A 226466-nucleotide genomic window follows, 5' to 3' on the forward strand; every position below is an offset into this window, starting at 1 on the left:
GGCGCCATGGTGATGTTCTCCAGCACCGTCATGTGGCTCCACAGGTTGAAATGCTGGAACACCATGGCCAGGCGGGTGCGGATCCGCTGCAGTTCATCGGCATCGGCGACATGGATGCCGTGGCGGTCCTTGATCATGCGGATATTCTGGCCATCGAGGCTCATGGTGCCGTCGTTGGGTTGTTCGAGAAAGTTGATGCAGCGCAGGAAGGTGCTTTTGCCCGAGCCACTGGCGCCGATCAGGCTGATGACGTCACCGGTATTGGCCTTGAGCGAAACGCCTTTGAGGACTTCATGATCGCCGTAGCTTTTATGCAGGCCTTCGATGGTCAGTTTGTACATGGGGCATGCATCCTCAAGGCGAAAGTAGGTAGCCGCTGCGGTAGGCTTCGATGCCCGCGACATGCGCGATCACCATCCCGGCAGTGGCCATGCGTCGCAGCGAGCGGGCGTACATCAGCCCGGCGGCGGTGCAATGAACGGGGGTGACGCGATCATTGATCGGGTCGATGATTTCGGCGATCAGTTGCCCGGCTTCCAGGTATTGCCCCGGCAACGCCAGGAATACCAGCAATCCGCCGACGGCGGTTGCCACCGGTTCCACACCCGCCAGGGGCGTGGCCGGGTAGGGCAGCGCGGGCAGCGGCGCCGGTTCGCCGATGATGGCGCCGTAGTGCGTCAGGTAGTCGATCAGTGCCTGGCAGTCGAGGCTGGCCAGCGGGTGATTGACGTCGCCCTGGCCGCGCAGTTCGACGGTGACCGAAAAGCTTCCCGGCGGTATGTCGAAGTGTTCGCCGAAGCGTTCCTGGAGCTGCCACCAGAGCAGGGTGAAGCACTCATCGAACGACTGGCCGCCGGAATCGGTGGCCAGCAGGCTGGCTTCGGCACCGATGTAACGGGCCAGCGGCTCGACCTGCGGCCAGGCTTCAGGCGTGGTGTAGAGATGGGCGACCGCTTCGAAATCGCAATGCAGGTCCAGCACCATGTCGGCATCGCAGGCCAGCCGTTGCAGGACCAGGCGCTGGGATTGCAGTTGGGTGGCAGCGCTCTGACGGCCCAGCGCGTCACGCAGGCTGGCGCGGATCAGGTCGAGGTTGCGCTGCGGATCGTCGCCGAGTTGGCCTTCGATTGCATTGCCGACCTCCTCGCTCAAATCGACGAACCAGCGGTTGAAGTTCTGCCCGCTCTCCAGTTCGTAGCGGCCCAAGGGTACATCCATCAGGACCTGTTCCAGGCCGACCGGATTGGCCACCGGCACCAGCACGATTTCGCTGCGCAGGCGGCCGTCGGCCTCGAGTTCTGCCAGGCGCTGCTTGAGGTGCCAGGCCACCAGCATGCCGGGCATTTCGTCGGCGTGCAGGGATGACTGGATGTAGATCTTGCCCTTGGCCGACGGCGGGCCGAAGTGGAAGCTGTGAATCTGTCGTGCGGTCCCCGGCAGCGGGGCCAGCAGGTCATGAATCTGGTGGCGCATTCTGTGTTTCCTGAAGCAGAAAAGTCCTAGTGGGATGGCCCGAGGAAGGCCAGCCATCGGCGTTCGGCGAGGCGGAACAGGCCGACCAGCGCAAAGGTGACGGTCAGGTAGATCAGCGCGGCGATGCCGAACGACTGGAAGGTCAGGAAGGTCGCCGAGTTGGCGTCCCGCGCGACTTTCAGGATATCCGGGATGGTTGCGGTGAACGCCACGGTGGTCGAGTGCAGCATCAGAATCACTTCGTTGCTGTAATAAGGCAACGAGCGACGCAGGGCCGACGGCATGATCACGTAGGCATACAGCTTCCAGCCTGTCAGCCCGTAGGCCTTGGCCGCTTCGACCTCGCCATGGGCCATGCTGCGGATCGCCCCGGCAAAAATCTCCGTGGTGTAGGCGCAGGTGTTCAGGGCGAACGCCAGGATCGTGCAGTTCATGGCATCGCGAAAGAACGCATCGAGTACGGGCTGGGCACGCACGGCGGCCAGGCTGTAGATACCGGTGTAGCAGATCAGCAGCTGGATATACAGCGGCGTACCGCGGAACAGGTAGGTGTAGAACTGCACCGGCCAGCGAATGTAGGCGTGGGGTGAAACCCGGGCGATGGACAGCGGGATCGACACCAGGAAACCGATGAAGATCGAGGCGCTGAGCAGCCACATGGTCATGGCCAGGCCGGTGATGTTGTAGCCGTCGGTATAAAGAAAGGGTCTCCAGTATTCCTGCAAGAGTTCGATCATCGCACCGCCTCCCGGGTACCGACGGCGTAACGGCGTTCGAGCCAGCGCAGGACGAAATTGGAGGCGCTGGTGATCAGCAGGTAAATCAGCGCGGCAAGCACCAGGAAATAAAACAGTTGGTAAGTGCTTTTGCCGGCGTCCTGGGCCGCCTTGACCAGATCGGCCAGGCCGATGATCGAGACCAGTGCGGTGGCCTTGAGCATCACCATCCAGTTGTTACCGATACCGGGCAGGGCGAAGCGCATCATTTGCGGGAACACCACGATTCGAAAACACTGGCCGCGTTTGAGGCCATAGGCGGTGGCGGCTTCGACCTGGCCTCGCGGGACCGCGAGAATCGCGCCACGGAAGGTTTCGGTGAAATACGCACCATAAATGAAGCCCAGGGTGATGACCCCGGCGCTGAACGGGTTGATCTCGATGTATTCCCATTCCATGAAGTCGGTAAAGGTCGTCAACCAGGTTTGCAGGCTGTAGAAGATCAACAGCATCAGCACCAGGTCCGGTACGCCGCGGATCAGTGTGGTGTAGAGCTGGGCCGGGATCCGCACCAGTTTGACTTTTGACAGCTTGGCACTGGCCCCGAGCAAGCCGAGCAACACGGCCACCAACAGCGACAACACCGATAACTTGATGGTCATCCAGGTGCCTTCCATCAGCAACGGACCGAAGCCCTTGAGGCTGAAGGCTGAGAGCCCCAGGTTTTGTAATAGGTTTTCGAACATAAATCAGCAACCTGATCGGATGAAAAAAGCGCCCATCGCGAAATGGGCGCCGGGCATTATTTGCCGCTGTACAGATTCAGATCGCCAAAGTGTTTCTTCTGAATGGTGGCATAGGTGCCATCGTCGTGTAACGCTTTGATACCTTTATCCAAAAGTGCCTTCAGGTCTTTGTTACCTTTAGAGATACCGATCGCTGTTTTGGCGGGCAGCAATTCGCTGTCGACCGGTTTGCTGACTTCGTAATCGACGCCTTTTGGCGACTTAAGAAAGCCCAGTTCGGCTTGCAGCATGTCCTGGATCGCCCCGTCGAGGCGGCCGGACATCAGGTCGGAATAGACCTGGTCCTGGTTCTGATAGGCCTGAGTTTTGACCCCGGCCTTGTCCAGCACCGCCTTGGCATAGGCTTCCTGGATAGTGCCTTGCTCATAGCCGATGGTCTTGCCCTTCAGCGACGCGACATCCTCGCTCAGGCCGGAACCTTTCTTGAACACATAAGCGGTTGGGCCGGAGAACAGCTCCTCGGAGAAGTCGATGACTTTTTCGCGAGCCGGGGTGACGGTCATCGACGAGATCACACCGTCGAACTTATTGGCCTTCAGGCCCGGAATCATGCCGTCGAAATCGCTTTCGACCCATTTGCACTTGACCTTCAACTCGGCGCAGATCGCGTTCCCCAGATCAATGTCGAAGCCCACCAGGTTGCCGTCGGCCGCTTTCGATTCAAACGGCGCATAAGACGGGTCAACGCCAAAACGCAATTCCTTGTATTCCTTGGCCAGCGTGGAGCCAGCTGCCATGCACAACGCCAGTGCAGAAAGGGTCAGCAATGCTTTTTTCATTCTTCAATCCCTAAAAACCAATATGAGCGCTTGTGGCGCAGAATTATTGTTACTGGACAGCGTAGGACCCTATGAAAGTAGCAATTTCCGAACCAGAGTCCCGAACAAGCGTTTAAAAGGTAGTTCAAGAAATGTCGCGGAGGGATTTATGCACGAAAACGGGCGTGGGGAAAAGGCTGCACCAACAGTGGTCATGGCCGCTGCTTTTCGTAGGAGCTGGCTTGCCAGCGAAGATCGTTGACGATGACAGGTTCTTGCTGGATTAACGCGGTGTTTTCAAATGCTTCGCTGGCAAGCCAGCTCCTACAGGGGGACGGGTCAGCTGAGTAGATCCTGCAGGGTGCCGAGGTTGTCCGCTTCTTCGACGGTTTTGTCCCGCCGCCACCGCAACATCCGCGGAAACCGCACCGCAATGCCACTTTTATGACGCTTGGACAAGGCGATCCCTTCGAACCCCAGCTCAAACACCAGGCTTGGCTTCACACTGCTCACCGGCCCGAACTTCTCCACCGTGGTCTTGCGCACGATGCTGTCGACTTGGCGCATTTCTTCATCCGTCAGCCCCGAATACGCCTTGGCGAACGGCACCAGCGTGCGCTCGCTGGCATCGGCCGGGCCATCCCAGACGGCGAAGGTGTAATCGCTGTAGAGACTGGCCCGGCGCCCATGGCCGCGCTGGGCATAGATCAGTACGGCATCGACGCTGAACGGGTCGACTTTCCATTTCCACCAGACGCCCATGTCCTTGGTCCGACCGACGCCATACAGCGCATCCCGGGCCTTGAGCATCATGCCCTCGACCCCCAGGCTGCGGGAGGCTTCCCGTTGCCGGGCGAGGTCGAACCAGTCTTCGCCGGTGAGCACGGGGGACGGCAGCAGGACGGGGTTGGCGCAGGCGCCGATCACCTGTTCCAGCTGAGTACGGCGTTTGACCTGAGGCTGATTGCGCCAATCTTCGCCGCGCCATTCCAGCAAATCGTAGGCAAGAACGACCACCGGCACCTCGTCGAGGATTTTCTTGCCCAGGGTCTTACGACCGATCCGCTGTTGCAGCAGGGCGAAAGGTTGCACCGCGGGTGCGGCTGGTGTTGGCGGATCGAAGGCATCCTCGGTGTCCGGTCGAGCGGTTTTCCAGGCAACGATTTCACCGTCGATCACGGTGCCGTCGGGCAGGCAATGCACCAGGCTATCGAGTTCGGGAAAGCGCTCCGTGACCAGTTCTTCACCGCGCGACCAGATCCATAGTCGGCCGTCGCGCTTGACCACCTGGGCGCGGATGCCATCCCATTTCCATTCCACTTGCCAGTGGCTGGCAGGGCCGAGCAGGGCTTCGAACTGTTCGACCGGCTGTGACAGCGCATGGGCCAGGAAAAACGGATAGGGCTGGCCGCCCCGTTGGGCATGCTCGTCGGATGATTCGGCGGCGATCAGCTTTAAATAGCTGGCCGCGCTCGGACGGTGGGACAGGTCGGTATACCCCACCAGCCGCTGCGCCACGCGTTTGCTGTCCAGATGCGCCATGGATGCCAGGGCGCGGGTCACCAGCAATTTGGAGACGCCGACCCGGAAACTGCCGGTGATCAATTTGATGCAGAGCATCAGGCTGGGACGGTCCAGTTGCGACCAAAGCGCGGGAAGCTGTTCGGCGAGAACGTCCGGGGGCGCGCCACGCAGTGGCAGCAGCTTGTCTTCGATCCACACCGCCAAGCCGTCGATGGAGCTGTGGGGCGCTTCGGGCAGCACCAGCGAGATGGTTTCCGCCAGGTCGCCGACGGCCTGGTAACTCTCCTCGAACAGCCACGGCGCCAGGCCGGAATATGCCACCGCCAGTTCGCGCAGGATGCGCACCGGCACCAATTGCCTGGGGCGCCCACCGGACAAAAAGTAAACCGCCCAGGCGGCATCTTCCGCAGCCGCCTCAGCGAAGTAATGTTGCATCGCCGCCAGTTTGGCATTGCTCGATGTCGTGGCGTCGAGCTCGGCGTACAACCGGGCGAAGGCCTTCATGTCGGCACCTCGGCGATTTGCGGCTCGATGCTCGCGCGCTCTTCCTCGTCATCGCCGTACTCGGTGTTGAAGCTCTGCGCATCGAGCCCTTGCTCGCGCAGGTGGCGCACCAATACCCCGACCGAGCCGTGGGTGACCATGACCCGTTCGGCACCGGTTTGCTCGATGGCCCACAGCAGACCCGGCCAGTCGGCGTGGTCGGACAACACGAAGCCTCGGTCTACGCCGCGCCGCCGACGTGTGCCGCGCAAGCGCATCCAGCCGCTGGCAAAGCCGTCACTGTAGTCCCCGAAGCGGCGCATCCAGGTGCTGCCGCCCGCCGAAGGCGGGGCCAGCACCAACGCCTTGCGTATCATGGGGTCGCTCTTTTTCAACTCGCCGGCGTAGATCGTTGGCGGTAGATAAACACCGCTCTCGCGATACACCCGGTTCAAAGGTTCCACCGCACCATGCACCAGGATGGGGCCGAGGCTGGCGTCGATGCCGTGGAGAATGCGCTGGGCCTTGCCGAAGGCGTAGCAGAACAGCACGCTGGCCTTGTCGGCGGCGGCGTTGGCTTGCCACCACTGATTGATCTCGGCAAACACCTGCGCCTGGGGCTGCCAGCGATAGATCGGCAGGCCAAAGGTCGATTCGGTGATGAAGGTGTCGCAGCGCACGGGTTCGAACGGTGCGCAGGTGCCGTCGGGTTCAATCTTGTAATCCCCCGAAGCGACCCAGACTTCGCCCCCGTACTCCAGGCGTACCTGGGCCGAACCGAGCACATGGCCGGCGGGGTGAAAGCTCAGAGTCACGCCATGGTGAGTCTGGGGTAGGCCGTAAGGCAGGGTTTGCAGGTTGATATCCGTCCCCAGGCGTGCGCGCAGGATGCCTTCGCCGGGAGCCGCCGCCAGATAGTGTTGGTTGCCGCCTTTGGCATGGTCGCCGTGGGCGTGCGTGATGACCGCCCGTTCGACCGGGCGCCAGGGGTCGATGTAGAAATCCCCGGCGGGGCAGTACAAACCTTCTGGGCGGGCGATAACAAGGTCCATGTTTGTTACCAAATATGGAGGGATTTGTTAGCTATGAGGATGGCGCGAGGCGAGAAGTTCTATCGGTTTTTCAAAGCACGAATGACATTCAGCTGTGGGAGCGAGCCTGCTCGCGAAAGCGGTGTATCAGTCGACATCATTGGTGAATATCGGACCGAATTCGCGAGCAGGCTCGCTCCCACATTGGAAGGGGGTTATTTGCCTGGTGTCAGGGTCAACCGCTTGCTCCCATACACCTTGTCAAAGTTCTGCGGCTGCATCGGCAGGCTCATGTACTGGCCCTTGAGCCACGGATCGATGCTGTCCAGGTAATTGGCACTCGCCGGGTTGCCGGACTGGCCTGTGCTGTTCTGCCCCATCAACGGTTCAGCCAGGCCGAAGTCGACAATCAAGCGCATGGTCGGTGCCAGGGTGGTGTTGAAATCCTGGCCCCAGGCGAATGCCGCCGTGTTGAGGGTGGTGTGATCGCCACCCGCCGGCAGCGGACCGCGCACGGTCTGGCCGCTGGCATTCTTCCATTCGTAGCGATGCAATTTGCCCCACTGCCAGGCGGTGTGATTGCCACCCAACTGACTGTCGCCTGCGCTGATGGCTGCCGCTAGGCTGCGAGCGAGCATTGCCGGTTTGTCTTCTTTCTGCGGCGTGCGAACGTCATCCCAGAACGGGCTATCCTCGCGCCCCAGCAGGTGATCGGCCTGGGCGGCATAGGACAACTTGCCGTTGGCGATAAAGGCTTTCCACGCCGGGCCGGTTTCCGGGCCCAGTTCGTCGAGGAAGATCTGCCGGGTGCTTTCCTGGAGGAACAGTTCGTAGATCGCTGCGTCGGCGGAGGTCGGGCTGAGTTTGCCGTCGAACGCCATCAAGCGGGTGTACGCCTCGCGCGCCTTGCCGCGATCGGCGTCCGGCAGCGCTTCAATGGCTTGCTTGAGCGGTTGGGCCATGCCGGGTGCCTGGAAGGTTTTTTTCAGCTTGGCGGCGAAAGTCGTCGTCTGATCGTATTGCATGGCGATCACGCTGCGGGTGTCGTGTTTGCCCGCGCCGGCCAGTTCGGCCATGCGTTCGCCACGTTCCGGTGCCGACCAGGAATTGGACAGTTGCATGCCATAGCCATGGGGAATGACCCGCTGGTTGGCGGTGCCGAGCCAGCCTTGGGCCGGGTCCTGGTCATAAGGATGCAGCATCGGATCGGCGTAACCGTCCCAATCGTAGCGGCCTTCCCAGCCCGGGGATGGCAGCAGGCCTTCGCCTTCGCGACGGTTCGGGTAGCGGCCGGTGACTTGCCAGCCGATGTTGCGGGCGTCGGCGAAGACCAGGTTCAGAGTAATGGCGCGGATTTCGCGGCTGGCATCCGAGGCTTTTTCGACATTCTGCGCCCGGGACAAGTCGAAAAACGCATCCAGGGTCTTGTCGTCGGTGAAATTCGGCGTCTGCAAGGCCAGGCCAAGGCCGTTGGCCAGCGCGGTGCCTTGGGCACTGTTGAGCAGCGGGCCATGGCGGGTCTCATACACCGCTTCGCGAATTGGCCGCTGGCCTTTGACGAAATAGCTTTCGTTACGCACGATCACCGGCTGCCATTTGCCGCCGACTTCGTAGGAAAGACCGTTGCCCTGGCGTTTGATCTTTTCCAGGAACAGGTCCTGGTTATCGCCCATGACCGAGGTCATGCTCCAGGCCACCTTGCCGTTGTAACCGCTCAGCACCATCGGCAAACCGGCGATGGTGACGCCGGACGCCTGGTACTTCGGCGCGCGAATCTGCACGTAACTGAACAAGGACGGCACGCCCGGCGATCCATGGCTGTCGCTGGCCAGCAGGCTCTTACCGCTGCGGCTGCGTTGCGGGGCGATCGCCCAATTGTTCGATGAAGTGGCCCCCAGCAGGTTCAGATCGGACAGTTGGGCGGTGGCTTTGCTGATTTCCGCCAGGCCCGGAACCTGCCCGTTGAGCTTGATGCCCTGAAGTTTTTCGGCTTCGGCCACCGGCAGTTTTTCATCGGGGGCGGAGGGTGTCAGCCACGGCAGTTTGTCGGTGGTGACGGTTTGCGCCAGCATCAGCGAGGCAATTTCTTCCGGCAGGTTGGCCGATTGGCTGAAATTCAACAGGCAGAAAATCAGCGCCGAGTCTTCCGGTTTCCAGTATTCAGGTTTGTAGCCGGTAGCGGCGAGGTCCGCCGGCAGCTTGTCGCGGTAGCGGAACAGGTAGGCGTTGACGCCACGCGCGTAGACTTCGAAAAAGCGCTTGAGGCGCGGCGAAGATGCTTTGTACAGCTCGTCGGCGCTTTTCTTCAGATTGACCGCGCGCATGTAGCGGTCGGCGTCCAGCAGGTCCGGACCGGACATCTCCGACAGACGGCCCTGGGCCAGCAGGCGCAGGGTCACCATTTGGGTGACGCGGTCTGTGGCGTGCACATAGCCAAGGGAAAACAGCGCGTCATGGAAACTGTTGCTTTCGATCAACGGCACGCCCATGGCATTGCGTCGTACCGAAACGTTCTGCGCCAGTCCTTTGAGCGGTTGCACTCCGGCGGTCGGCGGGAGGGTGTCCTGGGTGTTCCTGGTCTGACAACCGGTCAGGCTCAAGACACCGGCCACTGCTGCGGCAACGCCGAACCGGGGAAGAAAATGTATGAGGGCTGGCGAGGCCATGGCAAAGCTCCTGCGGGGGGTAGCGTCATTAAAGGCGCTACGTTAGTGAGCAGGAGGTGGCCGCGCAAGCAGCTTATTTCAGGATTTGTCTGCCAAGCCCAAAGTTCGCAGCCCGCGGGATGTTTGGGTTCAATGAAGATCCCCCTGCAGGCGCTGGCTTGCCAGCGAAAGCGGTCTATCAGCCAACACCTCTACTGAATGTGCCGCCGTCTTCGCCAGCAAGCCGGCTCCTACACGGGATTGGTGGCGTTCACCGATCCGTTGTTCTCAAGCCCCGTGGCATTTCTTGAATTTCTTGCCGTTGCCGCACGGGCAAGGGTCGTTGCGGCCGACGTCTTTCAGGGCGTTGCGCACCGGTTCCTGCTGGGCGTGGCCGCAGTTCGGGCCGTGGACATGGCCATGGTCGTGATCATGGTGCTCATGATGCTCGTGATGGTCATGATCGTGGTTGCAGTCAGGGCCATGGACATGGGGTTGCTGGGTCATCGAAGTTGCTCCGGAATTAAATCGGCGGGGATTATCACGCCATTGCGCGCCAGGTGCACGTAGTGCGCGATGAATAAACCGGTTTCCATTTCACCCTCCAGTCGATAGGGGATGGGCTGATCGGGTTTCTTCAGCAGTTTCACCACGTCCCGGACCTTGGGCCACAGGTTGGTGCGGATCGGCACCTTGAAGTACGCGCTGCGCTTGGGACCGACCGTAAACCAGTGTTCGTGCTCGCCTTCGGTCAGCAGCAGGTCGCCCAGGTGAATCCGGTATTCGAGGCCGCGCACCGTCAGGTCACTGTCATTGGGGTTGTCGACGCGAAAGTACAGGAGGAATCGTTGCTGCATCAGTTTGGCCTGGACGACTTCGACCTTGACCAGGTGCACCTGTGGCTCCGGCCCGTCGTCGCTGAACCATGACGCACAGCCGCCGAGCCCCGCAAACAGGAGCAGCGTAAAGAGATGAAGTACGAGTCGTCGGGTGACCATGGTCGTGTTCTCCCTTGAACTCCAGTCTAGCCCCAAAAGATCGCAGCCTGCGGCAGCTCCTGCATTGGATTGGCGTAAACCCGTAGGGGCTGCGGAAGGCTCGGGCCGCGTTCCGACGATCTTTTGGCGTTACCTCAAGTGGCGAAATACCCCGCGCAACACTTCTTGAACTTCTGCCCGCTGGCGCACGGGCAGGCATCGTTGCGCCCGGCCTTCAGTTGCACGGTGGGATCGATGAAGTACCAGTGGCCGGCGTTCTGCACGAACGAGGAGCGTTCGCGGTGGCTGTGTTCGCCGCCGCCGTCGTGCCAGCGCGCGGTGAAGGTGACGAACGCGTGTTCCGGCTGGCCGCCGAGCACCTCGGCGCTTTCCACATCCAGGCCCAGCCAGGTGCTTTGGGCGCTCCAGTCGCTGATGGACTGCCGGTCCAGGCCCGCTTGTTGCGCGGGCAGGGTGGTCGCCACCAGGTAATCGATCAGGCCCAGCACATAGGCGCTGTAGCGCGAACGCATCAAGGCTTCGGCACAAGGCGCCGGATGCCCTGCATGGTAATGACCGCAGCAGGCGTCAAGCAGGGTGCCGCTGCCGCAAGGACAAATAGAAGTGCTCATTGCGTTACCACCAATATTTCCCGAAATTTTCCGGATTGGCCCAGAACCGCGAATTGAGCCAGTCGGGTACTTGTTTGTAGTCAAGCAGATCATAGGTAAACAGGGTCAGCACCTGTTCGTCGCGCTGGAAGCGTTCGCTGGCTTGCAGGGCCAGGGAGAAGAAGTCGGTCTCTTGCCAGCCACTGGCCGGCAAGTCCGCCAGCACCGCGATGCGGCTGGCATTGAGGTTGCGTATCCCGCCCAACAGGTTCAGGCCATCGCGCTTGGGCAAATGTTCCAGGCAATCGACCACCAGCGCCAGGTCAAACCGGCGTGCCGCCAGGTCGTCCGGCAACGGTCCAGGTGCCGCATGGGCCACGCAGGTGTCCGGATGGGCGAGCTTGAACGCTTCAAGCGCGGGGAATTCGCTGGCGCCAATCAGCAACAAACGCGCCGGGGCGTAACGATCAAGCAATGCGGCCAGCGCCTGCTGGGGCGTGCGCGGAGAAATACCTGCAATCATCGAATATCCTCAATCAGAGTGCCAAGACTAGCCTGCCCACAGGTCCAGATACAGAGCTGGGTACAGTCAAAAGTGTCGATCAGCCGCGAATACGGGACTAAACAGCACTGGCCTATTGCTGGCGGAGATTAATGCTGGGGTCTTTACTCCCTAGAATCGGTCTTCAAGCCGATCCCCTCAGGAGAAAACTAGATGAGCATAGTTCGGACAGCATTACCCTTGGTTCTGCTAACCAGTGTGTTGACTGGTTGCGCAGGTTTGCAGAAGACCGACTGGCCGACCTGTGCGGCGGTCGGTGGTGTCGTTGGTGCGGGTCTTGGCGCGACCGAGAGTTCGGCATGGGCAGGGTATGGCGCGCTGCTGATCGGCGGCACGGCTGCGGCCTATTGCTGGGTTCACGGTGATGGCGACGAAGACGGCGACGGTGTGCCGGACAGCCGCGACAAGTGCCCGGGCACGCCTCGAGGCGTACGGGTCGACGCCGACGGTTGCCCTCCACCGGTGCCGGCGCCAGTGGTCGAAGAGGTCGTTGTGGTCAAGGAAGAAGTCATCGTCATTCGCGACGTTCATTTCCAGTTCGACAAAGCCACGCTGACGCCTTCCGATAAAGAAGTACTCAACACAATCGCCACTCGCCTGAAACAGGAGTCCAGCACTGCCCAGTTGACCGTCACCGGTCACACCGACAGTGTAGGCAGTGATGCCTATAACCAGAAACTGTCGGATCGTCGGGCGCACTCGGTGGTTGAGTACCTGATCTCCCAAGGCGTACCCCGCAGCGAGTTCGTATCTGTTGCCGGTGCCGGTGAAAGCCAGCCGGTGGCCGATAACAAAACCGCTGACGGCCGTGCGCTGAACCGTCGCACCGAGATCAAAATCAACCGCTAGGCCCCTCGCATTCCGCGGCTTGTGCAGTCGCGGATGCGGTCCTTTACTCCTGTGTAACCGGCATCGGCCGGTCACACAGGAGCTTTCACCATAAGTGTTCTTACACGTCCAGCCTGACCCCTTCCGCGCAAAGCAAGCGGGATGCGCTGATGAGCAAACTGCAAAACGCCGGTGTGGTGGGCATCAAGGCGATCGGTCATGCCGACGGCACATCAATCGCTCAAGCCCGTAATAGAGCCGTCGGACAGCCATGGTGGTCGATCTGGCGGCCATTCGGCACCTTCATGAAGAATTTGCCATTGCCCTCTGGCTTATCCCGTGTGGAAGCCGTTACTGTGCGTGCAAAGAATAATTCTCAACGGGTGAGCGTATGAAGGTGTTCTGGTGGCTGGGGAAGCTGTTGACCCTGCTGTTCTGGCTGGTAGTGCTGGTCAACCTGCTCGTGCCGTTTGTCTATCCGCTGCACGTGTTGGTCAATATGGCCGGCAGCCTGCTGGCAGGCCTTCATCTGCTGGAGGCGGTGTTCTGCTTTCGCAGCCTCAGAGGCCGCGCCCACCCTTGGCTTGATCGCCTGAAGGTGCTCTTTTTCGGTGTTTACCACCTGCAAACCATCCCGGCTCCTACCGTATCGAAGGCTTCCCATGCGTAAACTCTGTCTGCTCGCCGCACTCGTCAGCCCATTGGCCTGCGCTCAGGTGGTAAGCGTCGAAACCAATTCGCTGATGCGCTTGCCCAACACCGCCAGCACCTTGCGCCTGGAACGCCTGGAAGTGGCCGATTATGGCACTTTGCTAATCCCGTCGAACGTGACCGAAGTGAGCGTCGACCAACTGCACCTGGGGCGCGAAGCGCGGATCGCGATCGTGCCCAGCGAACAGGCACTGGCGCTGAAAGTCAGTCGTGCCCAATTGGCCGAAGGCAGCCAGATCACCGCGCGCGGTGCGCCGGGCACCTTCCTCAAGGCTGCCCGTGCCGGGCGCAACCTGACGTTGCAGATCAAGACGCTGGATGCGCCGCAATTGTCGGTAGACGCTCGCGGTGGCGCCGGCGCACCGGGGTTTGTCGGTCTGGATGGGGCCAACGGGCAGGCACCGGGTTGCACCTGGGGCCAGGCCGGTCGCGGAGCCGATGGCACCAATGGCAGCGACGGCCAGCCGGGGGCCGCGGGTGCGCTGGTCCGGCTGGAAGTGCCGCGCGATTACCCGGCGGAACGGATCAAGGTCCAGGTCGCGGGCGGTGCCGGTGGCATGGCCGGACCCGGCGGCAAGCCGGGGGCGGGTGGCAAGGCCAAGGGCTGCCTGGTGTACAAGGCCGATGGCGGCAAGAACGGGCGCCCAGGGGCTGATGGCCAGCCAGGGCCTGCGGGTGCGGAAGGTTCGGTGACTGTCCAGCGGTTGTAATCCATTTCCTGAGATGTGTGTCGTCTGATCGATTGTCTTCGTGCGCAAGCCACGCTCCCACAGGTTCTGAGTCGTTCAACACATTTGTGAACAACTCAGAACCTGTGGCAGCGTGGCTTGCCCGCGATGACGTCATCCCGGCCGCCTCAAAACATCGGACGCGCCGCAGCAATTGCCACCAGCACCAGCCCGACCACCAGATTGATCCCCACCAACCGGCGAATCCTCCCCAGCACCGCCGCCCCCGTCGGCCAATCCTGCGCCGTTACCGCAACACGCAACTCAGGCAACATCAATGCCTGGATCCGGATAAACAGCGCAGTCATCACCACATACAAGCCCATCATCACCTGCACATAACGTGGCGCGGCCTCAAACCCGGCGTACTGCAGATGAATCATGCCCACGCCGCTGATCGGCAAAAGCACCACCGCCACCCAGACCCAGCGGAAAAATCCTTGAAACACTTCGACCCACAGTTTCAACCGGGCAGGCCCCTCCAGCGCCTTCATCGCGGCAGGCCGCAAGACCATCCAGGCGAAAAACATGCCGCCGACCCAGACCAGGGCGGACAGGACATGCAGGGTATAAACGATGCCAAAAGGTGTCATTGAGGTACTCCGTTCTGCGCGGGATTAATTAGCGGGGTATGATAGCGACCGAACCGAACCACTGAAAATTTATCCAGCGTTTTTTGCGCCCGACAATCCATGATCAGCACCGAACTCAAAACCACGATCCAGGGCGCCTACTCGCGTTTTCTCGAAGCCAAGAGCCTCAAGCCACGCTACGGACAACGCCTGATGATCGCCGAAATTGCCAAGGTCCTCGGTGCCATCGACACCGACGACGAAGGCCGGCGCAGTGGCGACCCCGCGATTGTCGCGGTGGAAGCCGGCACCGGTACCGGTAAAACCGTGGCCTACAGCCTCGCGGCCATCCCCACGGCCAAGGCTGCCGGCAAACGCCTGGTGATCGCCACGGCCACCGTGGCCCTGCAAGAGCAGATCGTCTACAAGGACCTGCCCGACCTGATGCGCAACAGCGGGCTGAACTTCAGCTTTGCCCTGGCAAAGGGGCGCGGGCGCTATATGTGCCTGTCCAAACTCGACATGTTGCTCCAGGAAGGCCATGCGCAAACGGCCACGGCGCAATTGTTCGAAGAAGAAGGCTTCAAGATCGAGGTCGACGAGGCCAGCCAGAAGCTGTTCACCAGCATGATCGAGAAGCTTGCCGGCAATAAGTGGGACGGCGACCGCGACAGTTGGTCCACCGCGCTGGAAGACGCCGACTGGGCGCGCCTGACCACCGATCACAGCCAGTGCACCAACCGCCATTGCCCCAATTTCGGCCAATGCGCCTTCTACAAGGCCCGCGAAGGCATGGGCAAGGTCGACGTCATCGTCACCAACCACGACATGGTCCTGGCTGACCTGGCCCTGGGCGGCGGCGCGGTATTGCCCGATCCGCGCGACACCATCTACGTTTTCGACGAAGGCCATCACCTGCCGGACAAGGCCATCGGCCACTTCGCCCACTACACACGCCTGCGTTCCACCGCCGACTGGCTCGAAGCCACCGCCAAGAACCTGACCAAACTCCTGGCCCAGCACCCGCTGCCCGGGGATCTGGGCAAGTTGCTCGAGCAGGTGCCGGAGCTGGCGCGAGAGATCAAGACCCAGCAGCAGTTCATGTTCACCGCCTGCGAGCAGGTCGCCGATTTCAAGCCCGGTGAAGACGTCGAAGGCCGCGAGCGCCCGCGCCATCGTTTCGTCGGCGGGGTCATTCCCGAGCACATGCGCGAAATGGGCATCGAGCTGAAGAAGGCTTTTGCCCGTCTGACCGACCTGTTCACCCGGCTGACCGAACTGCTCAAGGAAGGCATGGACGGCGAGGTCAACATCGGCATCGCGAGCAACCAGGCGGAAGAGTGGTATCCGCTGTTTGGCAGCCTGTTGTCCCGTTCTTCGGGCAATTGGGAGCTGTGGACCGCCTTCACCGCCGAGGACCCGGAAGACAACCCGCCCATGGCCCGTTGGCTGACCCTGGCTGAAAGCGGTTCGCTGTTCGACATCGAGGTCAACGCCAGCCCGATCCTCGCGGCGGAAATGCTCCGCCGCAATCTGTGGAACGTGGCTTACGGCGCGCTGGTGACCTCGGCGACCCTGACCGCGCTCGGTACATTCGACCGTTTTCGCATGCGCGCCGGCCTGCCGAAAAAAGCCGTGACCGCGGTGGTGCCGAGCCCGTTCCATCACGCCGACGCTGGCGTGCTGCGGGTGCCGGACCTGAAAGCCGACCCGCGTGATGCGCCGGCCCACACCGCGGCTATCATCCGTGACTTGCCGGCGCTGGTGGAAGGCTCGCGCGGCACCCTGGTGCTGTTCTCCTCGCGCAAACAGATGCAGGACGTGTTCGACGGCCTGGATCGCGACTGGCGCAAACAGGTGTTCATTCAAGGCAACCTGTCGAAACAGGAAACCCTGAACAAGCACAAGGCGCGGGTCGACGGCGGCGACTCCAGCGTGCTGTTCGGCCTGGCGAGTTTCGCCGAAGGGGTCGACTTGCCCGGTGCGTATTGCGAGCACGTGGTGATCGCGAAGATTCCGTTCTCGGTGCCCGATGACCCGGTCGAAGCGGCCCTGGCCGAATGGATCGAGGCCCGGGGCGGCAATCCGTTCATGGAAATCTCGGTGCCGGATGCCTCGTTGAAGCTGGTCCAGGCTTGCGGGCGCTTGCTGCGCACCGAGGAAGACCGCGGCACCATCACCTTGCTCGATCGGCGCCTGGTGACCCAGCGCTACGGCAAGGCGATCCTCAATGCGTTGCCGCCATTCCGTCGTGAAATTTCCTGAAACACCGGTGGGCAATTTTGCCCGCCGCGTTGTCTATCTCTCTACCATCGCTTTTCCACTGGCCCATTGAAGGTCGTTAGGGAGAATTTCGTTCTCATGATTCGCCGTTCGCTGCGCCGTTCGTTACCTTCCGTGTTTGCCCTGATGTTTGCAGCCCCTGTGTTGGCGGCGCCTGCCGGCCAGCAGACGCTGTTCAACTTTGTGCGCCCCGCCGACGTGGTCCAAGTGGCGACTCAGGACGCCAGCCTGCCGCAATCCAACGCCGAACAAACGGCCGAAGGCGAAGTGTTGCGGCGGGTGACGTTCAACCCGGTGGCGCAGCCCACCTTGCGCCTGAGCCCGCAAACCGGTGCCTGGGACTGGTCGCAGTCGGGTTTCATGAGCCTGCGGATTCAAAGCGCGATGAATTGGGCCGTGACCCTGTACGTCAAGATCCAGAGCAATGACGGCAAGATCCTGGTCAGTCGAGTCGATCTGCCGGCCGGCCCTGCGCAAACCTTGCTCGTGCCGCTGCAGCCGTTTACGCCCTTGAGCCTGGGCATGAAAGCCGGGCCGCCGATGCCGATGACCTTTGACGGTCAGCGCGTATTGCTGGCCAGCAGCGCGGGCGAGCTGGAGCGCAGCCAGGTGGTGTCGGTGACCTTGTCGATGGATCAGCCGAAAGTCGCCCAGAGCATCCTGCTCGAGCGCTTCGGCGTGCAGGAAGGCGACGCGGTGACCAAAGCGGCCTATGGCGGTCTGGTGGACGCTTACGGGCAGTCCACTCGCGCCAAATGGCCAGAGAAGATCGGCAACGACGAACAACTCAAAAGCGCTGCGGCCAAAGAACAGCAACAGCTGAAAACCTGGCTGGCCGAGCTTCGGAAATCGTCGTTGGACACCTTCGGAGGCTGGGACAAAGGCCCGGCCTTCAAGGCCAGTGGCTTTTTCCGCACTGAGAAACGTGACGGTCGCTGGTACCTGGTGACGCCCGAAGGGCATCCGTTCTACTCGCTAGGGGTCAACACCATGACCCCGGACGTCAATCGGACCTACATCGCCGGACGCGAGTGGATGTTCGAATCCCTGCCCAAGCCCGACGAACTGCTGGCCAGTCACTATGGTGAAGGCGATAACCGCGGCGGCAATGGTGCCGATCAAGGCCGTGGCTATAACGCCGGTCGCTGGTACGACTTCTATGGGGCCAACCTGCAGCGCCTGTATGGCGAACCGTGTGCCCTGGGCAGCGACACCAAGGCCGGGGTTGCCGAAGCGGCCAAGGCCGACGCCGTCGAGGCGACGGTCGAGAAGGGCGCCGGGCAACTTGCCGCACCCGTGGCTACCGAGTCCAAGGCCGGAGTTGCCGAAGCGGCCAAGGCCGACGCCGTCGAAGCCACTATTGAAAAAGCAGCCGTCGCCCAACCCTGCAAAGCGCTGGTCGATGAAAAGCAATGGGCCAGCCATGCGCTTGATCGTCTGCAAGCCTGGGGTTTCAACACCGTCGGTAACTGGAGCGCTCCGGTACTGGCCAACGCTGACCGCATGCCATACACCTTGCCGCTGTCGATCGTCGGCGATTACGCCAGTATCAGCACCGGTAACGACTGGTGGGGCGGCATGCCCGACCCGTTCGACCCGCGATTCGCCATGGCCACCGAACGTGCCGTGGCCATCGCTGCCCGCGACCATCGGGACGATCCGTGGCTGATCGGCTACTTCGCCGATAACGAACTGGCCTGGGCCGGTCCCGGCGACGACCCGAAAGCCCGTTACGCACTGGCCTACGGCACCTTGAAAATGACCACCGACGTGCCGGCCAAACGCGCGTTCCTCAAGCAACTGCGGGACAAATACCGCAACCAGGCTGGCCTGTCCAAAGCCTGGGGCATCGACCTGCCCGCCTGGGAATTGATGGAAGACCCGGGCTTCGTGCCGCCACTGCCGAGCGCTGAATACCCGGAAATCGAAGCCGACTTCAAATACTTCCAGAAGGTCTTCGCCGACACCTACTTCAAGACCATCTCCGACTCGCTGAAGTGGCATGCGCCGAATCAGCTGTTGCTGGGCGGCCGCTTCGCCATCAGCACGCCGGAAGCCGTGGCGTCCTGCGCCCAGTATTGCGACGTGTTGAGTTTCAACATGTACACCCTGCAACCGCAGGACGGCTATGACTTCGCCGCGCTGCGCAGCCTGGACAAACCGGTGCTGATCACCGAGTTCAACTTCGGCTCCGCGGATCGGGGCCCGTTCTGGGGGGGCGTGACGCAATTGGCCAAAGAAGAGGACCGTGGGCCGGCCTACGCGAACTTCCTCAAACAGGCGATGAACGAACCGTCGATTGTCGGGGTGCATTGGTTCCAGTACCTCGATCAACCGGTGACCGGGCGTCTGCAGGATGGTGAGAACGGGCACTTTGGCCTGGTGGGTATCACCGACCTGCCGTTCCAGGGGTTCGTCGACAGTGTGCGCAAGAGCAATCTGGCGATGGTCGATCAATGGAGTAAAGAGGCCGGGAAGGGCAAAGCCAAAGCGGAGAAAGCCAGCCATGATGCCGCGGGCGGCAGGCAAGGCGACGCCGGCAAGGGTCCGGGGCAGGGCGCTGGCCAGGCGGGTGGGCATTCGGCTGATGGCCACTAGGGGCTGAGACCGCGTTATCGTTCTTCGCTGGCAAGCCAGCTCCTACAGGGGGATCTTTGGTGTGACGCAGATCCAATGTAGGAGCGAGCTTGCTCGCGAAGGCGTCCGAGAGGACGCCATGAATGTCCGATCCATTCCACGGGCGTCCGACCGCCCGGCCCGCCCCTGTTCCCAAAAGCCTCAATGGCTGGAACAATGCGGGCCACGTTGTAGTGCGTTTATCCAGGGGAGTTGCGGGTGCTGATTCAGGGTTATTACGATCTAAAGTTCGAAGCGGTGCGTGAAGCATTCGCGGCGTTGTTCGACGATCCCCAGGAACGTGGCGGCGCGCTGTGCATCCAGGTCGGCGGTGAAACCGTGGTCGATCTTTGGGCGGGCAGCGCCGACAAGGATGGCTGCGAAGCCTGGCACAGCGACACCCTCGCCAACCTGTTCTCCTGCACCAAGACCTTCACCGCCGTGACCGCCCTGCAACTGGTGGCCGAAGGCAAGCTGCAACTGGATGTTCCGGTTGCCCGCTACTGGCCCGAGTTCGCCGCCGCCGGCAAAGGGTCCGTGACCCTGCGCCAGTTGCTCTGCCACCAGGCCGGCCTGCCGGCGCTGCGCGAACCCTTGGCGCCCGAAGCGCTGTACGACTGGCACACCATGGTCGATGCCCTGGCCGCCGAAACGCCCTGGTGGACGCCAGGGGAAGGTCACGGTTACGCCGCGATCACCTATGGCTGGCTGGTCGGCGAGCTGCTGCGGCGTGCCGACGGTCGAGGACCGGGCGAGTCCATTGTGGCCCGCGTTGCCAAGCCGCTGGGGCTGGATTTCCATGTCGGCCTGGCGGACGAAGAATTCCACCGCGTGGCGCACATCGCCCGTGGCAAGGGCAACGTCGGCGATGCGGCGGCCCAGCGTCTGCTACAAGTGACGATGCGCGAACCGACGGCCATGAGCACGCGGGCGTTCACCAACCCGCCGTCGATCATGACCAGCACCAACAAGCCGGAATGGCGCCGGATGCAGCAGCCGGCCGCCAATGGCCACGGCAATGCCCGCAGCCTGGCCGGGTTCTACGCCGGCCTGCTGGATGGCAGCCTGCTGGAAAGCGACATGCTCGACGAGCTGACCCGCGAACACAGCCTCGGCGAAGACAAGACTTTACTGACCCGGACCCGTTTCGGCCTGGGTTGCATGCTTGATCAACCGGACGTCGCCAACGCGACCTACGGCCTTGGCCCTCGCGCCTTCGGCCATCCGGGTGCGGGCGGTTCCATCGGTTTTGCCGATCCGGAATACGACGTGGCCTTCGGTTTTGTGACAAACACCCTGGGGCCGTACGTCTTGATGGATCCCAGGGCGCAAAAGCTGGTGCGGGTACTGGCCACTTGTCTGTAAAACCTGCCCAAAGGTTCCAGGGCCGGAACCCAAAGGCCTTTATGTTTTCAAAGCGTCTGTTTGTCCGGGTTGATCCGGCCTGATTTTATCATTACTTCATTTTGTGGAAATCCAATGTCATCCAATAAAACCTTCGCCTTGGCCCTGTGCTTCGCCATCACCGGTTGCGCACAAACCCCACAAAATGACTCGGATGGCAGCAGCTGGTGGCCGTTCGGCTCATCCGACAAAGTCGCCGCCAAAGATTCAGCCCCGGCACCGCTGAAACCTGCCGCAACCGCGCCGGTGGCCAAGGCTGAAAGCGCCAGCCCGTGGTACTGGCCGTTCGGCGCCGAAGAGGTGCAGGACAAAAAACCGCAAGCCAAACCTGTCGAAGTGGCCAAGGCGCAAGCCGATGCAGGGGGCAAGTGGTGGTGGCCGTTCGGTGGCAAGGACCAAAGCACCGCCAAAGTCGTGCCGATGCCTGACCCGAAAGTCACCCAGGCCTGGCTCGACGACTACGAACCACGCCTGCGCACGGCGATCAAGGACAGCAACCTGCAACTCGAGCGTCGTGAAAACGTGCTGGTGGTCATCGCGCCGGTAGAAGGTTCGTTCAACCCTGACCGTCCGGCCATGCTGCTGCCTGTGACCCTCGGTCCCTTCACTCGCGTTGCAAAAATCCTCGAAGTCGATCCGAAGACTGCCGTGCTGGTACTCGGTCACAGCGATACGTCGGGCGCGGCACCGGCCAACGTGAAACTGAGCCAGGAGCGTGCCCAATCCGTGGCCGCGATTTTCCGTCTCAGCGGCTTGCAGCGTGATCGCCTGATGCTGCGCGGCATGGGCGGCGAAGCCCCGCGTGCTGCCAACGACAGCAATGAAGGCCGTGCCTTGAACCGTCGCGTGGAACTGCTGGTGACCCCGCAGAACACCATGGTGGCGCTGTTGAGCAAGTACAACATGCCAGCGCCGGCGCCAATGCGCCTGGTTGCAGCCCAGGACGTCAAGCCAGTAGCCGCGCCGGTCACGCCTGCGCCAGCCGCGAAGAAAGCCGATGTCCCGGCAGCGAAAAAGGCACCTGCCAAGAAAGCTGCCAAGGCGCCAGCCAAGAAAGCACCGGCCAAGACTCCGGCGAAAAAGACCACGCCGGCCAAAGCCGCAGCCACCGACAAAAAAGTCGCCGCTGCCGATGCTGCAAAAAAGTGATTCGTTAACCAAAAGGAATGCGCCATGACCCAGGGCCTGGCTGATATGCGTCGCGACTATACCCGGGACGGCCTGACCGAGGCGCAAGCCCCGGCCGAGCCGTTCGCGCTGTTCCATCAGTGGTTCGCCGACGCGGTGAAAACCGAACAGGCGCCGGTGGAAGCCAACGCCATGACTCTGGCCACCGTCGATCAGGACGGTCGACCGCATTGCCGCATTTTGCTGCTCAAGGGGCTGGACGAGCAGGGCTTCACTTTCTTCACCAACTACGACAGTGCCAAGGGTCAGCACCTGGCGGCGAATCCGTTCGCCGCCATGACCTTTTTCTGGCCGGCCCTGGAGCGCCAGGTGCGCATCGAAGGGCGGGTGGTGAAGGTCACGCCCGAGGAATCCGATGCCTACTATCAAGTCCGGCCGCTGGGCAGCCGACTCGGTGCCTGGGCTTCACCGCAAAGTCGGGTGATTGCCGGGCGTGACGAGCTGCAAGCGTTGCTCAAGAATACCGAGCAACGCTTCAGCGACACTCAGCCGCACTGCCCCGAGCATTGGGGCGGTTATCGTCTGCTGCCTGAGCGCATCGAATTCTGGCAGGGCCGTCCGAGCCGCCTGCACGATCGCCTCAACTACCGTGTACAGGGCGCCGACTGGATTCTTGAACGTCTGGCACCCTGAGCAGTCTACCGACCGGGATAGTCTGCCGCAGCGGCTTCCAGCCACTGGGGCAGGTCCCGACGCTTGATCTTCTGCGCCTGAGCATTGGCCAATTGCTGCAGCATGAAGGCTTTCTTGTGCTCATCGCTACCCGCCAGGGCCAACGCCAGGTCGCGGTCCATCCAGCGCTTGATCCGCACGTACAGCCACCCGTGGAAGTACAGGCCGGCGACAGTGGTGACGACAATGATGAAATAATCCATGACAATCCTTGAGTCAGCGGGGCAATTCCCGGAATTTGCCGCTACTGTGTGGTGAGTTCGCGAGGGGCGTCTGTACCGGAACTGAATGAAACCAATTTTATCCAGGCGATGCCGTGACAGGCGTCAAGCTGCGGAGTTTAATGAATACCTGTCTTTTTGGAGTTGATGCTATGCGTAAGTCTGTTCTGTTGGTTGCTTCATTTTCCACCATGGCGATGTTGCTCACTGGCTGCCAATCGAACCTGACCGGTGACTCCTACTCCCGTGACGAAGCGCGTCGTGTACAGACGATTCGGATGGGCACCATTGAAGCATTGCGTCCGGTAAAAATCGAAGGTACCAAGACCCCGATCGGCGGTGCCGCGGGCGCAGTCGTGGGCGGTGTCGGCGGTAGCGCCATCGGCGGCGGTCGCGGCAGCATCGTCGCAGCCGTCATCGGTGCCGTTGCTGGCGGTCTGCTCGGTTCCGCTACCGAAGAAGGCCTGACCCGCACCCAGGGCGTGGAAATCACCGTCCGTGAAGACGACGGCAGCATGCGTGCCTACGTGCAACAGGTTCAGGAAAACGAAGTGTTCCGTGTCGGCGAACGTGTGCGGATTGCCACGGTGGATGGCACGAGCCGCGTTTCGCACTAAGCGGAATAACGCAAAAGAAAACCCCGATCAGGTGAACTGGTCGGGGTTTTTTTTCGATGCCACCTGTAGGAGCTGGCTTGCCAGCGAAGGCGTTTTCATAGGCGATGCAAGACTTAAGGCCGCCTTCGCTGGCAAGCCAGCTCCTACAGTGGATCTTTGTTGGACTTAGGATTCGTGTACGCCCGGATCAGCTTCTCTTGCGACTCGCCAGCGCCGTCACCGCGTACCCGATCACCGCCGCCAGTATCGAGCCGGTCAAAATCCCCATTCGATCCATCCCGGCGTATTCGCTGGCGCCTGGCACAAACGCCAGGGAGCCGACAAACAAGCTCATGGTGAACCCGATGCCGCAGAGGATCGCCACGCCCAGTACTTGACCCCAGTTGGCGCCTTGGGGCAGGGCGGCGATGCCGATTTTCACCGCCAGCCAGGTCAGGCCGAACACACCGAGCATCTTGCCCAGCAACAGGCCAACCGCAATGCCCATCGGTACATCGTGGGTGAAGCTTTCGACGGTAACCCCGCTGAGGGACAGGCCGGCGTTGGCGAAGGCGAACAGCGGCAGGATGCCGTAGGCCACCCAGGGATGCAGGGCATGTTCCAGGGTCAGCAGCGGCGAAGGCTCGGCATTCCTGGTGCGAAGCGGAATGCAGAAGGCCAGAGTCACGCCGGCCAGGGTGGCGTGCACACCACTCTTGAGGACGCAGACCCACAGGATCAGACCGATGATCATGTACGGCCCGAGCTTGACCACGCCGAGCCGGTTCATCGCGATCAGCGCCACGATGCAGGCGGCCGCCAGCGCCAGCGACAGCGTCGACAGCGCACCCGAATAGAAGATCGCGATGACGATGATGGCGCCAAGGTCGTCGATGATCGCCAGGGTCATCAGGAACAGTTTCAGCGACACCGGCACCCGCTTGCCCAGCAGGGCGAGCACGCCGAGGGCGAAGGCGATGTCGGTGGCCATCGGAATGGCCCAGCCGCTGAGGGCTGGCGGGTTATCCCGGTTGAGAAACCAGTAGATCAGCGCCGGCACCACCATGCCGCCAATGGCGGCCGCGCCGGGCAGGACGATCTGCGAAGGTTTCGACAACTGGCCGTCGAGCACTTCACGCTTCACTTCCAGGCCGATCAGCAGAAAGAACAAGGCCATCAGACCGTCGTTGATCCATAGCAGCAAGGGCTTGGCGATTTTCAGCGCGCCGATCTGGGCGACCACGGGGGTGTCCAGCAGGCCGTTGTAGAGCCACGACAGCGGGGAGTTGTTGATGATCAGAGCCAGGGCTGCAGCGGCGATCAATAACAGACCGCTGGCAGCTTCCAATTGAAAGAAACGCGTGAAAGTGCTACGCAGAGGCAAGGTCACTCTCCATTGATGAGGTCAAAAGGTGGCACACCCTAACCCGTACCGTTAGTTGTTAAAACAAAAGTTATATTCTTTTTTGTTATATAGCGTTACAAGGCTGCTAGTCGACACGGAGCTGAGCCTAGCAGTTACCGGGCGTATTGAACCTCAGCTGTATCTGTGCGTGATGTAGGATTCTTCCTAAGCTTGTCAGCTGAGCCTTGAAAAAGGCCGACTCACCGAGAAAACCACCATGAGCGACAACCGACAGTGGGCCCGCGAAGCCATCCGGATTATCGAAGCCGATTTCCAGCGCAGTGCCGACACCCACCTGATCCCCTTGCCGCTGCCGGGTTTTGCGGGCATCGAGTTGTATTTCAAGGACGAGTCCAGCCATCCTACCGGTAGCCTGAAACACCGCTTGGCGCGCTCGTTGTTCCTCTATGCGCTGTGTAATGGCTGGCTCAAGCCCGGTGCACCGGTGATCGAGGCATCCAGCGGTTCGACGGCGATTTCCGAAGCGTATTTCGCCCGTTTGCTGGGATTGCCGTTCATCGCAGTGATGCCCGCGACCACCTCCAGGGAAAAGATCGAGCAGATCGGGTTCTACGGCGGCAAGAGTCATCTGGTCGATGATCCGACGCAGATCTATGCCGAATCCGAACGTCTGGCACGTGAGCACGACGGGCATTTCATCGATCAGTTCACCTACGCCGAGCGCGCCACTGACTGGCGGGCAAACAACAACATCGCCGAATCGATCTTCCAGCAGATGCGTTTCGAACAGCACCCCGAACCGAGCTGGCTGATTTCCAGCCCCGGTACGGGCGGCACCACGGCGACCCTCGGCCGTTACGTACGTTACCGGCAGCATTGCACCCGCGTGCTCTGCGCCGATGCCGAGCGTTCGGTGTTTTTCGATTACTACCTGACGGGCGATGCCAGCCTGCGCCTGGATCATGGTTCGCGAATCGAGGGCATTGGTCGGCCCCGGGTGGAAGCGTCGTTTCTGCCCAAGGTGATCGATGCAATGGTCAAAGTGCCGGACGCCCTGTCACTGGCGGCCATGCATTACCTGGCGCAGCATTTGGGACGGCGAGTGGGCGGGTCCAGCGGGACCAATCTGATCGGCGCCTTGATGGCGGCCCGGCAGATGGCAGAGGCGGGGGAGTCGGGGTCGATCGTGGCGATTCTGTGTGATGGCGGCGAGCGTTATGCGACCACCTATTACGATCAGGATTGGCTCAAGGCCCAGGGGTATGAGCTGAGTGGTTTAATGGCCGCGGTGGCGGCGAGTGTCGAGCGCGGGGAGCCGCTGCCGGCGACGGTGTTGCGCGCCAATATCTGAGTTCCTGCAAACACTGATGAACCCCTGTAGGAGCGAGCTTGCTCGCGATGGACGTTAACGATAACGCGTTTTTTCTGAATGAACGCGTTGCCCTTGAGACCATCGCGAGCAAGCTCGCTCCTACAGGGGGGCCGGGGTTAGTCCTCGAGGCCGAGGATATCCCGCGCTACCGCTTCCGCAATCCGAATCCCATCGACACCCGCCGACAAAATCCCGCCCGCATAACCCGCGCCTTCACCCGCCGGAAACAGGCCTTTCACGTTCAGGCTCTGCATCGACTCGTTCCGGGTAATCCGCAGCGGCGACGAGGTGCGCGTTTCGATCCCGGTCAACACCGCGTCGTGCAGCGAGTAACCACGGATCTGCTTCTCGAACGCCGGCAAGGCTTCGCGGATGGCTTCGATGGCAAACGCCGGCAACGCCAGCGCCAGGTCACCCAAGGCAACCCCCGGCTTGTAGGACGGTTCGACACTGCCCAACTCGGTGGACGGCTTGCCGGCAATGAAGTCGCCGACCAGTTGCGCCGGCGCTTCGTAGTTGCTGCCGCCCAGCACAAAGGCATGGGATTCCAGACGCTCCTGCAGCTCGATCCCGGCCAGCGGGCCACCCGGATAATCGACTTCCGGGGTGATGCCGACAACGATCCCGGAGTTGGCGTTGCGCTCGTTGCGCGAGTACTGGCTCATGCCGTTGGTGACCACGCGCCCCGGCTCGGAGGTCGCCGCCACCACGGTGCCGCCCGGGCACATGCAGAAGCTGTAGACCGAACGTCCATTGCTGGCGTGGTGCACCAGTTTGTAGTCGGCGGCCCCGAGTTTCGGGTGGCCGGCGTACTTGCCCAGGCGCGCGCGGTCGATCAGCGACTGTGGGTGTTCGATGCGGAAACCCACCGAGAACGGCTTGGCTTCCATGAACACACCACGGGCGTGAAGCATGCGGAAAGTGTCCCGGGCGCTGTGGCCGAGCGCCAGAATCACATGTTTCGAATGGATCTGCTCGCCGCCGTTGAGTTCGACGCCGACCAGTTGGCCATCCTCGATCAAGACGTCAGTCACTCGCTGCTGGAAGCGCACTTCGCCGCCGAGGGCGCGAATTTGCTCACGCATGTTTTCCACTACACCGGTCAGACGGAACGTACCGATATGCGGTTTGCTGACGTAGAGGATTTCGTCCGGCGCACCGGCCTTGACGAACTCGTGCAGGACTTTGCGCCCGATGAACTTCGGATCCTTGATCTGGCTGTAGAGCTTGCCATCGGAGAACGTCCCCGCGCCGCCCTCGCCGAACTGCACGTTGGACTCGGGGTTGAGCACGCTCTTGCGCCACAGGCCCCAGGTATCCTTGGTGCGCTGGCGCACTTCGGTGCCGCGCTCGAGGATAATCGGCTTGAAGCCCATTTGGGCGAGCAACAGCCCGGCAAAAATCCCGCACGGACCGAAGCCTACGACAATCGGGCGCTGCTGCAGATCAGCCGGCGCCTGGCCCACCGGTTTGTAGCTGACATCCGGCGCCACGTTGACGTTACGGTCATCGGCGAACGTGTGCAGCACCGCCGCCTCATCGCGAACGTTGAGGTCGATGGTGTAGATGAAGCACAGTTCGGAGGACTTTTTGCGCGCATCGTAGCTGCGCTTGAACAAGGTGTAATCGAGCAGGTCATCACTGGCGATCCCCAGGCGCTGCACGATGGCAGGGCGCAGGTCTTCATCGGGATGGTCGATCGGCAGCTTGAGTTCGGTGATTCGTAACATGACGGGATCCGGTTCGCGGGGCGCACAACTGCGCCAAGGCGTATGAAACCGGTGATTATAAGCCCCAAAGGCGCATTCCAGTGAGGCTTAAACGATCAGTCGTCCCGGGATCCGCCGAAATACCCGCAGCCGCGCTGAACCTGGCCATTGATGCGCAGCTCCGCGCTCATGTGCTGGACGCTGCCGGTCTTGCTGTCGACGCAACGTTGCGGCGCGACCCACAGCTCGATGTGCTGCTTATTGGCTTCGGTGCTGAGGTTGAAGCGGCCATCGCCCAGTTGCTCTTCAACGTACGGCACCGCCAATGGCGGCTGACCGGCGCGGTCGATGATCATGCCTTTGGCGCTGACTTTAACGTTCCATTCGGGACCGTGGCCGGCAGCACGCAGGATCAACTTTTTGAAGTCGGGATCGTCACAGGCGGTGCCCGAACGCTCGACGCGGTACAGCTGCTGCAGATCGAGTCGGTTATTGGCGCCATCGGCAACGATCCGGCCACGCACGTCGGCGAACAACTTGCCCCGGGCATCGGCCAGCGTGGCGGCCTCTTGCAGGACGCTGGTGCCGCCGGTGTCGTTGACCACGTAACTGCGCTGCTCATTGCACGGCTGGAACAACAGCTTGCCGTCGGCCGCCGTCAACTGGCCCTGCATGCGGGTTTGTCCCGCGGAGGAGGTGCTTTCACGCGATCCATCGAGCAACTGGCACGCGGCGAACAGAGGAAGCAGGGCAACAAGGACTAAGGAACGGGCGACACGCATCTTTGGTTCTCCAGACAAGTGCCGCCACGTTACTCAGCCTGACCGTTCATCACAACCCCGCCGGCTTTTGATTTGGGTGCGCCGATCATTCTGTAGGAGCCGGCTTGCTGGCGATGGCGATCCTGAGGGCGCCATCGCGGCCAAGCCGGCTCCTACAGATTGTGCTGGTCTAGCCGACGTGAAAGGTCTGACCGGTTTGCAGGCCTTCTACGCTTTTGGCGTAGGCCAGTGCCACCTCTGCCGCCGGAACCGGCTTGTAACCGCGGAAGTACGGCGCGTACTTGTCCATGGCTTCGAGCAATACGTTGGGGCTCACCGAGTTGACGCGCAGTCCGCGGGGCAACTCGATCGCGGCGGCACGGACGAAGCTGTCGATAGCGCCATTGACCAGGGCTGCCGAGGTGCCGCTGCGAATCGGATCATGGCTGAGCACGCCGGTGGTGAACGTGAACGACGCGCCATCGTTGGCGAATTCGCGGCCGATCAGCAGCAGGTTGACCTGCCCCATCAATTTATCCTTCAGGCCCAGGGCAAAGCTGTCTTCGCTCATTTCGCTCAAGGGGGCGAAGGTCACGTTTCCGGCGGCGCACACCAGTGCATCGAACTTGCCGGTTTGCTCGAACAGTTGGCGAATCGAGGCGCTGTCGCTGATATCGACCTGTAGATCGCCGCTATTACGGCCGATGCGGATGATCTCGTGACGCTCGGACAGTTCTTTGTCGACGGCTGAACCGATAGTGCCGCCGGCGCCGATCAAAAGAATTTTCATGGTGCTGGTCCCCGAATGAGTTGAACGAGACCACAGTCTAGAGTGGTTTTTTCCATTGATAAGCGCGCTAATAGGCAACCTTTGGTTTTTAATTGGAAACAATCCATGAGCGAAATGGATGATCTGGCGGCGTTCGCGGTTTTGATCGAAGCGGGGAGTTTCACCCAGGCGGCGCAGCAACTGGGTTGCAGCAAGGGGCAGTTGTCCAAGCGCATCAGCCTGTTGGAATCGCGGTTTGGCGTGGTGCTGCTGCAACGGACGACGCGCCGCCTCAGTCTGACCGCGGCGGGCGCGGCATTGCTGCCACAAGCCCAGGCGCTCGTCGTCCAAGTGGAGCGGGCGCGTCAGGCGTTGGCGCGATTGAAGGACGATATGGCCGGCCCGGTACGTATGACGGTTCCGGTATCGCTGGGGGAAACCTTCTTCGACGGCTTGTTGCTGGAATTTTCTCACACCTATCCCGAAGTGCAGATCGAGCTCGACCTGAGCAATGACTATCGTGATCTGTCCCGCGACGGTTTCGATCTTGCGGTTCGCTCCGAGGTGGGCAATGACGAACGTCTGGTCGCCCGACCCCTGCTGGCCTGGCACGAGATGACCTGCGCGAGCCCGGGCTATCTCGAACAGTACGGCGAACCGTTGACGCCGCAAGCGCTCGCTGAACACCGCTGCCTGCTCAACAGTCATTACAGCGGCCGCGAAGAGTGGCTTTATCATCAGCAACATGAGTTATTGCGGGTTCGCGTGTCCGGCCCCTTCGCCAGCAACCATTACAGCCTGCTGAAGAAAGCGGCACTGGCCGGTGCCGGCATTGCGCGTTTGCCTTCCTATTTGCTGCAAACGGAATTGGCTGATGGCCGATTGCGCTGGCTCCTGCGCGATTATCAAACCCGCAGAATGCCGATGTATCTGGTGCATCCCTATCAGGGCGGGTTGCCCAAACGCACCCAGGTGCTGGCGGATTACTTGATCGACGGGTTCAAGCGCAGTGGCGAAGCGTTGGACCGGCTCTAACAACCCCCTGTAGGAGCCGGCTTGCCAGCGAACAGAGGTGGATCAGTCGACATCATCATTGGATGTGACGCCGCCTTCGCTGGAAAGCCAGCTCCTACAGGGGGTTCGCGGTGTTGTCGGAATAGGGGCGGGCATAAAAAAAACGGCCCGAAGGCCGTTTTTTTGGTTACCGCAAAGGCTCAACCACCCAGGTACGCTTCGCGCACTTTAGGATCGGTCAGCAACGCCTCACCCGTGCCTTGCATCACCACCCGACCGTTTTCCAGAACGTACGCGCGATCGGCGATTTTCAACGCCTGGTTGGCGTTCTGCTCCACCAGGAACACCGTCACGCCATCCTTGCGCAACTGTTCGATGATGTCGAAGATCTGCTGGATGATGATCGGCGCCAGACCCAGCGAAGGCTCGTCGAGCAGCAGCAGCTTGGGCTTGCTCATCAGCGCCCGGCCGATGGCGAGCATTTGCTGTTCGCCGCCGGACATGGTGCCGCCGCGCTGGGCAAAGCGTTCTTTCAGGCGTGGGAAAAGTCCGAGAACCTTGTCCATCTGTTCCTGATAGTCACTCTTGTTGGTGAAGAAACCGCCCATGGCGAGGTTTTCTTCCACGGTCAGGCGGGCAAAAACCCGACGACCTTCCGGCACGACAGCGATGCTCTTGCGCATGATCTGCGCCGAGGTCTGCCCCACGAGCTCTTCGCCCATGTAGCGGATGCTGCCGCTGTGGGCCTGTGGCGAACCGCAGAGCGTCATCAGCAGGGTCGACTTGCCGGCACCGTTGGCACCGATCAGCGTCACGATTTCGCCCTGACGGATTTCCACGTTGACGCTGTGCAAGGCCTGGATCTTGCCGTAGAAGGTGGAAACGTTTTCGAATTGCAGCATTTACGCTTCCCCCAGGTAGGCTTTGATCACTTCAGGATTGTCGCGGATCTGTTCCGGCGTGCCGTCGGCCAGGGGAGTGCCCTGGTTGATCACGACGATGTGGTCGGAAATGCTCATGACCAGTTTCATGTCGTGTTCGATCAGCAGCACGGTGACGTTGTGCTCTTCACGCAGCATGCCGATCAGCGCTTTCAGGTCCTCGGTTTCCTTCGGGTTCAGGCCGGCGGCCGGTTCGTCGAGCATGAGGATCCGCGGGCGGGTCATCATGCAGCGAGCGATTTCCAGGCGACGTTGCTGACCGTAGGCCAGGGTGCCGGCCGGACGGTTGGCAAACGCCGTGAGGTTGACCTTGTCCAGCCAGTACTCGGCAAATTCCATGGCCTCGCGCTCGCTCTTGCGGAACCCCGGGGTTTTGAACAGGCCGGCCAGGAAGTTGGTGTTCAGGTGACGGTGCTGGGCGATCAACAGGTTCTCGACCGCCGTCATGTCCTTGAACAGCCGCACGTTCTGGAAGGTGCGCACCACGCCTTTGAGGGCGATCTTGTGGCCGGGCAAGCCTTCGATCGCCTGGCCGTCCAGCAGGATGCTGCCGCCGCTCGGTTTGTAGAAACCGGTCAGGCAGTTGAAGACGGTGGTCTTGCCGGCGCCGTTAGGGCCGATCAGCGCCACCACCTGTTTTTCCTTCACGGTCAGGGCCACGCCATTGACCGCCAGCAAGCCGCCGAAGCGCATGCTCAGATTTTCGACTTTCAGGATCTCGCGGCTCATTTGCGCAGCTCCATGTGGGGACGTTGCATGGGCAGCAGGCCTTGAGGGCGCCAGATCATCATCAGCACCATCAAGGCGCCGAACATCAACATGCGGTACTCACTGAACTCACGCATCATTTCAGGCAACAGGATCATCACCACGGCGGCCAGGATCACGCCCAGCTGCGAGCCCATGCCACCCAATACCACGATGGCGAGAATGATCGCCGACTCGATGAAGGTGAAGGACTCCGGCGTTACCAGGCCCTGGCGCGCAGCGAAGAAGCTGCCGGCGAAACCGGCGAAGCTGGCGCCCAGGGTGAAGGCCGACAACTTGATGACCGTAGGATTGAGACCCAGCGCACGGCAGGCGATTTCATCTTCACGCAACGCTTCCCAGGCGCGACCCAGCGGCATGCGCAGCAGGCGGTTGATGACGAACAGCGCGGCCAGCGCGAGGAACAACGCAACCAGGTACAGGAAAATCACCTTGTTGATCGAGTTGTAGGCCAGGCCGAAGTACTCGTGGAAGGTCTGCATCCCTTCTGCCGCTTTACGCTCGAAGGTCAGGCCGAAGAACGTTGGCTTCTCGATGTTGCTGATGCCGTTCGGCCCCCCGGTGAGACCGGTCAGGTTACGCAGGAACAGACGGATGATTTCACCGAAGCCCAGGGTCACGATCGCCAGGTAGTCACCGCGCAGGCGCAATACCGGGAAACCGAGCAGGAAGCCGAAGGTGGCCGCCATCAGGCCGGCGATCGGCAGGCAGATCCAGAAGCTCAGGCCGTAGTAGTGCGACAGCAACGCATAGCTGTAGGCGCCGACAGCGTAGAAGCCCACGTAACCCAGGTCGAGCAGGCCGGCCAGGCCGACCACGATGTTCAGGCCGAGGCCGAGCATCACGTAGATCAGCACCAGGGTGGCGATATCCACCGCCCCGCGAGAGCCGAAGAACGGCCAGACCAGGGCGCCGGCGATCAACGCGATGATGAACCAGCGCTGGGTGGTCGGCAGGGTCAGGAAGTGACTGGCCTTGGCCGGAATCAGCGGCATGCTTGGCGAGGAGCGCCAGGCCGAGCTGATCTGCTGGTCGAACAGCACCCGCAGGAACATCAATACCGAGCACACGGCGATGGTGATCAGCGTGGCGTCACTGGTGCCATGGACTTCGAGGTTGATGCCGACGATAGTCAGTTTCAGCCCCAGTACCGGATACGCCACAGCCCACACCAGCAAGGCGCTGAACAACGCCTGTTTAAGATTCCTAGTCATACTTTCTCAACCTCCGGACGGCCCAGCAGGCCGGTTGGCCGGAACAACAACACCAGAACCAGCAGGCCGAACGCCACGACGTCCTTGTACTGGTCGCCGAAGATATCGGCACCGAAAGCTTCCGCCACCCCCAGCACGATCCCGCCGAGCATCGCGCCGGGAATGCTGCCGATACCGCCCAGTACCGCGGCGGTGAAGGCCTTGAGGCCGACGAGGAAACCGGCGTTGGGGTTGATCACGCCGTATTGCATGCTCAACAGCACGGCCGCGATGGCCGCCAGTGCGGCACCGATGACGAAGGTCAGGGCGATGATGTTGTTGGTGTTGATGCCCAGGAGGTTGGCCATCTTGATGTCTTCGGCACAGGCGCGGCAGGCGCGACCCAGGCGAGAGCGGGAGATGAACAGCGTCAGGCCGAGCATGGCGACGAAAGTCACCACGAACACCACGATTTGCATGTAGGAAATCAGCACTTCTTGTGCGCCACCTGGCCCGAAAGAAAAGTTGCCGGGGATCAGGTTGGGGATGGATTTGTCCTTGGAGTCTTGCGCCAGCAGAACCGTGTTCTGCAGGAAGATCGACATGCCGATGGCGGAAATCAGCGGGATCAGACGGTTGCTGCCGCGCAGGGGGCGGTAGGCGATCCGTTCGATGCTGTAGCCGTAGGCACTGGTGACGACGATGGTTGCGATGAAAGCGGCGGTCATCAACAGCGGAACACTGTCGAGTCCCATCATGGTCAGCCCGGCGATGGCGATGAACGCCACGTACGAACCGATCATGTACACCTCGCCGTGGGCGAAGTTGATCATTCCAATGATGCCGTAAACCATCGTATAGCCGATGGCGATCAGGGCATACGTGCTGCCAATGGTCAGACCATTAACCAGCTGTTGGAAAAAGTGATAGATGTCAGGCATTACAGCGCTCCTAAAAACCTGATACGCATTTCACTGGTGGAGTCATTTTCCCGCTCGAGCCCCATGGATCTGCACCCACTTCGAATTCGAGCTTGGCCAGCGAACCGCTGATGACGGTTTTGAGATTTTCAGGTGGGGAGACTGGCGGATCACGCCAGCGCGGCCCAATACGTTCGTAAAACAAAGCCCACGGCACGCCGTGGGCTTTGTTGGCAGTCAGTCAGGCAACGCCTTACTGAGGCTTGGCTTCAGTTTTTGGTTTGCCGAAGTGCCACTCGTAAACCACGAATTTGAAGTCTTTCAGGTCGCCCTTGTCATCGAAGCTCAGGTCGCCGGTCGGCGTCTTGAAGGTGCCTTTGTGGATGGCTTCAGCCACTTTGGCCGTGTCTTCGGACTTGGCAGCCTTGATGGCGTCAGCGATGACGGTCACAGCGGAGTAGGACGGGAACACGAACGGACCGCTCGGGTCTTCCTTCTTGGCTTTGAACGCGTCAGCCAGGGCGATGTTGGCCGGATCCTGGTCGAAGGATTTCGGCAAGGTCACCAGCAGGCCTTCGGAAGCGTCCTTGGCGATCTGCGAAATCGAGTCGTTACCCACGCCTTCCGGACCCATGAACTTGGCTTTCAGGCCTTTTTCACTGGCTTGACGCAGGATCAGGCCCAGCTCCGGGTGGTAGCCGCCGTAGTAGACGAAGTCGACGTTGGCTTGCTTGAGCTTGGAGATCATCGACGAGAAGTCCTTGTCGCCGGCGTTGATGCCTTCGAACACGGCAACCTTGGTGCCTTTTTTCTCGAGGGTTTGTTTAACGGCGGTGGCGATGCCTTCACCGTATTGCTGTTTGTCGTGCAGAACAGCAACGATCTTCGGTTTTACGAAGTCGGCGATGTAGTTACCGGCGGCAGGGCCCTGGGCGCTGTCCAGACCGATGGTGCGGAACACCATTTTGTAACCACGGGAAGTGATGTCCGGGCTGGTGGCAGCCGGGGTGATCATGATCACGCCTTCGTCTTCGTAGATGTCCGAAGCCGGTTGGGTGGAGCTGGAGCACAGGTGACCGACGACGAACTTGACGCCGTCGTTGACGACTTTGTTGGCCACTGCCACGGCTTGTTTCGGATCGCAGGCATCATCGTATTCAACGGCCTGGAGTTGCTTGCCGTCTACGCCGCCCTTGGCGTTGATCTGTTCGATGGCCATTTTTGCGCCACTGAATTGCATGTCGCCATACTGGGCTACAGGGCCGGTTTTAGGGCCGGCGATGCCGATCTTGATGGTGTCGGCTGCGAACGAATGGCTGGCCACCCCGGCCAGAACCATAGCGGCAAACAGTTTGGAAATCTGCTTAGTAGCCTTAGTCATAGTGCTCCACTCTTACTGTTGTAGTTTTTATAGTCCTGGCGCCGTAGCAGCAGAACCGGGTCAGATATCTTCGATACCCTCCGGAAATGCCCCCGGCAACTGTACCGGTACAGTGTAGAGCGCCGATTGTCAGCCTGGGAAGCTGGCGCCAGGGGGCAAAACCTGAGGGTGTCGCTTAATTGAAAGAAAAAGACAGAATCGCGGCGGGGGTTATAGCTGAAGTATCAGCAATCCTTGGCTTTCCTGCTGTTTTCGATCGGTCACTCAATTGCATCCGGGTTTTTCTGCCAGACCACCGACGTTATGATGACGACGACGATTTCTTTTCCGGACAGACCCATGACTCAAGAACCTAGCACCCTCTATGCCAAGCTGCTTGGTGAAACCGCATCTATTACCTGGAAGGAGCTGGAACCGTTCTTCGCCAAGGGTGCCCTGTTATGGGTCGATCCTGGCCTGGATTTGATCGTTGCCGCCGAGGCCGTGGCCACGGACGAGGGGGAGAAAGTGGCTGCCTGGCTGGCCGCCGACCAGCTCGCCAAGCTGTCTGAAACGCGGGCGCTGGATCTTTTCGAACGCGATCCCGAGCTGTGGGCAGTGGTCGTTTCGCCGTGGATTCTGATCCAGGAAAGGGCGACGAGCTGATAGTGCGCACATTATTGGTGCACTGCTTTGCCGGATAAAAGTGTGTAGGTGAGTAGCGTGATGGCATGTTGCCGTGAAGAAAGGCCACAGAAGGGTCTTGGCGAGGGTGACGTGCGCGTAACGGGAACAGTTTATTGCGCTGCCTTGGGGCTGCTTAATTGTTTCTGATTGTGAGCGAGACGATGGGTTTCGCGGCCAATATTTGACGGTCTTTAATCAAGAGGAAGCTAAATAATGTCAACCCTGCCGCCGCTTGGATTTGCCGGGATTGGCCTGATGGGCTTGCCCCTGTGCCGACGCCTGCTGGCGGCGGGTTATCCGTTGACCGTGTGGAATCGCAATCCGGCCAAATGCGCGCCGCTGGTCGAGGCCGGCGCGCGACAGGTCGCCACGCCTGCCGAGTTGTGCCAGCACGCCGACGTGGTGATGTTATGCCTGGCGGACACTTCAGTCGTGCGCGAGGTGGTTTTTGGCGCGGCGGGGGTGGCGCAAGGTGCGAAAAGCGGCCAACTGCTGGTGGATTTTTCCAGCCTGGAACCGGCCGCCACGCGGGAGATGGCGGCAGCGCTGGTCAGCCAGACCGGCATGAGCTGGCTGGACGCCCCGGTGTCCGGTGGCGTGGTCGGCGCGGAGGCCGGCAGCCTGGCGATCATGGTCGGCGGCGAAGCGGCGGATCTGGAGCGAGTTCGGCCGCTGCTGCTGAGCCTTGGTCAGCGCGTCACCCACATGGGCGCCGTCGGGGCAGGGCAGGTGACCAAGGCGTGCAATCAGATGATTGTCGCCTGCAATGCGCTGGTGATCGCCGAAGTGGTGGCGTTGGCCGAGCGTTCCGGCGTCGATGCCCGCCTGATCGCCGAGGCCCTGGCCGGCGGTTTCGCCGACTCCAGGCCCTTGCAGATACTCGCGCCGCAAATGGCCGAGAGTCGTTTCGAACCGGTCAAATGGCATGTTCGCACGTTGCTCAAGGACCTCGACGCCGCCGTGCAGTTTTCCCGTGAACAGGGCTCCGCCACGCCCATCAGCGGCTTGGCCGCGCAACTGATGCGCCTGCATGGGGGCCAGGGCTTTCTGGAAAAGGATCCGTCAACGCTGGTGCAGCTGTATCGCGAGCCAGGCTCGGAGGTCTGACTGCACTCAAGTGCTTGCGTTGGTTGATTTCGTTGCCTTTGGAAATAACTCGTTGCATGGGCCACGCCTGTTGCCATGGGCAGGTATCAGCTTTACGAATAATTACAGACAGCTCCAGCGGGCCTGACTAGATTGCAGGCTCCGGGACAGTGATGTCCCAATAACAATAAAAGAGACGGACCCATGCAGAACTCGACCCAAGCGGCGAATGCCTGGCGCATTCTGTTCCTGCTGTTCCTGGCCAACCTGTTCAACTTCTTCGACCGCACCATTCCGGCCATCATCATCGAGCCGATCCGCATGGAATGGCACCTCAGCGACTTTCAGCTGGGGATCATCGGCACTGCATTCACCATCGTCTATGCCATCGCCGGCCTGCCGTTAGGGCGGATGGCCGATACCGGTTCGCGCAGCAAACTGATGGGCTGGGGCCTGGCGGCGTGGAGCGGGCTGACAGCCGTCAACGGCCTGGTGGGCAGCTTCTGGGGTTTCCTGATCGTGCGCATGGGCATCGGCATCGGCGAAGCCAGTTATGCGCCAGCGGCCAACTCGCTGATCGGCGACCTGTTCCCGGCCCACCGCCGTGCGCGAGCAATGGGCATTTTCATGCTCGGCCTGCCGCTGGGGCTGTTGCTCGCGTTCTTCACCATCGGCTGGATGGTCAAGGCGTTCGACAGCTGGCGTGCGCCATTCTTCATCGCGGCGGTGCCGGGGCTGATCCTGGCGGTCTTCATGTTCTTCATCAAGGAGCCCAAACGCGGCGCAGCGGAAAGCGTACAGGTCTCGCAGGAACGCGTGGACCGGCCAATCCGTCGCATACTGGCGGTCCCGACCTTCCTGTGGCTGGTGATGGCGGGGCTCTGTTTCAACTTCGCGACCTACGCCTGTAACTCGTTCCTGGTGCCGATGCTGCAACGCTATTTTCTGATGCCGCTGCAGGACGCCGCAGTGGCGACCGGGGTGATCGTCGGCGTCACCGGGTTGTTCGGCCTGACGCTGGGCGGCTGGGTCGCCGACAAGATCCACCAGCGCATCGCCAATGGTCGCCTGCTGTTTGCGGCCTTCAGCCTGATCATCTCGACGGTGTGCACGGGCTGGGCCCTGCATTCGGGGCGGATCGAGATCGGGGTGTTTGTGGCGGTGTTCAGTGTGGGCTGGTTGTTCGCCTATAACTTCTATACCTGCGTATACACCGCCATTCAGGACGTGGTCGAACCGCGCCTGCGGGCGACGGCCATGGCCCTGTTCTTTGCCGGGCTGTATCTGCTCGGCGGTGGATTGGGGCCGGTGGTAGTGGGGGCTCTGTCCGATCACTTTGCCCATGCCGCCATGCTCTCGGCCGGTGCCGAGCAGATGAGCGAGGCGTTCAAGGCGGTCGGCTTGCACGATGCGATGTACCTGATCCCGGTGGCGCTGTTCTTGACCATGGTGTTTCTGGTCCTGGCTTCGCGGTGTTTTGTGCGCGATGCCAAGCGGATGAAGGAAGGGTTGGTGGGGGTAACCGAGCCTGGGATTTCTGCGGCGACTGCCTGATCGCCATGGCGGGCAAGCCCGCTCACCACAGTGTCCGTGTCGAGCACAAAATCCATGCACGCCACTGAACCTGTGGCAGCGGGCTTGCCCGCGAAGAGGTCAACAGCAACACCCTAACAATCAAGCAGACAAAAAAAGGCCCGCATCGCTGCGGGCCTTCTTTTTCACCGGTGGAGCAGGGGCTTAACCTGCCACCAACACCCGGATCGCTTCCAGTCGCAACGCCGCCTTGTCCAGCATCGCCAAACCTTGCTCACGCTGTTTGCGCAGGGCAATCAGTTCGCTGTCGCGCACGGTCGGGTTGACCGCTTGCAACGCGGTCAGGCGCGCCAGTTCTTCGTCGGTATCGGCGGCCAGGCGCCGCTGTGCTTCGGCAACGCGCTCGGCGTGACGCGGGAAGATCTTCTCCTCGCCGGCGTTGATCCGTGGCGTCAGCTGATCGCGCTGGGCCTGGATGAACTTGTTGGCGCTGGCGCGAGGCACGCTTTCCAGCTGGTCGTTCAGCGTCTCGAACGAGACCCGGGCCGACAGGTCGTTGCCATTGGCATCGAGCAGGCAGCGCAGGGCGGCTGGCGGCAGGTAACGGCCCAGTTGCAGCGAGCGCGGGGCAACCACTTCGCTGACATAGAGCAGTTCCAGCAACACGGTGCCAGGCTTGAGCGCCTTGTTCTTGATCAACGCCACGGCGGTGTTGCCCATGGAGCCGGACAGCACCAGGTCCATGCCGCCCTGCACCATCGGGTGTTCCCAGGTGATGAACTGCATGTCTTCGCGAGACAGCGCCTGGTTGCGGTCGTAGGTGATGGTGACGCCTTCGTCGTCGCCCAGCGGGAAGCTGGCGTCGAGCATTTTTTCGCTCGGCTTGAGGATCAGGGCGTTTTCCGAGTGGTCTTCGCTGTCGATACCGAAGGCGTCGAACAGGGTTTCCATATAGATCGGCAGGGTGAACTGATCATCTTGCTCGAGGATGTCCTCGACCAGCGCATCCCCTTCGCCAGCGCCGCCGGAGTTGAGCTCCAGCAAGCGGTCACGGCCGGTGTGCAGCTCGGCTTCCAGGCGCTCACGCTCGGCGCGGGCTTCGTCGATCAGGGCTTGCCACTCGCCATCGTCGGCATTTTCCAGTAGCGGCAGCAGGCGCGGGCCGAACTGGTGCTGCAAGGCGTTGCCGGTCGGGCAGGTGTTGAGGAAGGCGTTGAGTGCTTCGTGATACCACTGGAACAGCCGCTCTTGCGGGCTGGTTTCCAGGTACGGCACGTGCACTTCGATGATGTGCTTCTGGCCGATCCGGTCCAGACGGCCGATACGCTGTTCCAGCAAGTCCGGGTGGGAGGGCAGGTCGAACAGTACCAAGTGGTGCGAGAACTGGAAGTTGCGACCTTCACTGCCGATTTCCGAGCAGATCAGCACTTGCGCGCCAAATTCTTCGTCGGCGAAGTAGGCGGCGGCGCGGTCACGCTCGAGGATGTTCATGCCTTCATGGAACACCGTGGCCGGGATGCCGGAGCGCACGCGCAGGGCGTCTTCCAGGTCCATGGCGGTTTCGGCGTGGGCGCAGATCACCAGCACTTTGGTGCGCTTGAGCATCTTCAGGGTGTCGATAAGCCATTCGACGCGCGGGTCGAATTTCCACCAGCGTTCTTCTTCGTTGGCGTCCGGCAGGGCCTGGAAGCTGACTTCCGGGTACAACTCGGCGTGATCGCCCAGCGGCAGTTCGAGGTATTCGTCCGGGCACGGCAGCGGATACGGGTGCAGCTTGCGTTCCGGGAAGCCCTGCACCGCGGCGCGGGTGTTGCGAAACAGCACGCGGCCGGTGCCGTGGCGGTCCAGCAGTTCGCGGACCAGGCGGGCGGCGGCTTCGGTGTCGCCATCGTTGACCGCGGTCAGCAGGGCTTCGCCTTCATTGCCGAGGAAGCCGTGGATGGTCTTGTGCGCTTCGGGCGACAGGCGCCCTTTGTCCAGCAGTTCCTGAACGGCCTCGGCCACCGGGCGATAGTTTTCGCTCTCGGCGCGGAAGGCCTGCAGGTCATGGAAACGGTTCGGGTCGAGCAGGCGCAGACGGGCAAAGTGGCTGTCCTGGCCCAGTTGTTCCGGGGTTGCGGTCAGCAGCAATACGCCCGGGATCGTTTCGGCAAGCTGCTCGACCAGGGTGTACTCGGGGCTGGCCTTGTCTTCGTGCCACACCAGGTGGTGGGCCTCATCGACCACCATCAGGTCCCAGCCGGCGGCGAACAGCGCGTCCTGGGCCTTTTCGTCTTCCACCAGCCACTCCAGTGCAACCAGCGCGAGCTGGGTGTCTTCGAACGGGTTGGAGGCATCGCTTTCGATGAAGCGTTCTTCGTCGAACAGCGCGACTTGCAGGTTGAAGCGGCGACGCATCTCCACCAGCCACTGGTGCTGCAGGTTTTCCGGCACCAGGATCAGCACGCGGTTGGCGCGACCCGAGAGCAGTTGGCGATGGATCACCAGGCCGGCTTCGATGGTCTTGCCCAGGCCCACTTCATCCGCCAGCAGTACCCGCGGCGCAATGCGGTCGGCAACTTCACGGGCGATGTGCAACTGGTGCGCGATCGGTTGCGCACGCACGCCGCCCAGGCCCCACAGCGCAGACTGCAATTGGCGGCTGGTGTGTTCCAGGGTGTGATAACGCAGGGAGAACCAGGGCAGCGGATCGATTTGCCCGGCAAACAGGCGGTCACTGGCCAGGCGGAACTGGATGAAGTTCGACAGTTGGGTTTCCGGCAGGGTGACCACTTCGTTCTGTGCATTGAGGCCGTGGTAGACCAGCAGGCCATCGACGTCGTCGACTTCCTGTACGGTCAGTTTCCAGCCTTCGAAGTGAGTGATCGAATCGCCCGGCGAAAACCGCACACGCGTGAGCGGCGCATTCCGTAGCGCGTACTGGCGAGTGTCGCCAGTGGCCGGATAGAGCACGGTCAACAAGCGGCCGTCCTGTGCCAGAACGGTGCCCAAACCCAGCTCGGCTTCGCTGTCACTGATCCAGCGTTGCCCCGGTTGATACTGCTGCGCCATGCTGCCTGACTCCCACCTTGAAAAAGCGGGCTATCTTAACGGAATGAGGGCTTCAGGGCCAAAGGACTCTCATAAAACTCACGGTATTTACCTTAGACTACCCAGACGAGGGGGCAGGCCGGGGCACCTATTCGTGCCAACCGGGTCACAGTTTGCGACCGATGGCTAAAGTCGCCATCTGCGCGGCCGACAGCCTGCTGACAGGAGACCCATCATTATGCTGCCACCGATGCTCCCCTTGAGTGCGGTTCCGATCACCTCACAGCTCGACCCGGTCCGCCCGCGTCCGGATATTCCGCCTGTGGCGGCGGTGCAGGAAAGCTCCAGCGAAAGCACGATCGACCTGCAGCAACACGACCCGGAAGAAGCGGCCTTTCAATTGCGCGAGGAACATCGTCGCAAGCAGGAGCGGGACAAGCGTCGTCGTGAAGCTGATGAAAGCGTCGAAGTGCACCTGGCGATTCCCGGTACCGAGCTCAACGCCGACGACACCGTGCCGGTCGCGCCGCTGATTGAGGGCGAGCCGCGTCAGGGTTTGTGGGTTGATATCAAGATTTGAGGCGATGGCTGTTCAGGGTTGCCGTCACACCGCATATTATGATGACAAACCTGCCAAGCGATGTACTGAACCCCATGAGCCAAGACGACAAACTGATCGACCTCAACACTGAACGCGCCAAGCGGGTTCATGACCTCAACGAAAAACGCCTGAACGAAGTGCGCCAGGCGTTTGAACAGGCCATGCCGTTGGGTAAGGCGAAGAAAAAGCCGAAAAACAAACCGAAAAAGCGTTGATGCCCCCTGCATCGGTTGATGCAGATCAATTTTTCCCCGCCTTTACGCCCAGTCTCGGGCGACATTGATCCCGGTCAATTTTCTCTTCTGCCTGATTGGTTACCTTAGCTCCATCGCAACAGGGCAACTGCAGGAGAGCCGTCATGTTTCTCGACAACGTGGTGATTGCCGGAGTGCTGACCGTCGGCCTCATGGTGGTGTTTTTCGCAGGGTTTGGATTTTTTATCTGGAAAGACTCGCATAAGCGCAAGCCGTAGGTCTTTGTGGATGTAATGAGCACGCAAGGCATTTTGGGCGACTTCGGTCGCCTTTTTTTTCGTCTGCGAAAGTCTATTTGAGGTACATGGATCCCACATTTTGATTGGCGGTGTCTGGAATGTCTAGTCCTGAAATAGGTTTACACCTGTTTCACCCCAACGCCCGATGCACCGCATCGGGCGTTTTGTATTTCAAGGACAGGTGCGGGCGTTCCTGGTTGTAGATTAGGATCGCCTCTCTCACCATCTTTTCAGCCTCTGTCAGATCGTTAGGCCGATGAAGCAACAACTCAGTTTTAAGGATGCCGTTGACCCGCTCTGCCAAGGCGTTTTGGTAACAGTCATAGCCATCAGTCATTGAGCACGTTATGCCGTGTCTTGCGTGCAGTTTTTGGTAAAGCGTCGAGCAGTACTGCACTCCACGATCCGAGTGGTGAACCAATCGCTGACTGCTTCGTCGCGTCTTCAACGCCATGCGCAAGGCTTGAGCCACCGAGTCGGCATGCAGACTGCCATGCACGTGATAACCGACAATTTTCCTCGAGAAGACATCCGTCACCAAGCTCAAGTAAGCCGGGTCATCACGTTTGGTGGACAGATAAGTGATATCCGCCACCCAGACCTGCTCCGGGCCGGTGGCAACGATTTGCTGGGGGCCAGGCTTCAGGAGGTTGGGATGGCAGCGGAAGCGGTGATGGCTGTCAGTTGTCTTGTGATAGGCCCGTTTTCTGCGTACCAAATACCGGTGATCGCGCAACACTTCAAACAAGCGATCTCGGCCAACATGCAGTTCCGGCTTGTCATGCTTTGCGTGCATCAGTGAGTGCAGTTTCCGGGTGCCCAGACAGGGTTGCCGCACGCGGATTTCCTGCACAAACTTGATAAGCTTCTGATCCTGCTCGACCCGCGCCCGATAGACCCGATCACGCTTGTAATAGGCCTGTCGACTAATCCCCATAAACTGGCAAGCCCTGCAGACACTCAGGGTTTGGGTTTGCGCAACGACTTGCCTGGCCGCTTTTTTACGATAGATACGCCGTAATCGTTCTTCAGGACATCGACCACGTCTTCGAAGAATTTGGCTTTCTGATTCGCCAACGCCAACTGCTCCTCAAGCTCTTTGATTCTCTGCTCGGGAGTTAATGGCAAAGTAGGCTCGTCCATCGGTCGGACCCTCTGAGCGCGAATGGAAGCGCCTTGACTCCAGTCCTGCCGACCATACTTGCGCAACCAAACCAGCACCGTCGACCGGCCCTGAATCCCGTAGCGCCGTTGAGCCTCTTTATAACTCAACTCGCCTTTTTCTACTTGGTCGACAACCGACAATTTAAAAGTCAGCGTGTAATCTCGCTGACTGCGTTTTTCGCCCGTATCCATTGCACCTTCCTGATAAGAAGCCAGAAGGTGTAAACCTTATTCAGGACGAGTCAGAAGCAATAAAAAAGGCGCGAACCTCACGGAACGCGCCTTTTTTGTGCCGCTTCTGTATCAGCTGCCAAGTACCTTGGAAGCCAGCCAGAACAAGCCGGCCGACAGCGCCACCGTTGCCGGCAGGGTCAGGACCCATGCCAGCAGGATGGTTCTGACGGTGCCGCCTTGCAGGCCGCTTTTATTGGCGACCATGGTGCCGGCCACGCCCGAGGACAGGACGTGGGTGGTGGACACCGGCAGGCTGAAGATGTTGGCCATGCCGATCAGGCTCGCGGTAGTGATCTGGGCCGACATGCCTTGGGAGTAAGTCATGCCCTGCTTGCCGATCTTCTCGCCGATGGTCAATACCACACGTTTCCAGCCAACCATGGTACCCAGGCCGAGGGCCAGGGCAACCGCCAGAATCACCCAGAACGGCGCGTATTCGGTGGTGGTGGTCAGGTCTTTGCGCAACTTGTCCAGGTCAGCCTTTTCACGGGGAGCGAGGCCAGGCAACTTGCCGACCTTTTTCGCTGTATCGTCAAGGCACAGCAGGTAGCGACGCACTTCGATGCGGCTTTCCGCCGGCAGCGAGTGATAGTCGGCTACACCCTTGAGGGTGCCGAGCAGGGCGGTGATGGTCGGTTCGGTCTGTTGCGGGTTGCAACGGAATTTCTCCGGCAGATCGCCTTCCACGCTTTTGCCCAGGGCCAGGTATTCACCCAGCGTATCGGCATTGCGCTTGTAGAATTGGCTCAGGTGCAAGGTCGCGTCGCGAGTCCGTTCGATCTGGTAGGTCGTGCTGCCCAGGTCGAGCACGAACTGCGCCGGGACGATACCGATCAACACCAGCATGATCAGGCCGATACCTTTCTGGCCATCGTTGGAACCGTGCACGAAGCTCACGGCCATCGCCGAAATCACCAGCACCAGGCGGTTCCAGAACGGCGGGTGCTTCTTGTCGTCGATCTTGCGGCGCTGTTCCGGGGTCTTGTGCATCTTCGACAGTGGACGCCACCATTTAAGGCCGATCAATATCAGGGCGGCGACCAGGAAGCCGGCCATCGGCGAGAACACCAGCGAGGCACCGATGTCGATCGCTTTCTGCCAGTTCACGCCATCGGCCAACGGAATGTCGTTGATCAAGGCATTGGCCAGGCCGACACCGAGAATCGAACCGATCAGCGTGTGGGAACTGGAAGCAGGGATGCCGAAATACCAGGTGCCGAGGTTCCAGGTAATGGCGGCGGCAAGCAACGAGAACACCATGGCCAGCCCGTGTCCGGTGTTCACATTGATCAACAGCTCTACCGGCAACAGGTGGACGATGGCGTAGGCCACGCCAACCCCGCCCAGCAGTACGCCGAGAAAGTTGAACACACCGGAAAAGAACACCGCCAGATGAGGCGGCATGGCTTTGGTGTAGATAACAGTGGCCACCGCATTAGCGGTGTCATGAAAGCCGTTGATGAACTCGAAGGCGAGGACAAAGGCCAGGGCGAGCAAGAGGCTCACAAGCACCCAAGCATCCAGTCCGCTGAATAAATCGATCATGAAGGTTTTCTGACCCGGTCGTAAGGGGGCGCGATTATGCCAGAAAAGACTGGAAATCGATGCACTTGCTGCTCATCGGTAACATTCTTCAACGAATTAAATTGTAAAAATACCTTGGGCCCCCGTGTTTTGCCGGGTTTTACAAGTCATTGAATTGCTTTGGAAAGCCCGCAGGCACAAGGCATTCTCTCGTAATACCGAGAGGCTTCAACGCTTGTGTGAAATTTCTGAAAAGAGGGCCAGACATAAGCCATTTACCTCATCCGGTGGGAGAGGCAGCCGCTGCCCGCGGATAACGGGCGCGAAAAGGCAACATCTATACACCGCGCTTGTAACGGGTGCAGACACCAGGCCCTTGAAAGGAATCCGGCCGAGACTGTCACGGCTCTTCGGCTTTGAGTTCCTTTTCCATTTTCTGCAGTTCTTGAGTGAATGCCTGATCCTGAACGGTGGCGCGTTTACGCCAAGGCTTGCGTTCCGGTTCTGGCTGGGCGGCGTAGGTGGTGACTTCCCCGCCGTATACTTCCTTGTAGCGTTGTTCCTGGCGCTCAAGTTCCGCGCGCAGTTCGTCTTTCGTCACAGTGATACCTGATTGAGATGAGATTAATTCTGGTGAAACGCGCTGCATTGAACCTATTGGTCGCGCTCGCCGAAAAGACAAAACCCGCGAAGGCTTCGTTCCTGGGCATTTGCGATCAATACTTCCATGTTGCAGGCGGCCACGGCACCAGAGACAAATAGCTGACGTAGCATCAGATTCCTGTTCCAGCGAGCGCCAGGTTGTAACCTGTGAAATGAGCGTCTGGCGCTTGCTGCGGGCAGCGGCGATGGGACATCGCGCTACCGGGTGGCGAACTCAGGTGAAAACCGAGCACCACTGAACTGTATTATAGCGGTCGATTCGAAGAACACTATCGCCAACGCGTTAAAAGTGGTTCTCCATATGTGATTGTTTTGTTGTTCGCAACTTCAGGGCCAACTAGGGCGCGCCACACAGCGGTGTCTTTCTGACGCCATTAAGTCGGTCAAGTAAGGACAATTACATTTACCCTCTTATGCCTGTTCCGCGCAAGCGTGAATCGCCCTGGGAAGGTATCAATCCGCTGAGCTATCATCGGGTGCAGTGGCCACCAATTGCGATTATCGGCTGTGCGTTCGATAATCGCCCAGTGTTGGCCGCCATGGCTTGTGCAGGACGCCGGGAGCCGCTTGTAATAGTCGCTGATCCGTGTGGGAAAAGGACCTGATATGAACGATCAAATGCGCAATGCCTTCGCCTCCGTGGCCCCGCCAATCGTTGCGTCGCCGGCCAAGCGGATCCAGGCCATGACCGGTGACCCGGATTTCATGACGTCCCTGGCCCGTGGCCTGGCCGTGGTGCAAGCGTTCCAGGAGCGCAAACGGCACCTGACCATCGCTCAGATCAGCCATCGCACGGAAATTCCTCGCGCCGCGGTGCGACGTTGCCTGCACACCCTGATCAAGCTCGGCTACGCCACCACTGACGGTCGCACCTATTCGCTGCTGCCCAAAGTGCTGACCCTCGGCCATGCCTATGTGTCCTCGACCCCGTTGGCAGTGTCCGCCCAGCCCTATCTGGACCGCATGAGCGAGCAACTTCACGAGGCGTGCAACATGGCCACGCTGGAAGGCGATGACATCCTGTATATCGCCCGCTCCGCCACCACCCAGCGGCTGATTTCAGTTGATTTGTCGGTGGGCGGACGCCTGCCGGCCTATTGCACGTCCATGGGCCGGATTCTGCTCGCCGCCCTGGACGACACTACGTTGCGCGAGTACCTCGATCATGCGGAGTTGCAGGCCAAGACCAGTCGCACCTTGCATACCCCCGAGGCGTTGCTCGAATGCCTGCAGGAAGTGCGGCAGCAAGGTTGGTGCATCGTCGATCAGGAGCTCGAGCAAGGCCTGCGCTCGATTGCCGTTCCGGTGTACGACGCGTCCGGGCAAGTCGTGGCGGCCTTGAATGTCAGTACTCACGCCGGCCGGGTCAGCCGCAACGAGCTGGAACAGCGTTTCCTGCCGGGGCTGCTGAGCGCCAGCCGTGACCTCAGTGCACAGCTCTTCGCCTAAGTTGTTCGATAACCGCACACAGGTGTCGTTGTCGAATTGACGTTCCTTCCTCTGGATCACTAATGTCGCGGCAACGTCAGCCACCTCGAGGCAGGTGCTGGTGATTGCGCCGTGGCGGCGACTTCGGCGGTGGCCGCCTTCGCCAGCAAGCCGGTCTCGCTCCCACAATTGATCGCATTCCCCTGTGGGAGCGAACCGGCCCCTGGCGTTCCGACGAGCTTTTGGGATAGGTAGGCAGACAACAATCTGTGCGATAAACGAACACTCAGTCGATTATCGGATTGTTTGGCGAATTTCAGGGGCTTACTCTTCAGTCATTCCGGCGCTGCGCATCGCGCCTTTTTCTACCACTGTCGGTTCATAACAAAACGGGAGCCTGCCCCATGGCTGAAATCCTTTCGCTGCACGACGCGGTGAAGCAATTCGTTAACGACGGCGATACCGTCGCACTCGAAGGCTTCACCCACCTGATCCCTACCGCGGCGGGTCATGAAATCATTCGCCAGGGCAAGAAAGACCTGACCCTGGTGCGGATGACCCCTGACTTGATCTACGATCAATTGATCGGTGCCGGGTGTGCTCGCAAGCTGATCTTCTCCTGGGGTGGTAACCCGGGTGTCGGTTCGCTGCACCGTCTGCGCGATGCCGTCGAGAAGCAGTGGCCGCACGCGCTGGAAATCGAAGAACACAGCCACGCCGACCTGGCCAATGCCTACGTCGCTGGCGCTTCCGGGCTGCCTTTCGCTGTGCTGCGCGCCTACGCCGGCTCCGACCTGCCGAAGGTCAACCCGCTGATCAAGACCGTCACCTGCCCATTCACTGGCGAAGTGCTGGCAGCCGTACCGTCGGTACGTCCGGACATCACCGTGATTCATGCGCAGAAGGCCGACCGCAAAGGCAACGTGCTGCTGTGGGGCATCCTCGGCGTGCAAAAAGAAGCCGCGCTGGCGGCCAAGCGTTGCATCGTGACCGTCGAAGAAATCGTCGATGACCTTAATGCTCCGATGAACGCTTGCGTACTGCCGACCTGGGCCTTGAGCGCGGTCTGCCACGTCCCTGGCGGCGCACATCCGTCCTACGCTCACGGTTACAACGAGCGCGACAACCGTTTCTACCAGGCTTGGGACCCGATTGCCCGCGACCGTGAAACCTTCACCGCGTGGATCAACGAGTACATCCATGGCTGCGCTGACTTCAGCGAGTTCCAGGCCAAGCTGGCCGCTGCTTCGGAGGCGAAGTAATGACTTACACCACCAATGAAATGATGACCGTCGCCGCCGCCCGCCGTTTGAAGAACGGTTCGGTGTGTTTCGTCGGCATCGGCTTGCCGTCGAAAGCTGCCAACCTGGCACGTCTGACATCCTCGCCAGATGTAGTCCTTATCTACGAATCGGGTCCGATCGGTGCCAAGCCGAGCGTACTGCCGCTGTCGATCGGTGACGGCGAGCTGGCGGAAACCGCCGACACCGTAGTCCCGACCGGCGAGATTTTTCGCTACTGGCTACAGGGCGGGCGCATTGACGTCGGCTTCCTCGGCGCTGCGCAAGTCGACCGTTTCGGCAACATCAATACCACCGTGGTCGGCGACTACCACGCGCCGAAAGTCCGTCTGCCGGGTGCCGGTGGGGCGCCGGAGATCGCCGGTTCTGCCAAGAGCGTGTTGATCATCCTCAAGCAGTCGGCGCGTTCCTTCGTCGACAAGCTCGACTTCATCACCTCGGTCGGTCATGGCGAGGGCGGTGATTCACGCAAGCGTCTCGGTCTGCCGGGCGCCGGTCCGGTCGGCATCATTACCGACCTGTGCATCATGGAGCCGGAAGCCGGCACCCATGAATTCGTGGTCACCGCACTGCACCCGGGCGTGACCCGCGAGCAAGTGAGCGCTGCCACGGGTTGGCCGATTCGTTTCGCCGAACACGTTGAAAACACCGCCGAGCCGACCGAAGTCGAGCTCAAGGCACTGCGCGATCTGGAAGCCCGCACTGCCGCGGCCCACGGCCAAGCACCTGGAGAAGCGTGATGCGTGACGTTTATATCTGCGATGCGATTCGTACCCCCATCGGCCGTTTCGGCGGTGGCCTGTCGGCGGTTCGCGCCGACGACCTGGCTGCCGTGCCGATCAAGGCGCTGATGGAACGCAACCCGTCGGTGGACTGGACCGCGGTGGACGAGGTGTTCCTCGGTTGCGCCAACCAGGCCGGTGAAGACAACCGCAACGTGGCACGCATGGCGTTGCTGCTGGCGGGCCTGCCGGAAAGCATTCCGGGCGTGACCCTCAACCGACTCTGCGCCTCGGGCATGGATGCCATCGGCACCGCATTCCGGGCCATTGCCAGCGGCGAGATGGAACTGGCGATTGCCGGTGGCGTCGAGTCGATGTCCCGCGCACCGTTCGTGATGGGCAAGGCTGACGCGGCGTTCTCGCGCAACATGAAGCTGGAAGACACCACCATCGGCTGGCGTTTCATCAATCCGTTGATGAAAGCCCAGTACGGCGTGGATGCGATGCCGCAGACCGCCGACAACGTCGCCGACGACTACGAAATTTCCCGCGAGGATCAGGACGCGTTTGCACTGCGCAGCCAGCAAAAGACCGCCGCCGCGCAAGCTGCAGGATTTTTCGCCGAAGAGATCGTCGAAGTGCGCATTGCCCACAAGAAGGGTGAAACGGTCGTCAGCCAGGACGAGCATCCTCGCGCCGACACCTCCCTGGAAACCCTGGCCAGGCTGAAACCGGTAAACGGTCCCGACAAAACCGTGACCGCAGGCAATGCCTCGGGTGTGAACGACGGTGCGGCCGCGTTGATCCTGGCGTCCGGCGACGCGGTGAAGAAGCACGGCCTGACGGCCCGCGCCAAAGTATTGGGCATGTCCAGCGCCGGCGTCGCCCCTCGGGTCATGGGCATCGGCCCGGTCCCGGCGGTGCGCAAACTGACCGAACGCCTGGGCCTGGCAGTCAGCGATTTCGACGTGATCGAACTCAACGAGGCCTTCGCCAGCCAGGGTCTGGCGGTGTTGCGCGAACTTGGGCTGGCGGACGACGCGGCTCAGGTCAACCCGAACGGGGGCGCCATTGCCCTGGGCCATCCGTTGGGCATGAGCGGTGCGCGCCTGGTGCTGACCGCGCTGCATCAGCTGGAAAAGACCGGTGGCAAGAAAGGCCTGGCAACCATGTGCGTCGGCGTCGGCCAGGGTCTGGCGTTGGCTATCGAGCGCGTCTGATACGTCGCCTGGATAATAAGAACTGAGGAATGCTCCATGACTGACAAGCCTGGTTACCGTCGCCCGCAGGCGGGCACTCAGCCGGATTACCTGCACCCGGCCTACCAATCCACCAACCGTCGCTCGCCGTCCAAGCCGCTGGTGTTCTTGCCTCATTCGCTGTCGGAAATTACCGGTCCGACCATCGGCGCCGAGCGCATCAACGAGAAGGACAACGACCTGACCGCTCAACACCAGGGCGAACCGCAGGGCGAGCGGATCATCGTTCATGGCCGTGTGCTGGATGAAGACGGCTTGCCGGTACCGGGGATCCTGGTGGAGATCTGGCAGGCCAACGCCGCCGGTCGCTACAACCATGATCGCGACCTGCACGATGCACCGCTGGACCCGAACTTCACCGGTACCGGCCGCACCGTGACCGACGCCGATGGCTGGTACCAGTTCCAGACCATCAAGCCCGGCGCCTATCCGTGGGGCAACCACCACAATGCGTGGCGTCCGGCGCACATCCATTTCTCGCTGTTCGGCCCGAGCATCCTGACGCGGCTGGTCACCCAGATGTATTTCCCCGGTGACCCGTTGCTGGCTTACGACCCGATCTACAACTGCGTACCGGATACGAGTGCCAAAGAGCGTCTGATCGCCAGTTTCGACCTGGAAAAGACCATTCCTTCCTACGCCCTCGGTTATCGCTGGGACATCGTCCTGCGCGGCCGCGAAGCCACGCCGATGGAGAAATAAGATGACGCTGAACGCGACCACGTCCCACACCGTCGGGCCGTACTATCACATTGGCCTGACCTGGCTGAACCGCGAAAACCTGACCGTCGAGCAAACTCTGGGTGAGCGCGTGGCGATCACCGGGCAGGTCATCGATGGCAACGGCGATGTCGTCAACGACGCCATGCTGGAAGTCTGGCAGGCCAACGCCGCCGGCAAGTACGACCACCCCGAAGACGATCAGGACAAACCCCTGGACCCGAACTTCGAAGGCTTTGGCCGCGTGCCGGTGGATGCCGAGGGGCGTTTCCGCTTCACCACGATCAAGCCGGGCACGGTGCAAGGCCTCAAAGGCACGACCCAGGCGCCGCACTTGGTGGTACTGGTGTTTGCCCGTGGGTTGGTGAAGCACTTGCTGACGCGGATCTACTTTGATGGCGAGCCGGCCAATGTGGCTGATTCGCTGCTTGAATGCGTGCCTGCCGAGCGCCGCGATACCTTGCTGGCGAAGAAGGATGCATCGGGTGTTTATCAGTGGAACGTGATTTTGCAAGGGACTGATGCGGAGACGGTGTTCTTCGATTATTGAGAGAACACCATCAATCCTGTGGGAGCGGGCTTGCCCGCGAAGGCGTCGTGTCAGGCAACATTGATGTCGACTGGCACGACGCCTTCGCGGGCAAGCCCGCTCCCACAGGGGTTGTGTATTGCTAAAGCTTCTGTGGAACGGGACTGTTGCAAATTGTGTCTAGACTCTGACAGTCCCCAAAGAGTGAATACCCATGACTACCCCCACCGCTATTCCAGCGCACTACACCGGTGAAGAGCGCAGTAAGAGAATCTTCGCGATTGTCGGCGCCTCCTCGGGCAATCTGGTCGAATGGTTCGACTTCTACGTCTACGCCTTTTGTGCGATCTATTTCGCGCCAGCGTTCTTTCCGTCCGACAACCCCACGGTGCAGCTGGTGAATACCGCTGGCGTGTTCGCCGCCGGGTTCCTGATGCGACCGATCGGCGGCTGGATTTTCGGCCGGGTCGCGGACAAGCACGGGCGCAAGAATTCGATGTTGATCTCGATTCTGATGATGTGCTTCGGTTCGTTGCTCATCGCTTGCCTGCCGACCTACAAGGACATCGGCGTCTGGGCGCCGATCATGCTGCTGTTCGCCCGCTTGTTGCAGGGCTTGTCGGTGGGCGGCGAGTACGGCACCACGGCGACCTACATGAGCGAAGTCGCCCTCAAGGGCCAGCGCGGTTTCTTCGCCTCGTTCCAGTACGTGACGCTGATCGGCGGGCAGTTGCTGGCGGTGTCGCTGGTGGTCATCCTGCAACAGTTCCTCACCGAGGACGATCTGCGTGCCTACGGCTGGCGGATCCCGTTTGTGGTCGGTGCAGTGGCGGCGCTGATTTCGCTGTTCCTGCGTCGTTCGTTGAAAGAAACGACCAGCAAGGAAATGCGCGAAAACAAGGACGCCGGCAGCATTCGTGCGCTGTTTCGCGATCACAAAGCCGCGTTCATTACCGTGTTGGGTTACACCGCCGGTGGTTCGCTGATTTTCTACACCTTCACCACGTATATGCAGAAGTACCTGGTGAATACCGCAGGCATGCATGCCAAGACGGCCAGCTACATCATGACCGGCGCGCTGTTCCTGTATATGTGCATGCAACCGTTTTTCGGCATGCTCGCGGACAAGATCGGCCGTCGTAAGTCGATGCTCTGGTTCGGCGCCCTCGGTACCTTGTGCACCGTGCCGATCCTGTTGAGCCTGAAAAGCAACACCAATCCGTTCCTGGCCTTTGTGCTGATTACCCTGGCGCTGGCGATCGTCAGTTTCTACACGTCTATCAGCGGTCTGGTCAAAGCCGAGATGTTCCCGCCGGAAGTGCGCGCGTTGGGCGTCGGCCTGGCGTATGCGGTGGCGAATGCGATCTTTGGTGGTTCGGCGGAGTATGTAGCCTTGAGCCTCAAAGCCGTGGGCATGGAAAACTCCTTTTACTGGTACGTGACGGTGATGATGGCGGTGGCGTTCCTGTTCAGCCTGCGCCTGCCGAAGCAGCCGAAATATTTGGAACACGATCTTTGATTTTTTACCCGTGGGCCTGACCGGCCCACGCCTTCAGGGACTGTTTATGAACCAGCGACCGGGCAATCAGTTGTTCGATGCTTATTTCACTGCCCGCGATATGCGTGACGTGTTCTGCGATCAGGGCCGGGTCCAGGCCATGCTCGATTTCGAAGCGGCACTGGCCCGGGCCGAGGCGCGGGTCGGGTTGATTCCGCCGACTGCGGTCGCACCGATCGAAGCGGCTTGTCGGGCCGAGCATTACGACTTCATTGCCCTGGGTGAGGCGATTGCCACGGCGGGCAATTCGGCGATTCCGCTGGTCAAGGCACTGGGCAAGCAGATCGCCAGGCACGATGCCGAAGCCGAGCGCTTTGTGCATCTGGGCGCGACCAGTCAGGACGTGATGGACAGCGGCCTGGTCCTGCAACTGCGCCGCGCGCTGACGTTGATTGAAAACGATCTGGCGCAACTGGGGGCAACCCTCGCGAGCCAGGCCTTGCGTTACAGCGCCACGCCACTGGCCGGGCGCACCTGGTTGCAACATGCGACGCCAGTCACCCTCGGCATGAAGATCGCCGGCTGGCTCGGCGCCGTGACCCGCAGCCGCCAGCGTCTGCAAGCACTCAAGCCACGACTGCTGGTGCTGCAATTCGGCGGAGCCTCCGGGACACTGGCGGCCCTCGGCGAGCAGGCGATGCCGGTCGCCGAAGCACTGGCAGCCGAACTGCAACTGGCCTTGCCCGAACAACCCTGGCACACCCAGCGCGATCGCCTGGTGGAATTCGCTGCGGTGCTGGGTTTGATCGCCGGCAGCCTCGGCAAATTCGGGCGCGACATCAGCCTGTTGATGCAGACCGAAGCGGCCGAAGTCTTCGAACCGTCGGCACCGGGCAAGGGCGGTTCCTCGACCATGCCGCACAAACGCAACCCGGTGGGCGCAGCGGTGCTGATCGGTGCCGCGACCCGGGTACCGGGTCTGTTGTCGACTCTGTTCAGCGCCATGCCTCAGGAACACGAGCGCAGCCTGGGCCTGTGGCATGCCGAGTGGGAAACCCTGCCGGAGATTTGCTGCCTGGTGTCCGGTGCGCTGCAGCAGGCGCTGTCGCTGGCCGACGGGCTGGAAGTGGATGCCGATCGCATGGCTCGCAACCTCGACCTGACCCAAGGCCTGGTGCTGGCCGAAGCAGTGAGCATCGTCCTCGCCCAACGGGTCGGCCGCGACACTGCCCATCATCTGCTCGAACAATGCTGTAAGCGCGCCGTGGCGGAACACCGTCACCTGCGCGCGGTACTCGGCGACGAACCGCAAGTGACCGCCGAGCTGTCCGCTGTTGAACTCGATCGTCTGCTGGACCCCGCCCATTACCTCGGTCAGGCCCATACCTGGGTCGAGCGAGCGGTGGCTGAACATTCTGCGTTGACTGCCTGAAGGAGACTGCTGTGGCTTTCGTACAACTCGCCGAGGGCGAACTGAACTACCAACTCGATGGACCGGCCGATGCGCCGGTTCTGGTGCTGTCCAACTCGTTGGGTACCGACCTGCACATGTGGGACGCGCAGATTGCGGCGTTCACCGAACAGTTCCGGGTGCTGCGTTTCGATACCCGTGGGCATGGCAAGTCCCTGGTGACGCCGGGCCCCTACAGCATTGAGCAACTGGGCCACGACGTGCTGGCACTGCTGGATGCCTTGCACATCGAGCGCGCGCATTTTTGCGGCCTGTCCATGGGCGGCTTGATCGGCCAGTGGCTGGGGATCAACGCCGGCCAGCGTCTGCACAAACTGGTGGTGTGCAACACCGCGGCGAAAATCGGCGATCCATCGGTGTGGAACCCGCGGATCGACACCGTGCTGCGTGACGGTACGGCGGCGATGGTCGCGCTGCGCGATGCGTCGATTGCGCGCTGGTTTACCCCTGACTTCGCTGAAGCGAACCCGGCTGTCGCGAAGAAGATTACGGACATGCTCGCGGCCACTTCGCCTGAAGGTTACGCGGCGAACTGCGCGGCCGTGCGCGATGCCGATTTCCGTGATCAGCTGGCTTCGATCAAGGTGCCGCTGCTGGTGATCGCCGGTACCGAAGATGCGGTCACGCCGCCGGCCGGCGGGCACTTCATTCAGGAGCATGTACACGGGGCCGAGTACGCCGAGTTCCATGCGGCGCATTTGTCCAACGTCCAGGCCGGCGCTGCGTTCAGCGATCGGGTGCTCGCGTTCCTGTCAGCGAATTAGGGGGAAGGTCGTGGACGAGAAACAACGTTATGACGAGGGCATGCAAGTCCGTCGCGCAGTACTCGGTGATGCCCACGTGGACCGTAGCCTGACCACCCTGACCGAGTTCAACTCGGAGTTCCAGGAGATGATCACCCGCCATGCCTGGGGTGACATCTGGACCCGCCCGGGCCTGCCGCGCCACACCCGCAGCCTGATCACCATCGCCATGCTGATCGGCATGAACCGCGAGGGTGAACTCAAGCTGCACCTGCGCGCCGCTGCCAACAACGGCGTAACCCGTGGCGAGATCAAGGAAGTGATCATGCAGAGTGCAATTTACTGCGGCATCCCGGCGGCGAATGCGACGTTCCACCTGGCGGAGTCGGTGTGGGACGAGTTGGGGGTCGAGTCGCGGGAGTGATTCCGGCGATTTGCAGGGCCTGACCTGGCCCCTTCGCGGGCAAGCCCGCTCCCACAGTTGTCCAGTGTGAACACCAATTTTGTGTTCACCGAAGATCCCCTGTAGGAGCTGGCTTGCCAGCGAAAGCGTTCTATCAGACAACATCTCTGTCGAATGTGCCGCCGCCTTGGCGGGCAAGCCCGCTCCACATTTGACCTGTGTTTACAGCAAGTTGATCGGATAGCTGACGATCAACCGGTTCTCATCGAACTCGTTATTGCTGAAATCCCGGCGAATGGTCGAATTGCGCCATTTGACGTTCAGGTCCTTGAACGTTCCGCTTTGTACGGTGTAAGCCAGTTCCGATTCACGCCCCCATTCCTTGCCATCGGTAACGGCGCCGGTGTGCACGTTGTCACCGCTGATGTAGCGGTTCATCAGGGTCAGGCCCGGTATGCCGACGGCAACGAAGTTGTAGTCGTGGCGCAGCTGCCAGGACTTCTCCCTGGCGTTGTCATAGCTGGCGTTATAGCTGTCGTTGGCCAGGGTGCCGCCACTGGTGCCGTTGACCCGCATCCAGGTATTGTCGCCGGTGAGCTTTTGCAGGCCGACGTAGAAGGTGTGGCCGCCGTACTTGGCGGAGAACAGGCCGGACCAGGTCTTGTTGTCCAGCTCTCCGGCCCGGGCGCTGCCGTCATCCTTGCCATGGAAGAAACCGAGGTTGGCGCCCAGGGTCCAGTCGCCGATGGGCTGGCTGTGGGTCACATTCAGGTATTGCTGGCTGTAGATGTCCTTGAGTTCGGCGTTCCACAGGCCGACCTGGGTGCGCTTGTCGTTGAACAGGTACTCGCCGCCCTGGAAGTTGAACCGGTCGGAGGTGAACGCAGCCTGGCCGGTCATCGACATGTCGCTCATGCTGCTGTCGTCCCGCGGGCTGTTGGCGCGGAACTGGCCGCCGTAGAGGGTCAGGCCGGCGATTTCCTTCGAGGTGATCTGGCCGCCACGGAAGGTTTGCGGCAGGGAGCGCCCGTCGTCGGAGCGCAGGATCGGCAGCACCGGCATCCATTCGCCGACCTTGACTTCGGTCTGCGACAGCTTGGCCTTGAACGCCACGTTGGTGCGCCCGAAGTGGTCCGCCGGGCCACCGTCGCTGTCCAACGGCAGCAACTGGGTGCCGCCGGTGCCTTTACCGCCGTCGAGTTTCGCCGAATACAACCCCAGCACATCGATGCCGAACCCGACAGTACCCTGAGTAAAGCCGGATTTGGCGTCGAGGATGAAGCTTTGCGTCCATTCTTCAGCCTTGCCCTGGGCCCGGGTCGGGTTGGTGAAGTTGCGGTTGATGTAGAAGTTGCGCAGGTTCAGGTTGACCTTGGCGCCTTCGACAAAACCCGATTCCTCGGCCGCGGCGGGCAGCGCCGCACCGGTCAGCGCGATGGCGATCAGGCTGGGAAAAAAATACTGCGCGGTGGAAGGCGTCATGGGCTCGGGTCTCTCTGATTCTTGGGGATGAAGCGTGGCGATGCCGCAACCTGGGGTTGCAGTCACAAGATTCGAATTCGAAACGGTGCGGGATCAGCCGGAGAGGGCAGGGCGCTGGGACATGGTGTCGAACCTGTTGTTATTGGTGTTGTGTGGCGAATGGTGCTGTGAATGGACTAGATAGTTCAATTGGGTGAGGCGGGTTTTGGGCGATAATCGAACGTAAGATTGACTGAAGTTTATGTGTTGCTTGCACTGGCCCCTTCGCGGGCAAGCCCGCTCCCACAGTGTCCGTGTCGCACACAAATGTTGTGAACACCGCAGAACCTGTGGGAGCGGGCTTGCTCGCGAAGGGGCCAGCAGGGCCAACACACCTTTCCCCGCAGCCAACAAAAAGCCCACCAAAAGGTGGGCTTCAAGTTGTTTACCCCGAGATCAGAACAACTTCAGCTTCGGCGCTTCTTCTTTCTGCGGCTCGACCTTCGCGGTCAGCTCGTTCCAGCCACCCCCCAGCGCCTTGTACAGATTGACCGCACTGGTCAGCTGCGCCAGGCGGTCGGTGATCAGCGCCTGTTGGGCACTGAACAGCTGACGCTGGGCATCCAGGAAGGTCAGGTTGCTGTCGACACCAATGCGATAACGACGCTCGGCCAGACGGTAGTAGTCCTGGTTGGCAGTGACGAAATCACGCTGGGCCTGCAACTGCTCGGTGTAGGTCTGGCGCGCGGCCAGGCCATCGGCGACTTCCTGGAAGGCCGTTTGAATGGACTTCTCGTAGTTCGCCACGCCGATGTCTTTCTGGATTTTCGAGTAATCCAGGCTGGCGCGCAGGCTGCCGGCGTTGAAGATCGGCAGGTTGATCTGCGGCTGGAACAGCCAGGTGCCCGATCCGCCCTTGAACAGGCCGGACAGGTCCGGGCTCAGGGAGCCGGCATTGGCCGTCAGGCTGATGCTCGGGAAGAATGCAGCCCGGGCCGCGCCGATGTTGGCATTGGCGGCCTTGAGGTTGTATTCGGCCTGGAGAATATCCGGACGACGTTGCAGCAAGTCCGATGGCAGGCCAGGCGGAACGTCGCTCAGCAGTTCGTCGGACAGCGGCTTGGCGGTTTGCAGGTTGGCCGGGATTCCAGTGCCGAGCAGCAGCACCAGGCCGTTTTCATCCTGCGCCACCTGGCGGGTGTACCGGGCCAGTTGCGCCCTGGCGTTTTCCACCGAGGTACGCGACTGGGCCAGGTCCAGGGCCGAGGCCACACCGACTTCGTTGCTGCGCGCGGTGAGCTTCAGGCTCTCCTCGAATGCACCGAGGGTGTCCTGGGTCAGTTTGCGCAGCTCTTTGTCGGCTTGCCAGGTCAGGTAGGCATTGGCGACGTTGGCCACCAGACTGATCTGCGTGCTGCGGCGGCCTTCTTCAGTGGCGAAGTACTGCTGCAGGGCTTCTTCGCTCAGGCTGCGAACCCGACCGAACAAGTCCAGTTCATAAGCACTGATGCCGACCGTGGCCGAGTAGGAACTGGTGATGCCCGCTTCGCCGGTCTGCGAGGCCCGTGCCGGGACCCGTTGACGGCTGCCGGTGCCATTGGCCGACACCGCCGGGAACAGATCCGCACGCTGGACGCGGTACTGCGCCGCGAAGGCATCGATGTTCAACGCCGCGACCCGCAGGTCGCGGTTGTTTTCCAGGGCGACCTGGATCAGCTGTTGCAGGGCCGGGTCATGGAAAAACTGCTTCCAGCCCTGTTCGGCGGCGGCCTGGGCCGGCGCCTGGGCCGGCGAGTACGCCGGGCCCTGTGGATACTGGCCTGCCACCGGCGCGTCAGGGCGCTGATAGTCCGGTATCAGTGAGCAACCGCTCAGCACGAGGGCGGCGATTGCGATGGAGAGTAGCGACTTGCTCATTAGCCAGCCTCTTTAGAAGGTTCAATCGCGGCATCCTGGTCAGCGGTTTTGCGCTGGCCCATGCCCGACACTGTGACGAAAAACAGGGGGACCCAGAAGATCGCGAGGACCGTGGCCGTGATCATACCGCCAATCACCCCGGTACCGATCGCATGTTGGCTACCTGAGCCTGCGCCTGTGGAAATGGCCAGCGGTACCACGCCGAGGACGAAAGCGAGCGACGTCATGATGATCGGTCGCAAACGCATCCGGCAGGCTTCGATCGCTGCATCGCGCAAGCTACGTCCCTGTTCATGCAGTTCCTTGGCGAATTCGACGATCAGGATGGCGTTTTTCGCCGCCAGACCGATGGTCGTCAACAAGCCCACCTGGAAGTACACGTCGTTGGACAAGCCGCGCAGGCTGGTCGCCATCAGCGCCCCGATGATCCCCAGCGGCACCACCAGCATCACCGCGATCGGGATCGACCAGCTCTCATACAACGCCGCCAGACACAGGAACACCATCAGCAGCGACAGCGCATACAGGGCTGGCGCTTGCGAGCCGGACAGGCGTTCCTCGTACGACAGCCCGGTCCAGGAAAGACCGACACCGGCTGGCAGTTTCTTGGCCAGGGCTTCGACTTCGGCCATGGCTTCACCGGTGGAGTATCCGGGGGCCGGGGCCCCGAGGATTTCCACCGCCGCTACACCGTTGTAGCGGGAGAGTTTCGGTGCACCGTAGATCCATTCACCCTTGGCGAAGGCGGAGAAAGGCACCATGGTTCCGCTGGCGTTGCGCACGTACCACTTCTTGAGGTCTTCCGGACTCATGCGCGAGCCGGGCTGACCCTGTATGTACACTTTCTTCACCCGACCACGGTCGATGAAGTCGTTCACATAGCTACTGCCCAGGGCAATCGACAGGGTGTTGTTGATGTCGCTGAGGGTCACGCCCAAGGCGCTAGCCTTCTCATCGTCGATTTCCAGCTGATATTGCGGTTCGTCGTTCAGGCCGTTCGGACGCACTTGCGAGAGGATCTTGCTTTTTGCCGCCATGCCGAGGAACTGGTTGCGCGCTTCCATCAGCTTTTCGTGACCGATACCGGCGCGGTCTTGCAGGAACACGTCGAAACCTGTGGCGTTACCCAGCTCCAGTACCGCCGGTGGCGCGAAGGCGAACACCATGGCGTCACGGAAGGTGAGGAAGTGCTGCTGGGCCCGAGCCGCGACCTTGAATACGCTGTTATCGGCGTTACGTTCGCCCCATGGTTTGAGCATGATGAACGCCATGCCCGAACTCTGGCCACGGCCGGCGAAGTTGAAGCCGTTCACGGTAAACACCGAGGCCACCGCATCGCCTTCACCGCCGTCCTTGCTCGGACGCAGGAGGAATTCACGCATCTCGTCCACCACCACCTGCGTGCGCTGGGCACTGGAGCCGGCGGGGGTTTGCACCTGGGCAAACAGCACGCCCTGGTCTTCTTCCGGCAGGAACGCCGTTGGAATGCGGGTGAACAGCCAGACCATGCCGACCAGGATGACCAGGTAGGCCAGCAGGTAGGGCGCCTTGTTCGAGAGCATATTGCCCACGCCACGCTCGTAGCTTCTGACACCACGGTCGAAATTGCGGTTGAACCAGCCGAAGAAGCCGCGTTTCGGCGTGCCGTGCTCGCCTTTGGGAATCGGCTTGAGCATGGTGGCGCACAGGGCCGGGGTAAAGATCAGCGCGACCAGTACCGACAGGGCCATGGCCGAGACGATGGTGATCGAGAACTGCTTGTAGATCACCCCGGTGGAGCCGCTGAAGAACGCCATCGGCAGCAGTACCGCCGACAGCACCAGGGCAATGCCGACCAGTGCACCCTGGATCTGCCCCATGGATTTCTTGGTGGCCTCCTTGGGCGACAGGCCTTCTTCGCTCATCACCCGTTCGACGTTTTCCACCACGACGATGGCATCATCCACCAGCAAGCCGATGGCCAACACCATGCCGAACATGGTCAGGGTGTTGATGCTGAAACCGAACGCCGCGAGGATCCCGAAGGTACCCAGCAATACGACCGGCACGGTCATCGTGGTGATCACGGTGGCGCGGAAGTTCTGCAGGAACAGGAACATCACCAGGAACACCAGCACGACCGCTTCGACCAGGGTTTCAACCACACCCTTGATCGACTCCTTCACCACGGGGGTAGTGTCGTATGGGAACACCACTTCCATGCCTTGCGGGAAGAACGGCTTGAGGGTTTCGATGGTATCGCGCAGGGCTTTTGCGGTGTCGAGGGCGTTGGCACCGTTGGCCAGTTTCACCGCCAGACCGGAGGCCGGGCTGCCGTTGAACTGGGCGCTGATCGCATAGTTCTCACCACCCAGGCTGACATCCGCCACGTCGCCGACGCGCACTTGCGAGCCGTCCTTGTTGACCTTGAGCAGGATCGCCTTGAACTGCTCGGCCGTCTGCAGGCGGGTCTTGCCGATGATCGTCGCGTTCAGCTGTTGGCCGGCGACCGCTGGCAAACCGCCGAGTTGACCGGACGACACCTGGACGTTCTGCGCCGCGATGGCGGTTTTCACGTCCACCGGGGTCAGGCTGTAGTTGTTGAGCTTGGCCGGATCGAGCCAGATCCGCATCGCGTACTGGGCACCGAAGACCTGGAAGTCACCGACACCGGCGGTCCGCGAGATCGGATCCTGCATGTTCGACACAATGTAGTTGGACAGGTCGTCCTTGGTCATGCTGCCGTCACGCGACACCACGCCGATCACCAGCAGGAAGTTTTTCACTGCCTTGGTCACGCGGATCCCCTGTTGCTGCACTTCTTGGGGCAGCAGCGGGGTGGCCAGGTTCAGTTTGTTCTGCACCTGAACCTGCGCGGTATCGGAGTTGGTGCCCTGCTCGAAGGTCGCGGTAATGGTCATGCTGCCGTCGGAGTTACTTTCCGAGGAGACATAACGCAGGTTATCGATACCGTTGAGCTGTTGTTCGATCACCTGCACCACGGTGTCCTGCACGGTTTGTGCAGACGCGCCCGGGTAGGTCACCTGGATCGCAATGGCCGGAGGCGCAATGCTCGGGTATTGGTTGATCGGAAGTTTGAGGATCGAGAGTGCCCCGACCAGCATGATCACCAGGGCTATTACCCAGGCGAAAATCGGACGGTCGATAAAGAATTTCGACATGGTTTACTCCCCTTTGCCGCTGGCAGCCTTGTCAGCTACCTGTGCGGGGGCCGGGTTCTTTGCGCCAACGTTAGTCGCTTCACTGGCTTTGACTTCAATGCCAGGTTTGACGTATTGCAGTCCTTCGGTGATCAGTCGATCACCGGCCTTCAGGCCGTCTTCGATCAGCCATTGGCTGCCCACCGTGCGGCTGGCCTTGAGCTGACGCAGTTCGACCTTGTTGTCCGGGCCGACGACCAGTGCGGTCGGGCTGCCTTTGAGGTCGCGGGTCACGCCTTGTTGCGGCGCGAGGATCGCCGCGCTGTTCACGCCGGCCTGCAACTGGGCGTGGACGAACATGCCTGGCAGCAGGGTGTGGTCAGGGTTCGGGAACACCGCACGCAAGGTCACGGAACCGGTGGTCTGGTCAACCGAGACTTCGGAGAACTCGAGCTTGCCCGGTTGTTTATACTCGCTGCCGTCTTCGAGGGTCAGCTTGACCGCTGCGGCGGTATCGCCAGCCTTTTGCAGGCGACCGCTTTCCAGTTCGCGGCGCAGTTCAAGCAGCTCCACGGACGACTGGGTCACGTCGACGTAGATCGGGTCGAGCTGCTGAATGACGGCCATGGCTTCGACCTGGCCGTTGGTCACCAGCGCGCCTTCGGTCACCGAAGAACGGCCGATGCGGCCAGAGATTGGCGCATACACCTTGGTGTAACGCACATTGATCTGCGCACTTTGCAGGGTCGCTTCCGCTTGTAGTCGGTTGGCCAGGGCCGTGTCGTATTCCTGGCGGCTGACAGCCTGCTCCTTGACCAGTTGCTGGTAGCGATCGGAGATCGACTTGGTCTGTTGCAGGTTGGCCTGGGCGCTTTTCAGGGTGGCGTCATAAACGGCCGGATCGATCTGATACAGCTGCTGGCCGGCCTTGACGTCGCCGCCTTCCTTGAACAGGCGCTTGAGAATGATGCCATTGACCTGAGGGCGAACTTCGGCGATGCGGAACGCGCTGGTGCGGCCCGGGACCTCGGATGTCAGGGTGAACGCTTGTGGTTGCAGGGTTACGACGCCGACCTGAGGGGGCGCTGCGGCAGGCGCGGCCTCTTCCTTTTTGCATCCGCTAAGCAGTGTTGCCAAGGCGACGGCGGTGACCAGAGCGGTAACAGCTGGCTTGAATTGCATGAAAATCCTCGGGTCAGGCGCGCAAGTTGCGCACAAGAAAGGTGGAAGGGTAAAAATTGTGCGCTGAGTGGATAAGTAGCTTGCTAAGTAATATACTTACGTTCATGGTTGTTTGTAAATAGCTGAACCGTGTCACCTTGACGTTACAAAATTTGTTCAAAGGTTCGAATTGTAGGCCGGGGACGACGCCTGAGAGCGCTCGCTCCACTTTTATTCAGCTGATATTCAGACATCGCTGAAGCATCCTGATGAGGTTGTACTGCCATGGTCCGTCGTACCAAAGAGGAAGCTCAAGAAACCCGTAGCCAGATACTCGAAGCGGCCGAACAAGCCTTCTTCGAGCGGGGCGTGGCGCGCACCACGCTGGCGGAGATCGCGACCCTGGCCGGCGTTACGCGCGGGGCCATCTATTGGCATTTCAGCAACAAGGCGGCCGTGGTGCAGGCCATGCTCGACACCCTTCACGAGCCGCTGGATGACATGGCCAAGGCCAGCGAAAGTGCGGATGAACTCGATCCGCTGGGCTGCATGCGCAAGCTGTTGATTCATTTGTTTCATCAAGTTGCGCTGGACCCGAAGACCCGACGACTCAATGAGATTCTGTTTCATAAGTGCGAATTCACCGATGAAATGTGCGACCTGCGCCAGCAGCGCCGCGCGGCCAGTCTCGATTGCAATGGGCGAATCGCCCTGGCCCTGAGTAATGCAGTGAATCGGGGACAGTTGCCGGAAAACCTCGACACCGTCCGCGCCGCCATCAGCCTGCATGCGTACATTGATGGCATCCTGTACCAGTGGCTGTTGGCGCCCGACAGTTTTGAACTGCACACCGAAGCCGAGCGTTGGGCCGATACAGGGTTGGATATGCTGCGCTTGAGCCCGAGTCTGTGCAAATAAAACAAAATCTATAAATGGAACCGGTTCTGCCAATGCTCGGCAGGGGTGAAGCGTCGTTCCTGGCCCGCGTTGTCGCAACGGGGTGCTTTTATATACGCAGGCTCGCCCGGTTGAAAGGTAACGGGCCAGGTAATTTGTAGGGATTTTGTGTCGAGTGGGTGAAAGAGCGTGACGTCGGCGTGATCGGCGTAGCGCTCTTTTGCATCGGTGGTGTTGCAGTTGCCTGGATCCAGCGCCAGCGCCGACCATCAGAAGATCAGGCCCATTCGCCGTTCATAACCGATCCGGCCCTTGTAGGCCTCGCCGCTGTCGATCCAGCCGAATTTTGCATAAAGCGCGATGGCCGACACGTTGTCGGCATCCACTGACAATTCCAGCCCCTTTATTTCCGGCCAGGCCTGGCGCGCCACCTCGGGCAACGCTTGCAGGCAGGCCTTGCCGTAACCTTTGCCCTGAGCGCGGTGATCCACTTGCAATGCATGCAGGGTCGCGCTGTGTTCGTCGGCCCAGGCCGGCAGCACCGGCGGGCGTTTGAGCAGCAGAAAAGCGACGGGAATATCCCCGGCCAGCAGGGCAAATCCCTTGACCCCCGGGCCGGGCTTTGACAGCAGGGTGTGCAACGCACCGTGGATGTCGCCGGAGAACTTGATTTGGTCTTTGTGAACTTCAATGGCCTCGACCTGCCGGCGCTGGAGCGCGTTCAGGCTTTCGTAAGGCACGAGTCTGGCTGTCACTGGAGTATCCTTTTTCCATTACCGAGATGTTTCGAATTCTAACGAGTTTGTGCCGATGGATTATTTTTATTTCGGTTGTCGATTTGGCGTTTTGCCAGACGACAAAGGGTGTCTTCCAACAAAAACCACGGAGAACCACCATGAACGCGACACACGAGATCCAGACCCTGATCGACACCTATCGTCAGGCGGTCATCGCCAAGGACGTCGAGAAAATCATGGCCCTGTATGCCGAGGACATCGTCTCCTACGATGCCGTCAAGGCCCTGCAATTCCGGGGCAAGGCCGCCTACCGCGCGCATTGGCTGGAGTGCATGGAAATGTGCCAGGGCGCGCACACGTTTGACTTCGACCACACGAACATCGTGGCGGACGAGCATATCGCCTTCGCCCATTGGCTGGCCCATTGCGGTGGCACCAATGACAAGGGTGAAACACAGGCCTGCTGGATGCGAGTGACCGCCTGTTACCGGCGCGAGGCCGGACAATGGCGCATCGTCCACGAACACTGGTCGGCCCCGTTCGACATGATGAGCGGCACCGCATTATTCAACCTGGAACCTTGATCGTCGGGCGGTTGATCGGCAAACAACGCCAAACCGCCGATCTGCAGCCATAGTTGATCAGTTCGAGCAGGGCAGAGCCTCAAGAAACGGAGAGCGTCCATGAAATACCTATGCCTGGTGTACAGCAACGAGCGCGAGTTGCATTCGCTGCCCGACAGCCCGAAAGACGCTGAATGCATGGCCTACGCCGAGTCGATCCAGGGCAGTGGCCGGATGCTCGCGGCCGAAGCGCTGGAGTCGGTGCAGACCGCGACCACCGTGCGCATGCGCAACGGGAAAATGTCGATCACCGACGGCCCGTTCGCTGAAACGAAGGAGCAGTTGGCCGGCTTCTACCTGATCGATGCCAAGGACCTCAATGAAGCTCTCCAGGTCGCCGGCAACATCCCGGCGGCCCGGGTGGGCTGTGTCGAGGTGCGCCCCGTTCGCCAGTTGAATCCCTGAACAACCCTCACACACAGGAGCACTGCATGAGCCCGCAACCTTGCAACAAGCAGCCTGGCGGATTCGCGTCAGTGACGTGGGTGCCGCAGGTCTGCCGGACTGATGCCTGACGTCGCGGTGACGGCTCGGGTCGAGCAGGTCTACCGTGAAGACTCGCGGCGGATTCTGGCGACCCTGATCCGCTTGCTCGGCGATTTCGATCTTGCCGAAGAGGCCCTGCACGAGGCGTTTTTCGTCGCGGTCGAGCGCTGGCAGCGTGACGGTGTGCCGGACAATCCACGGGCCTGGCTGGTGTCTGCCGGGCGCTTCAAGGCCATTGATGTGTTGCGCCGGCGCGCGCGCTTCAACGCGTCCCGGCCGCTGTTGATCGCGCAACTGGAGGCGCTGGAGCAGGCAGACTGGAGTGACGAAGACGTGGAAGACGACCGCCTGCGCCTGATCTTTACCTGCTGTCACCCGGCACTGGCGGCGGACGCCCAGGTGCCGTTGACCCTGCGGGAAGTCTGCGACCTGACCACCGAAGAAATCGCCCGGGCCTTCCTCTCGGCACCGGCCACCATTGCCCAGCGCATCGTGCGGGCCAAAGCGAAAATCCGCGACGCGAAAATCCCCTATCAAGTGCCGACCCTCGCCGAGTTGCCCGAACGTCTGGACAGCGTGCTGCGGGTGATTTACCTGGTATTCAACGAAGGGTACTCGACGTCCATCGGCGCCGAATTGACCCGAGAGGATTTGACCCGTGAAGCGATAAGGCTGGGCCGGTTGCTGGTCGAGTTGCTGCCGGAGCCGGAGGTGATGGGCCTGTTGGCGTTGATGCTGTTGCATGAGTCGCGGCGCCTGGCCCGGACCTCGGCCAGTGGCGAGTTGATTGTGCTGGATGAGCAGGACCGTTCGTTGTGGGATGCCCAGATGATTGCCGAAGGTTGTGCGCTGGTGGAACAGGCACTGACAACCCGGCGTTTCGGGCCTTATTGCCTGCAGGCGGCGATCGCGGCGGTGCATGCCGAAGCGCCGAGGGCGGGGGAGACGGACTGGCCGCAGATTGTCGGCCTGTATGACGTGCTGTTGCAGGCCATGCCTTCACCGGTGATCGAGCTGAACCGGGCCGCGGCACTGGCCAAGCGGGATGGCCCGTTGGCGGGTTTGACCCTGGTTGAAGGGATTCTGCAGCGGGGGGAGCTGCTCGATTACCACTTGGCGCATTCGGCTCGAGCCGAATTCTGTCGGCAGTTGGGGCGGGTGGATGAAGCGCGGGCGGCGTATGAGCGGGCGCTTGAGTTGACGCAGCAGGTGCCGGAGCGGCGGTTTATCGAGGGGCGGCTCAAGGGGTTGGAGTGAGGTGATCCCTCGGGCCTCTTCGCGGGCAAGCCTCGCTCCTACGGGGCCAGGTCAATCACAAGATGGGCTCGATCCTGTAGGAGCGAGGCTTGCCCGCGAATGGTCGCGCCGCTATTCCAGCATCTTGCCGATCAACCAGCTCCCCGCCGGCCCCGGCGGATGCAACCGCGACCATAGCGCATCCACCGACACGGTCTTCGGCCAACCGCGCACCTGAATCTCCTGCAGCGACCCCGCGCCAAAGCGTTCCACCAACCACCGGGGCAACGGCGCCCAGCCGAACCCGCCCTGGGCCATTTCCAGCAGCATCAGGTAGCTCGGCGCCGACCAGACACGCCCCTTCGCCCGGCTTTCATAGGGATTGACGATGGTCGCCAGACGCAGTTCGCGATGCTGCTGCAGCACGTCCTGATCCACCTTTGCCATGGCCGCCAACGGATGCGCGGGCGCGACGAACAGCGCGATTTCCGTGCGTTCGTCCACCGTCGAACTGGCCAGGTCCGGTGGGTAGCTGTCTTGCCGCTCGGCGAAGGCGACATGGGCGCGACCGCTTTGCACCAGCGCCACCAGGTCATCGCATTCGGCAATCAGGCATTCCAGTTCCAGGTCCGGATAACGCTGTTCGAAGGTGCTCAGTGCCGCTTCGAACCGGTCGGACTGGTAGGTGTCGGACAGCGCCACCGTCAGTTTCGCCTCGATCCCCTGGGACAATTGGCTGGCAGTCATTTCCAGGCGGCTGGTGGCCGCCAGAATCGCCTCCGCCCGCTGCAATACCACATGCCCGGCCGGCGTCAGGCCGGGCTTGCGACTGCTGCGATCGAACAAGGTCAGGTTCAGGTCGATCTCCAGGCTGGCCACGGCCGCGCTGATGGTCGACTGACTGCGGCCAAGCTTGCGTGCCGCCGCGGAGAACGAGCCTTGGGTCGCCGCCTGGACGAACGCCAGCAACACTTCGTGAGAGGCCATGAACTATCGCTCTGATCGATGGTTATTGGTTATGAAGTATCGATGGGATGACGGACCATGGCAACACAGTCACTCAGGAGTCTGGTCATGAACGCCAACAAATCCATTACAGAACGTATTTTCCAGGCCATTGGTTTTGAACTGCTGGCGGTGCTGATCTGTACCCCGTTGCTCGCCTGGGTCATGGACAAACCGATGCTGGAGATGGGGGTGGCGACCCTGGCTATCGCTGCCTTGGCCCTCGCCTGGAACGTGGTCTTCAACGGCTTGTTCGATCGCGCGCTCAAACGTCTCACCCTTGCGCGCAACGCCTGGGTGCGCGTCGTGCACGCATTGCTGTTTGAAGGCGGGCTGGTCGCCGTCGGCGTGCCGCTGATTGCCTGGTGGCTGAATGTCAGCCTGTGGCAAGCGTTCCTGCTGGACATCGGTGTGCTGCTGTTTTTCCTGCCGTATACCTATGTTTATCACTGGGCGTATGACGTGGTGCGTGAGCGTGTGGTCATGCGCACCTCTTGCGAGGGATAAAAGCCAAGATCGCAGCCTGCGGCAGCTCCTACACCGATCAGGTACAACCACTACAATTGCGGATGTACCCGATTCCTGTAGGCGCTGGCTTGCCAGCGAAGGCGGCCTCGAGCCATGCCGCGCCCATGAAGACGCCTTCGCCGGCAAGCCGGCTCCTACAGGTTTGGTGTTGACCACAAACCATTAGTACGCAGGTCAACAAAGAACTGCCGCAGGCTGCGATCTTTTGATCCTGGCGGTCTGCTTACAAAAACATCCCCCCCGAAGCCTCGATCCGCTGCCCGTTGATCCACTGGCCACCCGGCGCCATCAATAACGCAATGGCCGCGCCGATGTCGTCCGGCTGGCCGACACGACCCAGCGCGGTATTGCTGGCGACCAGTGTGTTCACCTGCGCGTTATCGCGCACCGTACCGCCGCCGAAATCGGTTTCGATCGCGCCAGGTGCCAAGGTATTCACTGCAATGTTACGCGCACCCAGCTCCTTGGCCTGGTAGCGCGTCAGCACTTCCATGGCACCTTTCATGGCCGCGTAGGCGCCGTAACCCGGCATGCTGAAGCGGGTCAGGCCGCTGGAAACGTTGAGAATGCGTCCACCGTCAGCCAGCAGCGGCAACAGCTTCTGCGTCAGAAAAAACGGCCCCTTCAGATGGATGTTCATCAGCAGATCGAACTGGGCGACGGTGGTGTCGACGAAGTTCGCATTCACGCCGATGCCTGCGTTGTTGATCAAAAAGTCGAACTGCTGACGATCGAAATGCTGTTGCAGGACATCGGCGACCTGAGTGGCGAATTCGACGAAGCCTTCACTCTGGCCAACGTCGAGTTGCAGCATCGCGGCGCGACCGCCGAGACTTTCGATGTGCGTCACCAAGGCGTGCGCCTCTTCGGCGCGGCTGTTGAAAGTGCCGATGATGTCGACGCCCTGGGCGACCAGATGCAGCGCTGCGTTTTTGCCAAGGCCACGGCTGGCGCCGGTGATCAATGCGATTTTACGGTTCATGGGACTTCCTCAAGCGCGGTGAGTGATGGCGCGAAGGAAGTTTATTTATCCGCAGCACAGTGATAAACAGAGCTGAATCGGAATCACTGGTCGGTTAAACCGGACAATAGGGGGCGACCCATGAACAAGCTGGAACTGCTGCGCACCTTTGTGCGTGTCAGCGAGATGTCGAGTTTTACCCTCGCCGGTGAAAGTCTGGGCTTGCCCCGGTCTACGGTCTCCGACCACGTCCAGGCCCTCGAAACGCTGCTGGGCACGCGCCTGCTGCAACGCACCACGCGCAAGGTCCAGGCAACCCAGGACGGCATCGTGTTGTACGAACGCAGCAAGGACTTGCTGTCGCACATGGACGAAATCGAGGGGCTGTTTCGCCAGGATGCGGCTGCGCTCACCGGGCGCATCCGCATCGACATGCCGAATATTCTGGCCCGTCGCGTCGTGATGCCGCGCCTGCCCGAATTCATGGCGCAGCACCCCCATCTGGAGCTGGAAATCAGCAGCACCGACCGCCGGGTCGATTTGCTCGGTGAAGGTTTTGATTGTGTGGTGAGGGTCGGCGCGCAGCCGGATCAATCGGTGGTCGCCCGCCACTTGTGCGACTTTGTCATGGTCAACTGCGCCAGCCCGGCTTATCTGCAACGCTATGGTGTGCCTGAACGACTCGAAGACCTGGCGCACCATCGGCTGGTGCATTACGTCGGTGTCCTGGGTTCGCGCCCGGAAGGTTTTGTGTACGAGGTGGACGGGCAGTCGCATCAAGTGCCGATGGCGGGCAGCGTCACGGTCAACAGCACCGATTGTTACGAGTCGGCGTGCCTGGGTGGTTTTGGTTTGATCCAGGCGCCGCGGGCGGGCATGACGCCGCACCTGCTCAGCGGTGAGCTGGTAGCGGTATTGCCGCAGTTCAACGCGCCGTCCCTGAGGGTTTCACTGCTGTATGCCCGGCAACGGCATTTGCCGTTGCGGGTCAGGGCGTTCATGGATTGGTTGGGGCAGGTGATCCTGCCAACCACCTGAGCACCACCTCCCCCCTGTAGGAGCTGGCTTGCCAGCGAAAGCGGTGGATCAGCCGACATATTTATTGCCTGAACGGACGCCTTCGCTGGCAAGCCAGCTCCTACAGGGGGTTATGTGGTGGTCAGATAATTTGGGTGACGGTGGCGGAGCGTCGCCCACCGGGGCCTTGTACAGCGCGCGATTCTTGACGAAAACCCGCAAGGCAGCAGCAACAGCGCGGCGAAGCCGAAGCCGACCAGCGGCGACAGCAATAGCGCATAACCGATCTTGGTCGCCTGTGCCCAGTCCACGCCGCTGGTGCCGTCGTGGCCATGCATCAGGCTGTTGGCCGTGAACAACAATCCGATGGCCAGCACCGTGAAAAAATTACAATGGTCAGCAGGCCGGGTTTTTTGTCGAGCTGCGGTTTGGCGCTGCTGGTGGGCGCCCGGGCGGCGGTGAAGGCAGGAGTAGCCATGGCGGACAATCCTGAGGAGGCGAGGAGTGTTTGTCATGACCATTGCTAAATATTACAGAGAGGCTGCGTTGGGTCAGGGTTTGGGCGTTTTGCGGGCTGTCTGATTAATAATCCTGACGCTTGCGAAACGCCCAGCGCCCGGCGATCACCGTGAAGGTCGCGACCAAAGCCACCAGGATCCAGAACCCCTCAGGGTCACCGGAAAGCGGCACCCCACCGACATTCATGCCAAAAAACCCGGCAATGATGTTGATCGGCAGCGCCAGCACTGTGACCACAGTCAGCGTAAACAAGGTGCGGTTGCTCTGTTCGTTGAGGTTGGCGGCGATTTCTTCCTGCAACAGCTTGATCCGCTCCCCCAGTGCCGTGAGGTCGTTGATGATCAGCGCAAACTCCTCGGTGGATTTGCGCAACTCCTTCACGTCCTCTTTCTGCAACCACTGGGGCGGGCGATTGAGCAACCGCAGCAGCGAGCCGGGTTCCAGCGCCAGCAGACGTTGCAGGCGCACCAGCACCCGGCGATTGGCGCCCAGCTCGGCCCGGTTGGTCGACAGTCGCGACGACAGCAACTCATCCTCGACCTGGTCGACACTGAGGCTGGTCTTGCGCACGATCTGCGTCAGCACTTCGCCCTGATCGCGCAGCAAATGCACCAGCAGTTCCAGCGGCGAGCGGAAGCACTCGCCGGCCTTCACCGACGAGCGCAATTTATCCACCGAATGCAGCGGTTGCAGGCGCGCGCTGATGATCAGCCGGCTGCGGGCGCAGACCCACAGCGTCGACACATCGGACGAGACCATGCTGCTGAGGTTGAAGACCACATCGTTGACCACCGCCAGCAACGCTGAATCGACGTGCTCGATGCGCGTCGAACGCGAGCCTTCATGCAGTGCCTCGAAAAACTCTTCGGGCAATTGCAGATGGTTTTTCATCCAGCGCTCGCACGCGGCATGGGCGAGGTTGAGGTGCAGCCAGAGAAATTCATCGCTGTCGTCCGGCTGTTGCAGGCACTGCAAAGCGCTGGCCGAATCGATTTCCCTGCCACGTTCGCCGGGGCGAAAACGGAAACCGTACAGCAGACCGAACAGGTCCGGATCGCGGTGGCTTTGGTCGATGCTGTGGTTCATGGAGGCTCGCTGTGAGGAGGCGCCTGTCGCGGGTTTCACAGGTTCACTTGAGCCGCATCATCGCAAGGCTGTTTGACGGTTTTGTGACGGTTCCTAGGGGCGAACGGGCAGGCTGAAGGTAAAGATCGTGCCCTGTTCCGCGTTGGAGACCACGTCCAGCGTGCCGCCATGGGACCTGGCGATTTCGCTGGCGATGTACAAGCCCAACCCGAGGCCGGCCTGCGGTGTATCGCCGGTCGGTCGCGAGTAGGGTTTGAACAGGTGCGGCAACGCCTCTTCGGCAATCTGTCCCTGATTTTTGACGCTCAGCACAAAGGTGGCTTGATCGCTTTGCGCGCTGACCACGACCGCACCTGCACGATCGCCATGGGTGACCGCGTTGGCCACCAGATTGGAGGCCAGTTGCGCGACTCGCTCGCGATCGCACTGCACATCGCGCAAGTCGCCGATGGACGACAGGATACTGCGGTCGGGGTGCACGCTCTGGATTTCAGCAATCACATGGCGTAATGCCTCTTCCAGATCCGGGCACGGCTCGATGTTCACCGGGATGCCCTTGCCCATGGAGCCGCGGGTGAAATCCAGTACATCGTCGACCAGTCTGGTCGCGCGCCGGGCGCTGGTCAGTATGTGTCGCACCAGCTTGTCGCGGGCCGGGTCGGGAAACTTGCGCAGGAGCATTTCCGCGCCGGCGCTGATGGCAAACAAGGGGTTGCGCAAGTCATGCCCGAGCACGGCGATGAATTGTTCGCGCAGTTCTCCGTTGGCTTGCTCCTGAATCAGCGCCGCTTCGGTCTTCTGCTGGTTTTCTTCGGATTCGATCTGCAGCGCCAGCATCCGTGCGAACGACTCCATGGTGCTCTGGATCGTGCTGGAGGTGAGCGGCGCCGGGTTGGGATCAAGGGCGCAGATGGTGCCGAAGAAACGCCCGTCAGTGCGAAACACCGGTACCGCAATGTAGCTTTCGAATTGATACAGGCGCGGCGTGTGGTGGTCGCGGTAAAGCGGGTCGTCACTGGCCTTGTCGATCACCACGGCGTGGTGGGCCTGGCGTATTTCGTGGCACAGCGTGGTCGTGACCTCCAGTTCACCACCGACCTGCAGGCCGAAACCCAGTTGATCGAGCACAGCACAGGCGGTCCAGGAGTCTTCGGTGACGCGGGCCACTGCAGCAAAGCGCAGGCCGGTCATTTCGCGGATCACCTGAAGTATGGCGGGCACCGCGCTGATTCGACCGATGGTGGCGATGTCTGCTGCCGCTGTATGACCCATGTACGTTGTTCTCGCTGCAAGACGCCGAGGATGTCGAGGAATTCTAACGGGCTGGCGCGAGGTTGGCGTTACTTGTTTGAAGGCGTTCGGAATCAGTTGCCGCAAGATGCAAAAAAGCCGCACGACCCGACGGTCGTGCGGCTGCTTGATAGGCGTATCAGTCGTCTTGTTTGTTTTTCAGGACTTCGCCGGTGGCGGCATTCAAATCCACGTCCCATTCAATGTTTTTGGCATCGCGCAGTTCAACTTCGTATTCGTAGTTGTTGAAGTGGTTGTCCAGGTCGCTGTCGGTAATCGTGGCCCCCGGGTGCAGTTTCAGCACGATCTGGTTCAGTTCTTCCAGCGGCTTGATCTTTTTGTCTTTGACCAGCTGCGGGATCTGATCGACAGGCACATCGGCCTGGGCCAGGCCAGCGGTGAGGGTCAGGGCAGCTGCGGTGAACAAGGCAGTCAGGGTTTTCATGGGGTTCTTTCCTTGGATTGATCTGTTTAAGTGGGATCAGATTAACTGTGGCAACTTAATTCAGCCTTAATTCCTCAAACTGCGCGCCCATCAATACCCATTGTTCTTCAACAACTGCGTCACACTCGCCGCCGCCGGCCGTTTATAAAACTTGAGCAGTTCGCTGGCGCGGTTGGTGAAAATGCCATCGACGCCGGTGTCCATGACTTTCTGATAATCCACGGCATCGTCGACGGTGTAGGCGTGCACCAGCAAGCCCTGGTCATGGGTGTACTGGTTCATCCACGGTTGCACCAGGTCCGAGTAACTCTGATCACCCCCCTGGGTCAGCCTGACAGAAGGGCCGGTGCCGATGGCGCCCTGGGCCTTGGCGTACTCGACCCAGCGCTGGAATTCGGCTTTGTCCTTCGGTTGCTGTTTGGCGTAGAACGTCGCTTTGTCCTTGTCGCCGGACTGGGCGAAGGTCACCTTGGACTTGGGCTCGATGCTGCCTTCGCCGACCCACAGCAGCAGGATCTTCGGCACTTGCGGCATTTCCTTTTGCAACAGTTCGAGGCTGCCCTTCTCGAACGTTTGCAGCACCACCTTGCCTTTGCCCTGGCCGACCGCCAGTTCGCTTTTCGCCAGTTTCGAACCGGTCGGACTCAACCAGCCGCGATCCTGGAGCTTGTCCTTGAGGTCGCGTTCGAGACCGGGAAACTGCTTCGGTTCCTTGGTTTCGATGTACAGGCCCGGCTTGTGCAGCGGGTTGCCCTGGGCGATGTCGATGATCTCGTCCAGGGTCAGGATCTTCAGCCCCGCATAGGACGGGCGGGCGCGATCCGGGTAAGCGCTGTTGAACCAGCTGCCGGCATCGAGGGTTTTCAGTTCGGCAAGGGTGAAGGCGTTGGCCGGGCTGTCCTTGCGCTCCGGAAATTTGGTGGAGACGTCGGTGGTACGTTGCAGGTTGTCGTCGTGCAGGGCGAACAGCACGCCGTCCTTGCTGCGCTGCAAGTCCAGCTCCAGGTAATCGGCGCCCAGATCGCGCGCCAGTTTGTAAGCCGGGGCGGTGGATTCCGGTGCATCGAAGGACGCGCCACGGTGGGCGATCACGGCGGGATGCGGGATACCCAGGCGGGTCGCCAGTGCGGTGGGGCTTGGTTCGCTGGCGGCCTGTGCCTGGCCGAGGCCGAGCAGCACACTCAGCAGCAGGGCGCTTTGGGTGAAGGTGACAGGCATGGGTCGAGGTCCTTTCGCAGTTTTTCAAAGAGTCCCCTTTTAACAACTGAGGGCTGCCAGCGCTATCGCGAGACCGACATAAACCGATTCAAAGCAGATATTTCCCGCGCTTTCATGCGGTTCCTTGCAGTACCCTTGGCCCCGGCAGCGTCCCCGGCAGAGGGAACGCCATTGACTTGTCTTGCGTGTAAACCATCGATCACCGGTCCATCACGACCCTTTGTGAGGTTTACCATGCGTATCACTTCCCAGCTCATCTGCCAGGCTGCCGACCAACTCAAGGGCTTCGTCGGCCTCAATCGAAAAACCGGCCAGTACATCGTTCGCTTCAGTGAAGACGCGTTCGGCATGGACGTGGCGGATGACGGCATCATTGCGGCGAGCGAGTTCGTCTGGGCAGCCGGTCCGGAGCAGGCCATGACGCTTAAACGCGAGTCGATTCAGTTGTTGCTGGATCAGCACATCGATGACCGGATCAACATTACCGAGCCGTTGCGGGTGTACATGAACCGGCGGGAAGTGCCTGAGATTTCGGCAGTGCGCAGTCTGGTGCAGGGCTGATCAGCGGCTCGGCTGATCCTTGGCCACAAAGTGCTGATGCATCTCCGACGTCAGGCTCTCGATGCGTTCGGTCAGGGCCTTGGTCATCTCGGTCAGCCGGGTGTTCTGCTCCAGCAGTTCCAACAGTTGCGCGGTGTTCTGCGCGGCCTGGGCCTGACGTTCGGAGTTGGCCACGGCCAGGGCTTCGCGGTGTTGCGCATCGGCTTCGGACTGGGCTTTGTCACGGGCGGCCTGGCGGGTCTGGGCCAGCAGAATCAGGGGTGCGGCATAAGCCGCTTGCAGGCTGAACGCCAGGTTGAGCAGGATGAACGGGTACAGGTCAAAGTGGGCCACGCCAAACAGATTAAGGCATATCCACACCACCACGATCAGCGTCTGCGCACCGAGAAAGGTCGGCGTGCCGAAGAACCGCGCAAAGGCTTCGGCGCGCAAGGCAAACTTGTCGTTGCCAAAGGTCGGCGCCAGGTGCGCGTGAGGCCGGTGGAAACGCAGGTGATCGACGGCGGCGGTGGTTTTGGTGTCGGTGGTCATGGGGCTCTCTGCCTGGCGCTGGGACTGAGGCTCACTATAGCGCCAGGGCGCAGCGAGAGCTTGATCTAGACCTGATGGCAGGCCAGAAACATGTCCAGCGCCGACTCCACGACTGCGCTCTGCCGCTCGGCTGACAGGGTTGGCAGGCCCATGGAAATCTGTGGCCAGAAGGCAAAGGACTTGAGCATTCCCTGAATCTGCTGCGCGGCAAATTCCGGCTCGCCCGGTTTTAACCGGCCGGCGGCCTGGGCGGCACGGATCCACAGGGTCAGGCTTTCTTCGCGTTCGCCCATGCGCGCGACCATGTTCTGCGCACGCTCCGGGGAATGGATGGTGGCGGCGATGGCAATCCGGGCCAGGTCGAGAAAATTGTCGTCGCTCATCATCTGCAACTTTGCCATCAGCATCCGGCGCATCTGGTCGCGCAGGGGCAGGTCCGGACGGTAGGACGTTTCCGGTTCCGCGGTCAGTCGCGCCCACAACTGATTGAGGATTTCGGCGAACAACTCTTCCTTACTGGGGAAGTGGTTGTACACCGTGCGCTTCGACACCCCTGCAGTGGCGGCGATCTTGTCCATGCTGGTGATGTCGAAGCCGTTGGCACGGAATTCGGCAATCGCCGCCTGAATGATGGCTGCACGTTTTCGATCGGTGAGGCGCTGTGGGGCAGTCATAGGGACGCTTCGTCAGGAAAAGGTAAAGATTACACTGATCAGTTTACTTGTGATCGGCAATGATGCAACCTAGAAACTACACTGTGCAGTGTAATGCTCTGTTAATCCTGTGCAGTGACCATAGAGTTTTCGGCTAGTGCGTGCGTGCTCGGCCATTTAACGTTTCAAAGCAGAGGGCCGCCAATCTGCGGTTTTCCTGGAGTCTTCAGCCATGGCCACCTCAACTTCCCCGGCGGACAACACCGCCACACCTGAAGCATCTCGACAGACTCAAGTGCAATACCGAAACCATGCCCCGGTGCAACGCGAAGGTTTTCGTAAAACCTTGCGCATCCTGTGGAACATGATCTTCCACAAACCGGGCAACACCCGCCCGACGGCACCCGTACCGGTGCAAAACCTGACGCGAGCGGCATTGCTTGCCGCGCCCAATCACAGCGTCTACCGCCTCGGTCATTCCACGGTACTGCTGAAACTGCGCGACAAATTCTGGATCACCGACCCGGTCTTCGCTGAACGCGCCTCACCGGTGCAATGGGCCGGCCCCAAGCGTTTCCATCAGCCACCGATCAGCCTGGACGAACTGCCGCCGATTGAAGCGGTGATCCTGTCCCACGATCACTATGACCACCTCGATTATCAGGCGGTACTCAAACTGGCGGACAAGGCTAACTACTTCCTGACGCCCCTGGGCGTAGGCGACACCCTGATCAAATGGGGCGTCGACGCCAGCAAGGTGCGTCAGCTGGACTGGTGGCAGGGCACCGAGGTCGATGGCCTGCAGTTCATCGCCACCCCTTCGCAACATTTTTCCGGCCGCGGCCTGTTCGACGGCAACAGCACCCTGTGGGCTTCATGGGTGATGATCGACGGCGACACGCGAATCTTCTTCAGCGGCGACAGCGGCTATTTCGACGGCTTCAAACGCATCGGCGAACAGTTCGGACCGTTCGACCTGACACTGATGGAAACCGGCGCCTACAACGTTGAATGGCCCCATGTGCACATGCAGCCGGAGCAGACCTTGCAAGCGCATCTCGATCTGAAAGGGCGCTGGTTACTGCCGATCCACAACGGCACTTTCGACCTGTCGATGCATGCCTGGTACGAACCCTTTGACCGGATCCTGGCGTTGGCCTGGGAGCGCAATGTGTCGATCACCACGCCGCAGATGGGGCAAGCCTTCAATGTGCTGCATCCGCAGCGAGGCAGCACCTGGTGGGATGAGGTCGAGCAGCAGGTGTACCTGCAGAGTGTCGGCTAAAGCGGCTACAGGGCGGGGCGCGTATTCGTACAGGATTCAGCGATAAGTGATGACGGACATTTCCAGCGTCGTCGATAGGCTGGAAAACGGGTGAACTCATTCACTCGCTATCCATCATCACAAGGATTTTTATCACATGGATGTGACATTAAAAGCCTGCATGACGCGAAGGCATTGGCCATCGCCGAGTCGCTGGATCAGGAGCGACGGGCAGGGCATATTCGAGGCCCACTGCATGGCATTCCGGTACTGTGGGCCTGCTCAGTCGCACGGGCATTATTCCCGTGACATACAAAACCGATACCCCCGGGCCGATGACGCGCACCGTTCGCGAGGCTGCCCTGCTATTGAATGCCATGACCGGCAGTGACAATGCCGAACCGATCAAAACACCACAGCCCATTCGCCGCGTGGATTACACGAAATGGCTGCAACCGACACGAACCGGTTCTTGCCGTCCAAAGCCTGGAGCAACTGGTGCAATTCAACGAAAACGCTCCCGGCGCAAGTATCCCGTGCGCGGCGGGCACCGGCGTTTAATCCGTAGGCAGTGGCGGGTGCTGAATAGGCGAGTCATAGCTCGACGCTCATTGAGCGTCAGAGCTGCTCCTGCCAGATCACTCAACCATCGCATAATCCGCCCGTCCCACCGGATTCGGCGTCGAGCCCTTCACATTCATCCCTCTCCCCGGCGCAAACCCCGGGAAGAACACCAACCCCTGCGCTTCGAACCGGTAAGCCAACGCCAGCCGGGTCACATCCAGCACATCACGCTCGGCTTCGAATCGTTGAATGGCGTCAACCGAAACGCCGGATTCTTCAGACAGCTCTTTGATACTCCAACCCAGCATCGCCCGGGCCTGGGCGCAGTGGGTTGGCGTGAATTGGAAAAGGGCGATACGTTCCAGGGTGATCTTCATCGCATAAGAGGCCATGGTGTTCTCCGGGCTCGAGAGTGTCGGTTCAAAATATACTGTGTTTTTGTACAGTTGTTTTGGCCCCGGATCAAACTCATTTTTTGAAGCATGCTATTTCGGCCACTCCAGCCAGATCTACGATGGCTCTCACGGCACTCGGCGAAACAGCATCGAATACACCGCTGATCTCTCACAGTCTAAATCCCAACGCGAGCAGCAAACCTCCTGGATCGGGCGGCTTCGGACCGAGTGCATGCCCGTTTCTACGTGGGTTTGCTAGTTTTTGTAATAGCAAGCATGCGCATCAGTCAGGGTTGGAATCAGCAGGCCTCTTCTCACGAATATGCCTTCGCACCATTTCAACTTCACCCAGGAGAACCTCATATCGATCCTCGAAAGCGACTGGAAGAAATTCAAGGAATTGCGCAAGATTGCGCTCGATCGTTTCTGCCAAGGTGTACTGGCTGATGCCAACACCATCACCGGGCATGACGCGCTTTCGTCGCAAGCCAGGTATGTAATGCTTCATCGCTTGATGCGCGATCGGCACAACGACATAGGCCGGATTTTCGACGCCTACAGTCGCTAAAAGGCACCCATGGCCCTGCGATTGATGGTCAGGCACGACTTATTGACCGATGCAGAACTCTCGATTCTCAGCGAGGCAACGCAGCAGGACCTTGCTGACGTTGTTCGCCAGCCCTATGAGCTTGAATGGATTGAAGAGATCGAGCGAGAGGACTGAGCATCGCACATCGCATTATTAAAGGACCACGAATGTTGATCTTCAACTGCACCGAAGCCGCCGGCAACTTCTTCAGTCGCGTGCACAAAGGCAAGAAAATCACCCCGGTGGAGAAGCCGCCATCGACCGTTGTCGAGGACGACGAGCCAGACGAATTCGCCGAGCAATGGCTGGTCCACGCCAAGACCGTGCAACGTAAGCACGTGTTGTACGTCATCCATGTGCAAACTCGTTACTGCATGATCTTCGCCGACGCTAAAAAGGCTGACGTTGCAGGTTTTATCCAACGATTCACCGAACGCTGGATGAATGGGCTGATGCGTGATGCGCTGCACCATGACGCCCTGCAATGGGCGGGTGGTACCGACATGCTGGAGCGAATCGCTGAAAGCTGCCGCCAATACAAGCTGTACAAACGTGGTCATCGCAGTGCGCAGGGACACCTGGGTGAAATTGCCTGGATCTTTGAGGATTACGCCGCAGAGTGGGGATGTTTACCGCCAGACGAGATCATGGCTGGTCGCTTTGACGCAAAGATGAATGGCTTCATCAGAGGAAATAAAAGCGTCAAAGGTTATTTAGTGCCGGACGAAGAAATGATGGCCCACTGGATGCGCCAGTACTGTGGTCTCGACGAGTCCGTCATCCAGGACGCCCGCAACCGACGTGATGAAGTAAAACGAGAGATACGGGAGCTGGAAGCGGCCCACGAGCAGCAGGATCAGCCGTTGTAATAACGCTATGCAGCGAGTTACTTGCCCTCCAACCCCGGCGCCTCACGAATAATGAAGTGATCCAGGTTCTCGATATCGGCACTGAACACCCCGAACGTCTGCTCGGGGTTCTTCTTGCTCGGCACCTGCTGCAACTCCGGCGTCACCCCATAAAAGAAGCAAAACAACTCGGCATCACTGTCGATGGCATGCTTGATCTCCTCCAGAAACGCCTTGCGCTTGCGGTAGTTCTCAATCAGCTTCTTGCTCAGGTAAACGTTGACCGAATAAGGCTTCTTCTTCGCCTCATCCCCTTGCTTGAACCAGACCTTCTGTTCGAAATCGATGCGAAAGCTCTGGGTGTAATCCTTGATCTCCTTGATCTTGCCCCAGTAGATCAGCCCCTTGTTGTCCTGCAGATACTCGATTTTCTTGAAGAATGATGCATAAGGCGCCGTGTGCTCGCCAATCTTCAGCGGCATGCGCTTGAGCAGCTCCTTGTCCTCGAAGTTCGACACGAAGCATTCCACCGGATGCGCGAAGACACTGGTCTTGTCCGGCGCCGAGTCGCGAGTCGAATGCTCGACGTCACTGGCCGCTGAAGGAAGTTTGGGATCATCCCGCAAGACATCCGCCATCACTGCCGGGTTGGATGGCTTGCGCACATACTCACGCCGAGTCAGCAATAACTCGGATGGGAAATGTTCCTCGCGACTGTCATCCGTTTCCGCACCCTCCGCCTCGACGCCCGATGCCGGCGTCTTCAAGCTGACATAAGGACAACCCTCGACATGCCGGGTGCTGGGGATGTTCTTGAAGTGCGGCGTGCGTACGTAATTGACATTCTTGGCGTTGAACGTCCCCAACACATTCCCCGCATCGAACGCCAAGCGGCAGGCATCGTTGGGGCACTGGAAGTGCTCCTTGGCGGAATCGAACGCCATCGTCTCGTCGAAATTCAAATCGCGCGCGTCATAGATCGACAGCTTGGCGTCGAGGCTGAGGCAGTAGGCGAGGTCGAATTTCATGGCGGGCTCAGGTCCTTGAGTGGGAAAGGCTATTAATAGCGAGAGGCGGGGCGAGTTGCACTGACTGTTTTCAAAACCCCGCAAAACCCACAGCAAGCCACCGGCCCTGTAGGAGCGAGCTTGCTCGCGAAAAACTCAAGAACGCCACTGGGCATCTGGATTTACGCATTATCATTCACAATCTTCGCGAGCAAGCTCGCTCCTACAGTGGTAGGGCCTTGTGTGGTTGATTGAGCGGGTGGGCGCCTTGCTAAGGGCGAGGTCGTTGACAGAACCGTAATACGCCTTTTTTTACAGACGGTCAGCTCGACACCTTGCCTATCAAAGATCTCAAGCTTCAGCTAGCGTGGCTAACTCTGAGGAGATGCCGAATGACTGAACGGGTACAAGTAAACATGCACGAAGCACAATCCCAACTCTCTCAACTCGCTAAGCGTGCATGGCATGGTGATACGGTTGTGATCGTCAAGGACGGCAAGCCTTATCTGGACCTGCTGCCTCATGTCGGAACACTGCGGGCGCGCAAACCAGGGCGGTTGAAGGGGGAAATTTGGATGTCTGCGGATTTTGACAAGACACCTGAGGACATCATTTCCTTTGAGTCGCTTATTGAGGAAACTCATGCGTTTCTCCGGGGCTATCCGATGAACCGCCGGTAAGCGCAGATCCTACCGCTGCCCCCGTGGGAGCGAGCCTGTTCGCGAATGTGTCAGTGAATACACCACCTGAAAAACCCGCTGCCTGAGATTCAAACAGCGAATGTTTTAGGGCAATTAACTATCAGAAACCTCGCAGCGCGCGTGCTGCCTTACGCCACCAGGATCCGCGCTGATTGAATGGATCATCGGCCAACACACAAGGCATATCCCGCAACCGAATCCACGGTTCATCCTGCCAGTGCAACATGCAGAGCGACATTTTCGGCCAGTTCAGCACACTCAACGTTGGCCGTTCAATCGACCGCGATGGACGCGCATCACGCAGCGCCGGAACCACCTGGTGCGTCAGCCATTCCCTCAGCAGCCGATACTCCGGGCAATAGTGATAAATCAACAACGCATAGACGCCAGACTCGCTGATCATCAGCCGTTCTTTGGCAATCCCGTAAGCCTCCACGAGCATTATCTGCCGCTGATCTGGATCGAGCTTGCGTGACAGGCGTTCGTCGAGATTTTTGCCCATCAATCGTCCCAAGTCTTGAGCACAGAACCAAGCCTGGTTCTCCACGAGAAGGGCATTAAGACCAGTGCCATGACGAGTAAATAGGGTTGAAACGAGCGGTTCAGACATAGCGAACCTCCTGAAACGGAAGCGCGCGATTAGACATGCGGATACGGCGAGTCACCTTCATCGCGAAGGTCGGTAGGTTAGGCATTTCCTTTACCTCTGGCTGCTTTCTTAGGGCATTCGTTATGGGTGTCGGGAGCTAAGAAACCCACCAGAGACGGGCCGGACATATTCCCCTTTCGGGTCTTGTATTCGCCCACTCCCGACATAACGGGGATTTTCTCGCAGGCGTAGAGAAACCGCAGACGAAAAAAAGCCGCATGACTGTCGGGTGCGGAGGACCGCTCTGGTGTAGGCGTTTCTTAGGCGCCGAATCGAAAGCTTAGGGAGCCAAAGCGCTGCGGTCAACCCTATAAAACTGTTTAACAGTTCGCCAATCACTACGTTTATGCCTGAGAGTTTGCAGCGAGCGCCTCGGAGATTTTGTGGCGTAATAAGTCGGTTTTTTTTGTTTCACATTCCCAGATGATCACGACGTTCCACCCGAGTGCACGCAACGCGTCCTGAGCTGCCTGATCTCTCTCAACGTTTTTAGCGAATTTAGGCAACCAAAAGTCGAGCCTGCTTTTCGGTGTGTAGGCGAATTTGCAATCAGGATGACGGTGCCAAAAGCATCCATGGACAAATATACAGGTGCGGAGCTTCGGCATTACAATGTCCGGTTTTCCAGGTAGGTCTTTTCGATGTATACGAAATCGATAGCCATGGGCATGCAGGTACCTCCGGACCACAATTTCCGGACCAGTATTTTTTCCACGAATGGCGGCCATCATCCGCGATCTGGTCGCGCTATCTACGATATCCACTCAGTTCACCTTTGGCAGAATTAGTATATGAATTTTGATCAACCTTTACAGGTCGTTGATCTCTTCGCTGGGCCAGGAGGTCTTGGTGAAGGTTTTTCCTCCCTAAATGAGGGGAAAAGCTTTGAAGTATTGGTCTCCGCAGAAATGGATCCGTTCGCTCGCTCTACGTTACGACTTCGCGCTTTCTACCGCGCTCTGAAAAAAAACAATCCCGCTGCATTGGACGATTATTACCGTTTTTGCGAAACCGCAGGAGCCCAGCATCCATGGACATCACGCAGCTTCAAGGAGTGGGAAATTGCTGATAAAGAGGCGAGGCAGATCAAGCTAGGGAGTCCCGAGGGAAACGCTGAGCTAGATCGGATACTTGAAGATCGATTGGATACACGTAAACCTTGGGTTCTAATAGGCGGACCTCCTTGCCAAGCTTATTCAATTGTAGGAAGGGCAAGAAACAAAGGGAATCTTGAATACAAAGCCGAAGATGATCATCGGCATTTTTTATACAGAGAGTACCTAAGGATAATTCAAAGAAAGAAGCCAGCTGTTTTCGTAATGGAAAATGTTAAAGGGATCTTGTCTTCAAAAGTTGGGGGCGAACAAATATTTCCGCAGATTCTTAAGGATCTCGCTGATCCCGACCTCGCGTTAGGAGGAACAGCCGAGTCTGAAAATAGATATAGAATATGTTCGTTGGTGACAGATGATGTTTATGAAAGTGGTGATGATCCACTTAAGTTGGATCTCAACAATTTTGTAATACGCGCTGAAAATTATGGTGTGCCGCAAAGTAGGCATCGAGTGATTTTAGTCGGAGTATCTGAGCGTTATCTCAAAGGCATACATGAGCATAAGTTGAAACCGTCCAAAGGCCCTACCGTAGAGCAAATGATTGGTAAGCTACCGCCGCTTCGGAGCACATTGTCGAGAGGACGGGACAGCGCTGATGCATGGTGTGGCCAAGTTGTTGAACATCTTGATGAGCTTCGATCTGATTTGGTCGCTTCAGGAAAGAAGGATCCTAAGCTCGAAATGAAATTGAAAATTTTTCGAGATTCATTTTCCGGCGGCAGATTAAACAATGGCGGACTACGAGTAAGAAAAAACAATACTTGGTCGGGCACCATCGATGTCCCGGATCTTGATAATTGGTTAACAGATGACCGGCTCGGCGTCTGGCTAAATCACGAGGCTCGCGGCCATATGACTTCCGATCTTCGACGGTATGTTTACGCGGCCGTATTTGGTGATGCTCATTTAACCTCGCCAAAGGGACATCAAGAATTTAATTTGGCCGGCTTGGCACCCGATCACAAGAATTGGGAAACGGGCAAGTTTAGCGATAGATTTAGAGTTCAATTAAAAGGTCAAGTTGCTTCTACCATAACTAGCCATATATCCAAGGATGGTCATTATTTTATCCACTATGATCCAAATCAATGCAGAAGCTTGACTGTACGTGAAGCTGCTCGTATCCAAACATTTCCGGATAATTACTTTTTTCTAGGTAACCGAACTCAACAATATCATCAAGTCGGTAATGCTGTACCGCCGTTACTTGCCGGAAAAATCGCAAAAATTGTTGAATCGATCATAAAAAGTGCATAGGACGATTGTAGCTAAGGGTCCAACTGGTCTCGCGTTTTTGTAAAATTGCGAGGCCATTTTTTTTGTTTGATTTGCTGAGAATCCAATTGAGCGTTTGTCTTTACTTGCGTTGGAAACATTTTTGTGAAAAGAATGATGGCGAAGGCATGGCATTGACGGGTTTTTATCCTGCTTCTGGAGGTCAAGAGTCTAGGGTTTTTCAGAGGATTTTTGACCGATTTTAATTTTAAGTCTTTGATTTTTAAGAGCTAGGAGACAAGGAATGTTGGAAAACGCAGTCGCAGCGCCCAAGTCGAAGGCAGCGGTAGAAGGGATATGAGAGAGATTCAGCATCCCCCACATGCCGCCTCGCTTATGGAGTCGATGCGTTCAATCGGATACACGCTAGAATCTGCGCTAGCTGATTTGATTGATAACAGCATCTCGGCCTCAGCCAAAAAAATTAGAATCGAGTTCAGACCGTATGATGAACCGTACGTCGCATTAATAGATGATGGTTTCGGAATGTCTCCAGAACTTCTGATAAATGCTATGCGGCACGGTAGTACAAACCCGCTTATTGAACGCGCGGTTGACGACATGGGACGTTATGGGCTTGGGTTGAAAACATCCTCGCTCTCACAATGTCGACGTATGACCGTATTGTCAAAAAAAAATAACCATATTAGCGCCTATTGTTGGGATTTGGATATAGTTGTAGAGCGCGGAGCGTGGGTAATGCTCGAGTTGAATGCTTGCGACTATGAAGAGATACCTCACTTTCGTGATTTAGACGCACAGACTTCTGGTACGATTGTTCTTTGGCAGAAACTGGATAAACTCATCGCCGGAGAGGGTGCAGCAGAGGTGGCAATTGGTCGCCAAATGTCGTATGCGCGTGAACATTTAGCTCTAGTGTTTCACCGGTTTTTAACCAAGGAGGGAAATAAACCCAAGATAGGTATTTATATCAATGGAGCTCCTCTTCCAATCTCCGACCCTTTTTTAAGTGATCATAAGTCCACGCAACCTTTGGATGAAGAAAGCTTCACTGTCGAAGGGCGTAAAGTTGTAGTAAAGCCTTTTATACTTCCGCATTCTAGCAAATTATCTATGACAGAGCTGCAGCAGACCGGCGGTAGCGAAGGTTTTAGAAACTCTCAAGGCTTTTATATTTATAGGAACCGAAGATTAATAATTTGGGGTACGTGGTTTAGGTTGGCTAGGAAAGATGAGTTGAGTAAGTTGGCTAGGGTTAGGGTAGATATACCTAATTCCTTAGATCACCTTTGGACTCTAGATATAAAGAAGTCAGCTGCCCACCCTCCTGAAGCCGTAAGATTGAATTTAAAACGCACCATTGAACGGATTCGCTCTGTCAGTGGGCGTACTATTACTTTCCGTGGAAAGAAGGTTGATAACTCCGAATTGACCCCTGGATGGCACGAGGTGATCGATCGAGGCGGAGTTAGGTTTGAAATAAATCGCGAGCACTCTCTGATTAAAGAATATATGAGCAATATACCCTCAAGTGTATTGGCGGAGTTTAATCTTGTTTTGAGCGTGATAGAAAGCACATTTCCAGCGGAAGCGCTGTACTCAAGAATGGCATCCGATGTTAAACCTGATTTTAATAGTGATGTTGTGGCTGAAAAATTAAGGCTGTTAGCGAATTCATTGTTTTCGAATATGCCAGAGGTATCGGTCGCACGGAAAAGTCTATTAAAAACACTTCATCTTCTTGAGCCATTTAACCTTCATCCAGTTATTACAAAAAAGATAGTTGAGGAGTTTTCCATTTGAACGCTCATTCGAAAAATGTTTTATCGAACAATGCAAGGCGTCTCGAGTTAGGTGTTATTACGACTTTGACTGTTGAAGGTATTCCTACCGAGTCTGAAATATTGGATTTGGCTGGTATGTTGAGGCGTATACCTAATTATTCGGTGACCGATGAGGAGTTTCAAGAGGTCATAAAACGCCTTCACCTATCTTTAACGTTAGATATGGGGATGGGAAATTGTGTATACGACGAACACAATCCTTGGCTTAGAGCGCGAAAAGCAGAAATCGAACCTTTTTATTGGAGTAGGTATCAAACTGACCTTTTGAAACAGGGCTGGGGCCCAAAAGTTGTGAATTCGCTAGACAAAGTGACAGACGAAATATTGGACCTGATGGGAGACCCTCATGGTCGATCGGGCTGGCCGAGACGAGGCCTAGTCATGGGGGATGTTCAGTCTGGGAAAACATCAAATTATACTGGGCTCATCTGCAAGGCTGCAGACTCAGGATACAAACTAGTTATATTGCTTACTGGAACTCTAGAAAGTCTGCGTCGTCAGACTCAAGAGCGCCTCGATGCAGGATTCGTAGGGCTGGACAGTTCAGGAGTCGTCAATAATCGCAAACGACATCGAAAAGAAATCGGTGTCGGTTTGATTGATGCTACTCGATCTGCTGGTGTTTTCACCTCAACCGTGGGTGATTTTAAAGCTGATACAGTAAATCAGCTAGGGTTTAAATTAAAAGACTATAAGGAGCCGGTTCTTTTAGTAGTTAAGAAAAATAAACGTATACTTGAAAATCTTGCTACATGGTTAATTAATTTTAATGCAGGTTCCGCAGATAGTATAGATATACCCCTTTTGCTGATCGATGACGAGGCGGACAATGCGTCGATCAATACAAATCCCAAAAAAGCGACTGCAATCAATGCGGGGATTAGGGGGCTTCTTAAGGTTTTTCCTCGATCAAGTTATGTCGGGTTCACAGCCACACCCTTCGCAAACGTATTTATAAATCCTGACACTACTAGTGATATGGAAGGTGATGATCTATTTCCAAGGGATTTTATCTACGCTCTTGATGCTCCAACAAATTATGTTGGAGCGCGGAGGATTTTTGGTGAAGGTGCTTCTTTAAATTGTCTTGAAGAAATAAATGATGCTGAAGAGTTTTTTCCTAAAGGACAGAAGTCTGATAGTTTTATATCGGGCCTGCCTAGCACTATGCTTGACGCTCTTCGATGTTTTATCATTGTCAATGCTTTAATGGATCTTCGTCCCCAGATGCCGAAGCACCGATCCATGCTTATCAACGTCAGTCATTTTACGTTAATTCAAAATCAAATTAGAGATGCATTAGATCACGAGCTACGCGTGATTCAAGGCGATATTCAAAACTATGCTTCTCTTTCTACCGTAAACGCGCTGCGAAATAATTCCATTCGAAGTTTATTTGATACCTATGAGAAATACTATTCGAATTTAGGCGTTGAATGGTCGGAGTTGCAGTCAACTCTCGCGGCTGCGGCACTTCCAATACAAGTGTCTGCGGTAAACCAAAAGAGTGGACCAGCTAGTCTGGATTATACAGCTTATAAGGAGCATGGGCTTCGCGTCGTTGCTGTTGGGGGGAACAGTCTCGCGCGCGGATTAACTTTGGAAGGCTTGTGCGTGAGCTATTTCTATCGTGGAACGCAGATGTACGATGCCTTGCTACAGATGGGCCGTTGGTTCGGTTATCGGGTCGGATATGAAGATCTTTGTAAGATATGGATGTCGAATGAAACCGCAGATTGGTATTCTCATATTTCAACGGCTACTGACGAACTTCGGGATGAAGTTAGGCGTATGCAAGTATCGAGACTAAAACCAATTGACTTTGGTTTGCGTGTTAGATCACATCCGGAATCGTTGATGATTACTGCTCGAAATAAAATGCGCGATTCTGACGAGATTGTTGAAACAATCTCGATAACGCAGGAAAGTCTTGAGTCAGCTAGATTGTTAAAAGATGCCCATGTACTACTGGCTAATTATAAATCTTCTCAAGACTTGCTTCGTAAATTATTGGCAACTGATATAGCCCAAAATCCGTCATATGGATTTCCAGTTTGGAACAAAGTTCCGAAAAAAATTGTTATAGAGTTTCTTAGGTTTTTTGTGAGTCACCCATTAAGCATTAAGTTGCAAACCTCTAGCCTAGCTGAATTTATAGATAGATCTTCCGATCCAAAACTCTCTTATTGGGATGTTGGTGTTCCTGGTGGCAGAGGTACATCTTTAACTGTTGTCCCAGGGTTAAGTGTGAACCAGCGTCAGCGTACGGTCTTATTGGAAGATGATACTCGGTCCTTATTGGTAAACGGAAGGAAACTACGCGTTGGCTCGTCTTCTGATGAAACAATTGGGTTAACCGAAAACGAGATAAAGAGTGCTAGGGAAACATTTTGGGCTAACGCATCGAACGAAAATAAAATAACAGTACCGGGTAAATCCTATACAGAGATAAGAACCGCACCTCTTCTCTTAATTCACTTTATAGAACCCTCGACTGCCGGAGAAAAATACGGGCTGCCTTCCGAGTGTGAGTCACTGGTAGCAATCGGATTAAGTTTTCCAACTCTTAGCGGAGCCACTCATCGTATTTCTTATCGTATTAACTTGGTCGAGCTTAGGAATATATTGTCCGGACAGACGTCAAGCTCCGATGCGACAGATGAGGATGATGAAGATGTCGACTAAAATTGACTCTCTGTGGGATTCTATAAATTTAGATAAGACAGGGGTTGGATTTAGGAGATTCGATGCAACGCACATATTGGACTTTTATGTGGGTATTGATAGTGATGGGCGTAGAGCACTCTTGTTGATATGTCCCTCGGAACCTGTAGTACAAAGTGATATGAGAGCAGTGCTAGTTAAATCTCACGCGCGAGACGATGGCCGGTGGTCCCTATTTATAGTTCTTGAAGATATTAGGCTGGTGGAACTATTTTCTCTTTTTTGTGAAGATCTAATAGAGTCGTCAAGATTTAATTTGGATTTATTTAAGTCATTTGCGTTCGTGGTTAGCCGTTTGACGAGCTGGCGGCAGCTATTTGAGCTGGGAGATTTGGGACTGCTCTCGGAAAACCAAGTCCGGGGATTGTGTGGTGAATTGTTATATCTACGAACGCTGGTTGAATCTATTGGTGCATTGGCGGCAGTAAATGCTTGGGTGGGACCGAGTCGGGCTGATCAGGACTTTCAAGTCGAAAATCATGCTTGGGAAATTAAAACGATAAGGCCCGGTTGTGATGTTATAAAAATATCATCAGAAGAACAGTTGGATACTAAACTTCGTTCGATTGATCTTGTGGTGATTGAACTTGGGAACTGTACTGTTGCTTCACAAGGTGCATTTACTTTGAATTCTATGGTTTGCAAAATTCAGAGTTTACTGATGTCTAATTATGAAGCAAGACTTAAGTTTGATAATTTGCTGTTTAAGGCTGGTTATATTGTTCGGCCTGAATATGATGTGTTGAATTTGGTTGTTCGTAATGTTGCAGTTTTTAGCGTGTGCGGTGATTTTCCTCGTATTGCTCCTCATTGCTTACCGGTTGGTGTCAGCAGGGTCAAGTATGAACTCAACTTGGCGGAATGTGTGAGCTTTAAGACTACTTGATTACTGGTGAGGGGATGTAATGGAAATAATCGATTATCACCGAGATTTAATTGAGACTGTTCGTGCAAGAGCTGAGTCTTCTAAAGATTTTGTGAGGGCCAGTTTTGTCGAAGAATGTGGAGAAATGCTTACAGCGGCGGAGGAGTTATTAGGTTTTGAAGTTTGTCGATTTGAAGGTCTAGCAAAAAGAAGGAAACTTCTTGTTGATGGTTATTCATTCGATGATGCTGATAATTCGCTGTCTTTAATGGTTTGTGAGTTTTTCAATGAAGATGATATTGCAACATTTAATGCCTCAGATGTTCAAAAAACATTTGGTATGCTTCGGGCTTTTTTGGAAGAGTCGCTTGATGGCACATTGACAGATGGTAGTGTAGATGAAAGCCAGCCGGGCTACGGTCTTGCCAGCGATTTGATGGATTGGCATTCTAAAATTTCAAAGTATCGATTTTATTTGATTAGTGACGGTTTGTTAAAGACTCGGACTAAAGATTGGTTGGAACAAAATATAAATGGGACTGCGGTGGAGTTGCATATTTGGGATGTAGGTCGTTTCCATTCCGCTTACGTCTCTGCAACTGGTCGTGATGAGTTAACGGTTGATTTTTCAGAGGTTGAAGGGAGAGGATTACCATGTCTTGCAGCGGCTCATTCTGAGGGTGAATACAAAGCTTATCTTTGTATGATACCAGGCGATTCTTTAGCTGATATTTATGAAAGGTATGGTAGCAGGCTTTTAGAGGGTAACGTTCGGACGTTTCTGAGCGCCAAAGGTAAGGTCAACTCCGCCATCCAGAATACTATTCGAACGCAACCAGAAATGTTTTTTGCTTTTAATAATGGTATAGCTGCAACAGCTGAAAATATTGTTTTGTGTTCAGATAATGGAGGCTTGCGTATACAGAGTGCCACGAATTTGCAAATTGTAAATGGTGGCCAAACCACTGCATCACTGGCACTTGCGAAGCGGGGTGGTAGTGGTAAAAAAGATGTTGCCGATCTATCAAAAGTAATGGTTCAAATGAAGTTGTCTGTTCTCCCGCCGGAAAGAGCGGGTGCCCTAACCCCTGAAATAGCTCGATTTGCCAACAGTCAGAACAAAGTTAGTGACGCGGATTTCTTTTCGAATCATCCGTTTCACGTACGGTTGGAAGATTTTTCACGTAGGCTATTTACCTCTCCCGTTGGCGGTGCGCAACATGGTACTCATTGGTTTTACGAGCGTGCTAGAGGACAGTATGTTAATGAGCAGGTTAAACTTACGTCTTCTCAGAAAACTCAGTTTCAATTGCAAAACCCAAGGAGTCAGTTGTTTACCAAAACTGATGTCGCTAAATTTGAAAATACATGGAAGGAACATCCTCATAAAGTGAGCATGGGGGCACAGAAAAATTTCATGTTCTTCGCTGATGCTATTTCGAAATCGTGGGCCGCCGATGGGAGAAATTACACCGAAGAGTATTTTCGCTCTCTTATAGCTTTGGCTATTATTTTTCGCAGCACTGAGTCAATTGTTACTCAGCAGGACTGGTATCAAGGCGGTTATCGTGCCAATATCGTAACCTACTCAATAGCGAAACTACACAATCTAATCGCCGAAGAGCAACTTGGTAAGCAATTGAATTTGCGTAGTATTTGGGATCGGCAGCGTATTGATGATTTTCTATCTGCGCAGATCGCCATTATCGCGAAATTTGTCTTCCAAGTGCTGACAGACCCTGATCGGCCTAAAGATAACGTTACTGAATGGGCGAAAATGCAAGCTTGTTGGGAGCAGGTCAGAGATTGCAAGATTACGTTAAGTGCTGGTTTTATCCAAACGCTACAAGATTTAAAAGGCGTTCATGAAGCATCCGAGAGTTCTAAAGTTACTCAGAAGCTCGATGATGGTATAGAAATTCAGATGTTGGTAGTGGATGTGCCGGGCATTGAGTGGACTAGGATGCTTAATTGGGGCGTGAAGAAAGATAAGCTCAGCCCTAAGCAAATCAGTTTGTTGCGTGGTGCCACATTAATACCCAAAAAATTGCCTACCGAAAAGCAGTGCGTCGAAATTTGGAAAGTTAGAAACAAATTAATCGAGCTGGGATATTTAGCATTCTAGCGGGCGTATGTGATGGGGGCTGTTTGTAGTTCTTTCGGAGCGTATTCGATTTTAATTATTGCAGAACTGAAGTGGAGTTTATTAATTTAAATAAAAAGCCCTGTGTCTACAGGGCTTTTTATTTCACTTCTGAATCAATCCCAGCTCAACGCCCCACCAGTCTGATACTCAATAACCCGCGTCTCAAAGAAATTCTTCTCTTTCTTCAAGTCCATGATCTCGCTCATCCAAGGGAACGGGTTAGTCGTCCCTGGGTACTCTTCCTTCAACCCAATCTGCGACAGACGACGGTTAGCAATAAACTTGAGGTAATCCTCCATCATCGCCGCATTCATCCCCAGCACGCCACGAGGCATGGTGTCCCGCGCGTATTCGATCTCCAGCTGAGTGCCCTGCAGAATCATCTGCGAAGCCTCTTCCTTCATCTCGGCATCCCACAAGTGCGGGTTTTCGATTTTGATCTGGTTGATCACGTCGATGCCGAAGTTCAGGTGCATGGATTCGTCGCGCAGGATGTACTGGAACTGCTCGGCGACGCCGGTCATTTTGTTGCGGCGGCCCATGGAGAGGATCTGGGTGAAGCCGCAGTAGAAGAAGATGCCTTCCAGGACGCAGTAGTAGGCGATCAGGTTGCGCAGCAGCTCTTTGTCGGTTTCGACGGTGCCGGTTTCGAACTTCGGATCGGAGATCGAGCGGGTGTATTTGAGGCCCCAGGTGGCTTTTTTCGCGACCGATGGGATCTCGTGGTACATGTTGAAGATCTCGCCTTCATCCATGGCCAGCGATTCGATGCAGTACTGGTAGGCGTGGGTGTGGATCGCCTCTTCGAAGGCCTGGCGCAGGATGTACTGGCGGCATTCCGGGTTGGTGATCAGGCGGTACACGGCCAGGACCAGGTTGTTGGCAACCAGGGAGTCGGCGGTGGAGAAGAAGCCGAGGTTGCGCATGACGATGCGGCGCTCGTCGTCGGTCAGGCCTTCCGGGTCTTTCCAGAGGGCGATGTCGGCGGTCATGTTGACTTCTTGCGGCATCCAGTGGTTTGCGCAGCCGTCCAGGTACTTCTGCCAGGCCCAGTCGTACTTGAAAGGTACGAGCTGGTTGAGGTCGGCGCGGCAGTTGATCATGCGCTTTTCGTCGACCGCTACGCGGGCGGAGGCGCCTTCGAGTTCGGCAAGGCCTTCGGCAACGTCGAGGTTGTTCAGGGCTGCTTTGGCTCGGGCGATCGCGGCGGAATCGGACGCGGTGACGGCGCGAGCTTCTTGAGCCGCGACACCACCAGCCGTATCGAGGCGGTCCATGTTGGCTTCAGTCGCGTGGCCGGCGTTTGCGCCTTTTACAACGGTTTCGCCGCTGTCTTCTTTGTCGAATTCGTCCCAGCTCAGCATGACGTGTCGTCTCCTGCGTGAGGGCCAGATGCCCGTGTGATTGTGTTCACACAGCTTTCTGACCGCATTGGATCTAAAGAAATAGTTTTTTGCAGCAGCTAAGGCAGGCAATAAAACAGAATTTTGTACGGGGTTCCGAGAGCCACTGATGGGCGCGGGCAGCGATGATCGCTACTGCGGGGCTTCAGACTGGCTTTACATCCCTGTAAGGGGATATTGCAGGCCCGTTTAGGGCGGCATTATAGGGAAGTTTTCATCGCTTTGCTGCGGTGAAATTGGCTGACGGGCTGGTCGACGAGATACGTTTTTCGTTGGAGCGAGGATTTACAGGGCTTTGGCAGCGATCACGGGTGCAGTTTTTTTTTCATAAAATTTAACGCAGATCTTTTTTGTTCAAAAAACAGCCAGAAAATCACGATTTTTACTACATCTTGTGTTTTTGGCCGTTTTTACGTAGCTCCAGACACAACTAAGCCCGACCGAAGTCGGGCTGTTAGTCACGCTCGAGGATCAGCTCAGGCGACCAGCACCCACGTGATCGGCACCATCGGCAGCGACCTTGGCGGCACCGGTGTGATCGAAGCCGTCAGCGGCGACTTTGGCGGCGCCAGTGTGATCAAAACCGTCGGAAGCGAGTTTGCCCGCACCGACGTGATCGGCACCGTCGGCGGCGAAGTTAGCCGAGCCGGTATGGTCGTAACCGTCAGAAGCGACAGCTGCCGAGGTGGTGTAAGCAGCCGAGCCAGTGCGGTCGTAGCCGTCGGCGGCAAAGGTGTTGGCGGCCAGGACGGAGAGGGTCAGGGCGATGATCAGTTTGGCTTTCATGTGAGTGCTCCAGGTTCGTTGGCGTTGTGTGCCTTGGGTGTGGAATTGATACTACGCCGACTATTTTGATTAAAAAGCGCAAATAAACGCTAAAAATAATCGAATAATTCGATATAAAAGGTTCGGCGCTTCATCTGCCTTGAACCGCGGGCGGATGGGTCGAACCTTGGAAAGGAGAGGGCGGGTGATCAGCCGTTGGAGCAGCCGTTGCCCATGACGCTGTAACGCAGGATGTGGCGCTGACCTTTGGAGTCGTCGTATTCCATTTTGGCCGGAACAACTTCGCAGACGTTGGGGATTTCGCTCATCGAGATGACTTTGGCGATGTCCAGGTCGGTGGAGTAAGTGTATTCCTCGATGGCGATTTGCTGCTGTGCGACATCAGTCGGAACCCCATCTGCCATGGCGGTTGCGCACAGGCTGCTGAGGGCCAGAACTAATAAAGCTTTCATTTCAGGTTTACCTTTTAAAGGTCGAGTGGGGTCACGCAACCTTTTGGGGGTTGCGTGTGGAGCGGGTTACCGGGTTTTGGATTAACTGCCTTCGTGGGGGCTGCAACTTGGTTAATCGCGTTGCCTTGTTGGCGAGGTGGATTTTAGGCGTGGGGTTGGCATTCATATAGGTGGGGTTTTGATAAACACTTTTGGCGAATTTTGTAACAATCCCTGGATAGCGTTGTAGGAGCCGGTTGGCTGGCGATCTTGACGACGTGGTTTTTCAGGTGCGCCGCATTCGCCGGCAAGTCGGCTCCTACAGGGGTTGCGTACGTATTTCGGGCTTACCACACTAATTTGTAGGGGCTTGTTACTACCATCGTCGAATGGTTCTATAGGCCCGGTCCGGCTACAACTGGGTCATACAAAAACAACTATTCCACCGAGGTAAGAAAGATGAGTGCGGCTTCCCTGTATCCCGTTCGTCCCGAGGTTGCGGCCAACACGCTGACTGATGAGGCGACCTACAAGGCCATGTACCAGCAGTCCGTCGTCAACCCGGATGGCTTCTGGCGCGAGCAAGCCAAGCGCCTCGACTGGATCAAGCCTTTCACCACGGTGAAACAGACCTCGTTCGACGATCACCATGTCGACATCAAGTGGTTTGCCGACGGCACCCTCAACGTTTCCTACAACTGCCTCGACCGTCATCTGGCCGAGCGCGGCGATCAGGTCGCGATCATTTGGGAAGGGGATAACCCGGCCGAAAGCCGCAACATCACCTACCGCCAATTGCACGAAGAAGTCTGCAAGTTCGCCAACGCCTTGCGCGGCCAGGATGTGCACCGCGGCGACGTGGTGACTATCTATATGCCGATGATCCCCGAAGCCGTGGTCGCCATGCTGGCCTGCACCCGGATCGGCGCGATCCACTCGGTGGTGTTCGGTGGCTTCTCGCCGGAAGCCCTGGCCGGTCGCATCATCGATTGCCGCTCCAAAGTGGTGATCACGGCCGACGAAGGCCTGCGTGCCGGCAAGAAGATCCCGCTCAAGTCCAACGTCGATGACGCGCTGACCAACCCGGAAACCAGCAGCGTGCAGAAGGTCATCGTGTGCCAGCGCACCGGTGGCGACATCAAGTGGAACCAGCATCGCGACATCTGGTACGAAGACCTGATGAAAGTGGCGGGCAGCGTGTGCGCGCCAAAAGAGATGGGCGCCGAAGAAGCGCTGTTCATCCTTTACACCTCCGGTTCCACCGGCAAGCCCAAGGGCGTGCAGCACACCACCGGCGGTTACCTGCTGTATGCGGCCATGACCCACGAGCGCGTGTTCGACTACCGCCCGGGCGAAGTCTACTGGTGCACCGCCGACGTCGGCTGGATCACCGGCCACACCTACATCGTCTACGGCCCGCTGGCCAACGGCGCGACCACGTTGCTGTTCGAAGGCGTACCGAACTATCCGGACATCACCCGGGTGGCGAAGATCGTCGACAAGCACAAGGTCAATATCCTCTACACCGCGCCGACCGCGATCCGCGCAATGATGGCCTCGGGCACCGCCGCTGTCGAAGGCGCCGATGGCAGCAGCCTGCGTCTGCTGGGTTCGGTCGGTGAGCCGATCAATCCGGAAGCCTGGGATTGGTACTACAAGAACGTCGGTCAGTCCCGTTGCCCGATCGTCGACACCTGGTGGCAGACCGAAACCGGCGCCACCCTGATGAGCCCGTTGCCGGGTGCACACGGCCTGAAGCCGGGTTCTGCGGCGCGTCCGTTCTTCGGCGTGGTGCCGGCCCTGGTGGACAACCTGGGCAACATCATCGAAGGCGTGGCCGAGGGCAACTTGGTGATTCTCGATTCGTGGCCAGGCCAGGCGCGTACCCTGTATCGCGACCATGACCGTTTCGTCGACACCTACTTCAAGACCTTCCGCGGCATGTATTTCACCGGTGACGGTGCCCGTCGTGACGCAGACGGTTACTACTGGATCACCGGGCGTGTGGATGACGTGCTCAACGTGTCCGGGCACCGCATGGGCACGGCCGAGATCGAAAGCGCGATGGTCGCCCACCCGAAAGTCGCCGAGGCGGCGGTGGTCGGTGTGCCGCATGACATCAAGGGGCAGGGCATTTATGTCTATGTCACGCTGATCGCTGGTGAAGAGCCGACCGAGCAATTGCGCCTGGAACTGAAAAACTGGGTGCGCAAAGAGATTGGCCCGATTGCTTCGCCGGATGTCATCCAGTGGGCGCCGGGGTTGCCGAAGACGCGTTCGGGCAAGATCATGCGCCGGATTCTGCGCAAGATTGCGACCGCTGAGTACGATGGGTTGGGGGATATCTCCACCCTGGCGGATCCGGGTGTGGTGCAGCATTTGATTGATGAGCATAGGACGATGAACGTCGCTTAACGGCGGTTCTTGAGTCAATGAAGCCCCGTCAGGTATGCGCCTGGTGGGGCTTTTTTTGTCTGGGGTTTTTGTGTTGTCTGTACTGGCCTCTTCGCGGGCAAGCCCGCTCCCACAGGGATTTGTGGTGTGAATGCAATCGCAATCTATCCCGAAAACCCTGTGGGAGCGGGCTTGCCCGCGAAGGCGACCTGTCAGGCGCCGCATAAACAACGAACCAATAATTATCGGCTTCGCCCGTAGTCCGTTTCTTACTGTTACCCGCTACCCTTCAAGTAACTAAATGTGTAACCGCTGGCGCCAATACGGGGCATTGAGAAACGCAATATCCCGTTCCCGGGGCACTTCAGCACCCATAAAAAATAAGACCCAACGCTACACTTGCCGGATTAGAAGGCTTTGCCAATAATAGGCCCGCAATTTGCAACTTTGATCGGTTCTCTGTCTTTTGCTCTTGCATGAAATTGCAAGGCTGTCAACGCGCCCGAACGGCTTTCTCGGTGCATCTGTAATTTGTTGTCGCATTGAAGAAATATCGGCTTCGGGCCTGTCGTTAGAATGCCGATCACTCGCTCGTCGTTGCTCGTGTTGAATTCAACAGGGGTTTTCCAGGACGCAGCACTGCTTTGCGGTTCTATTCATTCGCATATTGGGCTGTCGCTCACTCTGCCGTTTTAGCCCTTTACCGATGGAGTCCCAAGATGAAGAAACTCGTGCTGCTTGGCGCCCTGGCACTTTCCGTGCTGTCCCTGCCAACGTTCGCTGATGAAAAGCCGCTGAAAATCGGTATCGAAGCGGCTTACCCTCCGTTCGCTTCCAAAGCGCCGGACGGCAGCATCGTGGGTTTCGACTACGACATCGGCAACGCCCTGTGCGAAGAGATGAAGGTCAAGTGCACCTGGGTCGAACAAGAGTTCGACGGCCTGATCCCGGCCCTCAAGGTGCGCAAGATCGACGCGATCCTGTCGTCCATGTCGATCACCGAAGACCGCAAGAAGTCCGTGGACTTCACCAACAAGTATTACAACACCCCGGCGCGCCTGGTGATGAAGGCCGGCACCCCGGTCAGCGACAGCCTGGCTGAGCTCAAGGGCAAGAACATCGGCGTGCAGCGCGGTTCGATCCACGAGCGTTTCGCCCGCGAAGTCCTGGCCCCGCTGGGTGCCGAGATCAAGCCTTACGGTTCGCAGAACGAAATCTACCTCGATGTCGCGGCCGGTCGCCTCGACGGCACCGTGGCAGACGCTACGCTGCTGGATGACGGTTTCCTGAAAACCGACGCCGGCAAAGGTTTCGCCTTCGTTGGCCCGGCCTTCACCGACGAGAAGTACTTCGGCGACGGTATCGGCATCGCAGTGCGCAAAGGCGACGCCTTGAAAGACAAGATCAACGCCGCGATCACTGCCATTCGTGCAAGCGGCAAGTACCAGCAAATCCAGGACAAGTACTTCGCCTTCGATATCTACGGCAAGTAATCCGCCCCGGCGACACGTCCGAAATGGCGCAAGCAGCAGGATCTCTGAGGTTTGCGCCATTTTTTCATCCCCCTTTTCGAGGACCTGAATCATGTTGAAAGGCTACGGGGCTGTCATCCTCGATGGCGCTTGGCTGACGCTTCAGCTCGCCTTGTCGTCCATGGTCCTGGCGATTGTTCTGGGTCTGATCGGCGTTGCGCTGCGTCTGTCTCCGATCCGCTGGCTGGCCTGGCTGGGCGACCTGTATTCCACGGTGATCCGCGGGATTCCCGACCTGGTGCTGATCCTGCTGATTTTCTACGGGGGGCAGGACCTGCTCAACCGCGTCGCACCGCTGCTTGGTTTTGACGACTACATCGACCTGAACCCGTTGGCCGCCGGTATCGGCACCTTGGGCTTCATCTTCGGTGCGTACCTGTCGGAAACTTTCCGTGGTGCGTTCATGGCGATCCCCAAAGGTCAGGCAGAAGCCGGCATGGCGTACGGCATGAGCAGTTTTCAGGTGTTCTTCCGGGTGTTGGTACCACAGATGATTCGCCTGGCGATTCCGGGTTTCACCAACAACTGGCTGGTATTGACCAAGGCCACTGCGCTGATTTCGGTGGTAGGTCTGCAAGACATGATGTTCAAGGCCAAGCAGGCGGCCGATGCCACCCGCGAGCCTTTCACCTTCTTCCTCGCAGTGGCGGCGATGTACCTGGTGATCACCAGTGTCTCGTTGCTGGCATTGCGTCACCTTGAGAAGCGCTACTCGGTAGGCGTAAGGGCGGCTGATCTATGATCTTCGACTACAACGTCATTTGGGAGTCATTGCCGCTGTACTTCGGCGGTTTGGTGACCACCCTGAAATTGCTCGCGCTGTCGCTGTTTTTCGGTCTGTTGGCGGCCTTGCCGCTGGGCCTGATGCGCGTCTCGAAGAATGCGGTCGTCAACATGTCGGCCTGGCTCTTCACCTACGTGATCCGCGGCACGCCGATGCTGGTGCAGCTGTTTTTGATCTACTACGGTCTGGCGCAGTTCGAAGCGGTACGTGAAAGCTTCCTGTGGCCATGGCTGTCCAGCGCCACGTTCTGTGCGTGCCTGGCGTTCGCGATCAATACCAGCGCCTACACCGCTGAAATCATTGCCGGCAGTCTGCGCGCCACGCCGAACGGCGAGATCGAAGCGGCCAAGGCCATGGGCATGTCGCGCTACAAGATGTACAAGCGCATCCTGCTGCCATCGGCCCTGCGCCGGGCGCTGCCGCAGTACAGCAACGAAGTGATCATGATGCTGCAGACCACCAGTCTGGCGTCCATCGTGACCCTGATCGACATCACCGGTGCCGCGCGCACGGTCAATGCCCAGTTCTACTTGCCGTTCGAGGCCTACATCACGGCGGGTGTGTTCTACCTGTGCCTGACCTTCATTCTGGTGAAGCTGTTCAAACTGGCCGAACGCCGCTGGCTGGGCTATCTGGCCCCGCGGAAGCACTGATATGGAACGCATCGACCATGCATTGCCGTGGAGCAACCTGGGCAGCGAACGCCAGATTTCGGTGTTCCGCTTCGGTGGTGGCGAGCGCAAGGCCTACATTCAGGCCAGCCTGCACGCCGATGAATTGCCGGGGATGCGCACGGCCTGGGAGCTGAAAAAGCGCCTGGCCGAACTCGAAGCCCAGGGCTTGCTCAACGGTGTGATCGAGCTGGTGCCGGTGGCCAATCCCATAGGCCTCGGCCAACTGCTTCAGGGCAATCATCAGGGTCGTTTCGAGGCAGGCAGCGGCAAGAATTTCAACCGGGATTTCGTCGAGCTGAGCGCGTCGGTGGCTGCCGAGCTGGATGGGCATCTGGGTGATGATCCCCACGCCAATATCCGCTTGATCCGTCAGACCATGAGCGACCTGCTCGACGCTTTGCCGCCGGCCGCGAGTCAGTTGCAGGGCATGCAGCGCGTGTTGCTCAGCCATGCCTGCACCGCCGACGTGGTGCTGGACTTGCATTGCGATACCGACGCGGCGCTGCACATGTACGCCTTGCCGCAGCACTGGCCGCAGTGGCGTTCCCTCGCCGCGCACCTGGACGTGAAGGTGGGGTTGCTGGCGGAAGAATCCGGCGGCAGTTCCTTCGACGAAGCCTGTTCGCTGCCGTGGCTGCGCCTGTCGCGTCTGTTCCCGGACGCGCAGATTCCGCTGGCCTGCCTGGCGACTACCCTTGAACTGGGTGGGCAGGCCGACACCGGTCGGGTTGAAGCGCAAGCTTACGCCGAAGGCATTCTGGCGTTCCTCGCCGAGCAAGGCTTGATCAGCGGCGAATGGCCGAAGCCTGCGCGAGAAGCCTGCGAAGGCATGCCGTTCGAGGGCACCGAATTGCTGTTCGCGCCGCACCCTGGCGTGATCAGCTTTTTGCGCAAGCCCGGCGAATGGGTTGATGCCGGCGACGAGATTTTCGAAGTGATCGATCCGTTATCGGATCGGGTCAGCACGGTGTGTGCTGGTACGTCCGGGGTGCTGTTTGCCATTGAACGGCTGCGTTATGCCCAACCCGGTTTCTGGCTGGCCAAGGTGGCGGGGCGCGAAGCGCTGCGTCACGGGCGCTTGCTCAACGACTGACTGACTGTTTTTGTGAGAACCGACCGCATGTACAAACTTGAAGTCCAAGACCTGCATAAACGCTATGGCAGTCACGAAGTGCTCAAGGGCGTGTCCCTGAAAGCGGCGGCTGGCGATGTGATCAGCATCATCGGCTCCAGTGGCTCCGGCAAAAGTACGTTCCTGCGTTGCATCAACCTGCTCGAGCAGCCGCACGCCGGCAGGATTCTGCTCAACAACGAAGAGCTGAAGCTGGTGGCGAACAAGGAAGGCGCGCTGAAGGCGGCCGACCCGAAACAGCTGCAACGCATGCGTTCGCGCCTGTCGATGGTGTTCCAGCATTTCAATCTGTGGTCGCACATGACCGCGTTGGAAAACATCATGGAAGCGCCGGTGCACGTACTCGGCATGTCCAAGGCCGAAGCCCGCGAGAAGGCCGAGCTCTACCTGAACAAGGTCGGCGTGGCGCATCGCAAGGACGCTTACCCGGGCCACATGTCCGGCGGTGAACAGCAGCGCGTGGCGATTGCCCGGGCGCTGGCGATGGAGCCCGAAGTGATGCTGTTCGACGAACCGACCTCGGCGCTCGACCCGGAACTGGTGGGCGATGTGCTGAAAGTCATGCAGGCCCTGGCCCTCGAAGGCCGGACCATGGTGGTGGTGACCCACGAAATGGGCTTCGCCCGGGAAGTGTCGAATCAACTGGTGTTCCTGCACAAAGGTGTCGTCGAAGAAAGCGGCAACCCGCGTGAGGTGCTGGTCAATCCACAGTCCGAACGCTTGCAACAATTCCTCTCGGGCAGCCTGAAGTAATCGCTGCCGTTACGCACCGGGATCGTGCATGCTTCCTGATCTAAAGGCTGCCCCCGATCCCCTGTAGGAGCCGGCTTGCCGGCGAAGGCGATCTCTGTAGGAGCCAGGCTTGCCGGCGAAGGCGATCTCAAGGACGCCTTCGCCGGCAAGCCGGGCTCCTACAGGGGGGGCGGGGTTGGTTTTGAGATGTGCGTTCATTTACGGGCTAGCATTGACCCCGTGCCTTCATCATTGTTTTCGTTTTCGGATTGCCCACCATGACTGCCCATCGAATTGGTTTCCTGATTTGGCCCAGCACTAAAGCATTGACGCTGGCGCTGGCTGAGGAGGCCTTGCGTGTTGCCCAGCGTGTGCATCCGGACGTGGTCTACGAGCTGTCGTTCCTGCAGGCCGAACCGCCGGCCGAAGGTGCCTGGCAATTGCCGGGTGAGCCCTGGGCCGGCAAGCTCGAGCATTTCCAGAAACTGTTCCTGCTCGCCGATGAGCCGCCGACCGCGCTGACTCCGGCGCTCAGCAGTGCGCTGAAACAACTGGTGCGCGCCGGTTGTGTGATCGGCGGGCTGTCGGCCGGTGTTTACCCGTTGGCGCAACTTGGCTTGCTCGACGGTTATCGCGCCGCCGTGCATTGGCGCTGGCAGGACGATTTCGCCGAGCGCTTCCCGAAAGTCATCGCCACCAGTCATCTGTTCGACTGGGATCGCGATCGTCTGACCGCGTGCGGCGGCTTGTCGGTGCTGGACCTGTTGCTGGCGGTGCTGGCCCGTGACCACGGCGCCGAACTGGCGGGCGCCGTCTCGGAAGAATTGGTGGTGGAGCGCATCCGCGAAGGCGGCGAGCGCCAGCGCATTCCCCTGCAGAACCGCCTCGGTTCCAGCCATCCGAAGCTCACCCAGGCAGTGTTGCTGATGGAAGCCAACATCGAAGAGCCGCTGACCACCGACGAAATTGCCCAGCACGTGTGCGTGTCCCGTCGGCAGCTGGAGCGCATCTTCAAGCAATACCTCAACCGTGTGCCGAGCCAGTACTACCTGGAACTGCGCCTGAACAAGGCCCGGCAGATGTTGATGCAAACCAGCAAGTCGATCATCCAGATCGGCTTGTCGTGTGGCTTTTCCTCGGGGCCGCATTTCTCCAGCGCCTACCGCAACTTCTTCGGCGCCACGCCGCGGGAAGACCGCAACCAGCGGCGCAGCAGCAGTCCGTTCGAATTGTCGTCGGTGCCCTCCGAGCGCGGCTAACTCCAGCGCCCGTTCATCCTGTGCTATCCCCTGTAGGAGCCGGCTTGCCGGCGAAGGCGTCCTCAAGGGCAGTGCATGGCTCTGGACCGCCCTCGCTGGCAAGCCAGCTCCTACAGGGGGGGCATCGGTTTTCCGCAGAACTGCCTATAAGCGCACGCGACAGTTTAAACTGCGCCTTTGCGACGCTATTTGTCGCATTGCCGTAAACCCGGCTGAAACCGGGGTTTGCGCTATAAGAAGTTGTCGCTTGGCGGCAAGGCCGGGCTGAAAACTGTCCTTACAATCCCCCTCATCGCTCGCCAGTTTCAGGCGAGTGTTCCTCTTCAGGAGACTCCGATGTCCGTTGAGCACGCTGCGGTACAACGCGCCGATTTCGACCAGGTAATGGTTCCCAACTACGCGCCTGCCGCATTCATTCCCGTGCGTGGCGCCGGTTCCCGCGTCTGGGACCAGTCTGGCCGCGAGCTGATCGACTTCGCCGGCGGGATCGCCGTTAACGTGCTGGGCCATGCGCACCCGGCGCTGGTCGGTGCCTTGACCGAGCAGGCGAACAAGCTGTGGCACGTGTCGAACGTATTCACCAATGAGCCGGCCCTGCGCCTGGCCCATAAGCTGATCAACGCGACTTTTGCCGAGCGCGCCTTCTTCTGCAACTCCGGCGCCGAAGCCAACGAGGCCGCCTTCAAGCTGGCCCGTCGCGTCGGTTTCGACCGGTTCGGCAGCGAGAAGTACGAAATCATCGCCGCACTCAACAGCTTCCACGGTCGCACCCTGTTCACCGTGAACGTCGGTGGCCAGTCGAAGTACTCCGACGGCTTCGGTCCGAAGATCACCGGCATTACCCACGTACCGTTCAACGATCTGGCCGCGCTGAAAGCGGCTATTTCCGACAAGACCTGCGCGGTGGTGCTGGAACCGATCCAGGGCGAGAGCGGCGTGATCCCGGCCGAACTCGAGTACCTGCAAGGCGCCCGTGACCTGTGCACCGCGCACAACGCGCTGCTGATTTTCGATGAAGTGCAGACCGGCATGGGCCGCAGCGGCAAGCTGTTCGCCTACCAGCATTACGGCGTGGTCCCGGACATCCTGACCAGCGCCAAGAGCCTGGGCGGCGGTTTCCCGATCGCGGCGATGCTGACCACCGAAGACCTGGCCAAACACCTGGTCGTCGGCACCCACGGCACCACCTACGGCGGCAACCCGCTGGCGTGTGCGGTCGCCGAAGCGGTGATCGACGTGGTCAACACCCCTGAAGTGCTGGCCGGCGTCAACGCCAAGCACGACAAATTCAAGGCGCGCCTGGAGCAGATCGGCGAGAAGTACGGCCTGTTCACCCAGGTCCGCGGTCTGGGCCTGTTGATCGGTTGTGTGCTGAACGATGCCTGGAAAGGCAAGGCCAAGGACATCTTCAACGCCGCTGAGAAAGAAGGCCTGATGATTCTGCAAGCCGGCCCGGACGTGGTGCGTTTCGCCCCGAGCCTGGTGGTGGAAGATGCCGATATCGACGAAGGCCTGGACCGTTTCGAGCGCGCCGCGGCAAAACTGACGCAAGCCTGATAGACCCTTCGACGCCTGAACATTCAGGCGTCGAACCCAATTTTTATGCCGGGCCAGTCCAGACGCATCACCCCCTGTGCAGGAGCTGGCTTGCCAGCGAAGGCGGCCGATAGATCGCCGTAATGCTTTCGGGCCTCTTCGCTGGCAAGCCAGCTCCTACATAGGGGCGGCGTGTCAGGGCAACCCCGGTATTTTTTCCCCCCGTCGGCCAATCGGGTCGACCTGTTTCTTGATTAAGGAGTGACACCATGCTGGTGATGCGCCCCGCGCAAATGGCTGATCTGGGCGAGGTACAGCGTCTGGCTGCGGACAGCCCGATTGGTGTCACTTCCTTGCCGGATGACGTTGAACGCCTGAGAGACAAGATCGCCGCGAGCGAAGCCTCGTTCGCCGCCGAAGTCAGCTTCAACGGCGAAGAGAGCTATTTCTTCGTCCTCGAAGACTCCACCACCGGCAAACTGGCCGGGTGCTCGGCGATCGTGGCCTCGGCCGGTTATTCCGAGCCGTTCTACAGCTTTCGCAATGAAACCTTCGTGCACGCCTCCCGCGAGCTGAAGATTCATAACAAGATCCACGTGCTCTCCCAGTGCCACGACCTCACCGGCAACAGCTTGCTGACCAGTTTCTACGTGCTGCCGGAGCTGGTGGGTTCGGCCTGGTCGGAACTCAACTCCCGTGGGCGCTTGCTGTTCGTGGCCAGCCATCCGGAGCGGTTTGCCGATTCGGTGGTGACCGAGATCGTCGGTTACAGCGACGAACATGGCGACTCGCCGTTCTGGGACGCCATCGGTCGCAACTTCTTCGACCTCAATTACGCCGAAGCCGAGCGTTTGTGCGGGCTGAAGAGCCGGACCTTCCTGGCCGAGCTGATGCCGCATTACCCGATTTATGTGCCGCTGCTGCCGGACTCCGCGCAAGAGGCGATGGGCCAGGTGCACCCGCGGGCGCAGATCACGTTCGACATCCTGATGCGCGAAGGCTTCGAGACCGATCACTACATCGACATTTTCGACGGCGGCCCGACCTTGCATGCCCGTGTCTCGGGGATCCGCTCGATCGCCCAGAGCCGTGTGGTCCCGGTGAAAATCGGTGAGCCGGTCAAAGGTGCCGGTCGTCAGTACCTGGTGGCCAACGCCCAGTTGCAGGATTACCGCGCGGTGTTGCTCGAGCTCGATTATGCGCCGGGCAAACCCGTGACCCTGGATCTGGAAGCCGCCGAAGCCCTGGGCGTCGGTGAAGGTGCCAGCGTGCGCCTGGTGGCGGTCTGACGACTGCTGCCACAGCTGGAAAACAATGCTTGGAAAAGCAGCGAAGTTTCGCGGGTGGCGCAAGCGGCCCGTTTGAGGAGATAGCATGATCGTTCGTCCCGTACGCAGCAGCGATTTACCCGCTCTGATCGACCTGGCCCGCAGCACCGGTACCGGCCTGACCACCTTGCCGGCCAACGAAGAGCGGCTGGCCCATCGGGTCGGCTGGGCCGAGAAGACCTTTCGCGGCGAAGCCGGGCGGGGCGATGCGGACTACTTGTTCGTGCTCGAAGACGACAACGGCCGGGTGGTGGGCATTTCTGCCATCGCCGGCGCCGTTGGCCTGCGTGAGCCCTGGTACAACTTCCGGGTCGGCCTGACCGTCAGTGCTTCCCAGGAACTGAATATCTATCGCGAGATCCCGACGCTGTTCCTGGCCAACGACCTGACCGGCAACTCCGAGCTGTGCTCGCTGTTCCTGCATGCCGATTACCGTACCGGCCTCAACGGTCGCATGCTGGCCAAGGCGCGGATGCTGTTCATCGCCGAGTTCCCGCAGCTGTTCGGCAACAAGATCATCGCCGAGATGCGTGGCATGTCCGACGCCGCCGGGCGTTCGCCGTTCTGGGAAAGCCTGGGCCGGCACTTCTTCAAGATGGAATTCAGCCAGGCCGATTACCTGACCGGCGTGGGCAACAAGGCGTTCATCGCCGAATTGATGCCGAAATTCCCGCTGTACACCTGCTTCCTGTCGCCAGACGCGCGCAACGTGATCGGCCAGGTTCACCCGGACACCGAGCCGGCGCTGTCGATGCTCAAGAGCGAAGGCTTCAGCTATCAAGGCTACGTCGACATCTTCGACGCCGGCCCTGCGGTGGAGTGCGAAACCGGCAAGATCCGTGCGGTGCGCGACAGCCAGGCGCTGGTCTTGGCCATCGGCACCCCGGGTGACGACGCCACGCCTTTCCTGATTCACAACCGCAAGCGCGAGGACTGTCGGATCACGGCCGCTCCCGCACGCTTCGCCGCCGGCACCTTGGTGGTCGATCCGCTGACCGCCAAACGTCTTCAACTCAACGCCGGCGATCAAGTGCGCGCCGTGCCGTTGTCCGCTGCTCGGGAGTCGAAATAATGAATTCGCTATACATCGCAGGTGAATGGCTGGCCGGTCAGGGTGAAGCCTTCCAGTCGCTGAACCCGGTGACCCAACAGGTGCTGTGGGACGGCGCAGGCGCCACCACCGCGCAGGTCGAATCGGCCGTGCAAGCCGCGCGTCAAGCTTTCCCGGGCTGGGCGCGGCGCACCCTGGAAGAGCGCATCAGCGTGCTGGAGGCGTTTGCCGCCGCGTTGAAAAATCACGCGGATGAACTGGCGCGCACCATCGGTGAGGAAACCGGCAAGCCGCTGTGGGAATCGGCGACCGAAGTCACCAGCATGGTCAACAAGATTGCGATCTCGGTGCAGAGCTACCGCGAACGTACCGGCGAGAAGAGCGGCCCCCTGGGTGACGCCACCGCCGTATTGCGCCACAAGCCACACGGCGTGGTGGCGGTATTCGGGCCTTACAACTTCCCGGGGCACTTGCCCAATGGTCACATCGTGCCGGCGCTGCTGGCCGGTAACAGCGTGCTGTTCAAGCCGAGCGAGCTGACGCCGAAAGTCGCCGAGCTGACGGTCAAGTGCTGGATCGAAGCCGGCCTGCCGGCGGGCGTGTTGAACCTGCTGCAAGGTGCGCGCGAAACCGGGATCGCCCTGGCGGCGAACCCGGGCATCGACGGCCTGTTCTTCACCGGCTCCAGCCGCACCGGCAATCACCTGCACCAGCAGTTTGCCGGCCGTCCGGACAAGATCCTCGCGCTGGAGATGGGCGGTAACAATCCGCTGGTGGTCGATGAAGTGGCTGATCTCGATGCGGCTGTCTACACCATCATCCAGTCGGCGTTCATCTCTGCCGGCCAGCGTTGCACCTGTGCCCGCCGCTTGCTGGTGCCGCAAGGTGCCTGGGGCGATGCACTGCTGGCGCGTCTGGTGGAAGTCAGCTCGACCATTGAGGTCGGCCCTTTCGACCAGCAACCGGCGCCGTTCATGGGCTCGGTGATTTCCCTCGGCGCGGCGAAAGCCCTGATGGAAGCGCAAGAACACCTGCTGGCCAATGGCGCCGTGGCGCTGCTGGAAATGACCCAGCCGCAAGCCCAGGCCGCTTTGCTGACCCCGGGTATTGTAGACGTCACCGCGGTAGCCGATCGTCCTGACGAAGAGCTGTTCGGCCCGTTGCTGCAAGTGATCCGCTACGCTGACTTTGAAGCAGCGATCGCTGAAGCCAACGACACCGACTATGGGCTCGCGGCGGGTCTGCTGTCGGATTCCGAAGCGCGTTATCAGCAGTTCTGGCTGGAAAGCCGCGCGGGCATCGTCAACTGGAACAAACAGCTGACCGGTGCCGCGAGCAGCGCACCCTTCGGCGGCGTCGGCGCCTCGGGCAACCACCGCGCCAGCGCTTACTATGCCGCGGATTACTGCGCATACCCGGTGGCCTCGCTGGAAACCCCGAGCCTGGTGTTGCCAGCGACTCTCACGCCTGGCGTGAAAATGGCGTAACGCCCATTCGCAGGCAAGCCTCGCGCCTACAGGTTTTGTGTCGTTCACGTGAGCGGCGCACACCACAAACCTGTAGGCGCGAGGCTTGCCCGCGAAGGCCGCGCCTCGGTCATATTGAATTGTTACCCGATGCCTATAACAACAGATTCTCGTGGAGCCTCGCTGATGAAATCCTATGAAGTCAATTTTGACGGTCTAGTGGGGCCGACCCATAACTACGGCGGTCTGTCCTACGGCAACGTCGCGTCCCAGAGCAACAGCCAGCAGTCCTCGAACCCGAAGGAAGCGGCGCTGCAAGGCCTGGCGAAAATGAAAGCGCTGATGGAAATGGGCTTTCAACAAGGCGTGCTGGCACCCCAGGAACGCCCTGATGTAGCCGCCCTGCGCCGCCTGGGTTTCAGCGGCACCGACGCGCAAGTGATCGAGCAGGCCGCCAAGGACGCCATGCCGTTGTTGGTTGCCAGCTGCTCGGCGTCGAGCATGTGGGTGGCCAACGCCGCCACGGTCAGCCCAAGTGCCGACACGGCCGACGGTCGCGTGCATTTCACCGCCGCCAACCTCAATTGCAAATATCACCGCAGCATCGAGCACCCGACCACCAGCCGCGTGCTGGGGGCGATGTTCGCGAACCAGCAGCATTTCGCGCACCACGCCGCCTTGCCGGCCGTGGCGCAGTTTGGTGACGAAGGCGCCGCCAACCACACCCGTTTCTGCCGTGAATACGGCGAAGCCGGCGTCGAGTTCTTCGTGTTCGGCCGCAGTGCGTTCGATACCCGCTACCCGGCACCGCAGAAGTACCCGGCGCGCCAGACCCTCGAAGCCTCCCAGGCAGTTGCCCGCCTGCACGGCTTGAGCGATGAAGGCGTGGTATACGCCCAGCAAAACCCTTCGGTCATCGATCAGGGCGTGTTCCACAACGACGTGATCGCGGTGGGTAACGGTGAGGTGCTGTTCTATCACGAGGACGCGTTCCTCGACACCGAGCAGATGCTGGCTGAACTGCAGGGCAAACTCGCCAGGGTCGGTGGGAAATTTCAGTCGATCTGTGTACCGCGTTCCGCGGTCACTGTGGAAGACGCGGTTCGCTCCTACTTGTTCAATAGCCAGTTGCTGACACGTGCTGACGGCACCATGCTCTTGATCGTGCCGGAAGAGTGCCGTGGCAACGAGCGGGTCTGGCAGTACCTGCAAGGCTTGACCAGTTCCGGCGGCCTGATCCGCGAAGTCAAAGTATTCGATCTCAAGCAGAGCATGCAGAACGGCGGTGGCCCGGCTTGCCTGCGGTTGCGTGTCGCACTCAACGAAACCGAACTGGCGGCCGTCAACCAAGGCGTTATCATGACGGCACCGTTGTACGGCACGTTGACCGCATGGGTCGACAAGCACTACCGCGACCGCATGACCGAAAATGATCTCGCGGACCCGCAATTGCTGCTTGAGTGCCGGACGGCACTGGATGAACTGACACAAATCCTTAAACTGGGCGCGGTTTATCCATTCCAGATCAATTGAAAGCCGGCGCTGCATGCGCCGACTCATCTCCTTTAGAGAGCGTAAAAAAACATGAGCGATACCCTGCAGCTGATCCTTGAAGACACCGACGGCACGCAACTGGAAACGTCCTGCACCCGCGTCGCGGTCATGTGGCAAGGCAAAGAGCTGTGGATCCAGCAGGATGGCCGCGGCCAACTGCTGATCGGGGTGGACGTCGAAGAAGGTGACGCTGAATACGCCAACCTGCTGCTGCGCCCATTGGCAACTAATCTGGTAAGTCTGCAACTGGAAATGGAACCGGCCGAAGTCGGTGACGAAGACCACGTGCACGGCCCGGATTGCGCACACGACCACTAAGGAAATCGCTCTATGCTCGCCCTCGGCAAACTGCTTGAACTGACCCTCGCCGGCCGCGAACCGGCGGAGAAGACTCAACTGACTGTCGAAGGCGTGCGGATGCGCTGGTTGAGCGAGGGGGCGCTGGAAGTCCGGCCACCTGAAGTGCGCGACAATGGCCTGGACCTGCTGCTGTCAGCCGGCATCCATGGCAACGAAACAGCGCCGATCGAGTTGCTCGACCGCCTGTTGCATGACATCGCCCGCGGAGACGTCAAACCGCGCGCACGAATTCTGTTCCTGTTCGGCAACCCCGAGGCGATTCGCAAGGGCGAGCGTTTCATCGAGCAGGACGTCAATCGGCTGTTCAATGGCCGACATGAACAAACCAGCGGCTCCGAAGCCCTGCGGGCTTGTGAACTGGAGCGGCTGGCGGCCAGTTTCTTCAGCCTGCCGGATCGCAACCGCCTGCACTACGACCTGCACACGGCGATTCGCGGTTCGAAAATCGAGCAGTTCGCGTTGTACCCCTGGAAAGAAGGTCGCCAGCATTCTCGCCAGGAACTGGCTCGCCTGCGCGCCGCCGGCATGGAAGCGGTGCTGCTGCAGAACAAGCCGTCCATCGTGTTCAGTTCCTACACCTACGACAAGCTCGGTGCCGAGTCCTTTACCCTGGAGTTGGGCAAGGCGCGGCCGTTCGGGCAGAACGATGGCGTCAACGTCGACTTGCTGGAAACCCGCCTCAAACAGATCATCGAAGGCAACGAACCGCCACCGACCGAAGCGGCGCTGGACGGCCTGCAGCTGTTCAGCGTGGCGCGGGAAATCATCAAGCACAGCGATAGCTTCCGCCTGAACCTGCCGGTGGATATCGAGAACTTTTCGGAGTTGGAAGTGGGTTATCTGCTGGCGGAAGACATCGCCCAGACGCGCTGGATCATCGAGGAGGAGGGCGCCCGGATCATCTTCCCGAACCCCAAGGTCAAGAACGGCCTGCGTGCCGGGATCCTGATCGTGCCGACCACCGACGAAAACCTGGCCTGACACAGAACCTCTGTAGGCGCCGGCTTGCCGGCGAAGGCGGTGTATCAGTCACATCTATGTTGACCATGCCGCCGCATTCGCTGGCAAGCCAGCTCCTACAGGTTTTTGCGTTTAGACCGCTACCGCGCGTGGCTCACTACGACGCAACATCCGCATCTTGTGCAACGTATCCGCACAGGTCTTCGCCGCTTCCTGCCCTTTATGCACGAAATGCTCGAAGAAGAATTTCTGATGTTCTTCGCCAGCATGGAAGTGGTGCGGGGTCAAAACCACCGAGAACACCGGTACTTCGGTTTCCAGCTGCACCTGCATCAGCCCGCTGATGACCGACTGGGCGACGAATTCGTGGCGATAGATGCCGCCATCGACCACCAGGCCCGCGGCGACGATGCCGGCATAACGGCCGGACTTGGCCAGCAGTTTGGCGTGCAGCGGGATTTCAAAGGCGCCGCCGACTTCGAAGAAATCGATCTCTGATTCCTGATAACCCTGAGCAATCATTTCGGCGACGAAGCCTTTACGGCTCTGATCGACGATATCCTTGTGCCAGCAGGCCTGGATGAACGCAACGCGCTCGCCGTGATGGTTTTTACTTTTGCTATCGATTGCGGTGGGTTGCATGTTCTGATTCCTGTTTGTGTAAAAAACAGGGCTTATGAATCGAATGGGATTTAAGGGTACGCACGCTCGCATGAGTGCCTGCGGACGGCCCTTTGGCGCCAATCCCGTTCTCTCTTCATCCGGACTATGACCGTCGGCCCCGGGATCACACCGGGTCTGCTGACCTTGTCGCCAATCACCGCCGAAGCCATAACTGTCGCCAAGCGCTCGCGGGCTATGCACGTTGCGTGCAATTACCGCCGGTGGGGAGTTGCGCCCCGCCCTGAGAACGTTTTGCCGCCAGATTATTTGGCGACGCAGCTTTTTTACCACATATTTCTCAGATGTGCATGGCTGCTATCTGATGATTGCTATCGACTTTATGGTTGGCTCGCGCAGCCTTTTCCTGGTCAAGGGTTGATTATTTGTCGCCATGACCGCAGTAATTCCACCCTGAAAGGGATTTCCCCTGTTTACCGAGGCCAGATTCATGAGCGTTATCGATCTTCGCAGCGACACTGTCACCCAACCGACCGCCGGGATGCTCCACGCAATGGCCACCGCGGCCACCGGTGACGACGTTTATGGCGAAGATCCGACGGTCAATCGTCTGGAAGCCGAAGTGGCAAAACGGCTGGGTTTTGCGGCGGCGCTGTTTGTGCCGACGGGCACCATGAGCAACTTGCTGGGCCTGATGGCGCACTGCGAGCGCGGTGACGAATACATTGTCGGCCAGCAAGCCCACACCTATAAGTACGAGGGGGGCGGCGCGGCGGTGCTGGGGTCGATCCAGCCGCAGCCACTGGACGTGCAGGCCGACGGTTCGCTGGATCTGTCCCAGGTTGCCGCCGCGATCAAACCGGACGACTTCCATTTCGCCCGCACTCGCCTGCTGGCGCTGGAAAACACCATGCAAGGCAAGGTATTGCCGCTGGCGTATCTGGCCCAGGCTCGACGCTTTACGCAAGAGCAGGGCCTGGTCCTGCACCTGGACGGCGCGCGGCTGTACAACGCGGCGGTCAAGCTGGGCGTCGACGCGCGGGAAATCACCCGGCATTTCGATTCCGTGTCGGTCTGTCTGTCCAAAGGGCTGGGCGCGCCGGTCGGTTCGGTGCTCTGTGGTACGGTGGAGTTGATCGCCAAGGCGCGCCGCCTGCGCAAGATGGTCGGCGGCGGCATGCGTCAGGCCGGGATCCTGGCGGCGGCGGGGCTGTATGCTCTGGATCACAACGTGCAGCGTCTGGCCGACGATCACGCCAATGCCCAGATTCTGGCTGAGGGCCTGCGAAAGGCCGGTTATGACGTCGAGCCGGTGCAGACCAACATGGTCTACGTACAGATGGGCGACAAGGCCGAGGCGATCAAAACCTTCGCCGCCGAACGCGGAATCAAGCTCAGTGCGGCAGGCCGCCTGAGAATGGTCACGCATATGGACGTCAGTCGCGTCCAGATCGGGCAGGTCGTCGCGGCATTCGTCGAGTTTTCGCGCAACTGACAGCGTTAGCCGTCCAATTGACCGTTTCTATCGTATAAACACGCTGTACCCCGCGCGCAGGGCCGATATAATGCGGCCCTTTGCCGTCGCTTCGTCTGTTGACGTTTCGCACAGGCCTTTGGCCGCAGCCTCCGTGGAAGAACCTAATGAAAAGCGCAGAAATCCGTGAAGCCTTCCTTCGCTTCTTCGAAGAGCAAGGCCACACCCGTGTAGCCTCCAGCTCTTTGATTCCGGGCAACGACCCAACCCTGCTGTTCACCAACGCGGGGATGAACCAGTTCAAGGACTGCTTCCTGGGCCAGGAAAAGCGCGCGTACACCCGCGCCGTCTCGAGTCAGAAATGCGTGCGCGCCGGCGGCAAGCACAACGACCTGGAAAACGTCGGTTATACCGCCCGTCACCACACTTTCTTCGAAATGTTGGGTAACTTCAGCTTCGGCGATTATTTCAAGCGCGACGCGATCAGCTACGCCTGGAACTTCCTGACCTCCGAGCAGTGGCTGAACCTGCCGAAAGAAAAGCTCTGGGTCACGGTCTACGCCAGCGATGACGAAGCCTACGACATCTGGACCAAGGAAATCGGGGTTCCGGCCGAGCGCATGGTTCGCATCGGCGACAACAAAGGCGCGCCGTATGCGTCCGACAACTTCTGGACCATGGGCGATACCGGCCCGTGCGGTCCTTGCACCGAGATTTTCTACGATCACGGCGCCGACATCTGGGGCGGCCCGCCAGGCTCGCCGGAAGAAGACGGCGACCGTTACATCGAGATCTGGAACAACGTGTTCATGCAGTTCAACCGCACTGCCGATGGCGTGTTGCACCCGCTGCCGGCACCGTCGGTCGACACCGGCATGGGCCTGGAGCGGATCAGTGCGGTGCTGCAGCACGTTCACTCCAACTATGAAATCGACCTGTTCCAGAGCCTGCTGAGCGCTTCGGCCAAGGCCATCGGTTGCACCAACGACGACCAGGCTTCCCTGAAAGTCGTGGCCGACCACATCCGTTCGTGCGGCTTCCTGATTGCCGACGGCGTGCTGCCGTCCAACGAAGGCCGTGGCTACGTGCTGCGCCGGATCATCCGTCGCGCCTGCCGTCACGGCAACAAACTGGGGGCCAAGGGCAGCTTCTTCTACCAGATCGTTGCGGCGCTGGTTGCCGAGATGGGCGAAGCCTTCCCTGAGCTGACGTCCCAGCAGGCGCACATCGAGCGTGTCCTGAAGGCCGAAGAAGAGCAGTTCGCCAAGACCCTGGAGCAGGGCCTGAAAATCCTCGAGCAAGACCTGGCCGAACTCAAAGGCGACGTGGTGCCGGGCGATGTCGTGTTCAAGCTCTACGACACCTACGGCTTCCCGATGGACCTGACCGGCGACATCGCTCGCGAGCGCAGCCTGACCATCGATGAAGCGGGCTTCGAGCGCGAAATGGAAGCCCAGCGCGTCCGTGCCCGTTCCGCCAGTTCCTTCGGCATGGACTACAACAGCCTGGTCAAGGTTGATGTGGCGACCGAGTTCACCGGCTACACCGCCACCAGCGGTTCGGCGAAAGTCGTTGGCCTGTATAAGGATGGGCAGTCGGTCGACGTATTGAGCGAAGGCGAAGAGGGCGTGGTCGTACTGAATCAGACGCCGTTCTACGCTGAATCCGGCGGTCAGATTGGCGACTGCGGTTTCCTGCAGGTCGGCAGCGCGCGTTTTGACGTGCGCGACACCACCAAGACCGGCGGTGCGTTCCTGCACCACGGCGTGCTGGCATCGGGCAGCCTGACCATTGGCGCGCCGGTCGAGACGCATGTCGATGCCGACGTGCGTCACGCCACCTCGCTGAACCACTCGGCGACGCACTTGCTGCACGCCGCGTTGCGCCAGGTGCTGGGCGAGCATGTTCAACAGAAAGGCTCGTTGGTCGACAGTCAGCGCCTGCGCTTCGACTTCAGCCACTTCGAAGCCATCAAGCCTGAGCAGTTGAAGGCGCTGGAAGACATCGTCAACGCCGAGATCCGCAAGAACTCCGCGGTTGAAACCGAAGAAACCGACATCGAAACCGCCAAGCAAAAAGGCGCCATGGCGCTGTTCGGCGAGAAGTACGGCGACAGCGTGCGCGTCCTGAGCATGGGCGGCGATTTCTCCGTCGAGCTGTGCGGTGGTATCCACGTCAACCGTACCGGCGACATCGGCCTGTTGAAAATCGTCAGCGAAGGCGGTGTGGCCTCCGGCGTGCGTCGTATCGAAGCGATCACGGGTGCCGCTGCACTGGCCTACTTGAACGCGGCTGAAGAACAACTCAAGGAAGCGGCCAACCTGGTCAAGGGCAGCCGCGACAACCTGATCGACAAGCTGTCGGCTGTGCTGGAGCGCAACCGCCTGCTGGAGAAGCAACTCGAGCAGTTGCAGGCCAAGGCTGCCAGCGCGGCGGGCGACGATCTGTCGGCTTCCGCGCTGGACGTCAAAGGCGTGAAAGTGCTGGCCGTGCGTCTGGACGGTCAGGATGGCAAGGCGCTGCTGGCGCTGGTCGATCAACTGAAAAACAAACTCGGCCGCGCAGTGATCCTGCTCGGCAGTGTCCACGAGGAAAAGGTCGTGCTGGTTGCTGGCGTGACCAAAGACCTGACTGGCCAACTCAAAGCCGGTGATTTGATGAAGCAAGCCGCTGCGGCAGTGGGCGGGAAGGGCGGTGGTCGTCCAGACATGGCGCAAGGCGGTGGTGTAGACGCTGGCGCACTGGATGCTGCATTGGCCCTGACTGTTCCTTTTGTAGAGCAGGGTTTATAAGGCAGTGTGTCCGGCCCGCAGTCTAGTGGCGGGCCGGCAGGCTGTTTGAGTGATTATTTGGGCGCCCTTCATGGGCAGAGGCGGCTTTGAAATGGCTTTGATCGTACAGAAATTTGGAGGCACCTCGGTCGGCACCGTCGAGAGAATCGAACAGGTCGCCGACAAGGTTAAGAAATTCCGCGATGCCGGCGATGACCTGGTGGTCGTGCTGTCGGCAATGAGCGGCGAAACCAACCGTCTGATCGATCTGGCCAGGAAAATCAGTGGCGACGGCCAACCGGTTCCCCGTGAGCTGGATGTGATCGTCTCCACCGGCGAGCAGGTGACTATTGCATTGCTGGCCATGGCGCTGATCAAGCGTGGCGTGCCAGCGGTGTCCTACACCGGCAACCAGGTGCGGATCCTGACGGACAGCGCGCACAATAAAGCGCGTATCTTGCAGATTGACGACCAGAAGATTCGCGGTGACCTGAAGGCGGGTCGTGTGGTGGTGGTCGCCGGTTTCCAGGGCGTCGACGAACACGGCAACATCACCACCCTCGGGCGTGGCGGTTCCGACACCACCGGCGTGGCGCTGGCGGCAGCCCTGAAGGCTGACGAATGCCAGATCTACACCGACGTCGACGGTGTCTACACCACCGACCCGCGCGTCGTGCCCGTGGCTCAGCGCCTGGACAAGATCACCTTCGAAGAGATGCTGGAAATGGCCAGCCTCGGGTCCAAGGTGTTGCAAATCCGTGCGGTCGAGTTCGCCGGCAAGTACAACGTTCCGCTGCGCGTACTGCACAGCTTCAAGGAGGGTCCGGGCACCCTCATTACTATTGATGAAGAGGAATCCATGGAACAGCCGATCATTTCCGGTATCGCTTTCAACCGCGATGAAGCCAAGCTGACCATCCGTGGCGTGCCAGACATCCCGGGCGTTGCCTTCAAGATTCTCGGCCCGATCAGCGCCGCGAACATCGAAGTCGACATGATCGTGCAGAACGTTGCGCACGATAACACCACCGACTTCACCTTCACCGTGCACCGCAACGACTACCAGGCGGCGCAGACCGTGCTGGAAAAAACCGCTGGCGAGCTGGGTGCCCGTGAAGTCATCGGCGACACCAAGATCGCCAAGGTGTCGATCGTCGGCGTTGGCATGCGCTCCCACGCAGGCGTCGCCAGCCGCATGTTCGAAGCACTGGCCAAGGAAACGATCAACATCCAGATGATCTCGACCTCGGAAATCAAAGTCTCCGTGGTGATCGAAGAGAAGTACCTGGAACTGGCTGTGCGCGCGCTGCACACGGCTTTCGAACTGGACGCACCGGCCCGCCAGGGCGAGTGATGCGTTTGCCAAAGGGCGCGGTCTGACCGCGCCCTTTGTTTTTTCGAATGGTGTGACTCCAAGCTGTTCTTTTGCTTGCGCTAGTCAATACTCAGGCATGTAGGGCTACGATCGCTCCGGTTGTAGGTCGGGTGCCTTTTTTTTGCAGACGGTTGTCCCTGAAATGAAATGCGTGAGGAGAAAGGTATGCTGATTCTGACTCGTCGGTGCGCAGAAAGCCTGATTATCGGTGATGGAGAAATCACCGTGACCGTGCTCGGCGTCAAAGGAAATCAAGTGCGCATCGGTGTCAACGCCCCGAAAGAGGTTGCGGTCCATCGTGAGGAAATTTACCTGCGTATAAAGAAAGAGAAGGACGAAGAACCAAGCCATTAATTTTTATCGTTTTTTATGTTTGCAAACGGGGAAGAAGCTGGTTAATATACGCCCCGTGTTGCGGAGAGCTGGCCGAGTGGCCGAAGGCGCTCCCCTGCTAAGGGAGTACACCTCAAAAGGGTGTCGGGGGTTCGAATCCCCCGTTCTCCGCCATTATTTGCGTAGTACGTTGTAATCTGGCTTTTTCGGTAAGTTGTTGAAGTTACTAGAAAAAGTGTTTGACATAGAGATTAGACGGCCTATAATGCGCGGCAACAAATGCACTCGTAGCTCAGCTGGATAGAGTACTCGGCTACGAACCGAGCGGTCACAGGTTCGAATCCTGTCGAGTGCACCATTTAAGGGTTGTTTGCAGCAATGCGAATGACTTGGCTCCAACCAGTTGTGATCTGGTATAAAAACACAAATGCACTCGTAGCTCAGCTGGATAGAGTACTCGGCTACGAACCGAGCGGTCACAGGTTCGAATCCTGTCGAGTGCACCAAACACCAAAAAGCCTGCGTCTAACGCGGGCTTTTTGCTGTCTGGGATTTGGCTTTTTCCTGTTGCATCTTCTCTTCTCAATTCTGGCCTGTGCGCCACGACCTCGCCTGGGGTTGGGACGGCTGCGCGTGCGCGAATTGATTCCCGATCTTCTCCGGTTTGCCGGGGACGCTTTTGATGTCCTGTTGTCTCATGGGGGGACGATGCGTTGGTTTAGGTTCTTCCGTGAGGAGCCTTCCAAGGGGGATCGCTGCATTTTTGGACGGTGGTGTGTTTTCTTTCCGGGATAAGTCGTCGCATTTTCATGGATCAGGACAGGGCTCAGCTTTATCTCGCAACCGCTTGTTTCCACCCGCGATTTTTTAACGTTTAAAACCGTCGGGCGGTGTATCATTGCGCCCGTCAGCCCCGCCGGGGCTTGTGGAATACCTCCATGGACTTACCCAGTAGTTACTCAGTAAAACGTTTTTCCAATCATGAATTGACTGATTGATCCTTCCGGCGCGCTCCGCTGCTGGGAGTGGAGTTCGCCTATGTCTGAAGTAGAAGTAAAGAAAACACAAGAAAGCTTGCAGGACCGCCTCGCTCAGGTCATTGAGCTGCTGCAGCGCCAGCGGGTGGTCGAAGACCTGACTCATCGCCAGGAAGGCGCGCATAACGAGCGGGTCGAAAACCTGGTTCACCGGCAGAATCTCGTCGAGTTGCAACGCAAACTCGATGACCTGCACTCCGCCGACGTTGCCTATATCCTCGAAGCCTTGCCGCTGAACGATCGCCTGACGCTTTGGCAACTGGTCAAGGCCGATCGCGACGGCGACATCCTGCTCGAAGTATCCGATTCGGTTCGTGAAACCCTGATCGCCGACATGGACGATCACGAGCTCCTGGCTGCCGCCAAGGACATGGATGCCGACGAACTTGCTGACCTGGCTTCCGAGCTGCCGCGAGACGTCGTCCATGAGCTCATGGAAACCCTGGACAACCAGCAGCGTGAGCGCGTGCGGTCGGCCCTGTCCTATGACGAGGAGCAGGTCGGTGCGCTGATGGACTTCGAGATGGTGACGATCCGTGAGGACGTCAGCCTCGAGGTGGTCTTGCGCTACCTGCGTCGCCTCAAGGAGCTGCCGGGCCACACGGACAAGTTGTTCGTGGTCGATTATGGCGGCGTGCTCAAGGGCGTGTTGCCGATCAAGCGCTTACTGGTCAACGACCCGGATAAACAGGTGTCTGAAGTCATGGCCAGCGATCCGGTGAGTTTCCATCCGGATGAAGATGCCTACGATGCCGCCCAGGCGTTTGAGCGTTACGATTTGATCTCGGCGCCCGTCGTCGACAAGAACGGCAAGTTGATCGGCCGTCTGACCATTGATGAAATGGTCGACCTGATCCGTGAAGAGAGCGAAAGCGAAGTGCTCAACATGGCGGGTCTGCGCGAAGAAGAAGATATCTTCGCCTCGGTCTGGAAGTCCCTGCGCAACCGCTGGGCCTGGCTGGCTGTGAATCTGATTACCGCCTTCATTGCCTCCCGGGTGATCGGCCTGTTCGAAGGTTCCATCGAGAAGCTGGTGGCGCTCGCGGCATTGATGCCGATCGTGGCGGGTATCGGTGGCAACTCCGGCAACCAGACCATCACCATGATCGTTCGCGCCATGGCGCTGGACCAGGTGAGTACGGGCAACACGTCGCGTCTGATGCGCAAGGAGTTGGCCGTAGGCCTGATCAATGGTCTGGTGTGGGGGGGTGTGATCGGCGTCGTCGCCTATCTGCTCTATGGCAGCTGGTCCCTTGGCGTGGTAATGACCGCCGCCATGACGCTCAACCTGTTGCTTGCAGCCTTGATGGGGGTATTGATTCCCATGACGCTGTCACGGCTTGGTCGTGATCCGGCGATGGGGGCCAGTGTGATGATCACCGCCATGACCGACAGTGGTGGCTTCTTCATCTTCCTTGGGTTGGCGACGATTTTCCTGCTCTGATTTCCATTGCCTGAATCCCGCCAATCCGACTGGCGTCCCCCGTAGGAGCCAGGCTTGCCGGCGAAAGCGATTTTGGGATCGCCTTCGCCGGCAAGCCTGGCTCCTACAGGAAACCCAATAACCCGCTGCCTGGCGGGTTTTTTTATGCCCGTATTCCAGGCACAAAAAAGCCAGCAATTACGCTGGCTTGGGGTTTTCGTGATGAATCAGGACGCGTCTGCGGTCATTTCGGCGTCATGGGCAATCAGCGAGACAAGCGCGTTCTGCTGGCGGTGGGACAGTTGGCGGAAGCGTTGCAGCAGTTCGCGTTCGTGCAGTGACAACTCCGGGCTGTCCAGGCGCATGCTCAGTTCTTCGCCCAGAGCGCCTTCCTGAATAAGGCTCTGTTCAAGGCGCGCGATGATTTCGGAGTTCATGCTGCGGTGATGATTGCGAGCCACCTCGGCAATGCGTTCACGCATTCCGTCTGGCAGACGTACGACGAACTTGTCAGCCGTACGGCTGGAATAAATTGCCTGTTTCAATGGGCGCATATATTTAACCGGTTAGTTCAGGGGAGCGGTTCTCGGAATTGGCCGCAGGATGTCTGATAGGACAAGCGCTCTGGCCAAATGTTCAACCTGAATTGGTAGAGGCCCGCATCATGCCTCAAGGTAGCCAGTTCGTTGGCGTCAATTCTGTGACAAATATTGAACTGGATAAAGGCGTTCTGCCAGCACCTGTTATCAGAAATGCGGACTGGTTGGTAAGTTTGACCTGTCCGTATCGCTGGCCGCGTCCGGTTGCCCGACCGGTGATGTCCTAGGACGCCTGGAGGTGCAAGTTATGCGGATTCGTTCAATGTTCCTTACCTATACAGAGTAGTGGCAGATGGCCGATTTGCTAGGGTTCAGGCGTACTGATACGCGATTGCAGGATGGATGGCAGTTTGATGTGCTTCAGCGGCTGCGCTGATCGGGCAGGGCGGGCCGGGTGAAAATTGCGCGCGAGCTGCGGCAGCGCCAAATGACCGGAAGCGTGCCCCCCGGGCGCGGCTGGTCAGTGATCGGAGTCTGCGGGTTGTCAGCGTAAAACGGGATCGAATTTGATTCTGCGCCCGGCGACCAGTGCCGCCATAAACAGTGTGCCAAATACGCCGCAGGCAATGAGCGGCAAGGTGATGAGCCGATCCTCGACCAATGCCAGATGAAAAATGCCGCACAGTAACGTCAGGACGAGAAATCCTGCTGCTGATTTGGACATGCTGCGCTCCGATAGGGTGGATTTAAAATACCAGGCGTTCTGAAGCGGGAGCTGGCCGCAGGATTTTCTCCTGGCTCACGTCCTGGCTTGCAAAACCGCGCTGATCGTTCAGGACTGCCAGCTGCGGCGCTTTTTGTAGCTGGAGGTAGTGGGGTGTTCGTTGGGCAACCGACTCAGTGCCGTTCTCTGGAGCAAAATGAAAACCCAGCAGTACGGCCAGGGCGATCGCGTTCGAGAGTAAAAGGGCGCTATTCATGAGGGCTGACCTCCGTTGTTTATGAGGTAACTGAAGCAGCCGGCATGCCAAGACTTGATGGCCAAATAAATCCTTTAAAATCAAAGATATAGCATGGGGCGTCGGGCGCTGGCTGTTGCATTTTGCAATGATGGCTTTTTGCGGTGATGCAATTTGCACGGTCGGCGACGCTGCGCGGCCTTGAAGTATCTGCCTACACTTAAAAAGCCTACGCACGACATGACAAAAGCAGGCCTGGCCGTTAACATGCTCGCCGTCCCAAGCGTCGCGCTTAGGGGTGACTTGTGTCTCAGTAGCTCAATTGGATAGAGCATCCCCCTCCTAAGGGGAAGGTTGGCAGTTCGAACCTGCCCTGGGACACCACTAATTCAAGGAAGCCAATTCGTCTCCTTCCTCATCAGCTTCGTGGCTGGCGGGGCAGGGCATTTGCTTCAGGCATGAAAAAGCTCCGCTCAGGGATTCGAATCTGGCGGGGCTTTTTTTGTTTTGGCACCAGGCATTTCGAAGCGTTGCAGGGTTTGCTTTCGAGCACTGACAATTGCTTCTATATAGAAGGCTTGGGTTTTGCTCTCCTGTCCCGGGAAAACGTACCGTTTTGCGGGCTTCGGCAAGTTATTGCCAGGAAGGCTGAATTAAAGGTTGACGGCAGATTCTGGAAGTCTATAATTCGCCCCACTTCCGGCGCAGTCGAAACGGAAAACTCCTTGGTAAACAAAGAGTTACGCAGTTTTCGACAGTGAGTTGCTTCAGTTCATCGAAGCCCAGAAGGAGTTGATCAGGCAGTGTGTTGTCGCCTTATCAACGGTTCGATCTTCTCGGTCGAAAGCGGAGTAAAAGAGGTGTTGACAGCAGCGAGTAACGCTGTAGAATTCGCCTCCCGCTGACGAGAGATCGGAAGCGCCAAGTGGTTGAAGTTGTTGAGGATTTCCAAGCGAAACTTTGAAAACTTCTGAAAATAACCGCTTGACAGCAGCAGAGGAAAGCGTAGAATGCGCGCCTCGGTTGAGACGAAAGATCTTAACCAACCGCTCTTTAACAACTGAATCAAGCAATTCGTGTGGGTGCTTGTGGAGTCAGACTGATAGTCAACAAGATTATCAGCATCACAAGTTACTCCGCGAGAAATCAAAGATGTAACCAACGATTGCTGAGCCAAGTTTAGGGTTTCTTAAAAACCCAAAGATGTTTGAACTGAAGAGTTTGATCATGGCTCAGATTGAACGCTGGCGGCAGGCCTAACACATGCAAGTCGAGCGGTAGAGAGAAGCTTGCTTCTCTTGAGAGCGGCGGACGGGTGAGTAATGCCTAGGAATCTGCCTGGTAGTGGGGGATAACGCTCGGAAACGGACGCTAATACCGCATACGTCCTACGGGAGAAAGCAGGGGACCTTCGGGCCTTGCGCTATCAGATGAGCCTAGGTCGGATTAGCTAGTTGGTGAGGTAATGGCTCACCAAGGCGACGATCCGTAACTGGTCTGAGAGGATGATCAGTCACACTGGAACTGAGACACGGTCCAGACTCCTACGGGAGGCAGCAGTGGGGAATATTGGACAATGGGCGAAAGCCTGATCCAGCCATGCCGCGTGTGTGAAGAAGGTCTTCGGATTGTAAAGCACTTTAAGTTGGGAGGAAGGGCATTAACCTAATACGTTGGTGTCTTGACGTTACCGACAGAATAAGCACCGGCTAACTCTGTGCCAGCAGCCGCGGTAATACAGAGGGTGCAAGCGTTAATCGGAATTACTGGGCGTAAAGCGCGCGTAGGTGGTTTGTTAAGTTGGATGTGAAATCCCCGGGCTCAACCTGGGAACTGCATTCAAAACTGACAAGCTAGAGTATGGTAGAGGGTGGTGGAATTTCCTGTGTAGCGGTGAAATGCGTAGATATAGGAAGGAACACCAGTGGCGAAGGCGACCACCTGGACTGATACTGACACTGAGGTGCGAAAGCGTGGGGAGCAAACAGGATTAGATACCCTGGTAGTCCACGCCGTAAACGATGTCAACTAGCCGTTGGGAGCCTTGAGCTCTTAGTGGCGCAGCTAACGCATTAAGTTGACCGCCTGGGGAGTACGGCCGCAAGGTTAAAACTCAAATGAATTGACGGGGGCCCGCACAAGCGGTGGAGCATGTGGTTTAATTCGAAGCAACGCGAAGAACCTTACCAGGCCTTGACATCCAATGAACTTTCCAGAGATGGATTGGTGCCTTCGGGAACATTGAGACAGGTGCTGCATGGCTGTCGTCAGCTCGTGTCGTGAGATGTTGGGTTAAGTCCCGTAACGAGCGCAACCCTTGTCCTTAGTTACCAGCACGTAATGGTGGGCACTCTAAGGAGACTGCCGGTGACAAACCGGAGGAAGGTGGGGATGACGTCAAGTCATCATGGCCCTTACGGCCTGGGCTACACACGTGCTACAATGGTCGGTACAGAGGGTTGCCAAGCCGCGAGGTGGAGCTAATCCCAGAAAACCGATCGTAGTCCGGATCGCAGTCTGCAACTCGACTGCGTGAAGTCGGAATCGCTAGTAATCGCGAATCAGAATGTCGCGGTGAATACGTTCCCGGGCCTTGTACACACCGCCCGTCACACCATGGGAGTGGGTTGCACCAGAAGTAGCTAGTCTAACCTTCGGGAGGACGGTTACCACGGTGTGATTCATGACTGGGGTGAAGTCGTAACAAGGTAGCCGTAGGGGAACCTGCGGCTGGATCACCTCCTTAATCGACGACATCAGCTGCTCCATAAGCTCCCACACGAATTGCTTGATTCATTGAAGAAGACGATAGAAGCAGCTTCAAGCTTTAAGCTACACGCTTCAAGTTTGATTGCGCTAAGCATCAAAATTGGGTCTGTAGCTCAGTTGGTTAGAGCGCACCCCTGATAAGGGTGAGGTCGGCAGTTCGAATCTGCCCAGACCCACCAATTTTGTTATGGGGCCATAGCTCAGCTGGGAGAGCGCCTGCCTTGCACGCAGGAGGTCAACGGTTCGATCCCGTTTGGCTCCACCATTTACTGCTTCTGACGTTAGAGTTTAGAAATGAGTATTCCGTTGTGAATATTGATTTCTAGTCTTTGATTAGATCGTTCTTTAAAAATTTGGGTATGTGATAGAAAGATAGACTGAACAACACTTTCACTGGTGTTGGATCAGGCTAAGGTAAAATTTGTGAGTTGCTCTTAATTGAGTATTATCGAATTTTCGGCGAATGTCGTCTTCACAGTATAACCAGATTGCTTGGGGTTATATGGTCAAGTGAAGAAGCGCATACGGTGGATGCCTTGGCAGTCAGAGGCGATGAAAGACGTGGTAGCCTGCGAAAAGCTTCGGGGAGTCGGCAAACAGACTTTGATCCGGAGATGTCTGAATGGGGGAACCCACCTAACATAAGTTAGGTATCTTAAGCTGAATACATAGGCTTAAGAAGCGAACCAGGGGAACTGAAACATCTAAGTACCCTGAGGAAAAGAAATCAACCGAGATTCCCTTAGTAGTGGCGAGCGAACGGGGACTAGCCCTTAAGTGGCTTTGAGATTAGCGGAACGCTCTGGAAAGTGCGGCCATAGTGGGTGATAGCCCTGTACGCGAAAATCTCTTAGTCATGAAATCGAGTAGGACGGAGCACGAGAAACTTTGTCTGAATATGGGGGGACCATCCTCCAAGGCTAAATACTACTGACTGACCGATAGTGAACTAGTACCGTGAGGGAAAGGCGAAAAGAACCCCGGAGAGGGGAGTGAAATAGATCCTGAAACCGTATGCGTACAAGCAGTGGGAGCCCACTTTGTTGGGTGACTGCGTACCTTTTGTATAATGGGTCAGCGACTTATTTTCAGTGGCGAGCTTAACCGAATAGGGGAGGCGTAGCGAAAGCGAGTCTTAATAGGGCGTCTAGTCGCTGGGAATAGACCCGAAACCGGGCGATCTATCCATGGGCAGGTTGAAGGTTGGGTAACACTAACTGGAGGACCGAACCGACTACCGTTGAAAAGTTAGCGGATGACCTGTGGATCGGAGTGAAAGGCTAATCAAGCTCGGAGATAGCTGGTTCTCCTCGAAAGCTATTTAGGTAGCGCCTCATGTATCACTGTAGGGGGTAGAGCACTGTTTCGGCTAGGGGGTCATCCCGACTTACCAAACCGATGCAAACTCCGAATACCTACAAGTGCCGAGCATGGGAGACACACGGCGGGTGCTAACGTCCGTCGTGAAAAGGGAAACAACCCAGACCGTCAGCTAAGGTCCCAAAGTTATGGTTAAGTGGGAAACGATGTGGGAAGGCTTAGACAGCTAGGAGGTTGGCTTAGAAGCAGCCACCCTTTAAAGAAAGCGTAATAGCTCACTAGTCGAGTCGGCCTGCGCGGAAGATGTAACGGGGCTCAAACCATACACCGAAGCTACGGGTATCACTTAGGTGATGCGGTAGAGGAGCGTTCTGTAAGCCTGTGAAGGTGAGTTGAGAAGCTTGCTGGAGGTATCAGAAGTGCGAATGCTGACATGAGTAACGACAATGGGTGTGAAAAACACCCACGCCGAAAGACCAAGGTTTCCTGCGCAACGTTAATCGACGCAGGGTTAGTCGGTCCCTAAGGCGAGGCTGAAAAGCGTAGTCGATGGAAAACAGGTTAATATTCCTGTACTTCTGGTTATTGCGATGGAGGGACGGAGAAGGCTAGGCCAGCTTGGCGTTGGTTGTCCAAGTTTAAGGTGGTAGGCTGGAATCTTAGGTAAATCCGGGATTCTAAGGCCGAGAGCTGATGACGAGTGTTCTTTTAGAACACGAAGTGGTTGATGCCATGCTTCCAAGAAAAGCTTCTAAGCTTCAGGTAACCAGGAACCGTACCCCAAACCGACACAGGTGGTTGGGTAGAGAATACCAAGGCGCTTGAGAGAACTCGGGTGAAGGAACTAGGCAAAATGGCACCGTAACTTCGGGAGAAGGTGCGCCGGTGAGGGTGAAGCATTTACTGCGTAAGCCCATGCCGGTCGAAGATACCAGGCCGCTGCGACTGTTTATTAAAAACACAGCACTCTGCAAACACGAAAGTGGACGTATAGGGTGTGACGCCTGCCCGGTGCCGGAAGGTTAATTGATGGGGTTAGCTAACGCGAAGCTCTTGATCGAAGCCCCGGTAAACGGCGGCCGTAACTATAACGGTCCTAAGGTAGCGAAATTCCTTGTCGGGTAAGTTCCGACCTGCACGAATGGCGTAACGATGGCGGCGCTGTCTCCACCCGAGACTCAGTGAAATTGAAATCGCTGTGAAGATGCAGTGTATCCGCGGCTAGACGGAAAGACCCCGTGAACCTTTACTATAGCTTTGCACTGGACTTTGAATTTGCTTGTGTAGGATAGGTGGGAGGCTTTGAAGCGTGGACGCCAGTTCGCGTGGAGCCAACCTTGAAATACCACCCTGGCAACTTTGAGGTTCTAACTCAGGTCCGTTATCCGGATCGAGGACAGTGTATGGTGGGTAGTTTGACTGGGGCGGTCTCCTCCTAAAGAGTAACGGAGGAGTACGAAGGTGCGCTCAGACCGGTCGGAAATCGGTCGTAGAGTATAAAGGCAAAAGCGCGCTTGACTGCGAGACAGACACGTCGAGCAGGTACGAAAGTAGGTCTTAGTGATCCGGTGGTTCTGTATGGAAGGGCCATCGCTCAACGGATAAAAGGTACTCCGGGGATAACAGGCTGATACCGCCCAAGAGTTCATATCGACGGCGGTGTTTGGCACCTCGATGTCGGCTCATCACATCCTGGGGCTGAAGCCGGTCCCAAGGGTATGGCTGTTCGCCATTTAAAGTGGTACGCGAGCTGGGTTTAGAACGTCGTGAGACAGTTCGGTCCCTATCTGCCGTGGACGTTTGAGATTTGAGAGGGGCTGCTCCTAGTACGAGAGGACCGGAGTGGACGAACCTCTGGTGTTCCGGTTGTCACGCCAGTGGCATTGCCGGGTAGCTATGTTCGGAATAGATAACCGCTGAAAGCATCTAAGCGGGAAACTAGCCTCAAGATGAGATCTCACTGGGACCTTGAGTCCCCTGAAGGGCCGTCGAAGACTACGACGTTGATAGGTTGGGTGTGTAAGCGCTGTGAGGCGTTGAGCTAACCAATACTAATTGCCCGTGAGGCTTGACCATATAACACCCAAGCAATTTGTGAACTCGAAAGAGGCCAGATTGCGGTGTGTGAAGACGAAATGAACCGAAAGTTCGAATCTCACTAAACACCGAAAGCTATCACATACCCGATTTGCTGAAGCGAAGCCGACTGGCTACGACTCAGTACCCGAATTTCTTGACGACCATAGAGCATTGGAACCACCTGATCCCATCCCGAACTCAGCAGTGAAACGATGCATCGCCGATGGTAGTGTGGGGTTTCCCCATGTGAGAGTAGGTCATCGTCAAGATTAAATTCCAAAACCCCTATCTGCGACTGCAGGTAGGGGTTTTGTTTTTGTCCGCAGGAAACAGGCGTGACGAAAATGCCACCGCCCGACGACCTACATGGAAACTCCGCCAGTGCTGTGCCTTAATCCAGAGGACCACTCACGGAGCGAAATAGATGCGACGCCGAGGCGCCCAATTCTGGCTATGGACCAATAGACGTTTACCCCTCCAGTCCCATGAGGAAGTCCTCAGCGATGGCGTGGAAATCGAAGTACAGGCGCGGATCAACCAAGGGGGGATTACCCAGGTCTTCGTAGGTGTCTACGGTCCGAATGGCTGGGCGATCGGCGAGGAGTTTTATGACCGGCGTGTCGGTGAACATTACTGTATCGCGTTGAAATGGGGCACCCAGCGGGCAAGAGAAATGGTCGCGGCCACTCAAGCGTTCGTAGCGCCGCACCGGGTGCAGTTGACCCTGAGTACGGTGATCACCGATGAGTCGGTATTGGCGTTGAGGCGTATGGAGATGACCGAGCGCGAACGTTTGAAGCTCAGGACCGAGGATGCCTGGGCGGAGTACCGTGCAGCCAAGACTGCCATGTTGGCTTTGATGCGCTCAACCAAGGTTGATCCCGGGATGTGGGCCGATCACAAGGAGCGGCTCAGGCAGGCAATCGATAGACGCGCCTGCGTACAGCGCGCTTATCTCGATTGATGTGTTACCGCTGCGGCTGGCGCAGGGCCTCGATGGTTTCGATCAGGTCATCGTAGGACACCGGCTTTCCAATATGCTGGTCAAAGCCTGATTGCCGAGACTTTTGAATGTCGCTGTGGGCGCCATAGCCGGTCAGTGCAATGGCCGGCACATCCTTGACCAATGGTAGCTGACGCAGGGCACTCATCAACTCATGGCCGCTCATGACCGGCATGCCCAAGTCCGAAATGATCAGATCGAAACGGGTGTTTTTCGCCGCGTCCAAAGCTGCCACCGGACGATCGAAGGCAATCACCTGCGCGTCCTCCATCTCCAGCAGCATTTTCAAGGTTTCCAGTACGTCGGCGGAGTCGTCTACCAGGAGAATCGTCAATCCGCTCAGCCGTCCCGAGGCGATTTCGAACGGGGGCGCCGATTGAATCGCGCCATGGGTGAGTGCCAGTGGCAGACACACCGTGAAGGTACAGCCCGTTCCGATACCCGCAGAACTCACCTCAACCGTTCCGCGTTGTGCCTCAGTCAACTGGCGGACCAGCGAAAGACCGATACCCAGGCCTTCCCGGTGGTGGGTGGCGTGCTGCTGTTCGGCCTGACCAAAGAGGTCGAACACATGATCGAGGTTCTCGGGCGCAATGCCGGCACCATCGTCTTTGACATCCAGCCGAGCCATGTTCCCCACCTGGCTGGCGATTAACTGCACGCGGCCCTGGGGCGGGGTGAATTTCAGGGCATTGTTCACCAGGTTCCAGATGACCTGCTCCATGCGAGTCGGATCGGCCTGGACGATCAGCGGGTCAGCGGGCACCAACAGTTCAATCGTGAGTTCGTGCTGTTCGTTGAGGACCACAGTGTGGATGTCACGCAACACGCTGATCAGGTCCACGGCGACCGGTTGCAGCTTGAGCTTGCCCGTGCGAACCCGTGCGACATCCAGCAGGTCATCGATGATACGTGCCTGGCTGTTGACGGCATCGCAGATGGTATTGACGGCCTTGGCGGCCGGCGCCAGCGACTTGGTGACCGGCAAGCGACGCAGCAGCTCCGCGTTGAGCTGGATCAGGTTCAGCGGATGCTTGAGCTCGTGGGACATCACCGCGAAGAACTCATCCTTGAGGTAATTGGTGTTGCGGGTCTCGGCCAGCTGTTGGCTTTGCTCTTCGTGCTGGCGCTTGTGGCCGGTCAGGTCCCGGGCAATCTTCACATAGCCCTTGAGATTCTCACCCTTGAGCCGCGTCACCTCGCCGCTGCAGAAGAAGCGGCTGCCATCCTTGCGCAGGTGCCAGCGTTCATCTTCGCTGCGGCCATGAGTGCGCGCCGATAACAGCTCATTTTCAGGCACGCCGGCCGCGCGATCCTCGGCGGAGAATATGAAGTCGTAATACGCGCCTTCGGCCTCGGCCTTGCTGTAGCTGAAGATCAACTCGGCGCCTTTGTTCCAGCTGGTGATGATGCCCAGTTCATCGAGGGTGATGATCGCGTAGTCGCGGGTACTTTCGGCGACCAGGCGCATGCGTTCTTCGCCCAGGCGCAGCTCTTCTTCGGCGGCGCGACGTTTGCTGATGTCGATGAAGGTCAGCACGGTGCCGTCGATGTGGTCCTCGCTGGAGCGATAGGGCAGCAGGCGCGCGATGTACCAGTGATTGTCGGTGCTGCTGACTTCGCGCTCGATCATGTTCAATGATTCGAACACCTGCGCCGCATCTGCGGCCAGGTCGTCGTAATGCAGGCGATGAGTGATGTCGAGCAACGAGCGCCCGGTATCCACCGGCAACATGCTGAAGATGTCGGTGGCGCGCGGGGTGAACCACTTGATGCGCATGCTGCGGTCGACAAACACCGTGGCGATGTCGGTGGAGGCGATCAGGTTGGTCAGGTAATCGTTGATCTTGTCGGTCTCTTCGACCTTGCTTTTCAGCTCGAAGTTGACGGTCAGCAGTTCTTCGTTGATCGACTGCAGTTCTTCCTTGCTGGTTTCCAGCTCTTCGGTGGCCGAACGCAGTTCTTCGTTGATCGCCTGCATTTCTTCGTTGGAAGCCTTGAGCTCTTCGCTGGAGACTTCCGATTGTTCGATGGTGTCCTGCAGGTGCAGTTTGGTGCGTTGCAGTTCGCGCTCCAGGTTGGACAGCACCTGGCTTTCCGTTTGTAGCACGGTGGTCGCCGCCAACTCCGAAGGGTCGACCTCCACCTCCTCGAATATCACCAGCACGTAGTCGCCGTCCGACTCTTCATCCTTGTAGGGATGGGCGACGAGATCAATCAGGTAGCGCCGGTCGTCGCGCTGGATCGGTACTTCGCGGGATTTGACCGGCTGGCCGCTCTGCTGCACCTGGAACAGGGTGGTGCGGATTTCCAGGCGCAATTGCGGAAGAATCAGGGTCAGCAAATTGCGCGACAATTCACCGCCGACATGCCGCAGGAAACGCCCGGCACTTTCGCTCATGTGCAGGATGTCGGCATTGGCATCGACGATCATGCTCGGTGGTGCGGACTGTTCCAGGGCCCGTTGATGGATATCGGCGACGGACAGTTTGCGCGGCAGGCTGTTTTGCGGCACTTGCCGGGAAACACTGGTCCGCACGTAGCCGCCGCGGGGCATGGTCGGGGTGCGGCGGCTATTGGCCGTGCCAGTCTTGGCGCGGAAGATCCGGTTACGTTTGTCTACCGGCGCGAATAATTCATGGCACGCGTCCGCGCTCTCGGATGAACCGAGGAACAGAAAGCCGCCGGGACGCAGGGCAAAGTGGAACATCTGCAGGATTTCGCGCTGAACCTCGCGATCCAGGTAGATCAGCAGGTTGCGGCAAACGATCAGGTCGATTTGCGAGAACGGCGGATCGGACAACAGGCTGTGTTTGGCGAACAGCACCTTTTCGCGGATTTCCTTGCGAACTCGATAGTGGTCGTTTTCCTTGCCGAAGTAATGCCGCAGTCGCGTCGGCGGTACGTCGGTAATGATCGCCTGCGGATACAGCCCGGCCCGGCCGACGCTGATGGCGCGCTCGTCGATGTCGGTAGCAAAGAGCTGAAACGAAGCCGCGCTTCTGTCCAGTTGCAACTGATCGTTGAGCAGCATCGCCAGGCTGTAGGCTTCCTCGCCTGTGGAGCAGCCAGCGGACCAGACCCGGATCTCTTCTTTCTCGGTTTGCGCCGAGACGGCGGCGCTGACCAGTTGCGGCACCACATCCCGTTCCAGGGCTTCGAAGGCTTCACGGTCGCGGAAGAAGTTGGTCACGCCGATCAGCATATCGCCCAGCAGTGCCTTGGTTTCCTCGGGGTTACTTTGCAAAAAACGATAGTAGCCGGCGAGGTCCGGCTGAGCCGTCACCTGCATCCGGCGTTCGATCCGGCGCAGTACGGTGGCGCGTTTGTAGTGTTTGAAATCATGGCCGGTGCCGGTGCGCAACTGGATAAGAATGTCCTGCAGCCATTGTTCGGCCACCACGGCTTCGCGTTCGGAGACGGCGGCAATGGTTTGCAGTTCGGGATCGTTGGCGGTAGGCAAGCTGATTGCCTGGGCGTTGCGCCACAATTCCAGCAATTTTTGCGGCATTTCGACCACGGGCAACACCAGGTCTACCATGCGCGTGTCGATGGCTGCACGGGGCATGCTGTCGAACTCGGCGTCTTCCGGTGCCTGGGCGAGGGTGACGCCGCCCTGTTCCTTGATACGGGACAAACCGACGGCACCGTCCGAACCGGAACCTGACAGCACCACACAGAAAGCACGCTCGCGGTGCACATCGGCGAGGTCACGAAAGAACAGATCGATGGACGCATGGCACCCCTGAGCCGGGTCGCAGGCGCGCACTTCAAGAACTCCGTCATTCATCGCCAGCCGTTGCGCCGGTGAAATGACATACACCCGGTTTTTCTCGATGGGCACCGTTTCGGTGACCTGCAGCACCGGCATACGGGTCGATTCCTGGATGATTTTGTCGGCGATGCTTTGGTGGTCGGGGGAGAGATGGAGAATGATCACGAACGCCATGCCGTTGTCCTGGGGCATGTTTTCGAAAAACAGTTTGATGGCTTGCAGCCCACCGGCCGACGCGCCAATGCCCACCACCGGAAAATCCAGGGTGCTGGGGCTCAAGGCCTTTGGCTCGGAAACAGTGTCCGAGCGCTTGGGAGTGGTGGTCATGACTTCGGCCTTTGGCAGAGACGGGAGACGTCTTGAGTTCAAGCGATGGACAGCGCACATCAATGAGTCAGGATAATCCCGTTTTTCAATAACGCCTTCAAATATTTAGCGCCCTCGGCGGCGGCCGTTCAGCCGCTTTCTACCTGAATGCACCCCCCCTGTAGGAGCTGGCTTGCCAGCGAAGGCGTTCTGACATCCAGCGAAGATGTCGACTGAAACACCGCTTTCGCCGGCAAGCCGGCTCCTACAGTGTGACGTGGTCATTGGCGATGAAGAATTTGAGTACCGATGCTTGATATTCCGAACACGCGGAGCCTATTTTGTACGGGTCGCCGTTAGCGGCCCGCACAATAACAAGGATTGCGTCATGACAACCGATGGCCAGCGTTCACTCGCGCAGCGATTGACGGGCATTGATGAGATTGAATGTGTCACGCCGGACTTGAATGGCGTACCCCGTGGAAAGGTAATGACCGCCGAAGGCTTTCTCGAAGGGCGACGTTTGCAGATGGCACGAGGGGTGCTGCTGCAATGCATCATGGGCGGATATCCGCCAGCGCGTTTCTACGGCAGCGATGACAGCGACCTGGCGTTGGTCCCCGATCCTGCGCAGATCCACCGTTTGCCCTGGAGCAAGCAACCGCGAGCCTTGGCCATCTGTGATGCGGATGAGTTGACCGGCGGCAGGTCAAATCTGTCGACCCGCGGCCAGCTCAAGGCCGTCATCGCGCGTTACTCCGCCCTCGGCCTGGCACCGGTGGTGGCGACCGAGGTCGAGTTTTTTGTCTTCGCGCCCAATACCGCCCCGACTCGACCCTTCCAGCCACCGGTAGGCCTGGACGGTCGTCGCGAGGATGGTCATTCGGCCTTCAGCGTCAGTTCCAACAATGGCTTGCGGCCGTTCTTCAGCGAAGTCTATGAATGCATGGCGGCCTTGGGCTTGCCGCGCGATACCTTCATGCACGAGATGGGCGTCAGCCAGTTCGAGATCAACCTGCTGCACGGCGATCCGTTGCTGTTGGCCGACCAGACGTTCCTGTTCAAACACCTGCTCAAGGAAGTCGCGCTCAAGCATGGCTTGACCGTGGTCTGCATGGCCAAGCCGCTGGCGCACACGCCGGGCAGTTCGATGCACATTCACCAGAGCATCGTCGAGATCGGCACCGGGCGGAACGTGTTCAGCGACGAGAGCGGTGAGCCGACCGCGACCTTCCGTCACTTCATTGCCGGCCAGCAGGCGGGCATGGCGGATTTCACCGCGTTGTTCGCGCCGAATGTGAACTCCTACCAGCGCTTGTACCATCCGTTCGCCTCACCGAACAATGCCTGCTGGTCCCACGACAACCGTGCGGCAGGTTTGCGCATTCCCGCCAGTTCGCCCCTTGCCCGTCGGGTCGAGAACCGTTTGCCGGGCGCTGATGCCAATCCGTATCTGGCTATTGCCGCGAGCCTGGCGGCGGGGTTATATGGCATCGAAAATCGACTGGAGCCGAGCGAGGCGATCCAGGGCGAATTCGAGGTGCCGGATAATCTTTCATTACCGTGTACCTTGCATGCCGCTCTCGAGCGTCTGACTCGTAGTCAATTGGCAATGGAACTGTTTGGCGAGGAATTCATCGAAGGCTACGTCGCTTCGAAGACCCTGGAATTGACCAGCTTCCTTGATGAAATAACTCCCTGGGAGCGGCGTGTTTTAGCGGCCCAGGCCTGACGATCCGTCGACACCGGGCTATCTTTTCGGGTAGCCCGTTACTCACTGCAAGGAGCCGCTCGGAACGCCGATGCGCCAAATCTGGAAACCTTTTCGAGCGCTTTATTTCGCCTCGCTGATGATGTTGATCGGCTCGGGCTTGTTAAGTACTTACCTGGCCTTGCGCCTGGCGGCCGATCACGTCGACAGCCTGTGGGTCGGTGCGTTGATGGCAGCCAACTATTTCGGCCTGGTGCTGGGTGGCAAGATCGGCCATCGGCTGATTGCCCGGGTCGGGCATATTCGAGCCTATTCGGCGTGTGCCGGGATCGTCGGTGCGGCGGTGCTTGGCCATGGCTTGGTGGACTGGCTGCCCGCGTGGCTGTTTCTGCGGGTCATCGTCGGCCTTGGCATGATGTGCCAGTACATGGTCATCGAAAGCTGGCTCAACGAGCAGGCGGAAGCCAAGCAGCGGGGCATCGTGTTCAGCGGCTACATGATCGCGTCCTACCTGGGGTTGGTGTTGGGCCAGCTGATTCTGGTCATGCACCCGGGGCTGGGGCTGGAACTGCTGATGCTGGTCGCCCTGTGCTTCGCGCTGTGCCTGGTGCCGGTGACCCTGACGCAGCGGATTCACCCGGCAGCATTGCACCCGGCGCCGATGGAGCCACGGTTCTTCATCAAGCGCGTGCCGCAATCGTTGAGCACGGTGCTGGGGGCGGGGTTGATCGTCGGTTCGTTCTACGGCCTGGCGCCGCTGTACGCCTCGCAGCAAGGCTTGTCCACGGAGCAAGTCGGTTTGTTCATGGGTAGCTGCATTTTCGCCGGATTGCTGGTGCAGTGGCCGCTGGGTTGGCTGTCCGATCGTTATGACCGGGCGCTGTTGATCCGCTGTTTTGCCTTCAGCCTGGCACTGGCCGCATTGCCGCTGGCGATCATGAAACAGGTGCCGCTGGAGGTGTTGTTCATTGCCGGTTTCCTCTGCTCGTTGGTGCAGTTCTGTCTGTATCCGTTGGCGGTGGCGTTCTCCAACGACCATGTCGAGGGTGATCGTCGGGTGTCCCTGACGGCGATGCTGCTGGTGACCTATGGCGTCGGGGCCAGTATCGGGCCGCTGGTGGCGGGGGTGCTGATGAAGCTGTTCGGCAGCCAGATGCTGTATGCCTTCTTCAGTTTCTTCGCGTTGGTGCTGGTCTGGCGGATTCGCCCGAAAGCGGTCACCAATCTGCACCAGGTGGACGATGCGCCGCTGCATCACGTCGCCATGCCGGACAGTATGTCGAGTTCACCGCTGGTGGCTTGCCTTGATCCGCGGGTCGATGAGCAGGTGGTGCAGGAACAGATGCAGAGTCCGGTCGAACCTGAGCCAGACCCCGCGCCTGAGCCTGAGCCCGAAACCGAAACCGAAACCGAAACCGAAACCGATGCGTCCGCCGATGACGCTGACGATGACGATGACCTGGGCCGTCAGAAAAGCTTTACCGAAGCCCGGCCTTAACACCCGAGCATAAAAAAACGGGCAGTCACCGCAAGGGGCTGCCCGTTTTCATGGGAGCGTTGTATCAGAAGTCGTCTTTGTCGAAGCGCCGTGCTTCGCGCTGAAGCTGATAGACGAACCGCTCGACCTGACGCTGCACCAATCCGCTCATGTTGTGAAAGCGTACGCCGGCGAAGGTGGTGGAGATTTTTTCCTCGAAATGCAGGTAGCGCAGCTCGACCGGCGCCGTCATTTTGCCAAAGGGCAGGGCAGCGGCGAAGCGGTCGTACACCTGGCCCAGTTGCAGGGAGCCACTGATGTTGCCTTCGAAGCGCAACTTGCAGCCGGTGGCGGAAATGTCCAGCAATTTGCCGCTGATCGGCATCCTGAGCTTTTCACCGTCCAGATTGACGTCGACCAGTTGTGCCAGCTTCAACGCTGCGCGAAAGGCGTTGCGGCGCTGGTGATAGACCACTTGAGCGGGCAGGGGGCCGCGGTAGCAACGGCTGTCGACGGACTCATCGATGGTCAGCGGGCCGTTGCTGTCCCAGGCAATGCGCACGCCGTCGTGGAAACCTTCGACCTTGAACGGTTCGCCGGCCAGCAGGAAGCGCTCGCCATCGCGGGGAATCATTTCGTCGAGGGTGATCGTTTTATGTTTACGGTCGACGTCCACCAGATAGCTCTGGAAGCGCTGGCTGCGCTCGTGGAACGTGATGATCAGCGGATCATGGCTTTCTTGCAGCTGGCGCAGGTTGCCGGAGATCTCCAGAGGCGTGGTAAGCACCTTGGGTGGTTGCGGAGCATCTCCCGCATTTAAGGCATTGGACACGGTTGATCAATCTCCGGACAAAATATGACTGCGACTGGCTAGTATTTTGCCAGCATGTTTCGCGGCTAGATAGGGCGTACTCGGCAGCAGGCTTACGCCTGACTGAGCGGGCGCGGCTTCACCAGCGTGGAGAAGGATCCGCTGGCGTTGTAGAGCGCTGGCGGCTCGCCGCCGGTGAGGATTTTCAGCTGGGTGGCCGTGGCGGCCTGCTGCCTCACAATCGACTGGCCATTGATGAGGTTGGCGGCCTGGCATTGGGCCAGAAGGTCGGTCAGCACATCGCTTTGCGCCAGCAACTGTTCACCCAGGCTCGACTGACTGGCCAGTTGCTCGAGGCCCTGGCGATTGGTGGGCAGGTTGAGACTGGCGAGGATTTCACTGCGCTTGCGGCCATGTTGATCGAGCAGAACGATCAATGCCTGTTTTTGCGCCAGAATGTCTTCGAGCAGCGGCATGTCGCGACCGTGCAAGGCGATGGATTCGGATTGCAGTAGCTGCAGCAAGTGTTGTGCGGGAGCAAAGTCGTCGGTGATCAATTGCAGCAGATGAGTGTCGTGCATGGCTGGCCTTGGGTTTTAAGCGTCCAAAAGCCTGGCGCGGGCCGTGGCCTAGCGCTGGGCTTCGAAGTTGAGCAGTTTGCTGGCGACACGGTTGCTGTCGACTTTGTAGCTGCCATCGGCAATCGCGGCTTTCAACTCGGCCACTCGGGCTTTGTCGACGGCAGGCTGATCGCGCAGCGTGTCAGTGACCTTCTGCAACTGTTGAGCCTCATTGCTGATGTGTACCGATTCCCCGCTTTTGACGGTACTGGCCTGTTCGGCCGGGGTACTCAGCGGCGCGGATTTGCCGGCTTCGGCGGTTTCCCTGGCAGCGCTGGTACGGGTAATGCCCGTCGGTGGCGAGGAACTGTTCAATCGGCTGAAATCGATGACCATGATAAAAACCTCTGGGTATTTGGACGCTTGCCATGTTTTCGGCCATACCCGGGAAAACTTTAGGCCCACTTATCAATGAGCTTGCGCGCGTCAGCGCTTGCCCTGCATGGAGCACAGTTTAGGGAACAGTCGGGTGGCGCGCCACATCTTCACCCCACAGAGCACCCTACATGGCCACTTCCACCTGGCCAGGCGCGATGACTTGCGCCTTGATGACCCGCTTGGAGTTGAGATTCTTCACTCGAATCTGTTCACGCATACCGCCGTTGGACAGTGCTTCACCCGGCATGCGCACGCTGAGCGTACCACTGCGGGCGATAATCACCACCTGGTCGCCCTTGCTGATGACTTCAGCCTGTTCCAGATTCACCAGGGTAATGACCTGGTCAGCGACCATGGGTCGGGTCAGTTTCTGCCCGATCGCCTGGTCGACCGACGTCAGGTAACCCTGACTGATCAGGCTGATGTCACGTTCGCGCAACGTTACGTCCTCGGGCTCGACAATACCCGCGCGGCGCAGGGGCCGGCTGGTGGTCACGATGTCGCGAAACAGGCGTACTTGAGCGGGCACGAAGACTGTCCAGGGGGACGCACCCTCGCAGCGAACCTTGACCGTGACCCGACCCAGCGGCCTGGCCGGGCTCTCGAGGGTGGCTGTCAATTCCTTGTCGCACATCGGCATGCGCAGTCGCGGGTCGAGCGGGTTGACCTGGATCTCGTAACGGCCTTCCGTTTGACTGCTCGCCAGATAGTCTTCGACGGTGAATTCAAGAAAGCCCTGAGTGACGCCGATAAGCATGTCAGGCAAGGTAACCGTGTCAGCAATGGCAGGACTGCCGGCGTTGAACAGGCACACGGCCGACAGCACGCCGCACCAGCGGCGGCAGTTGGAGGTCAGGCGTCGGAAAAATGTCAGGTCTGGGTTCATAAGGGTTAAAAAGCAAGCGCCGTGCCGTTTAGTGATGAATGCGCGTCGCAACACACTTAGCGTTGGTGTAGGAGTCTGGGCATGGCGGGTGTAATGGATTCGGTAAACCAGCGCACGCAACTGGTTGGGCAGAATCGCCTTGAGCTGTTGTTGTTCCGTCTCGACGGCCAGCAGTTGTATGGGATCAACGTATTCAAGGTTCGTGAGGTGCTGCAATGCCCCAAGCTGACCCTGATACCCAAGTCCAATCCTGTGGTGTGCGGTGTAGCGAGTATTCGTGGGGCGACTATTCCGATTCTCGATCTGGCGATGGCGACCGGTTCCGGTCGGTTGCGTGATCAAAGCAATCCCTTCGTGATCATCACGGAGTACAACACCAAGACCCAGGGTTTCCTGGTGCGCTCGGTGGAACGCATCGTCAACATGAACTGGGAGGAGATCCATCCGCCGCCCAAGGGCACGGGGCGCGATCATTACCTGACGGCGGTGACCCGGGTCGACGATCAGCTGGTCGAAATCATCGACGTCGAGAAGGTGCTGGCGGAAGTGGCGCCGACACCGGAAGCGATTTCCGTCGGCGTGGTGGATGTCGACACCCGGCACAAGGCGTTGTCCTTGCGCGTGTTGACGGTCGACGACTCGTCGGTGGCGCGCAAGCAAGTCTCGCGTTGCCTGCAAACGGTCGGTGTCGAAGTGGTGGCGTTGAACGACGGCCGGCAAGCGCTGAATTACCTGCGCAAGTTGGTCGAGGAGGGCAAGAAGCCGGAAGAGGAGTTCCTGATGATGATTTCCGACATCGAGATGCCGGAAATGGACGGGTACACCCTGACGGCCGAGATCCGCAACGACCCGCGCATGCAAAAGCTGCATATCATCCTGCATACTTCGTTGTCGGGTGTGTTCAATGAGGCGATGGTCAAGAAAGTCGGTGCCGATGACTTCCTGGCAAAATTCCGTCCTGATGACTTGGCATCCCGGGTAGTCGACCGGATCAAAGCAGCAGACATCAGCTAGGGGCCTTCTGCCCCTGGCGGTCAACACGATTTAAGAGGCGGTATCTTTGTCTACGGGTAATTTGGATTTCGAACAGTTCCGGGTATTCCTGGAAAAAGCCTGTGGCATTTTGCTCGGTGAAAACAAGCAGTACCTGGTCGCGAGCCGTCTCAATAAACTGATGGAGCAGCAAGGCATCAAGTCCCTGGGTGAGCTGGTCCAGCGCACCCAGACCCAGCCGCGCAGCGGTTTGCGCGAGAGGGTGGTGGACGCCATGACCACCAACGAAACCCTGTGGTTTCGTGACACCTATCCGTTTGAAGTGTTGAAGAACAAGGTGTTGCCCGAAGCGATCAAGGCCGCCCCTGGCCAGCGTCTACGGATCTGGTCGGCGGCGTGCTCGTCGGGTCAGGAACCGTATTCGCTGTCGATGTCGATCGATGAATTCGAGCGGGTCAACATGGGCCAGTTGAAGCAGGGGGTGCAGATCGTTGCCACCGACCTGTCCAGCATCATGCTGGCCAATTGCAAGAGCGGCGAGTACGACAGCCTGGCCATCGGCCGCGGTCTGTCGCCCGAGCGCCTGCAGCGTTATTTCGACCCCAAAGAGCCGGGACGCTGGGCCATCAAGGCACCGATCAAGAGCCGGGTGGAGTTCCGCTCGTTCAACCTGCTGGACAGCTACGCGAGCCTGGGCAAGTTCGACATCGTGTTCTGCCGCAACGTGCTGATCTACTTCTCCGCCGAGGTGAAGAAGGACATCCTGTTGCGGATTCATGGCACGTTGAAGCGCGGCGGTTATCTGTTCCTCGGTGCTTCTGAGGCACTGAATGGTTTACCGGATCATTACCAGATGGTTCAGTGCAGCCCGGGGATTATTTACCAGGCGAAGTGATTGAGTGGCAGCATCAAACAACGGGAGTCCTCAATGGCTCCCGTTTTTTATGCCAAGTGATTTTCCGCCGACACCACGTCCGGTGTAGGAGCCGGCTTGCCGGCGATAGCGGCGGGTCAGTCAACGCATTTGTCGACTGGACGGACGCCTTCGCCGGCAAGCCGGCTCTTACAGGGGATGGTGGTGTTTCGCAAATCGGTGTGAAGCGGCAGAAAAGCGGCAGCCTGCGGAAACCGGTTGCCGCTTTTCTGGCATTGCCGCCTTGCCCCTGCCCGCAAAGCCCCGGTTTACGGGCTTTTTCGAATTGGCACGACGCTTGCTAAGCTCATCTTACGAAAAATCAGGTCACCCGAAGGTTTCCCGACATGAGCATCAGCTTCGATAAAGCGCTCGGTATCCACGAACAGGCCCTGGGCTTTCGCGCCAAGCGTGCCGAAGTTCTGGCCAACAACATCGCCAACGCCGACACCCCGAACTACAAGGCGCGGGACCTGGACTTCTCGGCAGTGCTCGCCGCGCAGAACGAAAAGACCAAGAGCGGCTCTTTCGCCTTGAACATGACCAACAACCGTCATATCGAAGCCGAAGGCCTGGGCAATGGCGATGAGTCGCTGCTGTACCGCACGCCGATGCAGGCGTCGATCGACCAGAACACCGTGGACGCCCAGCTTGAGCAATCGGCCTACGCGGAGAACTCGGTCAACTTCCAGGCCAGCTTTACCCTGCTCAACAGCAAATTCAAAGGGTTGATCTCAGCCCTTCGTGGAGAATGATTCATGTCCCTCGCCAGCGTTTTCAACATTGCCGGTAGCGGCATGAGTGCCCAGACCACTCGCTTGAACACCGTCGCCAGTAACATCGCCAACGCCGAGACCGTCTCGTCGAGCATCGACCAGACCTACCGCGCGCGTCACCCGGTGTTCGCCACCATGTTCCAGGGCGCCCAGAGTGGCGGCGGCGACTCATTGTTCCAGAACCAGGACGCCGCCGGCCAGGGTGTGCAAGTGCTGGGCGTGGTCGAAGACCAGAGCGATCTGGACGCACGGTACGAGCCGAACCATCCGGCGGCTGACGCCAAGGGCTACGTGTATTACCCCAACGTCAACGTGGTGGAAGAAATGGCCGACATGATTTCCGCGAGCCGTTCGTTCCAGACCAACGCCGAAATGATGAACACCGCCAAGACCATGATGCAGAAGGTCCTGACCCTGGGTCAGTGATAAGGGACGACTCAGATGAGTGTGATTGATACCACCAGTGGCTTGAACCTCAACGACATCCTGGCCAACTCCTCGATCAAGACCAATACCAACACCGACGGACTGGCGTCGGCAACGAACAGCGCCACCGGCAAAAACGCCCTGGGCAAGGATGCGTTCCTGCAGTTGCTGGTCACCCAGCTGAAAAACCAGAACCCGCTGGAGCCGCAGGACAACGGCGAATTCGTCGCGCAATTGGCGCAGTTCAGCAGCCTGGAGGGGATCACCTCGCTTAACGACACGGTGACGGGCCTTGCCAGCAACTACAACTCGTCCCAGGCGTTGCAGGCTTCGTCTCTGGTGGGGCGTTCGGTCATCGCACCGGGCGACAAAGCCGTGGTCGACACGTCGAAGAGTATGACCGGCACGGTGGTGATCCCGGATTCAGTGCCCGCAGCCACTTTGAAAATCACCGACAAGGACGGCAAAGCCGTTCGCACCATCGACCTGGGCAGTCAGTCGGCCGGCAATGCCAGCTTCATCTGGGACGGCAAGGACGATGCAGGCAAGACGGTTGAGTCGGGTACTTACTCCTTCGCCGCTGCGACCAGCATCGATGATCAAGCCGTGGCGCTGATCACCTATCTGCCGGCGACCGTCAACAGCGTGACCATCAGCCAGACCGGCGGTGAGTTGATGCTCAACCTGGCCGGGCTGGGCAGCATCGCCCTGTCCAAAGTACAAACCATTGGTATGTAGAGCCGACTAACACGGCACAAAGGAGTGGAATATGTCTTTCAATATCGGCCTTAGCGGTCTCTATGCAGCCAACAAACAACTGGACGTGACCGGCAACAACATCGCCAACGTCGCGACCACCGGTTTCAAATCGTCCCGTGCCGAATTCCAGGACGTTTATTCGGCGAGCAAGCTGGGTACCGGCAGCAAGGCCGTCGGTAGCGGAGTGCGCCTGGCCAACGTCGCCCAGCAGTTCACCCAGGGCGACATCAACAACACCGGCAACGTGTTGGACATGGGCATCAACGGTTCAGGCTTCTTCGTACTGAATGACAGCGGTTCGCTGTCCTACACCCGTGCCGGTACGTTCAAGGTCGACAAGGAAGGCTACGTCACCAACACCGACGGTTCTGCGCGTCTGCAGGGCTACGGTGTGGATGCCAACGGCAAGATTCGCAACGGTGTGTTGACCGACCTGCGTATCGACACGTCGAACCTGGCACCGAAGACCACCACCACCGTGTCGTCGACGATCAACCTGAACTCCACGGCTGGCGTGATCGATCAGTCAATTGCCGCCAACAGGTTCGATCCGACCAAGCAGGCCACCTTCACCGAACAATTCAGCACCCCGGTTTTCGACAGCCAGGGTAACCAGCACGTCATGGATCAATACATGGTCAAGACGGGCCCCAATACCTGGGACACCTACACCCTGATCGATGGCCGCAACCCGGACGGCACCGACCCTACTGTCGTTACTACCCCTGCGATCCCTGCTGTTCCTGCTACTACTGGCAGCCCTGCCATCCCTCCTGACCCTGCTATCCCTGGTGACCTTGGTACCCCCGCTGTTCTTGCTACCGCTGGCAGCCCTGCCGTCCCTGCTGTCATGGCCAACCCTGCGATCCCGTCGACCATGACGTTCGATTCGAGCGGCAAGCTGGTTTCGGTCAGCACTCCGGTGAGCCCGCCGACCACTCCACCCACCGCGACTCTCGGCAACGATCTGAAGATCACCGACTGGAAGCCGGGCACTGTGACCGATGGCGTCTGGAAGGCCAACGGCGCCGCCGCCAACCCGGCGGGCTTGACCATCGCCATGGGCATCACGACGCAGTACAACGCCGATACCGCGCGTTCGATTCCTGCGCAGGACGGTTACGCCACCGGCCAGATCACCAGCCTGAGCATCGACGGTAGCGGGGTGTTACTGGCCAACTTCAGCAACTACCAAACCAAGGCTATCGGCCAGATCTCGCTCGCCAGTTTCACCAACGAACAAGGTTTGCAGCCTATTGGCGGCTCCAGCTGGAAAGAATCCTATGCGTCGGGCATGCCCGGCTTTGATGCGCCGCAAAGCGGTAGCCTGGGGATGATCGAATCCAACGCGCTGGAAGAGTCCAACGTCAACCTGACCAATGAACTGGTCGACTTGATCAAGGGCCAGAGCAACTACCAGGCGAACGCCAAGACCATCTCCACCCAGAGCACCATCATGCAGACCATCATTCAGATGGCGTGATGTGGGTCGGATAGCGTTTTACAAAGAGCCCCTCGGAAGAGGGGCTTTTTTGTGGAAGATTTAAAAGGGGCCAAAAAGAAAACCCCCGACAAGCCGGAGGCTCATCGGGGGTTTCAGGTAAAGCGCCTTGCGGCGCCTACCGGCTCAGCTTATTGGCAAGCTTCGCAATCCGGCTCGTCGATGGCGCATGCCTTCGGCACTGGAGCAGGGCCGGCTGGCGCTGCCAGGACCGAGTCGCCACCGTGGTTGCCGCCGCTGGAAACAGCGTTCAGCTTGCCGGTGTTGATGGTCGACTTCTCGGTGCTGGTCGCAGCCAGGGCACGGAGGTAGTAAGTGGTTTTCAAGCCACGGTACCAGGCCATGCGGTAGGTCACGTCCAGCTTCTTGCCCGATGCGCCGGCGATGTACAGGTTCAGCGATTGAGCCTGGTCGATCCACTTCTGACGACGGCTGGCCGCGTCAACGATCCACTTGGTGTCCACTTCGAAGGCGGTCGCGTAGAGCTCTTTGAGTTCTTGCGGGATGCGCTCGATCTGTTGCACCGAACCGTCGTAGTACTTCAGGTCGTTGATCATGACCGAGTCCCACAGACCGCGAGCCTTCAGGTCGCGAACCAGGTACGGGTTGATCACGGTGAATTCGCCCGACAGGTTCGATTTCACATAAAGGTTCTGATAAGTCGGTTCGATCGACTGCGATACGCCAGTGATGTTGGCGATGGTCGCGGTCGGTGCGATGGCCATGATGTTGGAGTTGCGAATGCCTTTCTGCACACGGGCACGAACCGGCGCCCAGTCCAGGGATTCGTTCAGGTCAACGTCGATGTACTTCTGGCCACGTTGCTCGATCAGGATCTGTTGCGAATCCAGCGGCAGGATGCCCTTGGACCACAGCGAACCCTGGAACGTCTCGTAGGCGCCGCGCTCATCGGCGAGGTCGCAGGACGCCTGGATCGCGTAGTAGCTGACCGCTTCCATCGACTTGTCGGCGAACTCGACGGCAGCGTCGGAACCGTAAGGAATGTGCTGCAGGTACAGCGCGTCCTGGAAGCCCATGATGCCCAGACCGACCGGACGGTGCTTGAAGTTGGAGTTCTTCGCTTGCGGCACCGAGTAGTAGTTGATGTCGATCACGTTATCGAGCATGCGCACGGCGGTGTTCACGGTGCGTTCCAGCTTGGCGGTGTCCAGCTTGCCGTTGGTGATGTGGTTCGGCAGGTTGATCGAACCCAGGTTGCAAACGGCGATTTCGTCCTTGTTGGTGTTCAAGGTGATCTCGGTGCACAGGTTCGAGCTGTGAACCACACCGACGTGCTGCTGCGGGCTGCGCAGGTTGCACGGGTCTTTGAAGGTCAGCCATGGGTGGCCGGTTTCAAACAGCATGGACAGCATCTTGCGCCACAGGTCTTTGGCCTGGATGGTCTTGAACAGCTTGATCTTGCCCGGGTACTGGGACAGGGCTTCGTAGTACTCGTAGCGCTCTTCGAAGGCCTTGCCGGTCAGGTCGTGCAGGTCCGGCACTTCGGATGGCGAGAACAGGGTCCACTGACCGTCATCGAAGACGCGCTTCATGAACAGGTCAGGGATCCAGTTGGCGGTGTTCATGTCGTGGGTACGACGACGATCATCACCGGTATTCTTGCGCAGCTCGATGAACTCTTCGATGTCCATGTGCCAGGTTTCCAGGTAGGCACAGACAGCGCCTTTGCGCTTGCCACCCTGGTTGACGGCAACGGCGGTGTCGTTCACCACTTTCAGGAACGGAACAACGCCCTGGGATTTGCCGTTGGTGCCCTTGATGTACGAGCCCAATGCACGCACCGGGGTCCAGTCGTTGCCCAGGCCACCGGCGAATTTCGACAACATGGCGTTGTCGTGGATCGCGTGGTAGATGCCCGACAGGTCATCCGGCACGGTGGTCAGGTAGCAGCTCGACAGCTGTGGACGCAGGGTGCCGGCGTTGAACAGGGTCGGGGTCGAGGACATGTAGTCGAAGGACGACAACAGGTTGTAGAACTCGATCGCGCGATCTTCCTTGTTCTTCTCTTCGATCGCCAGGCCCATCGCCACGCGCATGAAGAAGATCTGCGGCAGTTCGAAACGGATACCGTCCTTGTGGATGAAGTAACGGTCGTACAGGGTTTGCAGGCCCAGGTAGGTGAACTGCTGATCGCGCTCGTGGTTGATCGCCTTGCCGAGTTTTTCCAGGTCGAAGGTGGCCAGGACCGGGTTCAGCAATTCGAATTGGATACCCTTGGCGATGTACGCAGGCAAGGCCTTGGCGTACAGGTCGACCATTTCGTGGTGGGTCGCGCTTTCGGCGACTTCCAGGAAGTTCAGGCCTTCGGCACGCAGGGTGTCCATCAACAGGCGAGCGGTCACGAACGAGTAGTTCGGTTCGCGTTCAACCAGGGTACGGGCGGTCATCACCAGGGCGGTGTTGACGTCGGTCAGGGCCACGCCGTCGTACAGGTTCTTCAGGGTTTCGCGCTGGATCAGGGCGCCGTCGACTTCTTCCAGGCCTTCGCACGCTTCGGTGACGATGGTATTCAGGCGGCCCATGTCCAGCGGTGCGAACGTGCCATCGGCGCGGGTGATGCGGATCGACGGGTGAGCGTCGACCGCGGCCTCGGCCGGTGCGTGGGCGGCGCGTTCTTTCGAGCGGCCGTCGCGGTAGATCACGTAGTCGCGAGCCACTTTCTGCTCGCCGGCACGCATCAGGGCCAGTTCGACCTGGTCCTGGATTTCTTCGATGTGGATGGTGCCGCCCGATGGCATGCGACGCTTGAAGGTCGCGGTGACCTGTTCGGTCAGGCGGGCCACGGTGTCGTGGATTCGCGACGAAGCGGCAGCGGTGCCGCCCTCAACTGCGAGGAACGCTTTGGTGATGGCGACGGTAATCTTGTCATCGGTGTAAGGAACGACAGTGCCGTTACGCTTGATCACGCGCAGTTGACCCGGCGCGGTCGCGGACAGATCCGAAGTCGAATCAGCGGCCTGCGGCAAGGTACCCTGCGGGTTCTCGCGAGTTGTGTCGGTTTGCATGGGGGGTTGTCTCCACATTCTCTATGTTTGTTTGGGCACCATCACGGTGCTCACCGTTCCGTCCTGAAGCACTACAACCGGCCAGGGGCCGGGCATACCAACTTCGGGACAGATCAGGAAGGGGCTACAGGGCGCCGCTTCCATGCCGAACTATTTTGGTCCCAGGCCTTGAGCCTGAAACCGGGATCCTTTTGAGTGACAGCAACTGACTGCAACACCCGTACCGTTGTCGCCGTTTTCGGCTCAAGAACAGTAGCCATCCGCATGCGCGGTTTGGTCTTCCAAAAATACGTTTGGTTCAACCGGACAGAGGCAATAAAAGCGCTTGAAATCGGTGTCTGGTTTGTGTTTGGTTTTTGATGCAAAACCCTACATGTAGGGTTTTTTTCGCGCAGCGCTACAAGATAATGCGTTTTGGGGGGTGTTGCAACGTACTAACCTGTGGATAAGCCTGTGCGTAAATTGTGTGTGAAAGTTGGAACATGCGTGTAGGCCGCGACTGCACTGGAGCGGACCGATTTTCACTGATTTTCAATGTTTGAAAACGATCAGTCGGATTTTTAAGGGCGCGAACCCTACCACAAAAAACCGGCATGGCCGAACGCATTTGCCGGCTTGTGTTCTCGACGAGTGGCGTTTATACCATCGACCACTGCATACGCATTCTTATCCCCCTGGTCATTACAAAAAGACGGGCGGATGCTTTCTTATTTCGTGTTGTTGGCAAGCAGAGGTCACCGTGGAGCAAGAAGCCTGGCAGATATTGATTGTGGAAGACGACCAGCGTCTGGCCGAATTGACCCGCGAATACCTCGAGGCCAACGGTCTGCGTGTGTCGATCGAGGGCAATGGCGCCCTGGCAGCGGCCCGCATCATCGCTGAGCAGCCGGATCTGGTGATCCTCGACCTGATGCTGCCGGGCGAGGATGGCCTGAGCATCTGTCGCAAGGTCCGGGAGCGTTTTGATGGCCCGATCCTGATGCTCACGGCTCGAAGCGACGACACCGATCAAATTCTGGGCCTGGACCTGGGGGCTGACGATTATGTCTGCAAACCGGTGCGCCCCCGGTTGCTGCTGGCGCGCATCCAGGCCTTGCTGCGGCGCAGTGAAGTCCCCGAAGCCACCCCGGAAAAGCTTCGGCGCCTGCAATTCGGTCCGTTGGTGGTGGACAACGCATTGCGTGAAGCCTGGCTCAATGACCACGGTATCGAGCTGACCAGCGCCGAGTTCGACCTGCTCTGGCTGCTGGTGGCCAATGCCGGGCGCATCCTGTCCCGGGAAGAAATATTCACCGCGTTGCGTGGCATCGGCTATGACGGCCAGGATCGCTCCATCGACGTGCGCATCTCGCGTATTCGCCCCAAGATTGGCGACGATCCAGAGCATCCGCGGCTGATCAAGACCATCCGCAGCAAAGGCTATTTGTTCGTTCCAGAGGCCTGCACCCTGTGAATTCGATCTTCCTGCGCATTTATGGTGGCATGTGCGCGGCGTTGATTCTGGTGGCGGTACTGGGCGTACTGGCCTTGCACTTGCTCAATCAGGTGCGCGGCGAGCAATACCGTGAACGCCTGGCCCACGGCACGTTTGCCCTGATGGCCGACAATCTGCAGCCGATGAAACCGACGGAGCGCCACCGGACCCTGCTGGTGTGGGAGCGCCTGCTCGGGATTCCCCTGGCGTTGAAAACCTTCGACCAGACCGACCTCGATCTCACGCAGCGCACCCGCGTGTTGCGCGGTCAGGCGCTAGTGGAGCAGACCGGCCCGCACGCGGCGAAGGTTTACCGCCTGGTCAGTGACAAGGAACAGCTTGTACTGACGGGGGAGGTGCAGCAGATCAGCGAGCAATTGGCGCGGGCGACTATTTATCTGCTGGCGGATGAACTGGTGCGTGTCCCGGTGGCCGAGCAGCCCCGGCGTCTGGCGCAATTAAAGGAAGAGAAGGGCTTCGGCTTTGATCTGCAACTGGTCACGGTCGACCAGGCCGACATGGACGAAGACCAGAGCCGCCGAGTGGCCGAGGGCGATACGGTGATGGCCCTGGGCAAGGGCGGCGATTCGATCCGAGTGTTCGCCGGCATGGTCGGTACGCCCTGGGTCTTGGAGATCGGTCCGCTGTACCAGATGAATCCTTACCCGCCGGAGTGGCTGGTGCTGATCGCGGCCCTAGGCTTGAGCCTGATCGGTTTGATCGTCTATTTATTGGTGCGCCAGCTGGAGCGCCGTTTGCGTGGCCTGGAAGCCGCGGCCACGCGCATCGCCAAGGGCAGCCTGGAAACCCGGGTGCCGGCGCGCGGTGCGGACTCGGTAGGGCGCCTGGCGTCGGCGTTCAATGGCATGGCCGAGCACTTGCAGCAGTTGTTGGCGATTCAGCGGGAACTGGTACGCGCGGTGTCCCATGAGTTGCGCACACCGGTGGCACGCCTGCGATTTGGCCTGGAGATGATCGGTTCGGCCACTACCCCGCAAGCGCTGGAGAAATACCGCGAAGGCATGGACCATGACATCGAGGATCTCGATCGTCTGGTGGACGAGATGCTGACTTATGCGCGCTTGGAGCAGGGCTCGCCGGCGTTGAACTTCCAGCGCATCGACCTGGATGCCTTGGTCAATCAGGTGATCGAGGAACTGGCCCCGCTGCGGGCTGAAGTCACGGTGCGACGCGGCCTGTGCCTGTCGGCCGCCGATTGCGACGACGCCTGGGTCGAGGCCGAGCCGCGCTACCTGCACCGGGCGTTGCAGAATCTGGTGAGCAATGCCATGCGCCACGCTCAATCGCGGGTGACGGTCAGCTATCAAGTGGGGCAGCAGCGCTGTCGGGTGGATGTCGAGGATGACGGGCCGGGCGTGCCGGAATTGTCGTGGGAGAAGATCTTCACCCCGTTCCTGCGCCTCGATGACAGCCGCACCCGGGCGTCGGGCGGGCATGGCTTGGGGTTGTCCATCGTGCGACGGATCATCCATTGGCATGGTGGGCGCGCGTTGATCAGCAAGAGCAAGCGTTTGGGCGGGGCGTGTTTCAGCCTGAGTTGGCCGAGGAATCAGGAGAAGCGTTGAGATTTTTGTTGAATATTCGACCGCTTTCGCGAGCAAGCCCGCCCGCATTGGATCTGTGTCGGGCACATATTCCAGGTACGCCTCAGGTCCAATGTGGGAGCGGGCTTGCTCGCGAAGAGGCCCTGTCAGGCCCCTCAAATCTTCAGGCCTTGATACTGACCAGACTCAACAACTGCCCATCCATCACCGCAAACTGCGCATCCAGCTCGGTGCCATTGCGCCATTCGCTGGACAGGTCGGTGAGCAATCGCACGCGCACTTCACCCTTTTCGCTCCACTCCAGCACTTCCGCATGTTCAAAATAGAACCGCTGCCGAACGATCGGGTACAGCGCCTTGAACACACTTTCCTTCACCGAAAACGTCAGCGTCACCAGCAGCGCCAGCTGATCCCGACGGCCTGCGTTCATGCGCTGCAACTCCGGCGCGGTCAGGATTTCGCCGGCCAGGCGTTCGGCCCGGTCGGGGGCAAGCAGGTTTTCCAGGTCCATGCCCAGCCCGCGCCAGTGGCTTTTCTTCGCGACGATCGCCGCCGCCCGGCCGGTGCTGTGGGTGATCGAACCCGTGATATGTGACGGCCACAGCGGTGCCCGGTCCTCACCGATGGCCGGGATAAAGTCCAGTCCTTCCAAGGCTTGCAATGCCGCCCGAGCGCAGACCCGTCCGGCGAGAAACTCCGCCTGGCGCTTGGCGACCGAGCGCTGGATGCTGGCTGGCGGCTCGATGGCACTGCGTTGAAAATCATCGCTGGCCAATTGTGCGGTATTGAAGTGAGTGCCCAACAGGACCGTATCGGGCAGCACCAAGGGTAGCGGCCAATCGGCATCAAGTGGGGTGCAGCAGGCGGGTAGGGCAGGGGCGCGATTCATCTCGGCATTTTGCCGGGTTGCCCGGGTGCTGGGTAGTCCTGGCGCAAAACCGCGGTGAGCCATTCGCGGTCTACCTGATCAGCCAAAGATCTTCTTGAAGAACGCCTGCATGTCCGCCCACGACTGTTCATCCGCCGCCTTGCTGTAACCGATATCCGGTCCGCCATGATCACCATGGCCGAGACGATCCGCATCGGGATTGCTGAACCCATGCTTGGCGCCTTCAAGGCTGACGAATTGATAGTCGGCCCCCGCCTTGTCCATCTCCGCCTTGAACGCCGCGACGTTATCCGCAGTGACCATACTGTCCAGGGCGCCATGCTCGACGAGGATTTTGGCTTTTACGCTGCCTGGCGTCGCTGGCGTTTTGGTGGCCAACGCGCCGTGGAAGCTCACCACGCCCGCCAGTGGCAAGCCCTGGCGTGCCGCGTTCAACACCACCGCGCCACCGAAGCAATAACCGATCGCCGCAATTTTTTCCGGGTCGGTTTGCGTCTGTTTCTTCAACAGGTCGAGCCCGGCCTGAAAGCGCGCGCTGGCTGCAGCACTGTCTTTCAGCGCCGCCTGCATGAATGCCATGGCGTCCTTCGGATGTTCTGTGTTCTGGCCATCGCCATACATGTCGATGGCCAGGGCGCTATAGCCCAGTCCGGCCAGATCCCGAGCGCGACGCTTGGTGTATTCGTTGAGCCCCCACCATTCATGCACCACGACCACGCCCGGGCGCTGACCTTTGATGGCGTCGTCGTAGGCGTAGTAACCGATCAGCCGGGTGCCGTCGCTACTTTGGTAAGGAATCTCCTGGGTCTTGATGGCGGCCTGGGTCAGCCCGCTGACGACCAGCAAGAAGAGAGCAAAGAGCATGCGCATGGTCAGAACTCCTGCAGGAAAATCATCGAAACAGCTGGGTGAATCTGGTTCAGCTCAGGTTAAGCGCGTGTTCAGGGGGCGTTCAGGGCAGGGTCGGTAATCTTGCCTCGTAGCCAAACAACATGCCACTCACTAGGAGTTTCACCCATGACTGGATTCAAAAAACTGCTTCTGGCACTCACCGTAATGGGCGCGAGCACGGCAGCGTTCGCCGACGACACTTTCGCCGGCCTTACTTATGGACAGACCAGCGACAAGGTCAAAAAGTCCCGCGCCTTGAGCGACAACCTCGATCGCCCGAACGCCAACGGCGTAATCGACAAGGATAATACCTGGGGCGTGCGCCTGGGTCGGCAAAGCAGCCACGGCCGCTATTACGCCACTTACGACAATGTGTCGGGGTCGCACAATGGCATTAAAGTGCGTCAGGAAAACCTGCTGGGCAGCTACGATCTTTTCTACCCGGGCGGTGGCAGCACCAAGCTGTTCGGCGGCGTCTCGGGCGGGTTGACCAAGGCGAGTCAGGAATCGACAGGCTTCAGCCGCGATACCAACGTCGGTTACACCTATGGTGCGCAGGCAGGTGTTTTGCAACAGCTTTCGCGAAACACGTCGGTTGAACTGGGTTACCGTTACCTGCGCACCAATGCCGGCACCGAGATGCGCGACCACAGCGGCAGCAAACAGGGTTCGCTGAGCATGAACAGCAGTTCCCAGGCCTACGTTTCCGCTAATTACGCTTTCTAAAAAGCGTTCGCGACAGGCCGGTACCGGATCAACCCAGGAGGCTGATCCGGCGTCGCCCTGTCAGTCATCAGGGTGCGCCGTTAGCGCCTCAAGATGTTGATTTGCCCGGGAGGGCGTTATGAAACTGCTGGTCGTCGAAGATGAAGCGCTGTTGCGCCATCACCTGCAAACCCGCCTGACGGATAGCGGCCATGTGGTCGAGTCCGTGGCCAACGCCACCGAGGCGCTGTATCAGACCGGGCAATTCAACCATGACCTGGCGGTGATCGATCTCGGCTTGCCGGGCATGGGCGGGCTGGACCTGATCCGTCAACTGCGCTCGCAGGGCAAGACCTTTCCGATACTGATCCTCACCGCACGCGGCAACTGGCAGGACAAGGTCGAAGGCCTTGCGGCCGGTGCCGATGACTATGTGGTCAAACCGTTCCAGTTCGAAGAACTGGACGCTCGGCTGAATGCCTTGCTCCGTCGCTCCAGCGGGTTCACCCAGTCGACCATTGTTGCCGGGCCGCTGCTGCTGGACCTCAATCGCAAGCAGGCATCCCTCGATGGTCAGCCGCTGGCACTGACTGCGTTCGAATACCGGATTCTCGAGTACCTGATGCTCCATCACCAACAGGCGGTGCCCAAGGACCGCTTGATGGAACAGTTGTATCCGGACGACGACGAGCGCGATCCGAACGTGATCGAGGTGCTGGTCGGCCGTCTGCGCCGAAAACTGGAGGGACCGGCCTGCTTCAAGCCGATCGATACCGTGCGGGGCCGTGGTTATCTGTTCAATGAGCGCTGCACTTGATCAGTTCTCTTCGAATTCGACTGATGCTCGCCGCCACGACCCTGGCGGTTTTGTTCATGCTCGCGTTGCTGCCGGCGATGCAGGGCGCGTTCAGCCTGGCATTGCAGGACGCCATAGAGCAGCGTCTGGCGTCGGACGTCACCACGTTGATCTCCGCCGCACGGGTAGAGAACAACCGCTTGCAGATGCCGGCACAATTGCCCGACGAGCGCTTCAACCTGGCCGACGGCCGTTTGCTCGGTTACATCTACAACCGTGAAGGTCGCGTGGTCTGGCGCTCGAAAGACACCCTTGAAGAGAACATCAATTACACACCGCGTTACGACGGGCGCGGTAACGAGTTCGCAAGGATTCGCGAAGACAATGGCCAGGAGTTCTTCGTCTATGACGTCGAGGTCAAACTGCTCGACGGCAAAAGTGCGGCGTTCAGTTTTGTCGCGCTGCAACCGCTGCGCGACTACGAGATCACCCTCAAACGCCTGCGGGAAAACCTTTACCTGGGCTTCGGCGCGGCCTTGCTGGTGTTGCTGGCGTTGCTGTGGATCGGTCTGACCTGGGGCTTGCAGGCGTTGCGCCGGCTGAGCCAGGAACTGGACGAGATCGAAAGCGGCACCCGCGACAGCCTCAGCGAACAACACCCTAGCGAATTGCTGCGCCTGACCGGTTCCCTGAACCGCTTGCTGCATGGCGAGCGCGAACAGCGCAGCCGCTATCGCGATTCCCTGGATGATCTGGCCCACAGCCTGAAAACCCCCCTGACAGTGCTGCAAGGCGTCAGCGAGGACATGGCCCAGCGGCCGGCGGATCGCGATCAGGCCTGGGTCCTGCAAACCCAGATCGAGCGCATGAGCCAGCAGATCGGTTACCAGCTGCAGCGCGCCAGCCTGCGCAAAAGCGGACTTGTGCGACATCAGGTGCGCTTGCGTCCGGTATTGCAGAGCCTTTGCGACACGTTGGACAAGGTTTATCGCGACAAGCAGGTGCGGGTGACCATCGATGTGTCGGAGCCGTGTTATGTGCCGATCGAGCAGGGCGCCTTGCTGGAGATGTTGGGCAATCTGCTGGAAAACGCCTATCGCCTGTGTCTCGGCGAAGTGCGCATCAGCGCGTGCGAGATCCTGGACGGGATCGAATTGTGCGTCGAGGATGACGGCCCCGGGGTGCCGCCGGATCAGCGCGCGCGGATTCTGCAGCGCGGCGAACGCCTGGATCGCCAGCATCCGGGGCAGGGCATAGGCCTGGCGGTGGTCAAGGACATCATCGAAAGCTACAGCGCGAAGCTGACCCTGGATGATTCACCCCTGGGCGGGGCGGCGTTCCGGATTCAGATTCCGGTGGTATGACCTGAGTCTTGCGGGGTTCTTTCGGGCCTCTTCGCGAGCAGGCTCGCTCCCACAGGGTGAGTGGGTGTACGCAAGATCCATATGCACCCAAAAACACTGTGGGAGCGGGCTTGCCCGCGAAAGGGCCGTCAAATACACCGAAGTAATAGGCTTTGAAAATTCAATTCTCTTGGGCGCGGTAGGCCCCAGGCGTCAACCCCGTCCATTTCTTGAACGCCCGATGAAACGCCGAAGGCTCGGAAAACCCCAGCTGCTCGGCAATCTGTTGCAACGACAGATCCGCGCGCCCCAAGTGATAAATCGCAATGTCCCGGCGCAATTGGTCTTTGAGTTCCTGGAAGCTCGAACCCTCTTCACGCAAATGCCGTCGCAGCGTCTGCGGGCTGATGTGCAGGTGCGCCGCCACCGATTCCATGTCAGGCCAGCATGAACGGTCGCGGCTGAGCAAACGCCGCAGCTGGCTACTCAGGCTGTCGCCGTCGTCGGGGCGCGACAACAGGTCGGCGGGAGACCGTTCGAGAAATCGCTTGAGGGTTCGCTCGTCCTGCAACAGCGGCATATTCAGGTAGCGGCTGTGAAACAGCAGGCTGCTCTGCGCCGCCTTGAACTGCAGCGGGCAGGAAAACAGCAAATCGTATTCCGCGCCGTGTTCGGGCCTTGGGTAGCTGAAAGTTGCCTGCTCCAGACGGATGCGCTGGCCGATCATCCAGCTGCCAAGCCGATGCCAGATCAGCAGCAGGCTCTCGCTGAGGAAATGGTCCGGGTCCCACAGCTGTGCATCGTCGAGGCTCAGGCGCACCCATTCGTCTTCGCGGCTCAGGCTCAGGTGGGGAGCTCCGGGGAACAGGCCGTAAAACAACAAGCCGCGATTGAGCGCGCTTTCCAGGTTGCGGCAGTGGATCACCGCATGGCACATCATCGCGAAACTGCCGGGTTTGCTCGGGGCCGATCCGAAACCCAGGTATTCGTCGTCCAGTGCCAACCACAATCCCTGGATCAACCGGGTGAACTGCTCGGGCGCGATGCGTGCGCGCGGTTCGTCGAGCAGTTCGGCGCTGATCCCCAATCGCTGCAGCAGGTTCGAATAGTCGTACCCACGCCGGCGCGCCCCTCCCAGGGCAGCGCGGGCGAAATGACTGGCGATGGTGCGTTCGCGCATAGAGGCAGGTCCGTCCGGTGAGCAGCGGATGGTAGCGGGGCACACGGGCTATCAACAAGGCGGATATCCGCCAAATTGCAGGACGCGACTTGGCCGATTGGCGGGATTCCGCCACGCTGCTGTGGCTGTTCAGAGTCCAGGAAAAACCTGTAACCCTTGATGTAATAAGGCTGTAGGACATTTCGCCGAAGGTGGCACGGGCCTTGCGATACAACCAGCAGATGCCTGCCGATGCGCAGCTCGACAAAACAAATCCCTCCAGTGCAGGAGGGTTCGCAAATGAGGTGTCGTCGACAACAGATGGAGGTTGTCGCGGGACGCTCTTGAGGAACTTTGCAATGACGACTCGTCAGCCACTGTATAAATCCCTGTATTTCCAGGTGATCGTTGCTATCGCCATCGGCATCCTGCTTGGTCACTTCTACCCGCAGACGGGTGTGGCCCTCAAGCCGCTGGGTGACGGGTTCATCAAACTGATCAAAATGATCATCGCGCCTATCATCTTCTGCACCGTTGTCAGCGGTATCGCCGGCATGCAGAACATGAAGTCGGTCGGCAAGACCGGCGGTTACGCGCTCTTGTACTTCGAAATCGTTTCGACCATCGCATTGCTGGTCGGTCTGGTGGTGGTCAATATCGTGCAGCCCGGTGCCGGCATGCACATCGACGTCACTACCCTGGATGCCTCCAAAGTCGCTCAGTATGTATCCGCCGGTGCGGATCAAAGCGTGGTGGGCTTCCTCCTGAATGTCATCCCGTCCACCATCGTCGGTGCGTTCGCCACGGGTGACATCCTGCAAGTGCTGATGTTCTCGGTGATCTTCGGTTTCGCCCTGCATCGCCTGGGTGCCTATGGCAAGCCGATCCTGGACTTCATCGATCGTTTCGCCCACGTGATGTTCAACATCATCAACATGATCATGAAGCTCGCGCCAATCGGTGCCTTCGGTGCCATGGCGTTCACCATCGGCGCCTACGGTGTCGGCTCGCTGGTGCAACTGGGTCAGTTGATGGCCTGCTTCTACATCACGTGCCTGTTGTTCGTCCTGGTGGTGTTGGGCGGTATCGCTCGCGCCCACGGTTTCAGCGTGCTGAAAGTGATCCGTTATATCCGTGAAGAGTTGCTGATCGTGCTGGGGACTTCCTCCTCGGAATCGGTACTGCCACGCATGCTGATCAAGATGGAGCGTCTGGGCGCGCAGAAATCCGTTGTAGGCCTGGTGATCCCGACCGGTTACTCGTTCAACCTCGACGGTACTGCGATCTACCTGACCATGGCGGCGGTGTTTATTGCCCAGGCCACCGACACGCACATGGATATCACTCACCAGATCACGCTGCTGGTGGTGTTGCTGCTGTCCTCCAAAGGCGCTGCGGGCGTGACCGGCAGTGGCTTCATCGTGCTGGCGGCGACCCTGTCTGCGGTCGGCCATCTGCCGGTTGCCGGCCTGGCGCTGATCCTGGGTATCGACCGCTTCATGTCCGAAGCCCGTGCCCTGACCAACCTGGTGGGCAATGCCGTGGCTACCCTGGTCGTGGCCAAATGGGTCAAGGAACTGGATGTCGATGTGATGCACGCCGAACTGGCTTCCGGTGGTCGCGGCATCGCCGACGAGCGTGAAGAAGATGACCTGGGCGTGGCCGAAGGCCCAACCCCGAACGGCGTCAAGTAACGCTCGCTTCACCGCGACTCAGGCTGCAATGAAAAACCCGCTTCGGCGGGTTTTTTGTGGGCGGCGATCTGAGCGCAACAGTCAGCGCAACTGACGCAAAAGGTGATTGCCGCAATGCCGATGGCTGCCTAGTCTTGGGGGATCGTTTACGGAGAAGACCCATGCTCGGTCCATTGGCATCGCTCAAGATTCTGGATTTCTCTACATTGTTGCCGGGGCCGTTTGCCTCGTTGTTGCTGGCGGACATGGGCGCCGAGGTGTTGCGCATCGAATCGCCGAGCCGCATGGACCTGCTGCGGGTGCTGCCGCCCCATGACCAGGGTGTCTCGGCCAGCCACGCCTACCTCAATCGCAACAAGCGCAGCCTGGCGCTGGACCTCAAGCAGCCGCAAGCGCTGGAGGTGATCAAGCAATTGCTGCAGGACTACGACATCGTGCTGGAGCAGTTCCGCCCCGGCGTAATGGAGCGTCTGGGCCTGGGTTATGAAGCCTTGAAGGCGATCAATCCGAAACTGATTTACGTGTCGATCACCGGTTACGGTCAGACCGGCCCTTACAAGGACCGCGCCGGCCATGACATCAATTACCTGGCGCTGGCAGGGCTGGCCAGTTACACCGGTCGCGCCGACAGCGGGCCGTTGCCCTTGGGCATGCAAGTGGCGGATGTCGCTGGTGGCTCTTTGCACGGGGTGATAGGCCTGTTGGCCGCGGTGATCGCCCGTCAACAAAGCGGCTCAGGACAATATCTGGATGTGAGCATGACCGATTGCGTATTTAGTCTGAACGCCATGGCCGGCGCCGGTTATCTGGCCTGTGGCGCGGAGCCGCACTGGGACGACCAGATGCTCAATGGCGGCAGTTTCTACGACTATTACCGTTCCCGCGACGGCCGCTGGTTATCGGTGGGTAGCCTGGAACCGCCGTTCATGAAGCAAATGTGTACGGCATTGGGGCTGGAGGAGCTGGCAGCCTTGGGTTTGTCGCCTGAACCGGCGCAGCAGAAGAAACTCAAGGAGGCGCTGAAGACCGAATTCGAGAAACACGACTTTGGTGAATTGTGCGCGCTGTTCGCCGAGCTCGATGCCTGTGTCGAACCGGTATTGAATCTGGGCGAAGCGGTTCGGCATCCTCAATTGCGCTCGCGGCAGCTGGTCACTGAAGTGCCGCGCACCGACGGCTCGACCCAACCGCAGATGGCCTGTCCGTTGAAATTTTCGGACGGTTTGCCCGAGCCGCGACATATCGGCGCGGCGCTGGGTGAGCATACCGATGAGGTGTTGGGGGAGTTGGGATATGGCGCTGAGCGGATTGAAGAATTGCGGCGTGCCGGGGTGATTGTTTAGCGACTACGAGGACGCCTTCGCGGGCAAGCCCGCTCCCACAGGTTCCGTGTCGTTTGCAGATTTTGTGTACGACACAGATCCTGTGGGAGCGGGCTTGCCCGCGAAGAGGCCAGTCGAGGCACCGCAAATCCAGCTATTCGACCCGCATCTCCCCACTGAACACCAACGTGCTCCGGCAGCGCCGACACAAATACCGCCGCCCTTGCCGCACCAGCCCATGGCGTTGCGCCGAAAACGCAAAGTCGCTGTCGGCGCAGGGGCATTTGTAGATGTAGCGGGCCACCCTGCGGCGTTTGACGTCGTAGGTGTGGCAGCGATTGGGCGGCAGTTCGTACACGCCACGCATGATCAATTGCCACTCTTCGCCATGGGGCTGGATGCGGTCGCCGAACAACTGATGGGCGATCAGATGGGCCACCTCGTGGGCCACAGTCTGTTTAAGAAAATCTTCAGTGTTTTCCCGGTACAACTGCGGATTGAAACGCAGCATGTTCTCGTGCAAGTGCGCGACGCCGGCTTTTTGCCCGCGCAGCTTGAGGCTCACCACGGGGCGTTTGAAGGGTCGTTTGAAAAAGGATTCAGCTTGTTGGAAGCAGTCTTCGACGCGGGTATTGAGGTGCTCGGGCATGCTTGATGGATCTCCAGAGACGTCGAGTATGCCGCAACCCTCGGGGCTTGCGAATCGTCCAGGCGCCGAATGGTCACCACCGCTCACTGTCCTGAACACGTTAAAAGGCCGCCTGGCGGCGGCCTGTGTTGGCAGATCTGGTTTTTAGGTAAACAGCCTTGTCAGTTGGTATAGACCGGCCCCACGCCGAGTCCCCAGACAATCACGGTGAACGCCATGATGGCCACCAGCACCACCAGGCCTACGGCGAGTACCGAACTCGAAAACAGAAACCCTTCGTCCGACGGAATGTTCATGAACGTCGGCAGCCCGACATAGAGCAGGTACACCGTGTAGCAGATGGCCGCGGTGCCGACGATCATCCCCAGCCACATGTGCGGGTACAGTGCCGCCAGGCCGCCAATGAACAGCGGTGTCGCGGTATAGGTCGCAAACGCGACGCAGCGGGCCAGGCTCGGGTTGGCATCATAGGTACGGGCCATCCAGTGGATGAACGCGCCCATCACCGCAACGCCGCCGAGCATCGCCAGGTACGACATGATCGTCATCCATAGCGCACTCTCTGTCGTCAGCATCACCGGCGCTCGATTGCCGATGACCCAGCCGACCTGTGTGGTCCCGATAAACGCCGACACCGCCGGGATGGCCGCCAGGATGAGCGTGTGGGTCAGGTACATGTGGCTGATGCTTTCCTCCTGGTCGCCACGAATTTCTTTCCATTCTTGGTCAGGGTGGGTGAATAGCCCCACTACGTGATGGATCATGCCAGTCACTCCTCTTGTTTTACCGTCGCCCCCCAGTGGAGCGCCTACGGGCCAAGGTGGCCGAGTAAGGAAAGGTCTGGATATGCATGCGACCTTATGTCGCAGTATAGAAAGGAGTTAACCCGAGGGCTTAGAGCAAATCGCGCTGTAAAAGCGAAGGGTAATCGCTGAAGGGTCTGTCACGATCAACCCTGTGGGCACCAGGGGATGGTGGCCACTTCGCCCCGGAAGGGTTTTTGCGTAAAATGCCGGCTTTTCGTCACACCTCACGGATTTCGCGTCATGGGCACTCTCACGGTCAACCAGAACAAACTGCAAAAGCGCCTTCGCCGCCAGGCCGGTGAGGCTGTCGCCGATTTCAACATGATTGAAGATGGCGACAAGGTCATGGTCTGCCTGTCCGGCGGCAAGGACAGCTACACCATGCTCGACGTGCTGATGCACTTTCAGAAGGTTGCACCGATCAGGTTCGAGATCGTGGCCGTGAACATGGACCAGAAGCAGCCGGGCTTCCCGGAGCATGTACTGCCGGCTTACCTCAAGACGCTGGGTATCGAGTACCACATCGTCGAGAAAGACACCTACTCGGTGGTCAAGGAGCTGATCCCGGAAGGCAAGACCACCTGTTCGCTGTGCTCACGCCTGCGTCGTGGCACGCTCTACACCTTCGCCGACCAGATCGGCGCGACCAAAATGGCGCTCGGTCATCACCGCGACGACATCGTCGAGACCTTCTTCCTGAACATGTTCTTCAATGGCTCGCTCAAGGCCATGCCGCCGAAACTGCGGGCCGACGACGGTCGCAACGTGGTGATCCGCCCGCTGGCCTACTGCAACGAAAAAGACATCCAGGCCTACTCCGACTTCAAGCAATTCCCGATCATCCCGTGCAACCTCTGCGGGTCCCAGGAAAACCTGCAGCGGCAGGTGGTCAAGGACATGCTCCATGAGTGGGAACGCAAGACACCGGGCCGTACTGAAAGCATTTTCCGCAGCCTGCAAAACGTGATCCCGTCGCAATTGGCGGACCGCAACCTGTTCGATTTCACCAGCCTCAAGATCGACGAAACCGCAGCTTCGCGGTTCGTCAACGTCGTCAATCTCTGACACAAATTGTGTGGGAGCGGGTGTCGGTTTCTATTTCAATCCTCAGGAGAGGGCATGCGCGATTACAAGTGGCTGCACGAATACTGTCTGAACCGCTTCGGTTCAGCGGCTGAACTGGAAGCCCATCTGCCCGTTCCCAAGACCCCGGCGCAATTGCGCAAGATCAGTGATGACCGCTACCTGTCGACCATGGCGCTGCGCGTGTTCCGTGCCGGGCTCAAGCACAGCCTGGTGGACGCGAAGTGGCCGTCGTTCGAAGAGGTGTTCTTCAAGTTCGACCCGGAAAAAGTCGTGCTGATGAGTGCCGAACACCTGGAGCGCCTGATGCAGGATGCGCGGATCATCCGGCACCTGGGCAAGCTCAAGAGCGTGCCGCGCAATGCGCAGTTCATCCTCGATGTGGCGCATGAGCAGGGCAGCTTCGGCGCCTTGATCGCCGATTGGCCGGTGACCGATATCGTCGGCCTGTGGACTTACCTGAAAAAGCACGGGCATCAGTTGGGCGGGTTGTCGGCGCCGCGGTTCTTGCGCATGGTCGGCAAGGATACCTTTGTGCCGAGCTATGACGTGGTGGCGGCGTTGAATGCGCAGAAGATCGTCGACAAGGTGCCGACCAGCCAGCGGGACCTGGCGTTGGTGCAGGATGTGTTCAATCAGTGGCATGAACAAAGTGGCGGGCGGGCGATGAGCCAGATTTCGATGATGCTGGCTTACACCGTGAATCATTAGTACCGAGGCGCGCCCTTCGTCGGAACGCCGCCCGGACCAAGCCCGCTCCCACATTTGACCGCATTCTCATGTCGAATACGGTCAAATGTGGTGCGGGCTTGCTCGCGAAAGCGCCAGATCAGGCGACCGAGATCTCACCTTCTCCGGCCAACCGACGATTCAACTGAAACCGCCACCGCACAAACAACAGCGCCGAGCAGAACACCGCCAGGCTCGCCCCCATCTCCAGCAAACCGAACAGCTGCCGGTTCGGGTCGAACGCGGCCAATGCGCCCTTGATGAAATACAGGTTCACCACAAAGCACATCCACGAATGCCCGCGCGGGCTGCCGATGATCATGCCCGGCGCCAGCAACAGCAGTGGCACCAGCTCGATCAGCAGAATGACCCAGGGCCGTGCGCCGTGCAGGTCGGCAACGACCAGGTAGTAGGCGCACAGCAGCCCCACCAGGCCGAGGAAACACAGCAGGCTGACGGCTCGCATCGCGCGTACGCGCGGCTCCAGCCATTGGATGGAGGGCAGTATCTTCGGCTTTTTGGCCACCTCAGCTCTCCAGTTTCTGTGCAGTGCGGGCCAGGCGCAGACCCAAGGCCCGGCACAGCGCCACTTCATGTTCATTCAAGCCGCTTTTGCCATCGGCCCCGGCGTGGTGGCTGGCGCCATAAGGCGTGCCGCCGCCGCGGGTTTCCAGTAACGCCGACTCGCTGTACGGCAGGCCGGTGATCAGCATGCCGTGGTGCAGCAGAGGCAGCATCATCGACAGCAGCGTGGTTTCCTGGCCACCGTGCAGGCTCGCGGTGGAGGTGAACACCCCGGCCGGTTTGCCCACCAGGGCACCGGTCAGCCACAGGTTGCTGGTGCCGTCGAGGAAGTATTTGAGCGGCGCCGCCATGTTGCCGAACCGGGTCGGACTGCCCATGGCCAGGCCTGCGCAGTTTTTCAGGTCGTCGAGGCTGGCGTACAGCGCGCCTTCGTCGGGGATGTCCGGCGACACGGCTTCGCATTCGGTAGAAATCGCCGGCACCGTGCGCAACCGGGCTTCAAGACCGGCCTGCTCGACGCCCCGGGCAATCTGCCGGGCCATTTCATTGGTCGAACCGCTGCGGCTGTAATACAGGACCAGGATATAGGGTGTGCTCACGGCAGCAGCTCCAGCACATTCTCCGGCGGCCGGCCGATGATGGCTTTGTCGCCGACTTCGAGAATCGGTCGCTCCATGAGTTTCGGGTGCGCGGCGATGGCGGCGATCAATTGCGCCTCGGTCAGGCTGCTATCGGCCAGGTTGAGGGTTTTGTATTCGTCCTCGCCGGTGCGCAGCAGTTGCCGGGCGCTGATGCCGAGCTTGGTCAACAGGCTCTGGATTTGCCCGGCGTCCAGCGGGGTTTCCAGGTAGCGGACCACGGTCGGCGCCAGGCCCCGGGCTTCAAGCAGTTCGAGCGCACCGCGGGATTTCGAGCAGCGCGGGTTGTGATAAAGCGTCAGATCGGTCATGTGCGGGTCGCATCTTGCGTAAGGTGGCGGCTATTCTAACTGGGCAGCGCGTAATCCAGAACCTTGGGAGGCAATGGGACGCGGCAGTATTCTTTTTTTGACAAGGATCACGACATGACAAGACGACTGGCTGCGGCATTGGCGATCATCGGGGCGCTGGTGCTGGGGGGCTGTGGCAATGACTATGGCATCGACCAGAACGGTCGGAAAATCGCTGCCGAGCGTCTGGACAAGCAATGGCTGGTGCTCAACTACTGGGCCGAATGGTGTGGGCCGTGCCGTACCGAAATCCCGGAGTTGAACGCGCTGGCCGATCAGCTCCAGGACAAGCAGATCGGTGTGTTCGGGGTCAATTTCGACAATGTCCAGGGCGAGGAGCTAAGAAGCGCCAGTGAGAAGTTGGGGATCAAATTCACGGTGTTGGCGCAAGACCCGGCCGACCTGTTCGAACTGCCGCGCAGTGAGGCGTTGCCGGTGACCTATATCATCGATAACAAGGGCAAGGTGCGGGAACAGTTGATGGGCGAGCAGACAGCGGCGGGGGTGATGGCGAAGCTGGAGGCGTTGCAGGCGACTAACTGATCGTCGTTGCGCAGCTGCGATCCCCTGTAGGAGCCGGCTTGCCGGCGAATGCGGTGTGTCAGGCAACTATATGTTGGCCGTTCCGCCGCCTTCGCTGGCAAGCCAGCTCCTACAGGGGGGGGCGTCGGATCAACCCTCTTCCAGCCACCAGCGCAACGGCTTGCCTTCGGCCGGCCAGAAACGCATCTGGTCGATCGGCGAAATATCCCAGCGCTGCACATTTTCCAGCGCCTGGAGAAAACGCTGTTCCTGCTCCATCAACGCCGGCGCACACATTTTGCGGGTGCTGCCGACCTTGCCGAAGCTCAGCTTGTCGCCGTCCAGGGTGTACGGCGCGAACCAATGGTTGCAGCCGCCGTTGCCATAGGCCCGGCCGTCGTCACCGAGGGTGATGGTCAGGTGGCTGTAATCCATCAACGGACGTTCGCCGATCCACTCCAGTATGTAGCTGCGGTTCTGTTGCAACTTCACCGGTTCGGCGGCGCAGCCCAACAGGCTGGCGCCAACCATGGCGCTCAGAACAAGGCGTTTCATCACGCAGGCTCCTGGCAGGTCGGGCACAGGTGCTTCTCGCCAACAGTGGTCCAGCCCAACTCGGCAATCCGCGCGGTGGCGGCTGGCTTTTCGGCCTTGTTGCCCAGCTTGGCGTCGACCGCGAATTCGAAGCTCAGCACTTTGGCGCAGCTGTCGCAGTTGACTTTCCAGGTGTGGATCGCCAGTTCGCCGAACACCGGACCACTGGCCACCGCAACCCATTGGCCGGGCGGGTTGATCAGGTGGCGAACCGTTTCGACGGTCAGGCGCATGGACAAGTCCTTGCTGCCTTTGAGGGTCACCACCAATACGTCGTTATTGCGAATCGAGCCGCCGTTGCCGGTGACTTGATATCGCCCCGGTACCAGGGCGCGGCATTCGGTGAGGGTGTGTTGCGGGTTCATCAGGCTATAGCGGAAATCGTGTTCGACCATGGGTCCTCCAAATATGCGCGGCATGCTAGCACGGACATCAACGCAGCACTGCGCGGGCGAATGACCTTCGATCTGGTTCAGCCGGCATCAACCTGATTCTGAATATTGCCGGCAGCCCAGGCCGCAATGTTCTGCAGGGTGGTCGCGGCAATCGCGCCCAGGGCTTCGCGGGTCAGGAAGGCCTGGTGTGCGGTAATGATCACGTTGGGAAAGGTCAGCAGGCGCGCCAGTACATCGTCCTGCAGCGGCAGATCGGAGCGATCCTCGAAGAACAGCTGCGCCTCCTCTTCATACACGTCCAGCCCCAGATAACCCAGTTGGCCGTCTTTCAACGCATCGATCAGCGCAGGGGTATCCACCAGGCCGCCACGACCGGTATTGATCAGCATCGCGCCCCGTTGCATGTGCGCCAGTGACTCGCCATTGATCAAATGTTTGCTCTGCTCGTTGAGCGGGCAATGCAGGCTGACGATCTGCGACTCGGCCAGCAACTGCGGCAAGCTCAAGTAGCGGGCGCCGAGGGCCTCGACCTGAGGGTTGGGAAAGGGGTCGTACGCCAGCAACCGGCAGCCGAAGCCGTGCATGATTCTGGCGAAGGTCGCGCCGATCTGTCCGGTGCCGACCACGCCGACGGTCTTGCCGACCAGGTCGAAGCCGGTCAGGCCATGCAGGGTGAAATCGCCTTCGCGGGTACGGTTGTAGGCGCGGTGCAGGCGGCGGTTGAGCGCCAGGATCAGCGCCACCGCGTGTTCGGCTACCGCATGGGGCGAGTAGGCCGGGACCCGTACGATCGTCAGTCCCAGCCGCTTGGCCTCGGCCAGGTCGACATGGTTGTAGCCGGCCGAACGCAGGGCGATCAGACGCGTGCCGCCGGCGGCCAGGCGTTCGAGCACCGGGGCGCTGAGGTCGTCATTGATGAAGGCGCAGACCACCTCGTGACGCTCCGCCAGCGCCACCGTATCGAGGCTCAAGCGCGCCGCTTGAAAGTGCAACTCGATGCCGGCGGGCAGGGCGGCGGCGAGAAAGCTGTCGCGGTCGTAGGTCTGGCTGCTGAAAAGAATGGTGCGCATGATGTCCTCCTTGTCCCCGGCCCCCTGTAGGAGCTGGCTTGCCAGCGAAGGGACCTTCAAATTCAGCGTTGTTCTTGAGGCCGCCTCCTGTAGGAGCTGGCTTGCCAGCGAAGGGGCCAGCACATCCAGCATCGATGTTGCCTGACACGCCGCCTTCGCTGGCAAGCCAGCTCCTACACAGGCAGTTCAAGCATTTATACGGGCATGGGCGGCCAGGCGGTTGATCGCCCGGTCCAGTTCTTCCAGCGCGCGGGGGGCTTTCGGGTCCTGTTGCTTGAGCAGGGTTTCACTGCGCTGGCAGGCGGCGCGCAGTTGCGGCACGCCGCAATAGCGGGTCGCACCGTGCAGACGATGAACGCGCTCGATCAGGGCGTTGTGGTCATTGGTTTCCCGAGCGCAGCGAATGGCTTCGCGGTCCGCTTCCAAAGACGCCAGCAACATCGCCAGCATGTCCGCCGCCAGATCAGCCTTGCCGGCGGCCAGGCGTAAACCTTCTTCGTGATCGAGCACCTGCAACTCATGGTTGCCGCCATGGCTGTCGCTGGAACGCTCCGGCCCATGATGGCGCAGCGCCAGGCCGGTCCACTTCAATACCACCTGCGCCAGTTGCCGTTCACTGATCGGTTTGGTCAGGTAATCGTCCATGCCGCTTTGCAGCAGGGCGCGTTTTTCGTTGGCCATGGCGTGCGCGGTGAGGGCCACGATCGGCAGCGGCGTGCAATGGCGTTCGCTTTCCCACTGACGTATCGCTTCGGTGCTCTGGCGCCCGTCCATGCCTGGCATTTGCACGTCCATCAGCACCAGGTCGAAGGTCTCGCTCTGCACCGCCTTGACCGCGGCGTAACCGCTTTCCACCGCAAGCACCTTGGCGCCCATGTCTTCGAGCAGGGTCTGCACCAGTAACAGGTTGGCCGGGTTGTCATCGACACACAGCACCTTCGGCGCACGGCTGGACACCGGTTCGCCCGGCTCGCTACGCAACTGGCGCGGGTTGACCAGGTCAGACAGGGCCCGGCGCAGTTTGCGGGTGCAGGCCGGTTTGGCCTGGAGCTGGCTGTGGGGGTTGGGAACCGAGAGATGGAACAGCGTCTGTTCGGTGGTCGGGCACAGCACCAACACCTTGCAGCCCAGGTGTTCGAGGTCCCAGATGTGCTGGTTGAGGCGCTCCGGCGGCATGTCGTTGCTGGTGATGCCCAGTACGGCCAGGTCAATCGCCTGATCGGTCTGATGCGCGCCGGTCACGCCGTTGGTCAGGCTTTCCAGGGTATTGTACGGGGTGACTTCGAGCCCGCAGTCCTCCAGTTGATGCTGTAACGCCTGCCGGGCCAATTCGTGGTTTTCCAGCACCGCCACCCGGCGTCCCAGCAGCGGCGGCCCCGGCAGGTCTTCGGCGTCGTCGCGGGTTTTCGGCAAGCTCAGGCTGATCCAGAACTCCGAACCTTCGCCCGGCGTGCTGTCGACCCCGATCTCGCCGCCCATCTGTTCGATCAAGCGCTTGGAAATCACCAGGCCAAGACCGGTGCCGCCCGGCTGTCGGGACAGCGAGTTGTCGGCCTGGCTGAACGCCTGGAACAGTGCGCGCACGTCCTGGTTCGACAGGCCGATGCCGGTGTCCTGGATGCTGATGCGCAGCTGCACGCTGTCCTCATGCTCTTCTTCGAGCATGGCCCGGGCGACGATGGTGCCTTCGCGAGTGAATTTGATCGCGTTGCTGACCAGGTTGGTGAGGATCTGCTTGAGCCGCAGCGGATCACCCACCAGCGACAGCGGCGTGTCGCGATACACCAGGCTCACCAGCTCCAGCTGTTTGGCGTGGGCGGCCGGGGCGAGGATGGTCAGGGTGTCCTGCAACAAGTCGCGCAGATTGAACGGAATATGGTCGAGCACCAGCTTGCCGGCCTCGATCTTGGAAAAGTCGAGGATCTCGTTGATAATCCCCAGCAGGCTGTCGGCGGACTTTTCGATGGTGCCCAGGTAGTCGAGCTGGCGCGGGGTCAGCTCGCTTTTTTGCAGCAGATGGGTGAAGCCGAGTATGCCGTTGAGCGGGGTGCGGATTTCATGGCTCATGTTGGCCAGGAATTCGGATTTGATCCGGCTGGCTTCCAGGGCTTCCTTGCGCGCCAGGTCGAGCTCGATGTTCTGGATTTCAATGGTTTCCAGATTCTGGCGCACGTCTTCGGTGGCCTGGTCGATGCTGTGCTGCAATTCTTCCTGGGCGTTTTGCAGGGTGCCGGCCATGCGGTTGATGCCGGACGCCAGTTCATCCAGCTCCTGGCTGCCGAGGGGCGGCAGGCGGGTTTCCAGATGCCCGTCCTTGAGTTGCGTCACGGCTTGCTTGATCTGGCTCAGCGGCCGGTTGATGGTGCGGCCCATGCGTAACGCCAGCAGCGCCGCACCGCCCAGGCCCGCGCCGATCAGCAGCAGGCTGGCGAACAGGCTGCGGTAACCGCGCAGCAGCATGCCGTTGTGGGACAGCTCGAGTTCCACCCAGCCGAGCAGGCGGTCGGCTTCATCGGGGATCAGGTCGCCGGCCAGATTGCGGTGCTTGCCAAATACCGGCAACAGGTAGCGAGTCGCATCGTTGCCGCTGCGATGCAGCATCTGCGAGCCATCGCCCATGGGGGCAGGATTGAGCATGAGCGGGCCGGCATGGGCCAGTAGCGTGCGGTCGGGCGCGAGGAAGGTGACCGCGCGAACGTCCGGCTGCTCCAGTGACTGGGTGGCGATGCGCTCCAGCAGTTCGTTGTTGTGGTGACCCAGGGCCGGGGCCACCAGGGGCGCCAGCTGTTCGGCGATCATTTCGCCACGCTGCATGAGTTGGGCTTGCAGGTCGGACTGCTGCATCCAGGTAAAGTAGCCACCCAGTACCAACGCCATCAGGCTGGTCGGCAACAGGGTCAGCAACAGCACGCGGCCTTTAATTCCCAGTTTCTTGAGCACGCCTCTCTCCTGCATCCCGCTAATCAATGGCCTGCACGTGCGTCTGGCACGCACCACCTGCGCAGTGTAGCGATTTTGCTCGCCGGTCATCCGGTAAAATTGATGCCGTCATTCGTCGGCCGCAGGCCTGCTTTTGCCTCACGGGCAAACCTTGGGTTGCCCCTGGCGAGGCAATCTTGAATAATCGTCAACTGAGAATTATTTGCAGATACTCATGACTCCCATCTCTGTTGGCCATCCGCGCATCCTTTCCATCGAAGACGACCTCGTGCTCGGTGCCTATGTTCATGAGCACCTGGGACGCTGCGGGTTTCAGGTGACCTGGTGCCAGAACGGTCAGGAAGGCCTGGCCATTGCCCGCCAGCAAGCCTTCGATGTGGTGCTGATGGACATTCTGCTGCCGGGCATGGACGGGTTGAACGTGCTGACGCAATTGCGCCAGAGCCATTCGACCCCGGTGGTGCTGATGTCCGCGCTCGGGGCCGAGGCGGATCGCATCAGCGGCTTTCGCCTGGGCGCCGATGATTATTTGCCCAAGCCGTTCAGCATGGCGGAGTTGCGGGTGCGCATCGAAGCGATCCTGCGGCGGGTGGCGCTCGACCGGCGGCCGGCGCCTGCACCGGTCGTCCCCTTGGCGGACGGCCTGCGGTTCGATGACGAGCTGTTTGAGGTCTTTTACGGCGCCCAGGCTGCCGGCCTGACCCGCAGCGAGTATCGATTGCTGGAAACACTGAACCGCAATGGCGATGAGGTGCTGAGCAAGGCCTTCCTTTATCAGCAGGTACTGCAACGCGGTTACGCCGCCCATGACCGCAGCCTCGACATGCACATCAGCCAGATCCGCCGCAAGCTCAAGGTTATCGGCTACACCGAGCGGGAAGTGCGCACGGTGTGGGGCAAGGGTTATGTTCTGAGTGCCGGCGATGAAATGGCCTGATCTGCCGGGCCGCCATTCGCTGTTCTGGAAACTGGCCTTTTTGCTGGTGGCGTTCTGCTTGCTGATGATCTGGTTGAGCTGGTCCTGGGGCCGCTACATGGAGAAGCGCAACCAGTTTCTGTCGGATGACGCCCGAGGAACCTTGACGCGCTATGCCGCCGAGGCCGAGCAGGCGTGGCAGCAGGGGCAGCACGCGGGTGTCGATGCATGGTTGCAGGGCATGCAACAACGCGAATCGGGCTGGGTGGGCGTCATTGGCAGTGATTTGCAGTCGTTGAGCAGCCTGCCGCTATCGGACAAGGACATCCAGCGCCTGACCTTTCTGCGCGGCCTGGACTGGCCCATCCATAAAAAAGGCCGGCCGTGGCTGCGGGTGCCGTTTCCCGGCGATTCGTCCGTCGGCAGCCTGGTGATCGAGTTGCCGCAGCGCTTTGTGCCCGGGCGTTATCGGGTGTTCTGGCGGGTGATCACCAACGGCGTCATCCCTGGCCTGTTCACCTTGGTGCTGTGTATCGTGCTGTATCGGTTGCTGGTCGTGCCATTGAACAGTCTGCGCGAGCAAGCCAATGCCTGGCGCGCCGACCAGTTGGGCGTGCGGTTGTCGCGCCGTACCACCAACCGTTCCGATGAGCTGGGTGAGCTGGGCCGAGCCTTCGATCACATGTCCGAACGCCTGCAAGGCACAGTGGCCCTGCAACAGCAATTGCTGCGTGATCTGTCCCACGAGCTGCGCACGCCGCTGAGCCGACTGCGGGTGGCCAGCGAGAGCGAGCAGGGGCTGACGCAATTGCGTGAGCGCATTGGCCGGGAAGTCGACGGGATGCAGCGGCTGGTGGAGGACGCCCTGCAATTGGCGTGGCTCGACACCGAGCGCGCGCCTTTGCCCGACGAAGCGATCCAGATCCAGGCGCTGTGGGAAATGCTCACCGAAAATGCTTGCTATGAAAGTGGCTGGCCTGCAGGCCAGTTGCAGTGTGCGGTGGATTCATCCTGCTGGGTGCGCGGCAATCTCAATACCTTGGCTCAGGCGCTGGAAAATATCCTGCGCAATGCCATTCGTCATTCACCCGAAGGCGGCGTCGTGCGTCTGGACGGACGGCGTGATGGCGATTTCTGGCATTTGTGGCTGGAGGATGAGGGCGGCGGGGTCGCTGAGGCAGACCTGGAGCGGATCTTCTCGCCGTTCATTCGACTCGATGGTTCGCGGCCGGGGAACGGTGGATTCGGCTTGGGGTTGAGCATTGCCAGGAATGCGGTGCAGCGCCAGGGCGGGAGGCTTTGGGCGGAGAATACCAGTGTGGGGTTGCGGCTGAATATGCGGTTATTGGCTGATGTCGGTGGTGTCAGTGAGGACGCCTTCGCGAGCAAGCCCGCTCCCACAGTGGATGGATGTCGGCCATACCTTGTGTGATCACCTCGGATCCCCTGTGGGATGGGATGTAGTCACACATTGTATGAGCGACTTTAATCCCTGTGGGAGATTCTATGTTGCAGGGGAACCCTGCAACCTTAAATTCGGCTGGTATTCGCTTTGGTTTTTCATGAGTGCGAATGCCACCCGGCACAGTCGACGACCGCTTCAGTGAAGTGCTTGCGCTGATTCACAGTGCCAGGCAGCAGGCCGTTCAGGCGGTCAACACCAGGTTGATCGAACTGTACTGGCAGGTCGGTGCTTACGTCAGTCGCAAGCTGGAACGGGCTGAGTGGGGTGATGCGGTGGTCAGCCAGTTGGCTGAGCATCTGGCTCTGACGCAACCAGGGTTGCGTGGTTTTACCCGGCGAAATCTGTTCCGTATGCGCCAATTTTACGAGGCTTATCGGGGCGATGAAAAAGTGTCAGCGCTGCTGACACAATTACCCTGGACCCACAACCTGCTCATTTTGACCCAGAGCAAACATCCACAAGAACGTGAGTTTTATCTGCGTCTGGCTGTCCAGGAAAAGTGGTCGACGCGCGAATTGGAGCGTCAGCTCAAAGCCGCTCTGTTCGAGCGCAGCATTACCCAACCGGCAAAAGTCTCTGCAGTGCTGAGACAAACTCATCCTGAGGCGCTGGAAGTATTCCGCGATGCCTACATGATCGAGTTTCTCGGTCTGCCCGGCGGCCACGCCGAAACTGATCTTCATCTGGGATTGCTGGCGCGTCTCCAAGAGTTCCTAGTCGAACTGGGCCGAGACTTCTGCTTTGTCGGCTCCCAATACCCGCTCCAAGTCGGTGGGCGTGATTTCGCCCTCGATATCGCACAGGGGGAGGGTACTGAATAAGCGGCTTATTCCCATAAGCCATAAGCACCGTACTTTGCGTGATATGGCCTGCGAACGTTTGCCGGTATGATAGGCGCCCCCGCAGTCTGGATTGCGAATTACGCCATGACCTTGCAGTACCCAACCATCGCCGATTGCGTCGGCAACACTCCGCTGGTCCGTTTGCAGCGCCTGCCCGGCGCCACCAGCAACACCCTTTTGCTCAAGCTCGAAGGGAACAACCCGGCGGGTTCGGTCAAGGACCGTCCGGCGCTGTCGATGATCACCCGCGCCGAATTGCGCGGGCAGATCCACGTCGGCGATACGCTGATCGAGGCGACCTCGGGCAACACCGGGATCGCCCTGGCGATGGCCGCCGCGATCAAGGGTTACAAGATGATCCTGATCATGCCGGACAACTCCAGCGCCGAGCGCAAGGCCGCCATGACCGCCTATGGCGCCGAGCTGATTCTGGTCACGCAGGAAGAAGGCATGGAAGGCGCGCGCGACCTCGCACAGCGCATGGAAGCCGAAGGCTGCGGCAAGGTGCTGGATCAGTTCGCCAACGGGGACAACCCCGAGGCGCACTACACCACCACCGGCCCGGAAATCTGGCGTCAGACCGACGGCAGCATCACCCATTTCGTCAGTTCGATGGGCACCACCGGCACCATCATGGGTGTTTCGCGCTACTTGAAAGAGCAGAACGACAACGTGCAGATCATCGGTCTGCAACCGATGGAAGGTTCGGCGATTCCGGGTATCCGTCGTTGGCCGCAGGAATACCTGCCGAAGATCTACCAGGCCGACCGCGTGGACCGGATCGTCGACATGGCACAAAGCGAAGCCGAAGACGTAACCCGTCGCCTGGCCCGCGAAGAAGGCATCTTCTGTGGCGTGTCCTCGGGCGGTGCCGTGGCGGCGATGCTGCGCCTGTCCAAAGAAGTTGAAAACGCGGTGATCGTCGCGATCATCTGTGACCGTGGCGACCGTTACCTGTCGACCGGCATTTTCGACGCGCCCAACTGATGGCCAAGCAAGAGAGAGGCCTGCGCTTCCAACCCACCGGCGGCAGCAAGGCCGTGCAAATCCCGACCGGCAAAAAGCAGCGCCTGACCATCGAGCGCCTGGCCAATGACGGTCGCGGTATCGCGTTTTTTGAAGGTCGCACCTGGTTCGTCATCGGCGCATTGGCCGGTGAAGACATCGAGGCGCGCGTTCTCGGCGCCCACGGCAAAGTGGTCGAAGCGCGCACCGAACGCGTGTTCCAGGCCAGCGAATTGCGTCGCCCGGCACCGTGTCCGCATGCCGGTCGCTGTGGCGGTTGCAGCGTGCAACATCTGTCGCATGACGAACAACTCGCCCTGAAGCAACGCATGCTCGCCGAACAGTTATCGAAGGTCGCCGGTGTCGAACCCCAAGAGTGGGCGGCGCCGTTGAGCGGTCCGGAATTCGGCTACCGCCGTCGCGCCCGGGTGGCGGTGCGTTGGGACATGAAGGCGAAAAAACTCGAGGTCGGTTTTCGCGCGGCGGGCAGCCAGGACATCGTTGCGATCAACGAATGTCCGGTGCTGGTACAGCCCTTGCAGCCAATCATGACCCGCTTGCCGGAAATGCTCCGGCGCTTGAGCAAGCCTCAGGCGTTGGGGCACGTCGAATTGTTCAGCGGTTCGTCACTGGCCGTGTTGCTGCGACACATGGCGCCGTTGTCCGACGCCGACATGACGATCCTCAAGGATTTCTGCGCCTTCCATGCCGCTCAATTGTGGTTGCACGGTGATGGCGAACCTCATCCGGTCGAACCCGACCAGTCCCTGGGCTATCGTTTGGAAACCTGGGATTTAAACTTGGCGTACCGGCCCGGAGATTTCATTCAGGTCAACGCCGGGGTCAACGAAGCGATGGTCGCCCAGGCGCTGGATTGGCTGCAGCCCAAGGCCGATGAGCGGGTGCTCGATCTGTTCTGCGGTCTGGGCAATTTCGCCTTGCCGCTGGCCAGGGCCGTTCGCGAAGTGGTGGCGGTGGAAGGTGTGCAGGCGATGGTCGAGCGGGCCGCCGCCAACGCCGCTAGCAACAATCTGCATAATACGAAATTTTTTCAGGCCGATTTATCCCAGCCTTTGACCGATGCCGAATGGGCGCGCGAAGGCTTTTGTGCGGTACTCTTGGACCCACCCCGTGACGGCGCTTTCGAGGTCGTGCGCAAGCTCAAGTCGTTGGGCGCCGAACGGTTGGTGTATGTGTCATGCAACCCTGCAACTCTGGCGCGTGACACGGTCGAATTGATCAAGCAGGGCTACCGGTTAAAACGTGCCGGGATTCTCGATATGTTTCCTCAAACGGCACATGTCGAGGCCATGGCGTTATTTGAAGCGAGCTAGGAAGGCTCGTCTGGTCCGACTGGCCCGCCCGTGCAGCCGCGCACCAGCCCGACGTGGGCTCATGGGCAACGAAGGTCAGCGATTTTGACGCATTGAATCTGCGTCGTAGGGAAGGTAAGCAAGATGGTACAGGTGAGAGCACACCAGCCGATCAACACCGACGGCAGTATCAATCTCGAGGCTTGGCTCGATCACGCGGTCAGTGTCGATCTGGCACTGGATCGCGAAGCCTTGAAGGAAGCGTGCGAGTTCGCTCGCACCTCTGAACAACAAGCCAATGCGGCGAAAAACCTCTGGTCCGAAGGGACCTCGAGTTTCCGCACCGGTCTTGAGATCGCCGAGATCCTCGCCGACCTCAAACTCGATCAGGATTCGTTGGTTGCCGCGGTCTTGTACCGCGGCGTGCGCGAAGGCCAGATCGAACTGCCGGCGGTGAGCCAGCGCTTCGGTCCGGTGGTCGCCAAACTCATCGACGGTGTATTGCGCATGGCGGCGATCAGCGCCAGCCTCAGCCCCCGTCAATCCCTGGTGCTGGGCACCCAGGGCCAGGTGGAAAACCTGCGCAAGATGCTGGTGGCCATGGTCGACGACGTACGCGTCGCGCTGATCAAGCTGGCCGAACGCACCTGCGCGATCCGTGCGGTGAAAACCGCCGACGACGAGAAGCGCAACCGCGTGGCTCGTGAAGTCTTCGACATCTACGCGCCCCTGGCTCACCGTCTCGGTATCGGTCACATCAAGTGGGAGCTGGAGGACTTGTCCTTCCGTTACCTCGAGCCCGACCAGTACAAGCAGATCGCCAAGCTGCTCCACGAGCGGCGCCTGGATCGCGAGCGGTTCATCGCCGATGTGATGAACCAGTTGAAAGTCGAATTGCAGGCCACCGGTGTCGATGCCGATATCAGCGGCCGGGCCAAGCACATCTATTCGATCTGGCGCAAAATGCAGCGCAAGGGTCTGGAGTTCAGCCAGATCTATGACGTGCGCGCCGTGCGTGTGCTGGTGCCGGAAATGCGCGACTGCTACACCGCACTCGGCATCGTCCACACATTGTGGCGGCACATCCCGAAGGAATTCGACGACTACATCGCCAACCCCAAGGAGAATGGCTACCGCTCGCTGCACACCGCGGTGATCGGGCCCGAGGGCAAGGTGCTGGAAGTGCAGATCCGCACCCACGCGATGCACGAAGAGGCGGAGCTGGGCGTCTGCGCGCACTGGCGCTACAAGGGCACCGACGTCAAATCCGGCTCCAACCACTACGAAGAGAAAATCTCCTGGCTGCGTCAGGTCCTCGAGTGGCATGAAGAGCTGGGCGATATTGGCGGTCTGGCCGACCAGCTACGGGTCGATATCGAACCGGACCGGGTCTACATCTTCACCCCGGACGGTCACGCCATCGATTTGCCGAAAGGCGCGACGCCACTGGACTTCGCCTACCGGGTGCACACCGAGATCGGTCACAACTGTCGCGGCGCGAAGATCAACGGACGGATCGTACCGCTCAACTACAGCCTGCAAACCGGTGAACAGGTCGAAATCATCACCAGCAAGCACGGCACGCCGAGTCGCGACTGGCTGAACCCGAACCTGGGTTACATCACCACCTCGCGGGCACGGGCGAAGATCGTTCACTGGTTCAAGCTGCAGGCGCGGGATCAGAACGTCGCCGCCGGTAAAACCTTGCTCGAGCGTGAGCTCAGTCGCCTGGGCCTGCCCGCGGTGGACTTCGACAAGCTGGCCGAGAAGGCCAACATGAAGACGGCCGAGGACATGTACGCCGCGCTGGGTGCGGGCGACTTGCGCCTGGCGCAACTGGTCAACCTGGCACAGCAGCTGGTGGAGCCGGAACGCGGCAACGAACAGCTTGAACTCATCCCGCGCAAGGCCACCGGCTACAAACCGGGCAAGCGCGGCGATATCCAGATCCAGGGCGTCGGCAACCTGATGACGCAAATGGCCGGCTGCTGCCAGCCGCTGCCGGGGGATGCGATCGTCGGTTACATCACCGTGGGCCGCGGTGTGAGTATTCACCGTCAGGACTGCGCCTCGGTCTTGCAATTGGGCGGGCGCGAGCCTGAGCGGATCATCCAGGTCAGCTGGGGGCCGGTGCCGGTGCTCACCTACCCGGTGGACATCATCATCCGGGCCTACGACCGGTCCGGCTTGCTGCGTGACGTTTCGCAAGTGCTGCTCAACGAGCGGATCAACGTGCTGGCGGTCAATACCCGCTCGAACAAGGAGGACAACACCGCGTTGATGTCCCTGACCATCGAGATTCCGGGGCTGGATGCGCTGGGGCGGTTGCTGGGACGGATTTCCCAGTTGCCGAACATCATCGAAACCCGGCGTAACCGCACGCCATGACCATCCCTCCCTGTAGGGGCCGGCTTGCCGGCGAAGGCGTCCATCCGGCCAGCGCATGGCTTGAGGCCGCCTTCGCCGGCAAGCCGGCTCCTACAGGGGGTGTTTGACGGGAATAAGGGATGTACACACTTGAAGATTTGCTGCACCTGATGAACCGCCTGCGCGACCCGCAGTTCGGCTGCCCGTGGGACATCAAACAAACCTACGCCACCATCGTCCCGCACACCCTTGAGGAAGCCTACGAAGTCGCCGACGCCATCGAGCGCGGTGATTTCGATCACTTGCAGGGTGAATTGGGGGATCTGTTGTTCCAGGTGGTCTACTACAGCCAACTGGCCCGGGAAGAAGGGCGCTTCGAATTCGCGGGGGTGGTCGACAGCATCACCCGCAAGTTGATCCGCCGCCATCCTCATGTGTTCCCCACCGGCGATCTGTACGCGCCGCTGGATGTTCCGCGACTGAGTGAAGAACAGGTCAAGCAGCGCTGGGAAGAGATCAAGGCTGAAGAGCGGGCGGAGAAATCTTCGGCGCCCGAACAGCTGTCCTTGCTCGACGACGTGCCCGCGGCACTGCCGGCATTGTCCCGTTCGGCGAAGTTGCAGAAACGCGCAGGGCAGGTCGGTTTCGACTGGCCGGACGCTTTGCCGGTGCTCGACAAAGTGCGCGAAGAGCTCGATGAAGTGCTGGAAGCCATGGCCGACAATGACTCGGCAGCGATTGCCGATGAGGTCGGTGATCTACTGTTTTCCGTGGTCAATCTGGCGCGTCATCTCAAGGTCGACCCGGAAACTGCCTTGCGAGGTGCCAACAGCAAATTCGAAAGACGCTTCCGATTTATCGAACAGGCATTGCGCGACACCCACCGTCCCATGGAAGATTGCACCCTCGAAGAGTTGGACGCCTTGTGGGGCGAAGCCAAACGTCAGGAAAAGAATATGCCCAGCTGCGGTTGAGCAGTTGCCTAAGTGAGAAATAAGCACCATGAGCATTTCCCTTCGCGACCAGTTGCTCAAAGCAGGGCTGGTCAATCAGAAGCAGGCCAAGCAGGTCGGCAAAGAAAAACAGAAGCAGCAACGCCTGGTCCACAAAGGCCAGATCGAACTGGATGACTCGCAGCAGCGGGCAGCTCAGGAAGCCATGGCCGAGAAGGTCAAGCGCGACCAGGAGCTGAACCGTCAGCAACAGGAGAAGGCCGAGGCCAAAGCCCGCGCCGCCCAGGTCAAACAATTGATCGAAGTCTCGCGTCTGCCGAAGCTGACCACCGAGGATTACTACAACTTCGTTGACGACAAGAAGGTCAAGCGTCTCTCCGTCAATACGCTGATGCGCAACAAGCTCAGCAACGGTTCGCTGGCGATCGTGCACCATGCCGGCGGCTACGAAGTGATCCCGCGCGAGGCGGCCCTGAAGATTCAGGAGCGCGATCCGCAACGTATCGTGCAGTTGAATGTGCAGACCGCAGAAGCGGCCGCCGAGGACGATCCGTACGCGGCCTTCCAGATCCCGGACGATCTGATGTGGTAAGGCGTCAAAGGCTGTAACAACGACAAACTCCGCTGATGCGGTAATGCCGTTCTGTAGGAGCAAGCTTGCTCGCGATGGACGATAACGATAACGCGTGTTTACTGATTAAACGCGGCGCTCTTGAGACCTTCGCGAGCAAGCTCGCTCCTACAAATGCTTATGCGGATAGCCGTTCGCGTTGCTGCTCCAGTATTTCGAGTTCTGCCTTGTAATTATGGGCGTCAGTCTCGGAATGAAACATCCCCACCAGCATGTCTTGTTGATGTACATCCCAGATCCGGATACCGGCGGCTACGCCTTCATGGGATTTATGTGAATCGTCGCGTTCAGTTACTTTTACAGTCATCTGCTAGCTCCAATCTCTGTTATCTGCAGCAAGGCGTGTGCAGGCCTTTGTTATATATTTTGGTAGCTTGCTAAGTAAACGACTAAGTCCGGCAACTGATTTTTGCAGAATCGGCAAAAGTCCTGCAGCCCGCCAAACACGCGGCATTTGGTCGCAGGGCGTTAAGTTTCATGACAAAAGCTTCATGTTCGCGACGACAAAACGGCGAATTGAAACCGGTACCTGTAGGCGCCAGGCTTGCCGGCGAAGGCGTCTTTGGGTACGCCTTCGCCGGCAAGCCTGGCTCCTACAAAAGCAAATGCAAAATCAAAGGCACATAAAAACGCCCCGAACCAGTCGGGGCGTTTTTATGTGCAGCAGAGCGGCGGGGGGTATTACTTACCCGACCAGCGCTTCAGTACCAGCGTGGCATTGGTGCCACCGAAACCGAAGCTGTTGCTCATCACGGTGTTGATGGTGGCGTCTTCGCGAGTCTTGGTCAGGATCGGCATGTCAGCCACTTCCGGGTCCAGTTCGTCGATGTTGGCCGAACCGGCCATGAAGTTGCCTTCCATCATCAGCATGCAGTAGATCGCTTCGTGAACGCCGGCGGCGCCCAGGGAGTGACCCGACAGGCTCTTGGTGGAGCTGATGGCCGGAGCCTTGTCGCCGAACACTTCACGCACACCCTTCATCTCCATGACATCACCGACCGGAGTCGAGGTGCCGTGGGTGTTCAGGTAGTCGATTGGAGCGTCAACGGTGGACATGGCCATCTGCATGCAGCGGATGGCGCCTTCGCCGCTTGGAGCGACCATGTCGTAGCCGTCGGAGGTCGCACCGTAGCCAACGATTTCGGCGTAGATCTTCGCGCCGCGAGCCAGAGCGTGTTCCAGCTCTTCGACCACGACCATGCCGCCACCGCCGGCGATGACGAAACCGTCACGCTTGTTGTCGTAGGCGCGGGAAGCTTTTTCCGGAGTTTCGTTGTACTGGCTGGACAGGGCGCCCATGGCGTCGAACAGGAACGATTGGCTCCAGTGTTCCTCTTCACCGCCGCCGGCGAATACGATGTCCTGCTTGCCCATCTGGATCTGTTCCATGGCCGTACCGATGCAGTGAGCACTGGTGGCACAGGCAGAAGCGATGGAGTAGTTCAGGCCCTTGATCTTGAACGGCGTGGCCAGGCAGGCGGAAACGGTGCTGCTCATGGTCCGCGTGACGCGGTAAGGGCCGACGCGCTTGACGCCTTTCTCGCGCAGGATGTCCAGCGCTTCCATCTGGTTCAGCGTGGAGGCACCACCGGAACCGGCGATCAGGCCGGTACGCGGGTTCGAGACTTGCTCGTCGCTCAGACCGGAGTCGGCGATTGCGTCTTTCATGGCCAGGTAGGCGTATGCCGCCGCGTGGCCGACGAAGCGAAAGATCTTGCGGTCAATCAGCTCTTCGAGGGGAAGGTCAATGGAGCCGGAAACCTGGCTACGCAGACCCATTTCAGCATATTCCGGGTTGAACCGGATGCCAGGGCGGCTTGCACGCAGGTTAGCGGAGACGGTCTCTTTGTCATTGCCCAGGCACGAAACGATGCCCAGACCAGTGATAACGACGCGGCGCATGCGGATAACCCTTAGAAGTTGTCAGTGGAGGTGAAAACGCCGACCCGAAGGCCTTCGGCGGTATAGATCTCGCGACCGTCGACAGTCACCGAACCATCGGCGATGGCCAGGTTCAGCTTGCCTTTGAGGACGCGCTTGATATGAATGTTATAGGTTACTTTCTTCGCGGTCGGCAGAACCTGACCAAAGAACTTCACTTCGCCCGAACCCAGAGCGCGGCCGCGGCCCGGCAGACCTTGCCAGCCCAGGAAGAAACCGACCAATTGCCACATGGCGTCGAGGCCCAGGCAGCCTGGCATCACGGGGTCGCCTTCGAAGTGACAGGCGAAAAACCACAGATCCGGAGTGATATCCAGCTCGGCGACCAATTCACCTTTGCCGTACTTGCCGCCTTCTTCGCTGATCAGGGTGATGCGATCGACCATCAGCATGTTCGGGGCGGGCAGTTGCGCGTTACCTGGGCCGAACAGCTCACCGCGACTGCAGCGCAGCAGGTCTTCCCGGGTAAAGGCGTTTTGTTTGGTCATGCGAGCTCCTCAATAGTCCCGTGCGGCAGGTGGGGCAAATCTTCCCGGCCGGTCGAAGCATTCATGCCTCGAGCCAGCAGCCTACTCATAGACTATTGCGTTGTGGTGAAAGTCACAGCACCAAGGACACGAATGTACACTTGTGCACTGAAATTATTATTCAAGCCCCTTTTCGGGCCTGTTCGGGTGCCTAAGACTGCCGCACTTTCGCCTTTCACGCCAGTCGCAGATAGCCGAAAGGCCTGCACTACTGCACCCATCGCTGCAGAATCTGCTGCAGATCAGTACGTTTGAAGGGCTTGGCCAGGTAATCGTTCATTCCCGCCGATAAACAGGCTTCCCGGTCGCCCTGCAAGGCATTGGCGGTCAGGGCTATGATGGGCAAGCCCGCGCAGCCGGGCAATTGGCGAATCTGTCGGGTCGCCTCATAGCCATCGATAATCGGCAATCGACAATCCATCAGGATCGCTTCGAAAATCAGACTCTCGGCGCTGCGCACCGCTTGCGCGCCATCGGTCGCGACGCTGACAGTAAAGCCCAGGCTGCGCAACATCGCCTCGATGACGGTCTGGTTGACCGGATTGTCCTCCACCAGCAGCACATTGCGTCCCTCGCCATCACCGGAGCCCGTTGGCGTGCGTGGCGTCAGTATCGGCAGCGTCTGTTTATAGAGGGCCAGCGGGATTTCCAGGGTGAACACCGAACCGCGACCTTCTTCGCTATGGGCACGCAAGGTGCCGCCCATCCGCTCAGCCAGGGTGCGGGCGATGGGGAGGCCCAGTCCGGTGCCGCCATAGCGCCTTGAAATGGAACTGTCGGCCTGCTGGAAGGCATTGAACATCGATTCCAGGTGTTGGCTGGAAATACCGATCCCGCTGTCTCGTACCGTGCAGGTAAACCAGAGGAGTTCGTGATCCAGCGATTGCCATTGCGGCTCGATGGTGATGCGACCTTGCTCGGTGAACTTCAGTGCATTGCCGACCAGGTTGACCAGGATCTGCCGGATCCGCGTCGGGTCGCCCTGCACCTGCAGCGCGCACATGTTATCGGGCGTCAACAGCGCCAGATCCAGCCCGCGTTGCGCTGCGCTGTGGGAAAACGCCTGGGCGCAACTGCCGATCAGGTCCGCGAGGTTGAACGGAATGTGTTCCAGCTCCAGTTCCGAGCGCTCGATGCGCGAGAAATCGAGAATGTCGTTGATGACCTTGAGCAGGTGTTCGGTGGACTCCGAAGCCAGCGCCGCGTATTCGAGCTGTTCCTCGGTCATCTCGGTGGTTTCCAGCAGTTGCAGCATGCCCAGTACGCCATTCATCGGGGTGCGCAGTTCATGGCTCATCATCGCGAGGAAATCGGATTTGGCGTTGTTGGCCTTTTCCGCCTCTTCGCGAGTCTGGATCAACTGCGCCATCGCCTGGTGCTGTTCGCGGCTGGCTTGTTCGAGTCCGCTGGCAAGGTTGTTGATGTGCTGCGACAGCGCCCCGAGTTCGGTGTCGTCGACGATGGGCAGCGGGGTGTTGTAGTCGCCGTCCTGAATCGCCTTGACCGCAGTGCCGATGTCGCGGATCGGCTGCGACAGGCTCCCGGCCAGGCGCCGGGCGATCAGAAAGGTAAACAGCAGGGCGAACAACGCAAGAATCCCGGCCTTGAACAGGATCTCCTGCTGGCGCTGGCTGAAGGCATCGTTGGACAGGCCGACAATGACCCGCCCCAGATAATCCTCGGCAGAGGCGGTGCCGGCGACTTTGCTGCCCTGGAAAAAATCATTGTGCAACGGGATGCGTTGCAGCCGCACCGGTGCCTGGAAGACTTCGACCTGATGCGAGCGGGTGTGGGTTTCCGACGGTTGTTCGACGTACACCAGAATCCGGTCGGCGCTGTCCTGAACCTCCAGGAATCGCACATTGGGCGTGGCCAGCGTGGCCTTGAGCAAACTGTCGAGCACCTCGTTGTTGCCCGAAATCACCCCGTATTCGGTGGCCGGCGCCAGTTGGTTGGCAATCAACTGACCGGTGTGGTTGAGTTCCTGGCGCAGGTCCTGGATTCGCACGAAGGTGAAGAAGCTGATCAACAGCAAGGTCAGCAACAGGGCAGGGCCGAGGCTGATGATTTGCGTGCGGGTGTTGATGTCCCAGCGACGATGGAAAGTCATGGGTGGCTTTCTCCTGCGCCCAACTGTGCGGCCACAGAGGCTTGATCGATCTGTTCAATACCCAAGGAACGAGCCACTTGTGGATTGCTCAAGACCTGGAAGCGCTGCGGGTAGTGCGCGCGCGGCCAGTTGGCCGGTGGCTGGTCGAGCAATGTGTCCAGAATCGCCAGCCAGTCGCCTTGATCGCTGTAGGTACTGGCCAGGCTCCCGGCCTTGACGAAACCGGCATTGGGGCCGATCAGCGCCCGTTGCCGTGAGTAGCTGCTGAGCAACAGGTTTTTCGCGGTTTTCGGGTTGAACAGATCGGGATCGTCGAGCCCCAGCAGCACGTCGCTGTTGTTCAGCAACGACTGCAGCGGGCCGCTGTCGCTGGTGTTGTCCCAGCGCGCGGTGACGATTTGCAGGCCGAGCGGCAAGGCGGCCTGGCGCAGTTCGTTCAACAGAAACTCACTGTGACTGTCGTAGAGCACGCCGATTCGTCGGGCCTGGGGCAGAAGAATACCGGTCAGGCGCAACTGCCGAGCCAGCGGCGGATCGCTCCACAGCAGGCTCAAGTGTGGGGGCTGGTTGGCACCCAGCCGTTGGCGCGCTTGCAGGCGACTGATGCGCAATACCAATGTCGCCGGGCCTTGGGCATCTTGCAGGCGCCAGTCGAGGCTCGGCAGGTCAAGCAGGATCAAACGGGTAGTGGCAGGCAGTTTGCCCGGTGCCGGCAGAGCGGGCAGTGGCTGGAAGCGCACGCTGTCGGCAGGGCGCAGCTCACTCAGGGCCTGCGTGAAGGATTGCATGCCGGGGCTGTCTTCGGCAGCGGTCAACAAAATGTCGGCGGCCCGTGTCGGCAGGCTGCACAGCAGGCCGCTAACCACCAGGCACAGCCCGGCCAGCAGGTGGCCAAGGGTTGGCGTCTTTCGCGACCAACGGCGCATCGCCGGGCTGAAAATCGGCGCCAGAGCGAGCGGCGAGCGGGGCGATGCAGAGCCAAACGACACGACACATCCTTGGTAGCGAACAATTGGCGCGCATGTTAACCGAGCTGGTCGACTTTTCCAGTCACGATGAGCGCATTTTCCGCGGATTTATTGCTCTTCTTCGTACAAGTGCCGGTAATTGATCCAGGGGCTGGCCGCCACTGGGCTGCTCCGTATAATGCCGACATCGCCACTGGTATGGATTAACGGATTGCATATGACTGAACAGCGCCCAATTGCGGTCCTGGGAGGCGGAAGTTTTGGTACCGCCGTGGCTAATCTGCTGGCCGAGAACGGGCATCAGGTTCGGCTGTGGATGCGTGACCCCGAGCAAGCCGAGGCCATCCGGGTCAATCGGGAAAACCCGCGCTACCTCAAAGGCATCAAGATTCTGCCGGCCGTGGAAGCAGTCACCGACCTGCAAGCCACCCTGGAAGCCTGCGACCTGAGTTTCGTTGCGCTGCCGTCCAGCGCGCTACGCTCGGTGCTGGCGCCGCATGCCGAACGTTTGCGCGGCAAATTGCTGGTGAGCCTGACCAAAGGCATCGAAGCCCACACCTTCAAGCTGATGAGCGAGATCCTCGAAGAGATCGCCCCGCAAGCGCGTATCGGCGTACTGTCGGGGCCGAACCTGGCCCGTGAAATCGCCGAACACGCGCTGACCGCCACGGTGGTGGCCAGCGAAGATGAAGACCTCTGCCAGCAGGTCCAGGCCGCGCTGCACGGTCGCACCTTTCGCGTCTACGCCAGCGCCGACCGCTTCGGCGTGGAGTTGGGGGGGGCGCTGAAAAACGTCTACGCGATCATCGCCGGCATGGCGGTGGCGCTGGGCATGGGCGAAAACACCAAGAGCATGCTGATCACCCGGGCGCTGGCGGAAATGACTCGCTTCGCGGTGAATCAGGGCGCCAACCCCATGACGTTCCTCGGGCTGGCGGGCGTGGGCGATTTGATCGTCACCTGTTCATCGCCGAAAAGCCGTAACTACCAGGTCGGGTTCGCCCTCGGCCAGGGGTTGAGCCTGGAAGAAGCGGTGACGCGTTTAGGCGAGGTGGCCGAAGGCGTCAATACCCTGAAAGTGCTCAAGGCCAAGGCCCAGGAAGTTGGCGTGTATATGCCGCTGGTCGCCGGGCTCCATGCCATCCTGTTCGAAGGGCGCACGCTGGAGCAGGTGATTGGTCTATTGATGCGTGCCGAGCCGAAAACCGACGTCGACTTTATTTCCACCAGTGGTTTCAACTGAGCACTCAATTGACAGGGGCAGGGAGCGAGACATGAATGATCCGAAAGTAGAAGCCAGGTACGAATCCATCCTGCTGCGCGTGCTGTGGATGATCGTCTTCTTGCTGGTCTGGCAAGTGGCGCAATTCATCCTCGGCGCGGTAGTGCTGGTGCAACTGATCTATCGTTTGATCTATGGTGCCCCGAGCGCCAGCCTGATGAACTTCGGCGACAGCCTGAGCCAGTTCCTGGCGCAGATTGGTCGTTTCGGCAGTTTTCACAGCGACCAGAAGCCTTGGCCGTTCGCCGACTGGCCGACGCCGCGTACCCCGGAAGGTGAAGCGCCACACGTTGTGGCGCCAGCGCCGCATCCGGCTCGAGATGAGGAACCGAAACTATGAAACTCTGGGTATTGCGTCATGGTGAAGCCGAGCCACACGGCAAGCGTCCCGATTCCGAGCGGGCGCTGACCGCACACGGTCGTGAAGAAGTGCTGCGCACCGCCGCCGAGTTGATCGGCCAGCCGATTACCGCGATCTATGCCAGCCCTTTCCTGCGAGCGCAGGAAACCGCCTTGCTGGTGCGTGAAGCGCTGGGCTTTCAACCGGAGATCCGCACCGTCGAATGGCTGACACCCGACAACCGCCCGCAAGCGGTGGCGGAACAGTTGGTGTCGGTCGATCATGCGCTGCTGGTCAGTCATAACCCGCTGGTGGGCAACCTGCTGGGCTACCTTCAGAATGGCCATGTGCAGGACCCGGAAGCGGTCCCCACAGCCGGCCTTGCCGAGCTTGAAGGCGAAGGGCCGCTGGCGGGGGCGATGAAGCTCAATGGCATCAAGCACCCTGGCTGAATGAAACGGCTCCCACAGGATAGGGTCGGCGGCGCTGCAAGCGCAGCGAGACGGTGCTGTGGCAGGATCGGTGACGAATAAAAACCAACAAAGGATGTCAGCAATGAGTTTGTGGCGTACCACTCCCAACATCGATCAGTTGAACGCGATCCAGAAAAACACCATCGGCGAAGTGCTGGATATCCGCTTCGAAGACTTCGATGAAGTGTCCCTGACCGCCAGCATGGTCATCGACCACCGCACTCACCAGCCCTACGGCCTGCTGCACGGCGGCGCCTCGGTGGTACTGGCCGAATCCGTCGGTTCCATGGCCAGTTACCTGTGCATCGATACCAGCAAGTTCTATTGCGTGGGCCTGGAAATCAACGCCAACCATTTGCGTGGCTTGCGCACGGGGCGAGTGACAGCGGTAGCCAAGGCGATTCACATTGGACGTACGACCCATGTCTGGGACATTCGGCTGACCAGCGATGAAGGCAAGGCCAGTTGTGTGTCTCGGTTGACCATGGCGGTGGTGCCATTGGGTGAGAATCCGCCGGCGCGTTGATTGGGGGTTGGTTGATCGAAAGATCGCAGCCTGCGGTAATTCCTACACCGCGCACCTGCGATCTTTTGATATTGGCGACTTTTCCTACCACCATTGCTGACAGTTATGGTCATTGCTGTAGGGCCTGGTCTTACGGACAATCAACGCCTGTCCTCGCTCATGGATTTGCCGGTATGTCGCAACAGATTTTTTTCGCCCACGCCAATGGCTTTCCTTCGGGAACCTACGGCAAATTGTTCGCGGCGCTGGCGCCCGAGTATCAGGTGACGCATCTGGAGCAGCACGCCCACGACCCGCGTTTCCCGGCGGACGACAATTGGCACAACCTGGTCGACGAGTTGATTCATCACCTCAGGCAGCAACCTGAACCGGTGTGGGGTGTCGGGCATTCCTTCGGCGGTGTATTGCATTTGCATGCGGCCCTGCGTTGCCCCGAGCTGTATCGCGGGGTGGTGATGCTCGATTCGCCGGTGCTGACCCGTACCGATCAATGGGTCATCCGCGCCGCCAAGCGCTTTGGTTTCATCGACCGCCTGACCCCGGCCGGTCGCACCCTGGGCCGTCGCGAAGAGTTTGCCGACCTGGACGCTGCGCGCGTGTATTTTGCCGGTAAAACCCTGTTTCGCAGCTTCGACCCGGAATGTTTCGATGCTTATCTGCAACACGGTCTGCAAAAGGTCGGCGACACGCTGCGCCTGCGCTTCGACCCGGCCACGGAAATCAGCATCTACCGCGGCGTCCCCCACACCAGCCCGGGCCGGACACGGCAGCTGAAAGTGCCATTGGCGGTGGTTCGCGGACACAAGAGTCGGGTGGTGATGCGTCATCACGCCAGCTCTGTCGGGCGCATGCCGCTGGGCGAGTCACTGACCCTGCCCGGCGGCCACATGTTTCCCCTGGAACGTCCCCAGGATACAGCCGTGCTGCTGAAGAATCTGTTCAGCCGCTGGGAAGGTCGCCGCCAGCAGGATTGCGCATGAGCCCTGCCGTCGAAGAAGTTCGCCTGAGCCTGCCGCATATCGAACTGGCGGCGCATCTGTTCGGCCCGGAAGACGGTGTCCCGGTAATCGCCTTGCACGGCTGGCTGGATAACGCCAACAGCTTTGCCCGGCTGGCACCGAAGCTCGAGGGGCTGCGCATCGTCGCGCTGGACATGGCCGGTCATGGCCACTCCGGGCATCGGCCTGCGGGCGCCGGTTACGCGCTCTGGGATTACGCCCATGACGTGCTGCAAGTGGCCGAACAACTGGGCTGGAAACGCTTCGGGTTACTGGGGCACTCGTTGGGGGCGATCGTTTCTCTGGTGCTGGCCGGGTCATTGCCGGAGCGGGTGACCCATCTGGCGTTGATCGACGGCATCATTCCTCCTACAGACAAAGGCGAAAATGCTGCCGAGCGCATGGGCATGGCGCTGCAAGCACAGCTGGGTCTAAGGGACAAACGCAAACCGGTCTACCACACCCTCGACCGCGCCATTGAAGCGCGCATGAAAGGTCTGGTGGCGGTCAGTCGTGAAGCCGCCGAGTTGCTGGCGCAACGGGGCCTGATGCCGGTACCGGGCGGTTACACCTGGCGCACCGATAACCGTCTTACCTTGCCATCGCCGCTGCGTCTGACCAACGAACAGGCGATGGCCTTCGTCCAGCGGGTCGGTTGTCCTGCAAAACTGGTGGTCGCAGCCGATGGCATGCTCGCCAAACATCCCGAGTTGCTGGAACGTCTACCCTTCAGCCGAGAACAGCTGCCTGGCGGCCATCATTTGCACCTGAATGACGCAACCGGTGCCGACCTTGTCGCAGACTGTTTCAATCGGTTCTTCGCCGTTCCTTGACTTGCGCCGGGCAACTGTCGAGGCTGGGCGGGTTGAAATGGGAGACAACCATGATAGATCTCTACACCGCTGCGACCCCGAATGGCCACAAGGTCTCTATCGTGCTCGAGGAACTCGGCCTGCCCTACACGGTGCACGCCTTGAGTTTCGACAAGAAGGAACAGAAATCCGAGGACTTCCTCAAGATCAATCCCAATGGCCGGATTCCGGCGATTGTCGACCGCGCCAACGGCGATTTTGCCGTGTTCGAATCCGGCGCCATCCTGGTTTATCTCGCTGAACTGAGCGGCAAGCTGCTGCCCACGGACCCGAAAGGGCGTTCGGTGGTGCTGCAGTGGCTGATGTTCCAGATGGGCGGAATCGGCCCGATGCAGGGGCAGGCCAACGTGTTTTTCCGCTATTTCCCTGAAAAACTGCAGGGGGCCATCGACCGTTACCAGCACGAAACCCGTCGTCTCTATGAAGTGCTCGACACTCGCCTGCAAGCGGTAGAGTTTCTGGCGGGCGAGTACAGCATTGCCGATATTGCGACCTTTCCATGGGTGCGTGGCCACGAGTGGTCCGGTGTCGAGGTGGAGGGTTTGTCCGCCTTGCAACGCTGGATGGCGACCATGGAGGCGCGCCCGGCAGTACAGCGAGGTCTGCTGGTGCCCGAACGCATCGACGATGCCAGCGTCGTCAAAGGTGCCCAGGCCATGCTGATCCGATGAGCCCGACCATGCGTTCATTCAGTTTGCTGGCGCTGTGCTGTTTCAGTCCCCTGTCGTTTGCCGCCGATGTCCCGGGCAGTCAGGACCTGCCGATCGTGCCGCGCATGACCGATGCGCAGATCGTCGACTATCGCCCGGCCGTCGAGCTGGAGCGGATCTACCCGCTGGGTGCGATCCGCAAGATCAGCGGCCAGCTGCGCTTCGAGGGTCAGGTCAGCGCCCGTGGCAATGCGACCTCGGTCACCTACGAGTTGCCACCGGAGCACTCGTCCATCGACGCCTTCACGGCCGCCCGCGAATCCCTGCAGAAACAGGATGCCGAGTTGCTGTTCTGGTGCCAGGCCCGGGATTGCGGGGAAAGCAGCCTGTGGGCCAATGATGTCTTCGGCAACGCCAAGCTCTATGGCGCCGACGACCAGCAAGCGTTTCTGCTGTTGCGTCTGGCGGCGCCGCAGGACAACACACTGGTGGCGCTCTACAGCATCACTCGCGGCAATCGCAAAGCCTATCTGCACGTCGAACAGTTCGACGCCACGGCACCCCTGGGCAATGTGCTGCCGACATCCGCGACCTTGCTGCGCGAGCTCAAGAGCACCGGTGAGCTCGATTTCCCCAAGCTGACCGGCGATCCCGACGAGACCTGGCTGCGCTTGATCTCCCGTGGATTGAATCTTGACACCACCTTGCGGGTCAGTATTTCCGGGCCCAAGGCCGAAGCCTGGCGCCAGGCGCTGATCGGGCAGGGCGTACGTACGGCCAGACTGGAAGCCGGCAATGTCGAAGGCTCTGGCCTGCACCTCGAACTGTTGCGATAAGCTGTATCGGGTGAACGTGCTCGCACGTTCACCTACTTTTTGGCTGACTGACTTTTTTCGAGACTGGGATGATCAATAACGATCGGCTGTTGGTGCAGATCCTGCTCCTGGTGCTGTTTGGCGCAAGTTTATGGGTGATGGCGCCGTTCTGGTCCGCGTTGTTCTGGGGCGCGGTGCTGGCCTTCGCCAGCTGGCCGCTGATGCGTTTGCTGACCCGCTGGCTCAACGGGCGCGAATCCCTGGCGGCGGCGCTGCTGACCATGGGCTGGATGGTGCTGGTGGCGGCGCCGCTGGTATGGCTGGGGTTCAACCTGGCGGACCATGTGCGCGACGCCACGGCGTTCATCAAGGATGTGCAGGTCGATGGCCTGCCCGAAGCACCGGGCTGGCTGGGCAGTATTCCCTTGGTGGGCGAGCGGCTGGTGGGCATCTGGAACAGTATCGATCAGCAGGGCGCGGCGATGATGCTGGCGATCAAGCCCTATCTGGGGCAGGTCGGTAACTGGTTGCTGGCACGCAGTGCGCAGATTGGCGGCGGAATTCTCGAACTGACGTTGAGCATTGTCTTTGTGTTCTTTTTCTACCGCGACGGGCCGCGGTTGGCGGCGTTTGTTCACGGATTGCTGCAGCGGCTGATCGGTGATCGAGCCGGCTATTACATCGAACTGGTGGCGGGAACGGTGCAACGCGTGGTGAACGGGGTCATCGGGACGGCGGCGGCTCAGGCGGTTCTGGCGTTGATCGGGTTCCTGATTGCCGGGGTTCCCGGGGCGCTGGTCCTGGGGATCGTCACGTTCTTGCTGAGCCTGATTCCGATGGGGCCACCGCTGGTGTGGATTCCGGCCACGGCCTGGCTGGCCTGGAAGGGTGACTACGGGATGGCGGTGTTCCTCGGCTGCTGGGGGATGTTCATCATCAGTGGGGTCGACAACGTGCTCAAGCCTTACCTGATCAGTCGGGGCGGCAATTTGCCCTTGGTGATTGTATTGCTCGGGGTGTTTGGCGGGCTGATTGCGTTTGGGTTCATCGGTTTGTTTATCGGGCCGACCTTGTTGGCCGTGGCTTACAGCTTGCTGACCGACTGGAGCAAGACTCAAGCCCGGGTTGAGGATCGCCGGCCTTGAGAGGCGGCGCGGGGGCGCTGTTCATCCAGTGCGGGTGTGTCAGGCGACTATCTGACTCGACACAATGGGCGCAGGGGCTAGGCTTGCGGGAGTCGGCTCGACGATTTACCGATCATCGGGTCCCGCAGCGCCACTGGTTCCGCTACAATGCGCGCCGATTTCGACCTGCCTGAGAGCCCACTCATGTCCGCCTGCCAGACTCCCATCATCGTCGCCCTGGATTTCCCTACCCGTGACGCCGCACTGAAGCTGGCCGATCAGTTGGACCCGAAGCTGTGCCGGGTCAAAGTCGGTAAAGAACTGTTTACCAGCTGCGCCTCGGAAATCGTTGGCACCCTGCGTGACAAGGGTTTCGAAGTATTCCTGGACCTCAAGTTCCACGACATCCCGAATACCACCGCGATGGCCGTCAAGGCGGCTGCGGAAATGGGCGTATGGATGGTCAACGTGCACTGTTCCGGTGGTCTGCGCATGATGGCCGCCTGTCGCGAAGTGCTCGACCAGCGCACCGGCCCGAAGCCGCTGTTGATCGGCGTGACCGTGCTGACCAGCATGGAACGTGAGGACCTGGCGGGTATCGGCCTGGACATCGAGCCGCAGGAGCAGGTGCTGCGTCTGGCCGCACTGGCGGAAAAAGCCGGGATGGACGGTCTGGTCTGTTCGGCCCTGGAAGCCCAGGCCCTGAAATCGGCTCACCCGTCGCTGCAACTGGTGACCCCGGGGATTCGTCCGGCGGGCAGCGCCCAGGACGATCAGCGCCGTATCCTGACCCCGCGTCAGGCGCTGGATGCCGGTTCCGATTACCTGGTAATCGGCCGTCCGATCAGCCAGGCGGCGGATCCGGCCAAGGCACTCGCCGCCGTAGTGGCCGAACTCGCCTGATCACCTGTAGGAGCCGGCTTGCTGGCGAAGGCATCACCGCGGTGGACCTGACTCCCCGCGGTGCCTGCATCGCCAGCAAGCCGGCTCCTACTGGCCTGCGTTAAACCTTCAGCACCAACTTCCCGAAATTCTCTCCGCTGAACAATTTCATCAGCGTCTCCGGGAACGTCTCCAGTCCTTCGACGATGTCTTCCTTGCTCTTGAGCTGCCCCTTGGCCATCCAGCCCGCCATTTCCTGCGCGGCAGCGGCGTACTGTGCGGCGTAATCCATCACCACGAAACCTTCCATCCGCGCGCGGTTGACCAGCAGCGACAGGTAGTTGGCCGGACCTTTGACCGCTTCCTTGTTGTTGTACTGGCTGATGGCGCCGCAAATCACCACCCGTGCCTTCAGGTTCAGGCGGCTCAGCACAGCGTCGAGGATATCGCCGCCGACGTTATCGAAGTACACATCCACGCCTTTCGGACACTCGCGCTTGAGCCCGGCGTGGACGTCTTCGTTCTTGTAATCGATGGCGCCGTCAAAGCCCAGTTCGTCGATCAGGAACCGGCACTTGTCGGCACCGCCCGCGATGCCGACGACGCGGCACCCCTTGAGCTTGGCAATCTGCCCGGCAATGCTGCCCACCGCGCCGGCCGCGCCCGAGAGCACCACAGTGTCACCGGCCTTGGGCGCACCGACGTCGAGCAGGGCGAAGTAGGCGGTCATCCCGGTCATGCCCAGTGCCGAAAGAAAGCGCGGCAGCGGTGCCAGTTTCGGATCGACTTTGTAGAAGCCCCGTGGCTCGCCGAGGAAATAGTCCTGCGCGCCCAGGGCACCGTTGACGTAGTCCCCGACCGCAAAATCCGAATGGTTCGAAGCAATGACCTGGCCGACACCCAATGCACGCATGACTTCGCCGATCGCCACTGGCGGAATATAGGACTTGCCCTCGTTCATCCAGCCGCGCATGGCCGGGTCCAGGGACAAGTATTCGTTTTTGACCAGAATCTGACCCGCGGCCGGTTCGCCGACCGGTACTTGCTGATAGGTAAAGGTCTCGCGGGTTGCCGCACCCACCGGACGTCTGGCGAGCAGGAACTGGCGATTGGTCTGGGTAGTCATGACAGGCACTCAAGATGAATGAAGTCTTGTTGATAGCCCTTGATGATCATTGCCGCAAGTCGCGCCGATGCCGCGAATGCAGTCCGATCCAGAACAGTGATGGCTGGCCCGGCGGTTTTATCACTGCCACTCATGGGCACTCAACCGGCCTTCTGATAGTGCTGCCGCGCTACGGATGCCTGTGGCTAGATTGCGTTACGCGGACCCCGCATCTTCTACGAGGACATAACAATGAGCATGACGTTTTCCGGCCAGGTGGCAGTGGTGACAGGGGCGGCCGCCGGTATTGGCCGCGCGACGGCTCAGGCGTTCGCCGCCGAAGGCTTGAAAGTGGTGGTGGCCGACCTCGACACGGCAGGTGGCGAGGGCACGGTGGCGTTGATTCGCACGGCGGGTGGTGAAGCAACGTTCGTGCGTTGCAACGTCACGCTGGAAAGCGATGTAAAAAACCTGATGGATGAAGTCGTCAATACCTACGGCCGTCTCGACTATGCCTTCAACAACGCCGGCATCGAGATCGAGAAAGGCAAGCTGGCCGAGGGTACGATCGACGAATTCGACGCGATCATGGGCGTCAATGTCAAAGGGGTCTGGCTGTGCATGAAGTACCAGTTGCCCTTGCTGCTGGCCCAGGGCGGTGGTGCGATCGTCAACACCGCATCGGTGGCCGGCCTGGGAGCGGCGCCGAAGATGAGTATCTACGCCGCCTCCAAGCATGCAGTGATCGGCCTGACCAAATCGGCGGCCATCGAATACGCCAAGAAAAAGATTCGCGTGAATGCGGTGTGTCCGGCGGTGATCGATACCGACATGTTCCGCCGCGCCTATGAAGCGGATCCGAAGAAGGGCGAGTTCGCCAATGCCATGCACCCGGTCGGTCGCATCGGCAAGGTCGAGGAGATTGCCAGCGCGGTGCTGTACCTGTGCAGCGATGGTGCAGCGTTCACCACCGGCCACTCGTTGGCGGTGGACGGAGGCGTCACGGCATTCTGAAGCCAGGCACTGCGGTGCAAAACCCCACATTGGTGTAATGCCTACACTGGGGGCCGGACAATGTGTTACCAATGATTAGAACCGAAGATTCTGGCGGCGTTGTCGCACATCCCATCGAGCGTTCCTGTGATTAACTGTTCCAGCAAAACAAACAGGAGTTTGCTTGCTCATGGAATTGAGAATCGATCGACAGGCCTTGGTGCCGCTCGTCCAGCAGATCGCCGATGCGCTGGCGGGCTGGCTCCGTCAAAGCGAGGTCTTGCCGGGCACGCGTTTACCATCCGCGCGGCAAATTGCGCGGGATAATCTGCTCAGTCAGTCCAGTGTCGTCGAGGCGTGTGAGCGCCTGGTCGCTGAAGGAGTGCTGGCGTCGCGTCAGGGCGGCGGCTTTTATGTCGCCGACCCGGCCTTGGCTGCTCGCCGGCAACGGGATTACCCCTGGTTCGAAGGCGCGGCGGTAAAGCACGATGGCGTCCTGGGTGAACTGAAGCTGGGTTGTGGTGGATTGCCCGTAAGCTGGCGCGAGACGGACGACCTGGGTTACGCGATCCGTCAGGTCAGTCGCACCGACATGGCGGGCCTGTTCAACTACGGCACCCCGCTGGGTCTGCCAGCCCTGCGCCAACAAATCCTCAAGCGCCTGCTACAACTGGATATCGCCGTGCAGGAGCGCCAAATCCTGACAACGGCGGGCGCCAGCCAGGGGCTGGATCTGATTGTGCGCACCTTGCTCAAGCCGGGGGAGTGCGTGGTGGTGGAAAGTCCCGGGTACTCGATGCTGTTCAAGTTGCTCAGACTGCACGGCGTCAACATGATCGAGGTGCCGCGAACGCCGACCGGGCCCGATATCGAAGTGCTCGAGGCGCTACTCCGACAGTACCGGCCCCGCGCCTTGTTCATCAACAGTTCCTATCACAATCCAACGGGTAGCAGCATGACGCCGAAGGTCGCCCAGCGAGTTCTGCAACTGGCGAAAACCCACGGTGCGCTGGTCATCGAAGATGACGTCTATGCGGATTTATCCAGCGGACCCGGTACGCGGCTCGCCGCGCTGGATACCGCGGACAACGTGATCTACGTCGGCAGTTTCTCCAAAACCCTCAGCAGTTCGTTGCGGGTCGGCTTTGTAGTAGCCGGCGCCGGGATTGTTTCGCAACTGGCCGAGGTCAAGATGATCAGCAGCATGGGCGCGTCACGGTTTTGCGAGTCGGTGCTGGCTTGCCTGTTGGCCAGTGGTGCCTACCGCAAGCTGGTGCAGCGACAACGCCAGCGTTTGCACAGCGACCGGGTGGCCGCCTTGCAAATGCTCGAAGACGCTGAGTGGGAGGTCTTCGGCAAGCCCGCCGGGGGCTTGTTCATCTGGGCGCGCTCGCGGATGGCCGACTACGCTCAGGTGCGGGCCCAGGCACAGCGCTTCGGTGTCCTGCTGTCTTCAGCGACGGCCTTCAGCCCCACCGGCGAGCCCGGTGACTGGCAACGTATCAACGTGGCCTATGCCGCTGACCCGCGAGCCCGGGCGTTTTTTCAAGCCACCACTGTGGATCGACCTCAAGCGTTCTGAAAACGACGTTGACGTAGCTTTTTGCCATTATTCCGACACCACAGACTTGTGTTGATACAGACCCGTTGCGACTCTGCGTCAACAGACTCTATCAGGGAACCCAGTGCAATGATTTCGGGCGTGAAAGGACGTTTTGCCAACCTCGGCATGGCAAAAAAACTGGGTGTCGGGTTTGTACTCGTACTGTTGTTGACCGCCGTGGTGGCGGCCATCGGCGTAGGGGCGCTGCAGACTATCAGCCAGCGCTTCGACGGGCTCACGCACATGTCGTCGCTCAACAGCGGTCTGCTCAAGGTGCGACTGCTTGAGCAGGAGTACGCGTTGCACGGCAACCCGAAAACCGCCGACGCCCTGCACAAGGGCGTGGACGACCTGATCGCCCTGGCGACCGAACTCAAGCTCCGGTCCGCGGCCAACGTGCCGGTGATGAATGATGTCGAGCAATCCCTGGGCGCCTATCGCAAGGCCTTTGACGAGTTCGTCTCGCTCAGCCAGGCCAAGGACCTGGCGCTGGAAATGGCCAGTTGGTCGGTGTCCAGCGTGGCCAATAACCTCGATGTGCTGCAGGCCGGGTTGGCCGATGACGGCGCCTATACCTTGAAAGAGTCCGCAGGCAAGGACGGCGCGCAGTTCATCGAGCAAGCCAGTCAGGTCAGCCAGGTGTCGCGGCTGATGTTGCAGGCCATGAACGAAGCGCGCGTGCGCCTGGACCAGAGTCGCAAGGGCGACGACAGCGTGGCGCAGGGCAAGATCGAGCAGGCCGACCAGGCGCTGGCCCAGGCCGAGCAGCTGAAAACCACGGTCAAGGATGAGGGCTACCAGACGGTGCTCAATGAAGTGGCCGGCCACATCGGCAGTTTCAGCGAAAAACTCGCTGAATACACTGGCCTGCTGGCCCAGGAAAAAACCGTCTACGAGCAACTGCATCAGCGCGCCGCGCAGGTGGTGGCGCGGGTGGATCAGGCCTATGTCACCGAAGACCGGTCGATGCAGGGCGAGCTGAAAAAGAATTCGTGGCTGATCATCGGCTCCTCCGCGCTGGCCTTGCTGGTCGGGCTGATTGCGGCATGGGTGATGACCCGGTTGATCGTGGCACCGTTGCGCAGTGTGATCCGTGTCGCGCAACAGATCGCCGCTGGCGATTTGAGCGTGACGGTTGAAGTGGCCCGTCGTGACGAGATCGGTCAACTGATGCAGGCCATGCAGCAGATGGGGGCCGGGCTCAGCAGTATTGTCAGCGGTTTGCAGGCCGGCATCGAGCAATTGGCCAGTTCGGCGCAATCACTGTCGGCGGTGACCGAGCAGACCAATCTGGAAGTCAGTAGCCAGAAGGAAGAAACCGAGCAGGTCGCTACCGCGATGAATCAGATGGCCGCGACCGTGCACGACGTTGCGCGTAACGCGGAAGAGGCCGCTCAGGCGGCGCAGACCGCGGACGACAAGGTTGAAAGCGGTCAGCAGGTGGTGCGTCAGAGCATGGTCCGGATCGAGCAACTGGCAGATTCTGCGACCTCGGCCAGTTCGAGCATCGAAAGCTTGAGTGCGCAAATCCAGAACATCGGCATGGTGCTCGGTGTCATCAAGAGCGTGGCCGAGCAAACCAACCTGTTGGCGCTCAACGCCGCCATCGAAGCGGCGCGGGCCGGCGAGCAGGGCCGGGGCTTTGCGGTGGTGGCCGATGAAGTGCGGGCATTGGCCAAACGGACCCAGCAATCGACCGAGGAGATCGAGCGACTGGTCAGCGCCTTGCGTTCGGCGGCGCACTCGTCGGTACAGCAGATTCAGAATAGTGGTGAGCTGGTGAAGCTGGCGGTCAGCGATGCGCTACAGACTGAGAGTGCGCTGGGCAGTATTGCCGCGGCGGTATCGTTGATTCAGCAGATGAACCAGCAGATCGCGGCGGCTGCCGAGCAGCAGAGCTCGGTGGCCGAGGAGATCAATCGCAGTGTGACGAGTATTCGCGCCAGTGCGGATCAGTCTTCGTTGGCGATGCAGGGTAATGCGGCGTCCAGTATTGAGTTGGCGCAGTTGGGTGTTGAGTTGAAGGGGATGGTTGGGCATTTTCGGCTTTGATGTGGGCTTTTGGACTTGGCGGCCTTCGGGCCGACCAGGTTCTTGGTGGTTGTGTACATATCCGTTGTTGCGGTAACGGCCGCCTATGGTTTCGCTCTTACAGCGAGTCCCTTTTGGCAAACGCCCCAAAAGGAACCAAAAGGTCTCGCCCCGGCGTCCGGCCCCTCGCTAAGGCTCGGCGTTCCTTCGCTCCGGTGTCCATCCGGGGACACTGCCCTCCGGTCTGCTTCGCGACGACCTACATGCAGCGTGTTCGACTGCGTCGAACGGCGCTACGCGCCACTCCCCGGATGAACACCTCCACTCAGCCTCCCGAAGGGGCGGGTGGATCAAGATCAAGCGCTGCAGGCGAGCTAACGCTCGGCCTGATGAGTGGTGATAAGCGCCGGTGTACGCCGATCCTTTGTAGGAGCTGGCTTGCCAGCGAAGACGTCCTGCCAGCCAACCAATCTCTCTCGGATGTACGCTGACCCAAGGTAGGAGCTGCCGAAGGCTGCGATCTTTTGACCCTGATCCTGCCGGCCCGACAGCCGACCTGATTCTACGGATACACCCGGCCCTTGTAGGAGCTGGCTTGCCAGCGAAGGCGGCCTGACAGTCAGCTATTCTTTACGGGATGTACTCACCGATTATCCCACCCAAAAAAAAGCCACCTGTTCGGTGGCTCTTCTACTTTTTTGCCCTGATCAGTCGTAAATCACTTTCTTCTTCCAGTCCGCATCCGCCTCGACGTCCTTGAGGCCTTCGGTCAGCTGGTTCACTTCGCCTTCAGCCGGCGCGGTGTTATCCATGACCTGGGCGTTGACCCGGGCCAGGAGTTTTTCCAGATGCTCCAGTTGTTCGGCGTAGAGCTTGGGGTCCTGCTGTTTGCGCAGGTACTGCACGCCGCGTTCGAACGCCAGGCGGGCTTGCCCGGGCTGGTTCTCCTGCAGGGAGCGCTGGCCGAGGTTGTTGAAGAATTCGATGTGCAGCAGGACCAGGAGATGGCGGACTTCGCGGATCCAGGTCTTGGCCTCGTTGGTCGGCAGGAAGCCATCATGTGCGGCGCGGGTGATCTGGCCGTGCAAGGCTTCAAGCAGGAAACGTACGTCCTTGGCTTTGGCTTCGGTCTGGATCGGTGCCGGCGGGTTGTTGACCGGGATCGATTCGCCCTGGGCGATCAGCGCATCCAGTTCGGCGATCCGTTCCTTCATCGTGGCGTTGGATTTTTCCAGATTGAGCAGGCGCTGGCAGACGTTCAGCTCCAGGCGGGTCAACAGCAACTTGAGTGCCGGTGTCATCAACTGACCGGGAAAAGTCTCGGTGATTTCGCCACAGCGACGCAGGCGATCGTTCAGCTCGATCCGGGTCCGGGCCTTTGCCAGCTTGCTGTTTTCCACCACATGGTTCATGTAGCCAATGGCGATCAATAGTGCGATCCCGGCTACGACTAGCAGGGTGATCATGAGTGGAGTCACCGGTAAGACCTCTTTATGGGTTTATGGGTTTATGGGTTCGCGTGCGAATGTAGTGGTTTGGCAGGGGAGCCGGCCAGGACCGCCAGGCGGAATGAATGGCTATCCTTATGCGGTATCGGCCGCGGCCCTGATTACTATAAGTAATAGTCGTGAGGGAGGCATATTGCCATCACTCAGGGCGTGGATGACTATAACGCTTTGCCGGGCGTCAGAATATAGACGTCAATCGCCGGGCGCAGGAAAACCCGGAACGGTGTCCTAAAGCAGGGCGAAGTCATTGATTTAAATAAATTTATATCAGGGGGTTGACGACCCCTCAATCCATCCATAGAATGCGCGCCACTTACAGCGTAAAGCACACAGCGAAACGCGGTAGGAAGTGAATGTTGTATGTGTGTCCCCTTCGTCTAGTGGCCTAGGACACCGCCCTTTCACGGCGGTAACAGGGGTTCGAGTCCCCTAGGGGACGCCAATGCGGGAATAGCTCAGTTGGTAGAGCACGACCTTGCCAAGGTCGGGGTCGCGAGTTCGAGTCTCGTTTCCCGCTCCATTTTTAAACAGCGTTGCTTTCGGGCAGGGCTGAGTGAAACCAGAACCAAGTCTTCGGATGCGGGGCTGGGCACCGAAACACACACCATGTGTTCCGGGCAGCGTGTCCCCTTCGTCTAGTGGCCTAGGACACCGCCCTTTCACGGCGGTAACAGGGGTTCGAGTCCCCTAGGGGACGCCAATGCGGGAATAGCTCAGTTGGTAGAGCACGACCTTGCCAAGGTCGGGGTCGCGAGTTCGAGTCTCGTTTCCCGCTCCATTTTCACAAAAACGCCGCTCATTGAGCGGCGTTTTTGTTTGTGCGCGATGTGTCTCCGCGACAATAAAAAAGGCCCGCCAGTCAGACTGTGCGGGCCTTTTGCATGTGCGGCGTTTTTACATCGACAAAATCAAACGGCCGGCGAACAAAATCAGAATCACCCCCATCGTCCGCTCGAACCAGTGCCCCATGCGCATGAACAGCAATCGCACCCGGGCGCTGGAAAAAAACAGTGCAACGATGACAAACCACAGTGCATTCACGAAACACATCCAGACCCCATACAACGCCTGAACCTTGAGCGGTGTCGTGGCGCTGATGAGGCTGGTGAAGATCGCCAGGAAAAACAACGTAGCCTTGGGGTTGGTGGCGTTGGTCAGGAAACCTGTGGTGAACGCCTTGAGCAGTGTTTGCTCTGCCATCGGTTGGTCCGCACCTTTGTCGCCTTCCAGTACGGTCTTGGGTTTGCTGCGCACCAGGCTGACGCCGAGGTACAGAATGTAGACACCGCCCACCACCTTGGCCACCGTCAACAGCCAGGGGGTGGTGTGCATCAGTGCGCCGACGCCGAGCAGGGTGTAAAGCACATGCACGGAAATACCCGCACCGATGCCCAGCGCCGTACAAATCCCCACCAAGCGTCCGAATCGCACACTTTGCCGTATGGTGACCGCGAAGTCCGGTCCGGGTGCGACCACGGCGAGGAAGTGGATGGTCGCCAGCGCCAGAAATTCGCCCAGGTAATTCGAAAGCATCTCAACTCCAGAAAGTAAGGGGTGAAGCATTGCCGCGATAGCCGACAAAGAAGGAAAGGCTCAAGCGCGGGTCGGCCACACCGGGCGTCACCGAGTGCATGCGGCGCGAGTTGAACATGATGAAGTCACCGGGCTCAGGGCGAATCTCCAGAGTCGCAGGGCCGAGCAGGGTCGGGTCGATGCCGTAGCTGTCGCCTCGCATCTCGTCGAATTGGTCCGGGGAAATGTCGTCGTTCCACATCTGCAATGCGCCACCTGCGGTGGGCATGTTCAGGTAAACATTGCAGGCAAATTGCGCTTCCAGGCTTCTGGCCTGGTAACTGTCCGGGGCGTCCTTGGCGAATATGTCGTGGTGGGCGAGGAAGCACACGCCAGGCTTCACTACCCGTGACAACCCGACATACATCTTGCGCCCGTAAAGATTTTCCAGATGCGCCCCCGCTGGCCAGGATTCGTCGAGCATGCAGCGCAGAGTGTCGATCGGGGATGAGTAAGGCGCACAGCGGTTGCGCAACTCCGCGATGTTGCGGGTGGCGCGGGCGAAATAGTCCTCGATCAACAGTGGCTGGTTTTCCGCTTCATAAAACGCCATGCCGATGCGACCGATGCTGGGCGCGTTGATGTAGCCTTCGAAGCCGGGGGCGAGGATCTTGTCGCCAATCTGAATCGCCAGCGATCGGGGCAGCAAGCCTTTGAGGCGAATGGCGAGGACTTCTTCGTTGGCCAGTTTTTTTATGCACGTCTCATCGAGACGCTCGACGTCAAGCATCATGGTTCAAGGTCCATCTATCAGAGAGGCAACGGAGCCTGCGAGTGCGGGCTGCCCCGGCGTCAGGCGATGCCGGGTTCGGCATCGCCAACATGCTCAGTTCACATCGTAATGAACCGACAGCGTTCCTTTCTTTTGCGAAACGGTGGTGATCGAGACCACGCCCAACTCCTTCAGGCTCCGAACATGGGTGCCGCCGCAACCGTAGGCGGGCAACTCACCGAAACCGATTTCCCTGGCACCTTCGCGCAATGACGTCAGGCGTGGCAGGTCGTGGGCGATCCACTGCTCGATGCCGTGCTGAACAATCCGGGCATCCACGTCCTGTGCCGAATCCTGCGGCTTGAACTGCACACGTCCTTCGCCCGGCCAGTGATGCGCCTTGATCGGCACCCAGCCCATGGCTTGAACAAAGTGACCGATCAGATGGCCGGCGGAGTGCATGCGCGTGTTGAACTGGCGACGCTGTTCGTCGACCCGAATCTGGGTCATGCCGAGTTTCACCTGGCGGTCGACGAAATGGATGATCCGTTCCGGATCCTGAACCACGCGCAGCACTTGGCTTTCACCAATCCAGCCGGTGTCGAAGGGTTGTCCGCCACCCTGCGGATGAAACAGCGTGGCGCGCAGCACCACCGCGAATTCGTTCTCGCAGGGCGTGCAATCCAGCACCTCCACGTTGGCCTTGAGATCATCACTATGGAAAAACAGGCGGAGCGTCATAGTCCATGACCTTATTGAAATTTCTATTTTTTATTATATGGAGGGCATAATTGCGTGATAATCCGTTCAAATATCAATGGACTGTTGCGCTGTGAGCATAAATCTTCCACTGCCACTGCTGGGTGAAATGGCGATTTTCGTCAAGGTGGTCGAAACCGGCAGTTTCTCCGAGGCCGCTCGCCAGCTGGGTTCTTCGCCGTCAGCGATCAGTCGCAGCATTTCGCGTCTGGAAAAGGCGCTCTCCACCCGTTTGCTGCAACGCACCACCCGTAAACTGCGCCTGAGCGACGGTGGCGAGGAAGTGTTCAAGCGTTGCCAGGAAATGGTCAGCGCGGCCAGGTCGGTGATGGAAATCAGCGGCCAGTTCACCGACGAAGCGCAAGGGCTGGTGCGCGTCAGCGTGCCGAAAGCGGTGGGGCGGTTCGTGATTCATCCGCATATGCCGGAATTTTTGCGGCGTTACCCCAAAATCGATGTGGAGTTGTTGCTCGAGGACCGTCAGGTCGACTTGATCGACGACAACGTCGACCTGGCGATTCGCATCACTGATCAGCCACCCGCCGGTCTGGTGGGACGGCAACTGCTGACCATCGACCATCTGCTCTGCGCAACGCCGCAGTACCTGGCCGAACACGGCACGCCGACCCATCCTCACGACTTGCTCGAGCACAGTTGCATCTACCTGGGCGAAACCCCGAGCGATGCGCGGTGGAAATTCAAGAAAGGCACCAAGGCTGTGACCGTCGGAGTGCGCGGGCGGTATGCGGCCAATCACACCGGTGTGCGATTGGGTGCGGTGTTGCAGCACATCGGGATTGGCAGCCTGCCGTATTTCACCGCGCGTTATGCACTGGAGCAGGGGCTCATCGTGCAGGTGTTGCCGGACTGGACCTTCCTCGCGTCCTACCACGGCGGCGCCTGGCTGCTGCATTCGCCGACCCGTTATCTGCCGCCCAAGCTTCGGGTGTTGATCGATTATCTGGTGGAGTGCCTGGAGAAGGAGCCGACCCTGAGTAAGCCAGGCAAGCCAGGGACGTCGGCCAAGGTTGCAGCGGAGTATGAGTTACCCGAGAGTGATGGGTTCTTCTGACGGACGCCATCGCGAGCAAGCTCGCGATGGCGGTCTTCCAGACCGCGCATTACCCGGCGACAAAAAAAGGCCCGCATGGATCACCATGCGGGCCTTTTGATGGCTGACCGTGGATCAGTGCTTGCTGTCGTCGTTCGACATCGCCAGCAGCTGTTTTTCCTGGTTCCAGTCGAAGGGTTCGTCGTTCTGCTCGGCTTCGAAGCGACGCTCTTCCAGTGCCTGGTACAGGTCGATTTCATCGTCGGGCATGTAGTGCAGGCAGTCGCCGGCGAAGTACCACAGCAGATCGCGCGGGACCAGGTGGGCGATTTGTGGATAGCGGGTGATTACCTGGCACAGGATGTCCTGGCCAAGGTATTGGCTTTCGATCGGGTCGACCGGCAGCAGCGCGCGCAGTTCGTCGAAGCGCTCCAGGAACAAGGCATGGCTTTCTTCGGGAACCTGTTCGGCCTCACCTACGGCGACCAGGATGCTGCGCAGGTGGTCGAGCAAGACAAGATGATCGGCAACGACATTGGACACGAGATAAGTCCTCAAGAGCAAAACGGGCGCGGGAGTATAAAGCGCCCGCGCCCTTTTTTACATGGTGGAGGGGATCAGCGGACTTTTCCTTTGGCCAGCGCCAGCTCCTCTTTGTCGAAATCATCGACATCGATCACCTTGCGCCGCGCTGCTTCGGCATCACGCAGGGTTTGCGCCTCCCCGGGCTGCAACACGCCGGCTTCCAGCGCCGCATCGATGACGTGTTCGCCGACCGCCGGTTTGACCTGGCCGCTTTTGAGGCCCATATGCAGTTTTTTCTGCAATGGCCGCGCCGCGTCCAACAGGTTGCAGGCGTGTTGCAGGGCGCCGACGGCGTCATCGGCCGATTGCGGGCGGTAGCAACCGCCGAGCAATTCTTCGAGGGTCGGATCGCCTTTGGCCCGGCCAATCACCGCCGCGACTTCTGCGCCGAGCTTGTCCGAGGGGCCTTTGTGACGACGACCCAGTGGGAATACGATCACCCGCAGCAGGCAACCCAGCACCCTGTTCGGGAAGTTGCTCAGCAGTTCATCGAGTGCGCGCTCCGATTGCCCCAGGCTTTCTTCCATGGCCCAGGTAAACAGCGGTGCCATATGGTCCGGTGAGTCGAGGTCGTGGTAGCGCTTGAGCGCGGCGGAGGCGAGGTACATGTTGCTGAGCACATCCCCCAGACGCGCCGACAAGCGTTCGCGGCGTTTCAGTTCACCGCCCAGCAGCATCATGCTCAGGTCGGCGAGCATGGCGAACGCCGCGGCCTGGCGATTGAGGGCGCGGAAATAACCCTGGCTGAGCGTGTTGCCCGGCGCGTGGTCGAAATGCCCCAGGCCGAGGTTCAGCACCAGCGTGCTGGCGGCGTTGCCCACGGCGAAACCGATGTGCTTGAGCAGCAGGCCATCGAACTCGGTGAGTGCCTGGTCCTTGTCTTCGCGGCCGGCGAGGGCCATCTCCTTGAGCACGAAAGGATGGCAGCGAATCGCACCCTGGCCGAAGATCATCAGGTTGCGCGAGAGAATGTTCGCGCCTTCCACGGTGATGAAGATCGGCGCGCCATTCCAGTTGCGACCGAGGTAGTTGTTCGGCCCCATGATGATCGCCTTGCCGCCGTGCACGTCCATGGCGTGGCTGATGCACTCGCGACCGCGTTCGGTGAGGTGGTACTTGAGAATCGCCGACAGCACCGACGGTTTTTCGCCCAGGTCTACCGCGTTGGCGGTCAGCATCCGCGCGGCGTCCATCATCCAGGCATTGCCGCCGATGCGCGCCATGGCTTCCTGAATGCCTTCGAAGGCCGACAGCGGCACGTTGAACTGCTCCCGAACCTGCGCGTATTGGCCGGTCACCAGGCTGGTGAACTTCGCCGCACCGGTGCCCACTGCCGGCAACGAAATCGAACGCCCGACCGACAGGCAGTTCATCAGCATCATCCAGCCTTTGCCGAGCATTTCCTGGCCGCCGATGAGGAAGTCCAGGGGAATGAATACATCCTTGCCCGAGTTCGGGCCGTTCATGAACGAAGCGCCCAGGGGCAAGTGGCGGCGGCCGATTTCGACGCCGGCGGTGTCGGTCGGGATCAGCGCCAGGCTGATGCCCAGGTCTTCCTGCTCGCCCAACAAGTGGTCCGGGTCATAAGCCTTGAACGCCAGGCCGAGCAGGGTAGCGATCGGACCCAGCGTGATGTAGCGCTTTTCCCAGTTCAGGCGCAGGCCGAGGGTTTCCTGGCCTTCCCATTGTCCTTTGCAGATCACCCCGGTGTCGGGCATCGCGCCGGCGTCGGAACCGGCCAGGGGACCGGTCAAGGCGAAACAGGGGATGTCGTCACCCCGTGCCAGTCGTGGCAGGTAGTGGTTGCGTTGTTCATCGGTGCCGTAATGCAGCAACAGTTCGGCCGGGCCGAGGGAATTGGGGACCATCACCGTGGAGGCGAGGTCGCCGCTGTGGGTCGCCAGTTTCATTGCCACTTGCGAGTGGGCATAGGCGGAAAACCCTTTGCCGCCGAACTCCTTGGGAATGATCAGGGCGAAGAAGCCGTTTGCCTTGATGTGGGCCCAGGCTTCTGGCGGCAGGTCCATGTCTTGCCCGATCTGCCAGTCGCTGACCATGGCGCACAGTTCTTCAGTCGGGCCGTCGATAAAGGCCTGTTCTTCTTCGCTCAGTTGCGCTTTGGGGTAGGACAGCAGTTTGTCCCAGTCCGGACGACCGCTGAACAGTTCACCGTCCCACCACACCGTGCCGGCGTCGATGGCATCGCGTTCGGTTGGCGACATCGGTGGCAGGGTTTTCTGGAACCAGTTGAACATCGGCGCACTGAAGTATTTGCGGCGCAGGTCGGGCAGCAACAGCGGGGCCGCGGTGGCCGCGAGCAACACCCAGAAAATCAGCAACAGCCAACCCGGTGCACGGCTGAAAATGCCCATCGCCAACAGATAGACAGCAACGAGGCCCATGGCGGGCAGCGGGGCGATGCGGCGGTGAGCCAAATAAGCGATCCCGACAACCAGAACCAGTATCCACAACAGCAGCATATTTAATCCTCCGTGAAACCAGGGCAAAACCAGCCTTCAGAGCTTAGACGGCATCCGTCAATCAGGGTGGTCAGAGCGATGTGATTGAAATCGTAGGAAACCGTGATGAATTTTGTAGGGCCGATGGACAACAGGCCGTGAAAAATCATTCATGGAACGAGCGACAATGCGCTCAAGTTTGGCCGAAACGTCGTTATCTCTGTGCTGAACCTGTGGCTAGACTCGTGGCTTCCCCAGGAGATTGTTCTCATGCACGAGTATCTGAGTCCCGGCCGCTTCATCGATAGTGACCACCCGTCAGTGGTGGAGTTCGCCGAAAAACATCGAGGCAGCAGTCGCGACCCGCTCGAGCAGGCGATCAATCTCTATTACGCCGTGCGCGAGGCCGTGCGCTACAACCCTTACACCTTCAGTCGCGACCCGCAGACCTTGCGTGGCAGTTATGCATTGGCGGCCGGGATGAGTTACTGCGTGCCCAAAGCCACGCTGCTGGCCGGATGCGCACGGCATTGCGCGATCCCCGCACGCATCGGCCTGGCGGATGTGCGCAACCATTTATCGACGCCGCGCCTGCTCGAATTGCTCAAGAGCGACGTGTTCGCCATGCACGGTTATACCGAACTGTACCTGAACGGCCGCTGGGTCAAAGCCACGCCGGCATTCAACCAGGGCTTATGTGAGCTGTTCAATGTCGCACCACTGGAATTCGACGCCATCAACGACAGCGTATTCCATCCTGTCAATCGTGACGGCGCGCAATTGATGGAGTATCTGATCGATCACGGCCAGTTCACCGACGTGCCTGAAACGTTCTTTTTCGAGCACCTGGAAAAGTGCTACCCGCATCTGTTCAGCGAGCAACTGCCGGTGCTGTTGGGTGATATGCAGAGCGATTTGAGTCGCGCCTGATCCGGCGTATGCTGCCTGCGCATTCATCCATAAAGAGGCGGTCATGCTGAAGATCTGGGGTCGGAAAAATTCGTCGAATGTCAGGAAACCTTTGTGGGCCGCCGAGGAGCTGGGCCTGGCTTATGAAGCGATCGATGCCGGTGGCGCCTTTGGCGTAGTCGATACGCCGCAATACCGCGCGATGAATCCCAATGGTCGCGTGCCGGTGATTGAAGACGACGGTTTCGTGCTGTGGGAATCCAACACCATCGTGCGTTACCTGATGGCCCTGCATGCCAACGGCACCGCCTGGTACCCGGAAAATCCGCGGGCCCGCGCCGCTGCCGAGAAGTGGATGGACTGGACCACTTCAAGTTTCGCCGGCCCGTTCCGCACGGTGTTCTGGGGCGTTTTGCGCACGCCGGCGGACAAGCAGGACTGGCCCGCCATCAAGGCTGCGATCAAGGAATGTGACGATCTGCTGTCGATGGCCAATCAGGCGCTGGCGACCCAACCGTACCTGTCGGGCACTGAAATCGGCATGGGCGACATTCCCCTCGGCAGTTTCATTTATGCCTGGTTCGAGATGCCGATCGAGCGTGCGCCGCAGCCTCATGTTGAAGCCTGGTACGCCCGATTGAAGCAGCGTCCGGCGTATCGGAAAGCCGTCATGACCGCGTTGACTTAATACTCACTATCGACACACTTGACTGTACTTGTGTGGCGGCGCCAAGCACCATTGCGTCCATGCGCTGCGGTTGCATTGCTCGCCGCCCGCCCTTATTTATTCCTTTCTTCCTTCTTGGTGCGTAAATCCGATATGAGTTCCGCTCTGTCCATCCGGCAGCTAACCAAAACCTACGGCAACGGTTTCCAGGCCTTGAGTGGTATCGATCTGGACGTCGCCGAAGGTGATTTTTTCGCCTTGCTCGGCCCTAACGGCGCTGGCAAATCCACGACCATCGGCATTCTCTCGACCCTGGTGAACAAGACCAGCGGAACGGTGAATATCTTCGGCAACGACCTGGACAAGAATCCTGCGCAGCTCAAGCGCTGCATAGGCGTGGTGCCGCAGGAATTCAACTTCAACCAGTTCGAAAAGACCTTCGACATTGTCGTGACGCAGGCCGGTTACTACGGGATCCCGCCGAAAATCGCCAAGGAGCGCGCCGAGCAATACCTGACCCAGCTCGGCCTGTGGGACAAGCGCGATGTGCCCTCGCGTTCGTTGTCCGGCGGCATGAAGCGCCGGTTGATGATCGCCCGTGCACTGGTCCACGAACCGCGCCTGCTGATCCTCGACGAACCGACGGCGGGGGTGGATATCGAACTGCGCCGCTCGATGTGGACTTTCCTTACCGAGCTGAACAGGAAAGGCATCACCATCATCCTCACCACCCACTATCTGGAAGAGGCTGAGCAGTTGTGCCGCAACATCGGCATCATCGACCACGGCACCATCGTCGAGAACACCAGCATGAAGCAGTTGCTCGGCCAACTGCATGTTGAAACCTTCTTGCTCGACATGAAAAACGATCTGAAAGTGGCGCCGCAGTTGCTCGGTTACCCCACCAGGCTGCTCGACAGCCATACCCTGGAAGTCCAGGTGGACAAGTCCATGGGCATTACGGCGCTATTTACTCAGCTTGCGCAGCAGAACATCGAAGTGCTGAGCCTGCGTAACAAAACCAATCGCCTCGAGGAGTTGTTCGTGTCCCTGGTGGAAAAAAATCTGTCGAAGGTGGCGGTATGAGTTCCGAGTTGCAACCCAATCTCGTTGCCCTCAATACCATCGTCTACCGTGAGATCAGACGCTTTACCCGGATCTGGCCACAGACCTTGCTGCCGCCGGCCATCACCATGGTTCTGTACTTCGTGATCTTCGGCAATCTGATCGGTCGGCAGATCGGCGACATGGGTGGCTTCACCTACATGGAGTACATCGTGCCGGGACTGATCATGATGTCGGTGATCACCAACTCCTACGGCAACGTGGTCTCGAGTTTCTTCGGCAGCAAGTTCCAGCGTTCCATCGAGGAATTGATGGTGTCGCCGGTGTCGCCGCATACGATCCTGATCGGCTACACCCTGGGCGGCGTGCTGCGCGGATTGATGGTCGGGGTCATCGTGACGCTGCTGTCGCTGTTCTTCACCCAGCTGCAGGTGCATCACCTGGGGGTGACCATCCTGGTGGTGGTGCTGACGGCGACGATCTTTTCGCTGCTGGGCTTCATCAACGCGGTGTTTGCGCGCAACTTCGATGATATCTCGATCATCCCGACCTTCGTGCTGACACCGCTGACGTACCTGGGCGGGGTGTTCTACTCGATCAGCCTGCTGCCGCCGTTCTGGCAGACCGTGTCCCTGGCCAACCCGGTGCTGCACATGGTCAACGCTTTCCGCTACGGGATCCTGGGCGTTTCGGATATCCGGATCAGCGTGGCGATTACCTTCATGCTGGTGGCGACTGTGGTGTTGTATATCAGTTGTGCGCGGTTGCTGGTGAGTGGTCGCGGGATGCGTACCTGAGGAGAGACCGCGTCGTCTGCTTCGCGGGCAAGCCTCGCTCCTACAGCGAAGGCGTCAGCCCGGACACCACAAAAAACGGCCTCTCCATACAGGAAGGAGGCCGTTTTGCATTCACTGCATCCGCTTTTTCTTGCGCCGCGCCCATTGCCGACCCACCCACCAGCGCCAGTACATCATTACCAGGCAATAAGCCAAGGCCCCGAGTACCAGCCCCACCACCACCGATCCCAGCAAAAACGGCTGCCACAACGTCGAGAGTTGGCCGCTGATCCACTCCCAGGTCAATTCATCCGGCAAATGCCGGGCAGGGACATCCATCAACCAGGCACCGGTCTGGTACGTGCAGAAGAACACGGCCGGCATGGTGATCGGGTTGGTCAGCCAGACCAGGCTCACGGCGATCGGCATGTTGCCGCGCACCATGATGGCAAGGATGGCGGCCACCAGCATTTGCAAGGGGATCGGCAGAAAAGCCGCGAACAGACCCACGGCCATGGCCCGGGCGACGGAGTGTCGGTTGAGGTGCCAGAGGTTCGGGTCATGCAGCAGCGTGCCGAGAAAGCGTAAGGACTTGTGTTCCCTGATGCTCGTCGGGTCTGGCATGTAACGTTTGAATAAGCGCCGGGGCATAAGGCTTCTCGGTCGGTTAAGGCGGCAAGTATGTCTGGATTCCATGAACCGCCCATTCAGACTTTGTGACAATTGATAACCGCGGTCGTGCGATAAGCCGGCTATGCCTAGGGATGGAACTCTCAAGGACGGGCTTATGCGCACAGGGATGATGGCGCTGGCGCTGGGTCTGCTGACCCTGCGTTTTTTACCGGTACTACCGCCGGTCTGGTTTTGGCTGTCGTTGCCGGTCGCGGCTTTGATGTTGCTGCCGTTCAGGACGTATCCATTGGCCTTTTTCCTGTTCGGCTTCAGTTGGGCGTGCGCGAATGCGCACTGGGCGCTGGATGATCGCCTGCCGATCAATCTGGACGGTGAAACCCGTTGGGTAGAAGGGCGGGTAGTGGGATTGCCCCAGAACGGCGAGGCGGTCGTGCGTTTCGAGTTGGCGGACGCCCGCTCGCGACGCGAGCACGAGAAAGTCCCGACATTGTTGCGCCTGGCCTGGTACGGCGGGCCGCCGGTCAACAGCGGCGAACACTGGCGCCTGGCGGTGAAATTGAAGCGTCCTGCCGGGCTGCTCAATCCCCATGCCTTCGATTACGACGCCTGGCTGCTGGCAAAGCGCATCGGCGCCACCGGGACGGTCAAGGATGGCGTACGTCTCCAGGAAACCCGATGGGCCTGGCGCGACAGTATCCGCCAACGCTTGCAGGCGGTGGATGCCCAAGGCCGAACGGGGGCGCTGACGGCCTTGGTGCTGGGGGATGGTGCCGGGCTCAGTCGCGAGGATTGGCAGGTGTTGCAAGACACCGGCACTGTGCATTTGCTGGTGATTTCCGGGCAGCACATCGGCTTGCTGGCGGGGCTGGTGTACGTGCTGATTGCCGGCCTGGCCCGTTATGGCCTGTGGCCGGCCCGCTTGCCCTGGTTGCCATGGGCCTGTGGCCTGGCCTTCGCCGCAGCGCTCGGTTATGGCTTGCTGGCCGGCTTCGACGTGCCCGTGCGGCGGGCCTGCGTGATGATCGGCCTGGTGCTGTTGTGGCGGCTGCGTTTTCGTCACCTTGGTGCCTGGTGGCCGTTGCTGCTGGCGCTCAACGGCGTTCTGCTGCTGGACCCGCTGGCGAGTCTGCAACCGGGTTTCTGGTTGTCCTTCGCGGCGGTAGCCGTGTTGATCTTCATATTCGGCGGCCGGCTGGGGCCCTGGCGCTGGTGGCACGCCTGGACTCGCGCCCAGTGGCTGATCGCGATCGGCTTGGGCCCGATATTGCTGGTACTGGGCTTGCCGATCAGTCTCAGCGGGCCGCTGGTCAATCTGCTCGCCGTGCCCTGGATCAGTCTGGTGGTGCTGCCGCCAGCGTTGCTGGGGACGCTGCTGTTGCCCATTCCTTATGTGGGCGAAGGATTGCTGTGGCTGGCGGGTGGCTTGATCGATCTATTGTTCAGGGGCCTTGCACTGATGGCCGGGCGTTTCCCCGCGTGGGTGCCGGCGGCGGTACCGTGGTGGATAGGGGCCCTGGGCGCACTCGGGGCCTTGCTGTTGTTGATGCCTCGCGGGGTGCCCCTGCGCCTGCCGGGTTGGCCGCTGCTGCTGTTGCTGGTGTTTCCACCCCGGCAACTGCTGCCGGAGGGCACGGCCGAAATCTGGCAACTCGACGTCGGCCAGGGGCTGGCCATCCTGGTGCGTACCCGTCATCACACGCTGCTGTATGACGCCGGGCCACGCTTCGGCGATAACGACCTGGGCGAGCGCGTGGTGCTGCCGACGCTGCGCAAACTGGGGGTGAGCGCCCTCGACTTGATGCTGATCAGCCATGCCCATGCCGATCACGCCGGCGGGGCGCAGGCTGTCGCCAAGGGGCTGCCGGTGAAGCGCGTACTCAGTGGCGAACCCTTGGAATTGCCCGTAGCGCTGCAAGCCGAGGCCTGCGAGAGCGGTCGGCAATGGACCTGGGACGGTGTGCAGTTCTCGCTCTGGCAATGGGCAGCAGCCCGGGAAAGCAATCCCAAATCCTGCGTGTTGCAGATCGAAGCCAACGGCGAGCGGCTACTGCTGACCGGTGACATCGACACCGCGGCCGAGCGAGCCTTGCTCGACAGCCCCCTGGCGGTGACCACCGATTGGTTGCAGTCACCTCATCACGGCAGTCGCAGTTCATCGTCGCCGGCGCTGCTTGCCGCGTTGCAACCCGCGGCAGCGCTGATCTCCCGCGGTCAGGGCAATGCCTTCGGCCACCCCCATCCCACGGTGATCGCGCGCTATCGACAGCGCGGCATGGCGATCCATGACAGCGCCGAACAGGGTGCCATCCGTCTGCAACTGGGGCAGTTCAAGCCGGCATGGACAATGCGTGAGGAACGGCGTTTCTGGCGGCCTGCACCTTGATCGCAAGTCAATGGAGCCCACCGGAGGCGATATCCCGGTCTACGGTGCGCCCAGCCCCTATGTTAGAGTGGCGCACTTTTTCGAGGGGACTGTCACTGTGTGGGAATTGGTCAAATCCGGCGGCTGGATGATGCTGCCGATCATTCTGAGTTCCATCGCGGCCATGGCAATCGTCGCCGAGCGTCTCTGGACCCTGCGCGCCAGTCGTGTGGCCCCGGAACATTTGCTCGGGCAGGTCTGGGTCTGGATCAAGGACAAGCAACTCAATAAAGAGAAACTCAAGGAACTGCGCGCCAACTCGCCGTTGGGTGAGGTCCTGGCGGCGGGCCTGGCCAACTCCAAACATGGTCGCGAGATCATGAAAGAGTGCATCGAAGAGGCCGCCGCGCGGGTCATTCACGAACTCGAACGCTACATCAACGCCTTGGGCACCATCGCCGCCATGGCCCCGTTGCTCGGCTTGCTCGGCACCGTATTGGGCATGATCGATATTTTCAGTGCGTTCATGGGCACGGGCATGGGCACCAACGCTGCCGTGCTGGCGGGTGGTATTTCCAAAGCACTGATCACCACCGCCGCGGGCCTGATGGTCGGTATCCCGGCCGTGTTCTTCCACCGTTTCCTGCAACGCCGGATCGATGAACTGGTGGTGGGCATGGAGCAGGAAGCGATCAAGCTGGTCGAGGTTGTGCAGGGTGACCGTGACGTGGACCTGTCCGAGGGCAAAAAAGCGTGAAATTCCGCCGCAAGCAACGGGAGAACGTGGACATCAACCTCGCGTCGCTGATCGACGTGGTGTTTATCCTGCTGCTGTTTTTCGTCGTGACCACCACCTTTACCCGTGAAACCCAGTTGCGCGTCGATCTGCCGGAAGCGGTCAGCGGCGCGCCTGCCGAAGACCAGCAGGCCAAGCACCTGGACGTCGCGATCAGTGCCGAGGGCGTGTTCTCGGTGAACAACCGGATCTTGCCGAAGAACGACCTGGCAACGCTGATGGACGCGCTGCAGAAAGAATCCAGCGGTGACACCAACCTGCCGCTGTCCATCAGCGCCGACGGCAAGACCCAGCATCAGGCCGTCATCACCGCCATGGACGCCGCCGGCAAACTCGGCTTCAGTCACCTGCGCATGACCACTGTCGAAGCGGCGCCGCCCGCGCCCTGATGGCCATGTCCGATCGCTTGCTCGCCGCGTGGTACCAGGGTCATCCGGCCCTGAAGCTGTTGCAGCCGCTGGAGTGGTTGTATCGGCGCGTGGTCAACAACAAGCGCAAGCGCTTCCTGGGGGGTGAGGGCGAGATCTATCAGCCACCGGTGCCGCTGATCGTGGTCGGCAACATCACCGTCGGCGGCACCGGCAAGACGCCCTTGATTCTGTGGATGATCCAGCACTGTCAGCGCAGCGGTCTGCGGGTGGGGGTGGTCAGCCGCGGATACGGCGCCAAACCGCCGCACCTGCCGTGGCGGGTCGAAGCAGAGCAGGGCGCCGAAATCGCCGGGGACGAGCCTTTGTTGATCGTCCAGCGCACCGGCGTACCGTTGATGATCGATCCGGACCGCAGCCGCGCGGTCAAAGCCTTGCTGGCGAGTGAACCGCTGGACCTGATCCTGTCCGACGACGGCCTGCAGCATTATCGCCTGGCCCGCGACCTGGAACTGGTGCTGATCGACGCCGCCCGTGGCCTTGGCAATAAACGCTGCCTGCCGGCCGGGCCATTGCGCGAACCCGCCGAGCGCCTGCACAGCGTCGACGCGGTGCTCTACAACGGCGCTGCCGCCGACCGCGACGGTGGTTTTGCCTTCCAGCTACGGCCCACCGCGCTGGTCAACCTGCAAAGCGGCGAACGGCGTCCCCTCGACCACTTTGCCGCCGGCCAGGCCCTGCACGCGGTGGCCGGGATCGGCAATCCGCAGCGTTTCTTCACGACCCTCGAAACGCTACACTGGCAGCCCGTACCCCATGCATTTGCCGACCACGCCGAATACAGCGTCCAGGCCTTGAATTTCACGCCGTCATTGCCATTGGTGATGACCGAAAAGGACGCGGTGAAGTGCCGTGCCTTCGCCACCGCCGATTGGTGGTACCTGGCGGTCGATGCTGCGCCATCGCCGGCCTTCGTGGCCTGGTTCGATACGCAGCTGATGCGCCTGTTGCCGGCTCGTCTTTTGCCTTAATCCGTTTTTCTCCAGGGAATGCTCATGGACACCAAATTGCTCGATATCCTCGCTTGCCCGGTCTGCAAAGGCCCGCTCAAGCTCAGTGCCGACAAGACCGAGCTGATCAGCAAGGGCGCAGGTCTGGCGTACCCGATTCGTGACGGCATTCCGGTGATGCTCGAAACCGAAGCCCGCACCCTGACCACCGACGAGCGCCTGGATAAATGACCACAGCCTTTACCGTTGTCATCCCGTCGCGTTACGCCTCCACCCGCTTGCCGGGCAAGCCGTTGCTGATGATCGCCGGCAAGCCGATGATCCAGCACGTCTGGGAACAGGCCAGCAAAAGCAGCGCCGAGCGCGTGGTGGTCGCCACAGACGACGCGCGCATTGTCGAGGCCTGCAAGGGCTTTGGCGCCGAGGTGGTGCTGACCCGTGAAGACCACAATTCCGGCACCGATCGCCTGGCCGAAGTCGCCGCGAAATTGGGCCTGGCGCCCGATGCGATCGTGGTCAACGTCCAGGGTGACGAACCGTTGATCCCGCCGAGCGTGATCGATCAGGTCGCCGCCAACCTGGCGGCCCACACCGAAGCGCGCATGGCCACCCTGGCCGAGCCGATCGAAGACGTGGAAACCCTGTTCAATCCCAACGTGGTCAAGGTCGTCAGCGACCTCAACGGCCTGGCGCTGACCTTCAGCCGCGCGACCTTGCCGTGGGCCCGTGATGCCTTCGCCAAGAGCCGCGAGCAACTGCCGGAAGGCGTGCCGTACCGCCGCCATATCGGCATCTATGCCTACCGCGCCGGTTTCCTGCATGACTTTGTCAGCTGGGGGCCGTGCTGGCTGGAAAACACCGAATCCCTGGAACAGCTGCGGGCCCTGTGGCACGGCGTGCGGATTCACGTCGCCGACGCACTGATCGCACCGCCCACCGGTGTCGACACCGTTGAAGACCTCGAGCGCGTTCGTCGCCTGCTGGAGGCCTGATGCGGGTCCTGTTCGTCTGTCTGGGCAATATCTGCCGTTCTCCCACGGCGGAAGGGGTGCTGCGCCATAAATTGCGCGAAGCGGGGCTGGCCGATCACATCGAAGTCGCCTCCGCCGGCACTGGCGACTGGCACGTTGGCAAGGCCCCGGACAAGCGCAGCCAGGCTGCGGCCAGGTTGCGCGGTTACGACCTGTCCGCCCAGCGCGCCCAGCAAGTGAGCCGCGCCGATTTCGCCAGCTACGACCTGATCCTGGCGATGGACAACAGCAACCTGCGCCACCTCAAGGCCCTGCAACCGGCCAAGGGCAAGGCCGAGCTGGACCTGTTCCTGCGCCGCTACGAGTCGGAAATCGACGAAGTCCCCGATCCGTATTACGACGGCGACCAGGGCTTTGAGCAAGTGCTGGACCTGATCGAGCGCGCCAGTGATCGGCTGGTGATCGAATTGAAGGGGCGGTTATGAGTTTGCAGGTACAGCCCGGCGTTTCGCTGAAACCGTTCAATACTTTCGGGGTGGACGTCCAGGCCCGGTTGTTCGCCGAGGCCCACAGCGACGCCGACGTGCGCGAAGCCCTGGCCTATGCGGCGCAACATCAAGTGCCGTTGCTGGTGATTGGCGGTGGCAGCAACCTGCTGCTGACCGCCGATATCCAGTCGCTGGTGTTGCGCATGGCCACGCGCGGGATTCGCATCCTGAGCGACGATGGCAGCAAGGTCGTGATCGAAGCCGAGGCTGGCGAGCCTTGGCATCCCTTCGTGCAACACACCCTGGCCCAGGGCTTGTCGGGGCTGGAGAACCTCAGCCTGATTCCCGGCACCGTCGGCGCGGCACCGATGCAAAACATCGGCGCCTACGGCGTGGAAATCAAGGATGTGTTCGCCGGCCTGACCGCGCTGGATCGCCAGACTGGCAAGCTGCGCGACTTCACCCTGGAAGAATGCAACTTCGCCTACCGCGACAGCCTGTTCAAACAGGAACCGGGACGCTGGCTGATCCTGCGGGTGCGTTTCCTCCTCGATCGCGCCGCGCACCTGCATCTGGAATACGGCCCGGTACGTCAGCGCCTGACCGAGCAGGGTATCGATCAGCCGACCGCTACCGATGTCAGCCAGGCGATCTGCAGCATCCGCAATGAAAAGCTGCCCGACCCGGCGGTGCTCGGCAATGCCGGCAGCTTCTTCAAGAATCCCTTGGTGTCCGCAGCACTCGTGGCGCAGTTGAAGGGTGAACTCCCGGACCTGGTGGCCTACGCGCAACCCGACGGGCAAATGAAGCTGGCGGCGGGCTGGCTGATCGAGCGCGCGGGATGGAAAGGTTTTCGCGAGGCCGACGCTGGCGTGCATAAGCTGCAGGCGCTGGTGCTGGTCAACTACGGCAACGCCACCGGCCTGCAATTGCTGCATCTGGCGCAGCGCATCCAGAAAGACATTTCAGAACGTTTTCACGTTGAGTTGGAAATGGAGCCCAATCGTTATTGAAGCTACGCTTTAGTGGATGATTCCAAAGCCCTGCACACCTTTAACTGTGCAGGGCTTTTTTGTTAATGCTGGGTTAACTTAGCCACCTAACGATGCAAACGTTTGCTCCACCAAAGGCCCGATGCAGACGCTGCCGTCCGCATAAGAGAGCCCCATTAGCCTGAGTCGATCTGCGTGATGCCAACCGCCATCCCTCATGGCGGCAGATTGCTCGACCCCATAACCTCCATAACTATGCGGGCGTGCCCATGAACACCCTGATACTCAACGGTCAACCTTACAAAATGGACGTTCCTGACGAGATGCCGCTGCTCTGGGCCATTCGCGATGTGGCAGGCGGCCATCCGGGAACAAAGTTCGGCTGCGGAATGGGACTGTGCGGTGCCTGTACGATTCATATTGACGGTCAACCGGCTCGGGCGTGCATCACGCCTGTCAGTTCAGCGAACGGGCAAAACGTCACCACCATCGACGAATTGCATAACGACCCGGTTGGCAAAATCGTCCAGCAAGCCTGGCTCGACACCGCTGTGGCCCAGTGCGGTTATTGCCAGGGCGGGCAGATCATGTCCGCCACCGCCTTGCTCAAGACCAATCCAAATCCCAGCGACGCACAGATCGAAGAGGCGATGGTCGGCAACATTTGCCGTTGCGGCACTTACAACCGCATCAAGACCGCCATCCGTCAGGCATCCACTCACCTGAAGGAGGCCAAGGCATGAGCCGGTTACCCAATGACTTTGCCCTGAGCAACCTCAGTCGCCGTGGCTTTCTCAAAGGTGTCGGTGCGACCGGCGCATTGGTGCTGGTGGCCAGTTGGGGTTGGCAAGACGCTTTCGCCGAAGAAAAGCAGAAGAAATTCGGCGCCGACGGCATGCCCCACGGCTGGATCGATGATCCGAAGGTGTACATCAGCATCGCTGCTGACGGCACCGTGACCGTGGTCTGCAACCGCTCGGAAATGGGCCAGGGTGTGCGCACCAGCCTGACCATGGTGGTGGCCGATGAACTGGAAGCTGACTGGGCAATGATGAAAGTGCAACAGGCGCCTGGCGACGAAGTACGCTTCGGCAACCAGGACACCGACGGTTCGCGCAGCATGCGCCACTGGTACGAGCCGATGCGTCGCTGCGGTGCGGCCGCGCGGACCATGCTCGAACAGGCCGCCGCGCAGCAGTGGAAAGTGCCGGTCAGCGAGTGCCGGGCGCAATTGCATAAAGTGCTTCACCAGCCGACCGGTCGCGAACTGGGTTACGGCGCCCTGGCCGCGGCTGCCGGCGCGTTGGCGGTGCCGGCCCGTGACAGTCTGCGGCTCAAGCAACCGTCGGAATTTCGCTACATCGGCAAGGAAGGCAGCAGGGCGATCGACGGTGACGATATCGTCAACGGTCGCGCGGTCTACGGCGCCGACGTGTATTTCGAGGGCATGCTCTTCGCCACCATTGCCCGACCTGCGGTGTATGGCGGCAAGGTCAAATCCTTCGACGCCAGCGCGGCGATGAAAGTCCCCGGTGTGATCAAGGTCATTCAGATCGAAGATCGGCCGCTGCCGCTGGAGTTTCAACCGCTGGGCGGCGTGGCGGTGGTCGCCAGCAATACCTGGGCGGCGATCAAGGGCCGCGATGCGCTGAAAATCGAGTGGGATGACGGTCCTCATGCCAGTTACGACTCGATCGCCTACCGCAAGGAACTGGAGGCCGCGTCCCTCAAGTCCGGCAAAGTGGTGCGCAATACCGGCAACATCGAGGAGGCCATGGCCAGCGCCGACAGCACCCTGGAAGCGTCCTATTACTTGCCGCACCTGACACAGGCGCCAATGGAACCGATGGTCGCCATCGCGCGCTTCAAGGACGGCCTGTGTGAAGCCTGGGCACCGAGCCAGGCGCCGCAAGTCACCCGCGAGCGCATCGGCGAACGCCTGGGCATTCCATTCGATAACGTCACCATCAACGTGACGTTGTTGGGCGGCGGTTTTGGTCGCAAGTCCAAACCGGACTTCATCATCGAAGCGGCGATACTCGCCAGGGAATTCCCCGGTAAGGCGGTGCGGGTGCAATGGACCCGGGAAGACGACATCCATTGTTCCTATTTCCATACGGTGTCGGCCGAATACTTGAAGGCCAGCCTCAACAAGGACGGCCTGCCGTCCGCCTGGCTGCACCGCACAGTCGCGCCGAGTATCACTGCACTGTTCGCGCCGGGTATGAACCACGAAGCAGCCTTCGAGTTGGGCATGGGGTTCACCAACATGGCGTATGCGATTCCCAACGTGCGCCTGGAAAACCCCGAAGCGGCGATCCACACCCGGGTCGGCTGGTACCGTTCGGTGTCGAACATCCCCCACGGCTTTGCGATTCAGAGCTTTGTCGATGAGCTGGCGCACAAGGCCGGGCAAGACCCGCTCAAGTACCAGATCAAATTGCTCGGCCCGGACCGGCAGATCGATCCGCGCACACTGAGTGAAGAATGGAACTACGGCGAATCGCCCGAGCGTTATCCGATCGACACCGGGCGGATGCGCACGGTGCTGGAAACCGCGGCCAAAGCCGCCGGTTGGGGCCGTGAAATGCCCAAGGGCCGAGGCCTGGGCCTGGCGGTGCATTACAGCTTCGTCACCTACGTGGCCGCGGTGATCGAGGTCGAAGTCAAAGACGACGGCACCTTGATCGTGCACAAGGCGGACATTGCGGTGGATTGCGGGCCGCAGATCAACCCTGAACGGATTCGCGCGCAGTTCGAAGGCGCCTGCGTGATGGGCCTGGGCAATGCGGTGCTGGGCGAAATCAGCTTCAAGGACGGCAAGGTCCAGCAGGACAACTTCCACATGTACGAAGTGGCGCGCATGTCCCTGGCACCGAAGGACGTCGCGGTGCATCTGGTGACGCCGCCGGGCGATGTGCCGTTGGGCGGTGTCGGCGAGCCAGGTGTGCCGCCGATTGCGCCGGCGCTGTGCAATGCGATCTTTGCCGCTACCGGCAAACGCATCCGCGATCTGCCGGTGCGTTACCAGTTGCAGGGTTGGCAGAAGGCCGAGGCCTGATGGACAGCGTCGATCTGAATGTTTTGCGCAGTGTGCTGCAGTGGCGTCGCGCCGGCCAGCGGGTGGTGTTGTACAGCGTGGTCCAGACCTGGGGCACCGCGCCCCGGGCGCCTGGCGCCATGCTGGCCTTGCGTGAAGACGGGGTGGTCATCGGCTCGGTGTCCGGTGGCTGTGTCGAGGATGATCTGATTGCCCGGCTGCACGATGGGCGGATTCCGGCCAATGGGCCGCCGGTACAGCTGATCACCTATGGCGTCACCCGTGAGGAGGCCGCGCGATTCGGTTTGCCCTGCGGCGGCACGCTGCGCCTGACCGAGGAGCGTGTCGCTGATCCGGGCTGGGTGGCCGAGCTGCTGACACGTTGCGAGGCCCATGAAATCGTGGCGCGGGAGCTGGATATCGCGACCGGTGCAGTGGTTTTGCAACCGGCCAGCAAGACCGACGGGCTGACGTTTGACGGCAAGACCTTGCGCGCCATCTATGGTCCGCGTTGGCGGTTGTTGCTGATTGGCGCGGGGCAATTGTCCCGTTACGTCGCCGAGATGGCGCGGCTGCTGGATTTCGAAGTGCTGATCTGCGATCCACGCACCGAGTTCGTCTACGGCTGGGAGGAGCAGCACGGGCGCTTCGTCTCGGGAATGCCGGACGAAGCGGTGCTGAACATCCAGACCGACGAACGCACCGCCATCGTTGCCCTGACCCACGATCCGCGCCTGGACGACATGGCGTTGCTCACCGCCCTGGACTCCAGGGCCTTTTATGTCGGTGCACTGGGTTCCCGGGTCAACAGCCGCAAGCGCCGGGACAACCTGGTTCAGCTAGGCTTGTCGGATCAGGCCATCGAGCGGCTGCACGGCCCGATCGGTTTGCACATCGGCAGCCATAGCCCGGCGGAAATCGCCTTGTCGCTGCTGGCCGAAATTGTCGCGATCAAGAACGGTGTCGAGCTGAAGCAGATGAGGCCGTTGCAGGAGGACGTATGAGCGAACCCATCGGCGTCATCGTGTTGGCGGCAGGGCAGGGCAGCCGTTTCCGCGAGGTGGCGGGTGCCGGGAAGGACAAGTTGCTGGCCGATTGTGCCGGGCGCGATGGCGCTATTCATTCGGTGATCGAACAGGTGCTGGTGAATTTGCCGGCCAACCTTGAGAAGCGCGTCCTGGTGACGACCGTTGACCGCCCGCAAGTGATTCGCATGGCCCAGGCTTATGGTTGCGAGATTGTGCTGATCGAGTCGACCGGCATGGGCGATAGCATTGCGGCCGGGGTGGCGGCGTGTCCGCAGCTGGGTGGCTGGTTGATAGTGTTGGGCGACATGCCGTTTATCCTGGCGTCGAGTATTGAGCGGGTGGTGGCGGGGATTGCGGACGATTCGGTCAGTGTGCCGGTGCAGGACGGTGCGTATGGGCATCCGGTGGGGTTCGGGCGCACGTTTGGGCCGGGGTTGATGGCGTTATCGGGTGATCAAGGCGCCAAGCCGTTGTTTGCGCAAGCGCGTGTGGTTGAAGTCGCGGTGGATGATCCCGGGGTGTTGTGGGATGTGGATGTGCCTGAGGCGTTAGTCTTCGCCTGATAGACCGCTTTTGCTGCGGTGCGGCGATCCGACAAGCCAGCTCCTACAGGGGTTTGCGCCGTATGCAGGACATGTGAACGACACAATCCCCCGTAGGCGCTGGCGTGCCAGCGAAGAACGATAACGCGGTCCACCTGCTATACCACAGACATAAAAAAAGCCCCGCCTGGATCACCAGGCGGGGCTTTTTAGTGGCCGATGGAATCAGACGAGAGGTTTAGGCTCGTGCTCTTTTTCCAGGGCTTGCTCGCGTTGCTCTACCGCTTCCTGAACGGAGCGCGGCGCTTCGTCGATCGCGGAGTCAACCGGCTCGGCGGCGACTTCGGTAGCCGGGGCAGGAGCTGCCTCGACCACTTCAGCCACAACCGGTGCCGCAGCGGCCGCCAGTTCGGCTTCCTTCTGCAGACGCTCGGCTTCACGCTTGCGACGACGCACTTCACGTGGGTCGTTCGGCGCACGGCCGCTTGGCGTCAGGGCGCTGACAGGCGCCGCTTCGACTTCAGGTGCCGCCACTTCGGCGACAACCGATGCGGATTCGACTACCGGTGCAGCTTCGGCCACCGGTACAGCTTCGACTACCGCTGCAGGTTCGGCGGCGGCTACCACTGGCTCGGACACCATCGCTTCAGCTTCTGGCGCTTCGGTGGCAGTTGGCTCGGCAACCCAATTGAATGCGGTCTGCTCTTCGCGAACTTCACGAACGGTTTCGGTCACGGTTTCGGCGACTGTTTCAGCCGCCGGCTCTGCTACCACGGCTGGCGCTTCGGCGACGATTGCCGGCTCAGCCACAGCCACAGCTTCAACTTCAGGCTGGGTTTCAGGCGTCGGCGCGACTTCGATTTCCGGGGACGCAGTGACTTCGACCGGCGTGGTCGCTTCAACGGCCGGCGCTTCCACTGGAGCCGTGTCCAGGTTGGCGGCAGTGGCGCGTTCGGCTTGCTCGTTGGCCTGGGCCTCGGCTGGCGCGCTGATCACGCTGCTGGCAACGGCTGCGGTAACCGCCAGGCCGGCGGCCAGATCGGCAGCGCTTGGTGCTTCGCGGGTTTCGCTGGCTTCGCCGTCGGCGGACTCGGACTCATCCGACCCTTCGATCACGTTGCCATTGGCATCGCGTTGACGCTCGCGGCGGTTGCTGCGACGACGCTGGCCACGGGAGCGGCGGCGTGGACGATCGCCTTCGGCGCCTTCCTGACCGTCTTCCTGCAGTTGCTCTTCGTTGCCGGTCAGCTCTTCTTCGGCAACGGCTGCAGCCGCTTGCTCGGCACGTGGTTGACGTTCTTCACGCGGTGGGCGTGGAGCACGTTCTTCGCGTGGCTGGCGGGCAGGACGTTCTTCGGCGGTAGCGGCGGTAGCGGTAGCGGCAGCGGCGGCCGGAGCTGGAGCTGGAGCCGGAGCGATGGCATCCAGCGGCTCACGCAGTTCACGAACCCGCTCTTCACGGTCGCCACGGGGCTTGCGATCTTCGCGAGGCGCACGCGGTGCGCGTTCTTCACGAGGCGCGCGTGGTGCGCGTTCTTCGCGAGCAACTACTGGTGTGGTGGTCTCTTCGCGGGCTTCGCGTGGCTGACGCTCTTCGCGTGGCTCACGTGGAGCGCGTTCTTCACGCGGTGCGCGTTCCTCGCGCGGTTTGCGTTCTTCGTCGCGGCGACCGTTACGGTTGCGGCTTTGCTGACGACCGTTGCGACGCTCTTCGTTGCGGGCCGGACGCTCGGTGGTCGCTGGTTTTTCAACCACAACCGGGGCGGCTGGCTC

General features: G+C 59.6%; 206 protein-coding genes, 10 tRNA genes, 3 rRNA genes, 3 pseudogenes and 1 riboswitch (2 of these 223 only partly in view). Of the genes and pseudogenes, 136 read left to right on the forward strand and 86 right to left on the reverse strand.

The annotated features are described in order from the left end of the window. The 12 genes from ELQ88_RS08320 to ELQ88_RS08380 all read right to left on the reverse strand — a co-directional run. A protein-coding gene (locus tag ELQ88_RS08320) for an ATP-binding cassette domain-containing protein (protein ID WP_138964528.1) crosses the window boundary here: on the reverse strand, window positions 1–341 show its beginning. 424 nt of this gene lie to the left of the window's left edge; 341 of the gene's 765 nt are visible here — the first part of the coding sequence; its start codon is at window positions 339–341; the stop codon falls past the left edge of the window. Window positions 342–354: 13 nt separating this feature from the next. Then, window positions 355–1473: a succinylglutamate desuccinylase/aspartoacylase family protein gene (locus tag ELQ88_RS08325; protein WP_128872828.1), complete on the reverse strand. Its 1119-nt coding sequence runs from the start codon at window positions 1471–1473 to the stop codon at window positions 355–357. Between the two features lie 26 nt (window positions 1474–1499). Continuing rightward, on the reverse strand, window positions 1500–2210 hold the full coding sequence (locus ELQ88_RS08330) for an ABC transporter permease (RefSeq protein ID WP_138964530.1): 711 nt from the start codon (window positions 2208–2210) through the stop codon (window positions 1500–1502). After that, a complete protein-coding gene (locus tag ELQ88_RS08335) occupies window positions 2207–2935 on the reverse strand; it encodes an ABC transporter permease (RefSeq protein WP_138964532.1) in 729 nt (242 codons plus the stop codon). The genes ELQ88_RS08330 and ELQ88_RS08335 overlap by 4 nt, the downstream gene beginning before the upstream one ends. Before the next feature lie 56 nt (window positions 2936–2991). Beyond that, entirely contained in the window at window positions 2992–3774 is a 783-nt protein-coding gene (locus ELQ88_RS08340) for a transporter substrate-binding domain-containing protein (RefSeq protein WP_138964534.1), read from the reverse strand. A gap of 318 nt (window positions 3775–4092) precedes the next feature. Continuing rightward, window positions 4093–5781: an ATP-dependent DNA ligase gene (locus ELQ88_RS08345; RefSeq protein WP_138964536.1), complete on the reverse strand. Its 1689-nt coding sequence runs from the start codon at window positions 5779–5781 to the stop codon at window positions 4093–4095. Then, complete coding sequence (locus ELQ88_RS08350) at window positions 5778–6812, reverse strand: ligase-associated DNA damage response exonuclease (protein ID WP_138964538.1); 1035 nt, start codon at window positions 6810–6812, stop codon at window positions 5778–5780. Before ELQ88_RS08350 ends, ELQ88_RS08345 begins: the two co-directional genes overlap by 4 nt. A gap of 194 nt (window positions 6813–7006) precedes the next feature. Continuing rightward, a complete protein-coding gene (locus ELQ88_RS08360) occupies window positions 7007–9457 on the reverse strand; it encodes a penicillin acylase family protein (protein ID WP_138964542.1) in 2451 nt (816 codons plus the stop codon). A 267-nt stretch (window positions 9458–9724) separates the two neighbouring features. After that, a complete protein-coding gene (locus ELQ88_RS08365; protein WP_128872835.1) occupies window positions 9725–9943 on the reverse strand; it encodes an SEC-C metal-binding domain-containing protein in 219 nt (72 codons plus the stop codon). Continuing rightward, the gene (locus tag ELQ88_RS08370) at window positions 9940–10434 is read right to left on the reverse strand and encodes an LEA type 2 family protein (protein ID WP_128872836.1); all 495 of its coding nucleotides are present in this window, start codon (window positions 10432–10434) and stop codon (window positions 9940–9942) included. The genes ELQ88_RS08365 and ELQ88_RS08370 overlap by 4 nt, the downstream gene beginning before the upstream one ends. A 134-nt stretch (window positions 10435–10568) precedes the next feature. Continuing rightward, a complete protein-coding gene (locus tag ELQ88_RS08375) occupies window positions 10569–11045 on the reverse strand; it encodes a YchJ family protein (RefSeq protein WP_138964544.1) in 477 nt (158 codons plus the stop codon). A gap of 4 nt (window positions 11046–11049) precedes the next feature. Beyond that, on the reverse strand, window positions 11050–11547 hold the full coding sequence (locus ELQ88_RS08380) for a DUF6231 family protein (protein ID WP_128872838.1): 498 nt from the start codon (window positions 11545–11547) through the stop codon (window positions 11050–11052). Window positions 11548–11739: 192 nt separating this feature from the next. Between ELQ88_RS08380 and ELQ88_RS08385 the strand changes: the two genes are divergently transcribed. From ELQ88_RS08385 to ELQ88_RS08400, 4 genes are all read left to right on the forward strand, one after another. Beyond that, a complete protein-coding gene (locus ELQ88_RS08385) occupies window positions 11740–12435 on the forward strand; it encodes an OmpA family protein (protein ID WP_128872839.1) in 696 nt (231 codons plus the stop codon). A 149-nt stretch (window positions 12436–12584) separates the two neighbouring features. Further along, complete coding sequence (locus ELQ88_RS08390; RefSeq protein WP_138964546.1) at window positions 12585–12809, forward strand: hypothetical protein; 225 nt, start codon at window positions 12585–12587, stop codon at window positions 12807–12809. Then, window positions 12806–13084: a DUF1145 domain-containing protein gene (locus ELQ88_RS08395; protein ID WP_138964548.1), complete on the forward strand. Its 279-nt coding sequence runs from the start codon at window positions 12806–12808 to the stop codon at window positions 13082–13084. Before ELQ88_RS08390 ends, ELQ88_RS08395 begins: the two co-directional genes overlap by 4 nt. After that, window positions 13077–13835: a collagen-like protein gene (locus tag ELQ88_RS08400; protein ID WP_138964550.1), complete on the forward strand. Its 759-nt coding sequence runs from the start codon at window positions 13077–13079 to the stop codon at window positions 13833–13835. Before ELQ88_RS08395 ends, ELQ88_RS08400 begins: the two co-directional genes overlap by 8 nt. A 146-nt stretch (window positions 13836–13981) precedes the next feature. On the opposite strand, the gene ELQ88_RS08405 is transcribed toward ELQ88_RS08400, so the two are convergent. Continuing rightward, window positions 13982–14446, reverse strand: a complete 465-nt coding sequence (locus ELQ88_RS08405; protein WP_128869526.1) for a DUF2269 family protein — start codon at window positions 14444–14446, stop codon at window positions 13982–13984. 99 nt (window positions 14447–14545) lie between these two features. Between ELQ88_RS08405 and dinG the strand changes: the two genes are divergently transcribed. From dinG to pdxH, 5 genes are all read left to right on the forward strand, one after another. Continuing rightward, the gene (dinG, locus tag ELQ88_RS08410; protein ID WP_128869527.1) at window positions 14546–16690 is read left to right on the forward strand and encodes an ATP-dependent DNA helicase DinG; all 2145 of its coding nucleotides are present in this window, start codon (window positions 14546–14548) and stop codon (window positions 16688–16690) included. Between the two features lie 96 nt (window positions 16691–16786). Then, the gene (locus tag ELQ88_RS08415) at window positions 16787–19306 is read left to right on the forward strand and encodes a beta-agarase (RefSeq protein WP_138964552.1); all 2520 of its coding nucleotides are present in this window, start codon (window positions 16787–16789) and stop codon (window positions 19304–19306) included. Between the two features lie 237 nt (window positions 19307–19543). Then, entirely contained in the window at window positions 19544–20689 is a 1146-nt protein-coding gene (locus ELQ88_RS08420; RefSeq protein WP_138964554.1) for a serine hydrolase domain-containing protein, read from the forward strand. A 114-nt stretch (window positions 20690–20803) separates the two neighbouring features. Beyond that, a complete protein-coding gene (locus ELQ88_RS08425) occupies window positions 20804–21877 on the forward strand; it encodes an OmpA family protein (RefSeq protein WP_138964556.1) in 1074 nt (357 codons plus the stop codon). Window positions 21878–21901: 24 nt separating this feature from the next. Beyond that, window positions 21902–22549, forward strand: a complete 648-nt coding sequence (gene pdxH / locus ELQ88_RS08430) for a pyridoxamine 5'-phosphate oxidase (protein ID WP_138964558.1) — start codon at window positions 21902–21904, stop codon at window positions 22547–22549. A gap of 5 nt (window positions 22550–22554) precedes the next feature. On the opposite strand, the gene ELQ88_RS08435 is transcribed toward pdxH, so the two are convergent. Continuing rightward, window positions 22555–22791, reverse strand: coding sequence for a hypothetical protein (locus ELQ88_RS08435; RefSeq protein ID WP_128869531.1), 237 nt, complete (start codon window positions 22789–22791; stop codon window positions 22555–22557). Window positions 22792–22961: 170 nt separating this feature from the next. Between ELQ88_RS08435 and ELQ88_RS08440 the strand changes: the two genes are divergently transcribed. Next, complete coding sequence (locus tag ELQ88_RS08440; protein ID WP_064676178.1) at window positions 22962–23426, forward strand: glycine zipper 2TM domain-containing protein; 465 nt, start codon at window positions 22962–22964, stop codon at window positions 23424–23426. 187 nt (window positions 23427–23613) lie between these two features. Here ELQ88_RS08440 and nhaA read toward each other — a convergent pair whose 3' ends face one another. Further along, entirely contained in the window at window positions 23614–24789 is a 1176-nt protein-coding gene (gene nhaA, locus ELQ88_RS08445) for a Na+/H+ antiporter NhaA (protein ID WP_128869532.1), read from the reverse strand. 238 nt (window positions 24790–25027) lie between these two features. Between nhaA and ELQ88_RS08450 the strand changes: the two genes are divergently transcribed. After that, window positions 25028–26122: a PLP-dependent cysteine synthase family protein gene (locus ELQ88_RS08450; RefSeq protein WP_128869533.1), complete on the forward strand. Its 1095-nt coding sequence runs from the start codon at window positions 25028–25030 to the stop codon at window positions 26120–26122. Window positions 26123–26259: 137 nt separating this feature from the next. On the opposite strand, the gene ELQ88_RS08455 is transcribed toward ELQ88_RS08450, so the two are convergent. From ELQ88_RS08455 to ELQ88_RS08465, 3 genes are all read right to left on the reverse strand, one after another. Beyond that, window positions 26260–27873, reverse strand: a complete 1614-nt coding sequence (locus ELQ88_RS08455) for an NAD(P)/FAD-dependent oxidoreductase (protein ID WP_138964560.1) — start codon at window positions 27871–27873, stop codon at window positions 26260–26262. A 95-nt stretch (window positions 27874–27968) separates the two neighbouring features. Further along, window positions 27969–28634: a hypothetical protein gene (locus ELQ88_RS08460; RefSeq protein ID WP_128871723.1), complete on the reverse strand. Its 666-nt coding sequence runs from the start codon at window positions 28632–28634 to the stop codon at window positions 27969–27971. Window positions 28635–28803: 169 nt separating this feature from the next. After that, window positions 28804–29403 carry a short chain dehydrogenase gene (locus tag ELQ88_RS08465; protein WP_138964563.1) on the reverse strand — a complete coding sequence of 200 codons (600 nt, stop codon included), beginning with the start codon at window positions 29401–29403 and terminating at the stop codon, window positions 28804–28806. A 105-nt stretch (window positions 29404–29508) separates the two neighbouring features. Between ELQ88_RS08465 and ELQ88_RS08470 the strand changes: the two genes are divergently transcribed. Next, entirely contained in the window at window positions 29509–30417 is a 909-nt protein-coding gene (locus ELQ88_RS08470) for a LysR family transcriptional regulator (protein WP_138964565.1), read from the forward strand. Between the two features lie 179 nt (window positions 30418–30596). Here ELQ88_RS08470 and ELQ88_RS08475 read toward each other — a convergent pair whose 3' ends face one another. The 5 genes from ELQ88_RS08475 to ELQ88_RS08495 all read right to left on the reverse strand — a co-directional run bounded on the left by ELQ88_RS08475 (window position 30597) and on the right by ELQ88_RS08495 (window position 35599). Continuing rightward, window positions 30597–31298: an ABC transporter ATP-binding protein gene (locus ELQ88_RS08475; protein ID WP_128871720.1), complete on the reverse strand. Its 702-nt coding sequence runs from the start codon at window positions 31296–31298 to the stop codon at window positions 30597–30599. Beyond that, window positions 31299–32066 (reverse strand): high-affinity branched-chain amino acid ABC transporter ATP-binding protein LivG, encoded by a 768-nt coding sequence (gene livG / locus ELQ88_RS08480; RefSeq protein WP_128871719.1) that lies wholly within the window; start codon window positions 32064–32066, stop codon window positions 31299–31301. Then, a complete protein-coding gene (locus ELQ88_RS08485; protein WP_128871718.1) occupies window positions 32063–33319 on the reverse strand; it encodes a high-affinity branched-chain amino acid ABC transporter permease LivM in 1257 nt (418 codons plus the stop codon). The genes livG and ELQ88_RS08485 overlap by 4 nt, the downstream gene beginning before the upstream one ends. Next, window positions 33316–34239 carry a high-affinity branched-chain amino acid ABC transporter permease LivH gene (gene livH, locus ELQ88_RS08490; RefSeq protein WP_138964567.1) on the reverse strand — a complete coding sequence of 308 codons (924 nt, stop codon included), beginning with the start codon at window positions 34237–34239 and terminating at the stop codon, window positions 33316–33318. The genes ELQ88_RS08485 and livH overlap by 4 nt, the downstream gene beginning before the upstream one ends. A 232-nt stretch (window positions 34240–34471) precedes the next feature. Then, a complete protein-coding gene (locus tag ELQ88_RS08495; RefSeq protein ID WP_128871716.1) occupies window positions 34472–35599 on the reverse strand; it encodes a branched-chain amino acid ABC transporter substrate-binding protein in 1128 nt (375 codons plus the stop codon). A gap of 339 nt (window positions 35600–35938) precedes the next feature. Between ELQ88_RS08495 and ELQ88_RS08500 the strand changes: the two genes are divergently transcribed. The 3 genes from ELQ88_RS08500 to ELQ88_RS08510 all read left to right on the forward strand — a co-directional run bounded on the left by ELQ88_RS08500 (window position 35939) and on the right by ELQ88_RS08510 (window position 38905). Then, window positions 35939–36244, forward strand: coding sequence for a DUF2288 domain-containing protein (locus ELQ88_RS08500; RefSeq protein WP_128871715.1), 306 nt, complete (start codon window positions 35939–35941; stop codon window positions 36242–36244). A 231-nt stretch (window positions 36245–36475) separates the two neighbouring features. Further along, window positions 36476–37372, forward strand: a complete 897-nt coding sequence (locus ELQ88_RS08505; RefSeq protein WP_138964569.1) for an NAD(P)-dependent oxidoreductase — start codon at window positions 36476–36478, stop codon at window positions 37370–37372. 183 nt (window positions 37373–37555) lie between these two features. Beyond that, on the forward strand, window positions 37556–38905 hold the full coding sequence (locus tag ELQ88_RS08510) for an MFS transporter (protein ID WP_138964571.1): 1350 nt from the start codon (window positions 37556–37558) through the stop codon (window positions 38903–38905). A 183-nt stretch (window positions 38906–39088) separates the two neighbouring features. Here ELQ88_RS08510 and rapA read toward each other — a convergent pair whose 3' ends face one another. Then, a complete protein-coding gene (rapA, locus tag ELQ88_RS08515) occupies window positions 39089–41935 on the reverse strand; it encodes an RNA polymerase-associated protein RapA (RefSeq protein ID WP_128871713.1) in 2847 nt (948 codons plus the stop codon). Window positions 41936–42152: 217 nt separating this feature from the next. Between rapA and ELQ88_RS08520 the strand changes: the two genes are divergently transcribed. The 3 genes from ELQ88_RS08520 (at window position 42153) to ccoM (ending at window position 42987) form a co-directional block, all read left to right on the forward strand. After that, on the forward strand, window positions 42153–42494 hold the full coding sequence (locus tag ELQ88_RS08520) for an aspartate-semialdehyde dehydrogenase (protein ID WP_128871712.1): 342 nt from the start codon (window positions 42153–42155) through the stop codon (window positions 42492–42494). Between the two features lie 74 nt (window positions 42495–42568). Continuing rightward, a complete protein-coding gene (locus ELQ88_RS34280) occupies window positions 42569–42730 on the forward strand; it encodes a hypothetical protein (RefSeq protein WP_007906621.1) in 162 nt (53 codons plus the stop codon). Window positions 42731–42873: 143 nt separating this feature from the next. Further along, window positions 42874–42987 (forward strand): cytochrome c oxidase subunit CcoM, encoded by a 114-nt coding sequence (gene ccoM, locus ELQ88_RS35010; RefSeq protein ID WP_275938805.1) that lies wholly within the window; start codon window positions 42874–42876, stop codon window positions 42985–42987. Window positions 42988–43138: 151 nt separating this feature from the next. Here ccoM and ELQ88_RS08525 read toward each other — a convergent pair whose 3' ends face one another. The 4 genes from ELQ88_RS08525 to ELQ88_RS08535 form a co-directional block, all read right to left on the reverse strand. Beyond that, the gene (locus ELQ88_RS08525) at window positions 43139–44065 is read right to left on the reverse strand and encodes an IS3 family transposase (RefSeq protein ID WP_346342818.1); all 927 of its coding nucleotides are present in this window, start codon (window positions 44063–44065) and stop codon (window positions 43139–43141) included. Continuing rightward, window positions 43969–44364, reverse strand: coding sequence for a helix-turn-helix domain-containing protein (locus ELQ88_RS34570; protein WP_228761568.1), 396 nt, complete (start codon window positions 44362–44364; stop codon window positions 43969–43971). The genes ELQ88_RS08525 and ELQ88_RS34570 overlap by 97 nt, the downstream gene beginning before the upstream one ends. 111 nt (window positions 44365–44475) lie before the next feature. Further along, window positions 44476–45951, reverse strand: a complete 1476-nt coding sequence (locus ELQ88_RS08530) for an inorganic phosphate transporter (RefSeq protein ID WP_128871711.1) — start codon at window positions 45949–45951, stop codon at window positions 44476–44478. Window positions 45952–46330: 379 nt separating this feature from the next. Beyond that, entirely contained in the window at window positions 46331–46531 is a 201-nt protein-coding gene (locus ELQ88_RS08535) for a hypothetical protein (protein WP_007935837.1), read from the reverse strand. Window positions 46532–47199: 668 nt separating this feature from the next. On the opposite strand from ELQ88_RS08535, the gene pcaR reads away from it, so the two are divergent. From pcaR to pcaC, 10 genes are all read left to right on the forward strand, one after another. Continuing rightward, on the forward strand, window positions 47200–48042 hold the full coding sequence (gene pcaR, locus ELQ88_RS08540; protein ID WP_128871710.1) for a pca regulon transcriptional regulator PcaR: 843 nt from the start codon (window positions 47200–47202) through the stop codon (window positions 48040–48042). Window positions 48043–48425: 383 nt separating this feature from the next. Then, window positions 48426–49283 carry a CoA transferase subunit A gene (locus ELQ88_RS08545; protein ID WP_074874180.1) on the forward strand — a complete coding sequence of 286 codons (858 nt, stop codon included), beginning with the start codon at window positions 48426–48428 and terminating at the stop codon, window positions 49281–49283. Then, on the forward strand, window positions 49283–50062 hold the full coding sequence (locus tag ELQ88_RS08550; protein WP_138964575.1) for a CoA-transferase subunit beta: 780 nt from the start codon (window positions 49283–49285) through the stop codon (window positions 50060–50062). Before ELQ88_RS08545 ends, ELQ88_RS08550 begins: the two co-directional genes overlap by 1 nt. Further along, on the forward strand, window positions 50059–51264 hold the full coding sequence (pcaF, locus tag ELQ88_RS08555; RefSeq protein ID WP_178084678.1) for a 3-oxoadipyl-CoA thiolase: 1206 nt from the start codon (window positions 50059–50061) through the stop codon (window positions 51262–51264). The genes ELQ88_RS08550 and pcaF overlap by 4 nt, the downstream gene beginning before the upstream one ends. A 36-nt stretch (window positions 51265–51300) precedes the next feature. Beyond that, a complete protein-coding gene (gene pcaH / locus ELQ88_RS08560) occupies window positions 51301–52005 on the forward strand; it encodes a protocatechuate 3,4-dioxygenase subunit beta (RefSeq protein ID WP_138964579.1) in 705 nt (234 codons plus the stop codon). A 1-nt stretch (window position 52006) separates the two neighbouring features. Continuing rightward, window positions 52007–52573, forward strand: a complete 567-nt coding sequence (gene pcaG / locus ELQ88_RS08565; protein WP_128871707.1) for a protocatechuate 3,4-dioxygenase subunit alpha — start codon at window positions 52007–52009, stop codon at window positions 52571–52573. Window positions 52574–52766: 193 nt separating this feature from the next. Next, a complete protein-coding gene (locus tag ELQ88_RS08575) occupies window positions 52767–54071 on the forward strand; it encodes an MFS family transporter (RefSeq protein ID WP_138964581.1) in 1305 nt (434 codons plus the stop codon). A gap of 46 nt (window positions 54072–54117) precedes the next feature. After that, window positions 54118–55482, forward strand: coding sequence for a 3-carboxy-cis,cis-muconate cycloisomerase (locus ELQ88_RS08580; protein WP_138964583.1), 1365 nt, complete (start codon window positions 54118–54120; stop codon window positions 55480–55482). An 11-nt stretch (window positions 55483–55493) separates the two neighbouring features. Further along, the gene (pcaD, locus tag ELQ88_RS08585; protein ID WP_128871705.1) at window positions 55494–56285 is read left to right on the forward strand and encodes a 3-oxoadipate enol-lactonase; all 792 of its coding nucleotides are present in this window, start codon (window positions 55494–55496) and stop codon (window positions 56283–56285) included. Between the two features lie 10 nt (window positions 56286–56295). After that, complete coding sequence (gene pcaC / locus ELQ88_RS08590) at window positions 56296–56688, forward strand: 4-carboxymuconolactone decarboxylase (RefSeq protein ID WP_128871704.1); 393 nt, start codon at window positions 56296–56298, stop codon at window positions 56686–56688. A 201-nt stretch (window positions 56689–56889) separates the two neighbouring features. Here the strand turns inward: pcaC and ELQ88_RS08600 are convergent, their stop codons facing one another. From ELQ88_RS08600 to ELQ88_RS08615, 4 genes are all read right to left on the reverse strand, one after another. Next, window positions 56890–58149 carry an OprD family porin gene (locus ELQ88_RS08600; RefSeq protein ID WP_138964585.1) on the reverse strand — a complete coding sequence of 420 codons (1260 nt, stop codon included), beginning with the start codon at window positions 58147–58149 and terminating at the stop codon, window positions 56890–56892. A 435-nt stretch (window positions 58150–58584) separates the two neighbouring features. Next, window positions 58585–60045, reverse strand: a complete 1461-nt coding sequence (gene emhC, locus ELQ88_RS08605; RefSeq protein WP_128871702.1) for an efflux RND transporter outer membrane subunit EmhC — start codon at window positions 60043–60045, stop codon at window positions 58585–58587. Continuing rightward, window positions 60045–63206, reverse strand: a complete 3162-nt coding sequence (emhB, locus tag ELQ88_RS08610; RefSeq protein WP_138964587.1) for an efflux RND transporter permease subunit EmhB — start codon at window positions 63204–63206, stop codon at window positions 60045–60047. Before emhB ends, emhC begins: the two co-directional genes overlap by 1 nt. Window positions 63207–63209: 3 nt before the next feature. Then, complete coding sequence (locus tag ELQ88_RS08615) at window positions 63210–64367, reverse strand: efflux RND transporter periplasmic adaptor subunit (protein ID WP_138964589.1); 1158 nt, start codon at window positions 64365–64367, stop codon at window positions 63210–63212. A gap of 264 nt (window positions 64368–64631) precedes the next feature. On the opposite strand from ELQ88_RS08615, the gene emhR reads away from it, so the two are divergent. Next, on the forward strand, window positions 64632–65264 hold the full coding sequence (gene emhR, locus ELQ88_RS08620) for an efflux system transcriptional repressor EmhR (RefSeq protein WP_138964591.1): 633 nt from the start codon (window positions 64632–64634) through the stop codon (window positions 65262–65264). A gap of 248 nt (window positions 65265–65512) precedes the next feature. Here emhR and ELQ88_RS08625 read toward each other — a convergent pair whose 3' ends face one another. Further along, entirely contained in the window at window positions 65513–65998 is a 486-nt protein-coding gene (locus ELQ88_RS08625) for a GNAT family N-acetyltransferase (protein ID WP_138964593.1), read from the reverse strand. Window positions 65999–66138: 140 nt separating this feature from the next. Here ELQ88_RS08625 and ELQ88_RS08630 point away from each other — a divergent pair, with 140 nt between their 5' ends. The 3 genes from ELQ88_RS08630 to ELQ88_RS08640 all read left to right on the forward strand — a co-directional run bounded on the left by ELQ88_RS08630 (window position 66139) and on the right by ELQ88_RS08640 (window position 68346). Then, window positions 66139–66564, forward strand: a complete 426-nt coding sequence (locus ELQ88_RS08630) for a nuclear transport factor 2 family protein (protein ID WP_128871698.1) — start codon at window positions 66139–66141, stop codon at window positions 66562–66564. Between the two features lie 99 nt (window positions 66565–66663). After that, the gene (locus ELQ88_RS08635) at window positions 66664–67008 is read left to right on the forward strand and encodes a YciI family protein (protein WP_138964595.1); all 345 of its coding nucleotides are present in this window, start codon (window positions 66664–66666) and stop codon (window positions 67006–67008) included. 102 nt (window positions 67009–67110) lie between these two features. After that, window positions 67111–68346, forward strand: coding sequence for an RNA polymerase sigma factor (locus ELQ88_RS08640; protein ID WP_138964597.1), 1236 nt, complete (start codon window positions 67111–67113; stop codon window positions 68344–68346). 111 nt (window positions 68347–68457) lie between these two features. Here the strand turns inward: ELQ88_RS08640 and ELQ88_RS08645 are convergent, their stop codons facing one another. Beyond that, the gene (locus tag ELQ88_RS08645; protein ID WP_128871696.1) at window positions 68458–69312 is read right to left on the reverse strand and encodes a LysR family transcriptional regulator; all 855 of its coding nucleotides are present in this window, start codon (window positions 69310–69312) and stop codon (window positions 68458–68460) included. A gap of 87 nt (window positions 69313–69399) precedes the next feature. Here ELQ88_RS08645 and ELQ88_RS08650 point away from each other — a divergent pair, with 87 nt between their 5' ends. Beyond that, window positions 69400–69837, forward strand: coding sequence for a multidrug/biocide efflux PACE transporter (locus ELQ88_RS08650; RefSeq protein WP_128871695.1), 438 nt, complete (start codon window positions 69400–69402; stop codon window positions 69835–69837). Between the two features lie 244 nt (window positions 69838–70081). Here ELQ88_RS08650 and ELQ88_RS08655 read toward each other — a convergent pair whose 3' ends face one another. Next, on the reverse strand, window positions 70082–70840 hold the full coding sequence (locus ELQ88_RS08655; RefSeq protein ID WP_138964599.1) for an SDR family oxidoreductase: 759 nt from the start codon (window positions 70838–70840) through the stop codon (window positions 70082–70084). A gap of 120 nt (window positions 70841–70960) precedes the next feature. On the opposite strand from ELQ88_RS08655, the gene ELQ88_RS08660 reads away from it, so the two are divergent. Then, window positions 70961–71857, forward strand: coding sequence for a LysR family transcriptional regulator (locus ELQ88_RS08660; RefSeq protein WP_128871693.1), 897 nt, complete (start codon window positions 70961–70963; stop codon window positions 71855–71857). Window positions 71858–71995: 138 nt separating this feature from the next. On the opposite strand, the pseudogene ELQ88_RS08665 reads toward ELQ88_RS08660, so the two are convergent. The 5 genes and pseudogenes from ELQ88_RS08665 to ELQ88_RS08685 form a co-directional block, all read right to left on the reverse strand. Next, a pseudogene (locus tag ELQ88_RS08665) lies at window positions 71996–72216 on the reverse strand (inorganic phosphate transporter); the annotation flags it as partial. Between the two features lie 202 nt (window positions 72217–72418). Beyond that, complete coding sequence (locus ELQ88_RS08670; protein ID WP_138964601.1) at window positions 72419–73441, reverse strand: transporter; 1023 nt, start codon at window positions 73439–73441, stop codon at window positions 72419–72421. A 93-nt stretch (window positions 73442–73534) separates the two neighbouring features. Continuing rightward, entirely contained in the window at window positions 73535–74713 is a 1179-nt protein-coding gene (locus tag ELQ88_RS08675; RefSeq protein ID WP_138964603.1) for a GAF domain-containing sensor histidine kinase, read from the reverse strand. A gap of 157 nt (window positions 74714–74870) precedes the next feature. Beyond that, window positions 74871–75176 (reverse strand): PepSY domain-containing protein, encoded by a 306-nt coding sequence (locus ELQ88_RS08680; RefSeq protein WP_128871690.1) that lies wholly within the window; start codon window positions 75174–75176, stop codon window positions 74871–74873. A gap of 90 nt (window positions 75177–75266) precedes the next feature. Then, the gene (locus ELQ88_RS08685) at window positions 75267–76394 is read right to left on the reverse strand and encodes a glycerophosphodiester phosphodiesterase (RefSeq protein WP_138964605.1); all 1128 of its coding nucleotides are present in this window, start codon (window positions 76392–76394) and stop codon (window positions 75267–75269) included. A 234-nt stretch (window positions 76395–76628) separates the two neighbouring features. On the opposite strand from ELQ88_RS08685, the gene ELQ88_RS08690 reads away from it, so the two are divergent. Next, entirely contained in the window at window positions 76629–76955 is a 327-nt protein-coding gene (locus tag ELQ88_RS08690) for a DUF2025 family protein (RefSeq protein ID WP_138964607.1), read from the forward strand. Here the strand turns inward: ELQ88_RS08690 and ELQ88_RS08695 are convergent, their stop codons facing one another. Both ELQ88_RS08695 and ELQ88_RS08700 read right to left on the reverse strand, forming a co-directional pair. Continuing rightward, the gene (locus tag ELQ88_RS08695; RefSeq protein WP_138964609.1) at window positions 76956–77486 is read right to left on the reverse strand and encodes a DUF1003 domain-containing protein; all 531 of its coding nucleotides are present in this window, start codon (window positions 77484–77486) and stop codon (window positions 76956–76958) included. Between the two features lie 65 nt (window positions 77487–77551). Beyond that, on the reverse strand, window positions 77552–78160 hold the full coding sequence (locus ELQ88_RS08700; protein WP_128871686.1) for a TetR/AcrR family transcriptional regulator: 609 nt from the start codon (window positions 78158–78160) through the stop codon (window positions 77552–77554). 211 nt (window positions 78161–78371) lie between these two features. On the opposite strand from ELQ88_RS08700, the gene ELQ88_RS08705 reads away from it, so the two are divergent. Then, window positions 78372–79424: an MBL fold metallo-hydrolase gene (locus tag ELQ88_RS08705; protein ID WP_138964611.1), complete on the forward strand. Its 1053-nt coding sequence runs from the start codon at window positions 78372–78374 to the stop codon at window positions 79422–79424. Window positions 79425–79672: 248 nt separating this feature from the next. Beyond that, window positions 79673–79846 (forward strand): annotated as a pseudogene (locus ELQ88_RS34575) (amidase family protein); the annotation flags it as partial. Window positions 79847–80041: 195 nt separating this feature from the next. Here ELQ88_RS34575 and ELQ88_RS08715 read toward each other — a convergent pair. Beyond that, window positions 80042–80359: a helix-turn-helix transcriptional regulator gene (locus ELQ88_RS08715; RefSeq protein ID WP_138964613.1), complete on the reverse strand. Its 318-nt coding sequence runs from the start codon at window positions 80357–80359 to the stop codon at window positions 80042–80044. 325 nt (window positions 80360–80684) lie between these two features. Here ELQ88_RS08715 and ELQ88_RS35035 point away from each other — a divergent pair, with 325 nt between their 5' ends. The 3 genes from ELQ88_RS35035 to ELQ88_RS08725 are packed head-to-tail and all read left to right on the forward strand — an operon-like array spanning window position 80685 to window position 81820. Next, window positions 80685–80930 carry a hypothetical protein gene (locus tag ELQ88_RS35035; protein ID WP_346342812.1) on the forward strand — a complete coding sequence of 82 codons (246 nt, stop codon included), beginning with the start codon at window positions 80685–80687 and terminating at the stop codon, window positions 80928–80930. 9 nt (window positions 80931–80939) lie between these two features. Next, a complete protein-coding gene (locus tag ELQ88_RS35040) occupies window positions 80940–81086 on the forward strand; it encodes a hypothetical protein (protein WP_346342813.1) in 147 nt (48 codons plus the stop codon). Between the two features lie 32 nt (window positions 81087–81118). After that, the gene (locus tag ELQ88_RS08725) at window positions 81119–81820 is read left to right on the forward strand and encodes a hypothetical protein (protein WP_138964615.1); all 702 of its coding nucleotides are present in this window, start codon (window positions 81119–81121) and stop codon (window positions 81818–81820) included. 17 nt (window positions 81821–81837) lie between these two features. Here ELQ88_RS08725 and ELQ88_RS08730 read toward each other — a convergent pair whose 3' ends face one another. Further along, complete coding sequence (locus ELQ88_RS08730; protein ID WP_138964617.1) at window positions 81838–82827, reverse strand: hypothetical protein; 990 nt, start codon at window positions 82825–82827, stop codon at window positions 81838–81840. Between the two features lie 371 nt (window positions 82828–83198). Between ELQ88_RS08730 and ELQ88_RS08740 the strand changes: the two genes are divergently transcribed. Next, window positions 83199–83486: a type II toxin-antitoxin system prevent-host-death family antitoxin gene (locus tag ELQ88_RS08740; protein ID WP_138964619.1), complete on the forward strand. Its 288-nt coding sequence runs from the start codon at window positions 83199–83201 to the stop codon at window positions 83484–83486. A gap of 121 nt (window positions 83487–83607) precedes the next feature. Here ELQ88_RS08740 and ELQ88_RS08745 read toward each other — a convergent pair whose 3' ends face one another. Continuing rightward, complete coding sequence (locus ELQ88_RS08745; RefSeq protein ID WP_138964621.1) at window positions 83608–84117, reverse strand: Bro-N domain-containing protein; 510 nt, start codon at window positions 84115–84117, stop codon at window positions 83608–83610. A gap of 383 nt (window positions 84118–84500) precedes the next feature. Next, on the reverse strand, window positions 84501–84920 hold the full coding sequence (gene vsr, locus ELQ88_RS08750; protein ID WP_138964623.1) for a DNA mismatch endonuclease Vsr: 420 nt from the start codon (window positions 84918–84920) through the stop codon (window positions 84501–84503). Between the two features lie 27 nt (window positions 84921–84947). Here vsr and ELQ88_RS08755 point away from each other — a divergent pair, with 27 nt between their 5' ends. From ELQ88_RS08755 to ELQ88_RS08775, 5 genes are all read left to right on the forward strand, one after another. Then, window positions 84948–86528 (forward strand): DNA cytosine methyltransferase, encoded by a 1581-nt coding sequence (locus ELQ88_RS08755; protein WP_138964625.1) that lies wholly within the window; start codon window positions 84948–84950, stop codon window positions 86526–86528. Window positions 86529–86843: 315 nt separating this feature from the next. Beyond that, entirely contained in the window at window positions 86844–88310 is a 1467-nt protein-coding gene (locus ELQ88_RS08760; RefSeq protein ID WP_138964627.1) for an ATP-binding protein, read from the forward strand. Continuing rightward, entirely contained in the window at window positions 88307–91036 is a 2730-nt protein-coding gene (locus ELQ88_RS08765; RefSeq protein ID WP_138964629.1) for a Z1 domain-containing protein, read from the forward strand. The genes ELQ88_RS08760 and ELQ88_RS08765 overlap by 4 nt, the downstream gene beginning before the upstream one ends. Then, window positions 91026–91961: a PD-(D/E)XK motif protein gene (locus tag ELQ88_RS08770; RefSeq protein ID WP_161599950.1), complete on the forward strand. Its 936-nt coding sequence runs from the start codon at window positions 91026–91028 to the stop codon at window positions 91959–91961. Before ELQ88_RS08765 ends, ELQ88_RS08770 begins: the two co-directional genes overlap by 11 nt. A gap of 19 nt (window positions 91962–91980) precedes the next feature. Beyond that, window positions 91981–94065, forward strand: coding sequence for an AIPR family protein (locus ELQ88_RS08775; protein WP_138964633.1), 2085 nt, complete (start codon window positions 91981–91983; stop codon window positions 94063–94065). A gap of 134 nt (window positions 94066–94199) precedes the next feature. Here the strand turns inward: ELQ88_RS08775 and ELQ88_RS08780 are convergent, their stop codons facing one another. The 3 genes from ELQ88_RS08780 to ELQ88_RS08790 form a co-directional block, all read right to left on the reverse strand. Further along, window positions 94200–95450, reverse strand: coding sequence for a ribonucleotide-diphosphate reductase subunit beta (locus ELQ88_RS08780; protein ID WP_128871677.1), 1251 nt, complete (start codon window positions 95448–95450; stop codon window positions 94200–94202). Between the two features lie 510 nt (window positions 95451–95960). Continuing rightward, window positions 95961–96275 (reverse strand): hypothetical protein, encoded by a 315-nt coding sequence (locus ELQ88_RS08785; RefSeq protein WP_138964635.1) that lies wholly within the window; start codon window positions 96273–96275, stop codon window positions 95961–95963. A 188-nt stretch (window positions 96276–96463) separates the two neighbouring features. Further along, window positions 96464–96727 (reverse strand): DUF2790 domain-containing protein, encoded by a 264-nt coding sequence (locus ELQ88_RS08790; RefSeq protein ID WP_128871675.1) that lies wholly within the window; start codon window positions 96725–96727, stop codon window positions 96464–96466. Window positions 96728–97165: 438 nt separating this feature from the next. On the opposite strand from ELQ88_RS08790, the gene acs reads away from it, so the two are divergent. From acs to astE, 14 genes are all read left to right on the forward strand, one after another. After that, a complete protein-coding gene (acs, locus tag ELQ88_RS08795) occupies window positions 97166–99121 on the forward strand; it encodes an acetate--CoA ligase (RefSeq protein ID WP_128871674.1) in 1956 nt (651 codons plus the stop codon). Window positions 99122–99819: 698 nt separating this feature from the next. After that, window positions 99820–100593 carry an ABC transporter substrate-binding protein gene (locus tag ELQ88_RS08800; RefSeq protein WP_138964637.1) on the forward strand — a complete coding sequence of 258 codons (774 nt, stop codon included), beginning with the start codon at window positions 99820–99822 and terminating at the stop codon, window positions 100591–100593. 91 nt (window positions 100594–100684) lie between these two features. Continuing rightward, on the forward strand, window positions 100685–101374 hold the full coding sequence (locus ELQ88_RS08805) for an ABC transporter permease (protein WP_007943881.1): 690 nt from the start codon (window positions 100685–100687) through the stop codon (window positions 101372–101374). Then, complete coding sequence (locus ELQ88_RS08810) at window positions 101371–102069, forward strand: ABC transporter permease (protein ID WP_128871672.1); 699 nt, start codon at window positions 101371–101373, stop codon at window positions 102067–102069. The genes ELQ88_RS08805 and ELQ88_RS08810 overlap by 4 nt, the downstream gene beginning before the upstream one ends. Before the next feature lies 1 nt (window position 102070). Further along, window positions 102071–103183: a M14 family metallopeptidase gene (locus ELQ88_RS08815; protein WP_138964639.1), complete on the forward strand. Its 1113-nt coding sequence runs from the start codon at window positions 102071–102073 to the stop codon at window positions 103181–103183. Window positions 103184–103210: 27 nt separating this feature from the next. Then, window positions 103211–103975, forward strand: coding sequence for an ATP-binding cassette domain-containing protein (locus tag ELQ88_RS08820; RefSeq protein WP_128871670.1), 765 nt, complete (start codon window positions 103211–103213; stop codon window positions 103973–103975). 257 nt (window positions 103976–104232) lie between these two features. Next, entirely contained in the window at window positions 104233–105213 is a 981-nt protein-coding gene (gene argR / locus ELQ88_RS08825) for a transcriptional regulator ArgR (protein WP_128869772.1), read from the forward strand. Window positions 105214–105549: 336 nt separating this feature from the next. After that, window positions 105550–106770 (forward strand): aspartate aminotransferase family protein, encoded by a 1221-nt coding sequence (locus ELQ88_RS08830; RefSeq protein ID WP_138964641.1) that lies wholly within the window; start codon window positions 105550–105552, stop codon window positions 106768–106770. Window positions 106771–107018: 248 nt separating this feature from the next. Further along, window positions 107019–108038 (forward strand): arginine/ornithine succinyltransferase subunit alpha, encoded by a 1020-nt coding sequence (gene aruF, locus ELQ88_RS08835; protein ID WP_128869774.1) that lies wholly within the window; start codon window positions 107019–107021, stop codon window positions 108036–108038. Window positions 108039–108123: 85 nt separating this feature from the next. Further along, entirely contained in the window at window positions 108124–109149 is a 1026-nt protein-coding gene (gene astA, locus ELQ88_RS08840) for an arginine N-succinyltransferase (protein WP_128869775.1), read from the forward strand. After that, the gene (gene astD, locus ELQ88_RS08845) at window positions 109146–110615 is read left to right on the forward strand and encodes a succinylglutamate-semialdehyde dehydrogenase (RefSeq protein WP_168187305.1); all 1470 of its coding nucleotides are present in this window, start codon (window positions 109146–109148) and stop codon (window positions 110613–110615) included. The genes astA and astD overlap by 4 nt, the downstream gene beginning before the upstream one ends. Window positions 110616–110780: 165 nt before the next feature. Beyond that, window positions 110781–112127 (forward strand): N-succinylarginine dihydrolase, encoded by a 1347-nt coding sequence (gene astB / locus ELQ88_RS08850; RefSeq protein WP_138964643.1) that lies wholly within the window; start codon window positions 110781–110783, stop codon window positions 112125–112127. Between the two features lie 51 nt (window positions 112128–112178). Then, the gene (locus ELQ88_RS08855) at window positions 112179–112466 is read left to right on the forward strand and encodes a hypothetical protein (RefSeq protein WP_033056735.1); all 288 of its coding nucleotides are present in this window, start codon (window positions 112179–112181) and stop codon (window positions 112464–112466) included. Window positions 112467–112478: 12 nt separating this feature from the next. Next, window positions 112479–113489 (forward strand): succinylglutamate desuccinylase, encoded by a 1011-nt coding sequence (gene astE / locus ELQ88_RS08860; RefSeq protein WP_128869778.1) that lies wholly within the window; start codon window positions 112479–112481, stop codon window positions 113487–113489. A gap of 111 nt (window positions 113490–113600) precedes the next feature. On the opposite strand, the gene ELQ88_RS08865 is transcribed toward astE, so the two are convergent. Then, on the reverse strand, window positions 113601–114110 hold the full coding sequence (locus ELQ88_RS08865; RefSeq protein ID WP_128869779.1) for a 6,7-dimethyl-8-ribityllumazine synthase: 510 nt from the start codon (window positions 114108–114110) through the stop codon (window positions 113601–113603). 102 nt (window positions 114111–114212) lie between these two features. Then, window positions 114213–114384: riboswitch (FMN riboswitch) on the reverse strand. A 195-nt stretch (window positions 114385–114579) separates the two neighbouring features. Here ELQ88_RS08865 and ltaE point away from each other — a divergent pair. The 8 genes from ltaE to mgtE all read left to right on the forward strand — a co-directional run bounded on the left by ltaE (window position 114580) and on the right by mgtE (window position 122523). Next, complete coding sequence (gene ltaE / locus ELQ88_RS08870) at window positions 114580–115584, forward strand: low-specificity L-threonine aldolase (RefSeq protein ID WP_138964645.1); 1005 nt, start codon at window positions 114580–114582, stop codon at window positions 115582–115584. A gap of 146 nt (window positions 115585–115730) precedes the next feature. Beyond that, window positions 115731–118355, forward strand: coding sequence for an alanine--tRNA ligase (gene alaS, locus ELQ88_RS08875; RefSeq protein ID WP_128869780.1), 2625 nt, complete (start codon window positions 115731–115733; stop codon window positions 118353–118355). A gap of 91 nt (window positions 118356–118446) precedes the next feature. Then, entirely contained in the window at window positions 118447–119688 is a 1242-nt protein-coding gene (locus ELQ88_RS08880; RefSeq protein WP_128869781.1) for an aspartate kinase, read from the forward strand. Window positions 119689–119874: 186 nt separating this feature from the next. Further along, complete coding sequence (csrA, locus tag ELQ88_RS08885; RefSeq protein WP_002554426.1) at window positions 119875–120063, forward strand: carbon storage regulator CsrA; 189 nt, start codon at window positions 119875–119877, stop codon at window positions 120061–120063. Between the two features lie 62 nt (window positions 120064–120125). Next, window positions 120126–120216 (forward strand) — tRNA-Ser (locus tag ELQ88_RS08890). 107 nt (window positions 120217–120323) lie between these two features. Continuing rightward, window positions 120324–120400 (forward strand) — tRNA-Arg (locus tag ELQ88_RS08895). Between the two features lie 71 nt (window positions 120401–120471). After that, a tRNA-Arg gene (locus tag ELQ88_RS08900) sits at window positions 120472–120548 on the forward strand. A gap of 532 nt (window positions 120549–121080) precedes the next feature. Continuing rightward, window positions 121081–122523: a magnesium transporter gene (gene mgtE / locus ELQ88_RS08905; RefSeq protein WP_138964647.1), complete on the forward strand. Its 1443-nt coding sequence runs from the start codon at window positions 121081–121083 to the stop codon at window positions 122521–122523. A gap of 206 nt (window positions 122524–122729) precedes the next feature. Here the strand turns inward: mgtE and ELQ88_RS08910 are convergent, their stop codons facing one another. The 3 genes from ELQ88_RS08910 to ELQ88_RS08920 form a co-directional block, all read right to left on the reverse strand. Next, a complete protein-coding gene (locus ELQ88_RS08910) occupies window positions 122730–123056 on the reverse strand; it encodes an Arc family DNA-binding protein (protein WP_008066583.1) in 327 nt (108 codons plus the stop codon). 529 nt (window positions 123057–123585) lie between these two features. Continuing rightward, window positions 123586–123765: a PA3371 family protein gene (locus ELQ88_RS08915; RefSeq protein ID WP_128869783.1), complete on the reverse strand. Its 180-nt coding sequence runs from the start codon at window positions 123763–123765 to the stop codon at window positions 123586–123588. A gap of 22 nt (window positions 123766–123787) precedes the next feature. Beyond that, window positions 123788–124021, reverse strand: coding sequence for a hypothetical protein (locus tag ELQ88_RS08920; protein WP_138969489.1), 234 nt, complete (start codon window positions 124019–124021; stop codon window positions 123788–123790). Between the two features lie 286 nt (window positions 124022–124307). On the opposite strand from ELQ88_RS08920, the gene ELQ88_RS08925 reads away from it, so the two are divergent. The 7 genes from ELQ88_RS08925 to ELQ88_RS08960 all read left to right on the forward strand — a co-directional run bounded on the left by ELQ88_RS08925 (window position 124308) and on the right by ELQ88_RS08960 (window position 131132). Continuing rightward, window positions 124308–124384 (forward strand) — tRNA-Arg (locus ELQ88_RS08925). Window positions 124385–125209: 825 nt separating this feature from the next. Further along, window positions 125210–126746: ribosomal RNA gene (locus ELQ88_RS08935) — 16S ribosomal RNA — on the forward strand. 125 nt (window positions 126747–126871) lie between these two features. After that, window positions 126872–126948, forward strand: a tRNA-Ile gene (locus ELQ88_RS08940). Between the two features lie 10 nt (window positions 126949–126958). Beyond that, window positions 126959–127034 (forward strand) — tRNA-Ala (locus ELQ88_RS08945). A 239-nt stretch (window positions 127035–127273) separates the two neighbouring features. Next, window positions 127274–130165 (forward strand): 23S ribosomal RNA (locus tag ELQ88_RS08950). Window positions 130166–130321: 156 nt separating this feature from the next. Then, window positions 130322–130437, forward strand: a 5S ribosomal RNA gene (gene rrf / locus ELQ88_RS08955). Together the 16S, 23S and 5S rRNA genes with 2 tRNA genes alongside form the textbook arrangement of a ribosomal RNA operon. A 155-nt stretch (window positions 130438–130592) precedes the next feature. Continuing rightward, complete coding sequence (locus ELQ88_RS08960; protein ID WP_138964649.1) at window positions 130593–131132, forward strand: hypothetical protein; 540 nt, start codon at window positions 130593–130595, stop codon at window positions 131130–131132. A gap of 4 nt (window positions 131133–131136) precedes the next feature. Here the strand turns inward: ELQ88_RS08960 and ELQ88_RS08965 are convergent, their stop codons facing one another. After that, window positions 131137–135273 carry a CheR family methyltransferase gene (locus ELQ88_RS08965; RefSeq protein WP_138964651.1) on the reverse strand — a complete coding sequence of 1379 codons (4137 nt, stop codon included), beginning with the start codon at window positions 135271–135273 and terminating at the stop codon, window positions 131137–131139. Window positions 135274–135742: 469 nt separating this feature from the next. Between ELQ88_RS08965 and ELQ88_RS08970 the strand changes: the two genes are divergently transcribed. Together ELQ88_RS08970 and ELQ88_RS08975 are read left to right on the forward strand one after the other, a co-directional pair. Further along, window positions 135743–136984: a glutamine synthetase family protein gene (locus ELQ88_RS08970; RefSeq protein ID WP_178084744.1), complete on the forward strand. Its 1242-nt coding sequence runs from the start codon at window positions 135743–135745 to the stop codon at window positions 136982–136984. Between the two features lie 70 nt (window positions 136985–137054). Further along, entirely contained in the window at window positions 137055–138461 is a 1407-nt protein-coding gene (locus ELQ88_RS08975; protein WP_138964655.1) for an MFS transporter, read from the forward strand. Between the two features lie 64 nt (window positions 138462–138525). Here the strand turns inward: ELQ88_RS08975 and ELQ88_RS08980 are convergent, their stop codons facing one another. The 4 genes from ELQ88_RS08980 to flgA form a co-directional block, all read right to left on the reverse strand. After that, on the reverse strand, window positions 138526–139272 hold the full coding sequence (locus ELQ88_RS08980; protein WP_128870242.1) for a flagellar brake protein: 747 nt from the start codon (window positions 139270–139272) through the stop codon (window positions 138526–138528). Between the two features lie 92 nt (window positions 139273–139364). Then, complete coding sequence (locus ELQ88_RS08985; protein WP_128870241.1) at window positions 139365–139832, reverse strand: flagellar protein FlgN; 468 nt, start codon at window positions 139830–139832, stop codon at window positions 139365–139367. Between the two features lie 48 nt (window positions 139833–139880). Then, window positions 139881–140207, reverse strand: a complete 327-nt coding sequence (gene flgM, locus ELQ88_RS08990) for a flagellar biosynthesis anti-sigma factor FlgM (protein WP_128870240.1) — start codon at window positions 140205–140207, stop codon at window positions 139881–139883. A 166-nt stretch (window positions 140208–140373) separates the two neighbouring features. Beyond that, window positions 140374–141135: a flagellar basal body P-ring formation chaperone FlgA gene (gene flgA / locus ELQ88_RS08995; protein WP_138964657.1), complete on the reverse strand. Its 762-nt coding sequence runs from the start codon at window positions 141133–141135 to the stop codon at window positions 140374–140376. An 81-nt stretch (window positions 141136–141216) separates the two neighbouring features. Here flgA and ELQ88_RS09000 point away from each other — a divergent pair, with 81 nt between their 5' ends. The 6 genes from ELQ88_RS09000 to ELQ88_RS09025 all read left to right on the forward strand — a co-directional run bounded on the left by ELQ88_RS09000 (window position 141217) and on the right by ELQ88_RS09025 (window position 146485). After that, window positions 141217–142149 (forward strand): chemotaxis protein CheV, encoded by a 933-nt coding sequence (locus tag ELQ88_RS09000; protein ID WP_128870238.1) that lies wholly within the window; start codon window positions 141217–141219, stop codon window positions 142147–142149. 46 nt (window positions 142150–142195) lie between these two features. Then, window positions 142196–143023, forward strand: coding sequence for a protein-glutamate O-methyltransferase CheR (cheR, locus tag ELQ88_RS09005; RefSeq protein WP_128870237.1), 828 nt, complete (start codon window positions 142196–142198; stop codon window positions 143021–143023). 365 nt (window positions 143024–143388) lie between these two features. After that, a complete protein-coding gene (gene flgB / locus ELQ88_RS09010) occupies window positions 143389–143796 on the forward strand; it encodes a flagellar basal body rod protein FlgB (RefSeq protein ID WP_128870236.1) in 408 nt (135 codons plus the stop codon). Window positions 143797–143799: 3 nt separating this feature from the next. Further along, entirely contained in the window at window positions 143800–144243 is a 444-nt protein-coding gene (gene flgC / locus ELQ88_RS09015; RefSeq protein ID WP_128870235.1) for a flagellar basal body rod protein FlgC, read from the forward strand. A 15-nt stretch (window positions 144244–144258) separates the two neighbouring features. Beyond that, window positions 144259–144981 carry a flagellar hook assembly protein FlgD gene (gene flgD / locus ELQ88_RS09020; RefSeq protein WP_128870234.1) on the forward strand — a complete coding sequence of 241 codons (723 nt, stop codon included), beginning with the start codon at window positions 144259–144261 and terminating at the stop codon, window positions 144979–144981. 31 nt (window positions 144982–145012) lie between these two features. Further along, window positions 145013–146485 carry a flagellar hook protein FlgE gene (locus ELQ88_RS09025; protein ID WP_138964659.1) on the forward strand — a complete coding sequence of 491 codons (1473 nt, stop codon included), beginning with the start codon at window positions 145013–145015 and terminating at the stop codon, window positions 146483–146485. A gap of 149 nt (window positions 146486–146634) precedes the next feature. Here the strand turns inward: ELQ88_RS09025 and ELQ88_RS09030 are convergent, their stop codons facing one another. Beyond that, complete coding sequence (locus tag ELQ88_RS09030; RefSeq protein ID WP_138964661.1) at window positions 146635–149529, reverse strand: ribonucleoside-diphosphate reductase subunit alpha; 2895 nt, start codon at window positions 149527–149529, stop codon at window positions 146635–146637. 195 nt (window positions 149530–149724) lie between these two features. Between ELQ88_RS09030 and ELQ88_RS34070 the strand changes: the two genes are divergently transcribed. The 3 genes from ELQ88_RS34070 to ELQ88_RS09040 all read left to right on the forward strand — a co-directional run bounded on the left by ELQ88_RS34070 (window position 149725) and on the right by ELQ88_RS09040 (window position 152589). Then, window positions 149725–149889, forward strand: a complete 165-nt coding sequence (locus ELQ88_RS34070; RefSeq protein WP_161599951.1) for a hypothetical protein — start codon at window positions 149725–149727, stop codon at window positions 149887–149889. A gap of 379 nt (window positions 149890–150268) precedes the next feature. Further along, on the forward strand, window positions 150269–150982 hold the full coding sequence (locus tag ELQ88_RS09035; RefSeq protein WP_128870231.1) for a response regulator: 714 nt from the start codon (window positions 150269–150271) through the stop codon (window positions 150980–150982). Beyond that, window positions 150979–152589, forward strand: a complete 1611-nt coding sequence (locus ELQ88_RS09040; protein ID WP_138964663.1) for an ATP-binding protein — start codon at window positions 150979–150981, stop codon at window positions 152587–152589. Before ELQ88_RS09035 ends, ELQ88_RS09040 begins: the two co-directional genes overlap by 4 nt. Window positions 152590–152731: 142 nt before the next feature. Here ELQ88_RS09040 and ELQ88_RS09045 read toward each other — a convergent pair whose 3' ends face one another. Both ELQ88_RS09045 and ELQ88_RS09050 read right to left on the reverse strand, forming a co-directional pair. Next, window positions 152732–153457, reverse strand: coding sequence for a 4'-phosphopantetheinyl transferase superfamily protein (locus ELQ88_RS09045; protein WP_138964665.1), 726 nt, complete (start codon window positions 153455–153457; stop codon window positions 152732–152734). Between the two features lie 78 nt (window positions 153458–153535). Next, on the reverse strand, window positions 153536–154327 hold the full coding sequence (locus ELQ88_RS09050; protein WP_128870229.1) for a dienelactone hydrolase family protein: 792 nt from the start codon (window positions 154325–154327) through the stop codon (window positions 153536–153538). Window positions 154328–154474: 147 nt separating this feature from the next. Here ELQ88_RS09050 and ELQ88_RS09055 point away from each other — a divergent pair, with 147 nt between their 5' ends. The 3 genes from ELQ88_RS09055 (at window position 154475) to ELQ88_RS09065 (ending at window position 157213) form a co-directional block, all read left to right on the forward strand. Then, window positions 154475–155074, forward strand: coding sequence for a hypothetical protein (locus ELQ88_RS09055; protein WP_138964667.1), 600 nt, complete (start codon window positions 154475–154477; stop codon window positions 155072–155074). 118 nt (window positions 155075–155192) lie between these two features. Beyond that, window positions 155193–155870, forward strand: a complete 678-nt coding sequence (locus tag ELQ88_RS09060) for a response regulator (RefSeq protein WP_128870227.1) — start codon at window positions 155193–155195, stop codon at window positions 155868–155870. Next, window positions 155867–157213, forward strand: a complete 1347-nt coding sequence (locus ELQ88_RS09065) for an ATP-binding protein (RefSeq protein WP_138964669.1) — start codon at window positions 155867–155869, stop codon at window positions 157211–157213. Before ELQ88_RS09060 ends, ELQ88_RS09065 begins: the two co-directional genes overlap by 4 nt. A gap of 160 nt (window positions 157214–157373) precedes the next feature. On the opposite strand, the gene ELQ88_RS09070 is transcribed toward ELQ88_RS09065, so the two are convergent. Further along, a complete protein-coding gene (locus ELQ88_RS09070) occupies window positions 157374–158372 on the reverse strand; it encodes an AraC family transcriptional regulator (RefSeq protein WP_138964671.1) in 999 nt (332 codons plus the stop codon). Between the two features lie 338 nt (window positions 158373–158710). Here ELQ88_RS09070 and ELQ88_RS09075 point away from each other — a divergent pair, with 338 nt between their 5' ends. Together ELQ88_RS09075 and ELQ88_RS09080 are read left to right on the forward strand one after the other, a co-directional pair. Next, window positions 158711–160045 carry a dicarboxylate/amino acid:cation symporter gene (locus ELQ88_RS09075; RefSeq protein WP_138964673.1) on the forward strand — a complete coding sequence of 445 codons (1335 nt, stop codon included), beginning with the start codon at window positions 158711–158713 and terminating at the stop codon, window positions 160043–160045. 161 nt (window positions 160046–160206) lie between these two features. Continuing rightward, window positions 160207–161388: a CaiB/BaiF CoA-transferase family protein gene (locus tag ELQ88_RS09080; RefSeq protein WP_128870223.1), complete on the forward strand. Its 1182-nt coding sequence runs from the start codon at window positions 160207–160209 to the stop codon at window positions 161386–161388. A 133-nt stretch (window positions 161389–161521) separates the two neighbouring features. Here ELQ88_RS09080 and ELQ88_RS09085 read toward each other — a convergent pair whose 3' ends face one another. Together ELQ88_RS09085 and ELQ88_RS09090 are read right to left on the reverse strand one after the other, a co-directional pair. Next, window positions 161522–162016, reverse strand: coding sequence for a SprT family zinc-dependent metalloprotease (locus ELQ88_RS09085; RefSeq protein WP_138964675.1), 495 nt, complete (start codon window positions 162014–162016; stop codon window positions 161522–161524). Between the two features lie 161 nt (window positions 162017–162177). Beyond that, window positions 162178–162780, reverse strand: a complete 603-nt coding sequence (locus tag ELQ88_RS09090) for a Yip1 family protein (protein ID WP_017340184.1) — start codon at window positions 162778–162780, stop codon at window positions 162178–162180. Window positions 162781–163062: 282 nt separating this feature from the next. Here ELQ88_RS09090 and ttcA point away from each other — a divergent pair, with 282 nt between their 5' ends. Both ttcA and ELQ88_RS09100 read left to right on the forward strand, forming a co-directional pair. After that, a complete protein-coding gene (gene ttcA / locus ELQ88_RS09095) occupies window positions 163063–163887 on the forward strand; it encodes a tRNA 2-thiocytidine(32) synthetase TtcA (RefSeq protein ID WP_138964677.1) in 825 nt (274 codons plus the stop codon). 54 nt (window positions 163888–163941) lie between these two features. Then, window positions 163942–164616 carry a DNA-3-methyladenine glycosylase I gene (locus ELQ88_RS09100; RefSeq protein ID WP_128869406.1) on the forward strand — a complete coding sequence of 225 codons (675 nt, stop codon included), beginning with the start codon at window positions 163942–163944 and terminating at the stop codon, window positions 164614–164616. Window positions 164617–164734: 118 nt separating this feature from the next. Here the strand turns inward: ELQ88_RS09100 and ELQ88_RS09105 are convergent, their stop codons facing one another. Genes ELQ88_RS09105 through arsC form a run of 3 tightly spaced genes read right to left on the reverse strand, consistent with a single transcriptional unit; the run spans window position 164735 to window position 166108 of the window. After that, window positions 164735–165160 carry a DUF2069 domain-containing protein gene (locus ELQ88_RS09105; RefSeq protein ID WP_138964679.1) on the reverse strand — a complete coding sequence of 142 codons (426 nt, stop codon included), beginning with the start codon at window positions 165158–165160 and terminating at the stop codon, window positions 164735–164737. Between the two features lies 1 nt (window position 165161). Then, window positions 165162–165758, reverse strand: a complete 597-nt coding sequence (gene wrbA, locus ELQ88_RS09110; protein ID WP_128869407.1) for an NAD(P)H:quinone oxidoreductase — start codon at window positions 165756–165758, stop codon at window positions 165162–165164. Next, a complete protein-coding gene (arsC, locus tag ELQ88_RS09115) occupies window positions 165755–166108 on the reverse strand; it encodes an arsenate reductase (glutaredoxin) (RefSeq protein WP_128869408.1) in 354 nt (117 codons plus the stop codon). The genes wrbA and arsC overlap by 4 nt, the downstream gene beginning before the upstream one ends. Window positions 166109–166222: 114 nt before the next feature. On the opposite strand from arsC, the gene ELQ88_RS09120 reads away from it, so the two are divergent. Then, on the forward strand, window positions 166223–166690 hold the full coding sequence (locus ELQ88_RS09120) for a TlpA disulfide reductase family protein (protein ID WP_128869409.1): 468 nt from the start codon (window positions 166223–166225) through the stop codon (window positions 166688–166690). 129 nt (window positions 166691–166819) lie between these two features. On the opposite strand, the gene ELQ88_RS09125 is transcribed toward ELQ88_RS09120, so the two are convergent. From ELQ88_RS09125 to ELQ88_RS09140, 4 genes are all read right to left on the reverse strand, one after another. Beyond that, a complete protein-coding gene (locus ELQ88_RS09125) occupies window positions 166820–167224 on the reverse strand; it encodes an META domain-containing protein (protein WP_128869410.1) in 405 nt (134 codons plus the stop codon). Next, on the reverse strand, window positions 167224–167658 hold the full coding sequence (locus ELQ88_RS09130) for a hypothetical protein (protein WP_138964681.1): 435 nt from the start codon (window positions 167656–167658) through the stop codon (window positions 167224–167226). Before ELQ88_RS09130 ends, ELQ88_RS09125 begins: the two co-directional genes overlap by 1 nt. A 77-nt stretch (window positions 167659–167735) precedes the next feature. Beyond that, complete coding sequence (locus tag ELQ88_RS09135; RefSeq protein WP_138964683.1) at window positions 167736–168728, reverse strand: 2-hydroxyacid dehydrogenase; 993 nt, start codon at window positions 168726–168728, stop codon at window positions 167736–167738. Between the two features lie 186 nt (window positions 168729–168914). Continuing rightward, complete coding sequence (locus tag ELQ88_RS09140) at window positions 168915–171668, reverse strand: response regulator (protein ID WP_138964684.1); 2754 nt, start codon at window positions 171666–171668, stop codon at window positions 168915–168917. A 214-nt stretch (window positions 171669–171882) separates the two neighbouring features. Here ELQ88_RS09140 and ELQ88_RS09145 point away from each other — a divergent pair, with 214 nt between their 5' ends. The 8 genes and pseudogenes from ELQ88_RS09145 (at window position 171883) to ELQ88_RS09180 (ending at window position 181121) form a co-directional block, all read left to right on the forward strand. Continuing rightward, window positions 171883–172605 carry a response regulator transcription factor gene (locus ELQ88_RS09145; protein WP_128869482.1) on the forward strand — a complete coding sequence of 241 codons (723 nt, stop codon included), beginning with the start codon at window positions 171883–171885 and terminating at the stop codon, window positions 172603–172605. Next, entirely contained in the window at window positions 172592–174016 is a 1425-nt protein-coding gene (locus tag ELQ88_RS09150) for a sensor histidine kinase (protein ID WP_138964686.1), read from the forward strand. Before ELQ88_RS09145 ends, ELQ88_RS09150 begins: the two co-directional genes overlap by 14 nt. A gap of 140 nt (window positions 174017–174156) precedes the next feature. After that, window positions 174157–174846: pseudogene (locus tag ELQ88_RS09155) on the forward strand (PDDEXK nuclease domain-containing protein); the annotation flags it as partial. Between the two features lie 129 nt (window positions 174847–174975). Beyond that, window positions 174976–175878 (forward strand): cysteine synthase CysM, encoded by a 903-nt coding sequence (cysM, locus tag ELQ88_RS09160; protein ID WP_138964688.1) that lies wholly within the window; start codon window positions 174976–174978, stop codon window positions 175876–175878. After that, entirely contained in the window at window positions 175878–177230 is a 1353-nt protein-coding gene (rlmD, locus tag ELQ88_RS09165) for a 23S rRNA (uracil(1939)-C(5))-methyltransferase RlmD (protein WP_138964690.1), read from the forward strand. The genes cysM and rlmD overlap by 1 nt, the downstream gene beginning before the upstream one ends. 123 nt (window positions 177231–177353) lie before the next feature. Further along, window positions 177354–179597, forward strand: coding sequence for a GTP diphosphokinase (gene relA, locus ELQ88_RS09170; RefSeq protein ID WP_128869480.1), 2244 nt, complete (start codon window positions 177354–177356; stop codon window positions 179595–179597). A gap of 119 nt (window positions 179598–179716) precedes the next feature. After that, the gene (gene mazG / locus ELQ88_RS09175; RefSeq protein ID WP_128869326.1) at window positions 179717–180550 is read left to right on the forward strand and encodes a nucleoside triphosphate pyrophosphohydrolase; all 834 of its coding nucleotides are present in this window, start codon (window positions 179717–179719) and stop codon (window positions 180548–180550) included. Between the two features lie 28 nt (window positions 180551–180578). Then, window positions 180579–181121, forward strand: coding sequence for a DUF2058 domain-containing protein (locus ELQ88_RS09180; RefSeq protein WP_128869325.1), 543 nt, complete (start codon window positions 180579–180581; stop codon window positions 181119–181121). Window positions 181122–181278: 157 nt separating this feature from the next. Here ELQ88_RS09180 and ELQ88_RS09185 read toward each other — a convergent pair whose 3' ends face one another. The 5 genes from ELQ88_RS09185 to ELQ88_RS09205 all read right to left on the reverse strand — a co-directional run bounded on the left by ELQ88_RS09185 (window position 181279) and on the right by ELQ88_RS09205 (window position 186664). Continuing rightward, window positions 181279–181467: a hypothetical protein gene (locus ELQ88_RS09185; protein WP_128869324.1), complete on the reverse strand. Its 189-nt coding sequence runs from the start codon at window positions 181465–181467 to the stop codon at window positions 181279–181281. Window positions 181468–181841: 374 nt separating this feature from the next. Then, the gene (gene fabB / locus ELQ88_RS09190) at window positions 181842–183062 is read right to left on the reverse strand and encodes a beta-ketoacyl-ACP synthase I (RefSeq protein ID WP_128872124.1); all 1221 of its coding nucleotides are present in this window, start codon (window positions 183060–183062) and stop codon (window positions 181842–181844) included. Between the two features lie 11 nt (window positions 183063–183073). Beyond that, a complete protein-coding gene (gene fabA, locus ELQ88_RS09195) occupies window positions 183074–183589 on the reverse strand; it encodes a 3-hydroxyacyl-[acyl-carrier-protein] dehydratase FabA (RefSeq protein ID WP_003179264.1) in 516 nt (171 codons plus the stop codon). 247 nt (window positions 183590–183836) lie between these two features. Further along, window positions 183837–185738 (reverse strand): ATP-binding protein, encoded by a 1902-nt coding sequence (locus ELQ88_RS09200; RefSeq protein ID WP_128872125.1) that lies wholly within the window; start codon window positions 185736–185738, stop codon window positions 183837–183839. Then, complete coding sequence (locus ELQ88_RS09205) at window positions 185735–186664, reverse strand: ABC transporter substrate-binding protein (RefSeq protein WP_128872192.1); 930 nt, start codon at window positions 186662–186664, stop codon at window positions 185735–185737. Before ELQ88_RS09205 ends, ELQ88_RS09200 begins: the two co-directional genes overlap by 4 nt. A 259-nt stretch (window positions 186665–186923) precedes the next feature. Here ELQ88_RS09205 and ELQ88_RS09210 point away from each other — a divergent pair, with 259 nt between their 5' ends. The 10 genes from ELQ88_RS09210 (at window position 186924) to pyrF (ending at window position 194689) form a co-directional block, all read left to right on the forward strand. Then, entirely contained in the window at window positions 186924–187949 is a 1026-nt protein-coding gene (locus ELQ88_RS09210; protein ID WP_128872126.1) for an NAD(P)H-dependent glycerol-3-phosphate dehydrogenase, read from the forward strand. A gap of 31 nt (window positions 187950–187980) precedes the next feature. Further along, window positions 187981–188328: a DUF4389 domain-containing protein gene (locus ELQ88_RS09215; RefSeq protein ID WP_128872127.1), complete on the forward strand. Its 348-nt coding sequence runs from the start codon at window positions 187981–187983 to the stop codon at window positions 188326–188328. Further along, window positions 188325–188780: a phosphohistidine phosphatase SixA gene (gene sixA, locus ELQ88_RS09220; RefSeq protein WP_128872128.1), complete on the forward strand. Its 456-nt coding sequence runs from the start codon at window positions 188325–188327 to the stop codon at window positions 188778–188780. The genes ELQ88_RS09215 and sixA overlap by 4 nt, the downstream gene beginning before the upstream one ends. A gap of 103 nt (window positions 188781–188883) precedes the next feature. Continuing rightward, window positions 188884–189327 carry a hotdog fold thioesterase gene (locus tag ELQ88_RS09225; protein ID WP_128872129.1) on the forward strand — a complete coding sequence of 148 codons (444 nt, stop codon included), beginning with the start codon at window positions 188884–188886 and terminating at the stop codon, window positions 189325–189327. Window positions 189328–189500: 173 nt separating this feature from the next. Further along, window positions 189501–190307: an alpha/beta hydrolase gene (locus tag ELQ88_RS09230; RefSeq protein ID WP_128872130.1), complete on the forward strand. Its 807-nt coding sequence runs from the start codon at window positions 189501–189503 to the stop codon at window positions 190305–190307. After that, the gene (locus ELQ88_RS09235) at window positions 190304–191158 is read left to right on the forward strand and encodes an alpha/beta hydrolase (protein WP_128872131.1); all 855 of its coding nucleotides are present in this window, start codon (window positions 190304–190306) and stop codon (window positions 191156–191158) included. The genes ELQ88_RS09230 and ELQ88_RS09235 overlap by 4 nt, the downstream gene beginning before the upstream one ends. A 50-nt stretch (window positions 191159–191208) precedes the next feature. Beyond that, entirely contained in the window at window positions 191209–191868 is a 660-nt protein-coding gene (locus ELQ88_RS09240; protein WP_128872132.1) for a glutathione S-transferase N-terminal domain-containing protein, read from the forward strand. Between the two features lie 8 nt (window positions 191869–191876). Next, window positions 191877–192683 carry a DUF4892 domain-containing protein gene (locus ELQ88_RS09245; RefSeq protein ID WP_138964692.1) on the forward strand — a complete coding sequence of 269 codons (807 nt, stop codon included), beginning with the start codon at window positions 191877–191879 and terminating at the stop codon, window positions 192681–192683. Window positions 192684–192751: 68 nt separating this feature from the next. Further along, window positions 192752–193807 carry an AI-2E family transporter gene (locus tag ELQ88_RS09250; protein WP_128872134.1) on the forward strand — a complete coding sequence of 352 codons (1056 nt, stop codon included), beginning with the start codon at window positions 192752–192754 and terminating at the stop codon, window positions 193805–193807. A gap of 183 nt (window positions 193808–193990) precedes the next feature. Further along, entirely contained in the window at window positions 193991–194689 is a 699-nt protein-coding gene (gene pyrF / locus ELQ88_RS09255) for an orotidine-5'-phosphate decarboxylase (RefSeq protein ID WP_008148060.1), read from the forward strand. A gap of 100 nt (window positions 194690–194789) precedes the next feature. On the opposite strand, the gene ELQ88_RS09260 is transcribed toward pyrF, so the two are convergent. Both ELQ88_RS09260 and ELQ88_RS34075 read right to left on the reverse strand, forming a co-directional pair. Further along, window positions 194790–195794 (reverse strand): NADP-dependent oxidoreductase, encoded by a 1005-nt coding sequence (locus ELQ88_RS09260; RefSeq protein ID WP_138964694.1) that lies wholly within the window; start codon window positions 195792–195794, stop codon window positions 194790–194792. Further along, window positions 195791–195928 carry a hypothetical protein gene (locus ELQ88_RS34075; RefSeq protein ID WP_161599952.1) on the reverse strand — a complete coding sequence of 46 codons (138 nt, stop codon included), beginning with the start codon at window positions 195926–195928 and terminating at the stop codon, window positions 195791–195793. Before ELQ88_RS34075 ends, ELQ88_RS09260 begins: the two co-directional genes overlap by 4 nt. A 97-nt stretch (window positions 195929–196025) precedes the next feature. Here ELQ88_RS34075 and ELQ88_RS09265 point away from each other — a divergent pair, with 97 nt between their 5' ends. The 3 genes from ELQ88_RS09265 to ELQ88_RS09275 all read left to right on the forward strand — a co-directional run bounded on the left by ELQ88_RS09265 (window position 196026) and on the right by ELQ88_RS09275 (window position 200421). Beyond that, window positions 196026–196787: an SDR family oxidoreductase gene (locus tag ELQ88_RS09265; RefSeq protein ID WP_128872136.1), complete on the forward strand. Its 762-nt coding sequence runs from the start codon at window positions 196026–196028 to the stop codon at window positions 196785–196787. A gap of 169 nt (window positions 196788–196956) precedes the next feature. Further along, window positions 196957–198348 carry a PLP-dependent aminotransferase family protein gene (locus ELQ88_RS09270; protein WP_138964696.1) on the forward strand — a complete coding sequence of 464 codons (1392 nt, stop codon included), beginning with the start codon at window positions 196957–196959 and terminating at the stop codon, window positions 198346–198348. Between the two features lie 108 nt (window positions 198349–198456). After that, entirely contained in the window at window positions 198457–200421 is a 1965-nt protein-coding gene (locus tag ELQ88_RS09275) for a methyl-accepting chemotaxis protein (protein ID WP_138964698.1), read from the forward strand. 686 nt (window positions 200422–201107) lie between these two features. On the opposite strand, the gene ELQ88_RS09285 is transcribed toward ELQ88_RS09275, so the two are convergent. Then, window positions 201108–201866: a hypothetical protein gene (locus tag ELQ88_RS09285; RefSeq protein ID WP_178084745.1), complete on the reverse strand. Its 759-nt coding sequence runs from the start codon at window positions 201864–201866 to the stop codon at window positions 201108–201110. Window positions 201867–202274: 408 nt separating this feature from the next. Between ELQ88_RS09285 and ELQ88_RS09290 the strand changes: the two genes are divergently transcribed. The 4 genes from ELQ88_RS09290 to ELQ88_RS09305 all read left to right on the forward strand — a co-directional run bounded on the left by ELQ88_RS09290 (window position 202275) and on the right by ELQ88_RS09305 (window position 202686). Continuing rightward, window positions 202275–202350: transfer RNA gene (locus ELQ88_RS09290), tRNA-Glu, on the forward strand. Window positions 202351–202352: 2 nt separating this feature from the next. Further along, window positions 202353–202428: transfer RNA gene (locus ELQ88_RS09295), tRNA-Gly, on the forward strand. A 104-nt stretch (window positions 202429–202532) separates the two neighbouring features. Continuing rightward, window positions 202533–202608, forward strand: a tRNA-Glu gene (locus tag ELQ88_RS09300). Between the two features lie 2 nt (window positions 202609–202610). After that, a tRNA-Gly gene (locus ELQ88_RS09305) sits at window positions 202611–202686 on the forward strand. A gap of 116 nt (window positions 202687–202802) precedes the next feature. On the opposite strand, the gene ELQ88_RS09310 is transcribed toward ELQ88_RS09305, so the two are convergent. From ELQ88_RS09310 to ELQ88_RS09320, 3 genes are all read right to left on the reverse strand, one after another. Further along, on the reverse strand, window positions 202803–203441 hold the full coding sequence (locus ELQ88_RS09310) for a LysE family translocator (protein WP_138964700.1): 639 nt from the start codon (window positions 203439–203441) through the stop codon (window positions 202803–202805). A gap of 1 nt (window position 203442) precedes the next feature. Further along, window positions 203443–204213, reverse strand: coding sequence for a 2OG-Fe(II) oxygenase (locus tag ELQ88_RS09315; protein WP_138964702.1), 771 nt, complete (start codon window positions 204211–204213; stop codon window positions 203443–203445). 93 nt (window positions 204214–204306) lie between these two features. After that, entirely contained in the window at window positions 204307–204933 is a 627-nt protein-coding gene (locus ELQ88_RS09320; protein ID WP_128872143.1) for an alanyl-tRNA editing protein, read from the reverse strand. A 91-nt stretch (window positions 204934–205024) separates the two neighbouring features. On the opposite strand from ELQ88_RS09320, the gene ELQ88_RS09325 reads away from it, so the two are divergent. Further along, a complete protein-coding gene (locus tag ELQ88_RS09325) occupies window positions 205025–206023 on the forward strand; it encodes a LysR family transcriptional regulator (protein WP_138964704.1) in 999 nt (332 codons plus the stop codon). A 114-nt stretch (window positions 206024–206137) separates the two neighbouring features. On the opposite strand, the gene ELQ88_RS09330 is transcribed toward ELQ88_RS09325, so the two are convergent. Beyond that, on the reverse strand, window positions 206138–206545 hold the full coding sequence (locus ELQ88_RS09330; RefSeq protein ID WP_027924016.1) for a PA2817 family protein: 408 nt from the start codon (window positions 206543–206545) through the stop codon (window positions 206138–206140). Between the two features lie 74 nt (window positions 206546–206619). Next, the gene (locus tag ELQ88_RS09335) at window positions 206620–209067 is read right to left on the reverse strand and encodes an acyl-CoA dehydrogenase (protein ID WP_138964706.1); all 2448 of its coding nucleotides are present in this window, start codon (window positions 209065–209067) and stop codon (window positions 206620–206622) included. A 249-nt stretch (window positions 209068–209316) separates the two neighbouring features. Here ELQ88_RS09335 and ELQ88_RS09340 point away from each other — a divergent pair, with 249 nt between their 5' ends. The 4 genes from ELQ88_RS09340 (at window position 209317) to ELQ88_RS09355 (ending at window position 212484) form a co-directional block, all read left to right on the forward strand. Further along, on the forward strand, window positions 209317–209976 hold the full coding sequence (locus ELQ88_RS09340; RefSeq protein ID WP_138964708.1) for a transglutaminase family protein: 660 nt from the start codon (window positions 209317–209319) through the stop codon (window positions 209974–209976). A 43-nt stretch (window positions 209977–210019) separates the two neighbouring features. After that, complete coding sequence (locus tag ELQ88_RS09345; RefSeq protein ID WP_128872146.1) at window positions 210020–210643, forward strand: glutathione S-transferase; 624 nt, start codon at window positions 210020–210022, stop codon at window positions 210641–210643. Window positions 210644–210775: 132 nt separating this feature from the next. Beyond that, complete coding sequence (locus tag ELQ88_RS09350) at window positions 210776–211708, forward strand: ABC transporter ATP-binding protein (RefSeq protein ID WP_138964710.1); 933 nt, start codon at window positions 210776–210778, stop codon at window positions 211706–211708. Next, window positions 211705–212484, forward strand: coding sequence for an ABC transporter permease (locus tag ELQ88_RS09355; RefSeq protein WP_128872148.1), 780 nt, complete (start codon window positions 211705–211707; stop codon window positions 212482–212484). Before ELQ88_RS09350 ends, ELQ88_RS09355 begins: the two co-directional genes overlap by 4 nt. Window positions 212485–212595: 111 nt before the next feature. Here the strand turns inward: ELQ88_RS09355 and ELQ88_RS09360 are convergent, their stop codons facing one another. Further along, window positions 212596–213114, reverse strand: coding sequence for a DUF2062 domain-containing protein (locus tag ELQ88_RS09360; protein ID WP_128872149.1), 519 nt, complete (start codon window positions 213112–213114; stop codon window positions 212596–212598). Window positions 213115–213250: 136 nt separating this feature from the next. On the opposite strand from ELQ88_RS09360, the gene ELQ88_RS09365 reads away from it, so the two are divergent. The 12 genes from ELQ88_RS09365 (at window position 213251) to ELQ88_RS09420 (ending at window position 224714) form a co-directional block, all read left to right on the forward strand. Next, window positions 213251–215479 carry a DNA internalization-related competence protein ComEC/Rec2 gene (locus ELQ88_RS09365; RefSeq protein ID WP_138964712.1) on the forward strand — a complete coding sequence of 743 codons (2229 nt, stop codon included), beginning with the start codon at window positions 213251–213253 and terminating at the stop codon, window positions 215477–215479. A 97-nt stretch (window positions 215480–215576) separates the two neighbouring features. Continuing rightward, window positions 215577–216215, forward strand: coding sequence for a MotA/TolQ/ExbB proton channel family protein (locus ELQ88_RS09370; protein WP_168187383.1), 639 nt, complete (start codon window positions 215577–215579; stop codon window positions 216213–216215). Beyond that, complete coding sequence (locus ELQ88_RS09375) at window positions 216212–216643, forward strand: biopolymer transporter ExbD (protein ID WP_128872151.1); 432 nt, start codon at window positions 216212–216214, stop codon at window positions 216641–216643. The genes ELQ88_RS09370 and ELQ88_RS09375 overlap by 4 nt, the downstream gene beginning before the upstream one ends. After that, window positions 216643–217653: a tetraacyldisaccharide 4'-kinase gene (lpxK, locus tag ELQ88_RS09380; RefSeq protein WP_138964714.1), complete on the forward strand. Its 1011-nt coding sequence runs from the start codon at window positions 216643–216645 to the stop codon at window positions 217651–217653. Before ELQ88_RS09375 ends, lpxK begins: the two co-directional genes overlap by 1 nt. Before the next feature lie 24 nt (window positions 217654–217677). Then, entirely contained in the window at window positions 217678–217863 is a 186-nt protein-coding gene (locus ELQ88_RS09385; RefSeq protein WP_007945752.1) for a Trm112 family protein, read from the forward strand. After that, window positions 217860–218624: a 3-deoxy-manno-octulosonate cytidylyltransferase gene (kdsB, locus tag ELQ88_RS09390; protein ID WP_138964716.1), complete on the forward strand. Its 765-nt coding sequence runs from the start codon at window positions 217860–217862 to the stop codon at window positions 218622–218624. The genes ELQ88_RS09385 and kdsB overlap by 4 nt, the downstream gene beginning before the upstream one ends. Beyond that, a complete protein-coding gene (locus ELQ88_RS09395; protein WP_138964718.1) occupies window positions 218624–219088 on the forward strand; it encodes a low molecular weight protein-tyrosine-phosphatase in 465 nt (154 codons plus the stop codon). Before kdsB ends, ELQ88_RS09395 begins: the two co-directional genes overlap by 1 nt. Beyond that, on the forward strand, window positions 219085–220104 hold the full coding sequence (gene murB, locus ELQ88_RS09400) for a UDP-N-acetylmuramate dehydrogenase (RefSeq protein ID WP_138964720.1): 1020 nt from the start codon (window positions 219085–219087) through the stop codon (window positions 220102–220104). Before ELQ88_RS09395 ends, murB begins: the two co-directional genes overlap by 4 nt. A gap of 248 nt (window positions 220105–220352) precedes the next feature. Then, entirely contained in the window at window positions 220353–220826 is a 474-nt protein-coding gene (locus ELQ88_RS09405; RefSeq protein WP_138964722.1) for a (2Fe-2S)-binding protein, read from the forward strand. Further along, on the forward strand, window positions 220823–223144 hold the full coding sequence (locus ELQ88_RS09410) for a xanthine dehydrogenase family protein molybdopterin-binding subunit (RefSeq protein ID WP_138964724.1): 2322 nt from the start codon (window positions 220823–220825) through the stop codon (window positions 223142–223144). Before ELQ88_RS09405 ends, ELQ88_RS09410 begins: the two co-directional genes overlap by 4 nt. Next, entirely contained in the window at window positions 223144–224127 is a 984-nt protein-coding gene (locus tag ELQ88_RS09415; protein WP_128872158.1) for an XdhC family protein, read from the forward strand. The genes ELQ88_RS09410 and ELQ88_RS09415 overlap by 1 nt, the downstream gene beginning before the upstream one ends. Further along, window positions 224124–224714: a nucleotidyltransferase family protein gene (locus tag ELQ88_RS09420; protein WP_138964726.1), complete on the forward strand. Its 591-nt coding sequence runs from the start codon at window positions 224124–224126 to the stop codon at window positions 224712–224714. The genes ELQ88_RS09415 and ELQ88_RS09420 overlap by 4 nt, the downstream gene beginning before the upstream one ends. Window positions 224715–224918: 204 nt before the next feature. Here ELQ88_RS09420 and rne read toward each other — a convergent pair whose 3' ends face one another. Continuing rightward, window positions 224919–226466 carry the end of a ribonuclease E gene (rne, locus tag ELQ88_RS09425; protein WP_138964728.1) on the reverse strand. It continues 1725 nt past the right edge of the window, so the window shows 1548 of its 3273 coding nt (coding positions 1726–3273); its start codon lies beyond the right edge, outside the window — the gene reads right to left on this strand; its stop codon occupies window positions 224919–224921.

Origin of the sequence: Pseudomonas sp. MPC6 (genome assembly GCF_006094435.1) — a bacterium.
Taxonomy (GTDB): Bacteria; Pseudomonadota; Gammaproteobacteria; order Pseudomonadales; family Pseudomonadaceae; genus Aquipseudomonas.

Bases quoted from the DNA above. Each gene is read 5' to 3' on its own strand.
- ELQ88_RS08325 (WP_128872828.1), bottom strand. From the start codon at position 1,473: ATGCGCCACCAGATTCATGACCTGCTGGCCCCGCTGCCGGGGACCGCA.
- ELQ88_RS08330 (WP_138964530.1), bottom strand. From the start codon at position 2,210: ATGATCGAACTCTTGCAGGAATACTGGAGACCCTTTCTTTATACCGAC.
- ELQ88_RS08335 (WP_138964532.1), bottom strand. From the start codon at position 2,935: ATGTTCGAAAACCTATTACAAAACCTGGGGCTCTCAGCCTTCAGCCTC.
- ELQ88_RS08340 (WP_138964534.1), bottom strand. From the start codon at position 3,774: ATGAAAAAAGCATTGCTGACCCTTTCTGCACTGGCGTTGTGCATGGCA.
- ELQ88_RS08345 (WP_138964536.1), bottom strand. From the start codon at position 5,781: ATGAAGGCCTTCGCCCGGTTGTACGCCGAGCTCGACGCCACGACATCG.
- ELQ88_RS08350 (WP_138964538.1), bottom strand. From the start codon at position 6,812: ATGGACCTTGTTATCGCCCGCCCAGAAGGTTTGTACTGCCCCGCCGGG.
- ELQ88_RS08360 (WP_138964542.1), bottom strand. From the start codon at position 9,457: ATGGCCTCGCCAGCCCTCATACATTTTCTTCCCCGGTTCGGCGTTGCC.
- ELQ88_RS08365 (WP_128872835.1), bottom strand. From the start codon at position 9,943: ATGACCCAGCAACCCCATGTCCATGGCCCTGACTGCAACCACGATCAT.
- ELQ88_RS08370 (WP_128872836.1), bottom strand. From the start codon at position 10,434: ATGGTCACCCGACGACTCGTACTTCATCTCTTTACGCTGCTCCTGTTT.
- ELQ88_RS08375 (WP_138964544.1), bottom strand. From the start codon at position 11,045: ATGAGCACTTCTATTTGTCCTTGCGGCAGCGGCACCCTGCTTGACGCC.
- ELQ88_RS08380 (WP_128872838.1), bottom strand. From the start codon at position 11,547: ATGATTGCAGGTATTTCTCCGCGCACGCCCCAGCAGGCGCTGGCCGCA.
- ELQ88_RS08385 (WP_128872839.1), top strand. From the start codon at position 11,740: ATGAGCATAGTTCGGACAGCATTACCCTTGGTTCTGCTAACCAGTGTG.
- ELQ88_RS08390 (WP_138964546.1), top strand. From the start codon at position 12,585: ATGAGCAAACTGCAAAACGCCGGTGTGGTGGGCATCAAGGCGATCGGT.
- ELQ88_RS08395 (WP_138964548.1), top strand. From the start codon at position 12,806: ATGAAGGTGTTCTGGTGGCTGGGGAAGCTGTTGACCCTGCTGTTCTGG.
- ELQ88_RS08400 (WP_138964550.1), top strand. From the start codon at position 13,077: ATGCGTAAACTCTGTCTGCTCGCCGCACTCGTCAGCCCATTGGCCTGC.
- ELQ88_RS08405 (WP_128869526.1), bottom strand. From the start codon at position 14,446: ATGACACCTTTTGGCATCGTTTATACCCTGCATGTCCTGTCCGCCCTG.
- dinG (WP_128869527.1), top strand. From the start codon at position 14,546: ATGATCAGCACCGAACTCAAAACCACGATCCAGGGCGCCTACTCGCGT.
- ELQ88_RS08415 (WP_138964552.1), top strand. From the start codon at position 16,787: ATGATTCGCCGTTCGCTGCGCCGTTCGTTACCTTCCGTGTTTGCCCTG.
- ELQ88_RS08425 (WP_138964556.1), top strand. From the start codon at position 20,804: ATGTCATCCAATAAAACCTTCGCCTTGGCCCTGTGCTTCGCCATCACC.
- pdxH (WP_138964558.1), top strand. From the start codon at position 21,902: ATGACCCAGGGCCTGGCTGATATGCGTCGCGACTATACCCGGGACGGC.
- ELQ88_RS08435 (WP_128869531.1), bottom strand. From the start codon at position 22,791: ATGGATTATTTCATCATTGTCGTCACCACTGTCGCCGGCCTGTACTTC.
- ELQ88_RS08440 (WP_064676178.1), top strand. From the start codon at position 22,962: ATGCGTAAGTCTGTTCTGTTGGTTGCTTCATTTTCCACCATGGCGATG.
- ELQ88_RS08450 (WP_128869533.1), top strand. From the start codon at position 25,028: ATGAGCGACAACCGACAGTGGGCCCGCGAAGCCATCCGGATTATCGAA.
- ELQ88_RS08455 (WP_138964560.1), bottom strand. From the start codon at position 27,873: ATGTTACGAATCACCGAACTCAAGCTGCCGATCGACCATCCCGATGAA.
- ELQ88_RS08460 (WP_128871723.1), bottom strand. From the start codon at position 28,634: ATGCGTGTCGCCCGTTCCTTAGTCCTTGTTGCCCTGCTTCCTCTGTTC.
- ELQ88_RS08465 (WP_138964563.1), bottom strand. From the start codon at position 29,403: ATGAAAATTCTTTTGATCGGCGCCGGCGGCACTATCGGTTCAGCCGTC.
- ELQ88_RS08470 (WP_138964565.1), top strand. From the start codon at position 29,509: ATGAGCGAAATGGATGATCTGGCGGCGTTCGCGGTTTTGATCGAAGCG.
- ELQ88_RS08475 (WP_128871720.1), bottom strand. From the start codon at position 31,298: ATGCTGCAATTCGAAAACGTTTCCACCTTCTACGGCAAGATCCAGGCC.
- livG (WP_128871719.1), bottom strand. From the start codon at position 32,066: ATGAGCCGCGAGATCCTGAAAGTCGAAAATCTGAGCATGCGCTTCGGC.
- ELQ88_RS08485 (WP_128871718.1), bottom strand. From the start codon at position 33,319: ATGACTAGGAATCTTAAACAGGCGTTGTTCAGCGCCTTGCTGGTGTGG.
- livH (WP_138964567.1), bottom strand. From the start codon at position 34,239: ATGCCTGACATCTATCACTTTTTCCAACAGCTGGTTAATGGTCTGACC.
- ELQ88_RS08495 (WP_128871716.1), bottom strand. From the start codon at position 35,599: ATGACTAAGGCTACTAAGCAGATTTCCAAACTGTTTGCCGCTATGGTT.
- ELQ88_RS08500 (WP_128871715.1), top strand. From the start codon at position 35,939: ATGACTCAAGAACCTAGCACCCTCTATGCCAAGCTGCTTGGTGAAACC.
- ELQ88_RS08510 (WP_138964571.1), top strand. From the start codon at position 37,556: ATGCAGAACTCGACCCAAGCGGCGAATGCCTGGCGCATTCTGTTCCTG.
- rapA (WP_128871713.1), bottom strand. From the start codon at position 41,935: ATGGCGCAGCAGTATCAACCGGGGCAACGCTGGATCAGTGACAGCGAA.
- ELQ88_RS08520 (WP_128871712.1), top strand. From the start codon at position 42,153: ATGCTGCCACCGATGCTCCCCTTGAGTGCGGTTCCGATCACCTCACAG.
- ELQ88_RS34280 (WP_007906621.1), top strand. From the start codon at position 42,569: ATGAGCCAAGACGACAAACTGATCGACCTCAACACTGAACGCGCCAAG.
- ccoM (WP_275938805.1), top strand. From the start codon at position 42,874: ATGTTTCTCGACAACGTGGTGATTGCCGGAGTGCTGACCGTCGGCCTC.
- ELQ88_RS34570 (WP_228761568.1), bottom strand. From the start codon at position 44,364: ATGGATACGGGCGAAAAACGCAGTCAGCGAGATTACACGCTGACTTTT.
- ELQ88_RS08530 (WP_128871711.1), bottom strand. From the start codon at position 45,951: ATGATCGATTTATTCAGCGGACTGGATGCTTGGGTGCTTGTGAGCCTC.
- pcaR (WP_128871710.1), top strand. From the start codon at position 47,200: ATGAACGATCAAATGCGCAATGCCTTCGCCTCCGTGGCCCCGCCAATC.
- ELQ88_RS08545 (WP_074874180.1), top strand. From the start codon at position 48,426: ATGGCTGAAATCCTTTCGCTGCACGACGCGGTGAAGCAATTCGTTAAC.
- ELQ88_RS08550 (WP_138964575.1), top strand. From the start codon at position 49,283: ATGACTTACACCACCAATGAAATGATGACCGTCGCCGCCGCCCGCCGT.
- pcaH (WP_138964579.1), top strand. From the start codon at position 51,301: ATGACTGACAAGCCTGGTTACCGTCGCCCGCAGGCGGGCACTCAGCCG.
- pcaG (WP_128871707.1), top strand. From the start codon at position 52,007: ATGACGCTGAACGCGACCACGTCCCACACCGTCGGGCCGTACTATCAC.
- ELQ88_RS08575 (WP_138964581.1), top strand. From the start codon at position 52,767: ATGACTACCCCCACCGCTATTCCAGCGCACTACACCGGTGAAGAGCGC.
- ELQ88_RS08580 (WP_138964583.1), top strand. From the start codon at position 54,118: ATGAACCAGCGACCGGGCAATCAGTTGTTCGATGCTTATTTCACTGCC.
- ELQ88_RS08600 (WP_138964585.1), bottom strand. From the start codon at position 58,149: ATGACGCCTTCCACCGCGCAGTATTTTTTTCCCAGCCTGATCGCCATC.
- emhC (WP_128871702.1), bottom strand. From the start codon at position 60,045: ATGAGCAAGTCGCTACTCTCCATCGCAATCGCCGCCCTCGTGCTGAGC.
- emhB (WP_138964587.1), bottom strand. From the start codon at position 63,206: ATGTCGAAATTCTTTATCGACCGTCCGATTTTCGCCTGGGTAATAGCC.
- ELQ88_RS08615 (WP_138964589.1), bottom strand. From the start codon at position 64,367: ATGCAATTCAAGCCAGCTGTTACCGCTCTGGTCACCGCCGTCGCCTTG.
- emhR (WP_138964591.1), top strand. From the start codon at position 64,632: ATGGTCCGTCGTACCAAAGAGGAAGCTCAAGAAACCCGTAGCCAGATA.
- ELQ88_RS08630 (WP_128871698.1), top strand. From the start codon at position 66,139: ATGAACGCGACACACGAGATCCAGACCCTGATCGACACCTATCGTCAG.
- ELQ88_RS08635 (WP_138964595.1), top strand. From the start codon at position 66,664: ATGAAATACCTATGCCTGGTGTACAGCAACGAGCGCGAGTTGCATTCG.
- ELQ88_RS08640 (WP_138964597.1), top strand. From the start codon at position 67,111: ATGCCTGACGTCGCGGTGACGGCTCGGGTCGAGCAGGTCTACCGTGAA.
- ELQ88_RS08645 (WP_128871696.1), bottom strand. From the start codon at position 69,312: ATGGCCTCTCACGAAGTGTTGCTGGCGTTCGTCCAGGCGGCGACCCAA.
- ELQ88_RS08650 (WP_128871695.1), top strand. From the start codon at position 69,400: ATGAACGCCAACAAATCCATTACAGAACGTATTTTCCAGGCCATTGGT.
- ELQ88_RS08655 (WP_138964599.1), bottom strand. From the start codon at position 70,840: ATGAACCGTAAAATCGCATTGATCACCGGCGCCAGCCGTGGCCTTGGC.
- ELQ88_RS08660 (WP_128871693.1), top strand. From the start codon at position 70,961: ATGAACAAGCTGGAACTGCTGCGCACCTTTGTGCGTGTCAGCGAGATG.
- ELQ88_RS08670 (WP_138964601.1), bottom strand. From the start codon at position 73,441: ATGAACCACAGCATCGACCAAAGCCACCGCGATCCGGACCTGTTCGGT.
- ELQ88_RS08675 (WP_138964603.1), bottom strand. From the start codon at position 74,713: ATGGGTCATACAGCGGCAGCAGACATCGCCACCATCGGTCGAATCAGC.
- ELQ88_RS08680 (WP_128871690.1), bottom strand. From the start codon at position 75,176: ATGAAAACCCTGACTGCCTTGTTCACCGCAGCTGCCCTGACCCTCACC.
- ELQ88_RS08685 (WP_138964605.1), bottom strand. From the start codon at position 76,394: ATGCCTGTCACCTTCACCCAAAGCGCCCTGCTGCTGAGTGTGCTGCTC.
- ELQ88_RS08690 (WP_138964607.1), top strand. From the start codon at position 76,629: ATGCGTATCACTTCCCAGCTCATCTGCCAGGCTGCCGACCAACTCAAG.
- ELQ88_RS08695 (WP_138964609.1), bottom strand. From the start codon at position 77,486: ATGACCACCGACACCAAAACCACCGCCGCCGTCGATCACCTGCGTTTC.
- ELQ88_RS08700 (WP_128871686.1), bottom strand. From the start codon at position 78,160: ATGACTGCCCCACAGCGCCTCACCGATCGAAAACGTGCAGCCATCATT.
- ELQ88_RS08705 (WP_138964611.1), top strand. From the start codon at position 78,372: ATGGCCACCTCAACTTCCCCGGCGGACAACACCGCCACACCTGAAGCA.
- ELQ88_RS08715 (WP_138964613.1), bottom strand. From the start codon at position 80,359: ATGGCCTCTTATGCGATGAAGATCACCCTGGAACGTATCGCCCTTTTC.
- ELQ88_RS35035 (WP_346342812.1), top strand. From the start codon at position 80,685: ATGCCTTCGCACCATTTCAACTTCACCCAGGAGAACCTCATATCGATC.
- ELQ88_RS35040 (WP_346342813.1), top strand. From the start codon at position 80,940: ATGGCCCTGCGATTGATGGTCAGGCACGACTTATTGACCGATGCAGAA.
- ELQ88_RS08725 (WP_138964615.1), top strand. From the start codon at position 81,119: ATGTTGATCTTCAACTGCACCGAAGCCGCCGGCAACTTCTTCAGTCGC.
- ELQ88_RS08730 (WP_138964617.1), bottom strand. From the start codon at position 82,827: ATGAAATTCGACCTCGCCTACTGCCTCAGCCTCGACGCCAAGCTGTCG.
- ELQ88_RS08740 (WP_138964619.1), top strand. From the start codon at position 83,199: ATGACTGAACGGGTACAAGTAAACATGCACGAAGCACAATCCCAACTC.
- ELQ88_RS08745 (WP_138964621.1), bottom strand. From the start codon at position 84,117: ATGTCTGAACCGCTCGTTTCAACCCTATTTACTCGTCATGGCACTGGT.
- ELQ88_RS08755 (WP_138964625.1), top strand. From the start codon at position 84,948: ATGAATTTTGATCAACCTTTACAGGTCGTTGATCTCTTCGCTGGGCCA.
- ELQ88_RS08760 (WP_138964627.1), top strand. From the start codon at position 86,844: ATGAGAGAGATTCAGCATCCCCCACATGCCGCCTCGCTTATGGAGTCG.
- ELQ88_RS08770 (WP_161599950.1), top strand. From the start codon at position 91,026: ATGTCGACTAAAATTGACTCTCTGTGGGATTCTATAAATTTAGATAAG.
- ELQ88_RS08775 (WP_138964633.1), top strand. From the start codon at position 91,981: ATGGAAATAATCGATTATCACCGAGATTTAATTGAGACTGTTCGTGCA.
- ELQ88_RS08780 (WP_128871677.1), bottom strand. From the start codon at position 95,450: ATGCTGAGCTGGGACGAATTCGACAAAGAAGACAGCGGCGAAACCGTT.
- ELQ88_RS08785 (WP_138964635.1), bottom strand. From the start codon at position 96,275: ATGAAAGCCAAACTGATCATCGCCCTGACCCTCTCCGTCCTGGCCGCC.
- ELQ88_RS08790 (WP_128871675.1), bottom strand. From the start codon at position 96,727: ATGAAAGCTTTATTAGTTCTGGCCCTCAGCAGCCTGTGCGCAACCGCC.
- acs (WP_128871674.1), top strand. From the start codon at position 97,166: ATGAGTGCGGCTTCCCTGTATCCCGTTCGTCCCGAGGTTGCGGCCAAC.
- ELQ88_RS08800 (WP_138964637.1), top strand. From the start codon at position 99,820: ATGAAGAAACTCGTGCTGCTTGGCGCCCTGGCACTTTCCGTGCTGTCC.
- ELQ88_RS08805 (WP_007943881.1), top strand. From the start codon at position 100,685: ATGTTGAAAGGCTACGGGGCTGTCATCCTCGATGGCGCTTGGCTGACG.
- ELQ88_RS08810 (WP_128871672.1), top strand. From the start codon at position 101,371: ATGATCTTCGACTACAACGTCATTTGGGAGTCATTGCCGCTGTACTTC.
- ELQ88_RS08815 (WP_138964639.1), top strand. From the start codon at position 102,071: ATGGAACGCATCGACCATGCATTGCCGTGGAGCAACCTGGGCAGCGAA.
- ELQ88_RS08820 (WP_128871670.1), top strand. From the start codon at position 103,211: ATGTACAAACTTGAAGTCCAAGACCTGCATAAACGCTATGGCAGTCAC.
- argR (WP_128869772.1), top strand. From the start codon at position 104,233: ATGACTGCCCATCGAATTGGTTTCCTGATTTGGCCCAGCACTAAAGCA.
- ELQ88_RS08830 (WP_138964641.1), top strand. From the start codon at position 105,550: ATGTCCGTTGAGCACGCTGCGGTACAACGCGCCGATTTCGACCAGGTA.
- aruF (WP_128869774.1), top strand. From the start codon at position 107,019: ATGCTGGTGATGCGCCCCGCGCAAATGGCTGATCTGGGCGAGGTACAG.
- astA (WP_128869775.1), top strand. From the start codon at position 108,124: ATGATCGTTCGTCCCGTACGCAGCAGCGATTTACCCGCTCTGATCGAC.
- astB (WP_138964643.1), top strand. From the start codon at position 110,781: ATGAAATCCTATGAAGTCAATTTTGACGGTCTAGTGGGGCCGACCCAT.
- ELQ88_RS08855 (WP_033056735.1), top strand. From the start codon at position 112,179: ATGAGCGATACCCTGCAGCTGATCCTTGAAGACACCGACGGCACGCAA.
- astE (WP_128869778.1), top strand. From the start codon at position 112,479: ATGCTCGCCCTCGGCAAACTGCTTGAACTGACCCTCGCCGGCCGCGAA.
- ELQ88_RS08865 (WP_128869779.1), bottom strand. From the start codon at position 114,110: ATGCAACCCACCGCAATCGATAGCAAAAGTAAAAACCATCACGGCGAG.
- ltaE (WP_138964645.1), top strand. From the start codon at position 114,580: ATGAGCGTTATCGATCTTCGCAGCGACACTGTCACCCAACCGACCGCC.
- alaS (WP_128869780.1), top strand. From the start codon at position 115,731: ATGAAAAGCGCAGAAATCCGTGAAGCCTTCCTTCGCTTCTTCGAAGAG.
- ELQ88_RS08880 (WP_128869781.1), top strand. From the start codon at position 118,447: ATGGCTTTGATCGTACAGAAATTTGGAGGCACCTCGGTCGGCACCGTC.
- csrA (WP_002554426.1), top strand. From the start codon at position 119,875: ATGCTGATTCTGACTCGTCGGTGCGCAGAAAGCCTGATTATCGGTGAT.
- mgtE (WP_138964647.1), top strand. From the start codon at position 121,081: ATGTCTGAAGTAGAAGTAAAGAAAACACAAGAAAGCTTGCAGGACCGC.
- ELQ88_RS08910 (WP_008066583.1), bottom strand. From the start codon at position 123,056: ATGCGCCCATTGAAACAGGCAATTTATTCCAGCCGTACGGCTGACAAG.
- ELQ88_RS08915 (WP_128869783.1), bottom strand. From the start codon at position 123,765: ATGTCCAAATCAGCAGCAGGATTTCTCGTCCTGACGTTACTGTGCGGC.
- ELQ88_RS08920 (WP_138969489.1), bottom strand. From the start codon at position 124,021: ATGAATAGCGCCCTTTTACTCTCGAACGCGATCGCCCTGGCCGTACTG.
- ELQ88_RS08960 (WP_138964649.1), top strand. From the start codon at position 130,593: ATGCGACGCCGAGGCGCCCAATTCTGGCTATGGACCAATAGACGTTTA.
- ELQ88_RS08965 (WP_138964651.1), bottom strand. From the start codon at position 135,273: ATGACCACCACTCCCAAGCGCTCGGACACTGTTTCCGAGCCAAAGGCC.
- ELQ88_RS08970 (WP_178084744.1), top strand. From the start codon at position 135,743: ATGACCGCCGAAGGCTTTCTCGAAGGGCGACGTTTGCAGATGGCACGA.
- ELQ88_RS08975 (WP_138964655.1), top strand. From the start codon at position 137,055: ATGCGCCAAATCTGGAAACCTTTTCGAGCGCTTTATTTCGCCTCGCTG.
- ELQ88_RS08985 (WP_128870241.1), bottom strand. From the start codon at position 139,832: ATGCACGACACTCATCTGCTGCAATTGATCACCGACGACTTTGCTCCC.
- flgM (WP_128870240.1), bottom strand. From the start codon at position 140,207: ATGGTCATCGATTTCAGCCGATTGAACAGTTCCTCGCCACCGACGGGC.
- flgA (WP_138964657.1), bottom strand. From the start codon at position 141,135: ATGAACCCAGACCTGACATTTTTCCGACGCCTGACCTCCAACTGCCGC.
- ELQ88_RS09000 (WP_128870238.1), top strand. From the start codon at position 141,217: ATGGCGGGTGTAATGGATTCGGTAAACCAGCGCACGCAACTGGTTGGG.
- flgB (WP_128870236.1), top strand. From the start codon at position 143,389: ATGAGCATCAGCTTCGATAAAGCGCTCGGTATCCACGAACAGGCCCTG.
- flgC (WP_128870235.1), top strand. From the start codon at position 143,800: ATGTCCCTCGCCAGCGTTTTCAACATTGCCGGTAGCGGCATGAGTGCC.
- flgD (WP_128870234.1), top strand. From the start codon at position 144,259: ATGAGTGTGATTGATACCACCAGTGGCTTGAACCTCAACGACATCCTG.
- ELQ88_RS09025 (WP_138964659.1), top strand. From the start codon at position 145,013: ATGTCTTTCAATATCGGCCTTAGCGGTCTCTATGCAGCCAACAAACAA.
- ELQ88_RS09030 (WP_138964661.1), bottom strand. From the start codon at position 149,529: ATGCAAACCGACACAACTCGCGAGAACCCGCAGGGTACCTTGCCGCAG.
- ELQ88_RS09045 (WP_138964665.1), bottom strand. From the start codon at position 153,457: ATGAATCGCGCCCCTGCCCTACCCGCCTGCTGCACCCCACTTGATGCC.
- ELQ88_RS09050 (WP_128870229.1), bottom strand. From the start codon at position 154,327: ATGCGCATGCTCTTTGCTCTCTTCTTGCTGGTCGTCAGCGGGCTGACC.
- ELQ88_RS09055 (WP_138964667.1), top strand. From the start codon at position 154,475: ATGACTGGATTCAAAAAACTGCTTCTGGCACTCACCGTAATGGGCGCG.
- ELQ88_RS09060 (WP_128870227.1), top strand. From the start codon at position 155,193: ATGAAACTGCTGGTCGTCGAAGATGAAGCGCTGTTGCGCCATCACCTG.
- ELQ88_RS09070 (WP_138964671.1), bottom strand. From the start codon at position 158,372: ATGCGCGAACGCACCATCGCCAGTCATTTCGCCCGCGCTGCCCTGGGA.
- ELQ88_RS09075 (WP_138964673.1), top strand. From the start codon at position 158,711: ATGACGACTCGTCAGCCACTGTATAAATCCCTGTATTTCCAGGTGATC.
- ELQ88_RS09080 (WP_128870223.1), top strand. From the start codon at position 160,207: ATGCTCGGTCCATTGGCATCGCTCAAGATTCTGGATTTCTCTACATTG.
- ELQ88_RS09085 (WP_138964675.1), bottom strand. From the start codon at position 162,016: ATGCCCGAGCACCTCAATACCCGCGTCGAAGACTGCTTCCAACAAGCT.
- ELQ88_RS09090 (WP_017340184.1), bottom strand. From the start codon at position 162,780: ATGATCCATCACGTAGTGGGGCTATTCACCCACCCTGACCAAGAATGG.
- ttcA (WP_138964677.1), top strand. From the start codon at position 163,063: ATGGGCACTCTCACGGTCAACCAGAACAAACTGCAAAAGCGCCTTCGC.
- ELQ88_RS09100 (WP_128869406.1), top strand. From the start codon at position 163,942: ATGCGCGATTACAAGTGGCTGCACGAATACTGTCTGAACCGCTTCGGT.
- arsC (WP_128869408.1), bottom strand. From the start codon at position 166,108: ATGACCGATCTGACGCTTTATCACAACCCGCGCTGCTCGAAATCCCGC.
- ELQ88_RS09120 (WP_128869409.1), top strand. From the start codon at position 166,223: ATGACAAGACGACTGGCTGCGGCATTGGCGATCATCGGGGCGCTGGTG.
- ELQ88_RS09125 (WP_128869410.1), bottom strand. From the start codon at position 167,224: ATGAAACGCCTTGTTCTGAGCGCCATGGTTGGCGCCAGCCTGTTGGGC.
- ELQ88_RS09130 (WP_138964681.1), bottom strand. From the start codon at position 167,658: ATGGTCGAACACGATTTCCGCTATAGCCTGATGAACCCGCAACACACC.
- ELQ88_RS09135 (WP_138964683.1), bottom strand. From the start codon at position 168,728: ATGCGCACCATTCTTTTCAGCAGCCAGACCTACGACCGCGACAGCTTT.
- ELQ88_RS09145 (WP_128869482.1), top strand. From the start codon at position 171,883: ATGACTCCCATCTCTGTTGGCCATCCGCGCATCCTTTCCATCGAAGAC.
- ELQ88_RS09150 (WP_138964686.1), top strand. From the start codon at position 172,592: ATGAAATGGCCTGATCTGCCGGGCCGCCATTCGCTGTTCTGGAAACTG.
- cysM (WP_138964688.1), top strand. From the start codon at position 174,976: ATGACCTTGCAGTACCCAACCATCGCCGATTGCGTCGGCAACACTCCG.
- rlmD (WP_138964690.1), top strand. From the start codon at position 175,878: ATGGCCAAGCAAGAGAGAGGCCTGCGCTTCCAACCCACCGGCGGCAGC.
- relA (WP_128869480.1), top strand. From the start codon at position 177,354: ATGGTACAGGTGAGAGCACACCAGCCGATCAACACCGACGGCAGTATC.
- mazG (WP_128869326.1), top strand. From the start codon at position 179,717: ATGTACACACTTGAAGATTTGCTGCACCTGATGAACCGCCTGCGCGAC.
- ELQ88_RS09180 (WP_128869325.1), top strand. From the start codon at position 180,579: ATGAGCATTTCCCTTCGCGACCAGTTGCTCAAAGCAGGGCTGGTCAAT.
- ELQ88_RS09185 (WP_128869324.1), bottom strand. From the start codon at position 181,467: ATGACTGTAAAAGTAACTGAACGCGACGATTCACATAAATCCCATGAA.
- fabB (WP_128872124.1), bottom strand. From the start codon at position 183,062: ATGCGCCGCGTCGTTATCACTGGTCTGGGCATCGTTTCGTGCCTGGGC.
- fabA (WP_003179264.1), bottom strand. From the start codon at position 183,589: ATGACCAAACAAAACGCCTTTACCCGGGAAGACCTGCTGCGCTGCAGT.
- ELQ88_RS09200 (WP_128872125.1), bottom strand. From the start codon at position 185,738: ATGACTTTCCATCGTCGCTGGGACATCAACACCCGCACGCAAATCATC.
- ELQ88_RS09205 (WP_128872192.1), bottom strand. From the start codon at position 186,664: ATGCGCCGTTGGTCGCGAAAGACGCCAACCCTTGGCCACCTGCTGGCC.
- ELQ88_RS09210 (WP_128872126.1), top strand. From the start codon at position 186,924: ATGACTGAACAGCGCCCAATTGCGGTCCTGGGAGGCGGAAGTTTTGGT.
- ELQ88_RS09215 (WP_128872127.1), top strand. From the start codon at position 187,981: ATGAATGATCCGAAAGTAGAAGCCAGGTACGAATCCATCCTGCTGCGC.
- sixA (WP_128872128.1), top strand. From the start codon at position 188,325: ATGAAACTCTGGGTATTGCGTCATGGTGAAGCCGAGCCACACGGCAAG.
- ELQ88_RS09225 (WP_128872129.1), top strand. From the start codon at position 188,884: ATGAGTTTGTGGCGTACCACTCCCAACATCGATCAGTTGAACGCGATC.
- ELQ88_RS09230 (WP_128872130.1), top strand. From the start codon at position 189,501: ATGTCGCAACAGATTTTTTTCGCCCACGCCAATGGCTTTCCTTCGGGA.
- ELQ88_RS09235 (WP_128872131.1), top strand. From the start codon at position 190,304: ATGAGCCCTGCCGTCGAAGAAGTTCGCCTGAGCCTGCCGCATATCGAA.
- ELQ88_RS09240 (WP_128872132.1), top strand. From the start codon at position 191,209: ATGATAGATCTCTACACCGCTGCGACCCCGAATGGCCACAAGGTCTCT.
- ELQ88_RS09245 (WP_138964692.1), top strand. From the start codon at position 191,877: ATGCGTTCATTCAGTTTGCTGGCGCTGTGCTGTTTCAGTCCCCTGTCG.
- ELQ88_RS09250 (WP_128872134.1), top strand. From the start codon at position 192,752: ATGATCAATAACGATCGGCTGTTGGTGCAGATCCTGCTCCTGGTGCTG.
- pyrF (WP_008148060.1), top strand. From the start codon at position 193,991: ATGTCCGCCTGCCAGACTCCCATCATCGTCGCCCTGGATTTCCCTACC.
- ELQ88_RS09260 (WP_138964694.1), bottom strand. From the start codon at position 195,794: ATGACTACCCAGACCAATCGCCAGTTCCTGCTCGCCAGACGTCCGGTG.
- ELQ88_RS34075 (WP_161599952.1), bottom strand. From the start codon at position 195,928: ATGAGTGGCAGTGATAAAACCGCCGGGCCAGCCATCACTGTTCTGGAT.
- ELQ88_RS09265 (WP_128872136.1), top strand. From the start codon at position 196,026: ATGAGCATGACGTTTTCCGGCCAGGTGGCAGTGGTGACAGGGGCGGCC.
- ELQ88_RS09270 (WP_138964696.1), top strand. From the start codon at position 196,957: ATGGAATTGAGAATCGATCGACAGGCCTTGGTGCCGCTCGTCCAGCAG.
- ELQ88_RS09275 (WP_138964698.1), top strand. From the start codon at position 198,457: ATGATTTCGGGCGTGAAAGGACGTTTTGCCAACCTCGGCATGGCAAAA.
- ELQ88_RS09285 (WP_178084745.1), bottom strand. From the start codon at position 201,866: ATGATCACCCTGCTAGTCGTAGCCGGGATCGCACTATTGATCGCCATT.
- ELQ88_RS09310 (WP_138964700.1), bottom strand. From the start codon at position 203,441: ATGCTTTCGAATTACCTGGGCGAATTTCTGGCGCTGGCGACCATCCAC.
- ELQ88_RS09315 (WP_138964702.1), bottom strand. From the start codon at position 204,213: ATGATGCTTGACGTCGAGCGTCTCGATGAGACGTGCATAAAAAAACTG.
- ELQ88_RS09320 (WP_128872143.1), bottom strand. From the start codon at position 204,933: ATGACGCTCCGCCTGTTTTTCCATAGTGATGATCTCAAGGCCAACGTG.
- ELQ88_RS09335 (WP_138964706.1), bottom strand. From the start codon at position 209,067: ATGCTGCTGTTGTGGATACTGGTTCTGGTTGTCGGGATCGCTTATTTG.
- ELQ88_RS09340 (WP_138964708.1), top strand. From the start codon at position 209,317: ATGCACGAGTATCTGAGTCCCGGCCGCTTCATCGATAGTGACCACCCG.
- ELQ88_RS09345 (WP_128872146.1), top strand. From the start codon at position 210,020: ATGCTGAAGATCTGGGGTCGGAAAAATTCGTCGAATGTCAGGAAACCT.
- ELQ88_RS09350 (WP_138964710.1), top strand. From the start codon at position 210,776: ATGAGTTCCGCTCTGTCCATCCGGCAGCTAACCAAAACCTACGGCAAC.
- ELQ88_RS09355 (WP_128872148.1), top strand. From the start codon at position 211,705: ATGAGTTCCGAGTTGCAACCCAATCTCGTTGCCCTCAATACCATCGTC.
- ELQ88_RS09360 (WP_128872149.1), bottom strand. From the start codon at position 213,114: ATGCCCCGGCGCTTATTCAAACGTTACATGCCAGACCCGACGAGCATC.
- ELQ88_RS09365 (WP_138964712.1), top strand. From the start codon at position 213,251: ATGCGCACAGGGATGATGGCGCTGGCGCTGGGTCTGCTGACCCTGCGT.
- lpxK (WP_138964714.1), top strand. From the start codon at position 216,643: ATGGCCATGTCCGATCGCTTGCTCGCCGCGTGGTACCAGGGTCATCCG.
- ELQ88_RS09385 (WP_007945752.1), top strand. From the start codon at position 217,678: ATGGACACCAAATTGCTCGATATCCTCGCTTGCCCGGTCTGCAAAGGC.
- kdsB (WP_138964716.1), top strand. From the start codon at position 217,860: ATGACCACAGCCTTTACCGTTGTCATCCCGTCGCGTTACGCCTCCACC.
- ELQ88_RS09395 (WP_138964718.1), top strand. From the start codon at position 218,624: ATGCGGGTCCTGTTCGTCTGTCTGGGCAATATCTGCCGTTCTCCCACG.
- murB (WP_138964720.1), top strand. From the start codon at position 219,085: ATGAGTTTGCAGGTACAGCCCGGCGTTTCGCTGAAACCGTTCAATACT.
- ELQ88_RS09405 (WP_138964722.1), top strand. From the start codon at position 220,353: ATGAACACCCTGATACTCAACGGTCAACCTTACAAAATGGACGTTCCT.
- ELQ88_RS09410 (WP_138964724.1), top strand. From the start codon at position 220,823: ATGAGCCGGTTACCCAATGACTTTGCCCTGAGCAACCTCAGTCGCCGT.
- ELQ88_RS09415 (WP_128872158.1), top strand. From the start codon at position 223,144: ATGGACAGCGTCGATCTGAATGTTTTGCGCAGTGTGCTGCAGTGGCGT.
- ELQ88_RS09420 (WP_138964726.1), top strand. From the start codon at position 224,124: ATGAGCGAACCCATCGGCGTCATCGTGTTGGCGGCAGGGCAGGGCAGC.